Annotated in this window: 261 protein-coding genes, 1 other RNA gene, 6 pseudogenes and 3 riboswitches (1 of these 271 cut by a window edge); of the genes and pseudogenes, 217 read left to right on the top strand and 51 right to left on the bottom strand. The window is 43.0% G+C overall.

All coding sequences use genetic code 11. From position 1 onward, the window contains the following. The 4 genes and pseudogenes from BLL41_RS12730 to BLL41_RS12715 all read right to left on the bottom strand — a co-directional run. Positions 1 to 584, bottom strand: the 5' portion of a protein-coding gene (locus BLL41_RS12730; protein WP_071578102.1) for a glycosyltransferase family protein. 85 nt of this gene lie to the left of the window's left edge; the window shows 584 of its 669 coding nt (coding positions 1-584); it begins with the start codon at positions 582 to 584; the stop codon falls past the left edge of the window. Beyond that, a pseudogene (locus tag BLL41_RS12725) lies at positions 581 to 1180 on the bottom strand (class I SAM-dependent methyltransferase); the annotation flags it as partial. The pseudogene BLL41_RS12725 and the gene BLL41_RS12730, both read right to left, overlap by 4 nt. A 94-nt stretch (positions 1181 to 1274) precedes the next feature. Then, positions 1275 to 2380: pseudogene (locus BLL41_RS12720) on the bottom strand (tetratricopeptide repeat-containing glycosyltransferase family 2 protein). After that, positions 2377 to 3753 carry a glycosyltransferase gene (locus BLL41_RS12715; protein ID WP_071578100.1) on the bottom strand — a complete coding sequence of 459 codons (1377 nt, stop codon included), beginning with the start codon at positions 3751 to 3753 and terminating at the stop codon, positions 2377 to 2379. Before BLL41_RS12715 ends, BLL41_RS12720 begins: the two are co-directional and overlap by 4 nt. A gap of 678 nt (positions 3754 to 4431) precedes the next feature. On the opposite strand from BLL41_RS12715, the gene BLL41_RS23240 reads away from it, so the two are divergent. Next, positions 4432 to 6441 carry a BclA C-terminal domain-containing protein gene (locus BLL41_RS23240; protein WP_071578099.1) on the top strand — a complete coding sequence of 670 codons (2010 nt, stop codon included), beginning with the start codon at positions 4432 to 4434 and terminating at the stop codon, positions 6439 to 6441. 15 nt (positions 6442 to 6456) lie between these two features. Here the strand turns inward: BLL41_RS23240 and BLL41_RS12705 are convergent, their stop codons facing one another. Genes BLL41_RS12705 through BLL41_RS12695 form a run of 3 tightly spaced genes read right to left on the bottom strand, consistent with a single transcriptional unit; the run spans position 6457 to position 8466 of the window. Further along, positions 6457 to 7572, bottom strand: coding sequence for a glycosyltransferase family 2 protein (locus BLL41_RS12705; protein WP_071578098.1), 1116 nt, complete (start codon positions 7570 to 7572; stop codon positions 6457 to 6459). Continuing rightward, positions 7565 to 8026 carry a hypothetical protein gene (locus BLL41_RS12700; RefSeq protein ID WP_071578097.1) on the bottom strand — a complete coding sequence of 154 codons (462 nt, stop codon included), beginning with the start codon at positions 8024 to 8026 and terminating at the stop codon, positions 7565 to 7567. The genes BLL41_RS12705 and BLL41_RS12700 overlap by 8 nt, the downstream gene beginning before the upstream one ends. Before the next feature lie 35 nt (positions 8027 to 8061). After that, positions 8062 to 8466, bottom strand: a complete 405-nt coding sequence (locus tag BLL41_RS12695; protein WP_071578096.1) for an alpha-helical endospore appendage domain-containing protein — start codon at positions 8464 to 8466, stop codon at positions 8062 to 8064. Positions 8467 to 8882: 416 nt separating this feature from the next. Here BLL41_RS12695 and BLL41_RS12690 point away from each other — a divergent pair. From BLL41_RS12690 to ftsW, 10 genes and pseudogenes are all read left to right on the top strand, one after another. Continuing rightward, positions 8883 to 9681 (top strand): annotated as a pseudogene (locus BLL41_RS12690) (DinB/UmuC family translesion DNA polymerase); the annotation flags it as partial. Beyond that, positions 9678 to 9989, top strand: coding sequence for a YolD-like family protein (locus BLL41_RS12685; RefSeq protein WP_071578095.1), 312 nt, complete (start codon positions 9678 to 9680; stop codon positions 9987 to 9989). The pseudogene BLL41_RS12690 and the gene BLL41_RS12685, both read left to right, overlap by 4 nt. A 184-nt stretch (positions 9990 to 10173) precedes the next feature. Continuing rightward, entirely contained in the window at positions 10174 to 10644 is a 471-nt protein-coding gene (locus BLL41_RS12680) for a GNAT family N-acetyltransferase (protein WP_071578094.1), read from the top strand. A 9-nt stretch (positions 10645 to 10653) separates the two neighbouring features. Continuing rightward, complete coding sequence (locus tag BLL41_RS12675; RefSeq protein ID WP_071578093.1) at positions 10654 to 10998, top strand: antibiotic biosynthesis monooxygenase family protein; 345 nt, start codon at positions 10654 to 10656, stop codon at positions 10996 to 10998. Beyond that, positions 10991 to 12022 (top strand): GNAT family N-acetyltransferase, encoded by a 1032-nt coding sequence (locus BLL41_RS12670; RefSeq protein WP_071578092.1) that lies wholly within the window; start codon positions 10991 to 10993, stop codon positions 12020 to 12022. Before BLL41_RS12675 ends, BLL41_RS12670 begins: the two co-directional genes overlap by 8 nt. Further along, on the top strand, positions 12019 to 12342 hold the full coding sequence (locus tag BLL41_RS12665; RefSeq protein WP_014664499.1) for an iron-sulfur cluster biosynthesis family protein: 324 nt from the start codon (positions 12019 to 12021) through the stop codon (positions 12340 to 12342). The genes BLL41_RS12670 and BLL41_RS12665 overlap by 4 nt, the downstream gene beginning before the upstream one ends. A gap of 12 nt (positions 12343 to 12354) precedes the next feature. Further along, complete coding sequence (locus BLL41_RS12660) at positions 12355 to 12594, top strand: YqkC family protein (protein ID WP_003230411.1); 240 nt, start codon at positions 12355 to 12357, stop codon at positions 12592 to 12594. A 468-nt stretch (positions 12595 to 13062) separates the two neighbouring features. Beyond that, positions 13063 to 13707: a helix-turn-helix domain-containing protein gene (locus tag BLL41_RS12655; RefSeq protein ID WP_071578091.1), complete on the top strand. Its 645-nt coding sequence runs from the start codon at positions 13063 to 13065 to the stop codon at positions 13705 to 13707. Between the two features lie 15 nt (positions 13708 to 13722). Further along, the gene (gene rodA, locus BLL41_RS12650) at positions 13723 to 14880 is read left to right on the top strand and encodes a rod shape-determining protein RodA (protein ID WP_071578090.1); all 1158 of its coding nucleotides are present in this window, start codon (positions 13723 to 13725) and stop codon (positions 14878 to 14880) included. After that, on the top strand, positions 14877 to 16022 hold the full coding sequence (ftsW, locus tag BLL41_RS12645; RefSeq protein ID WP_071578089.1) for a putative lipid II flippase FtsW: 1146 nt from the start codon (positions 14877 to 14879) through the stop codon (positions 16020 to 16022). Before rodA ends, ftsW begins: the two co-directional genes overlap by 4 nt. Positions 16023 to 16059: 37 nt before the next feature. Here ftsW and BLL41_RS12640 read toward each other — a convergent pair whose 3' ends face one another. After that, positions 16060 to 16977, bottom strand: a complete 918-nt coding sequence (locus BLL41_RS12640) for an alpha/beta hydrolase (protein WP_071578088.1) — start codon at positions 16975 to 16977, stop codon at positions 16060 to 16062. Between the two features lie 161 nt (positions 16978 to 17138). Between BLL41_RS12640 and BLL41_RS12635 the strand changes: the two genes are divergently transcribed. Beyond that, on the top strand, positions 17139 to 17363 hold the full coding sequence (locus tag BLL41_RS12635; protein ID WP_014664496.1) for a YqkE family protein: 225 nt from the start codon (positions 17139 to 17141) through the stop codon (positions 17361 to 17363). A 177-nt stretch (positions 17364 to 17540) separates the two neighbouring features. Here BLL41_RS12635 and BLL41_RS12630 read toward each other — a convergent pair whose 3' ends face one another. Further along, positions 17541 to 18461 carry an aldo/keto reductase gene (locus BLL41_RS12630; RefSeq protein WP_071578087.1) on the bottom strand — a complete coding sequence of 307 codons (921 nt, stop codon included), beginning with the start codon at positions 18459 to 18461 and terminating at the stop codon, positions 17541 to 17543. A gap of 63 nt (positions 18462 to 18524) precedes the next feature. Then, positions 18525 to 18647, bottom strand: coding sequence for a Z-ring formation inhibitor MciZ (mciZ, locus tag BLL41_RS12625; protein ID WP_071578086.1), 123 nt, complete (start codon positions 18645 to 18647; stop codon positions 18525 to 18527). A gap of 73 nt (positions 18648 to 18720) precedes the next feature. On the opposite strand from mciZ, the gene nudF reads away from it, so the two are divergent. Continuing rightward, a complete protein-coding gene (gene nudF, locus BLL41_RS12620; RefSeq protein ID WP_071578085.1) occupies positions 18721 to 19278 on the top strand; it encodes an ADP-ribose pyrophosphatase in 558 nt (185 codons plus the stop codon). Further along, complete coding sequence (locus BLL41_RS12615; protein WP_071578084.1) at positions 19275 to 20438, top strand: TIGR00375 family protein; 1164 nt, start codon at positions 19275 to 19277, stop codon at positions 20436 to 20438. Before nudF ends, BLL41_RS12615 begins: the two co-directional genes overlap by 4 nt. A gap of 8 nt (positions 20439 to 20446) precedes the next feature. On the opposite strand, the gene ansR is transcribed toward BLL41_RS12615, so the two are convergent. Continuing rightward, positions 20447 to 20797 (bottom strand): HTH-type transcriptional regulator AnsR, encoded by a 351-nt coding sequence (gene ansR, locus BLL41_RS12610; RefSeq protein ID WP_014664491.1) that lies wholly within the window; start codon positions 20795 to 20797, stop codon positions 20447 to 20449. A gap of 181 nt (positions 20798 to 20978) precedes the next feature. On the opposite strand from ansR, the gene ansA reads away from it, so the two are divergent. The 23 genes and pseudogenes from ansA to lysA all read left to right on the top strand — a co-directional run bounded on the left by ansA (position 20979) and on the right by lysA (position 40840). After that, entirely contained in the window at positions 20979 to 21968 is a 990-nt protein-coding gene (gene ansA / locus BLL41_RS12605; protein ID WP_071578083.1) for an asparaginase, read from the top strand. Between the two features lie 44 nt (positions 21969 to 22012). Beyond that, the gene (aspA, locus tag BLL41_RS12600; protein WP_071578082.1) at positions 22013 to 23440 is read left to right on the top strand and encodes an aspartate ammonia-lyase; all 1428 of its coding nucleotides are present in this window, start codon (positions 22013 to 22015) and stop codon (positions 23438 to 23440) included. 141 nt (positions 23441 to 23581) lie between these two features. After that, positions 23582 to 24988 (top strand): malate-H+/Na+-lactate antiporter MleN, encoded by a 1407-nt coding sequence (gene mleN / locus BLL41_RS12595; RefSeq protein ID WP_071578081.1) that lies wholly within the window; start codon positions 23582 to 23584, stop codon positions 24986 to 24988. 17 nt (positions 24989 to 25005) lie between these two features. Next, positions 25006 to 26325, top strand: a complete 1320-nt coding sequence (locus tag BLL41_RS12590; RefSeq protein ID WP_071578080.1) for an NAD-dependent malic enzyme — start codon at positions 25006 to 25008, stop codon at positions 26323 to 26325. A 95-nt stretch (positions 26326 to 26420) separates the two neighbouring features. Then, a pseudogene (locus BLL41_RS12585) lies at positions 26421 to 26637 on the top strand (hypothetical protein). Positions 26638 to 26737: 100 nt separating this feature from the next. Next, positions 26738 to 27382 carry a stage II sporulation protein M gene (gene spoIIM / locus BLL41_RS12580; protein ID WP_071578079.1) on the top strand — a complete coding sequence of 215 codons (645 nt, stop codon included), beginning with the start codon at positions 26738 to 26740 and terminating at the stop codon, positions 27380 to 27382. A gap of 112 nt (positions 27383 to 27494) precedes the next feature. Further along, on the top strand, positions 27495 to 27944 hold the full coding sequence (fur, locus tag BLL41_RS12575) for a ferric iron uptake transcriptional regulator (protein ID WP_003223972.1): 450 nt from the start codon (positions 27495 to 27497) through the stop codon (positions 27942 to 27944). Positions 27945 to 28068: 124 nt separating this feature from the next. Next, positions 28069 to 28296 (top strand): YqzK family protein, encoded by a 228-nt coding sequence (locus tag BLL41_RS12570; protein ID WP_003230440.1) that lies wholly within the window; start codon positions 28069 to 28071, stop codon positions 28294 to 28296. A gap of 7 nt (positions 28297 to 28303) precedes the next feature. After that, entirely contained in the window at positions 28304 to 29194 is an 891-nt protein-coding gene (gene xerD, locus BLL41_RS12565) for a site-specific tyrosine recombinase XerD (RefSeq protein ID WP_071578078.1), read from the top strand. 160 nt (positions 29195 to 29354) lie between these two features. Further along, positions 29355 to 30539, top strand: coding sequence for a phosphopentomutase (gene deoB, locus BLL41_RS12560; protein ID WP_071578077.1), 1185 nt, complete (start codon positions 29355 to 29357; stop codon positions 30537 to 30539). 12 nt (positions 30540 to 30551) lie between these two features. After that, positions 30552 to 31367, top strand: a complete 816-nt coding sequence (locus BLL41_RS12555) for a purine nucleoside phosphorylase I, inosine and guanosine-specific (RefSeq protein ID WP_071578076.1) — start codon at positions 30552 to 30554, stop codon at positions 31365 to 31367. A 154-nt stretch (positions 31368 to 31521) separates the two neighbouring features. Then, on the top strand, positions 31522 to 32691 hold the full coding sequence (gene dacF, locus BLL41_RS12550; RefSeq protein WP_071578121.1) for a D-alanyl-D-alanine carboxypeptidase DacF: 1170 nt from the start codon (positions 31522 to 31524) through the stop codon (positions 32689 to 32691). Between the two features lie 95 nt (positions 32692 to 32786). After that, a complete protein-coding gene (spoIIAA, locus tag BLL41_RS12545; RefSeq protein ID WP_040082729.1) occupies positions 32787 to 33140 on the top strand; it encodes an anti-sigma F factor antagonist in 354 nt (117 codons plus the stop codon). Next, positions 33137 to 33577, top strand: coding sequence for an anti-sigma F factor (gene spoIIAB / locus BLL41_RS12540; protein ID WP_016939159.1), 441 nt, complete (start codon positions 33137 to 33139; stop codon positions 33575 to 33577). The genes spoIIAA and spoIIAB overlap by 4 nt, the downstream gene beginning before the upstream one ends. Before the next feature lie 11 nt (positions 33578 to 33588). Beyond that, entirely contained in the window at positions 33589 to 34356 is a 768-nt protein-coding gene (sigF, locus tag BLL41_RS12535; protein ID WP_003230458.1) for an RNA polymerase sporulation sigma factor SigF, read from the top strand. 126 nt (positions 34357 to 34482) lie between these two features. Beyond that, positions 34483 to 35103 (top strand): stage V sporulation protein SpoVAA, encoded by a 621-nt coding sequence (gene spoVAA, locus BLL41_RS12530; RefSeq protein ID WP_040083772.1) that lies wholly within the window; start codon positions 34483 to 34485, stop codon positions 35101 to 35103. After that, positions 35093 to 35518, top strand: a complete 426-nt coding sequence (spoVAB, locus tag BLL41_RS12525) for a stage V sporulation protein SpoVAB (protein WP_003230463.1) — start codon at positions 35093 to 35095, stop codon at positions 35516 to 35518. Before spoVAA ends, spoVAB begins: the two co-directional genes overlap by 11 nt. Before the next feature lie 12 nt (positions 35519 to 35530). Next, positions 35531 to 35983 carry a stage V sporulation protein AC gene (gene spoVAC / locus BLL41_RS12520; RefSeq protein WP_003223947.1) on the top strand — a complete coding sequence of 151 codons (453 nt, stop codon included), beginning with the start codon at positions 35531 to 35533 and terminating at the stop codon, positions 35981 to 35983. A 12-nt stretch (positions 35984 to 35995) separates the two neighbouring features. Beyond that, complete coding sequence (gene spoVAD / locus BLL41_RS12515; protein ID WP_071578075.1) at positions 35996 to 37012, top strand: stage V sporulation protein AD; 1017 nt, start codon at positions 35996 to 35998, stop codon at positions 37010 to 37012. Between the two features lies 1 nt (position 37013). Then, positions 37014 to 37364 carry a stage V sporulation protein AE gene (gene spoVAE, locus BLL41_RS12510; RefSeq protein ID WP_003230467.1) on the top strand — a complete coding sequence of 117 codons (351 nt, stop codon included), beginning with the start codon at positions 37014 to 37016 and terminating at the stop codon, positions 37362 to 37364. Positions 37365 to 37371: 7 nt separating this feature from the next. Further along, complete coding sequence (gene spoVAEA / locus BLL41_RS12505) at positions 37372 to 37983, top strand: stage V sporulation protein SpoVABEA (protein WP_014664474.1); 612 nt, start codon at positions 37372 to 37374, stop codon at positions 37981 to 37983. Then, positions 37934 to 39415, top strand: coding sequence for a spore germination protein SpoVAF (spoVAF, locus tag BLL41_RS12500; protein ID WP_071578074.1), 1482 nt, complete (start codon positions 37934 to 37936; stop codon positions 39413 to 39415). The genes spoVAEA and spoVAF overlap by 50 nt, the downstream gene beginning before the upstream one ends. Positions 39416 to 39520: 105 nt before the next feature. After that, complete coding sequence (gene lysA, locus BLL41_RS12495; protein ID WP_071578120.1) at positions 39521 to 40840, top strand: diaminopimelate decarboxylase; 1320 nt, start codon at positions 39521 to 39523, stop codon at positions 40838 to 40840. Positions 40841 to 40868: 28 nt separating this feature from the next. On the opposite strand, the gene BLL41_RS12490 is transcribed toward lysA, so the two are convergent. Beyond that, complete coding sequence (locus BLL41_RS12490) at positions 40869 to 41741, bottom strand: DUF1002 domain-containing protein (protein WP_014480169.1); 873 nt, start codon at positions 41739 to 41741, stop codon at positions 40869 to 40871. A 257-nt stretch (positions 41742 to 41998) separates the two neighbouring features. Between BLL41_RS12490 and BLL41_RS12480 the strand changes: the two genes are divergently transcribed. Then, a complete protein-coding gene (locus tag BLL41_RS12480) occupies positions 41999 to 42430 on the top strand; it encodes a peptidylprolyl isomerase (protein ID WP_003223931.1) in 432 nt (143 codons plus the stop codon). A 142-nt stretch (positions 42431 to 42572) separates the two neighbouring features. On the opposite strand, the gene BLL41_RS12475 is transcribed toward BLL41_RS12480, so the two are convergent. Then, positions 42573 to 42785, bottom strand: a complete 213-nt coding sequence (locus BLL41_RS12475; RefSeq protein WP_071578073.1) for a spore germination protein — start codon at positions 42783 to 42785, stop codon at positions 42573 to 42575. A gap of 608 nt (positions 42786 to 43393) precedes the next feature. Here BLL41_RS12475 and BLL41_RS12465 point away from each other — a divergent pair. The 9 genes from BLL41_RS12465 to ribT all read left to right on the top strand — a co-directional run bounded on the left by BLL41_RS12465 (position 43394) and on the right by ribT (position 50892). Further along, positions 43394 to 44701, top strand: coding sequence for a VTT domain-containing protein (locus BLL41_RS12465; protein ID WP_071578071.1), 1308 nt, complete (start codon positions 43394 to 43396; stop codon positions 44699 to 44701). Positions 44702 to 44818: 117 nt separating this feature from the next. After that, positions 44819 to 45025, top strand: coding sequence for a zinc ribbon domain-containing protein (locus BLL41_RS12460; RefSeq protein ID WP_003230483.1), 207 nt, complete (start codon positions 44819 to 44821; stop codon positions 45023 to 45025). Positions 45026 to 45428: 403 nt separating this feature from the next. After that, a complete protein-coding gene (gene sipS / locus BLL41_RS12450) occupies positions 45429 to 45980 on the top strand; it encodes a signal peptidase I sipS (RefSeq protein ID WP_071578070.1) in 552 nt (183 codons plus the stop codon). 234 nt (positions 45981 to 46214) lie between these two features. After that, positions 46215 to 46559 carry a hypothetical protein gene (locus BLL41_RS12445; RefSeq protein ID WP_003230488.1) on the top strand — a complete coding sequence of 115 codons (345 nt, stop codon included), beginning with the start codon at positions 46215 to 46217 and terminating at the stop codon, positions 46557 to 46559. Positions 46560 to 46679: 120 nt separating this feature from the next. Next, positions 46680 to 46824, top strand: a riboswitch (FMN riboswitch). Between the two features lie 129 nt (positions 46825 to 46953). Further along, on the top strand, positions 46954 to 48039 hold the full coding sequence (gene ribD / locus BLL41_RS12440; protein ID WP_071578069.1) for a bifunctional diaminohydroxyphosphoribosylaminopyrimidine deaminase/5-amino-6-(5-phosphoribosylamino)uracil reductase RibD: 1086 nt from the start codon (positions 46954 to 46956) through the stop codon (positions 48037 to 48039). Between the two features lie 10 nt (positions 48040 to 48049). Next, positions 48050 to 48697: a riboflavin synthase subunit alpha gene (ribE, locus tag BLL41_RS12435; RefSeq protein WP_083427999.1), complete on the top strand. Its 648-nt coding sequence runs from the start codon at positions 48050 to 48052 to the stop codon at positions 48695 to 48697. 14 nt (positions 48698 to 48711) lie between these two features. Further along, the gene (locus tag BLL41_RS12430; RefSeq protein WP_071578067.1) at positions 48712 to 49908 is read left to right on the top strand and encodes a bifunctional 3,4-dihydroxy-2-butanone-4-phosphate synthase/GTP cyclohydrolase II; all 1197 of its coding nucleotides are present in this window, start codon (positions 48712 to 48714) and stop codon (positions 49906 to 49908) included. 32 nt (positions 49909 to 49940) lie between these two features. After that, positions 49941 to 50405, top strand: coding sequence for a 6,7-dimethyl-8-ribityllumazine synthase (gene ribH / locus BLL41_RS12425; RefSeq protein WP_003223915.1), 465 nt, complete (start codon positions 49941 to 49943; stop codon positions 50403 to 50405). A 112-nt stretch (positions 50406 to 50517) separates the two neighbouring features. Beyond that, entirely contained in the window at positions 50518 to 50892 is a 375-nt protein-coding gene (ribT, locus tag BLL41_RS12420) for a GNAT family N-acetyltransferase RibT (RefSeq protein WP_071578066.1), read from the top strand. A gap of 143 nt (positions 50893 to 51035) precedes the next feature. Here ribT and BLL41_RS12415 read toward each other — a convergent pair whose 3' ends face one another. Further along, entirely contained in the window at positions 51036 to 51560 is a 525-nt protein-coding gene (locus tag BLL41_RS12415; protein ID WP_071578065.1) for a DUF309 domain-containing protein, read from the bottom strand. Positions 51561 to 51770: 210 nt separating this feature from the next. On the opposite strand from BLL41_RS12415, the gene scpA reads away from it, so the two are divergent. The 15 genes from scpA (at position 51771) to aroD (ending at position 65650) form a co-directional block, all read left to right on the top strand. Beyond that, entirely contained in the window at positions 51771 to 52526 is a 756-nt protein-coding gene (gene scpA, locus BLL41_RS12410) for a segregation/condensation protein A (RefSeq protein ID WP_071578119.1), read from the top strand. Then, positions 52516 to 53109, top strand: a complete 594-nt coding sequence (gene scpB / locus BLL41_RS12405; protein ID WP_003223904.1) for an SMC-Scp complex subunit ScpB — start codon at positions 52516 to 52518, stop codon at positions 53107 to 53109. Before scpA ends, scpB begins: the two co-directional genes overlap by 11 nt. A 54-nt stretch (positions 53110 to 53163) precedes the next feature. Continuing rightward, on the top strand, positions 53164 to 53703 hold the full coding sequence (locus BLL41_RS12400) for a YpuI family protein (protein WP_014477219.1): 540 nt from the start codon (positions 53164 to 53166) through the stop codon (positions 53701 to 53703). A 122-nt stretch (positions 53704 to 53825) separates the two neighbouring features. After that, a complete protein-coding gene (gene dacB, locus BLL41_RS12395; protein WP_071578064.1) occupies positions 53826 to 54974 on the top strand; it encodes a D-alanyl-D-alanine carboxypeptidase DacB in 1149 nt (382 codons plus the stop codon). Continuing rightward, positions 54962 to 55552, top strand: a complete 591-nt coding sequence (spmA, locus tag BLL41_RS12390) for a spore maturation protein SpmA (protein WP_071578063.1) — start codon at positions 54962 to 54964, stop codon at positions 55550 to 55552. Before dacB ends, spmA begins: the two co-directional genes overlap by 13 nt. Before the next feature lie 4 nt (positions 55553 to 55556). Next, complete coding sequence (gene spmB / locus BLL41_RS12385) at positions 55557 to 56093, top strand: spore maturation protein SpmB (protein ID WP_003223896.1); 537 nt, start codon at positions 55557 to 55559, stop codon at positions 56091 to 56093. A 91-nt stretch (positions 56094 to 56184) separates the two neighbouring features. Further along, complete coding sequence (rluB, locus tag BLL41_RS12380) at positions 56185 to 56919, top strand: 23S rRNA pseudouridine(2605) synthase RluB (RefSeq protein WP_014664454.1); 735 nt, start codon at positions 56185 to 56187, stop codon at positions 56917 to 56919. Positions 56920 to 57013: 94 nt separating this feature from the next. After that, entirely contained in the window at positions 57014 to 57553 is a 540-nt protein-coding gene (gene resA, locus BLL41_RS12375) for a thiol-disulfide oxidoreductase ResA (RefSeq protein ID WP_071578062.1), read from the top strand. Beyond that, positions 57550 to 59178 carry a cytochrome c biogenesis protein ResB gene (resB, locus tag BLL41_RS12370; protein WP_071578061.1) on the top strand — a complete coding sequence of 543 codons (1629 nt, stop codon included), beginning with the start codon at positions 57550 to 57552 and terminating at the stop codon, positions 59176 to 59178. Before resA ends, resB begins: the two co-directional genes overlap by 4 nt. Before the next feature lie 19 nt (positions 59179 to 59197). Further along, the gene (resC, locus tag BLL41_RS12365) at positions 59198 to 60373 is read left to right on the top strand and encodes a cytochrome c biogenesis protein ResC (protein WP_071578060.1); all 1176 of its coding nucleotides are present in this window, start codon (positions 59198 to 59200) and stop codon (positions 60371 to 60373) included. Positions 60374 to 60453: 80 nt separating this feature from the next. After that, positions 60454 to 61176, top strand: a complete 723-nt coding sequence (resD, locus tag BLL41_RS12360) for a DNA-binding response regulator ResD (protein WP_040082743.1) — start codon at positions 60454 to 60456, stop codon at positions 61174 to 61176. After that, positions 61173 to 62942, top strand: coding sequence for a sensor histidine kinase ResE (gene resE, locus BLL41_RS12355; protein WP_071578059.1), 1770 nt, complete (start codon positions 61173 to 61175; stop codon positions 62940 to 62942). Before resD ends, resE begins: the two co-directional genes overlap by 4 nt. Positions 62943 to 63145: 203 nt before the next feature. Beyond that, positions 63146 to 63730, top strand: coding sequence for an RNA polymerase sigma factor SigX (sigX, locus tag BLL41_RS12350; RefSeq protein ID WP_071578058.1), 585 nt, complete (start codon positions 63146 to 63148; stop codon positions 63728 to 63730). Continuing rightward, the gene (gene rsiX / locus BLL41_RS12345) at positions 63666 to 64772 is read left to right on the top strand and encodes an anti-sigma-X factor RsiX (RefSeq protein WP_071578057.1); all 1107 of its coding nucleotides are present in this window, start codon (positions 63666 to 63668) and stop codon (positions 64770 to 64772) included. Before sigX ends, rsiX begins: the two co-directional genes overlap by 65 nt. A gap of 110 nt (positions 64773 to 64882) precedes the next feature. Next, positions 64883 to 65650, top strand: coding sequence for a type I 3-dehydroquinate dehydratase (aroD, locus tag BLL41_RS12340; RefSeq protein ID WP_071578056.1), 768 nt, complete (start codon positions 64883 to 64885; stop codon positions 65648 to 65650). 42 nt (positions 65651 to 65692) lie between these two features. Here the strand turns inward: aroD and serA are convergent, their stop codons facing one another. Further along, positions 65693 to 67270, bottom strand: coding sequence for a phosphoglycerate dehydrogenase (serA, locus tag BLL41_RS12335; RefSeq protein WP_071578055.1), 1578 nt, complete (start codon positions 67268 to 67270; stop codon positions 65693 to 65695). Positions 67271 to 67478: 208 nt separating this feature from the next. Beyond that, positions 67479 to 67613: riboswitch (FMN riboswitch) on the top strand. 153 nt (positions 67614 to 67766) lie between these two features. Here serA and fmnP point away from each other — a divergent pair. Further along, positions 67767 to 68339 carry a riboflavin transporter FmnP gene (fmnP, locus tag BLL41_RS12330; protein ID WP_071578054.1) on the top strand — a complete coding sequence of 191 codons (573 nt, stop codon included), beginning with the start codon at positions 67767 to 67769 and terminating at the stop codon, positions 68337 to 68339. Between the two features lie 38 nt (positions 68340 to 68377). On the opposite strand, the gene BLL41_RS12325 is transcribed toward fmnP, so the two are convergent. After that, positions 68378 to 68626, bottom strand: coding sequence for a ferredoxin (locus tag BLL41_RS12325; RefSeq protein WP_003225461.1), 249 nt, complete (start codon positions 68624 to 68626; stop codon positions 68378 to 68380). 266 nt (positions 68627 to 68892) lie between these two features. Between BLL41_RS12325 and BLL41_RS12320 the strand changes: the two genes are divergently transcribed. The 17 genes from BLL41_RS12320 (at position 68893) to fni (ending at position 84790) form a co-directional block, all read left to right on the top strand. Beyond that, the gene (locus tag BLL41_RS12320; protein ID WP_071578118.1) at positions 68893 to 69951 is read left to right on the top strand and encodes a YpbB family protein; all 1059 of its coding nucleotides are present in this window, start codon (positions 68893 to 68895) and stop codon (positions 69949 to 69951) included. Continuing rightward, positions 69944 to 71434, top strand: coding sequence for a RecQ family ATP-dependent DNA helicase (locus BLL41_RS12315; protein WP_071578053.1), 1491 nt, complete (start codon positions 69944 to 69946; stop codon positions 71432 to 71434). Before BLL41_RS12320 ends, BLL41_RS12315 begins: the two co-directional genes overlap by 8 nt. A gap of 26 nt (positions 71435 to 71460) precedes the next feature. Further along, positions 71461 to 72063 carry a CPBP family intramembrane glutamic endopeptidase gene (locus BLL41_RS12310; protein ID WP_071578052.1) on the top strand — a complete coding sequence of 201 codons (603 nt, stop codon included), beginning with the start codon at positions 71461 to 71463 and terminating at the stop codon, positions 72061 to 72063. Further along, the gene (locus BLL41_RS12305) at positions 72014 to 72757 is read left to right on the top strand and encodes a LysM peptidoglycan-binding domain-containing protein (protein ID WP_071578051.1); all 744 of its coding nucleotides are present in this window, start codon (positions 72014 to 72016) and stop codon (positions 72755 to 72757) included. The genes BLL41_RS12310 and BLL41_RS12305 overlap by 50 nt, the downstream gene beginning before the upstream one ends. 61 nt (positions 72758 to 72818) lie before the next feature. Beyond that, complete coding sequence (locus BLL41_RS12300) at positions 72819 to 73262, top strand: YpbF family protein (protein ID WP_071578050.1); 444 nt, start codon at positions 72819 to 72821, stop codon at positions 73260 to 73262. An 83-nt stretch (positions 73263 to 73345) separates the two neighbouring features. After that, positions 73346 to 74125: a metallophosphoesterase gene (locus tag BLL41_RS12295; protein WP_071578049.1), complete on the top strand. Its 780-nt coding sequence runs from the start codon at positions 73346 to 73348 to the stop codon at positions 74123 to 74125. Positions 74126 to 74283: 158 nt separating this feature from the next. Next, entirely contained in the window at positions 74284 to 74868 is a 585-nt protein-coding gene (locus BLL41_RS12290; protein WP_071578048.1) for a genetic competence negative regulator, read from the top strand. 158 nt (positions 74869 to 75026) lie between these two features. Next, the gene (gene gudB / locus BLL41_RS12285) at positions 75027 to 76301 is read left to right on the top strand and encodes an NAD-specific glutamate dehydrogenase (RefSeq protein ID WP_014664433.1); all 1275 of its coding nucleotides are present in this window, start codon (positions 75027 to 75029) and stop codon (positions 76299 to 76301) included. Positions 76302 to 76410: 109 nt separating this feature from the next. Next, positions 76411 to 77385, top strand: coding sequence for a YpdA family putative bacillithiol disulfide reductase (locus BLL41_RS12280; protein ID WP_071578047.1), 975 nt, complete (start codon positions 76411 to 76413; stop codon positions 77383 to 77385). Positions 77386 to 77504: 119 nt separating this feature from the next. Further along, on the top strand, positions 77505 to 78161 hold the full coding sequence (gene prsW / locus BLL41_RS12275) for a glutamic-type intramembrane protease PrsW (protein WP_071578046.1): 657 nt from the start codon (positions 77505 to 77507) through the stop codon (positions 78159 to 78161). A gap of 154 nt (positions 78162 to 78315) precedes the next feature. Continuing rightward, complete coding sequence (gene sleB, locus BLL41_RS12270) at positions 78316 to 79236, top strand: spore cortex-lytic enzyme (protein WP_071578045.1); 921 nt, start codon at positions 78316 to 78318, stop codon at positions 79234 to 79236. A gap of 36 nt (positions 79237 to 79272) precedes the next feature. Beyond that, on the top strand, positions 79273 to 80625 hold the full coding sequence (gene ypeB, locus BLL41_RS12265) for a germination protein YpeB (RefSeq protein WP_071578044.1): 1353 nt from the start codon (positions 79273 to 79275) through the stop codon (positions 80623 to 80625). 94 nt (positions 80626 to 80719) lie between these two features. Next, positions 80720 to 81373, top strand: a complete 654-nt coding sequence (locus BLL41_RS12260) for a cyclic di-GMP receptor DgrA (protein ID WP_071578043.1) — start codon at positions 80720 to 80722, stop codon at positions 81371 to 81373. Positions 81374 to 81417: 44 nt separating this feature from the next. Further along, on the top strand, positions 81418 to 81594 hold the full coding sequence (locus BLL41_RS12255) for a YpfB family protein (protein WP_052438154.1): 177 nt from the start codon (positions 81418 to 81420) through the stop codon (positions 81592 to 81594). A gap of 78 nt (positions 81595 to 81672) precedes the next feature. Then, positions 81673 to 82347: a (d)CMP kinase gene (cmk, locus tag BLL41_RS12250; protein ID WP_040082757.1), complete on the top strand. Its 675-nt coding sequence runs from the start codon at positions 81673 to 81675 to the stop codon at positions 82345 to 82347. A 232-nt stretch (positions 82348 to 82579) separates the two neighbouring features. Then, the gene (gene rpsA / locus BLL41_RS12245) at positions 82580 to 83728 is read left to right on the top strand and encodes a 30S ribosomal protein S1 (protein ID WP_014477197.1); all 1149 of its coding nucleotides are present in this window, start codon (positions 82580 to 82582) and stop codon (positions 83726 to 83728) included. 12 nt (positions 83729 to 83740) lie between these two features. After that, positions 83741 to 84790 carry a type 2 isopentenyl-diphosphate Delta-isomerase gene (gene fni, locus BLL41_RS12240; protein WP_071578117.1) on the top strand — a complete coding sequence of 350 codons (1050 nt, stop codon included), beginning with the start codon at positions 83741 to 83743 and terminating at the stop codon, positions 84788 to 84790. Positions 84791 to 84832: 42 nt separating this feature from the next. Here fni and BLL41_RS12235 read toward each other — a convergent pair whose 3' ends face one another. Then, positions 84833 to 84964 carry a YpzI family protein gene (locus BLL41_RS12235; protein ID WP_003225499.1) on the bottom strand — a complete coding sequence of 44 codons (132 nt, stop codon included), beginning with the start codon at positions 84962 to 84964 and terminating at the stop codon, positions 84833 to 84835. Between the two features lie 79 nt (positions 84965 to 85043). Between BLL41_RS12235 and BLL41_RS12230 the strand changes: the two genes are divergently transcribed. From BLL41_RS12230 to ypjB, 36 genes are all read left to right on the top strand, one after another. Further along, positions 85044 to 85643, top strand: coding sequence for a YphA family membrane protein (locus BLL41_RS12230; protein WP_071578042.1), 600 nt, complete (start codon positions 85044 to 85046; stop codon positions 85641 to 85643). Next, a complete protein-coding gene (locus BLL41_RS12225) occupies positions 85640 to 86533 on the top strand; it encodes a YIEGIA family protein (protein WP_071578041.1) in 894 nt (297 codons plus the stop codon). Before BLL41_RS12230 ends, BLL41_RS12225 begins: the two co-directional genes overlap by 4 nt. Further along, positions 86530 to 86724, top strand: coding sequence for a capping complex subunit for YIEGIA (locus BLL41_RS12220; RefSeq protein WP_024715236.1), 195 nt, complete (start codon positions 86530 to 86532; stop codon positions 86722 to 86724). The genes BLL41_RS12225 and BLL41_RS12220 overlap by 4 nt, the downstream gene beginning before the upstream one ends. Before the next feature lie 153 nt (positions 86725 to 86877). After that, complete coding sequence (gene der, locus BLL41_RS12215; RefSeq protein ID WP_014480134.1) at positions 86878 to 88188, top strand: ribosome biogenesis GTPase Der; 1311 nt, start codon at positions 86878 to 86880, stop codon at positions 88186 to 88188. A 17-nt stretch (positions 88189 to 88205) separates the two neighbouring features. Then, positions 88206 to 89243 (top strand): NAD(P)H-dependent glycerol-3-phosphate dehydrogenase, encoded by a 1038-nt coding sequence (locus BLL41_RS12210; protein ID WP_071578040.1) that lies wholly within the window; start codon positions 88206 to 88208, stop codon positions 89241 to 89243. 337 nt (positions 89244 to 89580) lie between these two features. Then, on the top strand, positions 89581 to 89784 hold the full coding sequence (locus tag BLL41_RS12205) for a DUF2768 domain-containing protein (RefSeq protein WP_071578039.1): 204 nt from the start codon (positions 89581 to 89583) through the stop codon (positions 89782 to 89784). A gap of 21 nt (positions 89785 to 89805) precedes the next feature. Then, positions 89806 to 90540 carry a hypothetical protein gene (locus BLL41_RS12200; protein ID WP_071578038.1) on the top strand — a complete coding sequence of 245 codons (735 nt, stop codon included), beginning with the start codon at positions 89806 to 89808 and terminating at the stop codon, positions 90538 to 90540. Between the two features lie 182 nt (positions 90541 to 90722). Then, positions 90723 to 92201: a stage IV sporulation protein A gene (gene spoIVA, locus BLL41_RS12195; protein ID WP_003230572.1), complete on the top strand. Its 1479-nt coding sequence runs from the start codon at positions 90723 to 90725 to the stop codon at positions 92199 to 92201. A gap of 374 nt (positions 92202 to 92575) precedes the next feature. Beyond that, positions 92576 to 92854, top strand: coding sequence for a non-specific DNA-binding protein Hbs (gene hbs / locus BLL41_RS12190; RefSeq protein WP_003153447.1), 279 nt, complete (start codon positions 92576 to 92578; stop codon positions 92852 to 92854). 187 nt (positions 92855 to 93041) lie between these two features. Further along, the gene (gene folE, locus BLL41_RS12185; RefSeq protein ID WP_003225516.1) at positions 93042 to 93614 is read left to right on the top strand and encodes a GTP cyclohydrolase I FolE; all 573 of its coding nucleotides are present in this window, start codon (positions 93042 to 93044) and stop codon (positions 93612 to 93614) included. A 21-nt stretch (positions 93615 to 93635) separates the two neighbouring features. Continuing rightward, on the top strand, positions 93636 to 93863 hold the full coding sequence (mtrB, locus tag BLL41_RS12180) for a trp RNA-binding attenuation protein MtrB (protein ID WP_003230576.1): 228 nt from the start codon (positions 93636 to 93638) through the stop codon (positions 93861 to 93863). Between the two features lie 163 nt (positions 93864 to 94026). Further along, complete coding sequence (hepS, locus tag BLL41_RS12175; RefSeq protein ID WP_014664416.1) at positions 94027 to 94782, top strand: heptaprenyl diphosphate synthase component 1; 756 nt, start codon at positions 94027 to 94029, stop codon at positions 94780 to 94782. A gap of 6 nt (positions 94783 to 94788) precedes the next feature. Then, complete coding sequence (gene menG / locus BLL41_RS12170) at positions 94789 to 95490, top strand: demethylmenaquinone methyltransferase (protein ID WP_071578037.1); 702 nt, start codon at positions 94789 to 94791, stop codon at positions 95488 to 95490. Between the two features lie 25 nt (positions 95491 to 95515). Further along, a complete protein-coding gene (gene hepT, locus BLL41_RS12165; protein WP_003246013.1) occupies positions 95516 to 96478 on the top strand; it encodes a heptaprenyl diphosphate synthase component II in 963 nt (320 codons plus the stop codon). A gap of 115 nt (positions 96479 to 96593) precedes the next feature. Then, positions 96594 to 97043, top strand: coding sequence for a nucleoside-diphosphate kinase (gene ndk / locus BLL41_RS12160; protein WP_010886554.1), 450 nt, complete (start codon positions 96594 to 96596; stop codon positions 97041 to 97043). Between the two features lie 236 nt (positions 97044 to 97279). Continuing rightward, on the top strand, positions 97280 to 98050 hold the full coding sequence (cheR, locus tag BLL41_RS12150; RefSeq protein ID WP_071578035.1) for a protein-glutamate O-methyltransferase CheR: 771 nt from the start codon (positions 97280 to 97282) through the stop codon (positions 98048 to 98050). Positions 98051 to 98124: 74 nt separating this feature from the next. Beyond that, complete coding sequence (gene aroC, locus BLL41_RS12145; protein ID WP_071578034.1) at positions 98125 to 99297, top strand: chorismate synthase; 1173 nt, start codon at positions 98125 to 98127, stop codon at positions 99295 to 99297. After that, positions 99297 to 100385 (top strand): 3-dehydroquinate synthase, encoded by a 1089-nt coding sequence (gene aroB / locus BLL41_RS12140; RefSeq protein ID WP_071578033.1) that lies wholly within the window; start codon positions 99297 to 99299, stop codon positions 100383 to 100385. Before aroC ends, aroB begins: the two co-directional genes overlap by 1 nt. Further along, on the top strand, positions 100382 to 100765 hold the full coding sequence (gene aroH, locus BLL41_RS12135; RefSeq protein ID WP_071578032.1) for a chorismate mutase: 384 nt from the start codon (positions 100382 to 100384) through the stop codon (positions 100763 to 100765). The genes aroB and aroH overlap by 4 nt, the downstream gene beginning before the upstream one ends. A gap of 216 nt (positions 100766 to 100981) precedes the next feature. Then, complete coding sequence (gene trpE, locus BLL41_RS12130) at positions 100982 to 102529, top strand: anthranilate synthase component I (RefSeq protein ID WP_071578031.1); 1548 nt, start codon at positions 100982 to 100984, stop codon at positions 102527 to 102529. Then, complete coding sequence (gene trpD, locus BLL41_RS12125) at positions 102501 to 103517, top strand: anthranilate phosphoribosyltransferase (protein ID WP_071578030.1); 1017 nt, start codon at positions 102501 to 102503, stop codon at positions 103515 to 103517. Before trpE ends, trpD begins: the two co-directional genes overlap by 29 nt. Further along, positions 103510 to 104262 (top strand): indole-3-glycerol phosphate synthase TrpC, encoded by a 753-nt coding sequence (gene trpC, locus BLL41_RS12120; protein WP_071578029.1) that lies wholly within the window; start codon positions 103510 to 103512, stop codon positions 104260 to 104262. The genes trpD and trpC overlap by 8 nt, the downstream gene beginning before the upstream one ends. Before the next feature lie 4 nt (positions 104263 to 104266). After that, entirely contained in the window at positions 104267 to 104914 is a 648-nt protein-coding gene (locus BLL41_RS12115) for a phosphoribosylanthranilate isomerase (RefSeq protein WP_071578028.1), read from the top strand. Beyond that, positions 104895 to 106097, top strand: a complete 1203-nt coding sequence (gene trpB / locus BLL41_RS12110; RefSeq protein WP_071578027.1) for a tryptophan synthase subunit beta — start codon at positions 104895 to 104897, stop codon at positions 106095 to 106097. Before BLL41_RS12115 ends, trpB begins: the two co-directional genes overlap by 20 nt. Continuing rightward, on the top strand, positions 106090 to 106893 hold the full coding sequence (trpA, locus tag BLL41_RS12105; RefSeq protein WP_071578026.1) for a tryptophan synthase subunit alpha: 804 nt from the start codon (positions 106090 to 106092) through the stop codon (positions 106891 to 106893). The genes trpB and trpA overlap by 8 nt, the downstream gene beginning before the upstream one ends. 10 nt (positions 106894 to 106903) lie before the next feature. After that, a complete protein-coding gene (gene hisC, locus BLL41_RS12100) occupies positions 106904 to 107986 on the top strand; it encodes a histidinol-phosphate transaminase (RefSeq protein ID WP_071578025.1) in 1083 nt (360 codons plus the stop codon). A gap of 48 nt (positions 107987 to 108034) precedes the next feature. Next, on the top strand, positions 108035 to 109150 hold the full coding sequence (locus BLL41_RS12095; RefSeq protein ID WP_071578024.1) for a prephenate dehydrogenase: 1116 nt from the start codon (positions 108035 to 108037) through the stop codon (positions 109148 to 109150). Between the two features lie 12 nt (positions 109151 to 109162). After that, positions 109163 to 110449: a 3-phosphoshikimate 1-carboxyvinyltransferase gene (gene aroA, locus BLL41_RS12090; RefSeq protein ID WP_071578023.1), complete on the top strand. Its 1287-nt coding sequence runs from the start codon at positions 109163 to 109165 to the stop codon at positions 110447 to 110449. A gap of 349 nt (positions 110450 to 110798) precedes the next feature. Further along, entirely contained in the window at positions 110799 to 112070 is a 1272-nt protein-coding gene (locus BLL41_RS12085) for a tetratricopeptide repeat protein (RefSeq protein ID WP_071578022.1), read from the top strand. Between the two features lie 71 nt (positions 112071 to 112141). After that, a complete protein-coding gene (locus BLL41_RS12080) occupies positions 112142 to 112681 on the top strand; it encodes a ReoY family proteolytic degradation factor (protein ID WP_014664397.1) in 540 nt (179 codons plus the stop codon). Between the two features lie 54 nt (positions 112682 to 112735). Beyond that, positions 112736 to 113182, top strand: coding sequence for a YpiF family protein (locus tag BLL41_RS12075; protein WP_071578021.1), 447 nt, complete (start codon positions 112736 to 112738; stop codon positions 113180 to 113182). 142 nt (positions 113183 to 113324) lie between these two features. Continuing rightward, on the top strand, positions 113325 to 113828 hold the full coding sequence (locus tag BLL41_RS12070) for a Rieske (2Fe-2S) protein (RefSeq protein WP_004398062.1): 504 nt from the start codon (positions 113325 to 113327) through the stop codon (positions 113826 to 113828). 1 nt (position 113829) lies between these two features. Beyond that, positions 113830 to 114504, top strand: a complete 675-nt coding sequence (gene qcrB, locus BLL41_RS12065) for a menaquinol-cytochrome c reductase cytochrome b subunit (RefSeq protein WP_003225560.1) — start codon at positions 113830 to 113832, stop codon at positions 114502 to 114504. A 34-nt stretch (positions 114505 to 114538) separates the two neighbouring features. Beyond that, the gene (locus tag BLL41_RS12060; RefSeq protein WP_014664395.1) at positions 114539 to 115306 is read left to right on the top strand and encodes a menaquinol-cytochrome c reductase cytochrome b/c subunit; all 768 of its coding nucleotides are present in this window, start codon (positions 114539 to 114541) and stop codon (positions 115304 to 115306) included. A 109-nt stretch (positions 115307 to 115415) separates the two neighbouring features. Beyond that, entirely contained in the window at positions 115416 to 116009 is a 594-nt protein-coding gene (lhaT, locus tag BLL41_RS12055; RefSeq protein WP_071578020.1) for a lipoprotein heptaprenylglyceryl N-acetyltransferase LhaT, read from the top strand. Between the two features lie 68 nt (positions 116010 to 116077). Then, a complete protein-coding gene (gene ypjB / locus BLL41_RS12050) occupies positions 116078 to 116872 on the top strand; it encodes a sporulation protein YpjB (RefSeq protein ID WP_071578019.1) in 795 nt (264 codons plus the stop codon). Positions 116873 to 116913: 41 nt separating this feature from the next. Here the strand turns inward: ypjB and BLL41_RS12045 are convergent, their stop codons facing one another. Further along, entirely contained in the window at positions 116914 to 117786 is an 873-nt protein-coding gene (locus BLL41_RS12045) for a YitT family protein (RefSeq protein ID WP_003230635.1), read from the bottom strand. A gap of 139 nt (positions 117787 to 117925) precedes the next feature. Between BLL41_RS12045 and BLL41_RS12040 the strand changes: the two genes are divergently transcribed. The 18 genes from BLL41_RS12040 to BLL41_RS11955 all read left to right on the top strand — a co-directional run bounded on the left by BLL41_RS12040 (position 117926) and on the right by BLL41_RS11955 (position 134151). Beyond that, positions 117926 to 118261 carry a nucleotide pyrophosphohydrolase gene (locus BLL41_RS12040; RefSeq protein ID WP_004398044.1) on the top strand — a complete coding sequence of 112 codons (336 nt, stop codon included), beginning with the start codon at positions 117926 to 117928 and terminating at the stop codon, positions 118259 to 118261. Positions 118262 to 118272: 11 nt separating this feature from the next. After that, positions 118273 to 119076: a 4-hydroxy-tetrahydrodipicolinate reductase gene (gene dapB / locus BLL41_RS12035; RefSeq protein WP_071578018.1), complete on the top strand. Its 804-nt coding sequence runs from the start codon at positions 118273 to 118275 to the stop codon at positions 119074 to 119076. A 15-nt stretch (positions 119077 to 119091) separates the two neighbouring features. Beyond that, on the top strand, positions 119092 to 119505 hold the full coding sequence (mgsA, locus tag BLL41_RS12030) for a methylglyoxal synthase (RefSeq protein ID WP_071578017.1): 414 nt from the start codon (positions 119092 to 119094) through the stop codon (positions 119503 to 119505). After that, positions 119498 to 120208 (top strand): bacillithiol biosynthesis deacetylase BshB1, encoded by a 711-nt coding sequence (gene bshB1, locus BLL41_RS12025; protein WP_071578016.1) that lies wholly within the window; start codon positions 119498 to 119500, stop codon positions 120206 to 120208. The genes mgsA and bshB1 overlap by 8 nt, the downstream gene beginning before the upstream one ends. Continuing rightward, on the top strand, positions 120205 to 121338 hold the full coding sequence (bshA, locus tag BLL41_RS12020; protein ID WP_014477169.1) for an N-acetyl-alpha-D-glucosaminyl L-malate synthase BshA: 1134 nt from the start codon (positions 120205 to 120207) through the stop codon (positions 121336 to 121338). Before bshB1 ends, bshA begins: the two co-directional genes overlap by 4 nt. A 4-nt stretch (positions 121339 to 121342) precedes the next feature. Continuing rightward, entirely contained in the window at positions 121343 to 122536 is a 1194-nt protein-coding gene (locus BLL41_RS12015; RefSeq protein ID WP_071578015.1) for a CCA tRNA nucleotidyltransferase, read from the top strand. Continuing rightward, complete coding sequence (locus tag BLL41_RS12010) at positions 122521 to 123498, top strand: biotin--[acetyl-CoA-carboxylase] ligase (RefSeq protein ID WP_071578014.1); 978 nt, start codon at positions 122521 to 122523, stop codon at positions 123496 to 123498. Before BLL41_RS12015 ends, BLL41_RS12010 begins: the two co-directional genes overlap by 16 nt. A 245-nt stretch (positions 123499 to 123743) precedes the next feature. Then, positions 123744 to 124577, top strand: coding sequence for a 3-methyl-2-oxobutanoate hydroxymethyltransferase (panB, locus tag BLL41_RS12005; protein WP_003230652.1), 834 nt, complete (start codon positions 123744 to 123746; stop codon positions 124575 to 124577). A gap of 1 nt (position 124578) precedes the next feature. Continuing rightward, positions 124579 to 125439, top strand: coding sequence for a pantoate--beta-alanine ligase (gene panC / locus BLL41_RS12000; protein WP_071578013.1), 861 nt, complete (start codon positions 124579 to 124581; stop codon positions 125437 to 125439). Position 125440: 1 nt separating this feature from the next. Beyond that, on the top strand, positions 125441 to 125824 hold the full coding sequence (panD, locus tag BLL41_RS11995) for an aspartate 1-decarboxylase (protein ID WP_014664383.1): 384 nt from the start codon (positions 125441 to 125443) through the stop codon (positions 125822 to 125824). Positions 125825 to 125949: 125 nt separating this feature from the next. Then, positions 125950 to 128745 (top strand): ATP-dependent DNA helicase DinG, encoded by a 2796-nt coding sequence (gene dinG / locus BLL41_RS11990; protein ID WP_071578012.1) that lies wholly within the window; start codon positions 125950 to 125952, stop codon positions 128743 to 128745. Positions 128746 to 128887: 142 nt separating this feature from the next. Further along, on the top strand, positions 128888 to 129058 hold the full coding sequence (locus BLL41_RS11985; protein WP_003225588.1) for a YpmA family protein: 171 nt from the start codon (positions 128888 to 128890) through the stop codon (positions 129056 to 129058). Between the two features lie 8 nt (positions 129059 to 129066). Continuing rightward, positions 129067 to 129552, top strand: a complete 486-nt coding sequence (tseB, locus tag BLL41_RS11980) for a cell wall elongation/penicillin-binding protein regulator TseB (RefSeq protein WP_071578011.1) — start codon at positions 129067 to 129069, stop codon at positions 129550 to 129552. Positions 129553 to 129574: 22 nt separating this feature from the next. Then, on the top strand, positions 129575 to 130756 hold the full coding sequence (gene aspB / locus BLL41_RS11975; protein ID WP_014664380.1) for an aspartate transaminase AspB: 1182 nt from the start codon (positions 129575 to 129577) through the stop codon (positions 130754 to 130756). A gap of 142 nt (positions 130757 to 130898) precedes the next feature. Beyond that, positions 130899 to 132191 (top strand): asparagine--tRNA ligase, encoded by a 1293-nt coding sequence (gene asnS, locus BLL41_RS11970; protein ID WP_083428004.1) that lies wholly within the window; start codon positions 130899 to 130901, stop codon positions 132189 to 132191. A gap of 92 nt (positions 132192 to 132283) precedes the next feature. Further along, positions 132284 to 132982 (top strand): DNA replication protein DnaD, encoded by a 699-nt coding sequence (gene dnaD / locus BLL41_RS11965; protein WP_071578009.1) that lies wholly within the window; start codon positions 132284 to 132286, stop codon positions 132980 to 132982. A gap of 18 nt (positions 132983 to 133000) precedes the next feature. Beyond that, on the top strand, positions 133001 to 133660 hold the full coding sequence (nth, locus tag BLL41_RS11960) for an endonuclease III (protein WP_014664377.1): 660 nt from the start codon (positions 133001 to 133003) through the stop codon (positions 133658 to 133660). Further along, on the top strand, positions 133657 to 134151 hold the full coding sequence (locus BLL41_RS11955) for a YpoC family protein (RefSeq protein WP_071578008.1): 495 nt from the start codon (positions 133657 to 133659) through the stop codon (positions 134149 to 134151). The genes nth and BLL41_RS11955 overlap by 4 nt, the downstream gene beginning before the upstream one ends. A gap of 76 nt (positions 134152 to 134227) precedes the next feature. On the opposite strand, the gene BLL41_RS11950 is transcribed toward BLL41_RS11955, so the two are convergent. Together BLL41_RS11950 and recU are read right to left on the bottom strand one after the other, a co-directional pair. Beyond that, the gene (locus tag BLL41_RS11950; RefSeq protein WP_071578007.1) at positions 134228 to 136972 is read right to left on the bottom strand and encodes a PBP1A family penicillin-binding protein; all 2745 of its coding nucleotides are present in this window, start codon (positions 136970 to 136972) and stop codon (positions 134228 to 134230) included. Between the two features lie 21 nt (positions 136973 to 136993). Then, positions 136994 to 137614, bottom strand: a complete 621-nt coding sequence (recU, locus tag BLL41_RS11945) for a Holliday junction resolvase RecU (protein WP_014664374.1) — start codon at positions 137612 to 137614, stop codon at positions 136994 to 136996. 40 nt (positions 137615 to 137654) lie between these two features. Here recU and BLL41_RS11940 point away from each other — a divergent pair, with 40 nt between their 5' ends. Further along, the gene (locus BLL41_RS11940) at positions 137655 to 138617 is read left to right on the top strand and encodes a DUF2515 domain-containing protein (protein ID WP_071578006.1); all 963 of its coding nucleotides are present in this window, start codon (positions 137655 to 137657) and stop codon (positions 138615 to 138617) included. A 24-nt stretch (positions 138618 to 138641) separates the two neighbouring features. Here the strand turns inward: BLL41_RS11940 and sspM are convergent, their stop codons facing one another. Next, positions 138642 to 138746 (bottom strand): acid-soluble spore protein SspM, encoded by a 105-nt coding sequence (sspM, locus tag BLL41_RS11935; RefSeq protein WP_003225606.1) that lies wholly within the window; start codon positions 138744 to 138746, stop codon positions 138642 to 138644. Positions 138747 to 138944: 198 nt separating this feature from the next. Here sspM and BLL41_RS11930 point away from each other — a divergent pair, with 198 nt between their 5' ends. Together BLL41_RS11930 and BLL41_RS11925 are read left to right on the top strand one after the other, a co-directional pair. Beyond that, entirely contained in the window at positions 138945 to 139190 is a 246-nt protein-coding gene (locus BLL41_RS11930) for a DUF5446 family protein (RefSeq protein WP_071578005.1), read from the top strand. A 45-nt stretch (positions 139191 to 139235) separates the two neighbouring features. After that, positions 139236 to 139607 carry a YppE family protein gene (locus BLL41_RS11925; protein WP_021481525.1) on the top strand — a complete coding sequence of 124 codons (372 nt, stop codon included), beginning with the start codon at positions 139236 to 139238 and terminating at the stop codon, positions 139605 to 139607. A 38-nt stretch (positions 139608 to 139645) separates the two neighbouring features. Here BLL41_RS11925 and BLL41_RS11920 read toward each other — a convergent pair whose 3' ends face one another. Continuing rightward, positions 139646 to 139834 (bottom strand): YppF family protein, encoded by a 189-nt coding sequence (locus tag BLL41_RS11920; protein ID WP_003230690.1) that lies wholly within the window; start codon positions 139832 to 139834, stop codon positions 139646 to 139648. Positions 139835 to 140020: 186 nt separating this feature from the next. Here BLL41_RS11920 and BLL41_RS11915 point away from each other — a divergent pair, with 186 nt between their 5' ends. Continuing rightward, positions 140021 to 140398 carry a YppG family protein gene (locus BLL41_RS11915; protein WP_014477159.1) on the top strand — a complete coding sequence of 126 codons (378 nt, stop codon included), beginning with the start codon at positions 140021 to 140023 and terminating at the stop codon, positions 140396 to 140398. A gap of 20 nt (positions 140399 to 140418) precedes the next feature. Here BLL41_RS11915 and BLL41_RS11910 read toward each other — a convergent pair whose 3' ends face one another. Then, on the bottom strand, positions 140419 to 140838 hold the full coding sequence (locus BLL41_RS11910; RefSeq protein WP_071578004.1) for an Hsp20/alpha crystallin family protein: 420 nt from the start codon (positions 140836 to 140838) through the stop codon (positions 140419 to 140421). Positions 140839 to 140973: 135 nt separating this feature from the next. Between BLL41_RS11910 and BLL41_RS11905 the strand changes: the two genes are divergently transcribed. From BLL41_RS11905 to BLL41_RS11865, 9 genes are all read left to right on the top strand, one after another. Next, positions 140974 to 141480 (top strand): PTS sugar transporter subunit IIA, encoded by a 507-nt coding sequence (locus BLL41_RS11905; protein ID WP_071578116.1) that lies wholly within the window; start codon positions 140974 to 140976, stop codon positions 141478 to 141480. Between the two features lie 102 nt (positions 141481 to 141582). Further along, positions 141583 to 143832: an ATP-dependent helicase MrfA gene (gene mrfA / locus BLL41_RS11900; RefSeq protein WP_071578003.1), complete on the top strand. Its 2250-nt coding sequence runs from the start codon at positions 141583 to 141585 to the stop codon at positions 143830 to 143832. A gap of 15 nt (positions 143833 to 143847) precedes the next feature. Further along, positions 143848 to 145089, top strand: a complete 1242-nt coding sequence (gene mrfB, locus BLL41_RS11895; RefSeq protein ID WP_071578002.1) for a metal-dependent exonucleaseMrfB — start codon at positions 143848 to 143850, stop codon at positions 145087 to 145089. A gap of 100 nt (positions 145090 to 145189) precedes the next feature. Next, on the top strand, positions 145190 to 145318 hold the full coding sequence (locus BLL41_RS22630) for a hypothetical protein (RefSeq protein WP_003230707.1): 129 nt from the start codon (positions 145190 to 145192) through the stop codon (positions 145316 to 145318). A gap of 82 nt (positions 145319 to 145400) precedes the next feature. After that, positions 145401 to 145625 carry a spore coat protein CotD gene (gene cotD / locus BLL41_RS11885; RefSeq protein WP_040082809.1) on the top strand — a complete coding sequence of 75 codons (225 nt, stop codon included), beginning with the start codon at positions 145401 to 145403 and terminating at the stop codon, positions 145623 to 145625. An 89-nt stretch (positions 145626 to 145714) separates the two neighbouring features. Further along, positions 145715 to 146257 (top strand): SLOG family protein, encoded by a 543-nt coding sequence (locus BLL41_RS11880; protein WP_071578001.1) that lies wholly within the window; start codon positions 145715 to 145717, stop codon positions 146255 to 146257. A gap of 77 nt (positions 146258 to 146334) precedes the next feature. Next, positions 146335 to 146631 carry a cell division regulator GpsB gene (gene gpsB / locus BLL41_RS11875; RefSeq protein WP_003225629.1) on the top strand — a complete coding sequence of 99 codons (297 nt, stop codon included), beginning with the start codon at positions 146335 to 146337 and terminating at the stop codon, positions 146629 to 146631. A 65-nt stretch (positions 146632 to 146696) separates the two neighbouring features. Further along, positions 146697 to 147078, top strand: an RNA gene (rnpB, locus tag BLL41_RS11870) — RNase P RNA component class B. A gap of 100 nt (positions 147079 to 147178) precedes the next feature. Beyond that, positions 147179 to 148336, top strand: a complete 1158-nt coding sequence (locus tag BLL41_RS11865; RefSeq protein WP_071578000.1) for a THUMP domain-containing class I SAM-dependent RNA methyltransferase — start codon at positions 147179 to 147181, stop codon at positions 148334 to 148336. Between the two features lie 52 nt (positions 148337 to 148388). Here BLL41_RS11865 and BLL41_RS11860 read toward each other — a convergent pair whose 3' ends face one another. Next, complete coding sequence (locus BLL41_RS11860; protein WP_010327933.1) at positions 148389 to 148541, bottom strand: YpzG family protein; 153 nt, start codon at positions 148539 to 148541, stop codon at positions 148389 to 148391. Positions 148542 to 148704: 163 nt separating this feature from the next. On the opposite strand from BLL41_RS11860, the gene BLL41_RS11855 reads away from it, so the two are divergent. Both BLL41_RS11855 and BLL41_RS11850 read left to right on the top strand, forming a co-directional pair. Continuing rightward, positions 148705 to 148896 carry a hypothetical protein gene (locus BLL41_RS11855; protein WP_003246090.1) on the top strand — a complete coding sequence of 64 codons (192 nt, stop codon included), beginning with the start codon at positions 148705 to 148707 and terminating at the stop codon, positions 148894 to 148896. A gap of 102 nt (positions 148897 to 148998) precedes the next feature. Next, positions 148999 to 150924, top strand: coding sequence for an ATP-dependent DNA helicase (locus BLL41_RS11850; protein WP_071577999.1), 1926 nt, complete (start codon positions 148999 to 149001; stop codon positions 150922 to 150924). A 41-nt stretch (positions 150925 to 150965) separates the two neighbouring features. Here BLL41_RS11850 and kduD read toward each other — a convergent pair whose 3' ends face one another. Next, the gene (kduD, locus tag BLL41_RS11845; protein ID WP_071577998.1) at positions 150966 to 151730 is read right to left on the bottom strand and encodes a 2-dehydro-3-deoxy-D-gluconate 5-dehydrogenase KduD; all 765 of its coding nucleotides are present in this window, start codon (positions 151728 to 151730) and stop codon (positions 150966 to 150968) included. A gap of 1 nt (position 151731) precedes the next feature. Beyond that, positions 151732 to 152559, bottom strand: a complete 828-nt coding sequence (gene kduI / locus BLL41_RS11840; RefSeq protein WP_071577997.1) for a 5-dehydro-4-deoxy-D-glucuronate isomerase — start codon at positions 152557 to 152559, stop codon at positions 151732 to 151734. A gap of 221 nt (positions 152560 to 152780) precedes the next feature. Here kduI and kdgR point away from each other — a divergent pair, with 221 nt between their 5' ends. From kdgR to exnP, 14 genes are all read left to right on the top strand, one after another. After that, positions 152781 to 153800: a pectin utilization transcriptional regulator KdgR gene (gene kdgR, locus BLL41_RS11835; RefSeq protein WP_071577996.1), complete on the top strand. Its 1020-nt coding sequence runs from the start codon at positions 152781 to 152783 to the stop codon at positions 153798 to 153800. A gap of 36 nt (positions 153801 to 153836) precedes the next feature. Beyond that, positions 153837 to 154811, top strand: a complete 975-nt coding sequence (kdgK, locus tag BLL41_RS11830) for a 2-dehydro-3-deoxygluconokinase (protein WP_071577995.1) — start codon at positions 153837 to 153839, stop codon at positions 154809 to 154811. Position 154812: 1 nt separating this feature from the next. Beyond that, positions 154813 to 155403 (top strand): bifunctional 4-hydroxy-2-oxoglutarate aldolase/2-dehydro-3-deoxy-phosphogluconate aldolase, encoded by a 591-nt coding sequence (gene eda / locus BLL41_RS11825; protein ID WP_071577994.1) that lies wholly within the window; start codon positions 154813 to 154815, stop codon positions 155401 to 155403. A 44-nt stretch (positions 155404 to 155447) separates the two neighbouring features. Beyond that, complete coding sequence (gene kdgT, locus BLL41_RS11820; RefSeq protein ID WP_014477146.1) at positions 155448 to 156440, top strand: 2-keto-3-deoxygluconate transporter; 993 nt, start codon at positions 155448 to 155450, stop codon at positions 156438 to 156440. Between the two features lie 112 nt (positions 156441 to 156552). Beyond that, complete coding sequence (ypwA, locus tag BLL41_RS11815) at positions 156553 to 158058, top strand: carboxypeptidase (protein WP_071577993.1); 1506 nt, start codon at positions 156553 to 156555, stop codon at positions 158056 to 158058. A gap of 141 nt (positions 158059 to 158199) precedes the next feature. Beyond that, a riboswitch (purine riboswitch) is annotated at positions 158200 to 158300 on the top strand. A gap of 90 nt (positions 158301 to 158390) precedes the next feature. Then, complete coding sequence (xpt, locus tag BLL41_RS11810) at positions 158391 to 158975, top strand: xanthine phosphoribosyltransferase (RefSeq protein ID WP_071577992.1); 585 nt, start codon at positions 158391 to 158393, stop codon at positions 158973 to 158975. Next, positions 158972 to 160288, top strand: coding sequence for a xanthine permease PbuX (gene pbuX, locus BLL41_RS11805; protein ID WP_071577991.1), 1317 nt, complete (start codon positions 158972 to 158974; stop codon positions 160286 to 160288). The genes xpt and pbuX overlap by 4 nt, the downstream gene beginning before the upstream one ends. Positions 160289 to 160360: 72 nt before the next feature. Then, positions 160361 to 161458, top strand: a complete 1098-nt coding sequence (bpsA, locus tag BLL41_RS11800; protein WP_256252437.1) for a type III polyketide synthase BpsA — start codon at positions 160361 to 160363, stop codon at positions 161456 to 161458. Positions 161459 to 161461: 3 nt separating this feature from the next. After that, positions 161462 to 161974 (top strand): alkylpyrone methyltransferase, encoded by a 513-nt coding sequence (gene bpsB / locus BLL41_RS11795; protein ID WP_071577990.1) that lies wholly within the window; start codon positions 161462 to 161464, stop codon positions 161972 to 161974. A 63-nt stretch (positions 161975 to 162037) separates the two neighbouring features. Continuing rightward, on the top strand, positions 162038 to 162127 hold the full coding sequence (gene fbpC / locus BLL41_RS11790; protein ID WP_100069434.1) for a Fur-regulated basic protein FbpC: 90 nt from the start codon (positions 162038 to 162040) through the stop codon (positions 162125 to 162127). Between the two features lie 175 nt (positions 162128 to 162302). Further along, positions 162303 to 165884 (top strand): dynamin GTPase, encoded by a 3582-nt coding sequence (gene dynA, locus BLL41_RS11785; protein ID WP_071577988.1) that lies wholly within the window; start codon positions 162303 to 162305, stop codon positions 165882 to 165884. A gap of 64 nt (positions 165885 to 165948) precedes the next feature. Continuing rightward, positions 165949 to 166206, top strand: a complete 258-nt coding sequence (locus BLL41_RS11780) for a YpbS family protein (protein ID WP_071577987.1) — start codon at positions 165949 to 165951, stop codon at positions 166204 to 166206. A 74-nt stretch (positions 166207 to 166280) separates the two neighbouring features. Beyond that, positions 166281 to 166427 carry a hypothetical protein gene (locus tag BLL41_RS11775; RefSeq protein ID WP_003230761.1) on the top strand — a complete coding sequence of 49 codons (147 nt, stop codon included), beginning with the start codon at positions 166281 to 166283 and terminating at the stop codon, positions 166425 to 166427. Between the two features lie 97 nt (positions 166428 to 166524). Continuing rightward, positions 166525 to 167415, top strand: coding sequence for a 5'-3' exonuclease ExnP (exnP, locus tag BLL41_RS11770; protein WP_071577986.1), 891 nt, complete (start codon positions 166525 to 166527; stop codon positions 167413 to 167415). A 7-nt stretch (positions 167416 to 167422) separates the two neighbouring features. On the opposite strand, the gene sspL is transcribed toward exnP, so the two are convergent. Genes sspL through BLL41_RS11755 form a run of 3 tightly spaced genes read right to left on the bottom strand, consistent with a single transcriptional unit; the run spans position 167423 to position 168680 of the window. Beyond that, positions 167423 to 167551: a small, acid-soluble spore protein L gene (gene sspL, locus BLL41_RS11765; RefSeq protein ID WP_003218255.1), complete on the bottom strand. Its 129-nt coding sequence runs from the start codon at positions 167549 to 167551 to the stop codon at positions 167423 to 167425. 41 nt (positions 167552 to 167592) lie between these two features. Continuing rightward, on the bottom strand, positions 167593 to 167991 hold the full coding sequence (locus tag BLL41_RS11760) for a reverse transcriptase-like protein (protein ID WP_071577985.1): 399 nt from the start codon (positions 167989 to 167991) through the stop codon (positions 167593 to 167595). Continuing rightward, the gene (locus tag BLL41_RS11755) at positions 167991 to 168680 is read right to left on the bottom strand and encodes a queuosine precursor transporter (RefSeq protein WP_071577984.1); all 690 of its coding nucleotides are present in this window, start codon (positions 168678 to 168680) and stop codon (positions 167991 to 167993) included. Before BLL41_RS11755 ends, BLL41_RS11760 begins: the two co-directional genes overlap by 1 nt. An 82-nt stretch (positions 168681 to 168762) precedes the next feature. On the opposite strand from BLL41_RS11755, the gene BLL41_RS11750 reads away from it, so the two are divergent. Both BLL41_RS11750 and BLL41_RS11745 read left to right on the top strand, forming a co-directional pair. Next, the gene (locus tag BLL41_RS11750) at positions 168763 to 169443 is read left to right on the top strand and encodes a ribonuclease H family protein (RefSeq protein ID WP_071577983.1); all 681 of its coding nucleotides are present in this window, start codon (positions 168763 to 168765) and stop codon (positions 169441 to 169443) included. After that, positions 169436 to 169618, top strand: a complete 183-nt coding sequence (locus BLL41_RS11745) for a zinc-finger domain-containing protein (RefSeq protein WP_004397944.1) — start codon at positions 169436 to 169438, stop codon at positions 169616 to 169618. The genes BLL41_RS11750 and BLL41_RS11745 overlap by 8 nt, the downstream gene beginning before the upstream one ends. A gap of 27 nt (positions 169619 to 169645) precedes the next feature. Here BLL41_RS11745 and BLL41_RS11740 read toward each other — a convergent pair whose 3' ends face one another. Then, entirely contained in the window at positions 169646 to 169915 is a 270-nt protein-coding gene (locus tag BLL41_RS11740) for a DUF2564 family protein (protein ID WP_040082832.1), read from the bottom strand. Between the two features lie 155 nt (positions 169916 to 170070). Between BLL41_RS11740 and degR the strand changes: the two genes are divergently transcribed. Further along, positions 170071 to 170253: a transcriptional regulator DegR gene (gene degR, locus BLL41_RS11735; RefSeq protein WP_014664342.1), complete on the top strand. Its 183-nt coding sequence runs from the start codon at positions 170071 to 170073 to the stop codon at positions 170251 to 170253. A 51-nt stretch (positions 170254 to 170304) separates the two neighbouring features. Here the strand turns inward: degR and cspD are convergent, their stop codons facing one another. The 4 genes from cspD to metA form a co-directional block, all read right to left on the bottom strand. Next, on the bottom strand, positions 170305 to 170505 hold the full coding sequence (cspD, locus tag BLL41_RS11730) for a cold-shock protein CspD (RefSeq protein WP_003153604.1): 201 nt from the start codon (positions 170503 to 170505) through the stop codon (positions 170305 to 170307). A gap of 15 nt (positions 170506 to 170520) precedes the next feature. After that, positions 170521 to 170667: a hypothetical protein gene (locus tag BLL41_RS22625; protein WP_141770202.1), complete on the bottom strand. Its 147-nt coding sequence runs from the start codon at positions 170665 to 170667 to the stop codon at positions 170521 to 170523. 80 nt (positions 170668 to 170747) lie between these two features. Further along, positions 170748 to 171896, bottom strand: a complete 1149-nt coding sequence (locus BLL41_RS11725; protein WP_040082834.1) for a diglucosyl diacylglycerol synthase — start codon at positions 171894 to 171896, stop codon at positions 170748 to 170750. Between the two features lie 229 nt (positions 171897 to 172125). Beyond that, positions 172126 to 173031: a homoserine O-acetyltransferase MetA gene (metA, locus tag BLL41_RS11720; RefSeq protein ID WP_014664339.1), complete on the bottom strand. Its 906-nt coding sequence runs from the start codon at positions 173029 to 173031 to the stop codon at positions 172126 to 172128. A 327-nt stretch (positions 173032 to 173358) separates the two neighbouring features. Between metA and BLL41_RS11715 the strand changes: the two genes are divergently transcribed. The 10 genes from BLL41_RS11715 (at position 173359) to BLL41_RS11670 (ending at position 181689) form a co-directional block, all read left to right on the top strand. Continuing rightward, a complete protein-coding gene (locus BLL41_RS11715) occupies positions 173359 to 173841 on the top strand; it encodes a glutathione peroxidase (protein ID WP_071577982.1) in 483 nt (160 codons plus the stop codon). Between the two features lie 13 nt (positions 173842 to 173854). Further along, positions 173855 to 174472 carry an Mn(2+)-dependent (deoxy)ribonucleoside pyrophosphohydrolase gene (hdhQ, locus tag BLL41_RS11710; protein ID WP_071577981.1) on the top strand — a complete coding sequence of 206 codons (618 nt, stop codon included), beginning with the start codon at positions 173855 to 173857 and terminating at the stop codon, positions 174470 to 174472. Between the two features lie 59 nt (positions 174473 to 174531). Then, a complete protein-coding gene (locus BLL41_RS11705; protein WP_071577980.1) occupies positions 174532 to 175665 on the top strand; it encodes a conserved virulence factor C family protein in 1134 nt (377 codons plus the stop codon). Positions 175666 to 175952: 287 nt separating this feature from the next. Continuing rightward, positions 175953 to 177629: a dihydroxy-acid dehydratase gene (gene ilvD, locus BLL41_RS11700; RefSeq protein ID WP_071577979.1), complete on the top strand. Its 1677-nt coding sequence runs from the start codon at positions 175953 to 175955 to the stop codon at positions 177627 to 177629. 108 nt (positions 177630 to 177737) lie between these two features. Then, positions 177738 to 178172 carry a bacilliredoxin BrxA gene (brxA, locus tag BLL41_RS11695; RefSeq protein WP_003230794.1) on the top strand — a complete coding sequence of 145 codons (435 nt, stop codon included), beginning with the start codon at positions 177738 to 177740 and terminating at the stop codon, positions 178170 to 178172. A gap of 41 nt (positions 178173 to 178213) precedes the next feature. Further along, on the top strand, positions 178214 to 178996 hold the full coding sequence (locus tag BLL41_RS11690) for a class I SAM-dependent methyltransferase (protein WP_071577978.1): 783 nt from the start codon (positions 178214 to 178216) through the stop codon (positions 178994 to 178996). 260 nt (positions 178997 to 179256) lie between these two features. Further along, positions 179257 to 179868 carry a YpjP family protein gene (locus BLL41_RS11685; protein ID WP_009967559.1) on the top strand — a complete coding sequence of 204 codons (612 nt, stop codon included), beginning with the start codon at positions 179257 to 179259 and terminating at the stop codon, positions 179866 to 179868. Between the two features lie 17 nt (positions 179869 to 179885). Next, positions 179886 to 180419 carry a phosphatidylglycerophosphatase A family protein gene (locus BLL41_RS11680; RefSeq protein ID WP_071577977.1) on the top strand — a complete coding sequence of 178 codons (534 nt, stop codon included), beginning with the start codon at positions 179886 to 179888 and terminating at the stop codon, positions 180417 to 180419. Positions 180420 to 180561: 142 nt separating this feature from the next. Next, on the top strand, positions 180562 to 181068 hold the full coding sequence (gene dfrA / locus BLL41_RS11675) for a dihydrofolate reductase DfrA (protein WP_083427998.1): 507 nt from the start codon (positions 180562 to 180564) through the stop codon (positions 181066 to 181068). Beyond that, on the top strand, positions 181069 to 181689 hold the full coding sequence (locus BLL41_RS11670; RefSeq protein ID WP_071577975.1) for a lysophospholipid acyltransferase family protein: 621 nt from the start codon (positions 181069 to 181071) through the stop codon (positions 181687 to 181689). A 32-nt stretch (positions 181690 to 181721) separates the two neighbouring features. On the opposite strand, the gene trhA is transcribed toward BLL41_RS11670, so the two are convergent. Next, positions 181722 to 182363, bottom strand: a complete 642-nt coding sequence (gene trhA / locus BLL41_RS11665) for a PAQR family membrane homeostasis protein TrhA (RefSeq protein WP_071577974.1) — start codon at positions 182361 to 182363, stop codon at positions 181722 to 181724. A gap of 20 nt (positions 182364 to 182383) precedes the next feature. Continuing rightward, positions 182384 to 183379, bottom strand: coding sequence for a sigma 54-interacting transcriptional regulator (locus tag BLL41_RS11660; RefSeq protein WP_071577973.1), 996 nt, complete (start codon positions 183377 to 183379; stop codon positions 182384 to 182386). Positions 183380 to 183627: 248 nt separating this feature from the next. Between BLL41_RS11660 and ilvA the strand changes: the two genes are divergently transcribed. The 7 genes from ilvA (at position 183628) to BLL41_RS11625 (ending at position 188997) form a co-directional block, all read left to right on the top strand. Next, positions 183628 to 184896 carry a threonine ammonia-lyase IlvA gene (gene ilvA / locus BLL41_RS11655; protein WP_071577972.1) on the top strand — a complete coding sequence of 423 codons (1269 nt, stop codon included), beginning with the start codon at positions 183628 to 183630 and terminating at the stop codon, positions 184894 to 184896. A gap of 85 nt (positions 184897 to 184981) precedes the next feature. Beyond that, positions 184982 to 185233 (top strand): YpmP family protein, encoded by a 252-nt coding sequence (locus BLL41_RS11650; RefSeq protein WP_071577971.1) that lies wholly within the window; start codon positions 184982 to 184984, stop codon positions 185231 to 185233. 148 nt (positions 185234 to 185381) lie between these two features. Then, positions 185382 to 185963, top strand: a complete 582-nt coding sequence (scuA, locus tag BLL41_RS11645) for a cytochrome c oxidase assembly accessory protein ScuA (RefSeq protein ID WP_071578114.1) — start codon at positions 185382 to 185384, stop codon at positions 185961 to 185963. A gap of 77 nt (positions 185964 to 186040) precedes the next feature. Further along, positions 186041 to 186808: an SGNH/GDSL hydrolase family protein gene (locus BLL41_RS11640; RefSeq protein ID WP_071577970.1), complete on the top strand. Its 768-nt coding sequence runs from the start codon at positions 186041 to 186043 to the stop codon at positions 186806 to 186808. Positions 186809 to 186817: 9 nt separating this feature from the next. After that, positions 186818 to 187381, top strand: a complete 564-nt coding sequence (locus BLL41_RS11635; protein ID WP_071577969.1) for a YpmS family protein — start codon at positions 186818 to 186820, stop codon at positions 187379 to 187381. 12 nt (positions 187382 to 187393) lie between these two features. Then, positions 187394 to 187588, top strand: a complete 195-nt coding sequence (ypmT, locus tag BLL41_RS11630; protein ID WP_014664322.1) for a protein YpmT — start codon at positions 187394 to 187396, stop codon at positions 187586 to 187588. A gap of 71 nt (positions 187589 to 187659) precedes the next feature. Beyond that, positions 187660 to 188997 (top strand): MATE family efflux transporter, encoded by a 1338-nt coding sequence (locus BLL41_RS11625; protein ID WP_071577968.1) that lies wholly within the window; start codon positions 187660 to 187662, stop codon positions 188995 to 188997. A 52-nt stretch (positions 188998 to 189049) separates the two neighbouring features. On the opposite strand, the gene BLL41_RS11620 is transcribed toward BLL41_RS11625, so the two are convergent. Beyond that, positions 189050 to 189475: a MarR family transcriptional regulator gene (locus BLL41_RS11620; protein ID WP_004398634.1), complete on the bottom strand. Its 426-nt coding sequence runs from the start codon at positions 189473 to 189475 to the stop codon at positions 189050 to 189052. Between the two features lie 131 nt (positions 189476 to 189606). Between BLL41_RS11620 and msrA the strand changes: the two genes are divergently transcribed. Both msrA and msrB read left to right on the top strand, forming a co-directional pair. Next, complete coding sequence (gene msrA, locus BLL41_RS11615; protein WP_071577967.1) at positions 189607 to 190140, top strand: peptide-methionine (S)-S-oxide reductase MsrA; 534 nt, start codon at positions 189607 to 189609, stop codon at positions 190138 to 190140. Continuing rightward, on the top strand, positions 190141 to 190575 hold the full coding sequence (msrB, locus tag BLL41_RS11610; RefSeq protein WP_071577966.1) for a peptide-methionine (R)-S-oxide reductase MsrB: 435 nt from the start codon (positions 190141 to 190143) through the stop codon (positions 190573 to 190575). It abuts the gene before it with no gap. A 41-nt stretch (positions 190576 to 190616) separates the two neighbouring features. Here the strand turns inward: msrB and BLL41_RS11605 are convergent, their stop codons facing one another. Beyond that, the gene (locus BLL41_RS11605) at positions 190617 to 191642 is read right to left on the bottom strand and encodes an SDR family NAD(P)-dependent oxidoreductase (RefSeq protein WP_071577965.1); all 1026 of its coding nucleotides are present in this window, start codon (positions 191640 to 191642) and stop codon (positions 190617 to 190619) included. A 367-nt stretch (positions 191643 to 192009) separates the two neighbouring features. Between BLL41_RS11605 and BLL41_RS11600 the strand changes: the two genes are divergently transcribed. After that, complete coding sequence (locus BLL41_RS11600) at positions 192010 to 193158, top strand: phytase (RefSeq protein ID WP_071577964.1); 1149 nt, start codon at positions 192010 to 192012, stop codon at positions 193156 to 193158. Positions 193159 to 193228: 70 nt separating this feature from the next. Here the strand turns inward: BLL41_RS11600 and cgeB are convergent, their stop codons facing one another. Together cgeB and cgeA are read right to left on the bottom strand one after the other, a co-directional pair. After that, the gene (cgeB, locus tag BLL41_RS11595) at positions 193229 to 194182 is read right to left on the bottom strand and encodes a spore maturation protein CgeB (RefSeq protein WP_071577963.1); all 954 of its coding nucleotides are present in this window, start codon (positions 194180 to 194182) and stop codon (positions 193229 to 193231) included. A 6-nt stretch (positions 194183 to 194188) separates the two neighbouring features. Next, positions 194189 to 194590, bottom strand: a complete 402-nt coding sequence (cgeA, locus tag BLL41_RS11590; RefSeq protein WP_071577962.1) for a spore crust protein CgeA — start codon at positions 194588 to 194590, stop codon at positions 194189 to 194191. A gap of 206 nt (positions 194591 to 194796) precedes the next feature. Here cgeA and cgeC point away from each other — a divergent pair, with 206 nt between their 5' ends. From cgeC to BLL41_RS11515, 14 genes and pseudogenes are all read left to right on the top strand, one after another. Beyond that, positions 194797 to 195102: a spore maturation protein CgeC gene (gene cgeC / locus BLL41_RS11585; protein WP_071577961.1), complete on the top strand. Its 306-nt coding sequence runs from the start codon at positions 194797 to 194799 to the stop codon at positions 195100 to 195102. Positions 195103 to 195165: 63 nt separating this feature from the next. Continuing rightward, positions 195166 to 196446 (top strand): spore maturation glycosyltransferase CgeD, encoded by a 1281-nt coding sequence (gene cgeD, locus BLL41_RS11580; protein ID WP_071577960.1) that lies wholly within the window; start codon positions 195166 to 195168, stop codon positions 196444 to 196446. 28 nt (positions 196447 to 196474) lie between these two features. Next, positions 196475 to 197254 carry a spore maturation N-acetyltransferase CgeE gene (gene cgeE / locus BLL41_RS11575; protein ID WP_071577959.1) on the top strand — a complete coding sequence of 260 codons (780 nt, stop codon included), beginning with the start codon at positions 196475 to 196477 and terminating at the stop codon, positions 197252 to 197254. 43 nt (positions 197255 to 197297) lie between these two features. After that, entirely contained in the window at positions 197298 to 197447 is a 150-nt protein-coding gene (locus tag BLL41_RS23305; RefSeq protein ID WP_370881202.1) for a YjcZ family sporulation protein, read from the top strand. Then, a pseudogene (locus tag BLL41_RS22615) lies at positions 197441 to 197595 on the top strand (hypothetical protein). Before BLL41_RS23305 ends, BLL41_RS22615 begins: the two are co-directional and overlap by 7 nt. After that, positions 197576 to 198910 (top strand): aspartate aminotransferase family protein, encoded by a 1335-nt coding sequence (locus BLL41_RS11560; RefSeq protein WP_071577958.1) that lies wholly within the window; start codon positions 197576 to 197578, stop codon positions 198908 to 198910. The pseudogene BLL41_RS22615 and the gene BLL41_RS11560 overlap by 20 nt, the downstream one beginning before the upstream one ends. A 6-nt stretch (positions 198911 to 198916) precedes the next feature. Beyond that, on the top strand, positions 198917 to 199606 hold the full coding sequence (locus BLL41_RS11555) for a CoA transferase subunit A (RefSeq protein WP_071577957.1): 690 nt from the start codon (positions 198917 to 198919) through the stop codon (positions 199604 to 199606). Then, positions 199591 to 200244, top strand: a complete 654-nt coding sequence (locus tag BLL41_RS11550; protein ID WP_071577956.1) for a 3-oxoacid CoA-transferase subunit B — start codon at positions 199591 to 199593, stop codon at positions 200242 to 200244. The genes BLL41_RS11555 and BLL41_RS11550 overlap by 16 nt, the downstream gene beginning before the upstream one ends. 8 nt (positions 200245 to 200252) lie before the next feature. Then, positions 200253 to 201563, top strand: coding sequence for a peptidase (locus BLL41_RS11545; RefSeq protein ID WP_083427997.1), 1311 nt, complete (start codon positions 200253 to 200255; stop codon positions 201561 to 201563). After that, a complete protein-coding gene (gene ablB / locus BLL41_RS11540; protein WP_071577954.1) occupies positions 201541 to 202368 on the top strand; it encodes a putative beta-lysine N-acetyltransferase in 828 nt (275 codons plus the stop codon). The genes BLL41_RS11545 and ablB overlap by 23 nt, the downstream gene beginning before the upstream one ends. Before the next feature lie 28 nt (positions 202369 to 202396). Then, complete coding sequence (gene kamA, locus BLL41_RS11535) at positions 202397 to 203812, top strand: lysine 2,3-aminomutase (RefSeq protein ID WP_071577953.1); 1416 nt, start codon at positions 202397 to 202399, stop codon at positions 203810 to 203812. Beyond that, entirely contained in the window at positions 203809 to 204087 is a 279-nt protein-coding gene (locus BLL41_RS11530; RefSeq protein WP_040082864.1) for a YokU family protein, read from the top strand. Before kamA ends, BLL41_RS11530 begins: the two co-directional genes overlap by 4 nt. 86 nt (positions 204088 to 204173) lie before the next feature. Then, the gene (locus tag BLL41_RS11525) at positions 204174 to 204398 is read left to right on the top strand and encodes a YozE family protein (protein ID WP_003241575.1); all 225 of its coding nucleotides are present in this window, start codon (positions 204174 to 204176) and stop codon (positions 204396 to 204398) included. A 151-nt stretch (positions 204399 to 204549) separates the two neighbouring features. Further along, a complete protein-coding gene (locus BLL41_RS11515) occupies positions 204550 to 205230 on the top strand; it encodes a hypothetical protein (protein WP_071577951.1) in 681 nt (226 codons plus the stop codon). On the opposite strand, the gene BLL41_RS11510 is transcribed toward BLL41_RS11515, so the two are convergent. Next, a complete protein-coding gene (locus BLL41_RS11510) occupies positions 205227 to 205370 on the bottom strand; it encodes a hypothetical protein (protein WP_014664301.1) in 144 nt (47 codons plus the stop codon). The genes BLL41_RS11515 and BLL41_RS11510 overlap by 4 nt on opposite strands. Before the next feature lie 118 nt (positions 205371 to 205488). On the opposite strand from BLL41_RS11510, the gene BLL41_RS11505 reads away from it, so the two are divergent. From BLL41_RS11505 to yodL, 3 genes are all read left to right on the top strand, one after another. Next, positions 205489 to 205665: a YozD family protein gene (locus BLL41_RS11505; RefSeq protein ID WP_003231166.1), complete on the top strand. Its 177-nt coding sequence runs from the start codon at positions 205489 to 205491 to the stop codon at positions 205663 to 205665. 78 nt (positions 205666 to 205743) lie between these two features. Continuing rightward, a complete protein-coding gene (gene pgpB, locus BLL41_RS11500) occupies positions 205744 to 206355 on the top strand; it encodes a phosphatidylglycerophosphatase PgpB (protein WP_071577950.1) in 612 nt (203 codons plus the stop codon). Positions 206356 to 206415: 60 nt separating this feature from the next. Next, positions 206416 to 206730, top strand: coding sequence for a shape determination protein YodL (yodL, locus tag BLL41_RS11495; protein ID WP_003218144.1), 315 nt, complete (start codon positions 206416 to 206418; stop codon positions 206728 to 206730). 39 nt (positions 206731 to 206769) lie between these two features. On the opposite strand, the gene BLL41_RS11490 is transcribed toward yodL, so the two are convergent. Continuing rightward, on the bottom strand, positions 206770 to 206895 hold the full coding sequence (locus BLL41_RS11490) for a hypothetical protein (RefSeq protein ID WP_071577949.1): 126 nt from the start codon (positions 206893 to 206895) through the stop codon (positions 206770 to 206772). A 201-nt stretch (positions 206896 to 207096) separates the two neighbouring features. Here BLL41_RS11490 and deoD point away from each other — a divergent pair, with 201 nt between their 5' ends. Both deoD and ldcB read left to right on the top strand, forming a co-directional pair. Next, the gene (gene deoD, locus BLL41_RS11485; protein ID WP_003241589.1) at positions 207097 to 207798 is read left to right on the top strand and encodes a purine-nucleoside phosphorylase; all 702 of its coding nucleotides are present in this window, start codon (positions 207097 to 207099) and stop codon (positions 207796 to 207798) included. A gap of 82 nt (positions 207799 to 207880) precedes the next feature. Continuing rightward, positions 207881 to 208702: an LD-carboxypeptidase LdcB gene (ldcB, locus tag BLL41_RS11480; RefSeq protein ID WP_071577948.1), complete on the top strand. Its 822-nt coding sequence runs from the start codon at positions 207881 to 207883 to the stop codon at positions 208700 to 208702. An 81-nt stretch (positions 208703 to 208783) separates the two neighbouring features. Here the strand turns inward: ldcB and BLL41_RS11475 are convergent, their stop codons facing one another. Continuing rightward, positions 208784 to 209035, bottom strand: coding sequence for a hypothetical protein (locus tag BLL41_RS11475; RefSeq protein WP_071577947.1), 252 nt, complete (start codon positions 209033 to 209035; stop codon positions 208784 to 208786). 86 nt (positions 209036 to 209121) lie between these two features. Next, positions 209122 to 209823, bottom strand: coding sequence for a class I SAM-dependent methyltransferase (locus BLL41_RS11470; protein ID WP_071577946.1), 702 nt, complete (start codon positions 209821 to 209823; stop codon positions 209122 to 209124). Between the two features lie 152 nt (positions 209824 to 209975). Here BLL41_RS11470 and ctpA point away from each other — a divergent pair, with 152 nt between their 5' ends. Beyond that, positions 209976 to 211376, top strand: a complete 1401-nt coding sequence (gene ctpA / locus BLL41_RS11465) for a carboxy-terminal processing protease CtpA (RefSeq protein WP_071577945.1) — start codon at positions 209976 to 209978, stop codon at positions 211374 to 211376. 34 nt (positions 211377 to 211410) lie between these two features. On the opposite strand, the gene BLL41_RS11460 is transcribed toward ctpA, so the two are convergent. Together BLL41_RS11460 and BLL41_RS11455 are read right to left on the bottom strand one after the other, a co-directional pair. Then, positions 211411 to 212901, bottom strand: coding sequence for a sodium:solute symporter family protein (locus tag BLL41_RS11460; RefSeq protein ID WP_071577944.1), 1491 nt, complete (start codon positions 212899 to 212901; stop codon positions 211411 to 211413). Continuing rightward, positions 212901 to 213101 (bottom strand): DUF3311 domain-containing protein, encoded by a 201-nt coding sequence (locus BLL41_RS11455; protein ID WP_071577943.1) that lies wholly within the window; start codon positions 213099 to 213101, stop codon positions 212901 to 212903. Before BLL41_RS11455 ends, BLL41_RS11460 begins: the two co-directional genes overlap by 1 nt. A 183-nt stretch (positions 213102 to 213284) precedes the next feature. On the opposite strand from BLL41_RS11455, the gene BLL41_RS11450 reads away from it, so the two are divergent. Both BLL41_RS11450 and BLL41_RS11445 read left to right on the top strand, forming a co-directional pair. Further along, positions 213285 to 214196 carry a ring-cleaving dioxygenase gene (locus BLL41_RS11450; protein WP_071577942.1) on the top strand — a complete coding sequence of 304 codons (912 nt, stop codon included), beginning with the start codon at positions 213285 to 213287 and terminating at the stop codon, positions 214194 to 214196. 14 nt (positions 214197 to 214210) lie between these two features. Further along, the gene (locus BLL41_RS11445) at positions 214211 to 214813 is read left to right on the top strand and encodes an alpha/beta hydrolase (protein ID WP_071577941.1); all 603 of its coding nucleotides are present in this window, start codon (positions 214211 to 214213) and stop codon (positions 214811 to 214813) included. A 42-nt stretch (positions 214814 to 214855) separates the two neighbouring features. Here BLL41_RS11445 and BLL41_RS11440 read toward each other — a convergent pair whose 3' ends face one another. After that, a complete protein-coding gene (locus BLL41_RS11440) occupies positions 214856 to 215464 on the bottom strand; it encodes a nitroreductase family protein (RefSeq protein WP_014664292.1) in 609 nt (202 codons plus the stop codon). 129 nt (positions 215465 to 215593) lie between these two features. Between BLL41_RS11440 and yodB the strand changes: the two genes are divergently transcribed. Beyond that, a complete protein-coding gene (gene yodB, locus BLL41_RS11435; RefSeq protein WP_071577940.1) occupies positions 215594 to 215932 on the top strand; it encodes a transcriptional regulator YodB in 339 nt (112 codons plus the stop codon). 409 nt (positions 215933 to 216341) lie between these two features. On the opposite strand, the gene BLL41_RS11430 is transcribed toward yodB, so the two are convergent. Further along, the gene (locus BLL41_RS11430; RefSeq protein WP_071577939.1) at positions 216342 to 216731 is read right to left on the bottom strand and encodes a tautomerase family protein; all 390 of its coding nucleotides are present in this window, start codon (positions 216729 to 216731) and stop codon (positions 216342 to 216344) included. 450 nt (positions 216732 to 217181) lie between these two features. On the opposite strand from BLL41_RS11430, the pseudogene BLL41_RS11425 reads away from it, so the two are divergent. Both BLL41_RS11425 and BLL41_RS11420 read left to right on the top strand, forming a co-directional pair. Further along, positions 217182 to 217485: pseudogene (locus BLL41_RS11425) on the top strand (GntT/GntP/DsdX family permease); the annotation flags it as partial. An 83-nt stretch (positions 217486 to 217568) separates the two neighbouring features. Continuing rightward, the gene (locus BLL41_RS11420; protein WP_071577938.1) at positions 217569 to 217805 is read left to right on the top strand and encodes a hypothetical protein; all 237 of its coding nucleotides are present in this window, start codon (positions 217569 to 217571) and stop codon (positions 217803 to 217805) included. Between the two features lie 33 nt (positions 217806 to 217838). On the opposite strand, the gene BLL41_RS11415 is transcribed toward BLL41_RS11420, so the two are convergent. Continuing rightward, entirely contained in the window at positions 217839 to 218312 is a 474-nt protein-coding gene (locus tag BLL41_RS11415; protein WP_071577937.1) for a spore germination protein GerT, read from the bottom strand. A 98-nt stretch (positions 218313 to 218410) separates the two neighbouring features. Between BLL41_RS11415 and rarD the strand changes: the two genes are divergently transcribed. From rarD to bshB2, 4 genes are all read left to right on the top strand, one after another. Then, positions 218411 to 219307 (top strand): EamA family transporter RarD, encoded by an 897-nt coding sequence (rarD, locus tag BLL41_RS11410; protein WP_071577936.1) that lies wholly within the window; start codon positions 218411 to 218413, stop codon positions 219305 to 219307. A gap of 75 nt (positions 219308 to 219382) precedes the next feature. Beyond that, complete coding sequence (locus BLL41_RS11405) at positions 219383 to 219661, top strand: hypothetical protein (RefSeq protein ID WP_071577935.1); 279 nt, start codon at positions 219383 to 219385, stop codon at positions 219659 to 219661. Then, positions 219658 to 220008: a YojF family protein gene (locus BLL41_RS11400; RefSeq protein WP_003231213.1), complete on the top strand. Its 351-nt coding sequence runs from the start codon at positions 219658 to 219660 to the stop codon at positions 220006 to 220008. Before BLL41_RS11405 ends, BLL41_RS11400 begins: the two co-directional genes overlap by 4 nt. Before the next feature lie 18 nt (positions 220009 to 220026). Then, positions 220027 to 220692 (top strand): bacillithiol biosynthesis deacetylase BshB2, encoded by a 666-nt coding sequence (gene bshB2, locus BLL41_RS11395; protein WP_003231215.1) that lies wholly within the window; start codon positions 220027 to 220029, stop codon positions 220690 to 220692. 25 nt (positions 220693 to 220717) lie between these two features. Here bshB2 and rsbRC read toward each other — a convergent pair whose 3' ends face one another. Next, a complete protein-coding gene (gene rsbRC / locus BLL41_RS11390; RefSeq protein WP_071577934.1) occupies positions 220718 to 221566 on the bottom strand; it encodes an RsbT co-antagonist RsbRC in 849 nt (282 codons plus the stop codon). 14 nt (positions 221567 to 221580) lie between these two features. Continuing rightward, on the bottom strand, positions 221581 to 222939 hold the full coding sequence (locus BLL41_RS11385) for an MATE family efflux transporter (RefSeq protein WP_071577933.1): 1359 nt from the start codon (positions 222937 to 222939) through the stop codon (positions 221581 to 221583). A gap of 265 nt (positions 222940 to 223204) precedes the next feature. Here BLL41_RS11385 and cdaS point away from each other — a divergent pair, with 265 nt between their 5' ends. Continuing rightward, positions 223205 to 223828 (top strand): cyclic di-AMP synthase CdaS, encoded by a 624-nt coding sequence (gene cdaS / locus BLL41_RS11380; RefSeq protein WP_080488080.1) that lies wholly within the window; start codon positions 223205 to 223207, stop codon positions 223826 to 223828. 235 nt (positions 223829 to 224063) lie between these two features. After that, positions 224064 to 225281 (top strand): macrolide family glycosyltransferase, encoded by a 1218-nt coding sequence (locus BLL41_RS11375; protein ID WP_071577931.1) that lies wholly within the window; start codon positions 224064 to 224066, stop codon positions 225279 to 225281. The last annotated feature ends 166 nt before the right edge of the window (positions 225282 to 225447 follow it).

The raw sequence follows: 225447 nt of genomic DNA, 5'->3' as shown, positions 1-225447 counted from the left end.
CATGGCTCTTTCTGATGAGGGATGCCGACTGCATATCCTTTTTTTCTAAACTCAAAGCATTGAGAAGTATCGTATAAATGCCACCCGTCAAAAATCTCTTTTCGCCATGGAACATCATACTGAGTCGCCAGCAATAAACCGTCTAATGCTTGAACTGTTTTCACAGTTTCATCAATTTCATCAAATGATAAATAGCTGTACGTACTGCGGTATTCAATGACTTTTCCGGCTTTTTTAGAAGCCTCCCACCAAATCCCGCTTTGCGGCACTTCTTCACCTCCTATGACGCCTATCATGCCAAGCTGATCATTCTGCTGAAAGACATGGAGAATATCATAAATAAAGGAACGATTGATGATAAATGTGTCCTGATGTAAATACACTTTATATTTTGAGTCAGAGTCCTCCATTGCCGCCTGGTAGCCGGACGCCATACTGTCTGCGTCTCGGATATTGATTAATTCTACCTTCATATGCGGCGGTACAGAAAGAGACTGAATATGTCTTAGACAGAGATCATAAAGGGTATCGTCATTCACACATGTAATGAAGCTAATTGAATTTTCGTTTGTATGCTGATTCATCTTTTCTCTGCCTTTATGACATATTGATAGGCTCTGGCCTCCTCCTCAAGATCTGCATGGTGAATTCCCATGCATGATCTGACATAAGCAAGTTTGCTGATCATTTTTTCATAATAATGAGTCGTAAAAACAATAGGCTCGATTTGGCTGATCTTGTAGCCTGTTTCATGAAACATCTTTTTCATTTCCTCCAAGGTGAAAAAACGGAAGTGTGTTTTATCAAGCAGCCCGGCCTGTATATACGTCCATTTGCCGGACAGCAGACTTTCGAAAATCGAGATATGTCCGATATTCGGGATGCTTGCCAAGATGCTCCCTGTTTCTTTTACGTAAGGCTTGATGTTACCTAAAACTGCCCACGGGTCTATTAAGTGCTCCAGAACATCACCGAAGATAATGTGATCAAATGTGTTTTTTTGAAAAGGCAGCTTCAGTGTTTCAATGTCTCCCGTTATTACTTCGTCAATATAATGTGTTGCTTTTTCGGCAGCTGGTGGATAAGACTCGATCCCATAATAGGAGCAATTCGTTTTTTCCTTCACAGCTGCGCCAAACAAGCCTTCAGCACATCCGACTTCAAGAATGGTTTTCGCATGCGGTTCTATCAGATCAAATAGCTGCCAGTTGATGCCTTTGTAATACTCTTTATCTTTTAGCTCATACTCTTTCATAGAATCAGCAAGTGAATTTTTATTGATTTCCATGATGTTCACCCCCGGAGCCGGTCTGCATCTTAGAATATCTTCAAAATATTTTTTGTTGGCTAGCATTCTTGAATCATGGGGACGGTATTGTAATGCCGATTCATTATGCTGATAGGCAAGCTGATGCTGGCCGAGTTTATCGTAGCAGACGGCTAATTGCAGGTGGGGAAGCCAGGTCGCGCAGGCGCGGTTTTGAAAAGCCAGGTTTTCTGCTCCTTTGTTTTCTATTGCTTTTTCATACCAATAGACCGCACTTTGAAAATCGTTTTTTTCTAAAAAAGAGTATCCCAGCCTGCAGCAGGTTTCTGCTCTAGGCGGTCCATAGACGAGCGTGTGGAGCACCCAGCTTAATTCTTTTTCCTTCAGCCCCAATGAATGATAGCAGTCTGCTAATTTATTGCACGCTCTGATATTATCCTCGACCCATCCCTGCTTCGTTTGTAAAAAACGTAAATAGTACTCAATCGCTTGCTCCATTTTTCCGTGATCACACAACTCGTTCGCATAGTAAAATAAATCTCTTGGAGAAAAATCCTTTCCTGACGAGGCCATTTTTTCATAAATTCGGAGGTTGCGATCTCCGTCATGGCTAAGTGGCAGGTGAGAAACCGCTACATCACTGTGGTGAAGTTTCCCATATACTTCTAGATATTCATGAACCGCGCCGATCCATTTAAAGCTCTTTTCCCGTTTTACGAGCCGGTATCTCCTTAAGCTGGATGTGACGTTATTTTCTTCATCAAAAGCCAAATGGTATTTCATTGAGACCGCGTCTATATCCGGGTCAAGCGTTCTTTTTAAATCCAATAACAGCTCTTGATCCTTCTTGGTAAACACGTCGTCGGCGTCAAGCCATAAGATATAGTCGGATGTCGCCTGCTGAAACGAAAAATTTCGGGCTGCCGCAAAATCGTCAATCCATTTAAAATCAAAGATTCGGTCTGTATAGCGAGCAGCAATGTCTTTCGTCTTGTCAACTGACCCGGTATCCACAATATTGATCTCATCAGCTATCTCCTGCACAGAATCTAAGCATCGGCCAATAACAGCCTCTTCATTTTTTACAATCATGCATAAACTGATTGAAATCACATCGCCACCTCCGTTTTATTCTGTTTTTTCTTTATGGCATGGACAAACATGTAATCAATATGGGCATGTTTTGACAAGTGATCCAAAGACAAACCAAATTGCCCGGCAAGGAATTGAAGTTCTTGTAAAAAGAGCTGTATGTTTGATTCAGTATCGGAGGAATGGGAGGTGATGGATTTTATGTCATAAAGATATTCAGGAAATAGGGTATTTACGTTGCGAGGTGTGATGAAATGTGTGTACGTCGATGCACCACATAATAAAGAGAAAAATGTATCTGCATAGGAAGTATTTGGGATGCTGCAAATCAGCGAGCCAGAAGGCTTTAGATAAACGGCAAGAGTCTCAATTGTATGTCTGGGATTTTTCGAGCAGTTTAAAAGGTCTCCGATCAAAATGACATCGAAAAAGGACTCAGGGTAAGGGAGGTCGCATGTTTCCACATCTGCCGAAATGACTTGTTCGTAATAGGGGCTTGCAATGGTCTGTAATAACTCATCCTCTTCAATTCCATACAATAAACAGGATTGCCGGTTCAAAAGCTCTGTACCCGCAGCTCCCGTGCCGCAACCGATATGTAAGATAGAGTCGGCTTCCGCTGGCACAAGTGCTGTCAGCTGGGGCTGGGAGTCAAAGAATGTTGTTACATCCACCTTCCATTTATCATTGAAGCGTTGCCGGTTTTCTTCATATAATTGACTGATGCTTAAATCTGGATTGCCTGTAAACGTGGCATGACCGTGATGGTGGACAAACGAATCAAGAGCGATTTTTAGCTGATACCCCGCTTGCAGTACGCGGAGGCTTAAATCATCATCCTCAAATGAACCGCCTACAAAACGTTCATCAAAACCGCCGACTTCATCCAACACCTTCTTTTTGACAAGCAGGCAAAATCCGACCAGCCTCAATACAGCTTTTGATCTGCCTCGCTGCTGCAAACAGTAAAGACGAGAAAAATCTTCAATTTCTTCAACGTTTGTGTAGTTAACGGGAACTTGCTGCGGACCGCTGACATAATTGCTTACAGGCCCGACCATGCCGATTTTATCATCCTGATAAAGCAGCTTGATCATTGGCTCCAGCCATTGATTTGTTACAACAGTATCATTGTTTAAAAAAAGAATATTGTCCCCTGAGGCAACTTCAAGACCCTGATTACAGGCTTTTGCGAAGCCTTCGTTCGTTTTATTAAAAATCGCCTTAATTGAAGTTATCTGTTTGAGGTAGTCACGTGTACCGTCATGAGAGCCGTTATCTATAACAATTACTTCTATACAGTCATTATTCGTATGCTTCCATATGCTCTCCAAGCATTGTTTTGTTAAAGCTAATTGATTATAAGTCAGAACAATAATACTCGTTTTCACCATAACCTCCGCCCTTCGCCATATCATTCGGATACTATATGTATATCGTAATGTTGAGACGGAATGATTCCTTCCTGAAAAAAGGTGAATGTGGCTTAGCTAGTAAATCAAAACAGGCATACTCAGGACTGTTTGGATATTATCCCTCATTATTACAAGTTCCGACTCTAAATCTAACTGGGGATGTCAGCAAAAGCTGCGAATCCTGATTCAAGCATATGATTGTTGATGCAATTGGAGAGTACAAATGGATAAGATTCAGCGCAGAAGGATACGGTACACACTCCATGATGATCAATGCTCCAGAAAAAATGAATAGAGAAGTAATAAAGTTTAACTTTACAATAAAAGAATCTAAAGAGGGGTTACAGACAGATCTATTTCAATTGTCATAACTCTCCATGTCTGGTGATGAAGTTAGTGGTTGAAGAATATAATATTAATGCATTGGCAAAGTGATCCCTTACTTATTAATGAAAAGATTTCCTGCATTTTTGAATGATGAAAACATGAACTCTAATATTTTTTTGGATAACTAATTTTTGGATGATTAAATCAGAAACAAGGACAGCGATGCTGAATAAACATATTACATATTCACTTAATTTTATAAATACTAAAGGTACGGCTACACGATAAAACCCTTAAGTGTGAGCTGTTCCTTGTTTAAGGAGGTACGTTTTGTCACAGCCTAATTTGCCAAATATTACTCCACTCGTCACCCTCTCAAGAGATGATGCTATCAATCTTTTGCTTTCATCGATTGCTATGGAAGAGCTGGGAATGGCTCATATCATAAATGCTGAAGGAGAGAAAATACAATACGCTCTCGGGACACTTCCTGGGGTAACGGGCCCGCCTTCAACTATAGCTGATATTTTTAATATGAATGAAAGTGTTCGAAGTACACTCGATAGCCTAATGAAACAAGAACTCCTTCTCGGTTCGAAATTAGACAGTATTGCAAGTATTCCTACATTAGCTGGACCCACTGGACCAACTGGTGCTACCGGACCAGCCGGTGGCCCCACAGGACCAGCTGGCCCTATAGGACCTACAGGAGCAACAGGTGTTGCTGGTCCAACCGGACCAACTGGTGTTACTGGAGCAGGATTGCAAGGCATTGTGGTTTTCAACCCGCTGATTGCTCCAACTTATCCGACTGGGCAGGTTGTACTCTACAACGGAAGCTCATACGTAGTCAACACTTCTCCCCCAACCGGGCTGCCAGATTCCTCTGCAGATTATACATTATTAGCCGCGGCTGGCCCGACAGGACCTACAGGAGCAACAGGTGCAACTGGAGCAGGTCTGCAAGGGATAGTTACATTTGATCCCGCAGCAGCTCCATTTTATACAGTAGGGCAAGTTGTACTGTATGAGGGTTCATCTTACGTGGTCAATACTGACGGGCCAAGTGGGATTCCGGGAACTTCGCCGGATTACACATTATTGGCGGGAGTTGGGCCTACAGGGCCAACGGGAGCAACAGGTGCTGGATTACAGGGGATAGTGCCATTTGATCCATTGGCAGCTCCTAACTACACAGCAGGCCAGCCCGTAACGTTTAATGGCAGCTCCTATGTCGTAACTACTAATAGCCCTAGCGGAATACCTGGCACCTCTCCGGACTTTACCCTATTAGCAGCGGCCGGGGGAACAGGTGTAACCGGGGCAACAGGAGATACCGGCCCAACAGGGATAACTGGAGCGACGGGAGTTACTGGCCCAACAGGGATAACTGGAGCGACAGGAGACACCGGGGCAACAGGGATAACCGGTGCAACAGGAGATACCGGCCCAACAGGTGTAACCGGTGCAACAGGAGATATCGGCCCAACGGGTGTAACCGGAGCAACGGGAGTTACTGGCCCAACAGGAATAACTGGAGCGACAGGAGACACCGGAGCAACAGGGATAACCGGTGCAACAGGAGATACCGGCCCAACAGGTGTAACCGGGGCAACAGGAGATATCGGCCCAACAGGGATAACTGGAGCGACGGGAGTTACTGGCCCAACAGGAATAACTGGAGCGACAGGAGACACCGGAGCAACAGGGATAACCGGTGCAACAGGAGATATCGGCCCAACGGGTGTAACCGGAGCAACGGGAGTTACTGGCCCAACAGGAATAACTGGAGCGACAGGAGACACCGGAGCAACAGGGATAACCGGGGCAACAGGAGATATCGGCCCAACGGGTGTAACCGGAGCAACGGGAGTTACTGGTCCAACAGGGGTAACTGGAGCGACGGGAGCAACAGGTATCACAGGTACCAGCCTTACAGCTACTTCGGGTTTTGCAAGTAATACATCTGGCGGTGTAATTGCTGTTGTTTTAGGCGGCACAACAATACCTCTCCCTAATGATCAGAATCTTTCAGCTGACATTACTGTAAATCCAGCTAATACTGTTTTTACTGTGGCACCAGCGGGGAGATATTATATTTCATATCAAATAAATTTGACAGCTGGACTTCTTGTAAGTTCAAGGATTTTAATAAACGGTTCAGCTTATACAAGTTCAGTCATTACACCTGCAGTTTCCTTATCCAACTTTAACAACTCGTTTATCGTCACTCTTGCGTCAGGAAGTACAATACAGCTTCAGCTATTCGGTTTGTTAGGTGCTGCAACTTTGCTTGGAGGAAGTGCCGGTGCAGCTTTAAGCATTATTCGTTTATCCTGATGGATAGAAAAAGGATCAGCCGTTTGTTTGCTGATCCTTTTTTAATTCTGAAAGGAGAGTTTGTGCCGGTTTAAACTGAGGATTAATTTTGAGCGCTTTTTTTAGAAAAGAGATTGCTGTCATCTCATGATTTAATTTTGCGTGACATGCCCCTATGTAATAAAATGCTCTAAAATCCTGGACTCCTCTTAGGATAAGGTACTCAGCATTTTGATTATGCGTTTCGGTTCCCGTTTCGAATGCTTTTATTGCTGCTCTAAACTTGTTTAATTGAAATAAAATAACTCCTTTATAATAATGCAGATTGCAGTAATCGGGATAAAGCTGCAATGCTTTTTCAATTCCCATATAGGCTTCATCAAATCGTTTAAGTTCAATCAGAATTGTATATTTTAAAAAATATAAAATAGAAGGGGGCATACGTTGTTCACTTAAGAATTTGTATATTGAACCGTTTAAGAGATGGAGCGCTTTTTCATATTCTTTTACTCTGTAGCATTCACTTGCCAAATGATAAATAAGCCATGGGTTAGTAGCTTCACAAGAAAGTTCTTCATTTAAAATCTTGATATTTCTTTTATGCTTTTGTTTGAAATGTTCTTCATGTTCTAAATATCCATAGTGATGAATGATACATGGAAGAGAAAAATAAGCAGTGCTGTCTTTTTCGGCTTCAATTGTTTCGTGGATTTTCCCTTTAAATACAAATCCCTTATGATTGCGCAATAACCTTGTCTGCATCATTTCAAAAGCTTCGTTTTCGTCTAACTTTTGTCCGGAATAGTTGATGATTTTTAATAAGCCGCGTGAAGGCAGCTCGTCATGTAATAATGATCGCAAGAGGCTGCCTGTATCTTGATCTAGTTCTTCATCAGCATCTAAAATCAAAATCCAATCCCCGGAAGCATACTTCAAGCTATCATTTCTTGCCTTTGCAAAATCATTTTCCCATTGGTGCTTATACACCTTTGCATTGAAACTTTCACAAATTGTTATCGTCTTGTCGTCTGATCCTGTATCCACTACGATGATTTCGTCTGCTATATCCTGTACACTGGCCAAACATCGTGCAATATGTCTCTCTTCATTCTTAACAATCATACATAAGGTTAGCGCAGGCTTTTCATTCATTAATCTCACCTTTTTCGTTTGTAAACTGTTGATTAAACCATGGCGGGGAGGGAAATCCACTCATTTTACTAATCACGTGATCTGAAGTTGCAGCTGTGTTCTTGTCATCTCTCCACATTTTAATTTGCCTCATTGAATGCTCTGTTAGAGGGTGCAGTTTAAACTCTTTCGGAGCCCCCTCAAAAAACTGATTTGTTTGATGAATCATGTTTTTAAACTTATCTATGTGCATTTGAAACAAAGTCTTTTCTGTGCCATCAATAATAAATAAAAGGTTCTGGCCCATGTTTGCTTGCATACTGCATAATACTGAAAATAAACGCAGTTCTTCTTGATAGTTGGTATTCTCTCGTTGGTGAACAGTGGTTTTTAAAAGATGGATCAAGGCAGCTGTCAGACAGTGCATCGCTTCTAAGGTTGTTCTTTGTGCATTTCTTATGTCCGTTTGCCACATTTGAAATACCTGCCTTACTTTTTAAAATGAAAATGTCAATCATCTTTACATTTGCAGTCTTCACATTCACAGCACCCAATTTGCCCATAAAATAAACAGTTACATGGATCAGTGGAATCGTTTGGTTCCTCAGAGGCGGGGTCCTGACATAATTGAGTTTCTTGAAGGTATATAATATCCTCTAATTTTGTTTGGAGTAAAATCTGGGACTTCATTACAGTACGTAAAAGCCGTTCTGAACTTTTATTCAACTCTAATAATTCCTGAAAAGGAGGATTTTCTGACATGGAGAGATATGTATTTATTTTTTTAGCTTCTGCCTGAAGAATATGAGAAAGTCCAATTTCCTCCATGGCGACAGAAGAAAGCAAGAGGTTCAACGCTTCACATCTTGTAAGTGAAATGTCAGGGGTAATGTTCGGGATGTTTGGAAGAGACATGATTTCTCCCTCACTTCTCTTTATATGTCATTAAAATACGCTTATGTATCATCCATATTCTTTTCGGATCATAATCATTACTTATGTTTGTATATAAAGAAAAATTGAGCCTGCGTGATAAACGTAAGATTTAGTCCCTGTCAACATAATATAAATAACATTTTTAGACTTTTACTTTGAGTATTATGAATTGGCTTTACATGAACTGTAACAGGTTCTTTTTTGGTTCTTAAAACTATCAACAGAGACCATCAAAGCTTCTGAGCAACCACAGTTAAGAGAAGAAGAACAACTAAGGTTGTTCCTCCTAAAACATTTGTTTATATGATACTAATTCTACAAAAAAAAAACCATATTTCTGATTAATCGAAATATATGTTATGGTTTACAAATGGTTTAAATTAATTGACAACAGAATCGACGAACAGTTCATGGACATTACAGGCAGCCAGAAGCTGTTTGGGACGCCGATGGAGATCGCGATAAGCATTCAGGGCAGAATCATGCGGGAGGTCGGCGTTTATGCGCGGGTTGGAATCGGCCCTAACAAAGCGCTGGCCAAAATTGCGTGTGACAATTTTGCCAAAAAGAATAAGAACGGTATTTTTACCTTAACGAAAGGATCTTTTAAAAAAGAAATGGGGCATTAACGGCCACGTGCTGTGGATGACGGCAAACGGAATCGACTATTCTCCTGTGTCAACTTCGTCTCTGGACGGGCAAAAGGCGATCGGTCATGGAATGACTCTCCCGAGAGACTACGAACACTTTGACAAAGAAATCAAGGTCGTATTGCTGGAGCTGAGTGAAGAAGTGTGCAGGCGAAGCCGAGACGCCGGGGTAATGGGGCAGACGGTGTCAGTGAGCTGCCGGGGTGCTGATTTTGATTGGCCGACGGGCTTCAATCGGCAAGTGAAGCTGGCGGAACCGACTAATTCTACGCAGGATGTATATGAGGCTGTATGCCGGCTGTTTCTTGCATTTTGGGACGGAAAACCCGTCCGTCGCCTCGGTGTCAATCTGTCTCAGCTCTCACCTGATGACATATGGCAGCTCAATTTATTTCAGGATTATGCAAAGAAAATGAGCCTAGGCTATGTGATGGACGGCATTAAAAATCGATTCGGCGATACAGCAATCATCAGGGCGGCGTCACTGACAGCGGCAGGCCAGGCATTTGAACGTGCGGCTAAAATAGGGGGGCACTATAAATGAACGACCATTTAAAAAGGGGCAACCTGCTGTGGGAAGGAAGCAGGATGTTTCTGCCGGAACATAAGCAAAGCCTGCTGGAGAGAAAGCGGCATAAACAGAAGCTGCAAAAGCCGATCCTTGATTCCGATAAGCTGGAAGAGATGAATCAAACGCTTTGCACCGCGATGGAGTTTGCTCAGGATATTACTGTCAGCTGCACCGGGAAAATCTGCCGGTATGAAGAGTTTGAAAAAGCAGTATGGATAAAAGGAGACGATGATCAGCTTTATAAGCTGAAACTCGATCAAGTGATTGATATTGTGCTGTAAAGTCTCTCCTCCTCCCTTGGGGGAGAAATGTGTAAAATGATCAAACATTGTTCCCTCGGCAGTCTGGAAACGTATGATACAGGAAAGAAGGCATTTACAATTCCAGTCAGGCAAAATATAATTTTTATATTGTGAGAAAAAGAGCTGACATTCGTTTTGCCAGACGGAGGGAGATCAAATCGTAATGGATATTCGAACAATCACGTCTTCAGATTATGAAATGGTAACGTCTGTACTGAATGAATGGTGGGGCGGCAGACAGCTGAAAGAAAAATTGCCGAGACTATTTTTTGAGCATTTTCAGGACACAAGCTTTATTACATCCGAACATAACAGCATGACGGGATTTTTAATCGGATTTCAATCGCAAACGGATCCTGAAACGGCGTACATTCATTTTTCAGGTGTGCATCCAGATTTCAGAAAAATGCAAATTGGAAAACAATTGTACGATGTATTTATCGAAATAGTAAAACAAAGAGGCTGCACCCGGGTGAAGTGCGTGACTTCACCAGTGAATAAGGTATCAATCGCATATCACACAAAATTGGGGTTTGATATTGAAAAGGGCACCAAGACGGTAAATGGCATCTCAGTGTTTGCAAACTATGATGGCCCGGGCCAAGACAGGGTACTGTTTGTCAAAAACATATGAGGGGGAAATATGATGGATTTTTTATCAAAAACACCTGAGCCTCCTTACTATGCCGTCATTTTTTCTTCTGTCAAAAGCGAAAATGACACAGGATATGGAGAAGCAGCAGAGCGGATGGAATCGCTTGCGGCGGATCAGCCTGGATTTTTAGGCGTGGAAAGCATTCGTGAAGCGGATGGAAGGGGCATCACAGTTTCCTATTGGGACAGTATGGACGCAATTAACCTTTGGAAGCATCACACTGAGCATCAAGCGGCAAAAGAAAAAGGAAAAAGTGTTTGGTACGAGTCGTATGCAGTCCGCGTCGCAAAAGTCGAAAGACAGCGGCTGTTTCAGGAGAACACGAATGATTGAATTTCTTCAGCACAAGGAAGACACTATAGCGCGTGAGATTATAGCCGTACAGATCCCCGCCTACATAAAGGAAACAGAGATTATCGGTTTTGACGGCATTCCCGCTTTACAAGAGAAGGTGAAGGATATTCAAGCATCTCATGAACAGTTTACGGGATATCGGAAAAACGGCAAGCTGATCGGTGTCATTTCATATGAGAAAAACATGCATCATCTCACCATTTGCAGGCTTGTTGTGCATCCTGACGGTTTTAGAAAAGGAATTGGACGAGCACTTCTGCAATTTGTCATTGATCAGAACGAAGACGCTGAGAAAATCGAAGTAGTCACAGCCGAGAAAAATATCCCGGCCGTGTCGCTCTATACACAGGCCGGATTCCAAAAAGCAGAAACCGTCAAAGCAGCGCAGGGTCTATTGCTGTCGGTCTTTTATTTGTATCCGAAAAGAAAAGTTGAGGTCGTTCCCTACAACAAAAAATGGACGGAAGGTTTCGATGAAGAAAAAGAACGGCTGAAGCGGGTGTTCGGGCCGGAGATGATCGCCGTTCATCATATCGGAAGCACATCGATACCGAACATGGCAGCGAAGCCAATCATTGATATGTTAATTGAAGTCAGAAGCATTGAGGCCGTGAGCCAATTTGATGAACAAATGAAGGCTATCGGCTATATACCAAAAGGTGAGAACGGCATAGCGGGCAGGCGTTATTTCCAAAAGGGCGGAAATAAACGAACCCATCATGTCCATCTGTACGAACAGGGAAACCCTGCTATTGAAAGGCATCTGTTATTCAGAGATTATCTCAGAGCTCATCCGAACATAGCGAAAGAATATGCCGTTCTCAAAAAACGGCTGGCGGCCCAGCATCCCGATAGCATCAAACAATACATGCAAGGGAAAGATGAATGGATCAAGACTGCAGAAGAAAATGCGAAGCGGTGGAAAAAAGGCAGAAACCATGCGAATGGCAGTGTTGTATGCTACAATAGCGAAAATGATGAAAACGGGGGTTTCACCTTATGAACATACATGTGACAGATGCAGCGAAACAGGCACTGCAGCAGGCGTTCGACGCCAACCCGGGAAAAAAAGCCCAGCTTCGTTACGATGCAGAAGGATGCGGCTGCGCGGTAAGCGGTGTACCGACAATCTGGCTGACAGAAGAATTAACGGGACAGTGCGAGCAGCTGGAAACGAACGGTATTCCGCTGTATATCCAATCGTCGCAAAAAGTGTTTTTTGACGATCAAATGACGATCGATTACAATGAAAAAGCCAAAACATTGGCGCTGAAAAGCCCGGCTGAAATGCTCAGCCCCAGAATGAGCATATTAGTAAAGTAGGAGACGCGAAACGTGGAACAAAAGCTGAAAGCAATGAAGAACACAGCACAAAATAAAACGTGGGTATCCTTCCTGAATCAAAACCATCCCTATACCTTGCTTCACTGGTCAATTGGAGGAGCAGAGTCCATCAAGAAAGATGTCTGGCTATTGCAGGATGAAATGACCTTCGAGACGCAGGAGTTTACAACGATAGATCTTGCGATTGAATGGATTAGAGAAAATATGGATGGCATTACCGACGTTTTGTGAAATGGAAAAGCGAAAGATCCCGAAGAGGCCTTTCGCTTTTTTATTATGGACAGAAAACCCCGGGCTAGGTCTAAGGTTCCGAGTAGCTTCCAGCGTGGTGCTAGCGATGTTTGTTTAGCCAACCAAAATATCTGCCGTAGGAGTTGTGAAAGAAAAGTTGTCGAGATTATCGAAGTAACAGCGTGCAAAGCCACATCCATATGTTCATGGGCACTCTGCCAAAAGAAGAAAAATCATTGGAGTGTCGTAAAAAACTAAGAGGGTTTTGACGTTATAGAGGAAGGAGTGAGAGTTCTAGCTCACTCTTTTTTTGTTTAATTGTCAACAACTTCATAGTAGGAAACACTAGGTGTCACGAGCTGTTATGGTTATTCGTTGACATTATGACAACACTTCTATATCATTATACCGTCTTAGTCTTTAGGCTGATAGATTGATAAGTTTTTCGTGTGAAAGGAGAACAGGATTGTGGAGGAACAAAAGAAAAATCAGCTAGGAGCGCTGCTGAAAGAGCATTTACGAAAAAGGTCTTTATCATTAAGGGAATTGAGCGAACGCACACAAATTGATAAAGCGACCATTTCGAGAATCATCAATGGCAAAAGAAAAGCAAACCTGAACCATTTACAAAGGTTTTCAGACAGTCTTGGCGTTTCTTTTGATGAGCTGATAACGGCTGCAGGTTATACAATGGAGAAGAAGCAGGACAACGACCGTCCAGATATTCACTCATCAATTGACGAAATTGAAGACGTTTTGCAAACCTCAAATGTCTATGACCGGTCTTTTACGATGGAAGAGCTGAAAAGCAAATTGACTGAGTACCAGCAATATTCTCAGACAGAGGAAGGGAAGCGTACGATTCAGGACGAGTTTGAACATAAAGTCGAGAAAGTCAGCGGCATCGGTCCTTTCCTGACCCGTTTGCAAGACATGTATTTCAGATTTACTACGGGTCGCGGGACGCCGCGTGAAATGCTGCTGATAGGCGGTGCTTTGCTGTATTTCATTGCTCCTGTTGATGTTATACCGGATTATATTTTTCCGATTGGCTATATCGATGACGCCGCAGCGATTCAACTCGTCTTCAACCAATTGTCACCTAAATCATAATGGAGCATGTTAAAGATGAAACAAAAACAAACCAACATTGACATCAGTCTTCTGCTCATTTTATTTAGTCTGTTTTGTATCAGTTTACTGGCTGTTTACAGCGGATCGGGGCAGTATGAAACACAGGACCCTTTTTATTTTGCCAAACGGCAGGTCATTTGGTATCTTGTCGGGTTTGGCATAATGGCAGGAACAGCTTATATCGATTACGAGCTGCTCGAACGATTGGCGCTCAGGTTATTTGTAGGAGCTGTTTTTTTCCTCATTCTCGTTCATTTTTTTGGAACGTATAAAAATGGTTCACAAAGGTGGATAAGCTTCGGGATGTTAGAAATCCAGCCTACAGAATTTATGAAGATTATTTTGATTCTTCTGTTGGCTTCAGTGCTCAATCAATATCAGCATAAAAGGTTCTCCTTCACAGAGAGTATCATTCCGACGTGTAAAATCATGGTGTACACAATGATTCCGTTTTTCTTCATATTGATTCAGCCTGATTTAGGCTCTGCATTGGTGATTTTGTCGATTGCATTCACGTTAATGCTGGTCTCGGGGATTTCGGGCAGAATGATCATGTCCCTGTCACTTGGATTCATAGCATTAATCGCCTTTTTGACGTTTTTGCACAATTATTACTTTGAGATGTTTTCAAAGATCATTAAACCTCATCAGCTTGATAGGATATATGGCTGGCTCAGCCCTCATGAACATGCATCTACATATGGATACCAGCTGACGCAGTCGTTATTGGCGATAGGATCGGGTCAGCTGACAGGAAGCGGCTTTACCCATGGAGTCCAAGTTCAAGGAGGGAAAATTCCGGAGGCTCATACCGATTTTATATTCGCCGTGATTGGTGAAGAGTTCGGTTTTTTGGGTGCCGTAACATTAATCTGTCTGTATTTTCTGATGATCTACAGAATTATTAGGATTGCAATGCGATCCAACAGTCTGTTCGGTGTTTATATATCTGCGGGGGTTGCAGGTTTAATTATATTCCAAGTGTTTCAAAATATTGGGATGACAATCGGATTAATGCCGGTGACAGGGCTCGCTCTTCCGTTTATCAGCTATGGCGGCAGTGCGCTGTTGACCAATATGATTGCTTTAGGTCTCGTTTTCAGTGTGAATATCAGATCTAAGCATTATATGTTCGGCAGGGGGTGGGATTGAAGATGCTTAAGGTGATTCTTTCCCATCTAAAAAAGCTTGATTATGTTTTGATCGCATCGGTTCTGTTTTTATCTTCGCTTGGTTTGCTGATGGTTTACAGCGCCGGCTACCCCCTCGGATATATAAAGTACGGTAATGGCAGCTATTTTTTTGTGAAGCAGCTGCAATGGCTGCTCATCGGTTTGACCTTTTTTTCGGCTGCCGTCTTTTTCCCTTACAAAGCTTACGGCAAACTCATCCGGTTTTTAGTGAAGCTTTCTTTTTTGATGCTGATTTTCGTTTTGTTGCCGGGGATTGGGGTGGAGAAAAACAATTCTCAAAGGTGGATTCATTTCGGTTCGCTCATCATTCAGCCGTCTGAGGCCGTGAAGCTTGTGATGGTTATTTATTTTGCTTACGTGTATGCAAAAAAGCAGAGATACATTGCCAATTTCGGAAAGGGCGTCATGCCCCCGCTGCTCATTTTGGTGGCCGTGTTCTTGCTAATCTTAAAACAGCCGGACTTGGGCACCGCCGTTTCGATCCTATTAAGCTGCGGAGCTGTTCTGCTGTGCGCCGGCATCAGAAAACGGCATTTATTGCTTCTCGGGACAATGGCCGGGGCCGGCATCGCATATTTTGCTATGACGGCGCCGTACCGGTTAAGAAGGCTGACATCGTTCAGGGATCCTTTTCAGGATGAAAACGGAGACGGCTACCAGTTAATCAATTCCTACCTTGCCATCGATTCGGGCGGGTTCTGGGGAAATGGATTGGGGAACAGCGTTCAAAAGCTGGGATTTCTTCCTGAAGCCCATACGGACTTTATTATGGCGGTCATTACCGAGGAACTCGGCGGGGCCGGGCTCTTGATGATCATCGGGGCTTACCTGTTAATGATGTTCAGAGGCGTGCGGATCGCTGTGCAAATCAATGATCCGTTTGGAAAGCTGCTAGCGATCGGCCTTACCTTCCAGATCATGATTCAAGCGTTATTTAACCTTGGCGCTGTTTTAGGCCTTCTCCCCATTACCGGAATTCCTCTTCCATTTGTCAGTTATGGCGGTTCTTCGTTAATGTTCATGCTGATTTCAGCCGGGATACTGGTCAACATCTCATCACACGTTAAGCGAAGTAAAAAAAGTGAGGCCTATCTTTTATAGAAAGGCCTCATTTTTTGTTAAAAAAACTAGGTAGGGCCTAAGATTTGGGCATTTTTATTTTGTCTAAAAACTTCTGCACCGTTTTCCGGTACATGTCCCGGTTTTTGGTATATGACATGGCATGTTCACCGTTCTCGGCGATATACAGCGCTTTCGGTCCGGTTTTCTTTTCATAAAGCCGCTCGGTTGAAGAAACAGGAATGTAATCATCATTCTGACTGTGAATAAAGAGGACCGGCTTTTCGATTTGATCAATGACAGCAAGCGGAGATACTTCGCGTGCGCGATAGCCGCCCCTCAGCTTCAAAAAGAAGTCGGCGATGGGGAGCAGGGGCCAAGAAGGGAGCCTGTATTCCGTTTTCAGCAGATAGGCAAGCTGTTCATCAAAACATGCGAACGGACAATCGGCAATATAAAAATCAGCGCCCTCATCACAGTGTGTGCCAGCGTAAAGCAGAGCGGTCACAGCTCCCATCGATTCACCGTGAATTCCGATCAATCCGCGATGATTTGTTTTGTTTTTGAGCCAGCTGACAACCTCATTGAGATCATCTTTTTCATAAAACCCGTAGCTGGTCGTCTTTCCGCCGCTTTGGCCATGCCGGCGGTGATCATAAATAAGTACATTCCAGCCGAGATCAAGAAATAAATGCATATACTTAAGAGAATTCAGCACATTCATCGTTACTCCGTGGCAGATGATGATGGTGTTCGGTGTGTCATGCGGTGCGACATGGTATCCCTTTATGTTATACCCGTAAGCGGATGGAATCACAAAAGCGGTTTTCTCCATTTGTTCAAATGAGTCGAACACATCATGTCCGTCGTCTTTCTCTCTTTTGATAATGTCTTCGTCCGTTTTTTTCTTGATGAATAGAATCATGTTCGAAAAAACAATTCCGATTGCGATGACAGCAGTTAAGAGAGCGCCAATGGCCAAAAGGATTTTCTTCAAAAGTCACAGCACCTTTCAACGAAATATATAGGTAATTCGTGTGTAAGATCATTATACCTAAACACTGCTGCGCTGAGAAAGTTAACAGAAGAGAGTCTGCTTGTTCAGTTTATATGCTCCGTGATAAACTGGCTTTAAAACAAAACATGGGGGAAGTCTGCATGAAAAAACAAAAATCCGCTGACAAACACCAGCTAAAAGACGGCCTTCAATCCGATATCAAAGCAAAGCTTATGGAGATGAAGAGCCAATTGAAAGAAGAGGATGAAAAGAGGCAGGAAAGAGAAAAAGCAGAACAGATCAGAAAGAAAAAAGAGATCGAAAAAAATAAAAGCTTTGAACAACTCCTAAATGAAAGCCAAATGGATTGGCATCGTTATAAATAAATCGGCCACCTATACAGAGGCTGGTTTCAGGCGTATCGACAAACACTTGTGTCTGTACCTTGTCAAGCCTGTGAGTCGGCCGCTCCAATGCATGTCTTTTCTAAACTGCATGGTTTTCAATCGCGGTCAACAGATAACAAAATGAAATCAGCACCCTTAAGGGTGCTGATTTTTCTATTAAGAGCGGTGGGCTTCATAAACGTCTTGTTTCGTATGAGATTGAAGCGCTTTGATTTCCTCTTCTGTTAAACGCCGCGCGTTTGCTGCCTGAATGTTTTCCCGTAACTGCTCAACCTTACTGGCGCCTGTAATCACTGAAGCAACAGCTGGCTGTGCTAACAGATACTGCAGCGACTTTTCTGTCATCGAAAGGTCGGGAGCCACTTCCTCCATTGCCTTGCGGGCATTTGTCAGTTCCTCAAATGAATAGGACAAGTACCCGTTTTGTTTCATGCTGTCTGCCGCTTGATCAAGCGGTTTTTCAGTTAAGAGCCCTTTGGCAACAGGGCCTCTGGCGACTACGCTGATTTGATGCTCCTCTAAAAGCGGGAGCCATTCCTCAGGGCGTCTGTCAAACAAGCTGAATTGCATCATAATGCTGACGATGTTTGATTTCTTTACATATTCTTTTATCACATTCGGGCGGATGGAAGAAATGCCGTAGTAGCGGATGACACCTTCTTGTTTTAATTCCTCAAACGCCTCGATCGTTTCATCAATGTTATCCTCTATCGTGCCGCCGTGAAGCTGATAAAGGTCGATATAATCAGTTTTCAGCCGTGTAAGGCTCTTTTTTACCGCTTCTTTTATGTAAGCTTTTGAAGGGTCCCAATACCAGCCCTCGCTCCCGCTATCCCAACGGTTACCCGCTTTTGTTGCCAGAATAATATCCTGTCGTCTGTTTTGGATCGCATCACCGACGATTTCTTCGTTGCGTCCTCGGTCATACAAATCCGCTGTGTCCAAATAGTTGATGCCGAGCTCGATCGCTTCATCCAAAATGGACAATGCTTTGTTTTTTTCAGTTCCAAGAGACATACAGCCGAGTCCGACTTCGCTTATTTCTAAATCAGATGTACCCAGTTTGCGCTTTCTCATGTGCACACTCCTTTTTTTAGGCTTTGTATTGACCGTAATATAAAGGAGCTAAAGTTTCAACTTTTACGGCTTTGAGACCCATTCTTTTACATATTGAAATGTGCGTCCATACTCTTTTAACTTTGCCCGAATTTCCCATGCTTTTCCGATTAAGACAATACCTTTTGGCATGCGGTACACTTTCACGAAAAGGCCTCCTTTTCTCTAGTATGATAAAATGTATGGGGCATCATATAGAGACAGAACGGGAGATGAAGAAATGAAATCATTAGAAGAAAAAACAATTGCCAAAGAACAGATCTTTTCAGGTAAAGTTATTGATCTATATGTCGAGGATGTAGAGCTGCCAAACGGCAAAACGAGTAAACGTGAAATTGTGAAACACCCTGGAGCAGTAGCGGTATTAGCCGTCACAGATGAAGGGAAAATTATCTTGGTCAAACAATTCCGTAAGCCGCTTGAGCGGACAATCGTTGAAATTCCAGCCGGAAAGCTTGAAAAAGGTGAGGAGCCGGAGTATACGGCACTTCGGGAACTTGAGGAGGAAACCGGCTATACAGCAAAAAAACTGACAAAAATAACTGCGTTTTATACCTCCCCCGGCTTTGCTGATGAAATTGTTCACGTATTTCTTGCTGAGGAGCTTTCTGTACTCGAAGAAAAACGGGAGCTTGATGAGGACGAGTTTGTGGAAGTGATGGAGGTGACGCTTGAAGATGCGCTAAAGCTGGTTGAATCGCGTGAAGTATATGATGCTAAAACTGCCTATGCAATTCAATATCTTCAACTGAAAGAAGCGCTCCAAGCACAAAAATGAAAAAGATTTACGCGGATTTGCACATTCATATCGGCCGGACCTTTACAGGAAGGGCTGTCAAAATAACAGGCGCCAAAACATTAACGCTGGACCGAATTTTGGTTGAAGCGAGCGAACATAAAGGAATTGAACTCCTCGGTATTATCGACTGTCATTCTCCGGAAGTCATTCTAGAGCTTGAGGAAGGCATTTCATCTGGAAAATATCGCGAGCTTGACGGGGGAGGAATCCGTTATCGCAGTACGACTCTTTTATTGGGGAGCGAGCTGGAGATTTATGATGAAGACTGCAGCGGGCCGATCCATGTGCTTGTATTTATGCCGACGCTGGCTAATATGAAGCAGTTTTCAAATTGGATGTCAGCCCGGCTGAAAAATATTCATTTAAGCTCACAGCGGATATATGAAACGGGCTTAAATCTGCAACAAAAAATCAAGGAAATGGGCGGTCTGTTTATCCCCGCCCATATCTTTACACCGCATAAAAGCTTATATGGAAAAGGGGTTAGATCAAGCTTAACTGAGGTTTTTGATCCGTCAATGATAGATGCGGTGGAGCTTGGATTAAGCTGTGATACAGACATGGCTTCACACGTATCTGAATTGAATCCGTATCCTTTTTTAACAAATTCTGATGCGCATTCGTTGGGGAAAATCGGCAGAGAATATAATGAACTATATGTGCAATCAGCTGATTTTACTGAGTTTGCTCTTGCATTAAAAGGGCAAGACGACAGGAAAATTATCGCAAATTACGGCTTGGACCCGTTATTGGGGAAATACTATCAGACGGCTTGTGAGGCGTGCGGAGAACCTGCTGTGAGCGGGGAAAAATCGTGCGCGAATTGCGGAAATGCCAGATTTACCAAGGGAGTCAGCGAAAGATTGCATGAATTAAGTGATCAGCCTGAAGTTCGCGTCCCGCGTCCGCAATATGTACATCAGATCCCCCTGCAATTTGTTCCGGGTGTAGGCCCGAAAACGCTGGACAAGCTAAAAAAAGCCTTCGGAACAGAAATGGCTGTTCTTCATGAGGCTGCAGAAGAAGATTTAGCTCGCGTTGTCCCGCCAAAAACCGCGGCACTTATTGTAAAAGCGAGATCCGGAAAACTGGAATTGAAAGCCGGAGGAGGAGGAACCTACGGTAAAATTAAACCGTGAGTTAAAGATTAACTCAGTTCCTCCTGTACTTTTCTTTTTGTCCGTATAAAGGTAATCAGCTGGATAATTTCATCTTCACTCAGCGGCTTGCCATCAACAGAAATGGTAAAGTCAAGGCTGCTCCACGTGGCCAATTCAATGGTCTGAGGAGCAGTCTGCTTTTGTTTCTCGCGGCCTAAAAGTTCATCGCAGGTTGTGTCAAAGAGGTCAGCCAGCATGGCAAGTGCCTCAAGAGAAGGCCGTCGGTAGCCTGACTCGTAGCCGGCATATGTGCTTTTTGCGATGCCCAGAAGGTCAGCTGTATATTGAAGCGACCAATTTTTCTTTTTTCTCAATTCAGTTAAACGATCTAGATTCATGAACTTCCGCTCCTTTTTCACCTTGAGCTGATTATATCATATAGGTATTAGGAAGTGTACGCGAATTGAATAATAATGTCTTGCGTATTTTATTTTCCGTGTCTATAATTGCATTAAAAGTATGCGAAAAGCGAATACCTTCTCGCAACCCATCTTTAGATACAGTGAAGAGGTGCATGGTATGAAAAAATTATTGATGTTGACAACTGGGGGAACGATTGCCTCAGTTGAAGGGGAAAATGGGCTGGCTCCCGGGGTCAAGGCTGATGAATTACTAAGTTATGTATCAAAACTTGATAACGATTACACGATGGAAACTCAGTCGCTTATGAATATAGACAGCACCAATATGCAGCCTGAATACTGGGTGGAAATAGCCGAAGCCGTTAAGGAAAATTATGATGCCTATGACGGGTTTGTTATTACTCACGGTACAGATACAATGGCCTATACATCTGCCGCACTATCATATATGCTGCAGCATGCCAAAAAGCCAATCGTCATCACCGGATCCCAGATTCCGATTACGTTCCAAAAAACCGATGCCAAAAAAAATATTACAGATGCCATTCGCTTTGCCTGTGAAGGCGTGGGCGGCGTTTATGTTGTGTTTGACGGCAGAGTCATTCAAGGAACGCGTGCGATCAAATTAAGAACGAAAAGCTACGACGCATTTGAAAGCATCAATTACCCATATATCGCTTTTATCAATGAAGACGGGATCGAATACAACAAACAAGTAACGGAACCTGAGAACGACACCTTTGCAGTTGACACTTCACTATGCACAGATGTATGTCTGCTGAAGCTGCATCCAGGATTAAAGCCCGAAATGTTTGATGCTCTGAAAAGCATGTACAAAGGAATTGTCATTGAGAGTTATGGCAGCGGAGGGGTGCCGTTTGAAGGCAGAGACATTTTGTCAAAAGTGAATGAGCTGATTGAAAGCGGCATTGTCGTCGTCATTACGACTCAATGTCTGGAAGAAGGCGAAGACATGAGCATTTACGAGGTAGGCCGCAGAGTCAACCAAGACTTAATTATCCGATCAAGAAATATGAACACAGAAGCAATTGTGCCAAAATTGATGTGGGCACTAGGTCAGTCTTCGGATCTTTCTGTCGTCAAGAGAATTATGGAAACGCCGATAGCTGATGACGTTGTCCTGTAAAATGTAAAAACGATAACCAGCAAAGAGAAAGAAGGTTAAAGATTATGTTAAACGGCCAAAAAGAATATCGCGTGGAAAAAGACTTCCTTGGGGAAAAACAAATTGAGGCAGATGTTTATTACGGAATTCAGACGCTCCGTGCTTCTGAAAATTTCCCGATTACAGGATACAAAATCCATGAAGAAATGATTAACGCACTGGCGATTGTAAAAAAAGCCGCGGCTCTTGCCAACATGGACGTGAAACGGCTGTATGAAGGAATTGGCCAAGCTATCGTACAAGCCGCTGATGAGATTCTGGAAGGCAAGTGGCACGATCAGTTTATCGTGGATCCGATTCAGGGCGGTGCCGGAACTTCTATGAATATGAATGCGAATGAGGTTATCGGAAACCGGGCCCTTGAAATCATGGGACATAAAAAGGGAGACTATATCCATTTAAGCCCAAACACACATGTGAACATGTCGCAGTCTACGAACGATGTGTTCCCGACTGCTATTCATATTTCCACATTGAAGCTTTTGGAAAAACTGCTGAATACAATGGAAGATATGCATAGTGTGTTTAAGCAAAAAGCACAGGAATTTGATTCTGTTATTAAAATGGGCCGGACACACCTTCAAGATGCGGTTCCGATTCGTCTTGGTCAGGAATTCGAAGCGTACAGCCGTGTTCTGGAGCGTGACATCAAACGAATCAAACAATCACGCCAGCACCTGTATGAAGTCAACATGGGCGCAACTGCTGTTGGTACAGGGCTGAACGCTGATCCTGAATATATTAAACAGGTAGTAAAGCACCTTGCTGATATCAGCGGTCTTCCTCTTGTCGGCGCTGATCATCTTGTTGATGCGACCCAAAATACAGATGCGTATACAGAGGTGTCAGCTTCATTAAAGGTCTGCATGATGAACATGTCGAAGATCGCAAACGACCTGCGCTTAATGGCGTCAGGACCGCGCGCCGGCCTTGCGGAAATTTCTCTGCCTGCGCGTCAGCCGGGGTCATCCATTATGCCGGGAAAAGTCAATCCGGTAATGGCAGAGCTGATCAACCAAATTGCGTTCCAGGTTATTGGAAACGACAATACAATCTGCCTTGCTTCAGAAGCAGGACAGCTTGAATTAAACGTCATGGAACCCGTGCTTGTCTTTAATTTGCTTCAATCTATCAGCATCATGAACAACGGCTTCCGCTCGTTCACTGATAATTGCTTAAAAGGCATCGAAGCCAACGAAAAGCGCTTGAAGCAATACGTAGAAAAAAGTGCGGGAGTAATCACTGCAGTCAATCCGCATCTTGGGTATGAAGCGGCAGCTAGAATTGCCCGGGAAGCAATTATGACAGGGCAATCTGTCCGCGATCTTTGCCTGCAGCATGATGTGCTGACAGAAGAAGAATTGGATATCATTTTAAACCCATATGAAATGACAAAACCAGGTATCGCTGGGAAAGAACTATTAGAAAAATAAAATTTGAACAAAAAACAGCTTATTCATCTCGGGATATTCCGATGAATAAGCTGTTTACAACATAGGGATGAGGAAGTATAGTATACGTGTTGCACTATTTATTGAAAGCGTTTTAGCTTTTTACATGAAGGGGGACTTCTTTTGAAGGATGTAAGACTGCCAACACTATTTGAAATTATTATTGTACTAGGATCATTTTTAGCACTTGTCATGTCGTTTACCGTCTTTTTAGACTTGCCGATACAGCTCGCGCTTTTCATTTCCTGGTTTATAGCAATGATTCTCGGAATCAGACTCGGTTATTCTTATAAAGATATGCAAAATGCGATCCTGCATGGCATATCAAATGGACTTGAAGCCGTTCTGATTCTTGTTTCAGTAGGAGCGCTTATTGGAACATGGATCGCTGGTGGGATTGTGCCCACACTGATTTACTATGGTTTAGAATTTATTCACCCTAGCATCTTTTTACTTGCCACGTTGATTATTTGTTCAATTATGTCTGTAGCAACAGGTACGTCATGGGGAACAGTCGGAACTGCCGGCATTGCCATGATCGCAATTGGAGAGGGGTTAGGCATTCCGCTTCCTCTTGTAGCCGGTGCTATCCTTTCAGGCGCTTATTTCGGGGACAAGCTGTCTCCTCTGTCTGACAGCACGGTTCTTGCTTCTTCTCTATCTAAAGTAGATGTGTTAGATCACGTCAGAGCAATGCTCTTTTTATCTGTGCCAGCATATGTGATTACAGCAATTCTCTTTACGATTACTGGTTTTATGTACGGCGGGAAAAATATTGACCTTGATAAAGTTGACTTCTTGAAATCATCTTTGCAAAATACGTTTGACATTCATATTTGGATGCTGATCCCGGCTGTTGTCGTTATTGTTTTACTGGCGATGAAAAAACCATCTATGCCGGTTATCGTGATTGGTGCGTTACTTGGTGCAATCTGGGCTGTTGCTTTCCAAGGCATGAATCCTGCGGACGCTATCGCTACCGCATACAACGGATTCTCTATTAAAACAGATGTTGAATTTTTGAACGGCCTGTTAAACCGTGGCGGAATTGTCGGAATGCTCAGTTCCCTTGTCGTGATTATCTTTGGCCTTGGTTTTGGCGGACTGCTAGAAAAGCTCGGCGTCTTAAAAGTGATCGTTTCTATGTTTGAAAAGAAGCTAACATCACCGGGCAACGTGACTTTATCTACGCTGATCGTAGCCTTTTTAGCAAACATCTTCGGCTGTGCCATGTATGTATCTCTTATTTTGACACCGAAGATCATGGAAAACAGCTATGATCGTTTGAACCTCGATAGAAGGGTGTTATCCCGTAACTCAGAGGTCGGTGGTACGTTAACTTCAGGTATGGTTCCTTGGTCTGATAACGGGATTTACATGGCGGGAATACTAGGAGTTTCTACCTTCTCATATCTGCCGTTTATGTGGCTCAGTTTTGTAGCAATAGGTCTTGCCATTATCTATGGTTATACAGGAAAATTTATATGGTATACGAAAAACAATACAGTTAAAGCTGAAAAACTAGGCTAATAGGGGAGGATCACTGAATGATAGCGAAACACATGATTCGGACACTAATGATCGAAACGCCTTCGGTTCCCGGAAATCTTGGAAGGGTGGCTACGGCAATCGGCCTTCTGGGCGGGGATATTGGTGAAGTGGAGACTGTAAAAGTCGGACCCAATTACACAATGCGGAATATTACCGTTCAAGTGGAGAATGAAGAACAGCTTCAGGAAGTGATCGCGGCTGTCCAGGCCCTCGGAGAAGGGATCAGACTTCACACCGTATCTGATGAAGTTCTGTCCGCACATGAAGGCGGAAAAATCCAAATGAAAAGCAAAATGCCGATCCGTTCACTGGCAGAGCTGGGGCGTGTCTATACACCAGGTGTTGCAGATGTGTGCCGATTGATCGAAAAAGAACCTGAAAAGGCTTCTATATATACAACGATCAGCAATTCTGTCGCGATTGTAACCGATGGAACCGCTATTTTAGGTCTTGGAAATATCGGTTCTGTCGCAGGCATGCCTGTCATGGAAGGAAAGGCTGCTTTATTTGATCAGCTGGCGGGTATTAGCGGCATTCCGATATTGCTTGATACGAGTGATCCGGAAGAAATCATCAAAACGGTAAAACATATTTCTCCTGGTTTTAGCGGCATCCTTCTTGAGGATATCGGTTCGCCGCATTGCTTTGAAATCGAAGACCGTCTAAAAGAGGAGCTGAACATCCCTGTTATGCACGATGACCAGCATGGTACAGCTGTAGTGACGCTGGCTGCTGCCATCTCAGCATGCAGGAGTGCGGGGGTTGACCTCAAGGAAGCGAAAGTGGGGCAAATCGGCCTGGGCGCCGCAGGCGTCGCCATCTGCCGGATGTTCATGGCGTATGGCGTGAAAGCTGTGTACGGAACAGACAAATCAGAGGCGGCAATGAACCGTCTTGAACAATACGGCGGACAGGCAGTTTCCAGTATTGAGGAGCTCATGGAAACATGTGATATTGTCATTGCTACAACGGGAGTTCCGGGGTTAATCAAACCGGCATTTGTACGTTCCGGCCAGGTGATCTTGGCATTATCAAATCCGAAGCCTGAAATTGAGCCGGAGGCCGCACTGCAGGCTGGAGCTGCATATGCAGCTGACGGGCGTTCTGTTAATAATGTACTCGGTTTTCCGGGAATTTTTAGAGGAGCGCTTAACGCAAAGAGCAAGGAAATTAATCATGATATGCTTGTCGCAGCAGCAGAGGCCATCGCAGCCTGCACAAAACAAGGCGATGTGGTTCCTCAGCCGCTTGATTCAAAAGTCCATCAAGAGGTAGCAGCAGCTGTCGAGCATGCAGCTCTTACAGCAGTAAAATAAAAGTAGCTAAACAGCACCTCAGCAGGGTGCTGTTTTTTCTTATCAATGTTCAATTTTGTTATCATTACTGTGAAAATAAATAAGGGAGTGATCACATGGCAAAAAGCCAGGCAAAAAAGAAGCGGGAGCATCGACTGAGAAACGGCGGACGTGACGTCTTATTATCAAGAGGCAGTACACCATCTTTCAGCACACATGAAACAATGACAAAAAGCAAAAAAAGAGATTTTGAATAAACGAAAACATAAGAATCCTTATGATCATACGGCAGTCGATGATAAGGATTTTTTTGCGTCCAAAAAAACCGCCTAGCATTCTTCTCTATCGTTTCTTTTTGAAAAGGGGCATCTTTTTGTGTTTCTTTCATACAATCTATTAAATCAAATCAATAGAGCGGGCGGGAGGAAACGGTATGCGAAAAATCTCTTATAAGGACATGTTTCTCAGGCACGTCAAAGATCATCTCTCTCTTTATATATTTGTTTCAGTGCTGTTTTTCATGGGTGTCATCTTTGGCGCGATTATTGTCAACAGTATGACGATCAGCCAGAAAGAAGATTTATACTACTATTTAAGCCAATTTTTCGGGCAGCTTTCGGATGGAAAACAGGCAAGTTCAGCTGATATGTTTGGACAAAGTATCTTTCATAATGCAAAGTATTTAGGCCTGATGTGGATCCTGGGGATATCTGTCATTGGGATGCCGATTATTTTCATCATGATCTTTCTGAAAGGGATCGTGGTCGGCTTTACTGTCGGGTTCCTTGTCAATCAGATGGGAGTGAGCGGGTTTTTCCTATCATTTGTTTCCGTTTTGCCGCAAAATGTGCTGCTGATTCCGGCTTATCTCATTATGGGCACGTGTGCGATTGCGTTTTCTTTAAAGTTAATCAGGCAGCTGTTCGTGAAACGAAGCCTTCATGACGCGCCGATTCAATGGTTCGGGCAGTATGCCTTTGTGCTGCTGGTTATTCTGCTTTTAGCACTGATTTCGTCTCTCTTTGAAGCATACTTATCTCCTGTATTAATGGAAAAGCTTACATCGAAACTTTTTTAAAATGATTATTAAAAGAAAATCGTTTTATTTATCAGTTTATAATAATTATAGTTGGAACTCTGCGAGTATTTTGTTATAATGAGTCATGGAATGCGGCGTAGGAGGGAAAGACATGGAAAACCGTATTGATCGAATTAAGAAACAACTGCACTCATCCAGCTATAAACTTACGCCTCAGCGTGAAGCGACAGTAAGAGTGCTGCTTGAAAACGAAGAAGACCATTTAAGCGCAGAAGATGTATACCTCCTCGTAAAAGAGAAATCTCCTGAGATCGGTCTCGCTACAGTATACCGTACGCTTGAATTATTAACTGAATTAAAAGTCGTTGATAAAATTAACTTTGGAGACGGCGTATCCCGTTACGACCTTCGGAAAGAGGGCGCAGCCCACTTTCATCACCACTTGGTGTGCATGGAGTGCGGAGCCGTTGATGAAATTGAAGAAGATTTGCTTGAAGACGTGGAAGAAATCATTGAACGTGATTGGAAATTTAAGATTAAAGATCATAGATTAACGTTTCACGGCATTTGCCACCGCTGTAACGGAAAAGAAACTGAATAGACGGTGCCGAGCGCGAACCTTTTCTCATGGGGGAAGGGTTTTTTGCTGTTTCTATGTATAAAACCTTTCTGATTTGGCATATGGTTTATATAACTGGAACCATAGGGAAAGGATCGATTAGGACATGGGAAGATTCCTGAAAACAGCTGTCGATGCATTGAAAGTTTTCATCCTGTTTACCGGTTTTACCGCTTTGTTCTATTATGCTATGATATGGGTGAATCAAGAGTATGAAAACTATCATCGGTACGATAAACCGGAAGGCTCCGCTGTAAAAGTTGTTGAAATGGATCAGGATGAAAAAGGCGGATGGTTCGACCGGTTGATCTTTTTTTACCAAAACGGGGAGTAGATCAAGAGTGAAAGATCAAATAAAGGATTTCATCCACTACGTCATGGTAGAGAGAGGGCTCTCTCAAAATACGATCGTATCCTATGAACGTGACTTGAAAAGCTATTCTCACTACTTAACAGAAACCCTTCATGTTACAGATTGGAATCACGTGACCCGCATACATATTATCCAATACTTAAAGCATTTGAAGGACTCGGGGAAATCCGGGAAGACATCGGCGCGGCATCTGGCATCCATTCGCTCTTTTCATCAATTTCTGCTCAGGGAAAAAGTGACGGACAAGGACCCTTCCGTTCATATCGAAACACAAAAGACGGAACGGGCGCTTCCGAAGGTGCTCGCACTCAATGAGGTCGAGCGATTATTGGACACGCCTAAGCTGACGAGCCCTTTCGGCTATCGGGATAAAGCAATGCTGGAACTGCTTTATGCGACAGGCATAAGAGTCAGTGAAATGATTGAGTTGAAAACGGCAGATGTTCATTTATCTATGGGGTTTGTCCGATGCTTCGGCAAAGGAAGAAAAGAACGGATTGTGCCAATTGGTGAAGCAGCCGCTTCCGCCATTGAGGAATATATGACAAAAGCCAGGGGAAAACTGTTAAAGAACAATGTGTCTGACGCCCTCTTTTTAAATCATCACGGCAAACAGATCAGCCGCCAGGGATTTTGGAAGAACCTGAAGAAAATCGCGTTGGAAGCCGGGATTAAGAAAGAGCTGACTCCGCATACGCTCAGGCATTCCTTTGCGACGCATCTGCTTGAGAATGGGGCAGATTTAAGAGCGGTTCAGGAAATGCTCGGTCATGCGGATATATCCACGACGCAAATTTACACACATGTGACGAAAACAAGGCTGAAGGATGTGTACAAGCAGTTTCATCCGCGAGCATAGTCGCAGATGGCTGCGGCTTTTTTGTTTAGAGCGACAGAAAATATTGAAGTTTCTCATTATTTCCAAATGCATTGTCAACGGGAATGAAAACGGTTTATACTTGAGTTGTCAGACCTCTTAGCGATACAATAGACGTATAGAAAAAAAGGAGGCTTTCAAGATGCCTGCATACAAATATAATCGTGTGTTTTTAATTGTGATGGACTCAGTCGGAATTGGCGAAGCGCCGGATGCCGCTGACTTTAATGACGAAGGCGCTCATACGCTCGGGCATATTGCCGAGCATATGAACGGATTACATATGCCGAATATGGCAAAGCTCGGCCTTGGTCTTATCGAAAATATCAAAGGTGTAGAAAAAACAGAACATCCGCTTGCGTATTATGGAAAAATGCAAGAAGCGTCAAACGGCAAAGATACGATGACCGGCCATTGGGAGATTATGGGCTTATACATTGATAAACCGTTTAAAGTGTTCCCGGAAGGCTTTCCTGATGAATTGCTTCAAGAGCTGGAAAAGAGATCTGGACGTAAAATAATCGGAAACAAGCCGGCTTCAGGCACGGCGATTTTGGATGAGCTTGGCCAGGAGCACATGGAAACAGGAGCTTTAATTGTTTACACGTCTGCTGACTCTGTTCTGCAAATTGCCGCTCACGAAGAGGTTGTGCCGCTTGAAGAGCTGTACCGCATTTGTGAAACTGCGAGAGAACTGACGCTTGATCCGAAGTATATGGTTGGCCGCATTATTGCACGGCCGTTTGTCGGAGAGCCGGGTCAATTCAAACGGACGCCAAACCGCCATGACTATGCGCTTAAGCCGTTTGACCGCACTGTCATGAATGAATTGAAGGACAGCGGCTTAGATGTGATTTCAATCGGTAAAATCTCTGATATTTACGACGGAGAAGGCATTACTTCTTCACGGAGAACGGTTTCTAATATGGACGGAATGGACAAGGTGATCGATACGCTGGGAGAAGACTTTACGGGTCTCAGCTTTGCGAACCTTGTTGATTTTGACGCCTTATTCGGACACCGCCGTGACCCTGAAGGCTACGGACGCGCGCTTGAAGAATTTGATGCGCGGCTTCCGGAAGTGTTTGAAAAAATGAAAGAAGACGATCTGTTAATTATTACAGCAGACCACGGCAATGATCCGATTCATCATGGGACTGACCATACACGCGAGTATGTGCCGATTCTCGCTTACAGCAAAAAACATAAAAAAGCGCAAATGCTGCCGCTCGCAGATACATTTGCCGATATCGGCGCAACGATCGCTGATAATTTCCAAACGAATAAACCGAAATACGGGAAAAGCTTTTTATCTTTATTACAATAGGGGGACTGTTTCTTGAAGGACAGAATTGAACGCGCAGCCGCTTTTATTAAACAAAACCTGCCGGAATCTCCGAAGATCGGCCTTATTTTAGGCTCAGGTCTTGGCATTTTGGCGGACGAAATCGAAAATCCGGTCAAGCTGAAATATGAAGACATACCTGAATTCCCGGTATCTACTGTTGAAGGGCATGCCGGACAGCTTGTGCTGGGTACTCTTGAAGGAGTTTCCGTCATTGCAATGCAGGGACGCTTTCATTTTTATGAAGGCTACTCAATGGAGAAAGTTACATTCCCAGTACGCGTGATGAAAGCGCTCGGCGTGGAAGCATTGATCGTGACAAATGCCGCAGGCGGTGTCAACACTGAATTCCGTGCGGGAGACTTAATGATTATTACCGATCATATCAACTTTATGGGGACAAACCCGTTAATCGGGCCAAACGAAGCTGATTTCGGCGCCAGATTTCCAGATATGTCTTCAGCCTATGACAAAGATCTATCCAGCCTGGCTGAAAAGATTGCGAAAGACCTTAATATTCCAATTCAAAAAGGCGTGTATACTGCTGTGACAGGACCTTCTTACGAAACACCGGCAGAAGTCCGTTTCTTAAGAACGATGGGCTCTGATGCAGTCGGCATGTCTACTGTTCCGGAAGTCATTGTGGCGAATCATGCGGGAATGCGGGTTCTTGGCATTTCCTGCATCTCTAACGCGGCAGCCGGAATTCTGGATCAGCCTTTAAGTCACGATGAAGTAATGGAAGTGACCGAAAAAGTAAAAGCTGGATTTTTGAAGCTTGTTAAAGCGGTCGTCGCTCAGTACGAATAAAAAAGAATCAAAGCAGGACCAAAAGACAGCTGTGTCTGATATCACACAGCTGTCTTTTTTTGTGCCCAAAATTCGAAACATTTTCCATCAGTGGCGTATAAAACCATCCCGCTTGGAAAAAATAAAAAGGATTATGAAATGGAGGGCTTTTGAGATGAAACGTCTTTTATCCACTTTGTTGATTGGTATCATGCTGCTTACATTTGCACCGTCTGCATTTGCAAAACAAGACGGAAAACGCACATCGGAGCTTGCTCATGAAGCGAAGTCTGCGGTGCTGATAGAACGTGACACGGGAAAAGTGCTTTACAACAAGAATAGTAATGAGAGACTGGCGCCTGCAAGCATGACGAAAATTATGACGATGCTTTTGATTATGGAAGCTTTAGATAAAGGCAAAATCAAAATGAGTGATAAGGTCCGTACAAGCGAGCATGCGGCGTCAATGGGCGGCTCACAAATCTTCCTTGAGCCCGGCGAAGAAATGACTGTCAAAGAAATGCTGAAGGGTATCGCAATCGCTTCAGGAAATGACGCTTCTGTAGCCATGGCTGAATTTATTTCCGGCTCTGAAGAAGAATTTGTTCAGAAAATGAACAAAAAAGCAAAAGAGCTGGGATTGAAAAATACATCTTTCAAAAACCCGACCGGACTGACCGAGGAAGGACATTACAGCTCTGCTTATGACATGGCAATCATGGCTAAGGAATTATTGAAATACGAATCAATTACGAAGTTTACCGGCACGTATGAAGATTACCTGCGTGAAAATACAGATAAAAAATTTTGGCTTGTGAATACGAATCGCCTGATCAAGTTTTACCCTGGTGTAGACGGCGTCAAAACAGGCTATACAGGTGAAGCGAAATATTGTCTGACTGCTTCGGCTAAAAAAGGGAACATGCGGGCCATCGCAGTTGTATTTGGAGCGAGCACGCCTAAAGAAAGAAACGCGCAAGTGACAAAGATGCTTGATTTCGCCTTTAGTCAATATGAAACGCATCCTTTATATAAACGAAATGAAACAGTAGCAAAAGTAAAGGTCAAAAAAGGGAAACAAAAATTTATCGAACTCACTACATCTGAGCCGATTTCAATATTGACGAAAAAAGGCGAGGATATGAACAATGTGAAAAAAGAAATCAAGATGAAGGACAATATAAGTGCTCCGATTCAAAAAGGCCAAGAGCTTGGCACTCTTGTTCTGAAAAAGGATGGAGAAGTACTCGCTGAAAGTCCAGTTGCTGCAAATGAAGATATGAAGAAAGCCGGGTTTATCACATTCTTGAAGCGGACGATGGGAGACTGGACAAAATTTAAGTAATTATGCCGAATGACCACTAGTTTTGTCACGGTGAAGGAATTCATTCCGTCGAAATCGAAACACTCATTATCCGATCATATCAAGGAGGAATGAGCATGAGCCTTGGAATTGACATGCATGTCAAAGAATCTGTGCTTTGTATTCGATTAACAGGCGAACTCGATCACCATACGGCTGAAACCCTGAAACAAAAAGTGACTCAATCATTGGAGAAGGATGATATTCGCCATATCGTGCTGAACCTGGAGGACCTTTCCTTTATGGACAGCTCGGGGCTTGGCGTCATTTTAGGAAGATACAAGCAAATTAAGCAAATTGGCGGAGAGATGGTCGTTTGCGCTATCTCTCCTGCGGTGAAGCGGTTGTTTGATATGTCGGGGCTGTTTAAAATTATCCGATTTGAACAATCTGAGCAGAAGGCCCTGCTGACACTGGGGGTGGCATCATGAAAAATGAAATGCACCTTGAATTTTCTGCCCTCAGCCAGAATGAATCATTCGCCCGTGTGACAGTTGCTTCATTTATAGCTCAGCTGGACCCGACAATGGATGAACTGACTGAAATCAAAACAGTCGTATCAGAGGCTGTCACGAATGCTATTATCCATGGATATGAAGAAAACTGTGACGGAAAAGTTTACATTTCAGTAACACTGGAAGATCATGTCGTATATTTGACCATTCGTGATGAAGGCTTGGGCATTACAGATCTTGAAGAAGCCCGCCAGCCTTTATTCACAACTAAGCCTGAGCTTGAGCGTTCTGGAATGGGCTTTACCATTATGGAAAATTTCATGGATGATGTCAGTATCGATTCATCGCCTGAAATGGGAACAACGATTCGCTTAACAAAGCACTTATCAAAAAGCAAAGCGCTTTGTAATTAAGGAGATTTGTTATGGATGTGGAGGTTAAGAAAAACGGCAAAAACGCTCAGCTGAAGGATCATGAAGTAAAGGAATTAATCAAACAAAGCCAAAATGGCGACCAGCAGGCAAGAGACCTCCTCATAGAAAAAAACATGCGTCTTGTTTGGTCTGTCGTACAGCGGTTTTTAAACAGAGGATATGAGCCTGACGATCTTTTCCAGATCGGCTGCATCGGGCTGTTAAAATCTGTTGACAAATTTGATTTAACCTATGATGTGCGTTTTTCAACGTATGCAGTGCCGATGATTATCGGAGAAATCCAGCGGTTTATCCGTGATGACGGAACCGTAAAAGTATCAAGGTCATTAAAAGAGCTCGGAAACAAAATTCGGCGCGCCAAGGATGAGCTTTCGAAAACACTGGGCAGAGTGCCGACGGTGCAGGAGATCGCTGACCATTTGGAGATTGAAGCAGAAGATGTTGTACTGGCTCAAGAGGCGGTAAGGGCTCCATCTTCAATCCACGAAACCGTTTATGAAAATGACGGAGATCCGATTACCCTGCTTGATCAAATCGCTGACAACTCAGAAGAAAAATGGTTTGACAAAATTGCGCTGAAAGAAGCGATCAGCGATTTGGAGGAAAGGGAAAAATTAATCGTTTATCTCAGATATTATAAAGACCAGACACAGTCCGAGGTGGCTGAGCGGCTCGGGATCTCTCAAGTACAGGTTTCCAGGCTTGAAAAGAAAATATTAAAACAGATCAAGGTTCAAATGGATCATACGGATGGCTAGTCTGCAGTGCAGGCTAGCTTTTTTGTGTGTAAAAGCGTGGTAATTTATGGTCTTTTCGAGCGGATGAATGAGAACAAAATCGAACCACATACTACATATATAACCACCGAAAGATGGTGATCAATGATGGAACGACGAATATTTATCCGGCTTCGCCACCGGGTGCTGGCACATCCAGGGGATATCATTACCGTTGGAGATGCCGCGCAAATAGAAGGGCAGCTACAGCTGAAAAAGAAACTTTCGGCTATGCCGCTTTATCAAGTGAGCGAAAAAGATAAAAATATCGTAATTCTGGATATCATACAGGTTCTCAAAGCCATTCATTTACAAGATCCGACACTTGATGTTCAAACAGTAGGCGGAGCAGAAGCCATTGTTGAAATTCAGTATCGAAAACGGAAATTATCAACGGTTCTGTTTATCGGTGTCTGGCTGCTTCTGTTTATCGGATCGTGTCTTGCCATCATGAACTTTCATGAGGATGTAAGCATGAGAGATGTTCATATCGCACTATATGAAATCATAACCGGAGAGAGGAATGACTATCCATATTTGCTTCAAATCCCATACAGCATCGGTTTGGGACTGGGGATGATCGTGTTTTTTAACCACATATTTAAAAAGCGTCTAAATGAAGAGCCCAGCCCGCTGGAAGTTGAGATGTTTAACTATCAGCTTGATCTCGATCAATATGTGGCCATGCACGAGAATCAAGAAACCATAAAGGATCTGCATGATCGTTAGTGTATTGTTCATTATTTTTGTCGGGCTCGGCGGAGGCATAACGGTCGGGGCGGGTTTCGTTGCTTTTTTAACCGTAATGGGAATCATTCCGCGGCTGATGCAGCTCACCAAAACAATGAGATTTGTCCAGGCTTATGAAGCGGCTGTTATTCTTGGCGCGGTTTGCGGTGGATGGGAGACGCTTCATATGAATCATCTTTATCTGACAAAATGGATAGCTGTTCCGGTCGGGCTTCTGGCAGGTTTGTTTGTTGGGATGCTAGCGGCTGCCCTGACAGAGGTTTTAAATGTCCTGCCAATTTTGGCAAAACGAATCGGGCTCAGAAGTAAAATCATTATTCTGTTAATGGCCATCGTGATTGGGAAAATCGCGGGATCTTTATTTCACTGGCTGTACTTTATTGACCATTCATAAGGAGGTTTCAAGATGACAAATATTAAAGAAAATTACAAATCAAAAGTGAAAACATATCAGCCTAAGCCGCCTTACGTCTGGAACTGTGTAAAAGCCTTTTTGGTGGGCGGGCTGATTTGTGCAATCGGGCAAGGTCTGCAAAATTTTTATATCCATTTTTTTGATTTTAATGAAAAAACTGCGGGGAATCCAACGGCTGCAACGCTGATATTAATTTCTGCCCTGCTTACAGGATTCGGAATCTATGACCGAATCGGACAATTCGCAGGCGCCGGTTCAGCCGTACCTGTCACAGGTTTTGCCAACAGCATGGCAAGCGCCGCTCTTGAATATAAAAGCGAAGGATTAGTGCTTGGAGTAGCGACTAATATGTTTAAACTGGCAGGAAATGTTATTGTTTTCGGAGTTGTGGCTGCATACATCGTTGGAATGATTCGGTTTGCTTTTGAGAAACTGATGTCATAGGAGGAGAAGATAATGAAATTAACAGGAAAGCAAACCTGGGTATTTGAACATCCCTTATTTGTGAACTCAGCGGGAACGGCAGCAGGACCAAAGGAAAAAGACGGACCGCTCGGCTCTTTATTTGATAAAACCTATGACGAAATGCATTGCAATCAAAAAAGCTGGGAAATGGCGGAACGGCAGCTGATGGAAGATGCTATAAATGCCGCGCTTCAAAAAAACAATCTGACAAAAGATGATATTGATCTATTGCTGGCAGGCGACTTGCTGAACCAAAACGTGACGGCTAACTATGTGGCAAGACATTTAAAAATCCCGTTTCTTTGTATGTTTGGCGCTTGTTCAACATCAATGGAAACAGTGGCTGTCGCGTCAGCGTTAGTTGACGGAGGGTTTGCCAAAAGGGCACTCGCTGCCACCAGCAGTCACAATGCAACAGCGGAAAGACAGTTTCGCTATCCGACAGAATACGGAGGCCAAAAACCGGACACTGCTACCTCCACTGTAACTGGAAGCGGTGCAGTTGTCATCAGTCAGACACCTGGTGATATCCAAATCACAAGTGCAACTGTCGGAAAGGTTTCTGATTTAGGAATTACAGATCCTTTTGATATGGGATCGGCTATGGCCCCGGCTGCAGCTGATACGATTAAGCAGCACTTTAAAGATCTAAACCGGACAGCGGATGACTACGATCTTATCCTGACAGGTGACCTGTCAGGCGTCGGTTCTCCAATCGTAAAAGACATCTTAAAAGAAGATGGATATCCAGTCGGCACAAAGCATGATGATTGTGGGCTTCTGATTTACACTCCGGATCAGCAGGTCTTTGCTGGGGGTAGCGGCTGTGCTTGTTCAGCGGTTGTCACCTACTCTCATATTTTTAAGCAGCTGAGAGAGGGAAAATTAAACCGTGTATTTGTCGTGGCGACCGGCGCGCTGTTAAGCCCGACGATGATCCAGCAAAAAGAAACCATCCCGACTATCGCCCACGGGGTTGTATTTGAGCGTACAGGAGGTGCATCTTAACATGGACTACCTTTTGGCTTTTGTATGCGGCGGGGCCATTTGTATCGTCGGCCAGCTGCTCTTGGACATTTTTAAATTGACCCCAGCTCATGTCATGACATCATTTGTTGTAATCGGTGCCATATTAGATGGTTTCGGCATTTACGATAAATTTATTGAATTTGCCGGAGGAGGCGCCACCGTTCCGATCGTGAGCTTTGGTCACAGTCTTTTGCACGGTGCCATGCATCAGGCGCATATACACGGATTTATCGGAATCGGCATGGGGATTTTTGAGCTGACATCTGCCGGTATTTCAGCCGCCATTCTCTTCGCTTTTATCGTAGCTGTTATTTTCAAACCGAAAGGATAATGCCGACATGACAACAAAACGCAAGGTCATACTGGTAACAGACGGGGATGTGTATGCCGCTAAAACAATTGAATACGCCGCAAGAAAAGTGGGAGGCCGATGTATTTCACAATCAAAAGGGAACCCCTCCACCCGCAGCGGCGCCGAGCTCGTCAAGCTGATCGCCTCAGCACCGTATGATCCTGTATTTGTCATGTTTGACGACTCCGGCCTTCAAGGAGAGGGTCCGGGAGAAGCCGCTCTGACCTATGTCGCGACTCATCCGTCTATTGAAGTGCTCGGTGTGATTGCGGTCGCGTCAAAAACACATCAGGCTGAATGGACCAGGGTCGATGTAAGCATTGACCGCAATGGAGAAGTAACTGAATATGGCGTCGATAAAGTCGGGGAAAGGGAATTTGATGACCACAGAATGAGTGGAGATACCGTCTATTGCCTTGATAAACTTGATCTCCCGCTTATTGTCGGTATCGGGGATATCGGCAAAATGGGCAGAAAAGACGATATCTCAAAAGGGTCGCCAATCACCATGAAAGCGGTCGAGTTTATTTTAGAAAGGAGCGGGTATCATGCCGGACCACAAGGAAGAGAAAATTCGGGTTTATCGGAATCCAGCTAAAAATGAAGAGTACTTCAAAAAACGTGTCGGGATGGGGACAAGCTATGATGTAGGTGTTCGCAAGCTCATTATTTTAGACAAAGAGATCCAGCTTTACTATCTAAATGGATTATGCGATACGGCTTATATTATTCATTTAATGAGAGAGCTTGTTGCCATTAACAATCGGAAAGAAGACCCTGATGAGCTGGTCGATATCGTCGAAAACAGATTGCTTAACGCCCAGGTCGAAAAAGTAAAAACCTTGGATGAAACCACCGACCAAGTGCTGTCCGGGCTCGTCGCAGTCATTGTTGAAGGCGCAGGTTTCGCATTTATCATTGATGTCAGGAGCTATCCGGGCAGAAATCCGGAAGAACCAGATACGGAAAAGGTAGTCAGGGGAGCCAGAGACGGATTTGTTGAAAATATCGTTGTCAATACGGCCCTTCTCAGAAGGCGGATCAGAGACGAACGCCTTCGAGTCAAGATGACGAAAGTTGGCGAGCGGTCAAAGACGGATTTAAGCATTTGTTATATAGAAGATATAGCTGATCCGGATCTGGTTGAGATCGTGGAAAAAGAAATTGCTTCCATTGATGTCGATGGATTAACAATGGCCGACAAGACTGTCGAGGAATTCATTGTTAATCAAAGCTATAATCCTTTTCCGCTCGTGCGCTACACAGAAAGACCGGATGTGGCCGCGAATCATGTTCTTGAAGGCCATGTTATCATTATAGTGGATACATCGCCTAGTGTGATCATTACTCCGACGACTTTATTTCACCACGTGCAGCATGCGGAAGAATATAGGCAGGCGCCTTCAGTCGGGACCTTTTTAAGATGGGTAAGATTTTTCGGTATTCTTGCTTCTACTTTATTTCTTCCGATCTGGTTTCTCTTTGTGCTTCAGCCTGATCTGCTTCCGGACAATATGAAGTTTATCGGTTTAAATAAAGATACGCATATCCCGATCATCCTGCAGATATTTTTAGCTGACTTAGGAATCGAGTTTCTCAGAATGGCTGCCATTCACACACCGACAGCTTTATCGACAGCAATGGGTTTAATTGCCGCTGTTCTGATCGGGCAGATTGCGATTGAGGTCGGCCTTTTTTCGCCTGAGGTGATTCTGTATGTCTCACTTGCGGCGATTGGAACCTTTACGACGCCTAGTTATGAATTAAGCTTGGCAAACAAAATGAGCCGTCTTGTCCTCATGATACTCGTTGCCTTATTTCATATAAAAGGGCTTGTCATTGGATTTACAGTGCTAATTATTGCCATGGTAAGCATCAAATCCCTTCAGACACCGTACTTATGGCCGCTGATTCCCTTTAACGGAAAGGCGCTGTGGCAGGTTCTTGTCCGCACAGCGAAACCTGGCGCAAAAGTTAGGCCCAGTATCGTTCACCCCAAAAATCGCTTAAGACAGCCTACCAATTCATAATCGCATTGAAACTGACTGAAGAGTATGATAATGTATGTCTTAATTATGAAGGGACAGTCCATAAAACTGTCCTTTCATCCATAAGCGGAGAAAGAGGGAATGACATTGTTCTTACACGGCACAAGCAGACAAAATCAACATGGTCATTTAGAAATCGGAGGTGTGGATGCTCTCTATTTAGCGGAGAAATATGGTACACCTCTTTACGTATATGATGTGGCTTTAATACGTGAGCGTGCTAAAAGCTTTAAGCAGGCTTTTATTTCCGCAGGGCTGAAAGCACAGGTGGCATATGCGAGCAAAGCATTCTCATCAGTTGCAATGATTCAGCTCGCTGAGGAAGAGGGACTTTCTTTAGATGTCGTATCCGGAGGAGAGCTTTATACGGCTGTTGCGGCAGGCTTTCCGGCAGAACGCATTCACTTTCATGGAAACAATAAAAGCAGGGAAGAACTGCGGATGGCGCTTGAGCACCGTATCGGCTGCATTGTGGTGGATAATTTCTATGAAATTGCGCTACTTGAAGATCTATGTAAAGAAACGGGACACTCCATCGATGTTCTGCTTCGGATCACGCCCGGAGTAGAAGCGCATACGCATGACTACATTACGACGGGGCAAGAAGATTCAAAGTTTGGTTTCGATCTTCATAACGGACAAACTGAACGGGCGATTGAACAAGTATTACAATCGGATCACATTCAGCTGCTGGGTGTCCATTGCCATATCGGATCGCAAATTTTTGATACGGCCGGTTTTGTGTTAGCAGCGGAAAAAATCTTCAAAAAACTAGACGAGTGGAGAGATTCATACTCATTTGTATCCAAGGTGTTGAATCTAGGAGGAGGTTTCGGCATCCGTTATACGGCAGACGATCAACCGCTTCACGCCACTGAATACGTTGAAAAAATTATCGAAGCTGTGAAAGAAAATGCTTCCCGTTACGGTTTTGATATCCCGGAAATTTGGATCGAACCAGGCCGTTCTCTCGTAGGAGACGCAGGCACAACCCTTTATACGGTTGGCTCTCGAAAAGAAGTGCCGGGTGTCCGCCAGTATGTGGCAGTAGACGGAGGCATGAACGACAATATTCGTCCTGCACTTTACCAAGCTAAATATGAAGCTGCGACAGCCAATCGGATCGGAGAAGCGCATGACAAAACGGTATCGATTGCTGGAAAGTGCTGTGAAAGCGGAGATATGCTGATTTGGGATATTGACCTGCCGGAAGTAAAAGAAGGCGATCTTCTTGCTGTTTTTTGTACAGGCGCTTACGGATACAGCATGGCCAACAATTATAACCGTATTCCGAGACCTGCCGTCGTATTTGTCGAAAACGGTGAGGCTCATTTAGTCGTGAAGCGAGAAACATACGAAGATATTGTAAAACTTGATCTGCCATTTAAAACGAGTGTAAAGCAATAAAAAAAGCGCCGATTTTTCGGCGCTTTTTTTATTTGAAGATAGATACAATCGCATTCCAGATAGATACGAAGAAATCAATGACTTTCTGGATGAAGTTTTTGCCTTCATCTGATTCTATGAATTTCGTAATCTTATCTTTTGCTTTATCAAGCTGGTCACTGACCTGTCCCCAGTCAATGTCAGCGTTTTTCATCTTATTGAATAGGGAGACAAGCTGATTCTTTTGGCTGTCTGTAAGTGTGACGTTTAAATCAGAAGCTGCGTCGTCCACTTGTTTTTCGATGTCAGCTTTATTATCAGGCACCCCGTTTTTAGCAAACTCTTCTTTGATTTTTGCAATTAGAGCTGCCGCATTTTCGTTACCGATTTTGTCCCCAAGCTCTGATGTCGTGACAAGCTCTTGGTTGGCGACTTGCTTAACATCCTCCGAGATCGCTTCGTCGGAAGAAACCTCATACGCCTTAATCAATCCAGTTAAAGCCGCAGTTCCGGATACTTCAAACGGCGCTGTAACATACACCTTCGCATCTTTAACACCGGCTGTCATCAGCGCATTCAGGTACATTTCATCTGTAATGCCGCTGATATTATGTGTCTCAACATTCAGTCCAGAGCCTTTTTTGGCAATTGTTATTGACGATGAAGAAATCGCTCTTGATCCGATTTGCGCGTTCGATATATATTTTCCTAAATATTCATGTTCTTCCTTATTGGTCACGGTTACCGTTGTGGCATTATCAGGGACATTCATTTCATCAAGCACTTTTTGTTTGTCGGATTCTGACAAATCAGCACCAAGTGTTACAATGACATCTCCAACTGCGGCATCCGCGAGACTGACCTTCGGAACCGTCAGTAGCAAAACGGCCGCTGCCAGCATTCCAATCCAAATTTTTTTCAAAGCAGTTTGACCTCCTTCAACTTCACAAGCAGCTGGCTAGAGCTGCTTTGTGAGGACCTGAATCATGATGAAAATACAGTTCCGTTAGGTTAGACGGAGATAAAGTGATTCAGGTTTCATTTTTATTTTTTAGTAAAGCCGGGAGATTCGTTTTCCCCCGAAAGGTGTGGTATAATAGCCGCGACAAGGAGAGACAGACTATAATCTATCATACATAATCTCCTTTGAAAATTAAAATAAAGAAAGTAGGCATACAATTGAAAACAGGTTACTTTTTATTAGAAGACGGCAACAAAATTGAATTTGAACTTTACCCTGAAGCTGCACCGGGTACTGTCGCAAACTTTGAAAAGCTTGCGAACGAAGGCTTTTATGACGGCCTTACATTCCACCGAGTGATTCCTGGCTTCGTCAGCCAAGGCGGCTGCCCGCACGGAACTGGTACTGGCGGTCCAGGATACACAATTAAATGTGAAACAGAAGGAAACCCGCATACACATGAGGCGGGCGCACTTTCTATGGCACATGCCGGAAAAGACACTGGCGGCAGTCAATTTTTCATCGTTCATGAGCCGCAGCCTCATTTGAACGGTGTTCACACTGTATTCGGTAAAGTAACAAGCGGATTAGAATTCGCGAAAAACATGTCTAACGGCGATGTCATGAAAGAAGTTCGCGTAGAAGGCTAATCGGCAGGCAAAAGGCTTCCTCTTAGAGAGGAAGCTTTTTTTATTTGGCCAAAAATGTTCAATAAAAAACTGCCGAATGCTGATGGCGGTTGGTAAACCAGGTGTTTAAGGAAGGAGATTTCTCAATCCCTAAATAAATACATTAAAAAGTTTTGGTGACGTTCTGATCAGTAAACTGATGATTAATCATTTTAGCTTTACTTACGAAGTTATTTTCAAAAACAATACCTGTGTTTAAACCTCCAGAACCAAACACAGATTTGGACAAAGTTAATGGCCTGATCATAAAAGCGCCGCCTACGTTAACTACGCCGTTCCCAGAAACGTTGTTTATATTAATAGGATAATCAATCATACTATCCAAATCTCCTTTCATAGTATTCTACTTTTTATATGTATTAGTGCTAGAGTCAATAAGCATAAACTTATTGGTAAAAATATTTAAATGACGCCTCCTTTCTTCGGTTTATGAAAAATGTGCAAAAAAAAGCTCCTTTAAAGCTTCCCGAAACCCAAGTATTTGTCTGTGTTTTTATTCTTTCTGAAAATGGCGGCTTTTTTTCAGAGAATATAATAAGATCATCTTCTGGTTGACTACACATAGATATACATGATAAGCGGCTCTTCAAATAACCAGTGATTACGCATGCTGTAGCCGTGATGGCCCGCTTGCTGAATTCGGTAAGCAAAAGATGTTCCTCTTCTTGTAAGAGAACGGTTTCTCCTAAATTTAATAATCTGCTATTATGACCTCAAACGAAAAAATGGGGGAGATAAGGTAGTCACTCCCTTAATCGTAAGACCGTCCTTGGCAAACAATCGTATCAATATGTATGGACAAGGATAGGTTGCGTTTTTTATCCAGATAACATCCCGTCGGAACTACTGAAAAGAAAATTGAGCTGATTATACAAAAAGTGGATTGGGAATGATAAAAGGACAAAAAAGGTTAAGGAGAAGCACATGCAAGTTTTGACGGGGTTACTTGAACAGCATGGATATGCCGTCTTGTTTATTGTGTTAATGTTAGAGCTCATAGCTTTACCTGGACCTGGAGAGTTTCTGATGGGATATGCCGGTGTTCTCGTGTTTCAAGATAAGTTAAACTGGGCGCTAAGCATGTTAGCGGCAGGATTGGGAAGCTGTGCGGGAGTGAGCATTTCGTATTGGATCGGGTATAGACTGGGCCCTGCCATTTATAAATATGGAGAACGAATTCATTTTGGAAAGGACAGGATGGAAAAAACATCACGCTGGCTTGCACATTACGGAAACAAATTATTTCTTATTGCTTACTTTATACCAGGTGTGCGCCATGTCGCCGGCTATGCTGCAGGCTTTACCCACATCCGTTTTAAACAGTATGCCATCTATGCGTATTGCGGTGCATTTCTTTGGACCGGCACGTTCATTTCACTTGGAAAGTTACTCGGACCGGACTGGGAACAGTTTCATGCCGCAATCAAAAAGTATGTATTGATCGGGAGTTTGTTTGCTGCTATTCTGTTCCTTCTTTTTTATCTGGTCAAGACGCAAAAAAGCAAGATCAGAGAGTTGATCATAGCGGGATTGGTGAAGGGGGCAAGACAATTTCACACCCTTCGCCGTTTAAGGCTTCTGATCGTGTTCACAGCTTTATTGTTTTTGGTGTTTGTACTGTTAATGGGAAGCTTGGTTGAAAATTATATCAATAATGAATTCAAGCCGTTTGATACGATCGTTACACTTGTTGTGACAGTTCTTTTTAACTCACAGTGGCAGTATTGGATGGCAGTATTCGGGGCTTTTGCGTCGAGAGATGTTCTATTAGCCGTTATTGTTGTAACTTTTCTTTGGACAGTATTCAAAGGGCAAGACCGGAAAATCGAACTCTCTTTCTTATTTTTCCTAGTCATTGGCGGAGAGCTTTATGAAGAGGGAATCAGGCGGCTCTTTCATTCCCTTCATCCTGTCCATGCTCCTTTGGAAAGTCATGTATTATACCCATTTCCAAGCGAACAGACGTTAACGGCATTTGTCATTTTTGGTTTTTGCGCTTATCTCTTTGTGCGTCATTCTCACAAAGCTCGTCTGCAAACTGTTACATTTTTTTCGTTGATTGTCGTTTTATTCCTCATCGGGCTGAGCCGTGTGTACTTTAATGAACAGTATCCTAGTGATGTTGCTGCGGGCTACGCCTTCGGCGGTGTTTGGCTCAGTTTGAATGTTCTCGTCATGGAGCTCTTCCGTTTCTCCAGAAGATTTAGCGAGCTGAGAAACGAACCCGATTAGTATGCAGGACGGGTGATCAAAATTAAGCAAACTTTAAAGTTGTACGATTCATTGAGATTGGTATTTTGTAGTAAAATAAATCAAAACAAACGTGATGTATGAAAAGGGGTTCTATATATGGACAACAAAGGATGTATAAAATGCGGCAGCACTGAAGCCGGACAAAAAGAAATAGCCACAACCGGCACGGGTTTATCAAAGCTGTTTGACGTGCAGCATAACCGATTTCTAGTGGTTTACTGTAAGAACTGCGGATATTCAGAGTTTTATAATAAAGAGTCTTCAACTGCCGGGAATATATTGGATTTATTTTTTGGAGGCTGACAATGTTTTTCGAGCTTCACTGATTTAAACATCTCATGAAAGCAAAACGGATGCCTGTTATGTCACCTGTGAAATAGGCTGCCGGAAACATACCAGTAACCTTAAAGACGTGAATGATGTTGTCAAGTGCCATGAGTATCATGGGCTGAGAGATCAATGGAATACACAGCAAATGAACAAACTGCCCGTAACCTCTGTCCCAGTGCAGAATACGGATGCTGACGTTAATGTGAACTAAGCAGTTGAAGTTCAATTTCTCAAGCGATGTGATCAACAAGAAAAAACAGACATGAAGAAGAGGAAGATTTACAGGTTTGTAAAATCACTTCAAAGGTCCTAATGGGATTTCTTTTCGATTCGTGATAACATAAATTGAAGACCGTTGTTTATTGGAGGAAATCAGTTGAAATCAGAAAATGTTTCGAAGAAAAAATCAATATTAGAATGGGTTAAAGCAATTGTGATTGCTGTCATTCTCGCTTTGCTCATCCGCAACTTTATTTTTGCGCCGTATGTCGTTGACGGCGAATCCATGGAGCCTACACTTCACAACCGTGAAAGGGTCTTTGTGAATATGACGGTCAAATACATTGGCGAGTTTGACAGGGGAGACATCGTTGTGTTAAACGGAGATGATGTTCACTATGTAAAACGTATTATCGGCCTTTCCGGCGATACTGTTGAGATGAAGAATGACCAGCTCTATATCAACGGGAAAAAGGTGGACGAACCTTATTTGGCAGCTAATAAAAAGAGAGCGAAACAGGCCGGCAAACATTTGACCGATGATTTCGGCCCGGTTAAAGTGCCTGATGACAAGTATTTTGTGATGGGTGACAACCGTCGGAATTCCATGGACAGCCGCAACGGACTTGGCCTCTTCACGAAAAAACAAATTGCGGGTACGTCAAAGTTTGTTTTCTACCCGTTTAACGAAATGCGAAAAACAAATTAGAGTCAAGCAGTTTCCCATTGGGGCTGCTTTTTTTATATCTTTTTTACGGTGATCCCCCAAAACCAGAACATAAATTCGTATATCTATAGAAAAGAAATTTTTGCAGAAATGTGAAACATATTCCCGTTATGTATCGTTATATTAATAATTTACGAGAATTTACGGTTTTTTATTCATGAAAAAAAGGAATAACTCATATGAATGAATAGATTCATATTGGCTGGAGGTTTAGAAATGGGAAGAATAAAAACCAAGATTACCATTCTGTTAGTGCTTTTGCTTTTACTTGCAGGGGGTTATATGTACATAAATGATGTTGAGCTGAAGGATGTTCCGACAGCAATTGGACAAACCTTGTCCTCGGAAGAAGAGGAATACACCATCCAAGAATATAAAGTAACCAAAATCGACGGCTCAGAGTATCATGGAGTAGCAGAAAACGGAACGAAAATCATCTTCAACGGAAAAAAATTAAATCAGGATTTATCTGATATAAAAGAAGGTGACAAGATTAAGGCATACTTCAGCAAATCAAAGCGGATCGATGGATTAATCAAGGTTGCAAAAGTGAATGATTAACAAAACCATCACCTTTCAGATCGAAGGGTGATGTTTTGTTTTCTCAAATTGTAAGTTTATTTCATTGCGTACTTTTAGAAGGATCGCTATAATAGCCAATAAGGACAAATGAATAAAGATTGTATCCTTCGGGGCAGGGTGGAAATCCCGACCGGCGGTAGTAAAGCGAATTCGCTTTAGAGCCCGTGACCCGTGTGCATAAGCAAGCGGTGGATTCAGTTTAAGCTGAAGCCGACAGTGAAAGTCTGGATGGGAGAAGGATGATGAGCCGCTATGCAAAAAGTTTAAAAATGCATAGTGTTATTTCCTATTGCGTAAAATACCTAAAGCCCCGGATTTTTCATAAATTCGGGGCTTTTTTGACGGTAAATAACAAAAGAAGGGAGGGAACCAAATGGAAGAGTATTATATGAAGCTGGCATTAGATCTTGCAAAGCAGGGCGAAGGACAGACCGAATCAAATCCGCTCGTCGGTGCTGTTGTCGTAAAGGACGGACAAGTTGTCGGAATGGGCGCCCATTTAAAATATGGGGAAGCTCATGCAGAAGTTCATGCTATCCATATGGCTGGAGCACATGCAGAGGGTGCCGACATTTACGTTACACTCGAACCGTGCAGCCATTACGGAAAAACACCGCCATGTGCAGAATTGATTATCAATTCTGGCATCAAAAGAGTGTTCGTGGCGATGAGAGATCCTAACCCGCTTGTGGCTGGAAGAGGGATCAGCATGATGAAAGAAGCCGGCATTGAGGTAAAGGAAAGCATCCTGCCAGACCAGGCGGAGAAGCTGAATGAAAAATTTCTGCACTTTATGAGAACAGGCCTTCCGTACGTCACACTAAAAGCGGCCGCAAGCCTTGATGGCAAGATAGCTACCAGCACGGGTGACAGCAAATGGATCACATCAGAGGCTGCAAGACAGGATGCTCAGCAATACAGGAAAACACACCAAAGCATTCTAGTCGGAGTTGGCACAGTGAAAGCCGACAATCCGAGCTTAACTTGCAGACTGCCGAATGTAACAAAACAGCCGGTTCGGGTTATACTTGATACCGTACTCTCGATTCCTGAGGACGCTAAAGTGATTTGCGATCAATTAGCGCCGACATGGATTTTTACAACGGCACACGCAGACGAGGAAAAGAAAAAACGGCTTTCCGCTTTCGGAGTGAACATATTTACACTGGAAACCGAGCGCATTCAAGTTCCCGATGTTTTGAAAATCCTAGCGGAAGAAGGCATCATGTCGGTGTATGTGGAAGGCGGTTCAGCTGTTCACGGAAGCTTTGTCAAAGAAGGCTGTTTTCAAGAAATCATCTTCTATTTTGCCCCTAAACTAATCGGAGGAACGCATGCTCCCAGCTTAATCTCCGGTGAAGGTTTTCAATCAATGAAAGATGTCCCCTTATTACAATTCACTGATGTAACCCAAATCGGCCGTGATATCAAACTGACGGCAAAACCGACAAAGGAATAGGATGGTGACCATGTTTACAGGAATTATCGAAGAAACAGGCACAATCGAATCCATGAAAAAAGCAGGGCATTCAATGGCCTTAACAATTACATGCTCAAAGATTTTAGAGGATGTTCATCTTGGCGACAGCATTGCAGTGAATGGTATTTGTCTGACTGTCACTGATTTTACAAAAAATCAATTCACAGTGGATGTTATGCCTGAAACAGTCAAAGCTACGTCACTGAATGATTTATCAAAAGGAAGTAAAGTAAATCTGGAAAGAGCGATGGCGGCAAACGGCCGTTTCGGAGGCCATTTCGTCTCAGGCCATGTCGACGGAACTGCGGAAATCACACGAATTGAAGAGAAAAGCAACGCAGTTTACTATGATTTAAAAATGGACCCGTCTTTAACCAAAACATTGGTTTTAAAGGGGTCAATTACCGTGGATGGCGTGAGCTTAACCATATTCGGCCTGACAGAAGACACAGTGACGATTTCTTTAATACCGCATACGATCAGCGAAACGACCTTTTCGGAGAAAACGATCGGCTCTAAAGTGAATATCGAATGCGATATGATCGGAAAATATATGTATCGATTTTTGCATAAAGCCAATGAAAATAAGACCCAACAAACCATTACAAAAGCCTTCTTAAGCGAAAACGGCTTTTAGAGAGGAAGATTTGCATGTTTCATCCGATAGAAGAAGCACTTGACGCTTTAAAAAAAGGTGAAGTCATCATCGTTGTAGATGATGAAGACAGAGAAAATGAAGGAGACTTTGTGGCTCTAGCCGAGCATGCAACGCCGGAAGTCATTAACTTTATGGCGACACACGGAAGAGGACTGATCTGCACGCCTCTCAGTGAGGAAATCGCAGACAGGCTTGATCTTCACCCTATGGTTGAGCATAATACAGATTCTCACCATACTGCTTTTACCGTAAGCATAGACCATCGTGAAACGAAAACAGGTATCAGCGCTCAAGAAAGATCATTTACTGTTCAAGCTTTGCTGGATAGCAAATCCGTGCCATCTGATTTTCAGCGTCCGGGGCACATTTTTCCTCTGATTGCGAAAAAAGGAGGTGTTCTGAAAAGAGCGGGCCACACAGAAGCTGCTGTTGATCTTGCCGAAGCCTGCGGATCTCAAGGAGCCGGCGTCATTTGTGAAATTATGAATGAAGACGGAACGATGGCGAGAGTGCCTGAGCTCATTGAAATTGCGAAAAAGCATCAGCTAAAAATGATCACGATTAAAGATTTGATTCAATACCGTTACAATCTGACAACACTAGTCGAGCGTGAAGTTGACATTACGCTGCCTACTGATTTTGGCACATTCAAGGTTTACGGATACACAAATGAGGTAGATGGAAAAGAGCATGTCGCATTTGTGATGGGGGATGTGCCGTTCGGAGAAGAACCGGTATTGGTCCGGGTGCATTCAGAATGTCTCACAGGTGATGTGTTTGGGTCTCATCGCTGTGACTGCGGTCCGCAGCTTCACGCCGCGCTGACCCAAATTGCCGCAGAAGGCCGCGGAGTGCTCCTGTACTTGCGCCAAGAAGGACGAGGCATCGGTTTAATCAATAAATTAAAAGCTTATAAGCTTCAGGAACAAGGTTATGACACCGTCGAAGCCAATGAGGCGCTTGGATTCCTGCCGGATCTTCGCAACTATGGCATCGGTGCACAAATTTTACGCGACCTCGGTGTGCAGAATATGAAGCTTTTGACGAATAATCCGCGGAAAATCGCAGGCCTAGAAGGCTACGGACTCAGCATCTCAGAAAGAGTGCCGCTTCAAATGGAGGCGAAAGAGCACAATAAAAAATATTTGCAAACCAAAATGAACAAGCTGGGTCATTTACTTCATTTCTAATCACAAATATCACAAAAAAGGATGGGAATCATATGAATATCATACAAGGAAATTTAGTTGGTACAGGTCTTAAAATCGGAATCGTAGTAGGAAGATTTAATGATTTTATTACGAGCAAGCTGCTAAGTGGTGCAGAAGATGCGTTGCTCAGACACGGCGTAGACACAAATGATATTGATGTGGCTTGGGTTCCAGGCGCATTTGAAATACCGTTTGCTGCGAAAAAAATGGCGGAAACAAAAAAATATGACGCTATTATCACACTAGGCACTGTCATCAGAGGAGCGACGACTCATTATGATTATGTCTGCAATGAAGCTGCAAAAGGCATCGCGCAAGCAGCAAACACTACTGGAGTTCCTGTCATCTTTGGAATCGTGACAACCGAAAACATCGAACAGGCTATTGAGCGTGCCGGCACAAAAGCGGGCAACAAAGGTGTAGATTGTGCTGTTTCTGCCATAGAAATGGCAAATTTAAACCGCTCATTTGAATAATTTGCTGAAAACAGTTTAAAAATATGGCGAAAATGATATAATGTGAGAAAACGGATCACCTATTCGTATCCGTTAATAGCAGACTGGACATTTTGGATATAGAGGGGTTTTTATGTTAATTCGTTATAAAAAATCGTTTGAAAAGATTGCGATGGGACTTCTTTCGTTTATGCCGAATGAAAAAGACCTTAAGCAGCTTCAGCAGACAATTAAGGACTACGAAACGGATACAGACCGCCAGCTCTTTCTTTGGAAAGAGGACGAGGATATCGTCGGAGCAATCGGAGTCGAAAAAAAGAATTCTGAGGTAGAGATCCGGCATATCAGTGTGAATCCTTCTCATCGCCATCAAGGAATCGGAAAACAGATGATGGATGCTTTAAAGCATTTATTCAAAACGCAAGTGCTGGTTCCAAATGAATTAACGCAGAGCTTTTTCGAACGTTGTCAAGATCAGCAGGATCAAGACATTTCATACAATAATTAAGCAGAGGCCGTAATCGGCCTCTGCTTTTTTCATCCTTTCAGTGCGATTGAAAACCCTTGAAGTCTAATTTGATTCTTGAACACCAACGCACAGGCTTGACAACGAATGCGAGAGTTTGTTAACACACTGAGCAGAGACTGTGATCAGCCTCTGCTTTTTTTTCTGCGTTCTATTTCTTTTTCACGTTCGCGGATGACGTCAGTCCGATCCCGCAAACGGTGTTTGTCGATAAGAAATGTGTCGCTAAGTGTGCTGGGCTGCCCCCATGTATACTTTTTATTCTTGCATTCGTACCGGCAAGCTTCCTCCAGTTTCTCATCTTTGATCGGCAGCATAATGCTTTTATAGGCAGAGCCGGTTTCGATCTGTTCGTAAACCGTTTGCATCAGCTCGATCAAACGGCCATGATCGAGCCCTAAGTCTTCGACTGCCTGGTGTTCTGCTTGAAGAATCCGGATGCTGTTCGCCATCAGTCTTTTGGCCCCGGCTGTATTCCGCCTTCTGTGATGATATAAAGCAACTGCAAGCTGAATAAAGCCGACCCAATAGCGTTTTCGTTTCTTTGGCGGATCTTCCTTCCAATATTCTTCTAATATTTCATGGCATTCAAAATAATCCCGTGTCGCATGAAACTCAACGAGATAATCTATATAAGCTTTTGGATACAAGGTGCTTCCTCCTTTAATGTCTTTTAGTGTAACACAGGAGGGATAAAAGGAAAAAAGAACGATCAGCCAACGCATTTCGTGTTTTGAATATTCTGTACAAACTGCTTCAAAACAGGAAATGAAATAGTATTGGACGAGAGCTTTTTGGTGGCTTATACTAAAGGGTAGCCAGTTTATCCGGCAATGAGAGTACTTGAAAATGGTGAGATGATGGAAGAATATCAAGTGAAAATTGATACGTTTGAGGGCCCATTGGACCTGCTGCTTCATTTAATCAATCGTCTTGAAATTGACATATATGATATACCTGTGGCGAAGATCACTGAACAATATTTATTATATGTACATACAATGCGCGTGCTTGAGCTCGACATTGCCAGCGAGTATTTGGTTATGGCCGCCACGCTGCTCAGCATTAAAAGCAGAATGCTGCTTCCAAAGCAAGAGGAGGAGCTTTTTGAAGATGAATTACTTGAAGAAGAGGATCCGCGTGAGGAACTGATTGAAAAGCTGATTGAGTATAGAAAATATAAAGATGCGGCGAAGGATTTAAAAGAACGGGAAGAAGAAAGACAAAAATCGTTCACGAAACCGCCGAGTGATTTGAGTGAATACGCAAAAGAAGTAAAACAGTCTGAGCAAAAGCTCTCTGTTACGGTCTATGATATGATCGGGGCTTTTCAAAAAGTGCTGAAACGCAAAAAAATAAACAGGCCGATAGAAACGACAATTACCAGACAGGACATACCAATAGAAGACAGAATGAACGAAATCGTGCACAGCCTGAAATCAAGAGGAACGAGAATCAATTTTATGGATCTGTTTCCATATGAGCAAAAAGAACATTTAGTAGTAACCTTTCTAGCCGTTCTCGAGCTGATGAAAAATCAGCTGGTTCTCATTGAACAGGAGCACAATTTTTCAGATATTTACATTACGGGGAGTGAATCCATTCATGGGGCTTGATATCGTGAATTGGAAAGCTATAGTGGAAGCCCTTCTTTATGCGGCAGGCGATGAAGGGCTCACAAAAAAGCAGCTGTTAACAGTGCTTGAAATCGAAGAGCCTGAACTGAACACCATCATGGCGGATGTGGCGGACGAATACCGCGGGGATACAAGAGGCATTGAACTTATTGAGTATGCAGATACGTACATGCTCTCTACCAAAAAAGACTTTGCACCTTACTTGAAAAAACTGATTGAAGTGCCGTCCAAGGGCCTTTCTCAAGCATCTTTAGAAGTGCTGGCCATTGTTTCATACAAACAGCCGATTACGAGAGCAGAAATTGAAGAAATCAGAGGAGTAAAATCAGAGCGGATTTTACACAGTCTCGTCGCGAAGGCGCTATTGTGTGAAGTGGGACGTGCTGACGGTCCGGGACGTGCCATTTTATACGGTACAACGCCGACATTTCTTGAACAATTCGGTCTGAAAACATTGGACGAGCTTCCGCCGCTGCCTGAAAATGCGGAAGAAGACGTTCTTCAAGAAGAAGCAGATTTATTTTTTGAAAACTTTAACCAAACCTTCGAAGATATAAAATAGAAGTTTAATGAATCGCGCTTTTTCATCATCATAAGATATAAGGAAGAAGCTATCATGAAAGAAGCAAAATGTGAGAGACAAAGACATGAGGGGAAGATACCAAACGAAATGGGACATTCGATTGTGCGAGCGCAGACTCAAAAAACAGGCGAATTCTTATCAATGGTTGTCAATACCGTGAATGATTACCTAAATCAAACGACGCTGGAATCCTTACAGGCTGAATTGCCTATTGAAAAAGGATACTGCTGTGATGTGCTGAGCACTTTAAGAAGAATGGCAGTATTTTGCGAAGGAGGCGCAGAAGCGTGCCGCCGTCTCCTGATGCAGGAGCCTTTTCAGGAAGCCAGAGCGGAAAAAACACTTTATAATGTGTATCACCAATGCATTGAAGAGTTCTTTATGCCGAAAAAAGACACGTGGTGTGAAAATAGCCGGGCGTCTTATACCGGGGTCAGCGCAATTGAGTTTTATCATGCTGTTCCTGCGTCGCTTGAGCAATTACTATTGCCGTTGAGTGCAGCCTTTCTGAAGATGAGGGAAGAGCTGGCTCATTACGAAGCGTCTGGATCAAGCATGGCGCCAATCAGATAACGTTTACTCTCCCTCTTTCAGGGAGAGTTTTTTTATGTTTGCTTCCAGAAATAGAATTGTTATTCATAACTGATGGACATGCGCATAAACTTGTACAAACCACCACAAGGACGTGAGCAAACATGCGCATTTTCAAAAAATCAGTATTCGTGATTTTGATTTCTTTTCTGATTGCAACTGTAAATGTGAATACAGCACATGCAGCTATAGATGTCAGTGCAAAAAGCGCGATCATTATCGACGGAGCATCAGGCAGAGTGTTATTTGCCAAGGATGAACATCAAAAAAGGCGGATCGCCAGCATTACAAAAATTATGACCGCCGTCCTCGCTATCGAATCCGGCAAAATGGATCAAACGGTGACGGTTTCGGCAAATGCTGTCAGAACAGAAGGATCCGCCATTTATTTAACAGAAGGTCAAAAAGTGAAATTAAAAGATCTTGTGTATGGCCTGATGCTAAGATCAGGAAACGACGCCGCTGTCGCGATTGCTGAGCATGTCGGTGGGAGCCTCGATGGGTTTGTTTATATGATGAATCAAAAAGCCGAGCAGCTTGGTATGGAGAACACCCGTTTTCAAAACCCGCACGGATTGGACGACCATGAAAATCATTATTCAACAGCCTATGACATGGCCATTTTAACTAAATATGCTATGAAGCTGAAAGACTATCAAAAGATTTCAGGCACAAAAATATACAAAGCGGAAACGATGGAAAGCGTATGGAAAAACAAAAATAAACTGCTGACCATGCTTTATCCATACAGCACAGGAGGAAAAACAGGCTATACAAAACTTGCAAAACGGACACTGGTTTCAACGGCTTCAAAGGATGGCATTAACCTGATAGCCGTCACCATTAATGACCCTGATGATTGGGATGACCATATGAAAATGTTTAATTATGTGTTTGATCATTATCAAACCTATTTAATTGCAAAAAAAGGGGACATTCCAAAGCTGAAAGGCACATTTTATGAATCGAAGGCTTTTATCAAACGAGATATCACCTATTTGCTGACCGAAGAGGAAAAAGAAGATGTGAAAATTAATACCACGCTGCTCAAGCCAAAAAAAGCATGGGAAAAAGATGCCTCAAAAATTCCTGACATCGTAGGGCACATGGAGATCATGTTCAACGATGAAACCATCGCAAAGGTGCCGATCTATTATGAAAATGAGCGGCATCAAAAACCGAAGAAACAATTTTTTGAAACGTTTAAATCAATCTTTCTGAATGCGGCAGGCGGAGCAAAATGGTCAATATAATTTGGGTCAGTTTAACTGTGATCGGACTTGTTTTTGCGATGTGCAACGGAACTCTGCAAGATGTAAATGAAGCCGTGTTTAAGGGTGCGAAAGAAGCCGTTACGATCTCATTTGGATTGATGAGCGTGCTTGTTTTCTGGCTTGGCTTAATGAAAATAGCTGAGCAGTCAGGGCTTTTGGATATTTTCAGCCGGATGTGCAGGCCTTTTATATCTAAGCTGTTCCCTGATATACCGCCGGATCACCCGGCGATGGGCTACATTTTATCTAATCTTATGGCGAATTTCTTCGGCCTCGGAAATGCAGCAACTCCGCTTGGCATTAAAGCAATGGAGCAAATGAAAAAGCTGAATGGAGGCCGGTCGGAAGCAAGCCGGTCGATGATTACGTTTTTAGCTGTTAATACGTCCTGCATCACACTCATTCCGACAACGGTGATCGCTGTCCGGATGGCTTATTCCTCCAAAACGCCGACAGATATCGTCGGACCAAGCATTTTGGCAACGCTCATTTCCGGAATCGGCGCTATTATCATTGACCGGTATTTTTATTATCGCCGCAAAAAGAAGGGGAGGTAAGCGGATGGAAATCATCAACTGGCTGTCTTTAGCGATGATTCCGATCATTATTGCCGGCATACTTCTTTATGGGACAATCAAAAAGGTTCCCACATATGAATCGTTTGTCGAAGGAGGCAAAGAGGGGATAGAAATCGCCTTCTCCATTATCCCCTATTTAGTCGGGATGCTTGTCGCAATAACTGTTTTCCGATCATCAGGCGCGCTTGATTTTATAATGGATCTTTTAAAACCGGTTTTCTCCGCTATCGGCATCCCCGCTGAGGTGGTCCCGCTTGCTCTGATCCGCCCGATCTCCGGTACGGCCGCACTCGGAATGACAACCGATTTAATCGCAGTATACGGGCCCGATTCCTTTATCGGCAGGCTGGCTTCCGTCATGCAGGGATCTACAGATACAACGCTTTACGTACTGACAGTGTATTTTGGTGCAGTTGGTATTAAAAAAATGGGTGATGCATTAAAGGTGGGACTTCTTGCTGATTTAATCGGTGTAGTTGCATCTATTATCATCGTTACGTTATTATTTGGGAGCGCCTGAAAACGGCGTTTTTTTTAGATTTGGCATAGAGATTTGAAAAAGCTTGTTTGTTAGGGTTGAAAAAAGTAAGATAATACTTGAGGTGAAAGACATGGAAAGACTGCAAAAAGTAATTGCTCATGCCGGAGTTGCGTCGCGCAGAAAGGCAGAAGAGCTGATTAAAGAAGGAAAAGTAAAGGTAAACGGCAAAGTAGTAACAGAGCTTGGTGTTAAGGTCACCGGTTCTGATCAGATTGAGGTAAACGGGTTAAAGGTTGAACGCGAAGAGCCGGTTTACTTTCTCTTATATAAACCGAGAGGCGTTATTTCCGCAGCGCAAGATGATAAAGGACGCAAAGTAGTGACGGACTTTTTTAAAAATATTCCGCAGCGCATTTATCCGATTGGGCGTCTGGACTATGATACGAGCGGTCTTTTGCTTTTAACCAATGACGGCGAATTCGCCAATAAGCTAATGCACCCTAAGTATGAAATAGATAAAACATACGTGGCGAAGGTGAAAGGAATCCCGCCTAAAGAGCTGCTCAGAAAACTGGAGCGCGGAATTAGGCTGGAAGAAGGCAAAACAGCGCCTGCTAAAGCGAAGCTATTGTCTTTGGATAAGAAAAAGCAGACAAGCATTATTCAGCTGACGATCCATGAGGGACGCAACAGACAGGTGCGCCGCATGTTTGAAGCGATCGGACATGAGGTAATCAAGCTGAAGCGTGAGGAATACGCGTTTTTAAACTTGCGAGGCTTGCACACGGGAGATGCCAGAGAACTTACGCCTCATGAAGTGAAAAGACTCAGAGCACTGGCGGAGCACGGTAAAAACGCTTTCTAAATTTCACATAACCTTCAAAAAGTAAGAAATGTGAAATGAACTTGCAATGATATAATTGAATGGATCTGCAATAGGGGGAAGGGGGCAGTGGACAATGAAGAAAAAAAGGCGTTTATTCATTCGGACCGGCATCCTTCTCGTTTTAATCTGCGCACTTGGCTATACCATTTACAACGCTGTATTTGCCGACAAAGAGAGTATATCCGAAGGGTCCGACGCACCGAATTTTGTCCTTGAGGATACGAATGGGAAACGTATCGAGCTCAGTGACTTAAAAGGGAAAGGTGTTTTTTTGAATTTCTGGGGTACATGGTGTGAACCATGCAAAAAAGAATTTCCTTATATGGCAAACCAATATAAGCATTATAAAGACCAAGGTGTTGAAATTGTCGCTGTAAATGTTGGGGAGTCAAAGATAGCAGTACATAATTTTATGAAATCCTACGGAGTCAATTTCCCGGTTGTTCTGGATACAGATCGCCAAGTGCTTGATGCCTACGACGTATCTCCGCTTCCGACAACCTTTTTGATCAATCCGGAAGGAAAAGTTGTCAAGGTGGTGACCGGCACTATGACAGAAAGCATGATACACGATTATATGAATCTCATAAAACCCGGAGAAGCTTCGGGATGAAGCAAGTCAAATGTGAATGCGGACATATAAACCCGGTCGGAACCGTTTTATGTGAATCGTGCGGAAGGGCTCTCCAGGAAACTCAGCCTCCGCTCGCTGATATGAGATATGACGGAAGCGCAAGACGTTCGCAAACCTATAACAAAACAATTATCGATAAAATTTGGAATTTCTTTTCCTCGGTTAAGGTGGGAATATGGCTTATTGTCATAACCCTTGCTGCATCAGCGTTCGGCACCATTTTTCCCCAGGAAGCCTATCTGCCTCCGGGCGCACAGGCCGAGACTTATTACAAGGAGCAGTACGGCGTGTTTGGCCAGCTTTATTATTTGCTCGGGTTTCATCATTTATATGGTTCTTGGTGGTACTTGCTGCTCATTGCCTCGATCGGCATTTCGCTCGTGATTTGCAGCCTTGACCGTGTCATTCCGTTGTACAGAGCATTAAAAAACCAAGGCATCAGAAGGAACCCAGCTTTTTTAAGAAGGCAGCGCTTGTTCAGTGAAACGGCTACTGTGCTGGACGGGGAAGCAAAAGAAAAGATAGTTGCTCTATTAAAGAAAAAACATTATAGAATCAGAGAAAAAGAGGGCAGCATTCTTGCTGAAAAAGGGCGTTTTTCCCGCTGGGGGCCGTATGTCAACCACATTGGATTGATCATCTTTCTGATTGGTGCGATGCTGAGATTTGTGCCTGGCATGTACGTCGATGAGACGCTATGGGTCAGAGAAGGCGAAACCGCAGCAATTCCGGGTACAGACGGAAAATACTACTTGAAAAACAATCAATTCAGCGTAGAGACCTATAACAGCAAAACAGAAAAAAAGGTATTTGCAGATGCCATTGACAGAGTCGGGGACGGGAGAGTGGCAAAGAACTTTCAAACCGATGCCGTACTCTACAAGAGAGAAGGAAAAATTGTTTATGGCGAGAAGCCAAAGCTGAAAAAAATAACAGAAGAAGACATCCGTGTCAATCAGCCGCTGCGCTTTGATTCTTTTTCCGTTTACCAGGTGGATTATAAAGAAAATCAGCTTGACCAAATGGTGTTCCAGCTGATTGATAAAAAAACAAAAAAATCTTTTGGAAGCCTGAAGATCAACCTTCTGGATCCAGATTCGGTCTATGATCTTGGTAACGGTTACAAAGTGGAAATCGCCAGCTACCTGCCAGACTTCTATTTTAATCAGGACGGAGAACCAAGCACGAAAACAAAGATCCCTAACAATCCGGCTTTTGTCTTTAATATCATAACGCCGGACAAACCAAAGGGTGAAAAGAGCTTTGTCGCCATCCAAGAAACCATCGAAGGATCAGGCAGTAATAAATACAAGCTGAAATTTGACCATGTCGAAACGAAAAACATTACTGGACTTACAGTCAGAAAGGACCTGACACTCTGGGTGCTTGCTGTCGGCGGAGCCATTTTTATGATCGGTGTCATTCAAGGTATGTACTGGCAGCATCGAAGAATCTGGCTGCACTCACAGGACGGCGCAGTCATGGTGGCTGGGCATACCAATAAAAACTGGTTTGGCCTGAAGAAGGATATAGCATTTATATTGGCTGATTCAGGACTGACTGAACCGGCGGACCAAAAAGAATTAATCAAAACACAGAAATAGGCGAAAAGGGAGTGATGTCATGGCAGAGCTGAGCGGAAATTTTCTTTATGCGGCCTTTCTTGTGTATTTAATCGCTGTCCCGATTTTCGGCGGGGCCATACGAGGAAATAAAGATAAAAAGGGCAGGCAAAACCGATGGGCCAACATTGGAATCACCCTTTCTGTTGTCGGGTTTCTCTGCCACCTTGGGTATTTCATCACAAGGTGGGCTGCCAGCGGCCATGCGCCGGTCAGCAATATGTTTGAATTCACCACCGCTTTTGGCATGATGCTTGTTTTGGCGTTTATTATTCTTTATTTTATTTATAGATTGCCTTCATTAGGCCTGTTTACGCTGTCAATTGCTTTACTGCTGATTGCCTACGCCAGCATGTTTCCGACAGATATCTCGCCTTTAATTCCTTCGCTCCAAAGCAATTGGCTGTATATTCACGTAACAACGGCCGCGCTTGGGCAAGCTATACTTGCCATCAGCTTTGTCGCTGGTGTCATCTTTCTTTTGAAGCATGTAGACCAAACAAAACCGAGCAAAAAAACCTTCTGGCTTGAAGCGATTATGTTTATCCTGGTCACAACCGTCGCCTTTATTGCGATCACATCAGCATTTCGTCTTGCGGGCTATGAAGCGGAGTTTAACTGGGTGGATAAAAATAAAGAAAAAAGCGTGATGGTGTACGAAATGCCTGCGCTTGTCGGTCCGCATCAGGGAGAGCTTTTGACCGAGGGGAGAATGGAACCGCTTGTTGATCTTCCCGCGCTTTTCTCAGGCAGAAAAGTGAACACTGTCATTTGGTCATTTGGAGCAGGTCTTGTGTTGTATGGGGCTCTCCGTCTGATCATCAGAAAAAGAATCAGCGCTCTTTTACATCCGCTGGTGAAAAACGTCAATCTTGATCTGGTGGATGAGGTTGGCTACAGGGCCGTATCAATCGGGTTTCCGGTCTTTACGCTCGGTGCGCTGATCTTTGCGATGATTTGGGCTCAGCTCGCGTGGACGAGATTTTGGGGCTGGGACCCTAAGGAAGTATGGGCGCTGATCACGTTTTTGTTTTATGCCGCTTACTTGCATTTAAGACTGTCAAGAGGCTGGCACGGTGAGAAGTCAGCATGGCTGGCCGTAATCGGTTTTGCTATTATTATGTTTAATTTAATATTCGTAAATCTAGTGCTTGCCGGACTTCATTCTTATGCATAGTCCTTTGAAAGCGACACAGTTCTCAAACTTTCTCACGATTTGATAAAATGAAAGTAACAGAAGGAAAGCAGGGGGAAAACATGGACCAAACGAACGAAACAAAAATATTAGTAGTTGATGACGAAGCCAGAATTCGCCGCCTTTTAAGAATGTATCTTGAACGTGAAAATTATGTTATAGATGAAGCGGAAAATGGTGATGAAGCCATTGCCAAAGGGCTTGAGGCCAATTATGACCTCATTTTGCTTGATCTGATGATGCCGGGGACTGACGGAATTGAAGTGTGCCGGCAAATTCGCGAAAAAAAAGCGACACCAATTATCATGCTGACCGCAAAAGGAGAAGAAGCAAACCGGGTGCAGGGGTTTGAAGCGGGCACAGATGACTATATTGTCAAGCCGTTTAGTCCGAGAGAAGTCGTGCTGCGGGTAAAGGCCCTTTTGAGAAGAGCATCTCAAACCTCTTATTTCAATGCCAATACACCGACGAAAAATGTGCTCGTGTTTTCACATCTGTCCATTGACCATGATGCTCACCGCGTAACGGCTGATGGAACGGAAGTAAGCCTGACGCCAAAAGAGTATGAACTCCTATACTTCTTAGCGAAAACGCCTGACAAGGTGTATGATCGGGAAAAGCTTCTAAAAGAAGTGTGGCAATATGAGTTTTTTGGTGATTTACGGACAGTGGACACTCACGTCAAACGCCTGAGAGAGAAGCTGAACAAAGTATCTCCGGAAGCTGCGAAAAAAATTGTCACCGTATGGGGTGTAGGTTATAAATTCGAGGTCGGCGCTGAATGAAGTTTTGGAAAAGCGTAGTAGGCAAGCTATGGTTTACGATCCTTTCGCTCGTCTTGATCGTATTGTTCATTTTAACGGTTCTTTTGCTGGAATTTATTGAAAACTACCATGTGGAAGAAGCCGAGAATGATTTAACACAGCTTGCTAATAAAGTAGCTGTCATCTTGGAAAATCACGAGGACCAGGCCCTGGCACGGTCAATCACTTGGGAGCTCGCTGATAACTTAACAAGCATTGCCATCATCCAGGATGAGAAGAAGTACTGGTATTCTCCGAATGATAAAAATCGCCTGTCGTCTATTACGGTTGAGCAAATACAGCATGACAAAGACTTAAATAAAGCTCTCCGAGACCATAAAAAAGTAAGCAAGCGAACGGGATTGAGCAATACAGATACGGATAATGAGCGCTTGATTGTAGGTGTCCCGTATGAAAAAGACGGAAAGAAAGGCATGGTCTTTTTATCCCAGTCTTTGCTTGCCGTTAAAGATACAACAAAACATACGACCCGCTATATTTTTCTTGCCGCGGGGATCGCGATTGTGCTGACCACTTTTTTCGCATTCTTTTTATCAAGCAGGGTCACGTACCCGCTCCGAAAAATGAGAGAAGGCGCGCAGGATTTGGCGAAGGGCAAGTTCGATACAAAAATCCCGATTTTAACTCAGGATGAAATCGGTGAACTGGCGACCGCTTTTAATCAAATGGGCCGGCAGCTTAACTTTCATATCAATGCTCTCAATCAAGAAAAAGAGCAGCTTTCTAACATTTTGAGCAGTATGGCTGACGGGGTTATTACCATTAATATTGACGGTACGATTCTTGTGACCAACCCGCCGGCTGAACGTTTTCTTCAGGCTTGGTATTATGAACAGAACATGAATATCAAAGAAGGCGACAACCTTCCGCCTGAAGCAAAAGAGCTGTTTCAAAACGCTGTCAGCACTGAAAAAGAACAAATGATTGAGATGACGCTTCAAGGCAGATCATGGGTGCTTTTGATGTCGCCGCTTTATGCGGAATCGCACGTCAGAGGAGCGGTTGCCGTACTGCGTGACATGACAGAAGAACGCCGCCTTGATAAGCTGCGGGAGGACTTTATCGCAAATGTCAGTCATGAGCTGAGAACACCGATCTCCATGCTTCAGGGATACAGTGAAGCAATTGTCGATGACATTGCAAGCTCTGAAGAAGACCGGAAAGAAATTGCCCAAATCATTTATGACGAATCGCTCCGAATGGGCCGTTTAGTTAATGATTTGCTTGATTTAGCCCGAATGGAATCAGGCCATACAGGCTTACATTATGAAAAAATCAATGTGAATGAGTTTTTAGAAAAGATCATTCGGAAGTTTTCCGGTGTTGCGAAAGAAAAAAATATTGCTTTACAAAATGACATTTCTCTCACAGAAGAGGAATTTATGTTTGATGAAGACAAGATGGAGCAGGTATTTACCAATTTGATCGATAACGCGCTGCGGCATACTTCATCCGGCGGCAGTGTCTCCATTTCAGTCCATTCTGTGAAGGATGGATTGAAAATTGATATCAAAGACTCCGGGTCCGGCATACCGGAAGAAGATCTGCCATTTATCTTTGAGCGGTTTTATAAGGCAGATAAAGCGCGGACAAGGGGCAGAGCAGGAACCGGGTTAGGGCTGGCTATCGTTAAAAATATCGTGGAAGCCCACAACGGATCGATTACTGTGCACAGCCGAATAGATAAAGGAACAACATTTACTTTTTATATTCCGACAAAACGGTAAAATCGAGTCTGAATTTGCCGAAGAATCTTGTTCCATAAGAAACACCCGCTGACTGAGCGGGTGTTTTTTTAATAGCCAACATTAATAAAATTTAAGGATATGTTAATATAAATTCCCTTCCAAATTCCAGTTTCTCGTAATATAGTTGTAATGTAACTTTTCAAGCTATTCATACGACAAAAAAGTGAACGGAGGGGTTTCAAATGGAAGAAACCTTTCAATTATTATATGATACATATCATCAAGATTTGTACCAATTTTTATTTTATATGGTAAAGGATAAAAACCAGACAGAAGATCTTCTTCAAGAGGTTTATATCCGTGTATTAAATTCTTATCATACGTTTGAAGGAAGAAGCAGTGAAAAAACATGGCTTTTGTCTATCGCACGCCATGTAGCGATAGACTGGTTCCGTAAACAGCAAACGATCAGACAGCGTATACTTGGCACATTTGACTGGGATACACAGGATGTCAGGGATCAGCAATTGCTTCCGGACGAACTTGCGGTTCAACATGAAAATGCCCGGGAAATTTATGCTGCACTTGATCAATGTACGATCGATCAAAGAGCTGTGATTATCTTGCGATTTATTCAGGGATATTCAATACAGGAAACAGCCAAGGCTCTGCGCTTCTCGGAAAGCAAAGTAAAAACGACCCAACACAGAGGGCTCAAAGTACTTCGGAAACATATGGAGCTTTTGAGGGAGGAGCTAATGGATGATGAAGTCAGAATGGAACGAAGAACAGATAAAGGAGTTGTTAAGTCAACTTCCGGCAGTTAAAGACCATCGTTCGCCTCAGGATATTTACAAGCGGCTGACGATGGCAAAGCGTAAAAAAAAGCCCGCTGTCAGGTGGATTGGCCCCGCGTGTGCTGCTGCAATTGCGGTTTATATCGCCTTCATTATTTCTCCTCATTTCTTTAATCAGGCACAGCCTCAACAAAAAGAAGCGTCCCAAGAGAACGCAGTAACGAAAACTGAGACAGAAGACAGCCCAAAAGCTGCATCATCCCTGGATCAGACATCGTATGTCGTACCTGAAAAGGAACAAGACAATTACATCACTGTAGCGGTTGCTGATGCCGATACATCCGCAATCATACCCATCAGCATCAAAAAAACAAACACAGACCAAACGATACAGGATATGCTGTTTGAAAGTAGTGAATTGGGTATCTTTGATCATGCTATTACAATCCCATCCTTCATGAATGAAGTAGAGATAAAGGAAAAGCCAAAGCAGAAGGAATTAAGTATACGAGTCCATCAGCCTATTACGGCTTTTTCTGTAAAAGATGATACACTGTTAAAAAAATTGCTGAAAGAATCCTTAAAATGGAGTTCTTATGAAAAAATAAAATTCTTTTCAGATCAAAATGAGACTGGGGTTCGGATTGGCTCATATGGCACTTTTACGGAAATTTCGATTCCCAAACAGTCAAAACGATCCTACTACTTGTACCAAAATAAACAAGGACAAGACTTTCTCGTTCCGTCAAAAAATTCTTTTGATACAGTAAAAGAAGCGATTAAGGAAATGGAATCGAGCAGCCAAGAAGATACGACTCCTCTTATTCAAGCGGGTGCTGTCCAATCTGTAACGAAGAAACAGAAACACTTATATATCCGCTTCTCAAAAGACTCAGAAGTTGAGGATTCTATTGCAGGTATTTTAATGATTGAGGGACTACTTTTAACTGCAAAAGAGTTTGGCTTCACAGAAGTGACCTTTACGGAAACCAGAACGAAAAAAATCGGCAAATATGACATATCAGATGCAATTCCGGTGCCAGCTGCTCCAAATCCGATTTCCTTAGACTAAAAAGGGCCCTTTGAGGCTCTTTTTTAGTTGCTATTCACATAATAGAAATTTTCAAAAAAAAGATGTCCGTGTATAATAAAACAAGGTACGATTGAAAGGATTTGAGACGAGTGAACGTGTTAACGATTAAAGGAGTTTCTATCGGAGAAGGGATGCCGAAAATCATCGTTCCGCTGATGGGGAAAACGGAAGAACAAATTTTGAATGAAGCAGAAGCTGTAAAACTTCTCAATCCGGATATTGTAGAGTGGCGAGTCGACGTATTTGAAAAAGCGAATGACAGAGAAGCGGTCACAAAGATTATTTCTAAGCTTCGTAAGTCTTTAGCGGACAAGCTAGTTCTATTTACATTCAGAACCCATAAAGAAGGAGGGAGCCTGGAAATAGACGAAAGCTCCTATCTTGCTTTGCTGGAATCGGCAATCCAAACAAAAGAAATCGATCTGATAGATATCGAATTATTTACAGGAGATGCACATGTAAAATCGTTAGTATCCCTGGCGGAAGAAAACAACGTCTATGTGGTGATGTCAAATCACGACTTTGAAAAAACACCTGCAAAAGATGAAATTCTTGACAGGCTTCGAAAAATGCAGGATTTAGGAGCGCATATTCCAAAAATGGCTGTCATGCCGAATGATACTGGAGATCTTTTAACGCTGCTTGATGCGACGTATACAATGAAAACAAAATATGCAGACCGTCCCATTATTACAATGTCAATGGCTGCAACAGGGCTCATCAGCAGGCTGAGCGGTGAGGTTTTTGGATCGGCTTGTACTTTTGGCGCGGGAGAAGAGGCGTCAGCACCGGGTCAAATACCTGTTTCTGAACTAAGGAGTGTCTTAGACATTTTGCATAAAAACACACGAGAATAGAACAATCAAAAAACTCAAGCTATATAGCTTGAGTTTTTTTGATTATGGTAGATCAATGAGCTTCACAGACACAATATCAGGGACGTTTGTTAGTTCTTTCACAATTTTATCTTCCAGATGTCTGTCAAAGGAAAGCATCATGATGGCTTCTCCGCCTTTTTCCTTACGGCCCACCTGCATGGTTGCAATGTTAATATCGTTATCTCCGAGAATACGCCCCACTCGGCCAATAACACCTGTTGTATCTTGGTGCTGGATATATACCAAGTGACCTGTCGGATAAAAATCGATATTAAATCCGTTGATCTCGACAATACGTTCTCCGAAATGAGGAATATACGTAGCCGTTACAGTAAAGGTGCTTCGATCTCCTGTCACTTTAACGCTGATGCAGTTATCGTATCCAGATTCAGAAGAGGAAATTTTTTCACTGAAGCTAATGCCGCGTTCTTTTGCGACACCCCCGGCATTGACCTCATTAACAGTAGAGTCAACGCGCGGTTTTAAAAAGCCTGACAGAAGAGCTTTTGTAATGAACGATGTTTCAAGTTTGGCAATTGTGCCTTCATATTGAATGGCAACATCCTGAACCGGTTCTTTCATGCACTGTGATACAAGGCTGCCAATTTTTCCTGCAATTTGATGGTAGGGCTTAATTTTAGCGAATTCATCTTTTGTCATAGCAGGCAGGTTAATAGCTGACATAACAGGTAGACCTTTTGCGAACTGCAGAACTTCTTCTGACACTTGTGCCGCGACATTGAGCTGTGCTTCTTTCGTTGATGCTCCCAAGTGAGGAGTGGCAATGACTAATGGATGATCAACGAGTTTGTTGTCAACTGGCGGTTCAACTTCGAAAACGTCGAGCGCCGCTCCGGCAACATGCCCGCTATCCAAAGCTTCGAGAAGTGCTGCTTCATCGATAATACCGCCTCGCGCACAGTTAATTAAGCGAACACCTTTTTTCGTTTTTGCAATCGTTTCTTTATTCAATAAGCCTTTTGTTTCTTTTGTTAAAGGCGTGTGAACGGTAATAATATCCGCACTTTCTAGCACTTCTTCAAATGTACGGCTGTTTACGCCGATTTTTTTCGCTCTTTCTTCCGTTAAGAAAGGATCAAAAACGTGCACAGTCATACCGAACGCTCTCGCACGCTGTGCAATTTCGCTTCCGATTCGGCCTAATCCTACAATACCAAGCGTTTTTCCATAAAGCTCTGAACCGACGTAAGCTGTACGGTTCCACTCTCTGGATTTCACTGAGATATTAGCCTGAGGAATATGTCTCATTAAAGAAGAGATCATCGCAAATGTATGCTCAGCTGTTGAAATGGTGTTGCCGTTCGGAGCATTGATCACGATTACCCCGTGTTTAGTTGCCTCATCAATATCGATATTATCGACACCGACACCGGCTCTTCCGACAATTTTTAAAGAAGTCATTTTGTTGAAAAGGTCTTCTGTTACTTTTGTCGCGCTTCGCACCAAAAGAGCATCAAAAGTATGTAATTCATTTTCTGCATCTGCTACGTTTTTTTGAACAATTTCAATAAAGTCTGATTCAATAAGTGGCTGTAAACCGTCGTTGCTCATTTTGTCTGAGACCAATACTCGAAACATCGTTAGATTTCCTCCTAAATTGACAAACTAAATATCTGATAATTTAACATATTCTCAAAAGAGTGTCAACGTGTATTGACGCAGTAAAGGATGAAAGTAAAGCCTAATATATCAATGTTCTGACAGCTTGCAGGTAATATATATAATTTGAAGCAATTCTCTATACAGCCAACCAGTTATCGTTTATAATGGAACTAAATTTCATATGATCAATCTTCGGGGCAGGGTGAAATTCCCTACCGGCGGTGATGAGCCAATGGCTCTAAGCCCGCGAGCTGTCTTTACAGCAGGATTCGGTGAGATTCCGGAGCCGACAGTACAGTCTGGATGGGAGAAGATGGAGGTTCATAAGCGTTTTGAAATTAAAGTTTTCAAACGTTTCTTTGCCTAGCCTAATTTTCGAAACCCCGCTTTTATATATGAAGCGGTTTTTTTATTGGCTGGAAAAGGACCTTTCCGTTTTCGAGTAAGATGTGATCGAAAAGGAGAGAGTGAAGTGAAAGTAAAAAAATTAGTTGTGGTCAGTATGCTGAGCAGCATTGCATTTGTTTTGATGCTGTTAAATTTCCCGTTTCCGGGTCTTCCGGATTATTTAAAAATCGATTTTAGCGACGTTCCCGCTATTATTGCCATTCTAATTTACGGACCTTTGGCGGGTATTGCCGTAGAAGCGATAAAAAATGTTCTTCAGTATATCATTCAGGGAAGCATGGCAGGAGTTCCTGTAGGGCAAATTGCGAATTTTATTGCAGGAACGCTCTTTATATTGCCGACTGCTTTCTTATTTAAAAAGCTCAACTCAGCAAAGGGCTTGGCTGTCAGCCTGCTTTTGGGAACTGCAGCGATGACCATTTTGATGAGTATTTTAAATTATGTTCTGATTCTTCCTGCATACACGTGGTTTTTACATTCACCGGCATTATCCGACAGCGCGCTGAAAACAGCAGTCGTCGCAGGTATCCTGCCGTTTAACATGATAAAAGGTATTGTGATTACGGTTGTTTTCTCACTTATTTTTGTCAAGCTTAAGCCATGGATTGAGCAGCAGCGAAGTGCGCATATCCATTAAATAAAAAAGCTCCCGCCGGGGAGCTTTTTTTGTTACTTCTATTCAAATTTAAGCGGGTCGCCTTCAAATGGCTCATCCGCCACTTTGATGGAATCAGTAGGGCACCCTTCAAATGCGTCAATCATATCTTCTTCCAGTACCTCAGGAACTTCGACAACACCTTTGTTTTCGTCAAGCGTTACGAACGCGATGCCTTCATCATCGTAATCGTAAATGTCTGGTGCAGCAGCTCCGCAAGCGCCGCATGCAATACATGTATCTTTGTCTACGATTGTGTACTTTGCCATGAATAAAACCTCCCAGATTGTTCTTGGTGGAACAAATGGATCAATCTTTATAATTTAATCAATTTAACACCTATTCCTCTTACTTATTGTAATGATGTTGCTGCTACATTTCAACAGAAAAATGATTGAGAATGCTTATCACATAAGGGGTTATCTACATAACATCCCCCTTAATGATGACTTTAAACGTCGATTTCTGTTTGAAATCTGTTAAAATAAAAAGAGCAAATCAACGATTTTTGTCAGGAAGAATGTGGGTGAATAGGTTGTCATTAAATTACTTCGATATTATGGTTCTCGATTGCCTTTGCAAAATAAACGGGGAACGGTCGGGAAGCGCTGTTTTTCACCTATTCAAAGGCAAGAGATCGTCACAAACCATTCAAGATGCCGGCTTATTTCAGACTGCAAAATACTTTGGAATGGCGGCGCAATGTTCGAGAAACGATATTTCTGCGTCGCTTGACAAGCTTGAAAAGCATTCATATCTCGCGCCTATGTCTGAAACAGATACATACAAAGTGACAGCCAGCGGCGAAGGAGTTTTGAGGCATGCCTTTAGTGAGCGGCCTTGGCCCGTTCATTGCCACGGTGCTCATTATCAGCAGGCTGCCGGCGTGCTTTGGAAAAGGCTTTCGCTGCTTGTGCAGGTCTTATCCCATAAGCAGCAAGGGAGCAAGCAATATATTCCTGTCACAAAGGATTATAAGACACTTCACTGGATAAAGAAATACCTGTCCCGGCATACGGATCATAGAGAGATGGCAAGGAGCCTTTTTGCCATGCTTGAGGCGCATTTGAAAAAGATCGAAGACAAAGCAGCGCAAATTTTTGTCTACTCCTTAACCTCGCACGATCGGATCGGTTATACGAGCAGGCAGCTTGCTGACACGCTGAAAGAAGATGAATGGTATGTCTATATCATGTTTTGGGCTTCGGTACATTATTTTATTCATTCTATTCCGGAGTGTGAAGATGCTCTGTTAAAGGATCTTCTTTCTGATGTGCATTTAGATAATGCCCTGACAGAGTCAACGAGGAAAACATGGCAGATGGTCAAACAAGGGGTCCCGATACATCGAATTGCCGAAATCAGAAAGCTGAAAACAGCGACGATCGAAGACCATATTGTTGAGATTTCTCTTCACGAGCCTGCGTTTATAATTAATGACTATGTATCAGCAGAAGATCAAATCCAAATTGCAGCGTTTGCCAAACGGATGCGGACGAACAAAATCAAACAAATTCGTGACGGTCTGGGGCAGCGGTTCAGCTACTTTCAAATCAGACTGGCATTGACAAAGCAGGTGCAGCAATATGAGTAAATTACAGCAAACGTTACATCATTTTTTTGGTTTTACTTCCTTTAAAAAAGGGCAGGAGGACATTATTAGAAGCATTCTCAGCGGGAAGGATACCATTGCAATGCTCCCGACTGGGGGAGGGAAATCGCTTTGCTACCAGCTGCCTGGTTATATGCTTGACGGCATGGTATTAATCGTTTCTCCACTCCTTTCTTTAATGGAAGATCAGGTGCAGCAGCTGAAAGCCCGGGGGGAAAAGCGTGCGGCCGCTTTGAACAGCATGCTTAACAGGCAGGAAAGACAATTTGTTTTAGAACATATTCATCGCTATAAATTTTTGTACTTGTCTCCTGAAGCTCTGCAGTCTCCATATGTATTGGAAAAATTGAAAAACGTCCCGATCAGCCTATTTGTTATTGATGAGGCACATTGTATATCTGAATGGGGCCACGACTTCAGGCCTGACTATTCAAAGCTTGGACAGATGAGAAAAATTCTAGGACACCCGCCCGTTTTGGCATTGACCGCTACGGCTACAAAGGATACGCTGCAAGATGTCATGGACTTGCTGGAGCTGCAGCATGCTGACCAGCATCTCAACTCAGTCAACCGCCCGAACATCGCACTAAGGGTTGAAAATGTAGCGGATACGGCCGAAAAAATAGATAGGGTCATTCAGCTGGTTGAAAACCTGCAAGGTCCGGGAATTGTTTATTGCCCGACACGGAAATGGGCCGAGGAATTAGCTGGTGAAATTAAAAGCAAAACGAGCAGCAGAGCAGACTTTTACCATGGCGGTTTGGAGTCAGGTGACAGGATTTTAATTCAGCAGCAGTTTATTCATAACCAGCTTGATGTGATATGTTGTACGAATGCGTTTGGAATGGGTGTCGATAAACCTGATATCAGATATGTGATTCATTTTCACCTCCCGCAGACGGCTGAAGCTTTTATGCAGGAAATCGGCAGAGCGGGCCGCGATGGAAAGCCGAGTGTCAGCATTTTGCTGCGGGCGCCAGGAGATTTTGAATTGCAGGAGCAGATTATCCAAATGGAAAGTGTCACAGCTGAAGAAATCGCCGATGTGATCCGTGTGCTAGAGAAGACAGAGGAGCGGGATGAGAGAAGGCTGCGTGACGTATTGCTGCAGTATGGCGCCGGAGAGACACAGGCCCGTATGATGATTCATCTCTTTATGCAGGGGAAAACGTCAGTTGAACTGATGAAGAAAGAAATTTCATATCGCATGGAGCTGAAGCTGGAAAAAATGCGCCGAGTATCTTTTCTGCTTCAGCGTGACGGCTGTTTAAGGCAGTCACTGTTAACCTACTTTGATGAATCGTACGAGCCTGATGCCGGCAACTTCCCGTGCTGTTCTCATTGCGGTTTTGATTTATCCTTGTATGAACAAATAGGGGAACGGAGTAAAATGGCGCCATTAGACAGCTGGAGTTCGGAATTGCACCGGATATTCAGCTTGCAGACTGTAGGTGAGCAGAACTGAAACAGCAAAAAGATTATATTCAGTATATGTCTGACCGTGATATGCTGAAGCAGTTATATTTGACGCAGCTACTCATCATCTTTGCCGCAGCTGCAGCAGGACTGTTCTTTTTTGAGGATATACGTGACGTACTAAAGCTCTGGGACATTCGCGATATGCGAATCATTTGGTATGGTGTTTCTATAGCGGTTATTGTGATTTTAGCCGATATGGCAATAATGAAATGGTGTCCACATCATTTATATGATGACGGCGGAATCAATAAAAAAATATTCAGTAAGAGGTCAATCCCTCATATTATATTTTTAACGCTTCTGATTGCTTTCGCGGAAGAAATGTTATTCAGAGGAGTGCTGCAGACTCATATCGGTTTATGGGCGGCCAGCCTAATATTTGCCGTTCTGCACTTTCGGTATTTGTCAAAATGGCTGTTATTTATTATGGTGACAGCAATCAGCTTTTTACTTGGTCTGATGTATGAATGGACCGGTAACTTATTTGTTCCGATGACGGCACATTTTATCATTGATGCCGTGTTTGCCTGTCAGATTCGTTTTGAACATGTGAGGAGGGATAAACATGACGAACATGTCGAGAGTAGAGAGAAGAAAAGCCCAGAATCTTTATGAAGATCAAAATGCCGTATTGGCGGACGATTATGTCGATGATGGAGAAAGCCTCCCGACAAGACAATCTGTAAAAAATCAAAGAGAACAGAAAAAAAAGCAAGGCAAAACAAAAACGCCATTATTCACAGTACTCGCTGTACTATTTGTATTTGTGCCGGTTATCGTTTTAGTCACCTTATTTTATTTAAAGAGCCACCCGGATAATCATGACGATTATGAAGATGTTTTTATCGACAGCAGCCAAAGCAAATATGAGGTTGTCCCGAAATCAGAGGATAAAAACAATGCCGACACTAAAGACACCAAAGAGACAGCATTGCAAAAGGAGTCAAAAAAAAAGCTTGAGGATTCAAAGGTGAAAGAGCCGGCAAAATCAGCTGCTGATCAAAAACAGACTGCTGTAGCGGAAAAAGAAGACTCGGCAAATAAGGAGGAAGCAACCGCCGCGGCTGCTTCCTCTTCCCAATCAACGGTACAACAGCAAGAACAGCAACAGCAGCCGGCTGAGCCAGTTCAACCTGAGCCGAATCGCATTGTCAAGCACACCGTCCAAAAGAAAGAAACGCTATACCGCATTTCCATGAAGTATTATAAAAGCCGGACAGGAGAAGAAAAAATTCGGGCGTATAATCATTTGAATGGAAATGATGTTTACACCGGACAAGTTTTGGACATCCCCATAATGGATGAATAGGGTATTTTTTTATTTTACGTTCATATATTGTAACAATGAAAATGGACAAGGTGTGAAGCGTATGGAATCCTTATGGAATCAGCTGGATCAGTTTACAGACGCGCCGACCAAACAGATGCTCCAAGCGCTGGTGAAACGAAAACAAAAATATGAAAACTATGCAGCACAATGCCGCAGATGGCGATGGGCTTCACTTATTTGTCTAGGCTTATTATGTCTTATGGTCATGATCAAAAGCCCGGAGCCGCAGCTTATACTTCAAGAAATGCTTAGCCATACCTTTTATTTATTTTGGATGATGGCAACCGCCTTTGCCTACTCCACTTCATATTATTTTAAGAAAAAGGAAGAAAAATCCGAGACCGATTTCCATAAACTGAGATGTGAAATTATTCAGAAAAGCACTGATCTCTGGCCGCAGCCTGATAAATGGAAGGCGAGAGAGTCTGTTTTTCACATGATGAAGCACAAATATGACATTAATCTATATTTTGAAAGTAAATAAAATGGGGCGTTTTCTCAAACGATAGAAACGTCTTTTTTTATTGTCCGTCTTATTGATAAGTTCTAAAAGAATGGAGAGTTTTTATGAAGCTATCAGTGAAAATTGCCGGTGTGCTAACTGTTGCGGCAGCGGCAATGACGGCAAAAATGTATGCAACAGCAAAAGGCAATCATTTGAAAACACATACGTTTCCATTATCAAAAATGAAGGGCAAGCCGCCTCTTACAATCTTTTTTATTTCAGACATTCACAAACGTCTCATCGATCAAGACCTTTTAGAAAAAGCGCAAAGCCATGCCCCCCACCTCGTTATCATCGGCGGTGATTTAGCTGAGGGCGGGGTGCCCAGTAGAAGAATTGAGGAAAACATCAAAAGACTCGCGCATTTCGGGGTCCCTATTGTGTTTGTTTGGGGGAATAATGATTATGAAGTCAGACAGCATAAGCTGTATTCCATATTCAAAGCGTACGGCGTCATCACTCTGAGGAATGAGTCAATTCCATTTTCGTACAATGGACATACGATTGCGATTGCGGGGGTTGATGATATCAGGATGGAGATGGATCATTATGAGGAAGCCATCAAAGAACTTGACAAAGGCCAGCTGAATATTTTGGTTTGTCATAATCCGGAGATTCATGAACAAATCAATGAAGATGACGGTATTGATGTGATATTCAGCGGACATACCCATGGAGGTCAGATCAGGTTTGGAAAATTTGGCCCCTATAAACTGGGAAAAACAGGCATTGTTAAAAATGCGGCTTATCTGATCAGCAACGGCTACGGCACGACAAAAGTGCCTCTTCGTTTAGGTGCTGAGCCTGAAACACACATTGTGACTCTTTGCGGACCAGAGTGACTTCTAAAAAGCAAAAATCCATCTGGCAATAAAAACTGCATTGTGCTTGTCTTACTAGTGAACTCAGTGTAAACTGATAACAATTAAGAACCTATGACTCATCATCTCATATAATGTGTTATATGATTTGTGTGCAAGTAGAGGCAGGAGGGAACGTTATGCGGCTTGAGCGTCTGAATTATAATAAGATCAAAATCTTTTTAACCCTCGATGATTTGACAGACCGGGGATTGACAAAAGAAGACCTCTGGAAGGACTCATTTAAAGTCCACCAGTTATTTAAAGATATGATGAATGAAGCAAATACAGAGCTCGGCTTTGAAGCGAATGGACCGATTGCAGTGGAAGTGTATTCTCTCCAAGCACAAGGGATGGTCGTGATCGTAACAAAGAACCAAGACGCCGATTCAGAAGACGATGAGTATGATGATGATTACATCGAAATGCAAGTCAAGCTTGATGAAAGCGCGGACATCATATATCAATTCCATTCCTTTGAAGATATCATTCAGCTTTCAGAAAGCTTACAGCGAATAGGTATCACAGGGGGAACTGTCTACCACTATGACGGGCATTACTTTTTAAGCCTTGAAGATCTGGGGTCACATACGGCTGAGGGGGTTGTGGCGGTTCTGGCTGAATACGGCAACCCGACAACTTTAACGATTTATCGCTTGCAAGAGTATGGTAAGCTCATTATGGACGGTAATGCCGTTGAGACGATACAAACTCATTTTTCATAAGAATACAAAGGAAAACTGCTGATTTCACAGCAGTTTTTTTTTCGGTAAAAATCATGGAAAAACATAACGTTTATTCTATGCACAGATCAGATGAAGGTGTATACTATTCTCTGAAAGGGAGCATGTGAGAAACAGAAGATTCTAGGAGGTTAACTCAAATGGCAGCCGATCGAAACACCGGTCATACAGAAGAGGACAAACTTGATGTATTAAAATCAACCCAAACCGTAATACATAAGGCTCTGGAAAAATTGGGGTATCCCGAAGAGGTATACGAACTGTTAAAAGAGCCGATGAGATTATTAACGGTAAAAATACCTGTTCGTATGGACGACGGTTCAGTAAAGATTTTCACAGGTTATCGTGCGCAGCACAATGACTCTGTCGGTCCGACGAAAGGCGGGATACGTTTTCACCCGAACGTAACAGAAAAAGAGGTGAAGGCGCTTTCAATTTGGATGAGTTTAAAATGCGGCATAATTGATCTTCCATATGGCGGTGGTAAAGGCGGAATTGTTTGTGATCCAAGGGATATGTCGTTTAGAGAGCTGGAGCGTCTGAGCAGAGGGTATGTCAGAGCAATCAGCCAAATTGTCGGCCCGACAAAAGACGTGCCGGCGCCGGATGTATTTACAAACTCACAAATCATGGCTTGGATGATGGATGAGTATTCAAGAATTGATGAATTTAATTCGCCTGGATTTATTACAGGCAAGCCGCTTGTGCTTGGCGGATCTCACGGGAGAGAATCTGCGACAGCAAAAGGTGTAACCATCTGTATTAAAGAAGCGGCCAAGAAAAAAGGCATCGATATTAAAGGTGCGCGTGTCGTTGTCCAAGGCTTCGGAAACGCGGGAAGCTATTTAGCGAAATTCATGCATGATGCGGGAGCAAAGGTTGTCGGCATCTCAGATGCATATGGCGGACTTTATGATCCGGAAGGCCTTGATATCGATTATTTACTCGACCGACGCGACAGCTTCGGTACTGTAACAAAGCTTTTCAACGATACCATTACAAACCAAGAACTGCTGGAGCTTGATTGTGATATTCTTGTTCCTGCTGCGATTGAAAATCAAATTACAGAAGAAAATGCCCATAATATCCGGGCTAAAATTGTCGTTGAAGCGGCGAACGGGCCAACAACGCTTGAAGGTACAAAAATTCTTTCAGACCGAGACATTCTGCTTGTACCAGACGTGCTGGCAAGTGCCGGTGGCGTAACAGTTTCTTATTTTGAATGGGTTCAGAATAACCAAGGCTTCTACTGGAGTGAAGAAGAGGTAGAAGAAAAATTAGAAAAAATGATGATCAAGTCATTTAACAATATTTACGAAATGGCTAATAACCGAAGAATTGACATGAGGCTCGCTGCATATATGGTCGGCGTTCGCAAAATGGCTGAAGCTTCGCGTTTTAGAGGCTGGATATAAGTTGATGATTTGCATAAAAATAAAAAATCTCCTATGATAAAATAGGAGATTTTTTTATTCGGAAATAGAAAAATATGAAGTGAAATGCCAATCGCAGGAGTTGACGGAAATGATTCAAGAAAAAGCAATTATTATAGGCGGAGGGCCTTGCGGACTATCTGCTGCCATTCACCTAAAACAAATTGGCATTGATGCCCTCGTCATCGAAAAAGGCAATGTCGTTAACAGTATTTACAATTATCCGACGCATCAAACCTTTTTCAGCTCAAGTGAAAAGCTCGAAATCGGAGATGTGGCATTTATTACAGAAAACAGGAAGCCTGTCAGAATTCAGGCTTTATCGTATTACCGGGAAGTCGTTAAACGGAAAAACATCCGTGTTAATGCGTTTGAAATGGTGCATAAAGTGACGAAAACGGAAAATAACGCATTCGTGATTGAGACGTCAAAAGAGATCTACACGACGCCATATTGTATCATCGCCACAGGCTATTATGATCATCCAAACTATATGAATGTGCCCGGTGAGGATTTGCCGAAAGTATTTCATTATTTTAAAGAAGGCCACCCGTATTTTGATAAAGATGTTGTTGTCATCGGCGGGAAAAATTCAAGCGTGGACGCTGCCCTTGAACTCGTGAAATCTGGAGCGCGTGTCACAGTTTTATATAGGGGCAATGAATATTCTCCAAGCATTAAGCCGTGGATTCTGCCGGAATTTGAAGCCCTCGTCAGAAACGGTACAATCCGTATGGAATTTGGCGCTTGTGTCGAAAAAATCACCGAGGATGAAGTTGTGTTTCGCTCCGGAGAGAAAGAACTCATTACCATTAAAAATGATTTTGTATTTGCCATGACAGGCTATCATCCCGATCATCAATTTCTTGAAAAAATTGGTGTTGAAATTGATAAAGAAACAGGGCGTCCATATTTCAACGAAGAAACGATGGAAACAAATGTTGAAGGTGTCTTTATTGCCGGGGTTATTGCTGCGGGAAACAATGCAAATGAAATATTTATTGAAAACGGCAGGTTTCACGGGGGGCATATCGCAGCGGAAATCGCCAAAAGAGAAAACCATTAAAGATGAGGAGCATATGATGCATTCGTATGCTCTTTTTGTTTTTTTAAGTACAGACAGATGTAAAATGATAAACAACATGGTAGGATAGACGTAGGAATATAAAGGAAAGAGGTTGCCTGATGTTTGCAATCATCTCTGCAGGAATTGCCCCCGGCATCGCGCTGTTGAGTTATTTTTATTTAAAAGATCAGTATGATAATGAACCTGTACATATGGTGCTTCGGTCGTTTTTTCTCGGGGTTGTTCTTGTATTTCCCACAATGTTTATCCAGTATGTACTTGAAAAAGAGAATGTAGGAGGCGGAAGCTTTTTCGTTTCTTTTTTATCTTCAGGGTTTTTAGAGGAATCATTAAAATGGTTTATACTGATGATCAGTGTTTACCCGCACGCCCACTTTGACGAACATTATGACGGGATTGTGTACGGTGCAAGTGTATCACTCGGTTTTGCAACCCTCGAAAATATTCTTTATTTAATTGGCCACGGTGTGGAGCATGCGTTTGTCAGGGCGCTGCTGCCTGTTTCATGCCATGCCTTGATTGGCGTTATAATGGGATTTTACCTTGGGAAAGCACGTTTTTCCGCTGATAAGGCGCGTGTAAAGTGGCTTATTCTTTCTTTAGTTGTCCCATCCCTTTTGCATGGATCATATGATTTTATCCTGACAGCGCTTAGTAATTGGATTTATTACATGCTTCCATTTATGGTATTTTTATGGTGGTTTGGTTTGCGTAAAGCGAAAAAAGCCCGTTCCGTTAATATGATGCAAGTATAGAAGCCGCACAGCAATCGTGCGGCTTTTTTTGTGTACAGTTTTTACGAAAGAGATTTTATGTTCTGAGGGATAACAAGGAAAGAGTGTATAAAAATAACCTCGTTACAGAAAATACGATTACACTTAAAAATTTTGCTGTAGGAGGCTTGAAAAGATGAAGTCCAAAGGATCGATTATGGTTTGTCTCATCCTTTTTTCCTTTACAATAACGACGATTATCAATACTGAAACCATTTCTGCCTTTTCGAATCAGGTCATTCAAAGAGGGGCAACGGGGGACGATGTGGTCGAGCTCCAAGCGCGTCTTCAATACAATGGATATTATAACGGGAAAATTGATGGGGTCTACGGATGGGGAACATACTGGGCAGTCCGAAATTTTCAGGATCAATTCGGGTTAAAAGAGGTTGACGGCCTTGTCGGGGCTAAAACAAAGCAAACCTTAATATGTAAATCTAAATACTATCGTGAATATGTTATGGAACAGCTCAATAAAGGGAACACATTCACGCATTACGGAAAAATTCCGCTAAAGTATCAGACGAAACCATCAAAAGCAGCGACACAAAAAGCAAAACAACAAGCAGAAGCACGGCAGAAACAGCCTGCGGAAAAAACAACGCAGCAGCAGCCTAAAGCGAATGCGAATAAACAGCAAAACAATACACCAGCAAAAGCAAGAAAACAGGATGCGGTAGCAGCGAACATGCCTGGTGGATTTTCCAACAACGATATCAGGCTGCTTGCTCAAGCGGTTTATGGCGAAGCCCGGGGCGAGCCGTACGAGGGGCAGGTTGCGATTGCAGCAGTCATTTTGAACCGTTTGAACAGCCCGTTATTTCCAAATTCAGTAGCGGGGGTTATTTTTGAGCCGCTTGCCTTCACAGCAGTAGCCGATGGGCAAATTTACATGCAGCCGAATGAAACGGCCCGAGAAGCAGTGCTGGATGCCATCAATGGCTGGGACCCATCAGAGGAAGCACTTTACTACTTTAACCCAGATACGGCTACAAGTCCGTGGATTTGGGGGCGTCCGCAAATTAAAAGAATCGGTAAACACATTTTCTGTGAGTAGCAGAGACATGAGAAAGCATAAAAAGAGGTGTGATAAATGATCAGAGGAATTTTAATCGCCGTGCTTGGTATTGCAATAGTCGGTACAGGCTACTGGGGATACAAAGAACACCAGGAAAAAGACGCAGTTCTTCTTCATGCTGAAAATAACTATCAGCGGGCGTTTCATGAGCTTACTTATCAGATGGATCAGCTTCATGATAAAATCGGCACAACACTTGCCATGAACAGCCAAAAATCACTGTCGCCTGCATTGATCGATGTGTGGAGGATTACTTCTGAAGCACATAACAGCGTCAGTCAGCTGCCGCTTACATTAATGCCGTTTAATAAAACGGAAGAGCTATTATCAAAGATCGGCGATTTCAGCTATAAAACGTCAGTCAGAGATTTGGACCAAAAGCCGCTTGATAAAAACGAGTATACATCACTAAATAAGCTATATCAGCAGTCTGAAGATATCCAAAATGAATTGCGCCATGTTCAGCATCTTGTCATGAGCAAAAACCTTCGCTGGATGGACGTAGAAATGGCACTGGCTTCAGACGAAAAACAAAGTGACAATACAATTATCAACAGCTTTAAAACTGTCGAAAAAAATGTTGGTGCATTCTCCACTGGCACTGATCTAGGCCCAAGTTTCACCAGCACGAAAAAAGAAGAAAAGGGCTTCAGCCACCTGAAGGGAAAACAAATTTCCGAACAGGAAGCAAAACAAATTGCTGAGCGCTTTGCCCCGGATGACAATTATTCAATTAAAGTGGTAAAGAGCGGAAAAAAAACAAATCGCGATGTATATAGCATCAGCATGAAAGACCCAGACCATAAAGCAGCGATTTATATGGATATTACGAAGAAGGGCGGGCATCCGGTATATTTGATCCAAAACAGAGAAGTGAAAGATCAGAAAATCAGTTTGAATGACGGATCGAACCGAGCGCTCGCATTTTTAAAGAAAAACGGATTTGAAACAGATGATCTGGAAATTGATGAAAGTGCCCAATATGATAAAATCGGCGTATTTTCATATGTTCCTGTTGAAAATAAAGTCCGGATGTACCCGGAGGCAATCCGCATGAAAGTGGCCTTGGATGACGGTGAGGTTGTTGGTTTTTCAGCAAGAGACTTCCTAACATCCCACAGAAAAAGAACTATACCTAAGCCGGCAATTACTGAAGCAGAGGCAAAATCTAAATTAAATAAAAATGTACAAGTGAGAGAAACAAGGCTCGCTTTAATTACAAATGAACTTGGTCAAGAAGTGTTATGCTATGAAATGCTCGGAACCATTGAAAATGACACATTTAGAATGTATATAAATGCCAAGGATGGCACAGAAGAAAAGGTTGAAAAATTAAAAAATGCAGAACCTATATATAAAGACCTATAAAAAAACAGGAGGAAAGGACTAAAAGTCTTTTCCTTTTTTTCATTACGTGCTTTAATAAAAACGTGAGTATATTGAATACGAAAGAGTGAAGTCAATGATAGAGATTGGAGAAAATGTACTTTTAGAATATATAGAAGAAAATGAATTGAAAAAGGCAAAAAGCAAGGCGGTAAGCATCGAAAACAATGAGCTTTTGATTGCGTATCCGGTTGATGTAGTTACAGGGCGAACTGTGATTTTACATAATGATATGGAAGTAACGGTAGAGTTTGTGGGGAAAGACGAAGTTCCTTACCGCTTTACAAGCCGTATAAAAGGCAAAGTGAAGGACAAACTTCAAATGATCTGTCTTGAAGTGCCTCCCCGTGAAAAAATGAAAAGAATCCAGCGCCGCCAGTATGTAAGAACTGATGCGGTATTAGATGTGCAAATTCAGCCGGCAAATGAAGAAGAATTCCGCACACTATCCTATAACATTAGTGCAGGCGGAATCGCCGTGGTTTTAGCCGATGGACGTTCTTTTCAAGCCGGGGAATCATTGCGCCTGGTCATCTGTCTTTCTGAAGAGGAGCACCCACGTCAAATAGAAACAGAAGCGGTTGTCAGACGCATCTTTGATGACCCTAAGTCAGGAAAACGCAAAATGACTTTAGAGTATTCAGAAATTGCAGCAAGTGACCAGCAGGTTCTGCTTCAATACTGCATCCGGCGCCAGTTAAATAAGAGAAGAAAAGCCCGAATGGAATAAACATCGGCAAACACTTCCATACTATTTGTAATGGAGGTGCTCCAATGAAAACATTTGAACGGCTGCTGATCAAATTAGTGTTCATTCAGGCCATCATTTTACTTGGTGTCCAATTTCTTTTTCACTATCAGCATATTGAACCATACGTATCAAAAGTGATTCAATATGAAGGGGTGGATAAAATGGCGGAAAACAATAGGATTGAAACGTTCAAACATTAATTATTCATCAATTTTTCACCCTTTTTCATAAAGTTCATGATACAATCCATAGAGGAGAAAAGAGCAAGGAGAGGAATTATGGAAAAGAAATTATCGATTGCAATTGACGGCCCGGCGGCTGCAGGGAAAAGCACTGTCGCCAAAATTGTGGCTGAGAAAAAATCGTACATATATATTGATACAGGAGCAATGTACCGGGCGATAACGTACGCGGCTTTACAAGAAAACGTTGAGCTGACAAATGAAGAAAAATTGGCTGAGCTATTAAAGCGGACTGACATTGAACTGATTACGACAAAAGAAGGACAAAAAGTGCTTGTAAACGGCACTGATGTAACTGAGGCGATCAGAACAGATGAAGTCAGCAACCAAGTTTCAATTGCGGCCAAGCATAGAAGTGTCAGAGAAGAAATGGTGAAACGCCAGCAGCAGCTTGGGGAAAAAGGCGGCGTTGTCATGGATGGCCGTGATATTGGAACTCATGTGCTGCCAAATGCAGAAGTGAAAATCTTTCTTTTGGCATCTGTTGAAGAGAGAGCGAAACGCCGTTATGAAGAAAATGTAAAAAAAGGCTTTGATGTCAACTACGAAACATTAATTGAGGAAATTGCAAGAAGAGACAAGCTTGATTCAGAGCGTGAGGTATCTCCGCTGCGTAAAGCAGAAGACGCTCTTGAAATCGACACGACATCGCTTTCCATTCAAGAGGTAGCTGATAAAATCCTCGAGGCGGTGGAGCAAAAGTCCCGCTGAGGATGGCAAATGCCACTTTTTTTGAATTTTTCAACGAAGATAGAATGTTATTGCTTGACAAACCTGTCCTTTTATTAGAAGTTAATACTAATAAAACTTTTTATTGATCATTCAAAAAACTTTTTTGGATGATTCTTTAATACATATTCGGCTAAAAGCGGGCATGTTATATGTTCAGCTTTCAAACCGTTTTAATTAAGCTGTGTAGGTTTGGACCAAGGAGGTTATTCAAATGACAGAGGAAATGAATCAAATTGATGTTCAAGTGCCAGAGGTTGGAGATGTAGTTAAAGGGATTGTGACAAAGGTAGAGGACAAGCATGTAGATGTAGAAATTATCAATGTTAAACAATCCGGTATTATTCCAATCAGTGAATTATCAAGTCTTCATGTAGAGAAAGCATCGGATGTTGTTAAAGTAGACGACGAGCTTGACCTGAAAGTAACAAAAGTGGAAGACGATGCTTTGATTTTATCTAAACGTGCTGTTGATGCAGACCGCGCTTGGGAAGACCTTGAGAAAAAATTTGAAACAAAAGAAGTGTTTGAAGCTGAAGTAAAAGATGTCGTGAAAGGCGGCCTTGTCGTTGATATCGGCGTTCGCGGTTTTATTCCGGCATCACTTGTTGAAGCACATTTCGTTGAAGATTTCACTGACTATAAAGGAAAAACACTGTCACTGCTCGTTGTAGAGCTTGACCGTGATAAAAACCGCGTGATCCTTTCGCACCGTGCCGTTGTTGAAAGTGAACAAGCGAATAAAAAACAGGAACTTCTTCAGTCTCTTGAAGTTGGAAGTGTACTTGATGGCAAAGTGCAGCGCCTGACTGACTTTGGCGCGTTTGTAGATATCGGCGGCATCGACGGACTTGTGCACATTTCACAACTTTCTCACTCTCATGTAGAGAAACCGTCTGACGTTGTTGAAGAGGGACAAGAAGTAAAAGTGAAGGTGCTATCGGTTGACCGTGATAATGAACGTATTTCATTATCAATCAAAGATACACTGCCTGGACCTTGGAGCCAAATCGGCGAAAAAGTGAAGCCTGGCGATGTGCTTGAAGGAACTGTACAGCGTCTTGTAAGCTTCGGTGCCTTTGTTGAAATCCTTCCAGGTGTTGAAGGTCTCGTTCATATTTCTCAAATTTCCAATAAACACATCGGCACGCCGCATGAAGTCCTTGAAGAAGGACAGACTGTAAAAGTGAAGGTTCTGGATGTGAATGAAAATGAGGAGCGCATTTCATTAAGCATGCGTGAACTTGAAGAAACGCCTAAAGCTGATCAGGAAGATTACCGTCAATATCAAGCGAAGGAAGAAACAAGCACTGGCTTCCAGCTAGGAGATCTGATCGGAGATAAGCTGAATAAACTAAAATAATTGGTGATAAACGTGACTCGAGCAGAACGAAAGAGACAACACATCAATCATGCCTTGTCCACCGGCCAAAAGCGGGAAACAGGTCTTGATGATATTACGTTTGTTCACGTCAGTCTGCCCGATATTGCATTAGAACAAGTAGATATCTCCACAAAAATCGGCGAACTTTCAAGCAGTTCGCCGATTTTTATCAATGCAATGACTGGCGGCGGCGGAAAACTTACATATGAGATTAATAAATCGCTTGCGCGAGCGGCTTCTCAGGCTGGAATTCCCCTTGCTGTGGGATCGCAAATGTCAGCATTAAAAGATCCATCAGAGCGTCTTTCCTATGAAATTGTTCGAAAGGAAAACCCAAACGGGCTGATTTTTGCCAACCTGGGAAGCGAGGCAACGGCTGCCCAAGCAAAGGAAGCAGTTGAGATGATTGGAGCAAACGCACTTCAGATACACCTCAATGTGATTCAGGAAATTGTGATGCCTGAAGGAGACAGAAGTTTTAGCGGCGCACTGGAACGTATTGAACAAATTTGCAGTCAGGTCAGTGTACCAGTCATTGTGAAAGAAGTCGGATTCGGTATGAGCAAAGAATCAGCAGGGAAGCTGTATGAAGCTGGTGCTGCAGCTGTTGACATTGGCGGTTACGGGGGGACAAATTTCTCGAAAATTGAAAATCTCCGAAGGCAGCAGCAAATCACCTTTTTTAATTCGTGGGGCATTTCAACAGCTGCAAGTTTGGCGGAAATCCGCTCTGAGTTTCCCGCAAGCACCATGATCGCCTCTGGCGGCCTGCAGGATGCACTTGACGTGGCAAAGGCAATTGCGCTGGGGGCCTCTTGTACCGGAATGGCAGGGCATTTTTTAAAAGCGCTGACTGACAGTGGTGAGGAAGGACTGCTTGAGGAGATTCAGCTGATCCTTGAGGAATTAAAGATGATTATGACCGTGCTGGGCGCCAGTACGATTGCCGATTTACAAAAGGCGCCTCTTGTGATCAAAGGTGAAACCCATCATTGGCTCACAGAAAGAGGGGTCAATACATCAAGCTATAGTGTGCGATAAATGATAAAAGCCCAAAACCATATGTGGTTTGGGCTTTTCGTATTATGATTTTCGTTTTTTGAATCTTCCGTTTTGTTCAAGGCTTGTCGCTCCGTCATAGTGAATGGACTGGTCGCGGTCTGATTCGACTCTGCCTGAAGCTTTAAGTTTTTTCTCCTGTCTGTCTTTTCCCATGATCATACTCCTTAATGTGAGATAGATTGTTTAAAAAATGCGCTTGGACTCCATACTGGGAATATGGAGGAAGTGTAAAATGGAACAATTTTATTACTATTGGTCAATGTGGTTTCTGTGGGTTCTTACAACATTTATTATCGAAAAGACAAAAAGACGATTTGCCGTCTCTGTCTTTATTTTAACTAATATTATTCTTAGCATACATGACATCGCTTTATATTTTTCCCTTAATGCTGCATATATGATGTTTTTCGTTTGCGGGTGTGTCTATGCCGGGTATTTGGGAATGTATCGTTTCCGTTACATTCTAGTCTGTCTGACGCTTGTTGCCGCGTATGCGTTTGTTTATCTTTTTGCATTATATGACCCGGTTTGGTTCATCATAAAACCTGAGTGGGCTGCCGTTATATTAATAGTGCTTTTGACAGCTTCTGTTGAAAGGGATTTTGAGAAGCAGCTTTCCTTATTTGTCCTTGGGATGTGCCAAGGCGAACTGGTGTATTCATTTGTGATTCAGAAGTTGGCCGGGGCTTTGGCTGTCGGCGGCTTTCAATGGCTGAATGCGTGTTCTGCGGGGATGATATTGCTGTTTGGCATATCTAAATACGAACAGCTCGCAAGCCAGATTGGTCAGAAAAGCAAAAGATCAAACAAAGGAGCTACCAAAATGTCATGAGTGATTACATCTATCCGATTATTGCGGGGGTCATTGCCGGAATTGCAACAAGGCTTTATATGCTGAAAACGGATTATCGCCAGTATCCGACCTATGTTCATGGGAAAGTGATTCATATCGCACTGGGGATGATAGCGGCTGGTTTAGGTGCAATTATTATGCCGGCGCTTTTGCAGCAGGAATTTACGGCCATCACATTTTTAACGTTGGCAGCGACGCAATTTAGAGATGTTCGAAACATGGAGCGGAACACATTGACGCAAATGGATTCGTATGAACTTGTCTCGAGGGGAAGCACATATATCGAGGGGATTGCCATTGCGTTTGAAAGCAGAAATTATATTGTGATCTTCACAGCACTTTTGACAACCTCCGCGTATGTGTTTTTATCCATCTGGGCTGCAGTCATAGCGGCTGTCGTTTGTTTTTTACTGGCCATGAAATTCATGTCTGGCAGTGTGTTGAAGGATATTGTAGACATCGAGTACATAAAGCCGCGCTTTGACGGTCCGGGTTTGTTTGTTGATAATATTTATATGATGAATATCGGGCTTCCAGAGAAACAGGAACTGATTTTAAAGCATGGCATGGGCTTTATTTTGACTCCAAAAAACTTTAATTCAGCAGCGACAATAGCCAATTTAGGGCAGCGCCAGGCCATTTTATTTGATGTTTCCAATGTGCTCGGGGTTTATCGAGATTCAGGAGAGCCGTCACTGACACCTATTGCAAAACGGGATTTAAATGACGGGAGAGTTGCAGTCTTTGTTCTTCCGCAAATTCACCATCCCGAAACGGCAGTACAGATTATTAGCAATGTTCCAACCCTGGAAAATGCGATTAGAATGCCGACAGAATTTATCAAAAATCAGGACAAGGTGATAGGATGAGTGAATCTCTCACGAATGTGATATTGTCTGTAATCACGACGAACCGGAACCGGGCTGCAGGGGGAGCGCCTGTCTTTTTTTGCAATGACCAAAAGGAGATGGAGCTTTTCGCTAAAAATCTTGAGGCGATCCTTGATGGAATAGCGCATAGAATCGGAGATGACGTGTATTTGATCGTGAAACATTTTTAAGAATAGTTGTGATCCCAGTAAAAACTGATATAATAAATGAGTTAAGCCCTTCCTCTGAAGGGTTTCTTTTCATAAAAGTGAATGAAATGATTTTAATAACCGGTTGAAAATTTATGTAAAAATGAAAGCGGCTGGATCGAAAGGAAGGGTACTATGGGTAAACCTGTCGTAGCCATTGTCGGGAGACCAAATGTAGGAAAATCCACAATCTTTAACCGGATTGCGGGAGAAAGAATTTCAATAGTAGAAGATACCCCTGGCGTGACAAGGGATCGGATATACAGCTCGGCTGAATGGCTGAATTATGATTTTAATTTGATTGATACGGGCGGTATTGATATCGGTGATGAGCCGTTCTTAGCTCAAATTCGCCAGCAAGCTGAAATCGCCATGGATGAAGCGGACGTGATCATTTTTATGGTGAACGGCCGTGAAGGCGTGACAGCTGCCGATGAAGAAGTAGCGAAAATTTTGTACCGCACAAAAAAGCCTGTTGTTTTAGCGGTTAATAAACTGGATAACACAGAAATGAGAGCGAATATTTATGATTTTTATTCGCTAGGCTTTGGCGAGCCGTATCCAATTTCGGGAACACACGGACTCGGATTGGGTGATTTACTGGATGCCGTTGCAGAGCATTTTAAAAACATTCCAGAAACGAAATACAATGAGGAAGTTGTTCAATTCTGTCTGATCGGACGTCCGAATGTCGGAAAGTCCTCACTTGTGAACGCAATGCTCGGCGAAGAACGCGTTATTGTCAGCAACGTGGCTGGAACGACAAGAGATGCTGTTGATACGTCATTTACTTACAACCAGCAGGAGTTTGTCATTGTCGATACTGCAGGTATGCGAAAAAAAGGGAAAGTCTATGAAACGACTGAGAAGTATAGTGTACTGCGGGCGCTGAAAGCGATTGACCGCTCAGAAGTCGTGGCGGTTGTGCTTGATGGCGAAGAAGGCATTATTGAACAGGACAAGCGTATCGCCGGTTATGCACACGAAGCGGGCAAGGCCGTCGTAATCGTCGTAAACAAATGGGATGCTGTTGACAAAGATGAGAGCACGATGAAAGAATTTGAAGAAAATATTCGCGATCATTTTCAATTTCTGGATTATGCGCCAATCCTATTTATGTCTGCCTTAACGAAAAAACGGATCCATACGCTGATGCCTGCGATTATCAAAGCAAGTGAAAATCATTCACTTCGAGTTCAAACGAACGTCTTAAATGATGTCATCATGGATGCTGTGGCAATGAATCCGACACCAACTCATAACGGTTCTCGTTTGAAGATATACTATGCGACCCAAGTGTCGGTAAAGCCGCCAAGCTTCGTTGTGTTTGTAAACGATCCGGAATTGATGCATTTTTCATACGAACGGTTTTTAGAAAACCGAATCAGAGACGCATTCGGTTTTGAGGGGACACCAATCAAAATATTTGCAAGAGCTAGAAAATAAAAAGGTGTGAAGCAAATATGAAAAAAGTCACAATGCTCGGAGCGGGAAGCTGGGGGACAGCACTGGCTTTAGTGTTGGCTGATAATCATCACGAGGTAACCATGTGGGGGCACCGTGCAGATCTGATCCAACAAATCAATGATCAGCATGAAAACAAAGATTATTTGCCGAACGTCAAGCTTCCAGAATCAATAATGGCAACTACGGATATGAAGATGGCTGTGTCAGACGCAGATGTCATTATCGTTGCGGTCCCGACAAAAGCGATTCGGGAAGTGCTGAGGCAAGCTGTCCCTTTTATAACGAAAAAGGCTGTCTTTGTGCATGTCAGCAAGGGTATAGAGCCGGATTCACTCCTGCGTATTTCTGAAATTATGGAAGTAGAGCTCCCGAGTGATGTCAGAAAAGATATCGTTGTCCTTTCCGGTCCGAGTCATGCGGAAGAAGTAGGGTTGCGGCACCCCACAACTGTTACTGCTTCTTCAAAAAGCATGAAAGCAGCGGAAGAGGTTCAGGATCTATTTATTAATCACAATTTTCGTGTGTACACAAATCCTGACGTTATCGGAGTTGAAATTGGAGGGGCTTTAAAAAATATTATCGCCCTTGCAGCAGGAATTACAGACGGTTTAGGGTACGGCGACAACGCCAAAGCTGCTTTGATTACGCGCGGACTTGCCGAAATCGCGAGACTCGGAACGAAAATGGGCGGGAATCCCTTGACGTTTTCTGGATTGACAGGAGTAGGCGATCTAATTGTGACGTGCACAAGTGTTCATTCTAGAAACTGGCGTGCGGGCAATTTGCTCGGAAAAGGGTACAAGCTTGAAGACGTTCTTGAAGAGATGGGAATGGTAGTCGAAGGCGTCCGCACGACGAAGGCGGCTTACCAGCTTTCAAAGAAATATGATGTCAAAATGCCGATTACAGAGGCGCTCCATCAGGTACTATTCAACGGACAAAAAGTTGAAACCGCTGTTGAATCTTTAATGGCGAGAGGAAAAACCCACGAGATGGAGGATTTGGTAAATACGTTTGAAAATCAAGTGAAGTAAAAGTGTCAATCGTATAGTGAATCGCATATCTTAATTGAACGAAAGCCCGAAAAACAGAAGAATACCCAAGTCTTGGGATCTCCTGAAACATTTTGCCGATTTAGGCAATAGAGGATGCATCTGTATGCCAAGTCGCATACTATAGCATCGAAGTCCAAGAGAGTGTTTCTTAAACGTGCAGGTGAATATAGTCAAGTTGACTGAAGCGAAGGTCCCCCTCTTTGCTTCAGTTTTTTTGTTCTATCAAAGGATGGAAAATCTGGTTGATCTTTTCCGGTGCTGTATATTAAAATAAAATATAACGCTTACATCATACATATCGGGGAGGCGCACGTCATTGAATCTGGCATTGATGAAAATGTGGTTTGCTCTAGGGTCTATGGGTTTGATGTTTCTGGCTGTCGCTTCCATCTATTTCAGTCGCTTTAAGTGCCAAAACCGTTTTTTGAAGATTGCGATTTCATCATTCGCTTACATGTGTATGCTCATATCTGGAATTATTGTGTTTGTCGTGGTTTTTAGCGGCCCTGTCAATGAATAAAGCTGTAAAAGGAAGTGCTGTATGGGTAAACTGAAGTGCGCTATCATTTTTGCGGCAGTCGTGTTTTTATCCGGTTGTTTGTATCCGAATGAACGGAAAAGCAGTGTGCATGCCATTCCTTATCAAGACCAGCTACAGCAGGTTCAGTCTGCTGTTGATGAATTTCAAAAGGCAAATGGAGGGCTGCTTCCGATTCAAACCAAAGATATGTCGACACCGCTATATCAAAAATATCCGATAGACTTTAACCGGTTAGCGCCAAGATACATAGCTGAACCTCCGAGTACGGCATATGAAAGCGGGGGAGACTATCAATACGTGCTTGTTGACGTAGAGAACGATCCGACTGTTAAATTAATTGATCTGAAGATGGCTGAACAAATTCGCGATGTGAAATTGCGTATCCAAATGTACCGTCAGGAGCATCAATATCCGCCTTACAAGGATGTGCTATCTCATGATTTATTTACACTCGATGAGAAGAAGCTGGGGGATGGAAGCTCTCTTACAGTGACAAGCCCAATCTCAGGGGATTCCTTGCCGCTTATGATTGACGGAGACGGAGAAATATATGCCGATTACCGGACTGAGCTGGCTTCTTGCCTCAAAAAAAGCAAAAAAACATTTAAACCCGGGACTGAAATCCAGGATATAATTTGGCAAGAAACCCCCTTTGTCCCCGCGTTTTCTGTGAAATATACGGTAAATGACAAGCAGGAACCTGTTTTTTTAGAAAATGATATGAAAAAGGAATGAACCTTTCTCCCTTGCATACAAATAGGGAGAAAGGTTTTTTTATACTTTAATAGATTGAGGATGAGAAATTTTCTAAAGATGTCATATTCAAATAGGACAACGTCATACACATATAGTGTCCTGTGTTTGATTGAAAGAGCTTAATAAAATTGATAAGGATAGGAAGTCCGGGAGGGGATCACTTGGAAAAGGTCGATATTTTCAAGGATATCGCTGAACGAACAGGAGGCGATATATACTTAGGAGTCGTAGGTGCTGTCCGTACAGGAAAATCCACGTTTATTAAAAAATTTATGGAGCTTGTGGTGCTCCCGAATATCAGTAACGAAGCAGACCGGGCCCGAGCGCAGGATGAACTGCCGCAGAGCGCAGCCGGCAAAACAATTATGACTACAGAGCCTAAATTTGTTCCGAATCAGGCGATGTCTGTTCATGTGTCAGACGGACTCGATGTGAATATAAGATTAGTAGATTGTGTAGGTTACACAGTGCCCGGCGCTAAAGGGTATGAAGATGAAAACGGGCCGCGGATGATCAACACGCCTTGGTACGAAGAACCGATCCCATTTCATGAGGCTGCTGAAATCGGCACACGAAAAGTCATTCAAGAACACTCGACCATAGGAGTTGTCATTACGACAGACGGCACCATTGGAGATATCGCCAGAAGTGACTATATAGAGGCTGAAGAAAGAGTCATTGAAGAGCTGAAAGAAGTTGGCAAACCCTTTATTATGGTCATCAACTCAGTCAGGCCGTACCACCCGGAAACGGAGGCTATGCGCCAAGATTTAAGCGAAAAATATGATATCCCGGTATTGGCAATGAGTGTAGAGAGCATGCGGGAATCAGATGTGCTGAGTGTGCTCAGAGAGGCCCTCTACGAGTTTCCGGTGCTTGAAGTGAATGTCAATCTCCCAAGCTGGGTAATGGTGCTGAAAGAAAACCATTGGCTGCGTGAAAGCTATCAGGAGTCCGTAAAGGAAACGGTTAAGGATATTAAACGGCTCCGGGACGTAGACAGGGTTGTCGGCCAATTTAGCGAGTTTGAGTTCATTGAAAGTGCCGGCTTAGCGGGAATTGAGCTGGGCCAAGGGGTGGCAGAAATTGATTTGTACGCGCCGGATCATTTGTATGATCAAATCCTGAAAGAAGTTGTGGGCGTTGAAATCAGAGGAAGAGACCATCTGCTTGAGCTCATGCAAGACTTCGCCCATGCGAAAACAGAATATGATCAAGTGTCTGATGCCTTAAAAATGGTCAAACAGACCGGATACGGCATAGCAGCGCCTGCTTTAGCCGATATGAGTCTTGATGAACCGGAAATTATAAGGCAGGGCTCGCGATTCGGTGTGAGGCTGAAAGCTGTCGCTCCGTCGATCCATATGATCAAAGTCGACGTCGAAAGCGAATTCGCCCCAATTATCGGAACGGAAAAACAAAGTGAAGAGCTTGTACGCTATTTAATGCAGGACTTTGAGGATGATCCGCTCTCCATTTGGAATTCCGATATCTTCGGAAGGTCGCTGAGCTCAATTGTGAGAGAAGGGATTCAGGCGAAACTGTCACTCATGCCTGAAAACGCACGGTATAAATTAAAAGAAACGTTAGAAAGAATCATAAACGAAGGCTCTGGCGGCTTAATCGCCATTATCCTGTAATACCGGTAGACCTCTTTATAGAATGGGAGGTCTTTTTTCTTTGCTCTTAATAATGGAAAAGGATCAAGGAATAGGATGAAAAAAGGAAAAAAAGGAATATTTGTTCGGTAAATCACGTTAAATCCTTGACGAGCAAGGGATTGACGCTTTAAAATGCTTGATATGGCTTTTTATATGTGTTACTCTACATACAGAAATTCTTCACTTTGTTGGACAAACATTCCTCAGAGTGCAGTTTTTCTTAAAAAGCCGTTTAATTGTCTTTCTCTTGCCTGCTCTTATTTTTTTCTGAGACAGGTTTAGAATCAGACTGAACTGTGAAGAAATGATAATAAACGAACTGAATGTATTCCTTTTGGGAGGAGGTGAAAGGCATGAACAAAACAGAACTTATCAATGCGGTTGCAGAAGCAAGCGAATTGTCTAAAAAAGACGCTACAAAAGCAGTTGACTCTGTTTTTGATACGATCTTAGATGCACTTAAAAACGGTGATAAAATCCAACTGATCGGTTTTGGTAACTTCGAGGTGCGTGAACGTTCTGCACGTAAAGGACGCAACCCTCAAACAGGTGAAGAAATCGAAATTCCTGCAAGCAAAGTACCTGCTTTCAAACCAGGTAAAGCGCTTAAAGACGCAGTTGCCGGAAAATAATTGTGAATATAGATCGTGTATGCATCTAGCTTACATACACTTTATTTCTTCACAGAAAAGCCCCTTTCTAAGGGGCTTTTCATATTTCAAGAGCATGGGCTTCCTGACAGGGCATTCACTTTGCTTTTAGCGGGGCATGTGTGCTAGAATCGAAATTAAATGTATTCATTGGTGGAGGACATAGAACATGAAAGAAGTTAATAAAGAGCAAATCGAACAAGCTGTTCGTCAAATTTTAGAAGCGATCGGAGAAGACCCGAATAGAGAAGGGCTTCTTGATACTCCGAAAAGAGTCGCAAAGATGTATGCCGAAGTATTCTCCGGCTTGAATGAAGATCCAAAAGAACATTTCCAGACTATCTTCGGTGAAAACCATGAGGAGCTTGTTCTTGTAAAAGATATCGCGTTTCATTCTATGTGTGAGCATCACCTGGTTCCCTTTTATGGAAAAGCACATGTTGCATATATACCGCGAGGCGGAAAGGTCACAGGACTCAGCAAACTGGCACGTGCCGTTGAAGCCGTTGCAAAGCGCCCGCAGCTTCAGGAACGCATCACCTCGACAATCGCGGAAAGCATCGTAGAAACGCTTGATCCGCATGGCGTAATGGTTGTGGTTGAAGCGGAACACATGTGCATGACGATGCGCGGTGTAAGAAAACCGGGTGCAAAAACTGTCACTTCAGCAGTCAGAGGCGTTTTTAAAGATGATGCCGCTGCCCGTGCAGAAGTATTGGAGCATATTAAACGTCAGGACTAATAAAGATAGAGGGTGCTATAAATGAATCAAAAGCATTCAAGTGATTTTGTCGTCATTAAAGCGGTTGAGGATGGAGTAAATGTGATCGGCCTGACAAGAGGAACAGACACAAAGTTTCACCATTCCGAAAAACTCGACAAGGGAGAAGTGATCATCGCTCAATTTACAGAGCATACTTCTGCTATCAAAGTCAGAGGAGAGGCGCTGATTCAAACCGCGTACGGAGAAATGAAAAGCGAAAAAAAATAAGCTGGCTGTCCCCGCTGTTAAAAGCAAATGCTCGCAAACAGCGGGAGGATACAGCCAATTTCTTTTTTTTATGCTATAATGGTATCTGCATAAGCGAATGAAAAGATAAGACTCATACATAGATTAAGAAATAAATGTGAATTTGGGGACAAGGGTGATATTTTTGCAAGACATCTACGGAACTTTAGCCAATTTGAACACAAAATTAAAACAAAAGCTGTCTCATCCTTATTTAGCGAAGCATATTTCTGCGCCGAAAATTGATGAGGATAAGCTTCTTCTTTTTCATGCTTTATTTGAAGAAGCTGACATAAAAAACAACGACAGAGAAAATTATATTGTAACAGCGATGCTTGTACAAAGCGCCCTTGATACCCATGATGAAGTGACGACAGCTAGAGTCATAAAACGAGACGAAAACAAAAACCGCCAATTGACTGTTCTCGCGGGCGATTATTTCAGCGGACTGTACTACTCTTTACTATCTGAAATGAAGGATATCTACATGATTCGGACGCTTGCTACAGCTATCAAAGAAATCAATGAACATAAAATTCGTCTATATGACCGTTCTTTCAAGGACGAAAACGATTTTTTCGAAAGTGTCGGCATCGTTGAATCAGCTTTATTCCATCGTGTGGCAGAACACTTCAACCTTCCGCGCTGGAAAAAGCTGTCGAGTGATTTTTTTGTATTTAAGCGGCTTATGAACGGGAATGATACATTTCTGGACGTGATCGGCAGCTTTATACAGCTTGGAAAAACAAAAGAAGAGATATTAGAAGATTGTTTTAAAAAAGCGAAAAACAGCGTTGAGTCACTTTTGCCTCTAAATTCTCCTATTCAGAACATTTTATTAAACCGTCTGAAGACAATCAGCCAAGATCAAACCTATCATCAGAAAGTGGAAGAAGGGTAAACCATTATGCAGGACTCAAAAGAACAGCGCGTACACGGAGTATTTGAAAAAATATATAAAAACTATGACCAAATGAACTCTGTCATCAGTTTTCAGCAGCATAAAAAATGGCGCGATAAAACGATGCGCATCATGGATGTAAAAGAAGGCGCCAAAGCACTCGATGTATGCTGCGGAACGGCTGACTGGACGATCGCTCTTGCAAAAGCGGCCGGCAAAAGCGGCGAGATCAAGGGCTTGGATTTCAGTGAAAATATGCTGAGTGTCGGCCAGCAGAAAGTAAAAGACGGCGGATTCAGCCAAATTGAACTGCTGCATGGAAATGCGATGGAGCTTCCTTTTGATGATGATACATTTGATTATGTCACCATTGGCTTCGGACTCCGCAATGTCCCTGATTACTTGACTGTATTGAAAGAGATGAGACGTGTAGTGAAGCCGGGCGGCCAGGTTGTATGTCTTGAAACGTCTCAACCGGAAATGTTCGGATTCAGACAGGCTTACTTTATGTACTTTAAGTACATTATGCCGTTTTTCGGAAAACTGTTTGCGAAGAGCTATAAAGAATATTCTTGGCTTCAAGAATCAGCCAGAGAATTCCCTGGAATGAAGGAACTGGCAGGCCTGTTTGAAGAGGCGGGCTTGAGAAATGTTAAATATCATTCGTTTACTGGCGGAGTCGCTGCCACGCATATCGGATGGAAATGAAAACACAGATGTTTGGGTGAATGATATGAAATTTAAAATGGCCTACTCTTTTTTAAATGACGATATTGATGTAATCGAAAGAGAACTTGAACAAACCGTACGTTCCGATTATCCGCTTTTAAGCGAGGCTGGTCTTCACCTGCTGCAGGCCGGAGGGAAACGTATTCGGCCTGTTTTCGTATTGCTTTCAGGCATGTTTGGCGATTACGATATTAATAAGATTAAATATGTGGCTGTCACTCTGGAAATGATTCACATGGCATCTCTGGTTCATGATGATGTCATTGATGATGCGGAGCTTCGCCGAGGGAAACCGACAATCAAAGCAAAGTGGGACAATCGTATTGCGATGTACACAGGCGATTATATGCTTGCGGGATCTCTTGAAATGATGACGAGAATTAACGAACCGAAAGCCCATAGGATTTTGTCGCAGACGATCGTTGAAGTTTGCCTAGGTGAAATCGAGCAGATCAAAGACAAATACAACATGGAACAAAATCTCAGAACATATCTCCGCCGTATTAAAAGAAAAACGGCTCTCTTGATTGCGGTCAGCTGCCAGCTCGGTGCCATTGCGTCTGGCGCTGATGAGAAGATTCATAAAGCGCTGTACTGGTTTGGATATTACGTCGGAATGTCTTATCAAATTATTGATGATATTCTTGATTTCACTTCAACTGAAGAAGAGCTGGGCAAACCCGTTGGAGGAGATTTGCTTCAAGGGAACGTCACATTGCCAGTGCTGTATGCCCTGAAAAATCCAGCATTAAAGAACCAGCTTAAATTGATTAACAGTGAGACAACGCAGGAACAGCTTGAACCAATCATTGAAGAAATCAAAAAAACGGATGCCATTGAAGCATCTATGGCAGTAAGCGAAATGTATTTGCAGAAAGCTTTCCAGAAATTAAACACGCTTCCCAGAGGTCGCGCGCGCTCGTCTCTTGCAGCCATCGCAAAATATATCGGTAAAAGAAAATTTTAATTTTTGTAGATATTAAGAAATTTCTCCGCCCCGGATTGATTAATTATCAGAAAGATGTTACGATTTCGGTGTGCAGTGTGAAAGCCTATACATACATAATGATGGGGTGGAGAATATGATGGAAAAGACTTTTATCATGGTGAAACCAGACGGTGTCCAACGTCAGCTCATTGGGGACATTTTATCTAGATTCGAACGTAAGGGCTTACAATTAGCTGGTGCCAAGTTAATGAGAGTGACTGAACAAATGGCTGAGAAACACTACGCCGAACATCAAGGGAAGCCTTTCTTCGGAGAGCTCGTTGAGTTTATAACTTCAGGACCTGTATTTGCAATGGTGTGGGAAGGCGAAAATGTCATTGAAGTGACGAGACAGCTGATCGGAAAGACAAATCCTAAAGAAGCTTTACCTGGTACGATTCGGGGAGATTATGGCATGTTTGTCGGGAAAAACATCATCCACGGCTCTGATTCTCTCGAAAGTGCAGAACGCGAGATTAACATTTTCTTTAAGAATGAAGAATTAGTGTCATATCAGCAGCTTATGGCAGGCTGGATCTATTAATCATTGTGAAAATATGTAACAGAGCCGGCATTATATAACGCCGCCGGTTTTTGAACTGTTTTGTAAAGGTTTACATTAAAGTGAATAAAGGGTTCAATGGCAGTGTGCATCAGACCTCTGCCTTTCCCAACGATCTAAAATCAGCTGAAAAGCTGATTTTTTTATTGAAACAATACAATTTCCTGATAAAACAAGCTATACTAGGACAAAAAGACAGCGAGACTGGGAGAGTAGAGATGGATACATACAGCGTTTTTACAACGAAATGGAAACAATTAACCGGAGTCGATTTGACACTATACAAAGAATCACAAATGAAGAGAAGGCTAACATCACTTTATGAGAAAAAGGGGTTCCAAAGCTTTAAGGAATTTGCGGCGGCATTGGAAAAGAATCAAGCTCTCTTAAATGAAACATTGGACAGAATGACGATCAATGTTTCAGAATTTTATCGTAATTATAAAAGATGGGAAGTTCTTGAGACTGCTATTCTGCCGTTAATCAAGACCTCTAAGCCTTTGAAGATTTGGAGTGCCGCCTGTTCAACAGGTGAGGAGCCATACACGCTTGCCATGCTTTTGGACCAGCAAAAAGGTCTTCCCGGCTTTCAGATTTTGGCGACGGATATTGATGAAAAAGCATTGGAAAAAGCGAAAAAAGGTGTCTATCAGGAGCGGTCTTTACAGGAAGTGCCGTTATCAGTGAAGGATCGTTATTTTACTCAAAACGCAAATGGAAGTTATGAAGTAAAACCGGGAATCAAAAAGAATATTACATTCAAAAAGCACAATCTGCTGGCGGATCGTTATGAACAAGACTTTGACTTAATCGTGTGCCGCAATGTATTTATTTACTTTACAGAAAGCGCGAAGGAAGAGCTTTATTTAAAAATGGCACATAGCTTGAAAAAGAATGGAGTTCTTTTTGTCGGCAGCACCGAACAAATCTTCAACCCTGAGAAATTTGGCCTGGCTCCAGCCGATACATTCTTTTATCAAAAAAGATAGACTGACTTTTTGCTGAAAAATATGTTATAGTAGTCTTACTTAAAAGCGTTAATGCGATGAAGGGAGAAGAAGTCATGAGATATTTAACAGCCGGAGAATCACACGGCCCCCAACTGACAACCATTATTGAAGGTGTGCCTGCCGGGCTTTACATAACGGAGGAAGATATCAATTTTGAGCTTGCCAGACGCCAAAAAGGCCACGGCCGCGGCCGTCGCATGCAGATCGAAAAAGACCAGGCCAAAATTATGAGTGGGGTGCGCCATGCACGTACACTCGGCTCACCAATTGCTCTCGTTGTTGAAAATAACGATTGGAAGCATTGGACAAAAATTATGGGTGCCGCTCCGATTACAGAAGATGAAGAAAAGGAAATGAAGCGCCAAATTTCCAGACCGAGACCTGGGCACGCTGACTTAAATGGCGCGATTAAATATAATCATCGTGATATGAGAAATGTGCTTGAGCGCTCTTCAGCAAGGGAAACAACTGTCAGAGTGGCGGCAGGGGCTGTTGCTAAAAAGATTCTTTCTGAGCTTGGCATTAAGGTGGCGGGCCACGTGTTGCAAATTGGTGCAGTTAAAGCTGAAAAAACTGCATATACGTCAATTGAAGACCTGCAGCGTGTAACGGAGGAATCTCCTGTCAGATGCTACGATGAAGAGGCAGGCAAAAAAATGATGGCTGCCATTGATGAAGCGAAGGTAAACGGAGATTCCATCGGCGGAATTGTAGAAGTCATTGTCGAGGGAATGCCGGTAGGCGTGGGCAGCTATGTCCATTATGACCGCAAACTGGACAGCAAGCTTGCTGCAGCTGTACTGTCAATTAACGCATTTAAAGGTGTTGAATTCGGGATCGGATTTGAGGCGGCAGGCCGAAATGGAAGTGAAGTCCATGACGAGATCATTTGGGACGAGGAAAAAGGCTACACCCGTGCTACCAACAGACTTGGAGGACTGGAAGGCGGCATGACAACAGGGATGCCGATTGTTGTCCGCGGAGTCATGAAGCCGATTCCGACTTTGTATAAACCGCTGAAAAGTGTCGATATTGAAACGAAAGAACCGTTTTCCGCCAGCATTGAACGTTCAGACAGCTGTGCTGTTCCTGCGGCAAGTGTAGTAGCTGAAGCGGCTGTCGCTTGGGAAATTGCGAACGCAGTCGTTGAACAATTCGGATTAGATCAAATCGACCGCATTAGAGAAAATGTGGAGAATATGAGAAAACTGTCGAGGGAATTTTAATGAAGACACTGCATGTTCAAACTGCTTCTTCGTCGTATCCTGTTTTTATCGGACAAGGCATCAGAAAAAAGGCTTGCGATCTATTAACCTCCTTAAACAGGCCTTTAACAAGGATCATGCTTGTTACGGATGAAGAGGTGGACCGCCTGTATGGTGATGAAATGCTTCATTTGCTGCAAGAAAAGTGGCCTGTGAAAAAAGTGACGGTACCGAGTGGAGAGCAGGCGAAATCCATGAACGTGTATACGAAATTGCAGAGTGAAGCGATTCGTTTTCATTTGGATCGCTCCTCTTGTATCATCGCATTCGGTGGCGGTGTTGTAGGGGATCTTGCCGGTTTTGTGGCTGCCACTTTTATGCGCGGCATTGATTTCATCCAAATGCCCACGACGCTCTTGGCGCATGACAGCGCAGTCGGAGGAAAAGTAGCCGTGAACCATCCGCTTGGAAAAAATCTAATCGGTGCGTTTTACCAGCCGAAAGCAGTGCTCTACGATACAGATTTCCTGCGTTCTCTGCCTGAAAAAGAACTTCGGTCCGGAATGGCAGAAGTGATTAAACACGCTTTTATCTACGACAGAGCGTTTCTGGAAGAGCTGCTGAATATCCGCTCACTTCGTGACATCACTAATGATCAGCTGAATGACATGATTTTTAAAGGCATTTCAATTAAAGCGTCTGTCGTTCAGCAGGATGAAAAAGAAGAGGGGATAAGAGCTTACTTAAACTTTGGGCATACGCTCGGCCATGCCGTTGAGGCGGAATATGGCTACGGGCAGATCACTCACGGTGATGCCGTAGCCCTCGGAATGCAGTTTGCTTTATATATAAGCGAAAAGACTGCAGGCTGTGAAATGGACAGAACACGTTTGGTCAGCTGGCTAAAACGTTTGGGTTATCCAAGTCAAATCAGAAAAGAGACGGAAACTTCGGTTCTCTTGGACCGTATGATGAATGATAAGAAAACCCGAGGCGGGAAGATTCAGTTTATTGTGCTCAACGAATTAGGGAAAGTTGCTGATCACACATTTTCAAGAAATGAACTTGAGAGCTGGCTGAACAAATGGCGATTGGAGGAGACATCATGATGATTCGCGGAATTCGCGGAGCAACTACAGTTGAACGGGATACCGAAGAAGAAATTTTACAAAAAACAAAACAGCTGTTAGAGAAAATCATAGAAGAAAATCAAACAAAACCGGAAGATGTTGTTCAAATGCTTCTTTCGGCTACACCTGATTTGCACTCTGTTTTCCCGGCAAAAGCTGTTCGCGAGCTTTCAGGATGGCAGTATGTACCGGTAACATGTATGCAGGAAATGGACGTAACAGGCGGTCTGAAAAAGTGCATAAGAGTCATGATAACGGTCCAGACGGATGTCCCTCAGGATCAGATCAGACATGTATATTTAGAAAAAGCTGTTGTATTGAGGCCTGATTTATCATTGACAAAAAATACTGAATTGTAATACGATAAGAACAGCTTAGAAATACACAAGAGTGTGTATAAAGCGATTAGAATGAGTTGAGTTAGAGAATAGGGTAGCAGAGAATGAGTTTAGTTGAGCTGAGACATGTATGTTTATTCTACCCAAAAGATGTCTTTCTTTTGGGTTTATTTGTTATATAATATTTTATCCTCTCATGCCATCTTCTCATTCTCCTTGCCATAAGGAGTGAGAGCATTGAATTTCCAATCAAACATTTCCGCATTTTTAGAGGACAGCTTGTCCCACCACACGATACCGATTGTGGAGACCTTCACAGTCGATACACTGACACCCATTCAAATGATAGAGAAGCTTGACAGGGAGATTACGTATCTTCTTGAAAGCAAGGACGATACATCCGCTTGGTCAAGATATTCGTTTATCGGCCTGAATCCATTTCTCACAATTAAAGAAGAGCAGTGCCGTTTTGCAGCCGCTGATCAGGACAGCCAATCTCTTTACACAGGGAATGAACTAAAGGACGTACTGAACTGGATGAATACCACATACAAAATCAAAACACCTGAGCTTGGCATTCCTTTTGTCGGCGGAGCTGTTGGGTACTTAAGCTATGATATGATCCCGCTGATTGAGCCTTCTGTTCCTTCGCATACAAAAGAAACAAAAATGGAAAAGTGCTTGCTGTTTGTTTGCCGGACATTAATTGCGTATGATCATGAAACCAAAAACGTCCACTTTATCCAATATGCAAGGCTCAATGGAGAGGAAACAGAAAACGAAAAAATTGATGTGTTCCATCAAAATCATCAAGAGCTCCAAAATCTCATCGAAAAAATGATGGACCAAAAAAACATAAAAGAGCTGTTTCTCTCTGTTGATTCATACAAGACACCCAGCTTTGAGACAGTATCTTCCAATTATGAAAAATCGGCTTTTATGGCTGATGTAGAAAAAATCAAAGGCTATATAAAAGCAGGCGATATCTTCCAAGGCGTTTTGTCACAGAAATTTGAGGTTCCGATAAAAGCAGAGGCTTTTGAGTTATACCGAGTGCTTAGGATCGTCAATCCTTCTCCGTATATGTATTATATGAAACTGCAAGACAGAGAAATCGTCGGCAGTTCTCCGGAACGGTTAATCCACGTTCAGGACGGGCACTTGGAAATCCATCCGATTGCCGGTACGAGAAAACGCGGTGCAGACAAAGCCGAAGATGAGAGACTGAAAGTTGAGCTGATGAAGGATGAAAAAGAAAAGGCGGAGCATTACATGCTCGTTGATCTTGCCCGAAACGATATCGGCAGAGTAGCAGAGTATGGTTCTGTTTCTGTGCCGGAGTTCACAAAAATTGTCTCCTTTTCACATGTCATGCACATTATCTCGGTGGTTACAGGCCAACTGAAAAAAGGGGTTCATCCCGTTGATGCACTGATGTCTGCTTTCCCGGCGGGGACTTTAACAGGCGCACCTAAAATCCGTGCCATGCAGCTTTTGCAAGAGCTCGAGCCAACACCGAGAGAGACATACGGAGGTTGTATTGCCTACATTGGGTTTGACGGGAATATCGACTCTTGTATTACGATTCGCACGATGAGTGTAAAGAACGGTGTTGCATCGATACAGGCAGGTGCTGGGATTGTTGCTGATTCTGTTCCGGAAACCGAATACGAAGAAAGCTGTAATAAAGCCGGTGCGCTGCTGAAAACGATTCATATTGCAGAAGACATGTTTCATAGCAAGGAGGATAAAGCTGATGAACAAATTTCTACAATTGTTCGTTGACGGAAAAACCCTTACAGCCGGTGAGGCTGAAGCGCTGATGAATATGATGATGGCAGCGGAAATGACTCCTTCTGAAATGGGCGGTATATTGTCTATTCTTGCTCATCGGGGAGAGACGCCAGAAGAGCTTACGGGTTTTATGAAGGCAATGCGGGCACACGCTCTTACAGTCGATGGACTTCCTGATGTCGTTGATACATGCGGAACCGGGGGAGACGGTATTTCCACTTTTAATATCTCAACGGCATCGGCAATTGTTGCCTCGGCAGCTGGCGCGAAAATCGCTAAGCACGGCAATCGCTCTGTCTCTTCTAAAAGCGGAAGCGCTGATGTTTTAGAGGAGCTAGAGGTTTCAATTCAAACTACTCCTGAGAAGGTCAAAAGCAGCATTGAAACACACAACATGGGATTTCTATTTGCGCCGCTTTATCATTCGTCTATGAAACATGTAGCAGGTACTAGAAAAGAGCTAGGTTTCAGAACGGTATTTAATCTGCTCGGACCGCTAAGCAATCCTTTGCAGGCGCAGCGTCAGGTGATCGGGGTCTATTCCGTTGAAAAAGCTGGACTGATGGCAAGCGCACTAGAGTCATTTCAGCCGAAGCATGTCATGTTCGTATCAAGCCGTGACGGTTTAGATGAGCTTTCAATTACAGCGCCGACTGACGTGATTGAATTAAAGGACGGAGAGCGCCGGGAATATACCGTTTCACCCGAAGACTTCGGTTTCACAAATGGCAGACTTGAAGATTTACAGGTGCAGTCACCGAAAGAGAGTGCTTGTCTCATTCAGAATATTTTTGAAAATAAAAGCAGCAGTTCCGCTTTATCTATAACGGCTTTTAATGCGGGTGCTGCGATTTACACGGCGGGAATTACTGACTCACTGAAGGAAGGAACGGAGTTGGCGTTAGAGACGATTACAAGCGGAGGCGCTGCTGCGCAGCTTGAACGACTAAAGCAGAAAGAGGAAGAGATCTATGCTTGAAAATATCATCAAACAAAAGAAAGAAGAAGTGAAAACACTGGTTCTGCCGGTAGAGCAGCCTTTCGAAAAACGTTCATTTAAAGAGGCGCTGGCAAGCCCGAATCGGTTTATCGGGCTGATTGCCGAAGTGAAGAAAGCATCACCGTCAAAAGGGCTGATTAAAGAGGATTTTGTCCCTGTGCGGACTGCAAAAGACTATGAAGCTGCGAAGGCAGATGCGCTTTCCGTTTTAACAGACACCCCGTTTTTTCAAGGGAAAAACAGCTATTTATCAGATATAAAGCGCGCTGTTTCGATTCCTGTACTCAGAAAAGATTTTATTATTGATTCTCTTCAAGTGGAGGAATCAAGAAGAATCGGTGCGGATGCCATATTGTTAATCGGCGAGGTGCTTGCCCCCTTACACCTCTATGAATTATATCTTGAAGCAGGCGAAAAGGGGATGGACGTGTTAGTGGAGGTTCATGATGCATCAACGCTAGAACAAATATTGAAAGTGTTCACACCTGATATTCTCGGCGTAAATAACCGAAACCTAAAGACGTTTGAAACAAATGTAAAGCAGACAGAACAAATCGCATCTCTCGTTCCGAAAGAATCTCTGCTTGTCAGCGAAAGCGGAATCGGTTCTTTAGAACATTTAACATTTGTCAACGAACATGGGGCGCGAGCTGTACTTATCGGTGAATCATTGATGAGACAAACTTCTCAGCGTAAAGCAATCCATGCTTTGTTTGGGGAGTGAGGTTGTGAAGAAACCGGCATTAAAATATTGCGGTATTCGGTCACTAAAGGATTTGCAGCTTGCGGCGGAATCACAGGCTGATTACCTAGGCTTTATTTTTGCTGAAAGCAAACGAAAAGTATCTCCGCAAGATGTAAAAAAATGGATGAACCAAGTTCGTGTCGAAAAACAGGTTGCAGGTGTTTTTGTTAATGAATCAATAGAAACGATGTCACGCATTGCCAATGACTTGAAGCTCGACGTCATTCAACTTCATGGTAATGAAAACCCGGCGGATGCTGATGCGCTTCGCAAGCTGACAGATTGTGAAATTTGGAAGGCGCTTCACCATCATCATAATACAACTCAAGAAATAGCCCGCTTTATAGATAATGTGGACGGCTTTGTGATTGATTCATCTGTAAAAGGGGCTAGAGGCGGAACTGGTGTTGCATTTTCTTGGGATTGTGTGCCGGAATATCAACGGGCGGTGATTGGTAAACGCTGCTTTATCGCTGGCGGCGTAAATCCGGATAGCGTCACAGGCCTATTGAAATGGCAGCCGGCAGGAATTGACCTTGCCAGCGGAATTGAAAAAAACGGGCAAAAAGATAAAAATCTGATGAGGCTTTTAGAAGAAAGGATGAACCGATATGTATCCATATCCGAATGAAATAGGCAGATACGGTGATTTTGGCGGGAAGTTTGTTCCGGAAACACTCATGCAGCCGTTAGATGAAATAGATACAGCATTTAAACAAATCAAGGATGATCCTGTTTTTCGTGAAGAATATTATAAGCTGTTAAAGGACTATTCCGGACGGCCGACTGCATTAACATATGCTGATCGAGTCACTGAATACTTAGGCGGCGCGAAAATCTATTTGAAACGAGAAGATTTAAACCATACAGGTTCCCATAAAATCAATAATGCGTTAGGCCAAGCGCTGCTTGCTAAAAAAATGGGCAAAACGAAAATCATTGCTGAAACCGGCGCCGGACAACACGGCGTTGCCGCTGCAACAGTCGCAGCCAAATTCGGTTTTTCCTGCACTGTGTTTATGGGCGAAGAGGATGTTGCCCGCCAGTCTCTAAACGTTTTTCGCATGAAGCTTCTTGGTGCGGAAGTAGTGCCTGTAACAAGCGGGAACGGAACATTGAAGGATGCTACAAATGAGGCGATCCGTTACTGGGTTCAGCATTGCGAGGATCATTTTTACATGATTGGATCAGTTGTCGGTCCGCACCCTTATCCGCAAGTGGTCCGCGAATTTCAAAAAATGATCGGAGAGGAAGCGAAGGATCAGTTGAAACGTATTGAAGGCGCTCTGCCTGATAAAGTAGTGGCATGTGTAGGCGGAGGAAGCAATGCGATGGGTATGTTTCAGGCATTTTTAAATGAAGATGTTGAACTGATCGGAGCTGAAGCTGCAGGAAAAGGAATAGATACTCCTCTTCATGCCGCCACAATTTCGAAAGGAACCGTAGGGGTTATTCACGGTTCATTGACTTATCTCATTCAGGATGAGTTCGGACAGATTATTGAGCCTTACTCTATTTCAGCAGGTCTCGACTATCCGGGAATCGGTCCGGAGCACGCTTACTTGCATAAGAGCGGCCGTGTCACTTATGACAGTATCACAGATGAAGAAGCGGTGAATGCATTAAAGCTCTTGTCAGAAAAAGAGGGAATTTTGCCGGCAATCGAATCTGCCCATGCGTTAGCGAAGGCATTCAAACTCGCCAAAGGAATGGATCGCGGTCAAATTATTCTCGTCTGTTTATCAGGACGGGGAGATAAGGATGTCAACACATTAATGAATGTATTGGAAAATGAGGTGAAAGCCCATGTTTAAATTAGATCTTCAACCATCAGAAAAATTGTTTATCCCATTTATTACGGCTGGCGATCCAGTTCCTGAGGTTTCGATTGAACTGGCGAAGTCTCTCCAAAAAGCAGGCGCTACAGCATTGGAGCTTGGTGTTCCATACTCTGACCCGCTTGCAGACGGCCCGGTGATCCAGCGGGCTTCAAAGCGGGCGCTTGATCAAGGAATGAATATCGTAAAGGCAATCGAATTAGGCGGAGAAATGAAAAAAAACGGAGTGAATATTCCGATTATCCTCTTTACGTATTATAATCCTGTGTTACAATTGAACAAAGAATACTTTTTCGCTTTACTGCGGGAAAATCATATTGACGGTCTGCTTGTTCCGGATCTGCCACTAGAAGAAAGCGCCAGCCTTCAAGAGGACTGTAAAAGCCATGAGGTGACGTATATTTCTTTGGTTGCGCCGACAAGTGAAAGCCGTTTGAAAATCATTATTGAACAAGCCGAGGGCTTCGTCTACTGTGTATCTTCTCTGGGTGTGACCGGTGTCCGCAATGAGTTCAATTCATCCGTGTACCCGTTCATTCGGACAGTGAAGGATCTCAGCACTGTTCCGGTCGCTGTAGGGTTCGGTATATCAAACCGTGAACAGGTCATAAAGATGAATGAAATTTGTGACGGTGTCGTAGTGGGAAGTGCGCTCGTCAGAAAGATAGAAGAATTAAAGGACCGGCTCACCAGCGCTGAAAAGAGAAAACAAGCGCTGCAGGAGTTTGAGGATTACGCAATGGCGTTTGGCGGCTTGTACAGTTTAAAATGAGGTGACTGATTTGCGTATCAAAGAACATTTAAAACAGCTGAAGCCTTATCAGCCTGGTAAGCCGATCGAAGCAGTGAAATCAGAATATGGCTTGGATAAAGTTGTGAAGCTTGCTTCAAACGAGAATCCGTACGGCTGTTCGGAGGCTGCAAAAGAGGCGCTTCATCATGAGATTCAACAGCTTGCCCTTTACCCAGACGGGTATAGCGCCGCTTTGCGGACAAGGCTCAGTAAGCACCTCAATGTCAGCGAAACATCACTTATTTTCGGCAACGGTTCTGATGAAATCATTCAGATCATCTGCCGGGCATTTTTAAACGATAAAACAAACACGGTTACTGCTGCTCCCACTTTTCCGCAATATAAACATAATGCGGTCATTGAAGGTGCTGAAGTACGTGAAATTGCACTTCGTCCCGACGGCTCACATGATTTAGACGCCATGTTAGAAGCCATCGACGAACAGACACAAGTCGTTTGGATATGCAGCCCGAATAATCCGACTGGCACTTATACATCTGAAGGAGAATTACTCTCATTTCTGGAGCGTGTTCCTTCACGTGTCCTTGTTGTTCTTGACGAAGCATATTATGAATATGTAACAGCAGAGGATTACCCGGAAACTGTGCCGCTCTTAAGCAAGTATTCCAATTTGATGATTTTGCGCACATTTTCAAAAGCATACGGTCTTGCAGCGCTCAGAGTCGGATACGGAATTGCTGACGAGAACCTGATTCGCCAGATTGAGCCGGCGAGAGAGCCGTTTAATACGAGCCGTCTGGGCCAGGCTGCGGCGATCGCAGCACTTGATGATCAAGCGTTTATTGCTTCCTGTGTCGAGCAAAACAATGCAGGCCTTCATCAGTATTATGATTTTGCGAAGACTCATGGTTTAAAGTGCTACCCTTCACAGACAAATTTTGTGTTAATTGACTTTAAACGCCCTGCTGATGACCTGTTTCAGGTTCTGCTGGAAAAAGGTTATATCGTCCGGTCTGGAAATGCATTAGGTTTCCCGACATCACTCCGGATTACGATCGGAACAAAAGAGCAAAACGAAGAAATACTTGCCATTTTAGCTGAAATTTTATAAGAGGTGATCAAGTGTCACCTCTTTAGTCTATAAACCAGGTGATGACGTATGAATCGAATGAAAGATACAATATTGCTCGCCGGTCTCGGATTGATAGGCGGTTCGATTGCGCTAGCGATCAAAAAAAATCATCCCGGCAAACGGATTATCGGAATCGACATCTCTGATGAACAGGCAGTTGCCGCATTAAAATTAGGTGTGATAGACGATCGTGCTGAGTCGTTTATTAGCGGTGCGAAAGAGGCGTCTACAGTAATCATTGCGACACCAGTCGAACAAACGCTGGTTATGCTTGAAGAGCTGGCTCATTCAGGAATTGAACATGAGCTTTTGATTACGGATGTGGGAAGCACAAAGCAAAAAGTGGTTGATTACGCTGATCAAGTGCTGCCTAGCCGCTATCAATTTGTCGGAGGGCATCCGATGGCGGGTTCACATAAATCAGGGGTGGCCGCTGCGAAAGAATTCCTATTTGAAAATGCATTTTATATTTTGACGCCAGGCCAGAAAACGGATAGACGAGCGGTAGAACAATTGAAAAATCTGCTGAAGGGGACAAATGCCCATTTTGTGGAAATGTCACCGGAGGAACATGATGGTGTTACGAGTGTTATTAGTCATTTTCCGCATATTGTCGCAGCAAGCCTTGTTCACCAAACCCATCATTCGGAAGATCTTTATCCGCTTGTTAAGCGTTTTGCTGCCGGCGGGTTCAGAGATATTACAAGGATTGCATCGAGCAGCCCGGCAATGTGGCGGGATATTCTACTACATAATAAAGATAAAATCTTGGATCGTTTTGATGAGTGGATTCGTGAAATTGACAAGATCCGTACATATGTAGAACAAGAAGATGCGGAAAATCTATTTCGTTATTTTAAAACAGCTAAGGATTATCGCGACGGGCTGCCGCTTCGGCAGAAGGGAGCGATACCGGCATTTTATGATTTATACGTGGATGTCCCCGATCATCCGGGTGTGATATCTGAGATAACGGCGATCTTAGCTGCGGAGCGCATCAGCATCACGAATATCCGGATTATTGAAACACGAGAGGATATTAATGGGATTTTAAGGATCAGTTTTCAGTCTGATGACGACCGCAAACGGGCAGAACAATGCATTGAAGCCCGGGCGGAATATGAAACTTTTTATGCTGATTGAGGTGGAAAAAAAATGAAACGAGAAAAGGTGCAGGCCTTACATGGAGAAATACATATTCCCGGTGATAAATCCATTTCTCACCGCTCTGTTATGTTTGGCGCGCTAGCGACAGGCACAACAACAGTTAAAAACTTTCTGCCGGGAGCAGATTGTCTGAGCACAATCGATTGCTTTAGAAAAATGGGTGTTCAAATTGAGCAAAGCGGCAGCGATGTCGTGATTCACGGAAAAGGAATCGGCGCCCTGAAAGAGCCAGAGAGCCTTTTAGATGTCGGAAATTCAGGTACAACAATTCGCCTGATGCTCGGAATATTAGCGGGTCGTCCTTTTTATAGCGCGGTAGCCGGAGATGAGAGCATTGCGAAGCGCCCAATGAAGCGTGTTACTGAGCCTTTGAAAAAAATGGGGGCTAAAATCGACGGCAGAGCTGGCGGAGAATTTACCCCGCTGTCAGTGAGCGGCGCCCCATTAAAAGGCATTGATTATGTATCACCTGTCGCAAGCGCGCAAATTAAATCTGCTGTTTTGCTGGCCGGATTACAGGCTGCGGGCACAACAACTGTCACAGAGCCCTATAAATCCCGCGACCACACTGAGCGGATGCTCTCTGCTTTTGGCGTTAAGCTTTCTGAAGATCAAACAAGTGTTTCCATTGATGGAGGCCAGAAACTGACTGCTGCTGATATTTTTGTTCCTGGAGACATTTCTTCAGCCGCGTTTTTCCTTGTTGCTGGCGCGATGGTTCCAAACAGCAGAATTGTATTGAAAAACGTTGGGTTAAATCCGACTCGGACAGGTATTATTGACGTCCTTCAAAACATGGGGGCAAAACTTGAAATCAAACCATCTGCTGACAGCAGTGCAGAGCCTTATGGAGATTTGATTATAGAAACGTCGTCTCTCAAAGCAGTTGAAATCGGAGGAGATATCATTCCGCGTTTAATTGATGAAATCCCTATCATCGCGCTTCTTGCGACTCAGGCGGAAGGAACGACCGTTATTAAGGACGCAGCAGAGCTTAAAGTGAAAGAAACAAACCGCATTGATACTGTTGTTTCTGAACTTCGCAAGCTGGGTGCTGAAATTGAACCGACAGCAGATGGAATGAAAGTTTATGGCAAACAAACGTTGAAAGGCGGCGCTGCAGTGTCCAGCCACGGAGATCATCGAATCGGAATGATGCTGGGTATTGCTTCCTGTATAACAGAGGAGCCGATTGACATCGAGCACACGGATGCCATTCACGTTTCTTATCCAACCTTCTTCGAACATTTAAATAAGCTTTCCAAAAAATCCTGAAGTTTTACTTCAGGATTTTTTATGCAGATTAACTGGAAGAATCATAATTCGAGGCAAAAAAACATAGCTTGTCTTATAGAGGGGAAAGAAAAACGAAAAGGGGGGATGCGCTTTACTGACAAGCCGGCAGGTCAAAGAGCTGCTTTACTGTACAGAGGGCGATCTTCCTTTTTTTCATTTTCTATCTCAAGATCTTTTGGTAAACTAATAAGACTCAATAATTCCCTTCCGTACAGCAAGCATCTTATTTGCCGGGGGCATTCGTCTGAATTATGATAAGATTAACCCGAACAAATAAAGCTTTTTTGTATGGTTGATGTTGTATAGGAAAAGAAAGGACCGGTCCGATTTGAATACATTAATTCAAGAAGCCATAAAATTAGTTGAAGCAGGTGAAACAGAAAAAGGTCTCAATACGCTCTCGAAGGCTGAAAAACAGCTGCATGATGAAGATAAAGCGATTGCAGCCCAGCTTTATTACGAGTGGGGCGATGTAGAAAAAGCCATTTCACTGATTAGTGATTTACATGATTTATATCCAAATGAAACAGAACTGACGAATTTCTACGCTGAACTTTTAATAGATATTGACGAAGAAGAAAAAGCCCTCGCTGTGCTGGAGACTATTCCGGAAACAGATCCGTCATATCCGGAAAGTTTGCTGCTTATGGCGGATCTTTATCAGATGCAGGGGTTATTCGAAGTCAGTGAACAAAAGCTTTTACAGGCAAAGTCCATTCTGGACAATGAACCTGTTATTGATTTTGCACTGGGGGAACTTTACTTTACTCAGGGAGCCTATGCAAAAGCGGTTCAATATTTTAAAACAACGGCTGAGGAGAAGAGTGAAATCGGAGGCGTTAATGTCCATCAAAGACTGGCAGAATCGTTAAGTGCCTCAGGTGAATTTGAGGATGCCATTCCATGGTACGAGAAAGCTGTTGATGAGAGTCCTGATCCTAATACGATTTTCGGCTATGGGTTTACAGCCTTACAGGCGGGGCTTGTAAAAACGGCTATTAAGCAGCTGTCTGATTTAAAGGAGCTTGATCCATCTTATTCTTCACTGTATATGCCGCTCTCAAAAAGCTATGAAGCTGAAGGAATGTATGAAGAGGCATTAAAAACGGCAAAAGAGGGTATCAGATATGATGAATATAACAAAGAACTTTTCCTTTATGCCGCCAAAATGGCCCTGAAAATCGGGAAGTCAGAAGAGGGGAAAAAGCTGCTTCAGGAGGCGCTTGCGCTTGATCCGGGATTCGTCGAAGCGCTTCATACACTTCTTGCTGTGTATCATAAAGAAGAGGATTATGAACAGATCATTGATCTTATTCAAGAGGTTCGCAGCTACGGTGAAGAAGATCCGAAATACAATTGGTATCTTGCAAGCGCATATACTGAATTAGAGCAATACGAGGAAGCAAAACAATCCTTTGAGGCTGCCTATCTTCATTACCGGGAGGATAGAGATTTCTTATATGAATACGCGAGCTTCCTGTTAGAAGAAGGCCTTCAACAAGAAGCGCTGCCGCTTTTGAAAAAGATTCTTGAGATGGACGGAGCCAATGAAGAGCTGGAAGAAACGATTTTGCGAATCGAGGATGAATTTTCGAGATAAGCAGGAATATTAACCATTCATGTGGAACATATAAGTATATAGATTATACGAACGATAGAGGAGGGAATTACATGCAGACCCCTGTTTCTGTCAATGAGAAAAAGGATTTTATCCGTTGGTTTTTAAACCATTATCAGTTAAAGCGCCGAGAGTGCGTTTGGATCTTGAACTACTTAATGAGCCATGATTCTCTCATGGAGAAGGTTCATTTTGTGGAGCAGGCTGAATTTTGCCCGAGAGGCATTATAATGTCAACACATTGTGTTGAAGAAGTTCCGTTTCGGTTTTATAAAGAGAATGTCATGACTACCGACGCGGAAAAATCTTTTCATGATATTAGATTAAATAAACAGCAGGATTTGTTTATCCAGCTTAATTTCCGCTCGGCTTACAGCTCACCTGAGTATGCGGCGGTGCTGGAGTCCAACCCGCATATGCCGAAAGATCTTTTTGAGAATAAAAAAGACCAGGGGTTGGCGGAACAGATTTTGGAGCACGCTATTTCCACATTCCAAAGAGAAAAATTATTAAAAGACATTGACGACGCGTTAGATCGTCACGATAAAGAAGCATTTGAACAATTATCGCGCCAATTGAATCAGCTCACATAATATGACCAGCCTTGCAGTGAATTGCAAGGCTTGTTGCCGTAAAGGGGGAGAACAATGAGGTGGAGAATCACTGATGCCAAGGACTATTTACAAGCTAAGGATTACATTGATACCGCTGTCATTCCATTAATTAACATAAAGGTGGATAACCATTTTAAAATGGCGGCGGAGAAAGGTGAGTTTACGCAGCTTCTCTCAGAGGAATTGGAAAGGCAGTTAAAGGGACGGGTATATTTACTGCCTCCTTATACATATGTTGATAGAAATGACATAACCGTTCAAGGGCTTAAGGATTTGCGGGAAGAGCTGCTAACGGAATTTCAGCATGTTGTCCTGCTCACATCTGACGAAAATTGGGGAACTGAGGATACGTTAGGCAAAATGATTGTTACACCGTCTGTTCCATTAGAACATTTAAATGACTCTTTGAAAAGAAAAATATTGGATGAACGCACTGCTGAAATTTTGAACGTTTTGTTACAGTTATGGAGCACTCCATAAAAACACTTACATTTCCTCATAAACAATATTTTGGCTATATTGACCTTGCTGAGAGATTCATATATTATGAGGGTGTCTAGAGTTATTGCAATATTTTCTATTTTAGTCAGTTTGCAGGGGTGACCTAGAGGGGGGAGAAGAGATGGGCGGAAAACATGATATATCCAGACGTCAATTTTTGAATTATACGCTCACAGGCGTAGGAGGTTTTATGGCGGCTAGTATGCTCATGCCTATGGTTCGCTTTGCACTCGACCCGGTATTAAAATCGACAGGGAAGCAGGACATGGTTCAGGTTGTCAGCGTTGATGAGTTGACAAAAGAGCCGCAGCGCTTTGATTTCAAAATTAATCAAGTCGATGCCTGGTATGAGTCAGAAGAGTCAAGATCAGCCTGGGTCTTCAAAAACGGGGATGAAATTGTAGCACTTTCGCCAATTTGTAAACATTTAGGGTGTACGGTGAACTGGAATAGTGATCCTAAAAACCCGAATAAATTCTTTTGTCCATGCCATTACGGACTCTATGAAAAGGACGGCACCAATGTCCCTGGCACGCCGCCGCTTTCGCCTCTTGATCATTACGAGCAAGAAGTAAAAGACGGCTTCCTGTATCTTGGAAAAGCAAAGCCTAAGGGGGAAGGGTGACATGCTGAACAAAATTTATGACTGGGTAGACGAGCGGCTTGATATTACACCGATGTGGAGGGATATTGCCGATCACGAAGTACCGGAACATGTGAATCCCGCCCATCATTTCTCTGCGTTTGTGTATTGCTTTGGGGGACTGACGTTTTTTGTAACCGTTATCCAAGTATTATCTGGAATGTTTTTAACGATGTATTATGTGCCTGATATCAAAAATGCCTGGGAATCGGTATATTATTTGCAAAATGAAGTGGCATTCGGCCAGATTGTCAGGGGGATGCATCACTGGGGTGCAAGCTTGGTCATTGTGATGATGTTTTTACATACGCTGAGGGTCTTTTTCCAAGGCGCGTACAAAAAGCCGCGCGAGCTGAACTGGATTGTCGGTGTGCTGATCTTTTTTGTCATGCTCGGTCTTGGTTTTACAGGCTACTTACTTCCTTGGGACATGAAGGCACTGTTTGCAACAAAAGTTGGGCTGCAGATTGCCGAAGCCACACCTTTGATCGGGACGCAAGTTAAAACGCTCCTTGCAGGGCATCCGGATATTGTAGGCGCCCAAACGCTGACTAGGTTTTTTGCGATCCATGTATTCTTTCTTCCTGCCGCATTGTTCGGGCTGATGGCTGCGCATTTTATTATGATCCGGAAGCAGGGGATTTCAGGACCGCTTTAAACTCTTGATCTGCGAATAAAAGGGAGGGAATGACATGCACCGGGGCAAAGGGATGAAATTTGTAGGCGACTCAAGGATACCGGCTGAAAAAAAGCCGAATATACCGAAGGATTATTCGGAATATCCCGGTAAAACAGAGGCTTTCTGGCCAAATTTCTTGTTAAAGGAATGGATGGTTGGAGCTGTCTTTCTCATCGGTTTTCTCGTTTTGACGATTGTGCATCAGCCGCCTTTAGAGCGGATGGCTGACCCGACTGATACTGGATATATTCCGCTGCCGGATTGGTATTTTCTTTTCTTATACCAGCTGTTGAAGTATGAATACGCCGCCGGAAGCTTTACAGTGGTCGGCGCCATGATTATGCCAGGTCTCGCTTTTGGAGCCCTGCTTTTGGCTCCATTCCTAGACAGAGGGGCAGAAAGAAGGCCGTGGAAGCGTCCAGTCGCTGTCGGTATGATGCTTCTGGCCATTTCCGCTGCTGTATTTTTGACGTGGCAGTCAGTTGCCACTCATGACTGGGCCAAGGCAGAGGAACAGGGGAAAATCACAAAAGAAGCCGACATTGACACCAATACAGAAGGATATAAGATTTTTAAGGAACAAGGCTGTATTTCTTGCCATGGGGATAACCTTCAGGGTGGAGCAGCTGGGCCTTCATTGGTTGACAGCGGCCTGAAACCGGAAGAAATCAAAAAGATCGCAGTAGAAGGGAAAGGCAAAATGCCGGCGGGTGTGTTCAAAGGAAATGATAAGCAGCTCGAAGAACTTGCGAAATTTATTTCTGAAACAACCGCAAAATAACGTATTGTGAATTGTCAAATGGAAGGATATACTTTTATTATCAAAAGCTGACCCGGCGTCAGCTTTTTTATATGGACACATTATTTTTACAGACTGAGAGTTGATTGATGTGAAGTGGTTTCAATATGTATTAGGACAGCGGCCGATGCTTATTCTTGTCTTAGCCATTAATTTTCTGGGAACAGTTTACGGCTACTATTGGTACTTGCCGCAGCTCCTGGAGACACCGGCCCGTTTCCTTATTTTTGTTCCAGATAGTCCGACAGCAACGTTTTTCTTTCTGTTTGTGCTGCTTGCTTTTATCATGAAACGGAATGCTCCGCTCTTTGAAGCGCTCGCGCTAGTTACCCTCGTAAAGTACGGCCTATGGGCGGTCGCTATGAATTTTCTTGTGCTTGCAGTAACTGGTGACTTGCCTTGGGAGGGCTACATGCTAATTGCTTCGCATTTTGCAATGGCAGTGCAAGGCGTATTATACAGTCCGTATTTTCGTTTTTCATTTTGGCATCTTGCAATTGCTGCAGTCTGGACACTGCATAACGATGTCATTGACTACTTGTTTGATATGATGCCGCAGTACTCTATGCTTTCTAATTATATGACTGAAATAGGGTACGGAACATTTTGGCTAAGCATCTTTTCAATCGGGCTTGCTTACTTCCTTGTGATCTCGAAAAAGCAAACGAAGCTTGAGCTGATGTAGAGACAATGTTGGTCTATCCTTGTCCCTTTCTTCATATTCTGTAAGGAGAGAGAGTGGGAGGGACCTGCATGAAACGAAAGCTGACGATCTGTTTGTTGATTGCTCTTATTTTTTATAATGGAAATGCCAAGGCTGCAGAGCGGGGAAGCCTCGAGGAATTGAATGATTTATCTGATACGGTCTTTCAAATGACCCGTCAGTCGAAATATGAAGAGGCGCTGCAAGTCCTGGGTTATTTTGAAAAAACATTAAAATCAGCTGAGAAAAAACAGCAAGACTCCATGCTAACAGGAGCCCAAATCCGTCAAATCACACTGGGCTATAATGATATGGTTCGAAGTTTAAAGCAGGCTGATACATCAGACACGCAAAAACTCAGAGCAGCCGCGCAGTTCAGAATGCTGATGGATGCGGTTGACAACCGCTCTGACCCGCTTTGGGGTTCACTTGAAAAACCGATTATGGAAGCCTTTACTGAGCTGAAGCGAGATGTCCAAAAGAATGAAAGCACTAGCTTCCATGAAAAATGGAATGAATTTATCAGTTTATATGATTTGATTTATCCAAGTCTTACAATCGATGTATCAGAGGAAAAGCTTGAAACAGTCGGAAAACATATAGATGTTATTGAACAAGGGGAATTTCAGCAAATGACAGAGAGCACGAAGCTTGAACGGCTTTCCCTTCTTCAGCATGACCTGAAAAATTTGTTTGACAGGGCGGAGGAGGATGATGCCGATCCGTCTTTACTCTGGGTGATGATTACAACCGGCAGTATCATCATCACAGCTCTCACCTATGTCGGCTACAGAAAGTACAAGGCGGAAAAAAATAAGCTGAAAAAACGGGACTACCCTAAATAAAGATAAGAGGCGGCGGTCAGCCGCCTTTTTTCTATTACATGTCAGCGTGGAAGCGGATTTTTATTTTCATCAAGTGTAAATCCTTCTCCGAGCACATCGTGGACATCGCTTACCGCTACAAAGGCATGAGGGTCAATGGAGTTAATCACACTTTTCAGCATCACCAATTCGTTTTTCGGCACCACACAATAAAGTACATCTATATCCTCTTTTGTGTAGGAACCTTGTCCTTTCAAAATGGTGACGCCCCGTTCCATTTCTTCAAGGATCTTTTTCTGAATCAGGTCGTTTTTCGATGAGATGATCGTAGCGCCTTTAGCAGCGTATCCGCCTTCCTGAATAAAATCGATTAATCTTGCCGCTACAAATACAGCTACCAGCGTATACATCGCTTCTTTATAGGAGAGATAAGTAAGCAAAGACAAAATGATGACGCAGGCATCGAAAGCAAACATCGTTCTGCCCATCGGGATCCCAAAATACTTATTCACTAAACGTGCGATGATATCAACACCGCCTGTCGTACCGCCGAACTTAAAAATAATTCCCAGTCCGGCTCCGATGAATACGCCGGCAAATAAAGCGGCGAGCGCTAAGTCGTGCTGAAGGGGCATATGGATTTCATATCGCTGAAAGATGCTGAGGAACAAAGACAAGGCTACAGTACCGACAAGGGTATAAACAAACATTGTCCTGCCGAGCAATCGCCAGCCAATAAAAAAAATCGGAATGTTTAACACCAGGTTCGAGATAGAGGGGCTGATGTGGAAAAGAGCATAAAGCAAAAGTGTAATACCTGTAAAACCGCCCTCAGCCAGATTGTTCTGCATATTGAAATGAACCAAGCCAAATGAAAAAATTGCCGCTCCGATTAAAATAAAAAATATGTTTTTTAATCTAATTTCTCCAAGCATCACACAAAACCCCTTTTCCTTCCATTAGATAGCGTTTATATTATAGTGGATGAAAAAGAAAACAGCAAACGTGCTTAAACATTTGTCAAACGTATCTGAATTAGCTAACATGTAAGAGGATGATAGGAGGTTTCGTTCAGTGAGTGATAAAACAATGAAAGACATACAGGCTGAAGTAGACCGTTACATCGGCCAATTTAAAGAAGGATATTTCAGCCCGCTGGCCATGATGGCGAGGCTGACTGAAGAACTGGGCGAGCTTGCCAGAGAAGTGAATCACCGTTATGGAGAAAAACCAAAAAAAGCGACTGAAGACGATAAAAGCATGGAAGAGGAAATGGGCGATGTGCTATTTGTATTGGTTTGTTTAGCCAACTCTCTTGATATCTCTTTAGAGGAAGCCCACGACCGAGTCATGCATAAATTTAATACAAGAGATAAAGATCGCTGGACCAGAAAAGAAGAAGGAAAGTAGAGGAGATCAAGATGTCAAACGAAACAATTAAAGTAGTCATTGCGGGACCGCGCGGAAGAATGGGGCAGGAAGCTGTTAAATTGGCAGAACGAACACCTCATTTTGACCTTGTCGGGGCCATAGACCATACATACGATCAGCAAAAATTATCTGATGTGTTGCCTGTTGAGTCAGATGCTCTAATTTACACAGATATCCATGCCTGCTTTACAGAAACACAACCGGATGTCTTGATTGATTTAACAACGCCCGAAATCGGAAAAGTACATACGAAAATCGCATTAGAGCACGGAGTCCGTCCAGTTGTCGGAACAACCGGTTTCTCAGAAGCTGATTTAAAAGAGCTCACGTCTTTAACAGAAGATAAAGGGATCGGAGCCATCATCGCGCCAAATTTTGCGCTCGGTGCGATACTGATGATGAAATTTTCAAAAATGGCTGCCAACTATTTTGAGGATGTTGAGATTATTGAGCTTCATCATGACCAGAAGCTTGACGCACCAAGCGGAACTGCGCTTAAAACAGCGGAAATGATTTCAGAAGTCCGTAAAGAAAAGAAGCAAGGACATCCGGATGAAAAAGAAATTCTCCCAGGAGCAAGAGGAGCGGAGCAAAATGGTATTCGCTTGCACAGCGTCCGTCTTCCGGGACTGATCGCACATCAGGAGGTCATGTTCGGCATGGATGGCCAAACGCTTCAGATACGCCATGATTCTTATAACCGCGCTTCTTTCATGTCAGGTGTTAAACTGTCAGTCGAACAAGTCATGAAGATTGATCAGCTTGTGTACGGATTAGAAAATATCATTGATTAGACGGGGGGATAAACGATGAAAATTGCTTTGATCGCGCATGACAAGAAAAAACAGGATATGGTTCAATTTACGACTGCCTATCGGGATATTTTGAAGCAACATGATCTATACGCAACCGGAACAACAGGGTTGAAAATTCAAGAGGCGACAGGTCTTCAAATTGAACGTTTTCAATCCGGCCCTTTAGGGGGAGACCAGCAAATCGGAGCACTGATCGCTGCCAATGCACTCGATCTTGTCATTTTTTTGCGCGACCCGCTGACCGCGCAGCCGCATGAACCGGATGTCTCGGCATTAATCCGGTTATGTGATGTGTATTCCATTCCGCTCGCCACAAATATGGGTACTGCGGAAATTCTTGTCCGGACACTTGATGAAGGTGTTTTCGAATTCCGCGACCTTCTACGGGGAGAAGAGCCGAATGTATAATGCTGACGTACTTGCTTTTGGTGCCCACAGTGATGATGTCGAGATCGGAATGGGCGGCACAATAGCGAAGTTTGTCAAACAGGGAAAAAAAGTAATGATATGCGATTTGACAGAAGCGGAACTCTCTTCTAACGGTACGGTCAGTTTGCGTAAAGAAGAAGCAGCTGAAGCAGCACGCCTATTAGGCGCAGATAAAAGAATTCAGCTGACGCTTCCGGACCGCGGCCTAATGATGAGTGATCAGGCAATTCGGTCAATTGTTACGGTCATCAGAACCAACCGGCCAAAAGCGGTTTTTATGCCGTATAAAAAGGATCGCCATCCGGATCACGGCAATGCGGCTGCACTGGTGGAAGAAGCGATCTTTTCCGCTGGAATCCATAAATATAAAGACGAAAAAAGCCTTCCGGCGCATAAAGTCAGCAAGGTTTACTATTATATGATAAATGGTTTTCATCAGCCGGATTTTGTCATTGATATCTCGGATACAATAGAGGCAAAGAAACAAAGCCTCAATGCCTATAAAAGCCAGTTTATCCCGTCAAAGGATTCAGTTTCTACTCCACTGACGAATGGTTATATCGAGATCGTCGAAGCGAGAGAAAAGCTTTACGGTAAAGAAGCGGGCGTGGAGTATGCCGAAGGTTTCTTTTCGAAACGGATGCTGATGCTTGATCATGATGTTCTTGGGGGCGAACAATGAAAAAACTAAAAATAGGGATCACATGCTATCCGAGCGTCGGAGGCTCAGGTATCATTGCGACAGAACTGGGGAAGCAGCTTGCTGAAAAGGGACATGAAATCCATTTCATCACATCAAGCATTCCGTTTAGACTGAATACATATCATCCCAATATTCATTTTCATGAAGTTGAGGTTAATCAATATGCTGTTTTTAAGTATCCTCCGTATGATTTGACATTGGCAAGCAAAATCGCTGAGGTGGCGGAGCGGGAGAATTTAGACATTATCCATGCTCACTATGCTCTCCCGCATGCTGTTTGCGCCTATCTTGCAAAACAGATGCTGAAACGCAATATCGGCATCGTCACAACTTTGCACGGCACGGATATCACGGTATTAGGTTATGACCCGTCTCTAAAAGATCTTATCCGTTTTGCCATCGAGTCATCAGACAGGGTAACTGCCGTCTCTTCAGCGCTTGCAGCTGAAACGTATGATTTAATTAAACCGGAGAAAAAAATCGAAACGATTTATAACTTTATAGACGAGCGCGTGTACCTGAAGAAAAACACAGCAACAATTAAAGAGAAACATGGAATCTTACCAGATGAAAAAGTCGTCATCCATGTGTCCAACTTCAGAAAGGTCAAACGCGTGCAGGATGTCATCCGTGTGTTCCGTAATATCGCCGGTAAAACGAAAGCGAAGCTGCTTTTAGTCGGAGACGGTCCGGAAAAATCGACAGCCTGCGAGCTCATCAGAAAATATGGCTTGGAAGACCAAGTCTTAATGCTTGGTAATCAAGACCGTGTTGAAGAGCTCTATTCTATTAGCGATTTGAAGCTGCTGCTGTCTGAAAAAGAAAGTTTTGGCCTTGTCCTTCTGGAAGCGATGGCTTGCGGGGTGCCTTGTATCGGAACGAACATTGGCGGTATCCCGGAGGTTATTAAAAACAATGTGAGCGGGTTTTTGGTGGATGTCGGTGATGTTGCAGCTGCAACAGCCCGCGCGATGAGCATTTTAGAAGATGAACAGCTAAGCAATCGTTTTACAAAGGCGGCAATAGAGATGCTTGAAAATGAATTTTCTTCCAAAAAAATTGTCAGCCAGTATGAACAGATTTATGCCGATTTAGCAGAACCGGAGTGATCACATGGAAAAAGTTTTTTTCAAAGCACTTCCCGTGCTCCGCATCTTAATTGAAGCGGGCCATCAGGCTTATTTTGTCGGGGGCGCAGTTCGTGACAGTTATATGAAACGAACAATCGGAGATGTCGATATCGCGACAGATGCGGCACCTGATCAAGTAGAACGGCTGTTTCAGCGGACTGTTGATGTAGGCAAAGAGCACGGGACCATCATTGTGCTCTGGGAAGATGAAACCTATGAAGTCACGACATTCCGGACTGAGTCTGATTATGTGGATTACAGAAGACCGTCAGAAGTGCAATTTATCTCATCATTAGAAGAGGATCTAAAACGCAGAGATTTAACGATCAATGCGATGGCCATGACAGCGGACGGGAAAGTGCTTGATTATTTTGGCGGCAGGAAAGATATTGATCAGAAAGTGATTCGAACCGTTGGAAAGCCAGAGGATAGATTTCAAGAGGATGCGCTTCGTATGCTGAGGGCCGTACGCTTTATGAGCCAGCTTGGCTTTACGCTTTCACCGGAAACAGAAAAAGCCATTGCGAAAGAAAAATCACTCCTCTCCCATGTTTCAGTTGAACGAAAAACTATAGAGCTCGAGAAATTGCTGCAGGGAAGAGCTTCCCGCCAGGCGCTTCAAACGCTTATTCAAACGAGATTGTATGAAGAGCTTCCTGGTTTTTATCATAAACGAGAAAACCTGATTTCAACGAGTGAGTTTCCATTCTTCTCTTTAACATCCCGTGAGGAGCTTTGGGCTGCTCTTTTAATTAACCTTGACATCGTCTTGAAAGATGCGCCCCTTTTCCTGAAAGCTTGGAAGCTCCCGGGAAAAGTGATCAAGGAAGCCATTCACATTGCCGATACGTTTGGCCAGAGCCTTGACGCAATGACAATGTACAGAGCTGGGGAAAAAGCACTGCTCTCAGCGGCCAAAATATCGCAGCTTCGGCAAAACGAAAAACTGGATGAAAAGAAACTGAAGGACATTCAGTTCGCTTATCAAAACCTGCCGATCAAAAGCCTTAAGGATCTTGATATCACGGGTAAGGATTTGCTTGCGCTTCGAAACCGCCCGGCCGGAAAATGGGTGGCGGAAGAATTACAGAGGATCGAGCAGGCTGTTGTGACAGGGAAGCTCTCCAATCAAAAGAAACACATAGAGGAGTGGCTGAAGACATGCGGTCAACATTAAGAAAAGACCTTATTGAATTATTTGCTCAGGCCGGCAATGAATTTATTTCCGGCCAAAAAATCAGTGATGCTCTCGGCTGTTCAAGAACTGCTGTGTGGAAGCATATTGAAGAGCTTCGGAAAGAGGGTTATGAAGTAGAAGCCGTAAGAAGAAAAGGATATCGGCTCATCAAAAAGCCCGGAAAACTCAGTGAAAGCGAAATTCGCTTTGGATTAAAAACGGAAGTGATGGGCCAGCATCTTATTTACCATGACGTTCTTTCAAGCACGCAAAAAACAGCTCATGAGCTCGCGAATAATAACGCACCGGAAGGCACCCTCGTGGTGGCTGACAAACAAACAGCCGGAAGGGGCCGAATGTCTAGGGTATGGCATTCTCAAGAAGGAAACGGCGTTTGGATGAGCCTGATTTTGCGGCCTGACATTCCGCTCCAAAAAACACCGCAGCTGACTCTGCTTGCTGCAGTAGCTGTTGTGCAGGGAATAGAAGAGGCAGCAGGCATCCAAACGGATATTAAATGGCCTAATGATATTTTGATTAACGGAAAAAAAACAGTCGGCATCTTAACGGAAATGCAGGCTGAAGAAGACCGCGTACGTTCAGTGATCATTGGGATCGGCATTAACGTTAACCAGCAGCCTAATGATTTTCCAGATGAAGTGAAGGACATCGCGACAAGCCTCAGCCAAGCTGCTGGGGAAAAAATTGATCGGGCCGGCGTCATCCAGCATATTTTACTATGCTTTGAGAAACGGTACCGGGATTATATGACGCACGGATTTACGCCGATTAAGCTTTTATGGGAAAGCTATGCGCTCGGTATTGGCACTAATATGAGAGCCAGAACGTTAAACGGAACCTTTTACGGTAAGGCGTTAGGCATAGATGATGAAGGCGTTCTGCTTTTAGAAACGAATGAAGGCATTAAAAAAATCTATTCTGCCGATATCGAATTGGGCTAATGTGTTGGTACAAGCCCGTTGATTTTGGTATACTTCCATTGGGCAGTATCGCCTGTGAACTGCACCTATTATTAAAATAGATAGACATTGCAGCAGTCTGCCTTGATCCAAAAAAGGACTGGGACAGAGGGATGAAACTCGCCGAACTTTAGAAAGTGAAGGATCCTTCTCGTTGTAACGGAAGGTTTTTTGGCTTGCAGAAGAAAACGGCAGCTCATCTCCTCTAAACATGAGGAGGAGAAAATATGAAAACAAAACTGGATTTTCTAAAAATGAAGGAGTCTGAAGAACCGATCGTCATGCTGACCGCTTATGATTATCCGGCAGCTAAGCTTGCTGAACAAGCGGGAGTTGACATGATTTTAGTCGGTGATTCACTCGGAATGGTCGTTCTCGGCCTTGATTCAACTGTCGGTGTGACAGTTGCGGACATGATTCATCATACAAAAGCCGTTAAAAGGGGTGCGCCGAATACCTTTATTGTGACAGATATGCCGTTTATGTCTTATCATCTTTCCAAGGAAGATACGCTGAAAAATGCAGCCGCTATCGTTCAGGAAAGCGGAGCAGACGCACTAAAGCTTGAGGGCGGAGAAGGCGTGTTTGAATCCATTCGCGCATTGACGCTTGGAGGCATCCCGGTAGTCAGTCACTTAGGTTTGACACCGCAGTCAGTCGGCGTATTGGGCGGCTATAAAGTACAGGGCAAAGACGAACAAAGCGCCAAAAAATTAATAGAAGACAGTATAAAATGCGAAGAAGCAGGAGCTATGATGCTTGTGCTGGAATGTGTGCCGGCAGAACTCACAGCCAAAATTGCCGAGACGCTAAGCATACCGGTCATCGGAATCGGGGCTGGTGTGAAAGCGGACGGACAAGTTCTCGTTTATCATGATATAATCGGCCACGGTGTTGAGAGAACACCTAAATTCGTAAAGCAATATACGCGCATTGACGAAACCATCGAAACAGCAATCAGCGGATATGTTCAGGATGTAAGACATCGTGCTTTCCCTGAACAAAAGCATTCCTTTCAAATGAACCAGACAGTTCTGGACGGCTTGTACGGGGGAAAATAAGATGAGACAGATTACTGATATTTCACAGCTGAAAGAAGCGATAAAACAATACCACTCAGAGGGCAAGTCAATCGGATTTGTTCCGACGATGGGGTTTCTGCATGAGGGGCATTTAACCTTAGCAGACAAAGCTAGACAAGAAAACGACACCGTTATTATGAGTATTTTTGTCAATCCTGCACAATTCGGCCCTAATGAAGATTTTGAAGCATATCCACGCGATATTGAGCGGGATGCAGCTCTTGCAGAAAACGCCGGAGTCGATATTCTTTTTACGCCGGATGCTCATGATATGTATCCCGGTGAAAAGAATGTCACGATTCATGTAGAAAGACGCACAGATGTGTTATGCGGGCGCTCAAGAGAGGGACATTTTGACGGTGTTGCGATCGTGCTGACGAAGCTGTTCAATCTTGTTCAGCCGACCCGTGCCTATTTCGGTTTAAAGGATGCGCAGCAGGTAGCTGTTGTTGATGGCTTAATCAGCGACTTTTTCATGGATATTGAATTGGTTGCTGTCGATACGGTCAGAGAGGAAGACGGCTTAGCCAAAAGCTCCCGCAATGTTTACTTAACAGCTGAGGAAAGAAAGGAAGCGCCTAAGCTGTATCGGGCCCTGCAAACAAGTGCGGAGCTGATCCAAGCCGGTGAAAGAGATCCTGAAGCGGTGATAAAAGCTGCAAAAGAAATCATTGAAACGACAAGCGGAACGATAGATTATGTAGAGCTCTATTCCTATCCGGAACTTGAGCCTGTGAATGAAATTGCCGGAAAGATGATTCTCGCTGTTGCAGTTGCTTTTTCAAAAGCGCGTTTAATAGATAATATCATTATTGATATTCGAGAAATGGAGAGAATATAATATGTATCGAACAATGATGAGCGGCAAGCTTCACAGGGCAACTGTTACGGAAGCAAACCTGAACTATGTGGGGAGCATTACAATTGATGAAGATCTCATTGATGCGGTGGGAATGCTTCCTAATGAAAAAGTACAAATTGTGAATAATAATAACGGAGCACGTCTTGAAACGTATATTATTCCTGGTAAACGGGGGAGCGGCGTCATATGCTTAAACGGTGCAGCCGCACGCCTTGTGCAGGAAGGAGATAAGGTCATTATTATTTCCTACAAAATGATGTCTGATCAAGAAGCGGAAAGCCACGAGCCAAAAGTGGCTGTTCTGAATGATCAAAACAAAATTGAACAAATGCTGGGGAACGAACCAGCCCGTACAATTTTGTAGAAGAAAAGCCCCCTTTATCGGGGGTTTTCTTTTAAGATTTTGAGAGTAAAACGGTTTTGCCGCTCCATTTCCGTACAAAACGTGTTACACTTTTGTCGTATGCAAGAATTGAGGTGTCCATTTTAATGAATAAGCAACGGTTCGTTGTAATAGACGTAGAGACAACAGGGAATTCGCCGAAGAAAGGCGATAAAATCATACAAATCGCAGCGGTTGTAATCGAAAATGGACAAATTACTGAGCGGTTTTCAAAATACATTAATCCAAATAAACCAATCCCTGCTTTTATTGAGCAGCTTACTGGAATCTCTAATCAAATGGTAGAGAATGAACAGCCATTTGAAGCAGTCGCTGAAGAAGTCTTCCAATTGCTTGATGGCGCTTATTTTGTCGCTCACAATATTCATTTTGACCTTGGATTTGTCAAGTATGAGCTGCATAAGGCGGGTTTTCAGCTCCCAGATTGTGAAGTGCTGGATACTGTCGAACTCTCACGGATTGTTTTTCCGGGATTTGAAGGGTATAAGCTGACGGAATTAAGTGAGGAGCTTCAGCTGCGGCATGATCAGCCGCACCGGGCTGACAGCGACGCTGAAGTGACAGGGCTTATTTTTTTGGAAATCCTTGAAAAGCTGCGGCAGCTTCCTTACCCGACATTAAAGCAGTTAAGAAGGCTTTCGCAGCATTTCATCAGTGATCTGACGCATTTGTTGGATATGTTCATGAATGAAAACAGACAAACTGAGATACCGGGCTATACACGATTTTCTTCCTTTTCTGTCAGAGAACCTGAATCGATCGATGTTCGTGTGAATGAGGACGGGAACTTTTCATTTGAGATCGAACGCTGGGAAGCGGAAAATGAAAAAGCGCTGTCAGAGTTAATGCCTGGGTATGAAAAAAGAGACGGCCAAATGATGATGATGAAAGAGGTGGCTGAAGCGTTTGCCAATCGTGAGCATGCGCTGATTGAAGCTCCTCCGGGGATCGGAAAAACGATTGGCTATCTTATTCCGGCTGCGCTTTTTGCCAAGAAATCAAAAAAACCGGTCATTATCAGCACGTATTCGACGCTTTTACAGCAGCAGATTCTAACAAAGGATTTGCCGATTGTCCAAGATCTGTTTCCATTTCCGGTAACAGCGGCGATTTTAAAAGGACAATCGCATTATTTATGCCTGTATAAATTCGAGCAGGTGCTTCATGAAGAAGATGATAATTATGATGCGGTACTGACAAAGGCACAGCTTCTCGTTTGGCTGACAGAGACAAATACAGGGGATGTAGCGGAACTGAATTTGCCTTCAGGCGGAAAGTTGCTGTGGGACAGATTGGCTTATGACGATGACTCCTATAAAAGAAGCCGCAATGAGCATGTAACCGGTTTTTACGAGCGGGCCAAACAGATTGCTATGCGTTCCGATTTGGTGATCACCAATCATTCCCTTTTGCTGACCGATGAAGGCAGCCAGAAAAAGAGGCTTCCCGAAAGCGGCACATTTATTATTGATGAAGCACATCACTTTGACCGAGCGGCAAGTGAACATTTAGGAAAAAGAGCCACGTACATAGAATTGCATACGAAATTGAGTAGAATCGGCACTCTGAAGGAGCAGGGGCTTCTAAAAAAAATGAGACAGCTGTTCCAGCGAAACAGTTTGCCGGTTGATTCATTTTTTGAATTGGAAGAGTGGCTTCAGCACATTCAAGCAGAAAGTGATGCTTTCTTCAGCTCTGTTCATTCTTTTGTCAAACGAAGAAAACCTAAAGAGGACTTGAACCGTCTAGTTTTTAAGGTGAACAAAGAAAGCCAGGATAAAAGCTGGTCGATCTTAACGGATGGTGCGGAGAGGCTTTGTTCCATGCTGACACACCTGCAGCAGCTTTTTGAGGCACAGTCGTCCCTGATAGAAAAACATCTGAAGGGTATGAAAAGCAAAACCGTCTTTTTAGCCGATGAATACCAAAGAAGCATGAAAGGTTTGCAGCATTACTGTCAGACGTTGCAGAAGCTGTTCTTTGGATGCGATGACGATGAAGCGGTTTGGATTGAAATTGATGCAAAGGGTGCGAAAAATGCAGTGGCCATTTACGCACAGCCTCTTGAACCTGGTGAACTTCTGGCTGATCAGTTTTTCGCGCGCAAAAATAGTGTAGTGCTGACATCTGCAACCCTTACAGTCGAAGGCTCTTTTCAATTTATGATTGAACGACTGGGACTGAGTGACTTTTTCCCGCGGACAATGAGAATTGAGTCACCTTTTTCTTACGATGAGCGTATGCAGGTGATGATTCCAAAGGAAATGAAATCAATTCAGGATACAGGGCAAACTGAATTTATCCAGGATACGGCCCGTTATATCGAACTGATGGCAAAGGAAAAACAGCCCAAAATCCTTGTGCTGTTTACATCCCATGAGATGCTGAAAAAGGTTCATCAGGAGCTTAAGCATATCATGAGTGCTTCCGGCATTCAGCTCTTGGCACAAGGGATTACAGGCGGAAGTCCCGGCAAACTGATGAAAACTTTTAAAACATCCAATCAGGCGATCCTGCTTGGAACAAATCATTTTTGGGAAGGCGTTGATTTCCCTGGTGATGAGCTGACAACAGTAATGATCGTGAGGCTCCCATTCCGATCCCCAGATCACCCGCTTCATGCTGCAAAATGTGAGCTTGCCCGCAAAAAAGGAAAGAATCCGTTTCAAACAGTGTCATTACCGGAGGCTGTACTGACCTTCAGGCAAGGAATCGGACGCTTGCTGCGTACGGCGGGAGACAAAGGAACGATTATGATATTGGACAGACGGATTAAAACCGCAGGATACGGCCGGCTGTTTCTTGATGCCTTGCCGACAACCTCAGTATCCGAAATGACTGACAGCGAGCTTGAAGCTTATGTTGCAGGAAAAAATGAATAAAAGCCGCATAAAGCGGCTTTTGCGGTGTGGGAGTAGGATGGTGTTTTATTTAAAAGCGGTTTTCCCGCTCTGTGATACTAGTATGGCGTGTCCTGAAATGGAGTATGACTAACAATATTTGTTCAAACTGGAGGATGAAAAAATGGAAAGTAAAATCGAGATTCTTTCAACAATTAATGTAGAGCATTCTGATGATCTGTATAAAATTGTGGACACACTGAATCGGACACTGAAAAGAGACAATCTGATGTTCGGTCTTGCACTTGATGAAGAAAACAAAAACCAAGCCGTTTTTACCATTTATCGTACGTAGGTGAGAAGATGAGAAAAAAAGCATTAATATTTACCGTCATTTTTGGTATTATTTTTTTAGCAGTACTTCTTGTCTCGGCAAGCATTTATAAATCAGCCATGGCACAAAAGGAAGAGGGGCACGAAGCAGCAGCTGCTGAAGCTAAAAAAGAAACCGATCTCGCTAATGTTGATCAAGTCGAAACATTTGTCGGAAAAGAAAAATATTATGTTGTCAAGGGTACGGATAAAAAAGGCACTGCCTTATATGTCTGGGTTCCTGCTGATAAAAAAGCAAAAATTCTCTCAAAAGAAGCAAAAGAGGGAATCTCGGAAGACAAAGCGGCGAAAATCATACAGGATGAAGGGCTGGTTTCAAAGCAAAAAGAGGTTCATCTGGCAAGAGAAGGAAACGTCCTGCTTTGGGAAGTGACGTACTTAGACAAAGAAGGGCAATACAGTTTAAGTTATGTGGACTTTACAACTGGAAAGATTCTCAAAAATATCACGCCTTAAGACGAATTAGGGGGAGTTCAAGTTGAAACTGGCAAAAAGAGTATCCGCATTAACACCATCAACCACACTGGCAATCACAGCGAAAGCGAAAGAACTGAAAGCCGCAGGCCATGATGTCATCGGCTTAGGAGCAGGCGAACCTGACTTCAATACACCGCAGCACATTATTGATGCCGCTGTGCGTTCGATGAACGAGGGCCATACGAAATACACGCCTTCAGGTGGTTTGGCTGAACTGAAAAACAGCATTGCAGAGAAATTTAAACGCGACCAGAATATTGAATACAAACCGTCTCAAATTATTGTCTGCACTGGTGCCAAACATGCCCTGTACACCCTTTTCCAAGTGATTTTGGATGAAGAAGATGAAGTTATTATTCCAACGCCTTACTGGGTAAGCTATCCGGAGCAGGTGAAACTCGCTGGCGGAAAGCCTGTTTATGTACAAGGGCTTGAGGAAAATCACTTCAAAATTTCGCCTGAGCAGCTGAAAAATGCGATTACGGAAAAAACAAAAGCAATCGTTATTAACTCTCCAAGCAATCCGACTGGAGTTATGTATACGGAAGAAGAACTGTCTGCGCTTGGTGAAGTATGCCTTGAACATGACATCCTAATTGTGTCTGACGAAATTTATGAAAAACTTACATACGGCGGAAAGAAACACGTTTCCATTGCACAGCTGTCTGACAGACTGAAAGAGCAAACGGTCATTATAAACGGCGTATCGAAGTCACACAGCATGACGGGCTGGCGAATTGGTTATGCGGCTGGAGCTGAAGACATTATAAAAGCGATGACGAACCTTGCTAGCCACAGCACGTCAAACCCGACATCAATCGCACAGTACGGAGCGATTGCTGCTTATAACGGACCTTCTGAGCCATTGGAAGAAATGAGAGAAGCTTTTGAACATAGATTAAACACGATCTATGCAAAGCTCGTAGAAATCCCTGGGTTCAGCTGTGTGAAGCCGGAGGGTGCTTTTTACTTGTTCCCGAATGCAAAAGAAGCGGCTCAATCTTGCGGTTTCAAAGATGTAGATGAATTTGTTAAAGCGCTTCTCGAGGAGGAAAAAGTTGCGATTGTTCCTGGATCCGGATTCGGTTCTCCAGAAAATGTCCGTCTTTCTTATGCCACCTCGCTAGATCTTCTTGAAAAAGCGATTGAAAGAATCAAACGTTTTGTCGAAAAACATAGCTAATAGATAAAAAAGCGGCTGACAGAAAGCCGCTTTTTATCTGCATTGACCCGGTTAGTTAAGAGCGGGTATAATAAAGTGATGATAAAAGAGTTCGCGGGGCAATGAGCTTCCGAATGTCTTTCTTGTTTTGGAGGGAAATATGTTGAAAACAACAATCAACCAAGTGTACAAGCACGTAGGTGAGGAAGTAACGATCGGAGCTTGGGTCGCTAATAAGCGTTCAAGCGGGAAAATTGCATTTTTGCAGCTTCGGGACGGTACTGGTTTTATTCAAGGTGTCGTAGTAAAAGCGGAAGTGGAAGAAAGCATTTTCCAAACAGCTAAATCAGTGACTCAGGAAACGTCACTCTATATAAAAGGGATGGTCAAAGAGGACGAGCGTTCCCCGCTTGGATATGAACTAGCTGTGACAGATATTGAAGTCATTCACGAAGCGACTGATTATCCAATTACACCAAAAGAACATGGTACGGAATTTTTGATGGATCACAGACATTTATGGCTTCGTTCAAAGCGCCAGCATGCGATCATGAAAATCCGTAATGAAATCATTCGTGCGACTTACGAATTCTTTAATAATGAAGGCTTTGTAAAAGTGGATCCGCCGATTCTGACAGGAAGTGCACCTGAAGGAACAACAGAGCTCTTTGCGACAAAGTACTTTGATGAAGATGCGTATCTGTCTCAAAGCGGCCAGCTTTACATGGAAGCTGCGGCAATGGCTTTAGGAAAAGTATTCTCTTTCGGACCGACATTCAGAGCGGAAAAGTCTAAAACAAAACGCCACTTAATCGAATTCTGGATGATCGAACCGGAAATGGCGTTTGTAGAGTTTGAAGAAAACCTTCAAGTACAGGAAAATTACGTTTCTTTCATCGTGCAATCCGTTCTTAAGAATTGCAAAATTGAATTAAACACATTGGGAAGAGACACGTCAAAACTTGAGCAAATCAAAGCTCCTTTCCCAAGAATCACGTATGATGAAGCGATTGAATTTCTGAAAGAAAAAGGCTTTGACGATATCGAGTGGGGAGATGATTTCGGAGCGCCTCATGAAACAGCAATTGCTGAACACTATGACAAACCGGTATTCATCACTCGCTATCCGACGTCTTTAAAACCGTTCTATATGCAACCGGCTTCTGACCGTGAGGACGTCGTGCTTTGCGCTGACTTGATTGCACCGGAAGGCTATGGAGAAATCATTGGCGGATCTGAACGGATCCACGATATGGAACTTTTGGAATCGCGTCTTAAAGAACATGGACTGGATTCTGACGCATATAAATGGTATGCTGAACTTAGAAAATATGGATCAGTTCCTCATTCAGGCTTCGGTCTTGGATTAGAGCGGACAGTAGCTTGGATCAGCGGAGCGCCTCACGTTCGTGAAACGATCCCGTTCCCAAGACTGTTAAACCGTCTGTATCCGTAATACATTCAAATGAAACAAAAAAGAGTCTCCTGCAAGGGAGACTTTTTACAGTAAAGGGGAAATCACAATCCTTTACAGTAAGAGGTGTGACGATGAAAAAACAGCAATTTATTGATATGCAGGAGCATGGAATATCAACAATCCCCAATGTTCTGCTCACGCATTATAAACAGCTTGGGCTTAATGAAACAGAACTTATTCTGCTGTTAAAAATTAAAATGCATTTAGAAAAAGGATCATATTTTCCTACACCGAATCAGCTGCAGGAAGGTATGTCAATTTCTGTTGAGGAATGTACAAACAGATTGCGCATGTTTATTCAAAAAGGCTTTCTGTTTATTGAAGAATGCGAGGATCAAAACGGCATCAAATTTGAGAAGTATTCTCTTCAGCCTTTATGGGGCAAGCTGTACGAGTATATCCAGCTTGTACAGAATCAAACACAGGAAAGAAAAGCAGAAGGGGAACAAAAAAGCCTTTATACCATTTTTGAGGAAGAGTTCGCAAGGCCGTTATCGCCTTTAGAGTGTGAAACGCTGGCGATCTGGCAGGACCAGGATCAGCATGACGCACAACTGATCAAACACGCGTTAAAAGAGGCTGTACTGTCAGGAAAACTTAGTTTCCGCTACATTGACCGGATTTTGTTTGAATGGAAGAAAAACGGGCTGAAAACTGTGGAGCAGGCAAAAATACACAGCCAAAAATTCCGGCGGGTTCAAGCAAAGCAGAATGAACCGCAAAAAGAGTATAAAAGGCAGGTTCCTTTTTACAATTGGCTTGAACAATAAAGTGAAAAGGTGACAATCGTGTTAAATCTAAAACAAATTGAATTCTGTTTGGACAAGATAGGTGACATGTTTCCTCATGCGGAGTGTGAACTGGTTCATTCCAATCCTTTTGAATTAGTGGTGGCTGTCGCTTTATCTGCTCAATGTACAGATGCACTTGTAAACAGAGTGACCAAAACATTATTTCAAAAATATAAACGGCCGGAAGACTATTTGGCTGTCCCGCTGGAAGAGCTTCAGCAAGATATTAAATCAATCGGTTTATATCGTAATAAAGCGAAAAATATTCAAAAACTGAGTAAAATGATTATTGAAGAGTACGGCGGAGAAGTGCCGAGGGACCGCGATGAGCTAGTTAAACTGCCAGGGGTCGGAAGAAAGACTGCTAACGTAGTGGTATCGGTTGCCTTTGGCGTGCCGGCCATCGCCGTAGATACCCATGTGGAGAGGGTCAGCAAACGGTTGGGCATCTGCCGGTGGAAGGACTCAGTGCTGGAAGTTGAAAAGACGCTGATGCGCAAAGTTCCAAAAGAAGACTGGTCCGTTACGCATCACCGCCTTATTTTCTTCGGCAGATATCACTGTAAAGCCCAATCTCCGCGCTGTGCGGAATGTCCGCTGCTTTCTTTATGCAGAGAAGGGCAGAAGAGAGATAAAAAAGGACTGGTGAAACGATGACGCAAGCGAAAGAAGTGTTGGCTTCCTATGAGCAATACTTGCGGAGTTTTAGCCAGATGAACTCTTCGGAGAGGAAAGAAGTCTTGCAGACCAACCCCTTGTATTTTGATTTCTGCACGGAATTACAAGGCGATTTACCTTGGGAGGACAGTGGAAAGTACGTTCCGCTTTTATTTGAAGTGTGGGAGGACATCAAAGCATCACTTCTCCCTGTTTTTCAAACACGAAAATCGAGATGTGACCAAAACGAAATGCTAAAGGGAATTGTGTGTTTGCTGGCTTCGTTACATTGGACAGCAGGTGAGCCGGTGAAATCGCTCGATTGGCAAGAACTGAGGGAGAAATCGTATCCTGCAAAGCCGATTAATTGGGCTGAACGAGTGGAATTTATTCTTCTTAAACCGACCCAATACCATTGCTTTATTCAGCTTGATGAGCTGTTTACCGAAATGAAAAAGCATTTTTATAAATATCATGCGATGAATCGATAAAACCTCCTCTTAAAACGGGAGGTTTTTTATTGTGTACCAAAAAAAGCCATCACCCCAAAGGTGACGGCTTTTTTGTTTAATTTGTTTTTTCAATTGATGATGAGTTTGTTTGTGCTTTATTAGATGTGTCTGTTTTGTTTTTATTCGTGTCAGAACCCGATGAATCATTCGTATCTGTATTCGAATCATCGGACGTATCCTGGTTGTTGCTGTTGTTACTGTTATTGTTAGATTGGTCTTGGTTATTGTTGTCGGACGGATTGGTGTTCGTATTGTCTTGTTTTTTGTCTTGATCGTTTGTTGGATCATCTGTCTGATCTTGATCCGTCTGACCGTCATCTTTTTGAGAATCATCCGTTTGTGTATCATCCTGAGTCTTCTCATCATCTTGTTTTTCATCATCCGTTTGTTGCTGGTCTTTTTTATCTTCATCGTCTTCAGCTTTTGGCACCTCATAGGATGTGGAAGCTGTGCTTTTGCCATCATCACTGACGGCTGTTACTTCGAATTTGTACACGGATCCTGGCTGCACACCCGAAATGACGGCTTCTTTTGCAGAACTGTTTTGAATTTCCGAGTAGCTGCCGCCGTCAACAGATTGCTTAACAGCAAAGGTCGCATCTCCGTCATAATTCCAGCTTAACGTTAGAGATTGATTGTCTTTATCGTATTTCACGTTTAAACCAGACAATTTAGCTGTTTCCTCTTTTTCTTCTTTCTCATATGTTTTAGAAACAGTAGAAGGAGCTGTGCCTTTAACAAAGTACTCTGTGAGCTTCTTATCGCTTGGCGTATTTGGCCCTGCCAGTTTTGCCGGATTAGAGCCTTTTTCTACGGTGGCTTCTACTACGCTGTCAGGCTTCTCAAATGATCCGCTTCCGTCATCGACATCGGCGATGAGTTGGGCGAATAGACGTTTTGCGACTTGCTGCTCTGTTTTATTTAAAGATTTTTTCCCTATCTTGTTCCCTGAGTCTACACCTGTCCACACGGCAGCAGTATATTGAGGAGTATATCCCACAAACCAAGAATCTGGTACACCGCCTGGTGCGATATTGTATTTTTGCATTGTCGTATCGTCAAAGTTTGTTGTACCTGTTTTACCTGCGACTTCCACTCCTGGTACTTGAGCGAGCTGTCCAGTACCTGTCTTAACAGCTGTTTTCAGCATATCTGTAATCATAAACGCAGTATAATCGCTCATGGCTGATTTTGATTTTGGCGTTAAATCAAGCTTCGTGCCATCGTTAAATTCGATAGATTTTACAAAATGCGGTTCATTATACGTTCCGTTATTTCCAAACGCGCTGTATGCCCCTGCCATTGTCAGTGAAGAGACACCTGGGTTCTCGTCGCCGAATCCCCCGATAGAATACGATTCATACACTTTTTCTTTATTTAACCCGAGCCCTAATCCGTTAGCAAAGTCTACTGCCGCATCTTTTCCGACTGCTTGGAATGCTTTTAAAGCCGGGATGTTACGAGATTGGGCAAGTGCTTCACGCATAGACATGAGTCCTTTATATCCGCGGTCAAAGTCTCGGATAGGTGTTCCATTTGAATACGTGTAAGCCGAGTCGTCTATTTGCTCATAGGTAGACCATTTTTTGTTTTCAATAACTGGACCATAGTCTAAAATCGGTTTAATAGTAGAACCAGGCTGAGTTTTTCCTTGCGTAGCATAATTGAAACCACCAACTGTAGAATCTCTTCCCGCACCAATCGCGCGGACTTCTCCGGTTTTTGTATCGAGAAGCGTAACGCCGCCCTGCATGCCTTCAGTAAATCCGACGGTGTCTCCGTCCATTAATTCATCTAGTTTATCTTGTGCTTTTGTATCTAATGTCGTATAGATCTTTAATCCATCAGCAGATGGATCGACATCAGATTTTTCATCAATTTCTTTCATGACTTCTTCAACAAACGCGCTGTATTTATTTGAGTTTGTTTTTTCATATTCCTTCTGTGACACAATGCCTTCGTCTTTCACTGCCACTTTTTTCGCTTTGTTGTATTGAGAATCAGAAATAAATCCTTGTTTTTTCATCAGACTGAGGACGATGTTCCGTCTTTTTTCCGCTTTATCCGGGTTTTTAACCGGGTTGTACGCTGTTGGGCTCTGCGGCATGCCTGCCAGTGTGGCAGCCTGTTCGACAGTCAATTTGCTTAAATCTGTGACGCCGAAAAACTCTTCCGCCGCTTTTCCGATTCCGTATGCTCTAGGAGAAAAATAAATCCGGTTTAAATACATTTCTAAAATTTCATCTTTAGAGTAATTGCGCTCCAGCTGAATCGAAAGCCATACTTCCTGCACCTTCCGTTTTAACGTCTTCTGATGTGAAAGAAGGGAGTTTTTGACGACCTGCTGGGTGATCGTACTTCCGCCTTCAGCTCCGAAGCCGTCTGTAAAGTTGGCAACTAAGGCGCCGCCGATACGGACAGGGTCAATCCCGTGGTGCTCATAAAAACGAGCGTCTTCTGTCGCGATGAAGGCTTCTTTCACAACATCTGGAATTTGATCTATCGGCACGTAGGTCCGTTTTTCGGCGCCGACTTCAGCGATTTCTTTTCCGTTTTTATCGTATATTGTTGATGAATAAGGCGTCTTCAATTTGCTTTCATCCAGTTTTGGCGCATCTGAAACCATGACGGCAAATGTAACGGCACCGCCGACTACGCCTAAAACAAACAGAATGAGTAAAGTGAAAAGGGTCTTTTTAAACAATCCGCCCTTTTTTCGTTTCTTTCCTTTTTTTGGTGAAGGACCCGACTTGCTGTTCGCTTTTCGTCGAGCTTCACGGCTGTTAAATTGATCTGACATAACATCTCAACCTTTCGTTAATCAACCTTTCGCACCAGATGATGGCGAAAAATAAAGCTGTTCAATAATACTAATATAATCAATTCTAGGTGCGTATCCAAGAGAAATCGGATAAGCCGCTTCTTCCAACTCATCTTTTCGAATTGATTTTCTGCCGTTTTTTTCTTTTCTGTCCCAGAAATAAAACAGCTTATCGGCTTCCAAAAAATAAACCTGGTCGAAAGCGGATATAATAACAAAACAAATACCGTCTTGAGCCTTTACCTGCTTCATATGCTCGATTTGATGGTCATGGAAATTCTGCAGGGGGAAAGAGGTCTTGTTTTTCGTTTCTTTCGCCTCAAAATCAATATACCGTCCTTTGTAAATCCCATTGTAGTCTGTTGTCGATGATTGTTTAAAGTAAGCTTCTTTAATCACTGCGGCACTTCTTTTTGGATAATGGACATTTACAATTTGAACAGGTGTCGGCTTTTTGTGTATAACGGCAATTTGGTTTGTCAGATAATACTTATTCGTTTCGTTTAAGTCATCTTCGAGGGTCATTCCGCGATTACTGTATGACGGGGCCCTTTTCTGACTGCTTTGGGATGAAACCGAATGTTTCGGCTGAAATGTTTTTCCGTTAGGATACCGAATCACTTTCTCATCCTCCTTATTAAACTATTCATGTCGGAAGTGAATGAACGTGCAAGAACAACAGACCATCAGAAAGCTTCTGAGCCGGATTGAGCGGCAGACAAAAACAAAAAACGCGGATAACATTTCAAGAACGAATGCTTATAAATCATTTTATGACCGTCATCCGGAAATCAAATGGTCACTCTTGGCTTCTTTCGTTTCTCGTAATGCCGGCTGGTCAATGACTGACTTAAAAGGCAGTCTGTTTCAGCTTGGACTCCGTGAGAGACAGCAAAAATGGTTCTTTTTAGCCTACGAAAGAGCGAACTGGCTTATTTTTTCGGATGCCTATCCGCAGCTTCTTTTGTACCACTGGTCAAAAAAAGTCGGGAAACCGCTGTTTCATCTTCTGCATGTGTTTGGCGTCTCACAATTTATGTCGGAAGAATGGGACCGTTTTTGGCATGAGCGAAACACAGAGCGGCTAATGTATGCCCTCATTATAAATGAACAAAACACTATCCAAACACCTATTATACAAAATCCTTCGTTTAAAAAGAATGTTTTTGATACGATTCCTTTTTATTTAAGTGACTGGTTTCATTTTAACACCGTTATTTTTCCTTCCTCAGACGGGTTTCTTTACGGCATTTCAGTGAAACGCTTTTCAAAGGCGGAGGAAAGGATAAGACTGGGAAAGCAGCTGTCTCAATTGCTGTTCAAGCCAGAATTGTTCTCCTCTTTTTATCACTTTTTGCACACAGTGCCGCACACAGGTTCCCGTTTTGATATGGAAAAGATGATCGGGATTACAAAAAGAACATCTCCTATGTTAAGGACATGCTATCCTGAGGTAATCCACTCATTAGACGGAACGAAAACAGATTGGTTTCATGGAAAGATAAAGAAAACGTTCTTTAGGCGCGAGGAATTGCCGAAGCAGATTGAATTGACAGACTGGTATTTACATAAAAAGCGCCAGCTTCATGCGCTTTTTGCGGTGGAACATTGGCTGAAAAAATAAAGAAGCAAGGAAATTCCTTGCTTCTTACGTAGAAGGGCGGTTCGGGCCGCCTAATTTTTTATCTAGAGAGTCGATTGCTTTTGATTCAGTCTTTTTTTGTTGGCCGGCTTTTTTCGGTCTAGTTTTCATACGGCACCTCCTCACAAGTATCGTTTGCATTAAGGAGGAGGATCATACAATTTTTGCGGGTGTTTTTGTCGAAAACTTCAGCTTTTCGTGGAATACCTGTTTGTTTGGCGATTTGCTTCTAGTTTTGTCATGAGGAAGGAAAGAGCCTGGAGAGCAAAGAATTTTAACCGGGAGAGACGAGGAAAGGGAGGTACACGAATGTCCGATTATGTAAGCAAGACAGATATTCTCCGTATGCTTTCTGATATAGAAGATGAATTAACGCGAGCTGAGCAAAGCCTGAATCATTCTGTAAATGCATTAGAGGCTGAGATGCGGGAATCGGAAAACGATCGCCTGAGTGTGCTGGAAGAAGAAATCATAGATCTTCATATTTGTATAAATGAGCTGTATCAATCGCCTGAACACAGGTATGCGTTTGAGAAGGTATACCGCATCGGCTGAATTTGCGAGTGAAATTTGGTACGATAGGTATTGAGGTGAAAGGTATTGCTATCACAAACATTGCTGGAAATGACCGAGCAAATGATTGAAGTTGCTGAAAAAGGCGCTGATCGATATCAGGAAGGGAAAAACAGTAATCATTCTTATGATTTTTTTGAGACGATAAAGCCTGCAGTTGAAGAGAATGATGAGCTGGCGGCTCGCTGGGCAGAGGGTGCTCTTGAATTGATAAAAGTCCGCCGGCCAAAATATGTGCATAAAGAGCAAATTGAGACCGTAAAGGATAATTTCCTGGAATTGGTCCTTCAATCATATGTTCATCATATTCATAAAAAACGATTCAAGGACATCACTGAGTCAGTCCTTTATACATTGCACGCAGTAAAGGATGAAATTGCAAGAGAAGACAGCCGGTAAAAGGCTGTCTTCTTTTCGTTTTTATAGGGGGCCGGACGTTAATTCATCTCATATGCCGGGCTTTCTGCTCCATTTGCTTCGAGAACCTTCATACTGTTACGAAACTCAGTTATGCTAAGATGTCCTTGAATATAGAGGAACTTGGCAAAGTCCATCAGTTTATTCATACAGTCTGTTTCATATTTCTTCATTTCTGCAAAACGTTTGCTTAAGTATGATACGTTCATAATGGTGCATCCCCTCTCATCTGTATTAAAAATATGGTACCATAATGATTCGACTTTTTTCTGTTTTTAAAAAATTTAAACTTTCGACACAATTTGACAAATGCTAATCATCACTTGTGACACAAACAATAGAAGTCATTCATACATATATAGAAGAGAAATATGTTGAGTTTAGGGGGAATCGCAATGAACAGGAGCTCTCGAAGCTATCCTCGGCAAATGGGCTATTATTATCCTCAGCAAATGCAAGGATATTATCAGCAGGCTGCACCCGGTTATTTAGAGCAACAACTGCCTCAGCAGCATTATGGACAGCAGGATTATTATCAGCCCTATGCTCCGATCCAGCCTATGCCTATGCAGCCGCCTGTATTTTCCAACCCTTATCCTATCCCAAGGCCTAATCAACAGCAGCCTTCGCAATTTCAAAGCATTATGTCGCAGTTCAAAAAAGCCAATGGGCAATTTGATTTTAATAAAATGATGGATACGACAGGTCAAGTAATGAGTGCAATGAATCAGGTCGGATCTTTAATAAAGGGATTTACCAGCTTTTTTAAATGATAGAAGCATGAATGAATCGTTCATTCATGCTTATTTTTTGGAAAGAAAAGTGTCATTGTCTGCTCGTTCCAAGACGTTTCCATATCTTCTTGGCGAACTTCATAAGGCAGCTGAACCGTTCTTGTCATGCTTGTAAAGGTAGCCTCATTTTGGTGTTTCTGTTTTTCTTGGAGTGTTACATGGAGATACCTCGATTTAACATCAACGACGATCTCGCCATCTCGAAACGTCGCCGGAATGGTAATATCGATATACAGCCCAGTATCTCTTTCTCTGACATGTATGGTCGTCTGCACATCCTTTAAACTCGAGTTGATCAGGTTCTGAAATCCGTTTATAAGGTTGCCGAACGCTGAGGATTGAAAAAGAGCGTCGATTGCCTCCGTTATGATTTCTTCTTTCTTTTGCAGTTCGTTCTTTTTGTCATCATAGAATTCCACTTCTGCCACCGCCTTTTTTTAACCAGATTATGCGTCTATGCCAGATGTTGTTATAAATTGAAGCAAAATTGAAAGTGTGGTTAAATAGTGGTGAATGAAGGGATAACGGTTGAAGTGAAGAAGGGAGAAAACACATTGCTGAAAAAATTATTCGGAATGGGCAAAACTCAAGAAAAAGTGACAGAAGAGGTTATTTATTCTCCGGCAGACGGTACAGTAATGGACCTGTCAGATGTGCCGGATCCAGTTTTTTCACAGAAAATGATGGGAGAAGGAATAGCGGTGGAGCCTTCTAACGGTGAAATCGTTTCTCCCGCTGAAGGTGAAGTCATTCAGATTTTCCACACCAAACACGCTGTTGGCATTCGGACTCGCTTGGGAATTGAACTGTTAATTCATGTCGGGCTGGAAACAGTTAATATGAACGGAGAAGGATTTACTGCCCACATTAAAGAGGGGGACAAAGTGAAGGTCGGTGACCCGCTGATTACATGTGATTTGGAATTAATTAAAGAAAAAGCGAGCAGTACAGTCATCCCAATCGTTATAATGAATGGTGAGGCTGTAGGATCAATTGTGCCGGCAGGCGAAAAGGCTGCCCGTAAAGGCGAATCAAAGCTCCTTACAATAAAAGCGAAATAAGCAGGGCATATGCCTTGCTTTTTTTATTCGATTGTATAAAATTTGCACCTAGTCATGCAAACAAATATTCGGTAAACTGTACTTGACAAAGAGGTGTAAAGAATGAAAAAGAAATCACTGACTGAACTCATTTCCGATTTGAAAGGAAATGAAAACGTTGTGAATTGGCATGAAATTGAGCCTCGTGAAGCAAAAACAAGGCCCATGCCTGAAAGTATAGATGAGAGGATCAAAGCTGCCCTTTCGAAAAGGGGCATTGATGAACTATATACCCACCAATATTCCGCTTTTCAATATGTGCAAAAAGGAGAAAGCATTGTTACCGTTACGCCAACCGCGTCAGGAAAAACGTTATGCTACAACCTCCCAGTCCTGCAGTCCATCGCCCAAGATGAAACAAACCGGGCGTTATATTTATTTCCGACTAAAGCGCTGGCACAAGACCAGAAGAGCGAGCTGAATGAAATCATCGATGAAATGGGCATTGACATTAAAAGCTTTACATATGACGGGGATACGTCTCCGGCAATCAGGCAAAAGGTGAGAAAAGCAGGTCATATTGTCATTACAAATCCCGATATGCTGCATTCTGCCATTCTTCCGCATCATACGAAATGGGTCAGTTTGTTTGAAAACCTTAAGTATATCGTCATTGATGAGCTTCATACGTATCGAGGTGTGTTCGGCAGCCATGTGGCAAATGTGATCCGTCGGCTGAAGCGGATCTGCCGGTTTTATGGAAGTGATCCGGTTTTCATTTGCACTTCCGCAACGATTGCCAACCCTAAGGAACTGGGAGAGCAGCTGACAGGCAAACCAATGCAGCTGGTCGATGACAACGGTGCCCCGAGCGGACGCAAGCATTTCGTATTTTATAATCCGCCAATTGTAAACAAACCGCTGAATATTAGAAGGAGCGCAACCGCAGAAGTGAATGAACTGGCGAAAGAATTCCTTAAAAACAAAGTGCAGACCATTGTTTTTGCCAGAAGCAGAGTTCGGGTGGAAATTATTTTAAGTCATATCCAGGAGCTTGTGAAAAAAGAGATTGGAACAAAATCAATCAGAGGCTATCGGGGAGGCTATCTGCCGAAAGAGCGAAGAGAAATCGAAAGAGGACTGAGAGAAGGCGACATTTTAGGAGTGGTCAGTACGAATGCCTTAGAGCTTGGTGTTGATATCGGCCAGCTGCAAGTGTGTGTGATGACGGGGTATCCCGGAAGTGTCGCAAGTGCTTGGCAGCAGGCTGGACGAGCCGGCAGAAGACACGGTGAATCTTTAATTATCATGGTAGCCAATTCAACACCGATTGACCAATATATTGTGCGGCATCCTGAATATTTCTTTAATCGTTCGCCGGAATCTGCAAGAATCAATCCGGAGAATTTGATTATTTTAGTAGACCACTTAAAGTGTGCGGCTTATGAGCTTCCTTTTAGAGCTGATGAAGAATTTGGACCCATGGAAGTCAGTGATATTCTTGAGTATCTTCAGGAAGAGGCTGTTCTTCACCGCAACGGCGAACGGTATCATTGGGCAAGTGAGTCGTTCCCTGCTTCAAACATCAGTTTGCGTTCCGCCTCACAGGAAAATGTCGTTATAGTTGATCAGTCGGATATTGCAAATGTAAGGATTATCGGTGAAATGGACCGTTTTAGTGCGATGACGCTTTTGCATGATGAAGCCATTTATTTGCATGAAGGCGTTCAGTATCAAGTAGAAAAGCTCGATTGGGACCATAAAAAGGCGTATGTCAGAAAAGTCGATGTCGAATATTATACGGATGCAAACCTGGCAGTTCAGCTGAAAGTATTAGAAATCGATAAAACGAAAGAAAAAAGCCGTACGTCGCTGCACTACGGAGACGTCACTGTCAATGCCCTGCCGACCATTTTTAAAAAAATAAAAATGACCACTTTTGAAAATATTGGGTCTGGACCTATTCATTTGCCGGAAGAAGAACTGCATACAAGTGCAGCTTGGCTCGAAATCAAAACAGCGGATGAAGACATCGGGGAAAAGACACTGGAACAGCTGCTTCTTGGCATCTCGAATGTGCTGCAGCATATTGTCCCTGTGTATATCATGTGTGATCGAAATGATGTTCATGTTGTTTCTCAAATCAAAGCAGCCCATACCGGATTGCCAACCATATTTTTATACGATCATTATCCGGGCGGTATCGGTTTGGCGGAGGAAGTCTTTAAACGTTTTTCAGACATTAATGAAGCGGCGAAACAGCTGATTACAAATTGTCCTTGTCATGACGGCTGCCCGTCTTGTATAGGTACGGAAATAGAAGGGATAAAAGCAAAGGAAAGAATTTTGCAGCTGTTGGATCAAATGTCGTAAGGAAGGAGGCCGGATATGTCATTAAAAGGGAAACTCCAGCGGATGAAAAAACACATGGTGCTCGACGAAGGAGAACAAAAAATAGAAGCAGGCAAACAAGAAAACCACTTTGATGACATCCCGTTTTTAGAAGAGTGGGAGGCTTTTGGCATGAAGCCTTTCTTCTTCGAAGATGAATACTGCCTCATCAGAGAAGTAGAATATCCGCTTTCTCACCGCCATGGGTTATACAGCTTTTCTGAGCTTGAGGAAGTGATCACACTGTGGAATCAAAGCGGCCTGTCGCATACGTTGTCAGCAAAAGGGTATAACAAAAACAACCTCTTTTTCTTTGATACAGAAACAACCGGTCTTGGGGGCGGAGCTGGGAATACCATTTTTTTGCTTGGGCATGCGAGAGTATATGAAGACCGAGTGACAGTCAAACAGCATCTTTTGCCCAAACCGGGGAATGAAGTTGCCTTGTACCAAAGCTTTTTAAGCGAGGTTGACATTACATCACTTGTGACCTACAACGGCAAAGCCTTTGATTGGCCGCAGGTGAAAACAAGGCACACGTTGATCCGTGACAGACTTCCGAAGCTTCCGGAGTTTGGCCACTTTGATCTTTTGCATGGAGCTAGACGCCTGTGGAAACACAAAATGGACCGCGTATCTCTCGGCACAGTTGAAAAAGAGGAGCTTGGCATCCGCAGACTAGAAGACACACCGGGCTACTTGGCGCCAATGCTTTACTTTCATTTTATAAAGGCGCAAGAACCGGATCTTTTAAAAGGTGTCCTGCATCATAATGAAATGGATGTGTTATCGCTCATTTCATTGTACATCCATATGTCTAAAAAAATTCTTTCAGAATCACATGCGCCAAAAGAACACAGTGAAGCTTATGCTATGGCGAAATGGTTTATGGCTCATAAAGAAACGGACCAAGCGATCAAGCAGCTGGAAAGGCTTATAGTAAAATCGTTTGAGGAACAGGACAATGCACGGCTGGATTTATCACTCCTGTACAAAAAACAAAACCGCTTGGAAGAAGCAGTGCCGCTTTGGGAAAAGCTGTCCCGCTCGCAAAACCAGAAGTGCAGATACGCTGCTGTGATAGAGCTCGCGAAATATTTTGAGCATAAGAAAAAAGAATTCGGAAAAGCATTGCAAATAGCAGAACAATTGCTTAGCGATGCGGCATGCTTATCAGAAAAAGAAACTGAAAAACTGCATGTGAGAATTGCCCGTCTGAAGAGGAAATATTCCTCTTAAATATTCCCCGGGAAAGCGCAAAAGACGACTTGTTTCGCCATGAATTTTTTTTGCTGAATTCACAGTGATTTTGTTGTAGAATAGCGGCGAATCCTGTAAAATGACGTTAGTTATTTTTAAAGGGAGAGTTGGTATGTATAAGGGTGTTTTTTACTTGTTCTTTGTTGTGGTATTTTTGATTGCTTTTGTGTTTTCAAACTTTAAAGACAGCTTAATTGCACACTTTTAAAATAGGTTATTGTATTAGAACATGTACCCCTTATGTTTCATAACTTAATATTGTAATAAAGTTATGGAAAGGGGATCTTATTATGTACCATTGCAGACCGCACGTGATGGCGCCGATTGTCCATCCTACGCATTGCTGTGAGCACCATACGTTTTCCAATACTGTCGTGCCGCATATTCATCCACAGCATACGACAAACGTAAATCACCATCATTTTGAGCATGTTCACTACTATCCACACACATACTCTAGCTATGATCCGACAACACATCAGCATTTTCAGGCAGGAAAACCTTGCTGCGATTAGTATTGAATCGTGCAGACTGATTGGTGTAACACGCAACAATAAAAATGGGGCCCTAAAGGGGACCCCATTTTTTAAAAGCAGGTGAAAACTTGAAAGTATTGGCTATTACGGGATATAAACCGTTTGAATTGGGGATTTATAAGCAGGATGATAAGGCGCTGTATTACATAAAAAAAGCGATCAAAAACCGGTTGATCGGGTTTTTAGATGAGGGATTAGAATGGATTTTAATTTCGGGCCAGCTTGGAGCTGAACTGTGGGCGGCTGAAGCTGCATATGATTTGCAGGAGGAATACCCTGATTTGAAAGTAGCTGTGATTACTCCTTTCTACGATCAGGACAAGAACTGGAAAGAGCCTAATAAAGAGCTTTATGAAGCTGTCCTGGCACAGGCTGACTACGAAGAAAGCCTGACTCACAGGCCGTATGAAAGTCCGCTACAGTTTAAACAAAAAAATCAGTTCTTTATAGAAAAATCAGACGCCTTGATGCTGTTATATGATCCAGAGAAGGAAGGATCTCCAAAGTATATGCTTGAGACGGCTGAAAAGAGACGCGAACGGGACGGGTATCCCATCTTTTTTATCACGATGGATGACTTGAGAGTGACAGTGGAGGAAGACAGCTACTAACAAAGAGAGAGAAATTTGACAACCGTACAGATTTCTGAAAAAATATATGTGATGATTCACGATACGAGGTGAAAAAGATGCTTGCTGATAAAGTAAAGCTTTCTGCGAAAGAAATTTTGGAAAAAGAATTTAAAACAGGCGTTAGAGGCTACAAGCAAGAAGACGTTGACAAATTTTTAGATATGATTATTAAGGATTATGAAACCTTCCATCAAGAAATTGAAGAACTGCAGCAGGAAAATCTGCAGCTGAAAAAACAGCTTGAAGAAGCCAGCAAAAAACAGCCTGTGCAATCTAACACAACAAACTTTGATATTTTAAAACGGCTGTCTAACTTAGAAAAACACGTTTTTGGCAGCAAGCTTTATGATTGATCACGCTTGAAAAAAATGGCGCTTGTAAATTGTAATCAGTTGTTATATAATAATTCATGTTCTTAACGTTCGGGTAATCGCTGCAGATCTTGAATCTGTAGAGGAAAGTCCATGCTCGCACGGTGCTGAGATGCCCGTAGTGTTCGTGCCTAGCGAAGTCATAAGCTAGGGCAGCCTTTAGAGGCTGACGGCAGGAAAAAAGCCTACGTCCTTCGGATATGGCTGAGTATCCTTGAAAGTGCCACAGTGACGAAGTCTCACTAGAAATGGTGAGAGTGGAACGCGGTAAACCCCTCGAGCGAGAAACCCAAATTTTGGTAGGGGAACCTTCTTAACGGAATTCAACGGAGAGAAGGACAGAATGCTTTCTGTAGATAGATGATTGCCGCCTGAGTACGAGGTGATGAGCCGTTTGCAGTACGACGGAACAAAACATGGCTTACAGAACGTTAGACCACTTACATTTTAAATGATGAAAACAAGCTCTCCCGTATAAGGAGAGCTTTTATCTTGAAAAGAGAAAAGTTTTAAAAGACAGGGTGATACGATGAAGAAGTATACACTAATTGCAACGGCGCCGATGGGCATTGAAGCTGTTGTCGCAAAGGAAGTACGAGATTTAGGATACGAATGCAAGGTTGATAACGGGAAAGTTATTTTTGAAGGTGATGCACTTGCCATCTGCCGTGCGAACCTTTGGCTTAGAACAGCCGACCGCATAAAGGTTCAGGTTGCTTCTTTTAAAGCGAAAACATTTGATGAACTGTTTGAAAAAACGAAAGCGATTAACTGGCGCTCATTTATATCTGAAAACGGGAAATTCCCTGTCATTGGAAAATCGGTAAAATCAACACTTGCAAGCGTTCCTGACTGTCAGCGGATTGTCAAAAAAGCAATTGTCGAAAAGCTCAAGCTGCAATCCGGCAAAGCCAATGATTGGATTGAAGAAACAGGTGCCGAGTATAAAGTGGAAATTTCTTTATTGAAAGATCAGGCTCTTATTACACTGGACTCATCAGGGACGGGCCTTCACAAACGAGGATACCGTGTCGATCAGGGCGGTGCGCCAATTAAAGAAACACTTGCTGCTGCTTTGGTGCAATTAACCAATTGGACGCCCGACCGCCCGTTTGTTGATCCTTTCTGCGGCTCCGGAACAATCGCCATAGAAGCGGCGTTAATCGGCCAAAACATCGCCCCGGGATTCAACCGCGATTTTGTTTCAGAGGATTGGGAATGGATCGGTAAAGACCTGTGGGACAAAGCGCGGCTTGAGGTCGAAGAAAAGGCAAATTATGACCAGCCGCTTACAATTTTCGCAAGCGACATAGACCACCGCATGGTTCAAATCGCAAAAGAAAATGCAGAGGAAGCTGGCTTGGGAGATTTAATCCAATTTAAGCAGATGCAGGTCAAAGACTTCACAACGAATCTGGAGTTTGGCGTAATTGTCGGCAACCCGCCATATGGAGAGCGCCTCGGCGAGAAAAAAGCTGTTGAACAGATGTACAAAGAAATGGGGCAGGCTTTCGAGCCGCTTGATACTTGGTCTGTGTATATGCTGACATCAAATGAAAACTTTGAGGAAGCATATGGCAGAAAAGCAACGAAGAAACGAAAACTCTTTAACGGGTTTATTAAAACGGATTATTATCAATATTGGTCAAAAGTAAGACCGCAGCGCAAGAAAACAGAAAACGAATAAAAAGAAGACGCTCTGCATGCGTCTTCTTTCATCTTTCAGCCATATTCTATCGTTACCAACGGTGAGCTTTCGCGTTGCTTCTCAATATAATGTTGGTTTGGGACATTTCAGTGTGACCGTTTACTTGAGACTTAGAACGTTTAGGCCGCGTCCAATTGTGATGAAACAGTTCAGAATGCTGATCTAATCGGTTTCTATAACTCATGTCAACATCACTCCCTGATAGAATATTGTTGATAAGACGGATAATCCAAAGACGGAATATCAAGGGTAGTTTGTGCATGTTTCGATGAAAACATGCGGTAAAGCATGTATATAAAATGAAAAGTTCGCATACAATGATGATTATTTCCATCAGAGGTGATCTCATGCTAAACAGCGAACATTTTAATCTTATTCAAAGGGCGCTTGACGCAACAGCAAACGAGCTGAAGGAGCTCGGGACTGATTCGTCTCCGTCTGTGATTTCGCATGCGCAAACTGATTTAGAAAAAGCAGTAGAACATATTTATTCAACAGACCATCCTTTTTTATCGTCGCATGTGATCAATCGCAAGTAAACTGCAAAAAACTTGGCAATGCCAAGTTTTTTTATTGTATTCATCAGCGGAAAATGATATTATTGGTGGTCTGAATGTCGAATAGTTGGGGGTTGGAACTAGGTGACAACATCACGTTTGCCTTTTTCTTTAACGAAAACAAAGAATTTTTATGAAGAATTGAACAATTGGATTGGTGACGTGTTTTACGATATCCTTCCCGAAAAAGGGTTTGATCTTCGGGATGAGCAAGTATTTATGGCTTTTCAGCTGGAGCGGGCGTTTAAAGAGAAGAAAGTCATGTTCGCCGAAGCTGGAGTGGGAACGGGGAAAACGCTGGTTTATCTTCTTTTTGCAATCAGCTATGCAAGGTATGTCGGCAAACCCGCCATCATCGCTTGTGCAGATGAAACATTAATTGAACAGCTGGTGAAAAAAGAGGGCGATATTTCTAAGCTGGCTGAGCATCTTGATCTGAAAATTGATACAAGGCTGTCAAAATCACATGAGCAATATTTATGCTTGAAGAAGCTTGAAAAAACAATGCAGCGTTCTGATGATGATAAATGGCTGGATCTTTATGAGTCGTTACCGTCATTTGTCCACGAGTCACAGGCGATGCAGCGCTTTTATCCGTATGGCGACCGTAAGCAGTACGCAAATCTATCGAATGAAGAGTGGTCTGACGTAAGCTACGACTCGTTTCAGGACTGTCTGACTTGTGATATGAGACACAGATGCGGTCTGACACTTTCCAGAGATTACTACCGCAAGTCAACGGACTTAATCATTTGTTCCCATGATTTTTATATGGAGCATGTGTGGACAGAAGAATCACGCAAACGAGAGGGCCAGCTGCCGCTCTTGCCTGATCATAGTGCAGTTGTATTTGATGAGGGGCACTTGTTAGAGTTTGCTGCGCAAAAAGCGCTAACCTACAGAGTGAAGCAGTCTACTCTTGAATTGTTTTTAGAACGTTTGCTGCAAAATGACATCAGAGAAGAGTTTGCAGAATTGATTGAAGATGCGCTTCTCGCAAACGACGAATTTTTCTATGTTCTTTCTGAAGAATCAAAGGAAGTAGCCGGTTCACACCGTTTAGAAATAAAAAATGACCAGCGTGTCAAAAAGGCGGCGGACGAGCTTTGCCGTTTACTTGATAAAATCGGTGAGGCACTTGTATTTGAGTCTGAAATGTATACGATTGATCAATACGAGCTGTCAGTAGTGGAAGAATATGTTGAACAAATGGCGTATTCATTATCTCTATATCAAAAGGATGCAATCAGCTGGCTGGAGAAAAAGGAAGCAGAATCAACTTTTGTCGTGATGCCGAGAACGGTAGCAGAAGTACTTGGCGAAAAGGTGTTTTCTAAGAAAATTCCTTATATCTTTTCTTCTGCTACGCTGTCAGAAGGCGGTTCGTTTGATTATATTGCTGACAGTCTCGGGATTCATGATTATTTGTCATTAACTGTTGATTCCCCTTATGATTATGACGAGCAAATGACTGTTAATCTATACACAAAAACAGACATGGCGGCTGAACAAAAAACGGCTGAGACGATTGAAACAATCAAACGTTACAAAGGTAGAACCCTTGTGCTATTCCCTTCTTTTGAAGAATTAAACGAGTTTAAAGAGCTGTCGGCTGCATGGGAGCTGCCGTATCCGATTTTCTTTGAAGGTGATGAAGAAATCAGCAGCTTAGTGGAGAAATTCCAAGAGGAAGAGGAAACAGTACTTTGTTCGGTTCACTTATGGGAAGGACTCGATATTCCTGGTGACGCATTGAAGAATGTTACAATTTGGTCATTGCCATTCCCGCCTCATGACCCTGTATTTACTGCGAAACGCAACGGAGCGAAAAAAGATCCGTTCGAAGAAGTTGATCTGCCATATATGTTGTTACGCGTACGGCAGGGCATCGGGCGTCTGATTCGCTCGAATCAAGACAGCGGCTCGATTCACATTTACGCTGGCGGAGAAAATGAACGTATCATTGATGAGATCAAAAAGGTCTTGCCTGTTGAACCGCATATGATGTAATAGGAAAAGCTGACGATCTTGTTCGTCAGCTTTTTTCATTGTCAACGGGATAGCCAGCCGCCATCAACTGCTAAAATATGTCCATTTACATAATCTGAAGCACGTGATGCCAAAAAGACTGCAGTCCCCCCGATATCATCCGCTTGGCCCCAGCGGCCGGCAGGAATTCTCTTTAAAATGTCCTCATTTCGCTTATCGTCATCCCGAATAGGCTTTGTATTCGCAGTAGAAATATAGCCTGGGGCGATTGCGTTGACCTGAATACCCGACGCTGCCCACTCATTTGCAAATGATTTTGTCAAACCGGCAACAGCGTGTTTGCTCGCGGTGTAAGCCGGAACGAGGATGCCGCCTTGAAAAGACAGGAGAGAGGCAATATTAATAATCTTTCCATGACCTCTTTTCAGCATGTGCCTGCCAGCCAGCTGTGTCAGAATAAACAAGCTGTTTAGATTGACATTCAGTACGTGCTGCCAGTTCTCTTCTGAAAAATGTTCCGCTTTTTCCCGATGAATGATTCCAGCATTATTGACAAGGATGTCGATCTGCCTGTTTTCAAACAGCTCAGCTGCAGAATCCTTTATCGCTTCCGGCTTGCTCATGTCCAATGTAAAAGATGTAAATGTCCGGCCTTCCTGTTCCACAAGCTGCTGTGTTTCAGACAGACTGCTTGTATGTGATGTGCCGATAATATCAGCGCCAGCCCCGGCCAGCGCTTTGGCAATTCCTTGACCGATCCCTGTTCCCGGGCCTGTCACCAGCGCTGTTTTTCCTTCTAATGAAAAGGCGTCATGCAGATAACCCATCTTATTTCAGCCCATCCATCGGAATGAGATCCATGTCCGTAAATGTGTAATTTTCTCCAGCCATCGCCCACACAAAGCTGTAGTTTGATGTTCCTGCGCCAGAATGAATAGACCAGGCGGGTGAAAGGACAGCCTGCTCATTACCAACCACAAGGTGGCGTGTTTCGTCCGGCTGGCCCATGAAATGAAACACCTTTGAGTCCTTTTCAAGATCCAGGTAAAGATAAGCCTCCATCCGACGGTCATGAACGTGTGCCGGCATGGTATTCCAGTTGTTGTTTTGATCTAACATCGTTATTCCCATCATCAGCTGACAGCTTTTAATGCCATCCTGATGAATGACTTTGTACAGGCTTCTGACATTAGACGCTGCATCATCACCAAGGCGGTCCGGTGTCAGTTCAGATAGGGCGGCTTTTTGAGTCGGATAGCTTTTGTGGGCACAGGAGGAGACGAAGTAAAACTTCGCTTTTTCCCCATTCAGGCTTGAAAACGCTACATCCTGATTGCCCATTCCGATATAGAGAAAATCCTTTGTTTGAAGCACATATTCATCATCGCCGACCCTAACGGTACCAGGCTGGCCAACATTAATAATTCCAATTTCACGCCGTTCCAAAAAGAAGTCAGTTTTTAGAAAATCACCTGCATCAAGCTTTAGTTCACTTTGCCCTGGAGCTGCTCCGCCGATGACAACCCGGTCTTCGTGTGAGTAATACATCGTAAGTTTGTTTTCCGTAAATAAAGTATCCATTAAGAAATGACTGCGAAGTTCCTCTGTTGTAAAGCGTTTTACTTGTTCAGGATGTACAGAATAACGATTTTCCATTATATTTCCCCCTTGGTTAGGATTTCAGCATCACTTGAATGAAAATATTTTGGTAACGGTTTCAAAGAAAATTTTAGGATAAATAGTGAAAAGAGTCAACGGAAAAATAATGAATTGACACATTATTAAAAAAACTCTTTCCTAATTTTAAAATTATGGTATTCTTTTGTTGTAACGGTTTTGAAATCGGTTTCAAATATATGAGATACAGGAGCACTTGAATGAAAAAGAAAACAACAGGCCATATGACCATCAAAGATGTAGCTGAATATGCAGGAGTTTCGAAATCGACAGTTTCCCGCTATATTAACGGAAAAATTGACGCGATTTCTCCTGAAAAAGTGAAAAACATTAAAAAGGCAATCGCAGAACTGAATTATCGGCCGAGTAAAATGGCTCAAGGTTTGAAAATAAAAAAAAGCAAGTTAATTGGATTTGTTGTAGCTGACATTACAAATCCTTTTTCGGTCGCTGCTTTCAGGGGAGTCGAAGAAGTTTGTGATCAATTTGGCTACAGCATTATGGTGTGCAACACAGATAACAGTCCTGAAAAAGAGCGGGAAATGCTCTTAAAGCTAGAAGCCCATTCGGTTGAGGGCCTGATTTTAAATGCAACCGGGGAAAACAAGGATTTACTGCGAGCTTTTGCTGAACAGCACATTCCAACGATCTTAATTGACCGGAAATTGCCGGATCTGAAACTGGATACCGTAACGACTGACAACAGATGGATCACAAAAGAGATTCTTCAGAAGATTTACAGCAAAGGGTATACTGATGTCGCGCTGTTTACTGAACCAATTTCCTCTATCAGCCCTCGTGCAGAAAGAGCAGCTGTGTATCAGGAAATGGCTGCGGTTCAAAATGTGAACGGGCTTGTCAAAATGTATGAAATTGACGTAAAGGACAAGGAGCAGCTTAAGGCGGCGCTTCGTTCTTTTCACAAGGAGATGCCGGAGCAAAAAAAAGCGATTCTGGCTTTGAATGGCTTGATTATGCTGAAAATCATCAGCTGTATGGAAGAGCTTGGCTTGAGCATCCCTCAAGATATAGGGATTGCAGGATTCGATGATACGGAATGGTACAAACTGATCGGTCCAGGCATTACAACGATCGCCCAGCCGTCACATGATATGGGCAGGACGGCGATGGAACGTGTATTAAAAAGGATTGAAGGTGACAAAGGAGCGCCTCAAACCATTGAATTGGAGGCAAAAGTCATCATGAGAAAGTCACTTTAATCCTAGGTGCCATCACTAAGAGGAGGTTGGGGAGAGATGAAGCTTGATGCGGTGACATTCGGAGAATCAATGGCCATGTTTTACGCAAATGAGTATGGAGGCCTTCATGAAGTATCCACTTTTTCTAAAGGGCTTGCCGGAGCAGAAAGCAATGTCGCCTGCGGCCTTGCCAGACTCGGATTCCGAATGGGATGGATGAGCAAGGTCGGCAATGATCAGCTCGGAACGTTTATTGTTCAGGAGCTTAAAAAAGAGGGAGTGGATGTGTCCCGCGTGATCCGCTCCTCGAACGAAAATCCCACCGGACTGCTGCTGAAGTCAAAAGTGAAAGAAGGTGACCCGCAAGTTACCTACTATAGGAAAAACTCAGCTGCAAGCACATTAACTTCTGCTGAATATCCGAAAGATTATTTTCAATGCGCAGGCCATTTGCATGTGACAGGCATTCCGCCTGCCTTATCAGCCGATATGAAAGACTTCACGTATCATGTCATGAACGACATGAGAAACGCCGGGAAAACCATTTCATTCGACCCTAATTTAAGGCTCTCGCTTTGGCCTGATCAAGCAACAATGGTACACACAATCAATGATCTGGCTGGGCTTGCAGACTGGTTTTTTCCGGGGATCACAGAGGGAGAGCTATTGACCGGAGAAAAAACACCTGAAGGCATTGCTAATTATTATCTGAAAAAAGGAGTCAGCTTTGTTGCTATTAAACTCGGAAAAGAAGGCGCTTACTTTAAAACGGAGACAAGTGAAGGATTTCTAGAAGGCTTCCCAGTCGACCGGGTGGTTGATACAGTCGGCGCCGGAGACGGATTTGCAGTCGGTGTAATCAGCGGTATCCTAGATGGTTTGTCGTACAAGGATGCGGTGCAAAGGGGGAATGCGATTGGCGCTTTGCAAGTGCAGTCACCGGGGGATATGGACGGTTTGCCGACCAGGGAGAAATTAGCTTCGTTTTTATCTGCTCAAAGCACGGTTTACCAAAAGAAAGGGGATTATTAATATGGAGTCCAAAATCGTTGAAAACCGTCTGAAAGAAGCACGGCTGATTGCAGTCATTCGCTCAAAGGATAAACAGGAGGCCTGTCAGCAGATTGAGAGTTTATTAGCTAAAGGGATTCGTGCAGTTGAAGTGACGTATACGACGCCCGGGGCATCAGATATTATCGAATCCTTCCGTAATAGAGACGATATTTTAATTGGCGCGGGCACGGTCATCACCGCGCAGCAAGCTGGGGAAGCTGCTGAGGCTGGCGCACAGTTTATTGTCAGTCCGGGTTTTTCAGCTGATCTTGCTGAACACCTTTCTTTTGTAAAGACACATTATATCCCCGGGGTTCTGACTCCGAGCGAAATTATGGAAGCGTTGACATACGGTTTTACGACATTAAAGCTGTTCCCAAGCGGTGTGTTTGGCCTTCCGTTTATGAAAAGTTTAGCGGGCCCTTTCCCGCAGGTGACCTTTATTCCGACAGGTGGGATACATCCGTCGGAAGTGCCGGATTGGCTTAGAGCCGGAGCAGGCGCCGTCGGTGTCGGCAGCCAGCTGGACAGCTGTTCAAAAGAGGATTTGCAGGCTGTTTTCCAAGTGTAAGGGGTATTGTTTTTTCATAACCGGAGGATGGGAGAATCCACAATATGAAAATCAAGGCGACAATTGAACGGGTACCTGGCGGAATGATGATTATTCCGCTATTTCTTGGAGCGGCGCTCAACACGTTTGCTCCTGGAACAGCGGAATTCTTTGGAGGTTTTACGGGTGCTTTGATTACCGGAACGCTGCCGATACTGGGTGTTTTTATCTTTTGCGTAGGAGCAACGATTGATTTTCGTTCTTCAGGCTACATCGCAAGAAAAGGAATCACGTTATTATTGGGGAAGGTCGGATTTGCGGCGCTGCTCGGCGTGATCGCAGCGCAATTTATACCTGACGAAGGCATACAATCCGGCTTTTTTGCAGGCCTTTCTGTTTTAGCAATTGTCGCGGTAATGAATGAAACGAACGGCGGACTGTATTTGGCGCTTATGAACCATATGGGAAGAAAAGAGGATGCTGGCGCTTTCGCCTTTATTAGTACAGAATCAGGTCCTTTTATGACCATGGTGACATTTGGTGTGACGGGACTTGCCGCATTCCCATGGGAAACGCTGGCAGCGACAGTGATCCCGTTTTTGCTCGGATGTATACTTGGAAATCTGGATCATGATCTAAGAGACTTATTCAGCAAGGTTGTGCCAGCGATCATTCCATTTTTCGCCTTTTCGCTTGGCAATACCTTGAATTTTGGAATGCTGATCCAATCAGGGCTGCTCGGCATTTTTATCGGAGTTTCTGTCGTCATTTTATCGGGCAGCTCCTTGTTTTTGCTTGATCGTTTTATCGCGCGGGGGGACGGTGTCGCGGGTGTGGCGGCTTCTTCTACGGCGGGGGCGGCTGTAGCTGTCCCATACGCATTAGCGGAAGCGAATGCCTCATTTGCGCCAGTTGCTGAATCGGCAACTGCAATTATAGCGACAAGCGTTATTGTCACCTCGCTCTTAACCCCGCTGGCAACAGTGTGGGTGGATAAAAAAATCAAACAGAAAAAGAGGAGAACACCTCCGCCAAAAAATCAAATGACGATCAACTGAATAAAAAGGCTGCCGCTAAACGTACCGGCAGCCCTTTTATACAAACAATTTGACTTTCATACCCCCTTCCATTAGCCTGTAATGGAACGGCTAGAATAGGGAGGGAATGGATATGGAGATACATACATATGAAAAAGAATTTTTTGATCTTTTAAAAAGAATCTCACATTACAGCGAAGCAGTTGCGTTAATGCACTGGGACTCCAGAACAGGCGCGCCGAAAAACGGCTCAGAGGACCGTGCCGAAAGTATCGGCCAGCTTTCAACAGATATATTCAATATCCAAACATCAGATCGAATGAAGGAGCTTATCGATGTCCTGTATGAACGATTTGATGACTTGTCGGAAGATACGAAAAAAGCAGTGGAACTGGCGAAAAAAGAGTATGAAGAGAATAAGAAAATCCCTGAGGCTGAATACAAAGAATACGTGATTCTGTGTTCAAAGGCAGAAACAGCATGGGAGGAAGCGAAGGGAAAATCTGATTTCAGCTTGTTTTCTCCTTATTTAGAACAGCTGATTAAATTCAATAAACGTTTTATTACGTACTGGGGATATCAAGAGCATCCTTATGATGCATTGCTTGATTTGTTTGAGCCCGGTGTTACGGTAAAGGTGCTTGATCAGCTGTTTGCTGAGCTGAAGGAAGCGATTATCCCTCTTGTTAAACAGGTGACAGCTTCCGGAAATAAACCAGATACAAGCTTTATTACAAAAGCGTTCCCGAAAGAAAAGCAAAAAGAGCTCAGTCTGTATTTTTTACAGGAGCTTGGCTATGATTTTGATGGCGGAAGGCTTGATGAAACCGTTCATCCGTTTGCAACTACGATGAACCGGGGAGACGTTCGGGTCACGACGAGATATGATGAAAAAGATTTCCGGACGGCGATCTTTGGCACCATTCATGAGTGCGGGCACGCGATATACGAGCAAAATATTGATGAAGCACTGAGCGGCACGAACTTGTCAGACGGTGCATCAATGGGAATTCATGAATCTCAATCATTATTTTACGAGAATTTTATCGGCCGCAACAAGCATTTTTGGACACCATACTATAAGAAAATTCAAGAGGCATCACCTGAACAGTTCAGGGATATCTCCCTGGATGATTTTGTCCTGGCAATCAATGAATCAAAACCTTCATTTATCAGGGTCGAAGCGGATGAATTGACGTATCCTCTTCATATCATCATCCGTTATGAAATTGAAAAAGCGATTTTCAGCAATGAAGTGTCTGTAGAAGAACTGCCGTCGCTTTGGAATCAAAAATACCAGGATTATTTAGGGATTACACCACAGACGGATGCAGAGGGGATTTTACAGGACGTCCATTGGGCAGGAGGAGATTTCGGCTACTTCCCATCTTATGCGCTCGGCTACATGTATGCGGCTCAGCTGAAACATAAAATGCTTGAGGATCTCCCTGAATTTGACGCTCTCTTAGAAAGAGGAGAATTTCATCCGATAAAGCAATGGCTGACGGAAAAGGTGCACATTCATGGAAAACGGAAAAAGCCGTTAGACATTATTAAAGATGCGACAGGAGAAGAACTGAATGTTCGCTATTTAATTGACTATTTATCAACCAAATATTCAAGTCTCTATTTGGCATAATCAAAGCCTGGCGGCGCGGCCGTCAGGCTTTTTTATAATCGGGTTCCTTTCAAATACGAATGATATCTAAAAAAAAGAAAATAAAGTTCGGAAATTTTTATTTTCAGCCTATGCAAAAGATTAGAATCTTGATATAATTTATTACAATATCATAGGAACACTCATATAATCGCGTGGATATGGCACGCAAGTTTCTACCGGGCACCGTAAATGTTCCGACTATGGGTGAGCAATGGAACCGCATATGTACGGTTTTTTGTTATATCAGCATTGCTTGCTCTTTATTTGAGCGGGCAATGCTTTTTTTATTCTCATAACGGAGGTAAGACTGGATGGAAGCACTGAAAAGGAAAATAGAGGAAGAAGGCGTCGTATTATCAGATCAAGTATTGAAAGTGGATTCTTTTTTGAATCACCAAATTGATCCGCTGCTTATGCAGAAAATTGGTGACGAATTTGCGTCCAGGTTTGCACAAGACGGTATTACCAAAATTGTGACAATCGAATCATCAGGAATCGCTCCCGCTGTAATGACAGGCTTGAAGCTGGGTGTACCGGTTGTCTTCGCGAGAAAGCATCAATCATTAACACTCACCGACAACCTGCTGACATCGTCAGTTTATTCCTTTACAAAGCAAATAGAAAGCCAAATCGCAGTGTCTGGGACCCACCTGTCGGATCAGGACCATGTGCTGATTATCGATGATTTTTTGGCAAATGGACAGGCAGCGCACGGGCTCGCGTCAATTGTGAAGCAAGCGGGCGCTTCTATTGCAGGAATTGGCATTGTTATTGAAAAGTCATTTCAGCCGGGAAGAGATGAACTTGTAAAGCTGGGCTACCGAGTGGAATCTTTGGCAAGAATTCGGTCTTTAGAAGAAGGGAAAGTGTCCTTCGTACAGGAGGTTCATTCATGAAAAATGGATTCGGCAAAACGCTGTCATTAGGGATTCAGCATGTTCTCGCCATGTATGCCGGTGCCATTGTCGTTCCTCTGATTGTCGGAAACGCAATGGGACTGACTGTCGAACAGCTGACCTACTTAGTATCGATTGATATTTTTATGTGCGGTGTGGCTACACTTCTGCAAGTATGGAGCAACCGATTTTTCGGGATCGGACTCCCGGTAGTGCTTGGCTGTACATTTACAGCTGTATCGCCGATGATTGCGATTGGATCTGAATACGGGGTTTCAACGGTTTACGGAAGCATTATCGCTTCAGGCGTTCTTGTCATTCTTATTTCATTTTTCTTTGGAAAGCTCGTCTCGTTTTTTCCGCCGGTTGTGACAGGCTCTGTTGTTACGATTATCGGTATTACATTGATGCCGGTTGCCATGAATAACATGGCAGGCGGAGAAGGAAGTGCAGATTTCGGAGATCTCTCCAACCTCGCCCTTGCTTTTATCGTTTTGAGTATCATTGTGCTTCTATACCGTTTTACAAAAGGCTTTATCAAGTCCGTCTCGATTTTGATCGGTATTTTGATTGGCACCTCCATCGCTTATTTTATGGGGAAAGTTCAATTTGATAATGTGACGGACGCGGCAGTTGTTCAAATGATTCAGCCATTTTACTTCGGAGCGCCGTCTTTTCATGCAGCACCTATCATTACGATGTCCATCGTTGCAATTGTCAGTCTTGTGGAGTCTACTGGTGTTTACTTCGCCTTAGGTGACCTGACAAACCGCCATTTGACAGAGAAAGATTTGTCTAAAGGCTATCGCGCCGAAGGACTGGCTGTGCTTCTGGGCGGTATTTTTAATGCTTTTCCTTACACGGCATTCTCTCAAAATGTCGGGCTTGTTCAGCTCACAGGAATTAAAAAAAATGCTGTCATTGTAGTCACAGGTGTGATCTTAATGGCATTTGGGCTGTTTCCAAAGATCGCTGCTTTCACGACGATTATTCCATCTGCTGTTTTGGGCGGTGCAATGGTGGCGATGTTTGGAATGGTGATCGCTTACGGAATTAAAATGCTTAGCCGCATTGATTTTGCGAAACAGGAAAATCTGCTGATTGTTGCCTGCTCAGTGGGTTTGGGACTCGGTGTGACCGTTGTGCCGGATATTTTCCAACAGCTTCCGAGTGCCTTAAAGCTTCTTACAACGAATGGCATTGTGGCGGGCAGCTTCACTGCAGTTGTCTTAAATATTGTATATAACGTATTTTCTAAAGCTAAAAACACAGAACAAGAAGCTGACCTTACGGAACAAAAAACAGCAGTCTAACTCCGCCGCGGCGGAGTTTTTTTGCATATAAAAAAGATCGTTGCGGCACAATGTATGCAAAGAGGTGATCGCATGGCGTTTATTTTATCCATTGGAACAAGTCTTCCTGTATATGATGTAAATCAAGAGAAAGCGGCTGAGTTCGCCCGCTATATGTTTCAGCATTCCTTTAAGGATATAGACCGGCTGTTATCCGCCTTTAAAAACGGGCAAATCCATTCGAGACAGTTTGTTAAGCCGATTGAATGGTATAAAGAGGAGCACAGCTTTGAAGAAAAAAATCAAATATACATCGAAGAAACACTTAAGCACAGCAGGGAGGCTGTTCGTGAGTGCCTCTCTCATCCGGATTTTTTTCAAGAAGCCATTCCTTATGAGAAAGTGGAAGCGGTTTTTTTCGTCTCCAGCACAGGTCTTTCCACACCGAGTATCGAGGCGCGGCTTATGAATGAACTTCCGTTTTCTCCATATACGAAGCGAATTCCGATTTGGGGCTTAGGCTGTGCAGGAGGGGCCAGCGGACTTGCGCGCGCAGCCGAATACTGCAAAGCGTATCCTGAGGCTTTTGTGCTTGTCATTGCTGCTGAGCTGTGCAGCCTGACATTTCAGCCGGAAGATAAAACGAAAAGCAATCTGATCGGCACCTCGCTATTTGGTGACGGCGTTGCCGCAGCATTATTATGCGGAGAAAAGGCAGACCGCAGGGTGTCAAAACTGAAGCTTGCCCCGAAGATAATAGACTCCCAATCTGTTTTGATGAAACAATCAGAAGATGTCATGGGCTGGGACTTTACCGATCAAGGATTCAAAGTCATTTTCTCACGAGACATACCAACTTTGGTAGAAAAATGGCTCAAAACAAATGTACAGATTTTTTTGGACAAGCATCAGCTGTCATTCCGTGATATCAGTGTTTTTTTGGCGCATCCAGGCGGTAAAAAAGTGATCGACGCTTACATCAAAAGTCTTGGGCTGTCGTCAGAAAAGCTTTCATCAGCGCAAAGCATATTGCGAAAGCACGGAAATATGTCTTCAGCCACAATCTTGTATGTGGTCAAAGACCATCTGCAGAACGGAAATAAAAAGGAAGCTGAACGAGGACTGATTGGCGCATTAGGGCCGGGTTTCTCATCAGAGCTGCTATTATTCAGCTGGGAAAAGGGGGCTTGACTCATGTTTTGGTTGTTGATCGCCATTCTCATTGTTCAAAGAGCAGCAGAAATGGCAGTGGCCAGACAAAATGAACAAAAGGTAAAGAAACAAGGAGCAATTGAATTTGGCGAGAGTCACTATCCGTATATCATCACGATGCATATCCTTTTCTTTATGTGTTTAATTGCTGAAGTGCTGCTGATGAATAAACAGCCGTCAAGCTGGTGGGGCGGTATAGTTGCAGTTATTTTAATTGTACAGGCAGTGCGATATTGGGCACTTTGTTCCTTAGGAGCATATTGGAATACGAAAATCCTTGTTGTTCCAGGTGCGGAGCTTGTAAAAAAAGGTCCATATAAATGGATGAAACATCCAAACTATGCCGTTGTTATACTCGAAATTTTGCTGATTCCGCTGCTTTATCAAGCGTATGTCACCATGTGTCTGTTTTCCATTTTCAATGCCGTGTTGTTAACCGTCAGAATTCGAGCAGAAGACAAGGCATTACAGGAATACAGTGTAAAAAGCGATTGAAAATCATTCTCACTCATGTTAAAATGAATTTGAAAAAGATTCTCAATCAGGATGGTGAATCAAATGACAATGCTGTTTTTGCTTGGAGCGGTTTGTACATATAGTGTATTAATTGGTTTTGTATTAAAAGGAATCTCTAATAAATCTGTTTGATGAATCTGGAACTTGTAAAAGTTGCAGATTTTCTTTTATAGAGGCTGCCGTAATGGCGGCTTTTTTCTATTCTCCTAAAGAAATTTGGTTTATTCTTGTGTAAAATGAAAAGGGAATGAATTCAGATCTTTCGAAAAAGGTTCACAATTGAAACGGCACAAAGGGGTTCAGACTTATGACAGAACATAACAGAAACGAGCTTTTGCACAAAACTGGGAAACTTTATCAGCAATTTATTGAGAATCAAGATGAACTAAGGGCTGCTAAACTGGCTGCGGTCATGAAAAAAGCGGCAGATGAAGAGGTTTATATCGCGTTTACGGGGCATTATTCAGCGGGGAAATCATCACTTCTGAACTGCCTGTTAATGGAGAATATTTTGCCGACAAGCCCGATCCCGACAAGCGCTAACCTTGTTGTGATCAGAAACGGGGAAAAGCGAGTTCGGCTTCATACAACAGACGGAGCGTGTGCTGAGCTGGAAGGGGCTTACCAAAAAGACAAGGTACAGCAATATTGCAAAGACGGTGAACAGATTGAAAGCGTCGAAATTTTTGACAGGTATACTGAGATCGATTCCGGGGTTGCGTATATTGATACTCCAGGGATAGATTCAACAGATGATGCGCACTTTCTATCGGCTGCTTCTATTCTTCACCAGGCGGATGCGCTGTTTTACGTCGTTCACTATAATCACGTGCACGCTGAGGAAAATGTAAAGTTTCTCAGATCAATAAAAGAAAGCATTCCGAATGTGTATTTTATCGTCAATCAAATTGACCGCCATGATGAGGCGGAGACGAAATTTGGAGACTATAAAGCGCAGGTAGAGGAGATGCTTTGTAATGAAGGGATTTCAAAGGAAGCACTCTATTTTACGTCAGTAACAGAACCGGATCACCCGTTCAATCAGATTGGGGCTCTGAGAAAAGAGTTAAAAAGAATAGAAAAGCAATCAAAAAACAATTTGCAGGCTTTAACCGAACAAAAGATCCGTAATCTGCTGAAGGAACATACGGAAATGCTGAAGAAAGACGAAATGGACGGACCGTGTTTCGCTGAACAGCTTAACATCCAAACTGGACTGGTCCAATCGCTGCGTGATCAATTGGATGAGGCTGCAAATCAAGCGGCTGAGGCAGAGAAGAGGATGCAGGAAGAAATCAATCGTATTTTAAAAAACGCCAACCTGACGCCTTTTGAAATGCGTGAATTGGCGGCTGCATTTTTAGAGTCACAAGAGCCTTCTTTTAAAACCGGCTTTTTCTTTTCGAAAGCGAAAACTGCACAAGAAAGAGATAAAAGGCGGAATGTTTTTTTCTCTGATGTGACAAAACGAACAGAGGCCGAAGCAGATTGGCACATAATAGACACGCTCCATAAACTCGCCAAAGCATTTGATGTCCATAGCGCTGAAAGTGAAAAGCTGATTCAGTCCTATCGCACTCCGCTTGATATAAGCATCGTTGAACGCGCGGTCAAGCAAGGTGCAGCCTTTTCTTCTGAATATGTATTGCAATATACAAAAGACTTGGCAGAGCTCGTTCGGAAAGAGGCGAAAAGAGAGGCCGCAGACATCATAAAGGTACTCTCCGCTATGGTGAAAGAGCGGGTTTCCAAAGACGTGCAAACGATTAACGACAGGCTCGTCCAAGAATCAGAACAACTTGTCCTTCTTCAAAAACAGGCTCGTTTAGAGAATCATGCCCGCGAGAAAACCAATTGCCTGTGGGCCATTTGGGAAGAAGAGTCCGAATGCCCGATGCATATAGACACAGAATGGTTTAAATTGAAGAAAAAAAGAGTGGCGGCTCCAGAACAGAAACAAGGCCGAGGGCAGCTGGCGGAGCAGCCGATGCCGAATCCAAAAATCAAAATAGAACAAGAACTGCCGCTTCAAGACCAAATCAAACGCTGTTACACTTTGTCTGATCTTTTAGGCGAAAGCAGCATGTTGTCAAAGCATATTTCAGCGTTTCGTGAAAGGGTTAAACGGCTTGAGGAACGGAAATTTACACTTGCTCTTTTTGGAGGCTTCAGTTCGGGGAAATCATCATTTGCCAATGCGCTTGTCGGCGAAAGAGTGTTGCCATCCTCACCAACGCCAACCACAGCGACAATTAACAAAATCACAAAGCCAATCAATGGCAGCCTAAACAAAACAGCGGATGTAGTATTTAAGACGGAGGATGACATAACGGCTGAAATTTTGCAGCTCACCGGAATATCAAAAGAACCGGCAGGCCGTTCCTTCACAGAGAAGTGGGAAAAGGCAGTCAAAAAAAACAGGCTGCAGGAAGAGCACGTGAAATTGATCAGCAATTTTCTGCTTGCATACGAGAAGTATCAGCAGTATATACAGGAACAGAAGAAATTAACGATTCCGCTCTCTGAATTAAAGCCGTATGTAGCAGAGGAGACAACGGCCTGTGCTGTGAAAGAGGTAACGGTCTACTATACATGCCCGCTCACTGAAAAAGGAATTACAATTGTTGATACACCCGGCGCGAGCAGCATGAATAAACGGCATACAGAGCTGGCATTCCAGTATATCAAAGATGCCGATGCATTTTTTTATATGACCTATTATCAACACTCCTTTTCAAAAGGAGATCGTTCATTTTTACGGAAGCTCGGACTTGTGAAAGAATCGCTCAGCATGGATAAAATGTTTTTCGTTATTAATGCCGCAGACCTTGCAAAAGATAAAACAGAGCTTGAAACAGTGACCGAATATGTCAGCGCGGAGCTTGTAAAAGAAGGGGTTTATGAGCCGCAGCTCTTTACCGTTTCAAGTAAGGAGGAGCTGCTGGGAAAACCGGAATCATTTTATAATCAGTTCCCGAAAGTAAGAAAACACTTAGACCGATTTATCGAAGTGGACGTAAAAAAAGCGTCAGCTGCACAGCTCAGTCTGGAAGCAGACAAACTATGCGAAACTGTTTTCCAGCTTCACAAATCCCAGCATCAGTCCATAGAAGAGAAGGAAGCGCAGAAACAGCGTCTTATGCTGTCATTTGAGCAGGCAGCGGCCGATATCGAGAGACGGAGGAATTCAGAAACCATCATTGAGAAAGTGAAAAAAGATACAAGAGAGCAGCTTTATCACATTACACAGCGATTATCATATTTTGCAAATGATTTATTAAAATCGGCATTTCATCCCGGGCTGCAAAACGGGGATTGGAAAAAGAATGTGAGTAAGGCGATGACAACAGCCTTGCATGAATACCAGTTTGAATATATTCAGGAAATTAAAACGCTTGATGTTCGGATGAGCGGTTTTATCGAACGGCATATCACAGAAGAATGGCTGGATAACTTTCAAAAAACATTAAACGCTGACGGTTATTTTTCCGTTTATGCGGGTGATCAGCATTTGAGCGGCATACAGCTAAAGGAAGTTGAACCAGAAATGGAAGAACGTGTTTTTGAAAAGGAACTAAAAGAGGTCAAATCACCGAAGCAGTTTTTTGAGCAGAAAGGAAAAGCGGCCTTTATCGAAGCTGTACGGATGAAACTTACGAAAATCACAGAGGCATGGATAAAAAATGAAGAAGAGAGCCTGATCTCTCATTATACAGCTCACCTCAGACGCTTACAGGAAGATATGGCTGAAAAGGCAATCGCGCAAATAACGGATCAAAAAGAGACGTATTTCAGAGGATATGCAGAAGGAGAACATGCGAAAGAGATTGAAATGGCGTACCAAGCGTGCATCTCCTGGAAAAATTCAGACAATACAATAAAAATGTAAAATTCAGTTGGCTTGTATTTCAAGTCATGATAGACTAAATAGAAAAAAGCGAGATGAACGATTAATGTCAGAGGTACATAAAGCAATTTCAGCACATTCATCAAAACAGCACGAGCATATCAAAGCATTTATGCGTCTTGAAAATATGCGTGAAATGGCCATTGAAGCAGCTGTTGCTAAATGCAAAAACGATGAGCCTTTTACTACAGACGTTATTAATGACATCACCGAGCAAATGAATCAGCTCGCTAAAAAAGGCATCGTCCCGACAAGACGGCTTGTATCAAAAGAAATGGTCAGAGAATACGTAAGCCGCGTGTAAGCTGGATGATCCTGCCGCGATTGAATCTCCTGCCGGATGCACATACTATGGGCATCCGACGTAAGGGGGGATTCATGTTGGGCAGAACAAAGCTGGGAAACAGAAATGCACAGGCGAATAACAATGCCAAAAAGAAAAACGGATTTCAAACCCATTTTGACTCTTACGCAGGACGCGAAGCTGAGAAGCTGATCGCCAGCAACAAAAGACACAACGACTGATGATACCCAAACAGTATCTCTTTATTAGAGATACTGTTTTTTATTTTGGGCCGCTTTATGATAAAATAGAAGGAATGAAAGAAAAGGGAGTTATCAGATGAATAATAATAAACTATTGCTGGTTGACGGCATGGCTCTTTTATTTCGGGCTTTTTTTGCTACGGCCGTACATCGCAACTTTATGATAAATGACAGCGGGGTGCCGACGAACGGTGTCAACGGCTTTTTAAAGCATTTGATTACAGCCGTGGAAACATTCCAGCCGACACACGTCGTCTGCTGCTGGGACATGGGGAGCAAAACGTATCGAAATGACTTGTTTCAAGATTATAAGGCAAACCGCAGCGCACCGCCTGTGGAACTGATTCCGCAGTTTGATTTGGCAAAGGAAGCAGCCGCTGAGCTTGGGATCATGAATATTGGTTTTGCCGGTTATGAAGCAGATGATTGTATTGGAACCCTTGCCAATTTATTTGCAAATGAAGCGGACATTACAATCGTAACAGGGGACAGAGACTTACTCCAGCTGCTAACGGATAAAGTAAGCGTTGCTCTGCTTCAAAAAGGAATCGGAAATTATAAAGTCTATACAAAAGAGACTTTTTATGAAGAAACAGGGGTAATGCCGAAAGCTTTGATTGATATTAAAGCGCTTATGGGTGATTCCAGCGATAACTATCCCGGCGTCAAAGGGATTGGAGAAAAAACAGCCTACAAACTGATTCGTGAATATGAAACGATTGACCGTTTATTGGAAAATATTGGTCTTCTTCCAAAGGGTCAGCAGGGAAAAATTCAGCAAGGTTTAAGTGATTTGGAGATGTCGAGGAAACTTGCGGAAATTCATTGCTCTGTGCCGCTGGTCTGCACACTGAAAGACGCTTTATTTACTTTGCAAATGGAGCAGGCGGCTCAAATGCTTCGCCGCCACCAAATCAAAGGAATTGAGCGCATGCTTGAAAAGCTGAACGCTAGAGAGATCATATAGACCTTCTCTAGCGTTTTGTATTGCTTTTTTTTGCCCTTTCCTCAAGCTCTGTTTTAGGGTCATTATGTGTATTGCCTTCCAGGTCGCCTTGCGGAGTAACACCGCCGGTCAGCCGGCCTTTATCTTTCTTTTTCATGTTAGTTCACCTCGCCATTAGGATGAACCAATGACTAAGATTTAATTCTTTTCATTCAGCCGAATCGCTTCTTTTGCCAGAAGATCGGCTCTTTGGTTTTGCTTGCCCGGTATCCATTTGATGAAAAAAAGAGGGAAGTCTGCTTTTAAGCGGGTGATTTCCTCTACAAACGGCTGAAACGTTTTATTTTTAACCATTTCAAGCTCAGCGGCGCGCTCCACAATATCTGAATCCGTTCGAAAGGAAACCGATTGATACCCGCGCGTTGCGCATAGCTTCATCCCTTCAATTAATGCTAGGAATTCCGCTTCCTGGTTTGTATGCACTCCGATTGGAATAGAGAAAGATTCTGCTTCTCCCTCATGTTTGATAAAAATGCCGATACCGGAAGGCCCGGGATTGCCGGCGCTTGCGCCGTCTACATATATTTCTGTAGGCATTATGAACTCCTTTCATCATTAGGTATCATTTTTTTGGCTGCATAAGCATAAGGCAATGAAATTAAAGATACCGCAAACTTAATCAAATATGTAGAAATAAAAATATGAAGCCAAACGTCTGCCGGATAAATGCCGAAAAAAGCGACAGCAGTGAATATGAATGTATCAAACAACTGGCTGACTGCTGTACTGCCGCCGTTTCTGAGCCATAAAAGCCGATCAGAAGGAAATATCCTTCTAATTGCCGAATATACATAAACATCCAGCGTTTGGCTGAAGATAAAGGCAAGCAGACTTCCTAACGCAACTCGCGGAAGGAATCCGAAAATCGTTTCCAGCGCTGTTTGTGATATGTCGCTGGAAGCCGGTTCGAAAAGCAGCACGCCCTGCATGACAACTGTCAGTGTCAGGAGAGTTGAGAATCCGAGCCATACCGCTTTTCTGGCTTCAGCCGGTCCGTATTTTTCATTCAGCACATCTGTCGCAAAAAAGATTGTGCCATACATCACATTCCCGAGTGTCGCTGTTAAGCCAAACAGTTCCACTGTTTTGACGACTTGGAGGTTGGCGCAGACTGTCGCAAAACCGATCCAAACAAACAGTCCCATTTTGCCAAATCCTTTATAAAATAAAAGAACAATGATAAAATGAATGATCGCAAAAAAGATCCAAAACGAATTATTAAACAAGATGAAAAAGCTTCCTTTCCGGGGTAAGATTGGTTTGATTATAGCATAAGCCCGGCAACTAATGAATGGTAAGGTGATCGTAATGAAGCTCAGACCGCATTTAAAAATAGAAGCAAAAGGAACGGGGGCCGTCTCATTTTTCAGCGAAGACTGGCTGACAGCACAGCAGGCACGTATGCTCGCCAGAGAGCTTGGACGTTTTCCATACATGAAAGAGCTAGAGTTCGAAGACGAGAAAGGCGGCAGCTGGACGCTGAAGGAATTGGAAAAGCTGACCGAGGAGCTTGCTCAAGAGCCTGATAACATCACTGTTTATTTTGATGGCAGTTTCGATAAGGAGAGCGAACTTGCGGGTCTAGGGATTGTCATCTATTATTCGTTGGGAGGAGTCCGGCATCGTTTGAGAAAAAATAAAAGCTTCCGGCTAAAAACCAATAATGAAGCTGAATACGCGGCACTTTATGAAGCAATAAGAGAAGTAAGAGAGCTTGGGGCAAGCAGAAATTCAATTACGATCAAAGGAGACTCGCTTGTTGTACTGAATCAGCTTGACGGCAGCTGGCCTTGCTATGATCCATCTCATAATGAATGGCTGGACAAAATAGAAGCCCTCCTTGAATCACTGAAGCTTACTCCAACCTACGAAACGATTCAACGGAAAGACAACCAGGAAGCTGACGGCCTCGCTAAAAAAATTCTATCCCATCAATTCGTAGAAAGCCACACGAAATTAGACCGTAACGGAGATGACGATATTGGATAAGAAAATGATCTTTAAAGAACTGACAGAACTGCACGATGAATATTGCAAAGACTGTTTTATTAAGAAGCAATTTCGCAAAGAATTTGGCAAAACTTATGCACATTCATTTTGTATCAATAAATGTACGGTTGGAGAAAAACTGAAAGCATACGGAGATGTTTTAACCAATCACTAAAAATAAAAACCGCAGAAGCTGCGGTTTTTATTCTTTGAATTCATCGAGCTGATGCTCACTGTCATCCAGCAGCTGCTGTTGCTGCTTTACAAATTCAGGATCGTCGAGAGCTGCCAGCTCTTCAGAGTGTGACAGTTCTCTAGCATCTTCAATGGCTTGGTATGCTGAGTCGACTAATGTTTTGCTTTGTCCTCTCGTCGCGGCTCCTGTTGTTTTCTGCGCTGTTTCCACTGCTAGTTCCAGCTGCCGCTTATCCGTAAAGCCAGTCTGATCCTCATTATGGAATTTTGAAGTCAACAAAAACACCTCCGCAATTATTTTGCAGAGTTTTTTTGAAATTTATGTACTAAAATAGAAAATAAAATAAAAATAAGCCGATATAACTATTGAACCGGGAATAATAGGACTGTTTTACTATTTGAGGTATCTTGATAGAGAAGGGGAACGCCGCTATGGATGATAAAGATTTGAAGTCGATCCTTCACAAAACATTTATAGAAATATACAGTGATTTAGAAGAACTGGCGGATATCGCGAAAAAAGGAAAACCGTCAATGGAAAAGTATGTTGAAGAGATTGAACAGAGGTGCAAACAAAACATTTTGGCGATTGAAATCCAGATGAAAATCAAATAGGAGAGGCGAATGCCTCTCCTCTATTTGTCATCTCATCATCATGTATTGAGTTTAGAGTTTTACAACATTAGAAGCTTGAGGTCCACGATTACCTTCGACAATTTCAAAAGAAACTTCTTGTCCTTCTTCTAATGATTTGTATCCTTCTCCTTCGATAGCTGTGAAGTGAACAAATACATCGTCTCCGCCTTCAACTTCAATGAAGCCGAATCCTTTTTCGTTGTTGAACCATTTTACTTTACCGTTTTGCATATTGCTTAATTCCTCCTAGTACTGTAGCACCCATGTGCTAAAAAAAATTTTGTCATCATTTAACTTTGATTCATTGTTAAATGATGGTTCAACTATACACCATCTGGGAGCACGCGTCAAGTTGCGAATCGGCTTATTTTTTAAAAGGAAGGCGAGTTTCATAAAAAAATGTAACCGCTTTTATTTATGGCTGAATATAAATAAAAAGAGCACACGATTTTCGTATGCTCTCAAGTACGCCATTAAGATAGCGCTTTGGTTTTTTGTTTGGCTGTCATCATTTCTGATTCTTTCAGGATATCCTCTAAAATGACTTCAGAGGAGTTTGCTAAATGAAGGTCCTTTATGTTTTTCTTCATGCGCTGCAAGGTATCTTCATCTGCAAGAAGGGAAGTGACTGACTCGAGAATCTCTTCATGACGGTTCACGACGATGGCAGCTCCGCGGTCTTCAAAGAAGTTCGCATTTTCTTTTTCCTGGCCAGGCACAGGTTTGTACAGAATGACAGGCACACCAATGGCAGTTGCTTCAGTCAAAGTAATGCCGCCTGGTTTAGTAATCATGCAATCTGTGATCCGGAATAGCTCATCAATGCGCTCCACATAGCCCAGAACTTTTAATTTGTCACCGTTTTCCGCCTCAAGCGGACTCAAAGATTCTTTTAAAGCCGTATTTTTCCCGCACACGACAACCACTTGCACTTGCTCATCTTTGACAAGGTTTTCGCACAGCTCTTTTACGTTCTTTAATACGCCGTGGGCACCTGCCATGATCAGAAGCACTTTTTTGTTTGGCGAAAGATTGTACTTTTTATATATCGGTCCAACCGGCATGGATTCTTCAAATTGCGGCCTGATTGGAATTCCTGTGATTTTTACGTTGCTTGGATGAGTGCCGATTTCCAGCAGTTTTTCCTTCACGTAATCTGTCGCCACATAATATTTATCCACGTTCTCGTGTACCCAAATTTTATGAAGGCAAAAATCAGTCATAACATTGAAGGTAGGAATGACTCTTCCTGTTCGACGTCTGTACTCCGGCACGACAATCATCGGAAATGTATTAATAATAATATCGGGCTGATGTTCATCAACAAGTTCGCCCAATCTTTTATTACCCATTTTAAAGTAAATATTGAATTTACGTTTATTATAGATTTTGTCAACTCCGTAATAAAACAAACGATAAAACTGTTTCCCGATTGAGAAGCTTTTTAAATAAAGGTATTGAGTTACCTCTGAAACAATCGGATTTGACTCTTGGTACAAATTAGAAACTGTTACATGCTGAAAGCCGAGCCTTACACATTGTTCATAAAGTGTTTTGGCTACCTGCACATGTCCATTTCCGTAATTTGCAGTCAAAATTAATACTCTTTTATTGGTATTCAAGTAAATTCACCTCAATGTAATCAACAACAAGCAAGCTTCATGCATCGTAAGGAGTTATTGTCTATACATAAACATAACACAAATACATAATCGAATTATTAATGCAGTGAAAAAGTTAAGCTAATTTTAAATGATTTGGATTCCAGTATTTTAAATTTTTGTTATACGCAGACTGAATCAGATGTATTTTATCATATTTTTTGCTCAGCGTATCACTAAAAAAGAAAAATTAGTCCCATTCATAAGGAGTTTCTTGGTAAACGTAATAATTCAGCCAGTTCATAAACAATAATGTGGCATGCGCTTTCCAGCGATTCACTGGCTCGTTGCTGCCTTTTGCAAAATAATGTTTAGGCGCCTCGACAGTAGAAAGGTTTCGTTCCAAATCTCTTTCATACTCTTGAAGAAGCGTATTTGTATCATATTCAGGGTGCCCTGTCAAAAAGACTTGTTTTTCGTCTTTAGACACAATTAAGCAAACCCCGGCTTCCTTTGATGCGGTAAGAATGTTTAACTCTGACACTGCTTGAAGCTGTTCCATATTTATATCTGTATGCCGGGAATGCGGCACGTAGTATAGCTCGTCAAAACCTCTTACCAATCTTTCGTGTTTTGAAAGAACGGTATGCTCGAACACACCGAAGATTTTTTTTGGCATTTGAATTTTTTCCACACCGTAATGGTAATACAAACCTGCTTGAGCACCCCAGCAAATATGCATGGTTGAAGTAACATTTGTTTTGCTCCACTCCATGATTTCCTTGAGCTCTTCCCAATATGAAACCTCTTCAAACGCCAAATGCTCGATCGGCGCACCGGTGATAATCATTCCGTCAAACTTCTTGTGACGGATATTGGAAAAAGTTGTGTAAAATTCGTCAAGGTGTTCTCTTGCAGTGTTTTTCGGCGTGTGTGTGCTTGGGATTAAAAATGTGAAATGAACCTGTAAAGGCGAATTTCCAAGCAATCTGAGAAGCTGAGTCTCTGTTTGGATTTTTTTCGGCATCAAATTTAAGATAATAATTTTTTGCGGCCGGATATCCTGATGAAATGCTCTGCTTTCATCCATTACAAATATATGTTCACTTTCAAGCACCTGTTTTGCCGGCAGGTGTGTTGGTATATTAATAGGCAACGTGCCACCTCCATTATTTCCCCGTTTAATTTTCTTCATTATAGGAATTTTCACGCCAATTTTCAATCTATCTATACGTGTTGAGGGGGAAACAACAGAAACTCTTTATATAAAACGCACTGACACACCTTTTGGTTTCACAGAAAATGATTATCCATGATGCCGGAGGGAATTGTAATGTTTTATAGAATGATAAGATAAAAAACGAGCCATATAAATTGATAATGAACGACTGCTCATTTCGTCAAGTTTCTTAATTGATGTTTGCATTTTGAATTGAAATTTAAAAAAGGTAAAATATTCAGCAGGGACATAGGAGGGAATTACATGTCTATATATCATATGAAGGTACGTACAATAACAGGGAAAGACATGACACTTCAGCCTTTCGCGGGAAAGGTACTGATGATCGTGAATACTGCAAGCAGGTGCGGTTTTACTCCTCAATTGAAGCAGCTGCAGGAATTATATGATACATATCAGCAGGAGGGGCTTGAGATCTTAGGGTTCCCCTGCAATCAATTTATGAACCAAGAGCCTGGAGAAGAGGCTGACATACAGGAATTTTGTGAAACAAATTACGGTGTTACGTTCCCTATGTTTTCAAAAGTGGATGTAAACGGAAAAAACGCCCATCCGCTGTTTGTGTATTTGACAGAGCATGCAAAAGGAATGCTGGGAACTAAGGCGATCAAGTGGAATTTCACGAAATTTATAGTGGATAGAAATGGAGAAATCGTTGGCCGTTATTCACCAAATACAAATCCGAAAGAGCTGGAAGACGCTATCGTGAAGTTATTAGAGCAGTAAAGAGGGTGTTTTTGTGAAGGAATTGAAGCAGGCAGAGCAAATCAGGACATGGGTTCAATCTATCCTGACTGAAGAAAGCTCTGGACATGATTATCATCATGTATCAAGGGTTGCAGATCTTGCTTTGTATATTGGAGAAAAGGAAAAAGCGGATTTGTTCATTGTTGAAACGGCGGCTTTGGTTCATGATTTAATTGATGTGAAGCTGCCTGACACGGTCAGGCTTTCTGTGAGCGAAGTGTATGATCAGCTCGTTTTTTTCGGAGTAGGAAAAGAGGATGCTGACAGAGTGATTCATATTATAACAAGGATGTCCTTTCGGGACAGGGGGAAATTGGCGAAGGAGCCGCTCTCAATTGAAGGAAAAGCTGTACAGGATGCTGACAGACTTGATGCGATTGGTGCTGTCGGCATTGCAAGAGCTTTCATGTTTGCGGGCGCAAAAGGGCATGGCCTTTATGGAGATGATCAAAGCGCATACGCTCATTTTTTTCATAAGCTGCTGCGGCTGAAAAATATGATGAATACAGACACTGCACGGGAACTGGCAGAAGAAAGACACGATTTTATGCTTCAGTTTGTCCGCCAATTAGAAAAAGACGTACCCGGGATTGATGCCAAAACGTCGTAATAGAAGGCTTGGAACGACTATGATAGAATAAGTCACAGATATGCTATAGGAGGACGATCATGAAGATAAAATCAATTGAACCTACACCAAGCCCGAATACAATGAAAGTCATCTTAACGGAAGAGCTTCCGGCGGGCAAAAGCAATAACTATAAACCTGAGCAAGCAGAAGGCGCACCGCCCGTTATAGCGGAAATCCTTAAAATAGAAGGGGTTAAAGGGGTATATCACGTTGCAGATTTTCTTGCTGTTGAACGGAATGCGAGATACGACTGGAAAGACATTTTACCGCAAGTCCGCACTGCATTTGGGATGGAAAGTGCTGAAAGCGCAGAAGAAAACCGCTCTGATCAAGAATCTTTTGGAGAGGTAAAAGTTTTTGTGCAGATGTTCAGCGGCATTCCTATGCAAGTTAAATTGACGGATGGGGAGCGGGAAGAGCGCTTCGGCTTACCTGAGCGCTTTCAGCAGGCGATCTTAAAACTCAGATCTGAAGCTTCAAATGTTGTGTTTGAACGGGCCTGGAAAGAACAAGGTGTCAGATTCGGCGACTTTAATGAAATCGGCCATGACGTGACAGAAGAGCTTCAGGCGGCATACAGTGATGAACGGCTGAAACGACTGACAGAAGCAGCCGCTCAAGGAAAGAGCGAAGCAAAACAAGCAGTACAGCGCAAAGCGTATAAAGTAACGCTTGATATGCTCGATGATGAGGACTGGAAAAAGCGTTATGCGCATCTGGAACAGATGGATCCAAAAGAAGAGGATATCCCGGTTTTACAGAAGGCATTGGATGATCCAAAGGTGTCCATCAGAAGACAGGCTGTTGTTTATTTAGGAATGATTGAAACACCTGATGTTCTTCCTCTATTGTATAAAGCACTTGAGGACAAAGCGGTCTCAGTCAGAAGAACCGCTGGAGACTGTTTGTCTGATATCGGCGATCCTCAAGCCATTCCTGCTATGATCAAGTCGTTAAGCGACTCCAGTAAGCTTGTCCGTTGGCGTGCGGCTATGTTCCTGTACGAAGTCGGCGATGAAAGTGCTATTGAAGCTTTGCGTGCTGCCGAAGATGATCCCGAATTTGAGGTCAGCCTTCAAGTGAAAATGGCGCTTGAGCGTATTGAGCATGGAGAAGAAGCAAAAGGTTCTGTTTGGAAACAAATGACAGAGAGCAGAAAAAAAGGCGAATAAAGATAAAAAGGTGCAGATCATGCACCTTTTTTATGTGAATTGACTTTTTATAAAAATTATTTCGAATATTGTTGAAAAATATTCGAAAACTATTTATAGTAAGTAACAATATTAATAGTTGGAGGGTTTAAATCGACAGAAAGCTATATAAATATAAAAACACAAAAGAACAGAACAATGCGAGGGCGGCCTGAAATTATCATTTTTGCAAAAACAGCCCACAAATAAACTGAAAATTGTTAAAATAAAATCCAATCTAACAATTGAAAGAATTTAGGGGGATCACCATGGCAGAATTACGCAGTAACATGATCACACAAGGAATCGATAGAGCTCCGCACCGCAGTTTGCTTCGTGCAGCTGGTGTAAAAGAAGAGGATTTCGGCAAGCCGTTTATTGCGGTGTGTAATTCATACATTGATATCGTTCCCGGTCATGTTCACTTGCAGGAATTTGGAAAAATTGTAAAAGAAGCAATCAGAGAAGCAGGAGGCGTGCCGTTTGAATTTAATACTATTGGAGTAGATGATGGCATCGCGATGGGGCATATTGGTATGAGATATTCGCTGCCAAGCCGTGAAATCATCGCCGACTCTGTGGAAACGGTTGTATCCGCACACTGGTTTGACGGAATGGTCTGTATTCCGAACTGCGACAAAATCACGCCGGGAATGCTTATGGCGGCAATGCGCATCAACATTCCGACGATTTTTGTCAGCGGCGGGCCGATGGCGGCAGGAAGAACAAGTGACGGGCGAAAAATCTCCCTTTCCTCAGTATTCGAAGGGGTAGGCGCCTACCAAGCAGGAAAAATCAATGAAAACGAGCTTCAAGAACTAGAGCAGTTCGGATGCCCAACGTGCGGGTCTTGCTCAGGCATGTTTACGGCGAACTCAATGAACTGTCTGTCGGAAGCACTTGGTCTTGCTTTGCCGGGTAATGGAACCATTCTGGCGACATCTCCGGAACGCAAAGAGTTTGTGAGAAAATCGGCTGCGCAATTAATGGATACGATTCGCAAAGATATCAAACCGCGTGATATCGTTACTGTAAAAGCGATTGATAACGCGTTTGCACTCGATATGGCTCTCGGAGGTTCTACAAATACCGTTCTTCATACGCTTGCACTTGCAAACGAAGCCGGCGTTGAATACTCTTTAGAGCGCATTAATGAGGTCGCTGAGCGTGTGCCGCACTTGGCCAAGCTGGCACCTGCTTCGGATGTGTTTATTGAAGATCTTCATGAAGCGGGCGGCGTGTCAGCGGCTCTGAATGAGCTTTCCAAGAAAGAAGGTGCTCTTCATTTAGATGCGCTGACTGTTACAGGAAAAACTCTTGGAGAAACCATTGCTGGACATGAAGTAAAGGATTATGACGTCATTCATCCATTGGATCAGCCATTTACTGAAAAGGGCGGCCTTGCTGTTTTATTCGGTAATCTGGCTCCGGACGGCGCTATCATTAAAACGGGCGGCGTACAGAATGGGATTACAAGACACGAAGGGCCGGCAGTCGTATTCGATTCTCAGGACGAGGCACTTGACGGCATTATCAACCGCAAGGTAAAAGAAGGCGATGTTGTTATCATCAGATACGAAGGGCCAAAAGGCGGACCTGGCATGCCGGAAATGCTGGCGCCAACATCTCAAATCGTTGGAATGGGACTCGGACCAAAAGTGGCATTGATTACGGACGGACGTTTTTCCGGGGCCTCCCGTGGGCTCTCAATCGGCCACGTATCACCTGAGGCCGCTGAGGGCGGACCGCTTGCCTTTGTGGAAAACGGAGACCATATTATTGTTGATATTGAAAAACGCATCTTGGATGTACAAGTGCCGGAAGAAGAGTGGGAAAAACGGAAAGCAAACTGGAAAGGTTTTGAACCGAAAGTGAAAACCGGCTACCTGGCACGTTATTCTAAGCTTGTGACAAGTGCCAACACTGGCGGTATCATGAAAATCTAGGCAGCTGGGGACACTTACTTCTATATTTTAAGGTGTGAACATTTGAAATCCAACCCTCTCTATAGTATCCTTTACTTCAGATGAAGGATACTAGAGGGGGCTTTTTTTATGTCAATGGCTTATGAAGAATACATGCGTCAGCTTGTCGTACCGATGCGCCGCGAGCTGACTGGAGCAGGTTTTGAAGAGTTAACAACAGCGGAAGAAGTAGAAAACTTTATGGAAAAGGCAGAGGGCACAACTCTTGTAGTCGTTAACTCTGTATGCGGCTGCGCTGCAGGCCTTGCGCGTCCTGCAGCAACACAGGCAGTTCTCCAGAATGACAAAACGCCTGACAATACGGTGACTGTATTTGCGGGCCAAGATAAAGAAGCTACTGCAAAAATGCGTGAGTATTTTACTGGCCAAGAGCCTTCTTCACCGTCAATGGCTCTTCTGAAAGGCAAAGAAGTCGTACATTTTATTCCGCGTCATGAAATTGAAGGACACGACATGGAAGAAATTATGAAAAATCTGACTGCTGCCTTCGATGCACACTGCTAAATGCCCGTTTTCCGGGCATTTTCTTTTTGGGAGTATAGAAGATGATAACAACAAGCTATAGACCGTCAGAACACACCATAAAAACCGCAAAGCAGCTTTCTAAAGAGCTAAATATGCCATACTGCGGCCGGAATAAACAAAAGGTTGAAAACCTGCTGAAGTCAGCTGAACGTGATTTGCTTGTGGTCGGCAAAGAGCGATTTGAGCTATTTACGAAACAAGGTGCCAAATTCTTTTTTCATCCGAATACAGCGATGTTCAGAGCTAAACGCTTCTTACGGGGTGAGCAAGAGCCGATGCTTCGGGCTGCCGGTTTATCGGAAGGGGATACGTTTTTAGATTGCACACTCGGGCTGGGGGCAGATGCCATTATCGCAAGTATGGCTGTAGGCGAAACGGGTTCTGTGGTTGGGGTGGAGAAAAACCATCTTGTATCCGTTTTAGTGAGGACGGGGCTGCGTTCATGGGAAACAGGTATAGAAGAGCTTCAAGCTGCGATGAGAAGAATCCAGGTGAAGAATGGTGATTGCTTTGAATACATCAAGCAGCTTCCTGACGGCTCTGTTGATGTGGTTTACTTTGATCCAATGTTTCATGAACCTGTAGAGACCTCTGACGGTATTGCGCCTTTACGCGATTTGGCTGAGGATTCCGTTTTGCACGAAGAGTGTATCAAGGAAGCGGTACGCATTGCCAGAAAAAGTGTTGTGCTAAAAGATCACTGGAAAAGCCCGCGGTTTGAACAGTTTGATTTTCATGTCATAAAAAGAAAAACAGCACTGTTCCATTATGGTGTCATTCAGGCAAGTAAAGAAATCCCGTGATTCATACCACGGGATTTTCTGTTAATCGGTGACTTCCATGACGACAAAGTATAGCAATGTTAAGAGTGAAACTGTGGCAAACAGAGCGTCAATCATGCAGAAAGCCTCCTTTCACAGAATATTGTAAGCGTTTTTACACAAAGTGCATAGCAACGAATCTCCTAATTTGTGTATCAGTTTCATATAGTACATGACTTGAATGTTTTGGATGTGCTAAAATAAGAGAAACATGACAATAAAATAGAGAGGAATAAGCAGTCATGAAATTGTGGATGAGAAAGACCCTTGTGGTTTTATTTACCATTGTGACGTTCGGGCTCGTATCTCCTCCGGCTGCTCTTATGGCGGACAAGCCTTCCGGACAGCCGAGCAGTCTTGAGCAGAATGATTACACCGCTTTTTATGATGAGCATGACCTGTACGATGATGAGTCGGATGACAGGCGAGATCCTGAACTGCTTTTTCAATCGTACAAGGAACAGCTCCTTGACAGCGCTGAGGATCAGTCCTTTTTAAAATTCGGCAGCAGAATCGCTCCGGTCATTGAAGATGATTATCGGAAAGAGATCCTGCCAAAAATCGAAAATGTGATTAGTGATTATTTAGCGACATTACAAGATGATGAGGCGTACCAAGATGTTGTGATCTCCAGCATGCCTTCAGCAGGCAAAACGGAAAAAATATTCAACGTTTACAATCGGACAACTGGAGAAGATCTTCTCAGATTCCATGTGCGCAGAGACCATCCGCCTCATGACGGCTACTGGTTTAATTTTCATTATCATACAGCAGAAGATGGATTTCAATCACATCATGAGCTTGGGAGCATTTACTGGGACCGCAACACGCCTCCCAACTGGATGAGTGCCTAAAGGAGATGCCATTAGACATGAAAAAGTACACAATGAATGAAATGGTCAATATAACAAAAGATATGCTGAACAAACGGGGCGTTATGATAGAAGATATTGCACGCATTGTTCAAAAACTTCAGGAAAAATACAATCCAAACTTGCCGCTCAGTGTTTGCATGGAGAATGTAGAAAAAGTCCTGAACAAACGTGAAATTATTCATGCTGTTTTGACAGGCCTTGCACTCGATCAGCTTGCTGAACAGAAGCTTCTCCCCGAACCGCTGCAACACCTTGTTGAAACAGATGAACCGCTTTACGGCATAGATGAAATTATCCCGCTTTCAATCGTTAATGTGTACGGGTCGATCGGTTTGACCAATTTCGGTTATTTGGATAAAGAGAAGATTGGAATTATTAAGGAACTTGATGAAAGTCCAGACGGTATTCACACCTTTTTGGATGATATTGTGGCAGCTCTTGCTGCAGCAGCGGCGAGCAGAATTGCGCATACGCATCAGGATCTGCAAGATGAAGAAAAAGAACAGGATGAAAAGCCTGTCGTCAACTGACTATAAAATAATCATTTCTGGGTTCAGAAATGATTTTTTATTGTGTTACACTACTAGAAGACTACTTTTAAAGGATGAAAAAAATGAAACAGTATAAGGATTTATGCAGACATCTTTTAGAGCAAAAAGGAGCGGTCAGCGTATGATTTCATTCATTTTTGCGATGGATGCCAACAGGCTTATCGGCAAAGACAATGATTTGCCGTGGCATTTGCCTAATGATCTTGCATATTTTAAGAAAGTAACATCGGGCCATTCAATCATTATGGGCCGGAAAACATTTGAATCAATCGGACGTCCGCTTCCAAACCGGGAAAATATTGTTGTCACATCAGCACCGGCTTCAGAATTTCCGGGATGCACGGTTGTCAGTTCATTACAGGATGTACTGGATATTTGTTCAGGCTCTGAAGAATGCTTTGTGATCGGAGGGGCTCAGCTCTATACGGACCTGTTCCCTTATGCGGACAGACTGTATATGACGAAAATTCATCACGAGTTTGAGGGCGACCGTCACTTTCCTGAATTTGATGAAGGCGATTGGGATCTGGTTTCTTCTGAGCAGGGGATCAAGGACGAAAAAAATCCGTATGATTACGAATTTCTCGTATATGAAAAAAAGAATTCTTCTAAAGCGGGAGGATTTTAATTGGTTCGCTACAGCTTTCTAGTGGTTTATATTGTGTATATGCTGTTAAAAAATATGAAACAATTATTTAATCAAACAATGCTCGACCCTCGTCTGTCATATAAAAAACAGATGACTCTTGTGTACGAACAGCCAAAGGTATTTTTGGAAGGCTGTATCGGCATCTCCGGTTCAGTTGTGACAATCCATCAGCCAGAGCCAATCCCACAAGGTCCTGTTTTGTATGTGCACTCTCGTTTGCGCTTGGCTGAACTGGCCTTAATTGCTGGATATATTGAGGAACCGGCCGGCTTTATCGCCAACCCAAAAGTGTTCCGCTTGCCTTTTATCGGGCAATGGCTGGATCGGATGGATGTGATTTCAGGCGGTAATTCAGAAAAGGTATATGAAAATGTGACAAAACAGCTGGAAAAGGGGCAAAGCCTGATTCTTTCACTAGATGGTACTATTGATCCTGTAGAACTTGCGGTCCGCTATCAACTTCCGTTAGTGATGGTGGAAACGAAAGGAACAGAACACCTGCAAAAGGGATCATTTTTTAAACGCTTAAAACCAGCAGACATTGAATTGTCCTTTTCAAAAGCTTATATACCTGCCAATGAAAAACAATTACGTGCATAAAAAAGCGCAGTCGTTAAGACTGCGCTTTTCTCTTACGAAAGGAACGGCACCTTTACACAATAGAAGAGCACGCAGAAAAACATAGCAGCGCTCCCGCCCAATACAAAGCTGTGCCAAATAGCGTGATGGAAGGGGATCTTTTTCCAAATGTAAAAGATGGTTCCGACAGAGTATAAAATGCCGCCGAGAAAAAGAAGGCTGAATCCCGCTCCGCTCAGCGAAGCATATAAAGGTTTAACCGCAATAATCATCAGCCAGCCCATGATCAAGTACACTATGGTTGACAGTAGGATAAAGCGTTTCACGAAGAAAATTTTAAAGACGATTCCACCCAGGGCAAGTGACCATACGATAACCAGCAGAGTAAAGCCGAGTGTGCCTTTCAGCGGTCCAAGTAAAAAAGGCGTGTAGGTTCCTGCGATGAGTACGTAAATCGCGCTGTGATCGATAATCTCCAAAATGTCCTTCGTTTTTTTATGTGTGATGCTGTGAAGCAGTGTAGAGCTCAAATATAACAGCAGCATAGAGACACCGAAAATCGTAAAGCTGACAATGTCCCAGGCGGACCCGTAATTAGCCGCAAATAAGATTAAAAACACTAAAGCAGGGATGGATAAGAGTACACCGATGCCGTGTGTAATCGCATTGGCGATTTCTTCTTTCATTGTAAACAAGTACATTCTCCTTTCGATCGCTAGATCATTTGATTTTTTAACGTCTCTATAAAGCTCAAGCCCTCAAAGGTAATTTTTGTGCCGGCGCGTCCGCGGCTTTTGGTGACATAGTCTTTTTTCTCCAAATAGTCGAGACGGCTTCTGACCTGCTGCGGCGTTAACGAGGTCTGGGTATTTTTGCTGTGTTCAGAAATGATCCGTCTGCTGGCAGGTTCTCCTTTTTCGTTCAATGCTTTTATTGTTTCCAAAATAAACAAAAACTCAGCTTTTTCCATTAAAGTCAGCAGCTTTGCTTTTTTCTTCGACGTTTTTCCGTCTATCGCGCCTCTAATATATGGCGGCAGGTCATATGGATGAATTGTTCCCCCGCTTGATACTGCCGCCATATAATCGGCAGCGTTTTTTAATTCCCTTACATTTCCTTCAAATGCATACTGCTCAAGCACCGGAAAGACAGAGGGATCGATTAACAATTGCTGTCCGGAATTTGAGAGGAAATATTGTGTCAAAAGCGGTATATCGCTTTTTCGTTCAGATAATTCGGGCAGTGTGAGCGTTAAAATGTTCAGCCTGTAAAATAAGTCTTGCCTGAAGGAATGTTCCGCGGATCCGTCTGCAGAAGCACAGATCATTCGCGGCTTCTCCATGTCTGAATCAAGCGCTTTTAACAGCTGAGCTTGTACGGAAGCCGGCATGCGCCATACTTCATCAAGAAAAAGGGTTCCTCGTGCCGTTTTGTGAAAAGCGCCTGAATTTCCGTTAGGGCCAAAAAGCTCATGAATAAGGCTTTCTTCAGAATGCGTGCTGCAATTAACGCTTATAAACGGTTCATTGCTTCTCGAAGATTCCAAGTGTATGGCATGTGCGAAATGATTTTTGCCTGTTCCGATTTTTCCTGTTATTAAGACAGGAAGCTCCGATAACGAGAACTGCTTGGCGATTCGCTTCGCTTCCAGGAAAGTTTGATGTTCTCCGATTAGATGTTGAAATGTATTGAGTTTTGGTGCGCTATTCATCAATTGGCTCCTTTTGGTTCTAATTGGTTTTATTATATCATGCCTTTTTGCTGAAAACACCCTTTATTTTACGATCATCTTTTTTCTTGAGTCTGCAGGATAATGGTTAAACAGAAGTTACCACGAGATGTGGTGGGTATATTCTGTATTTTTTTAATTATTAAATAAAAATAATTGTCTTATTTTTTGAATATTCGTGTTATAATGGCATATTAAATAGGGATTTAAAACAAGAAAGGAATCTGTACATGAAACCGTTGTTGAAAGAAAACTCTCTCATCCAAGTGAAAGACATTTTGAAGGCTCACCAAAACGTAAAGGACGTTGTCATTCACACACCTTTGCAGAGGAATGACAGACTTTCTGAGAGATATGAATGCAATATCTATTTAAAACGTGAAGACTTGCAAGTTGTTAGATCTTTTAAGCTCAGAGGGGCTTATCATAAAATGAAACAGCTTTCCAGCGAGCAGACAGAAAACGGAGTGGTATGTGCAAGCGCTGGAAACCACGCGCAGGGCGTGGCATTCTCGTGTAAACATCTTGGCATTCACGGGAAAATTTTTATGCCGTCTACTACACCGAGACAAAAAGTATCTCAAGTTGAACTATTCGGAAAAGGATTTATCGATATCATTTTGACAGGCGATACGTTTGATGACGCGTATAAAAGTGCCGTTGAGTGCTGTGAGGCGGAATCTCGGACGTTTATCCATCCGTTCGATGATCCGGATGTGATGGCCGGACAGGGGACGCTCGCAGTCGAGATTTTAAACGACATTGATGCAGAACCGCATTTTCTTTTTGCAAGTGTCGGAGGCGGCGGCCTTCTCTCAGGGGTAGGTACATATTTGAAAAATGTGTCTCCTGATACAAAGGTAATTGCTGTTGAGCCCGCGGGAGCGGCATCCTATTTTGAATCAAACAAGGCTGGGCAAGTCGTCACACTTGATAAAATTGATAAGTTTGTAGATGGGGCAGCTGTTAAAAAAATTGGAGAGGAGACCTTTCGGACGCTGGAATCTGTTGTTGATGACATTCTCCTTGTGCCTGAAGGAAAAGTATGTACATCCATTCTTGAATTATATAACGAATGTGCGATTGTTGCTGAACCGGCCGGAGCTCTTTCTGTCGCAGCGCTTGATTTGTACAAGGATGAAATTAAAGGAAAAAATGTGGTGTGTGTGGTCAGCGGGGGGAATAACGATATAGGAAGAATGCAGGAAATGAAGGAGCGCTCCTTGATTTTTGAAGGCCTTCAGCATTATTTTATCGTCAACTTTCCGCAAAGAGCGGGGGCGCTCCGCGAATTTCTTGACGAAGTCCTCGGGCCGAATGATGACATTACAAGGTTTGAATATACGAAGAAAAATAACAAAAGCAACGGACCAGCTCTTGTCGGCATCGAGCTGCAGAATAAAGCCGATTATGGGCCGCTGATTGAACGGATGAACAAAAAACCGTTTCATTATGTAGAGGTGAATAAGGATGAGGACTTATTCCATTTGCTGATCTAATTTTTTTCGCAACCGCGCAAAATGACAGACAGCTAGGCTGGCATCATATATAATAGAAGAAAAACAAAAAAAGAGGATTGATAGCTTGTTACTCAAAAGCCTAGAGTTCAAACGCGGTGACGGGATTCAGGTGAAAGTGACAGAAATACCTGTATTAAAGGAAGATGAGCACTATTTCTTTATGATACATCACCATTTGCAATTCTACTTAAAAGAAGTGTTTTCATCAAACAGCAGGGCAAAAGTGTATTCTTTCCGACATTATATGAAGCGCCGGATGAAGTGGGCAGATTATCAGGCTGTTTTTCATCAAGAGGTGTTAAAGCACAACGCATAACATGCCGTTTTTTTACCTGTATGTCCTCCTTTGTAATCGTTAATGGGGAGGCATGCAGGATTTTTTTTGCTCAGTATCGAATACAAATATGGGACAGTAAGGACAGATTTTAGAAAGCGTTTTTATGCTGCCTGAAAGGATGAATGTCATGAAGGTTATCAAAGGTTTAATGGCTGGGCTGTTTTTTCTGCTTTTGTGTGCCTGCGGAGGACAGCAGATTAAAAATCCGCTCAATTACGAGGTGGAGCCTTTTACATTTCAAAACCAAGACGGCAAGAACGTTTCATTAGAGAGTTTAAAAGGAGAAGTATGGCTGGCGGATTTTATTTTTACCAATTGTGAAACTGTATGTCCGCCGATGACGGCTCATATGACCGATCTGCAAAAAAAACTGAAAGCCGAGAATATAGATGTCCGTATCGTATCATTTAGTGTTGATCCAGAAAACGATAAGCCGAAACAGCTGAAGAAATTTGCCGCAAATTATCCATTATCGTTTGATAACTGGGATTTTCTCACCGGATACAGCCAGAGTGAGATTGAGGAGTTCGCACTTAAGAGCTTTAAAGCGATCGTAAAGAAACCGGAGGGAGAGGACCAAGTCATTCATCAATCTTCTTTTTGGTTAGTAGGCCCGAACGGCAAGGTGCTGAAAGATTATAATGGAGTGGAAAATACACCGTACGATGAAATTATCGCCGATGTAAAATCAGCAGGCACACTCAAGTAAGCTAGGAGACTAGGCATTTGCAAATCTTCTAAAACATGATACACTTTCCACTAGTAGAATGGGAAGGAGCAACAAGATTGAAGCTGCGCATTTTTTCAATCATGGCCAGTTTGATTTTGCTTCTTACTGCTTGTACAAGTATACGTACAGCATCTGAGGGAAAACAAAAAGATCATGAAACGAAAACGAAAGAGCACATTGTCATAGCGGCTGTCGGAGATTCGCTGACAGAAGGAGTCGGAGATCCCGATGGAAAGGGATATGTCGGCAAGGTGGCGGATTCTATCCGGTCAGATAAACAAGTCAAAACGGTTGACGTGAAAAATTATGCCGTAAAAGGGAACCGTTCGGATGATTTATTAGAAAAACTAAAAGATAAAAAGGTTCAAAAAGGCATAAAGGACGCAGATTATGTCTTTTTTACAATTGGCGGTAATGATTTGATGAAAGTCCTTCGCCAAAATTTCCTGCAATTAACCGTTGAACCGTTTCAGGAAGCGGAAAAACCGTACGAAAAGCGCTTTGAAAAAATCATTTCTGAAATTCGCAAGCTGAATGATCACGCTCAGCTGATTTATGTCAGCATGTACAATCCGTTTACGTTTACATTATCTGAACTAAATGAGATAAACGGTGTCGTCACGGATTGGAACCATATTGCTGAAAAAGAGCTGAAAAAAGATAAACATGCGAAAATCATTTATATCGAAGATTTGTTCAATCAAAAAAGTGACAGCAGCCGAATTTCTGAGGAAGATGATTTTCATCCTAATGGTACGGGTTATTCTCTAATCGCGAAGCGCGTTTATCAATCCATAAAAAAAGAAGGATTACCGAAAGAGTAGGGTGACAGCATGAATAAGTGGAAACGACTGTTTTTTATATTGCTTGCAATCAATTTTATCCTCGCTGCCGGGTTTGTTGCACTTGTTTTGCTCCCGGGAGAACAAGCTCAGGTGAAGGATTCATCTGAGAGCGAGTATGGATTTCAAGTGACAAGCACAAAAGAATCATTAGCTGCGTTTGTTAACTCATATTTAAACGACAAGGCATCAAACAAGCTTGATTATAAAGTAGAGATTGATGATGATGTTCATGTTGCAGGGAAAATCAAAGCATTTTCTACGACTATTGATGCTTTTATCGCTTTTGAACCGACCGTGAAAAAAAACGGTGATGTAGAGTTGAATGTTACGAAATTTTCGTTAGGGAAATTGAGTATACCGATTAGCTTTGTGTTAAATTATATGGACAGCTTTTATGAGTTGCCGTCATTTGTCCACGTTCACCCAGGAGATAAAAGCATTGAAGTTCGTTTGTCAGAAATGCCTTTAACGAATGGAATGTATGTCAAAGCGGATAAGATAAATTTAGAAAAAGATGAAATTGAGTTTTCCTATTACCATCCTAAACAATAGAGGTGACTGAAAATGAAACAGGTTTACCAGTATTTCAGTTTATTATCCTTTACATTTTCCCTGTACTTCGGCTGGCTTGCATATCATCATCTGGCCGCTGAAGACATGGATCAAATGTATTTGAATGTTTCCTATTGTGCCTTGTTCCTAAGTGTGATGGTGTTTACATTCGGTATGCGAGACCGAAAAAAAACCGATAAATCATGAAAAAAGAGACATGAAACAACGTCTCTTTTTTCGTGCGGTCCGAAGAAAATTTAAGAACACAAGGAGAAAAGATGAAAGCATACGATTTTACACAGGGGAACGTACTGAAACAGCTAGTACTGTTTTCAACGCCTATTATGCTCGGAAACGCATTGCAGGTTTCCTTTCAGTTTATAGACAGCTTGTGGATCGGCAATTTACTGGGGGCACAGGCTCTTGGGGCAGCCGCGGTATCAAGCACGATTGTTCTGACCGTGCTGTCTTTTATTTTGGGCCTTAACAATGCGACGTTAACCATTTTATCTCAGCAAAAAGGAAAAGATGATGTGAAGGGAATGACGTCGTATATTAACGCTTTTGTTGTTTTATTAACAGGCCTAAGCATCGGATTCGGCGCGGCCGGTTTTTTTCTCTCAGAGCTTTTGCTGCGTCTTCTAAAAACGCCGGAGTCAATGCTGCCGCTTGCTGAGACGTATTTACAGATTCAATTCATCGGCATTTTATTTTTGTTTGGTTATAACTTTATCAGTACTGTGCTTCGGGCGCTGGGCGACAGCAAGACACCGCTCCGGTTTATTGCGTTTGCTGTTGTACTGAATACAGTGCTGGCGCCGCTCTTTATTTCTGTGTTCCGCATGGGAATAGCGGGTGCGGCTTATTCAACGATTTTGTCACAAGGCATTGCGTTTCTGTATGGGTTGTTTTATGTCATCAAACACAAGCTTGTGCCTTTCTCAATTCCGAGAGTGCCCAAGTGGGGAGAGTCCGCGTTGATTTTGAAACTAGGGATTCCGGCAGGTCTGCAGATGATGGTGATTACAGGCGGTATGATGGCGATTATGAGTGTTGTCAACTCATACGGGGAGCACGTGGTATCAGGCTTTGGCGCGGTCCAGCGGCTCGACAGCATCATCACGCTTCCAGCAATGGCTGCCGGTACGGCCGTCAACAGTATGGCAGGGCAAAATATCGGAATCGGAAACAATAAAAGAGTAGGAACGATTGCAAGGCTTGGTGTGCTGGCTGTTATTTCCTGCATGCTGGTGATTGCGGTTATGATTTGGGTATTTGGTAAATACCTTATAAGGTTATTTATCAGCGAGCCTGATGCGGTCGCATTTGGTGAACAATATTTGCGGTGGATCGCGTTTTTCTACCCTTTTATTGGGATTAATTTTGTGCTGAACGGAATCGTCAGGGCCGCGGGAGCGATGCTGCAGGTTCTGGTATTAAATTTGATCTCGTTTTGGGTGTTGAGATATCCTTTCACAGCTCTATTTTCAGCTTGGCTTGGACAAAAAGGAATCGGGCTTGGGATCGGAATGAGTTTTTTATTTAGCAGCTGCGCGGCATTTTTGTATTACAGGTATGGCCGCTGGAAAACAATGAAGCTGTTCACTGAAAAATAAGTGAAGCACTTGCGAAAAGCACATACCTATATATAGCGGTATGTGCTTTTTTTCACCGTTTTTTATCAAGTTTGCTGAAGAGCTCGATTAACGTGGCAAGTTCAGCATCAGTGTAGCAGTCAAAGCGTTTAAAGAAATATTCCGTTTTTTTCTCGTTAAAGTGCTGAAGGACTTTTTCGCCCGCTTCAGTGATATGAATGCGGATGATGCGTCTGTCTTCCTTCGATCTGATTCTCGTAATCCATTCCTTTTCTACCAGCGCATCGGTTACAGCCGTAATGTGGCTTGCCGATACCTCTAAAATAGGCGCAAATTCAGTGACTTTTTTAGGCCCTTGTTCACTGAGGATCCGAAGAATGGTGAATTCGTTCCGCGACAGCTCTTTATCTAAAATTTCATTGATTTCATTGCGTATTTGTTTAAAGACTTTACGGAGTAAAGTTTCCATATCGTACATCATCTGTGTTCTTACTTTCAAATTTGTGAACCTCCATTACATAAGCATATTGCTTAAAACCTATAGATTTTATTGAAAAGCAGAATCATTTTCATTCTATTTTTACATGCTATAATATAATAATACCACGTATTAACAAAGGAGGCACCAGTATGTCTGAAAAAAAAGAAATCGCCACATTTGCAGGAGGCTGTTTTTGGTGTATGGTTAAACCTTTTGACGAACAGCCGGGAATTGAAAAAGTGGTGTCCGGGTATACAGGCGGCCATACTGAAAACCCTACGTATGAAGAGGTGTGCAGTGAAACGACGGGACATCGTGAAGCTGTTCAAATCACGTTTAATCCTGATGTATTCCCTTATGAAAAACTGCTTGAATTATTTTGGCAGCAAATCGATCCGACAGATGCCGGCGGGCAGTTTGCTGATCGCGGCAGTTCCTATCGCGCAGCCATTTTTTATCATAATGATAAACAAAAGGAGCTTGCGGAAGCTTCCAAGCAACGTCTGGCGGAAAGCGGCATCTTTAAAGATCCGATTGTAACGGACATTTTAAAAGCTGAACCTTTCTATGAAGCGGAAGGCTACCATCAGCATTTTTATAAAAAGAATCCAGCACATTATCAGCGCTACCGGACAGGTTCCGGACGTGCCGGATTTATTAATGAGCATTGGGGGAATAAATAAATGGCGTACAATAAAGAAGAAAAAATTAAGTCATTAAATCGTATACAATATGAAGTAACGCAAAATAACGGCACGGAGCCGCCGTTTCAAAATGAATATTGGGATCATAAGGAAGAGGGGCTCTATGTAGACATTGTGTCAGGCAAGCCATTGTTTACATCCAAGGATAAATTTGATTCCCACTGCGGCTGGCCAAGCTTTACGAAACCGGTTGAAGAAGAAGAAGTGGAAGAAAAATTGGACACGAGCCATGGCATGATTCGCACAGAAGTAAGAAGCCGAACTGCCGACTCTCATCTTGGTCATGTATTTAATGACGGTCCGGGACCAAACGGGCTTCGTTACTGCATAAATTCAGCAGCGCTGCGGTTTGTTCCAAAGCATAAGCTGAAAGAGGAAGGATACGAAAGCTATCTGCATCTCTTTGATAAATAAAATGTTAAAAACAGGCCTGCCTAATTTAGACAGGCTTGTTTTTATGCCTTTTTCTCTTGATGCAAGTCTTCAATAATCTGGGCAATTCTTTCTTTCGTAATGAGCGGGGCTTGATCAGATTGATACCCAGGCAGATTGACTTTGCGAAAGTCAGGATGTTTTTCAGGCTCTGGAAGGATCGCATAAAGGTTGCCCCATTCATACAGTGATTCAATTTCATGCGGGGATGTTAATTCTTCGTGAAGCTTTTCACCTGGACGCTTGCCGACTTCTACTGCAGCCGGCCGCGGGAGCCCGTGCTGCGATGCATATTCTTCAAATCCATGAATCAGTTCTTCAAGTTTCAGTGATTCCATTTTGAAAATAAAGGTTTCTCCGCCTTTTGTAATAGCAGCTGATTGCAATGTCAATGTAGCTGCATCGTCTATTGACATGAAAAATCTGGTCATGTTCTTGTCTGTGATTGTCAGAGGCTCACCCTCCATCATCTGTTCAAATAATATAGGGATGACCGAACCTCTGGAGCCCAGAACATTTCCAAAGCGGACCGAACAAAACACGGTTCCTTTGTTTTGAACGTGGCGGTTTGCTTGATGAAACAGCTTTTCAGATAACAGCTTGGTGGCACCCATTGTGTTCACAGGAGATACAGCTTTATCTGTACTGATATTAATGACATGCTGCACTCGGTGTAAAAGGGCAGCTTCCACCACATTTTGTCCGCCGATGAGATTGGTCTGGATCGCTTCAAATGGATGATCCTCACATGTCGGAACCTGTTTCAGCGCAGCCGCGTGAAAGACGATATCGACGCCTTTCATCACCTGATTCACCCTTCTGTGATCGCGTACATCTCCAAGTACAAATAATAGCCGCTTATCCTCCGCATACTTTTGGCTCATGACATACTGTTTACTGTCGTCTTTGCTGAATACAATCACCTGTTTAGGTGTAAGCAGCAAAAGGCGTTTGACAATTTGACTCCCGATTGAACCTGTTCCGCCAGTGACTAAAACTGTTTTGTTATGAAAAAATGGTTTTAGTTCTGCTGTTTGCTGTTTAGGCATGGCTTATCCTCCAACTCTCGTTTCTCTACCATGCATCATATGTTCAACTTTATAATCGAATTAATGAAAGCAACCAATAAAACAAAATTTAGGGGAATGATCATGTCACAACGTGTTCTTTTTTAATAGAAAATGGAAAACGGGCGCAACTAGCGAATGATAAAACTAAATAAACAATGTACTAAATGTTCATTATGTTTTTATTTCGCACCTCAAAAGCAAAGCTGACAAAGTCATCTCACGTACCTCTTTAGGGAAAGTTGTTTATGAGTCAGAAACCCTATAAAAAAAGGTTCATTTTCCTCACGGTAAATACTTGTGTATATTTTACAATAGGGATGATAGTGATAAAAGAGGAGGGTACCAAATGAAGGTTTCAAAAACAATGCTGCTAAGCACCGCCGCGGGTTTATTGCTTAGCCTGACAGCAAACTCGGTGTCGGCTCATGATGTGAATGAGAAACATCATTTCAAAGTGACTTCGCAAACGGAGACAGATCCGGTCGCTTCTGGCGATGACGCAGCAGATGATCCGGCCATTTGGGTTCATGAGAAACACCCGGAAAAAAGCAAATTAATTACGACAAATAAGAAATCAGGGCTCGTCGTGTATGATTTAGATGGAAAACAGCTTCATTCTTATGAATTTGGCAAGCTCAATAATGTCGATCTGCGCTTTGATTTTCCATTGAACGGCGAAAAAATTGATATTGCTGCAGCATCCAACAGGTCTGAAGGAAAAAATACAATTGAAGTATATGCAATAGACGGTGATAAAGGAAAATTGAAAAGCATTACAGATCCGAAACACCCTATTTCCACTGGTATTTCTGAGGTTTACGGATTCAGTCTGTATCACAGCCAGAAAACAGGGGCATTTTACGCATTAGTGACAGGCAAACAAGGGGAATTTGAACAGTATGAAATTGTTGATGGTGGAAAGGGTTACGTAACAGGGAAAAAAGTGCGTGAATTTAAGTTGAATTCTCAGACTGAAGGCCTTGTTGCGGATGATGAGTACGGGAACCTATACATAGCAGAGGAAGATGAAGCCATCTGGAAATTTAACGCTGAGCCAGGCGGAGGATCAAAGGGACAGGTTGTTGACCGTGCGACAGGTGAACATTTGACAGCTGATATTGAAGGACTGACAATTTATTATGCCCCAAGTGGCAAAGGATATCTCATGGCCTCAAGTCAAGGAAATAACAGCTATGCAATGTATGAACGGCAGGGGAAAAATCGCTATGTGGCCAACTTTGAAATTACAGATGGAGAGAAGATAGACGGTACTAGTGACACAGATGGTATTGATGTTCTCGGTTTCGGGCTTGGTCCAAAATATCCGTATGGGATTTTTGTGGCGCAGGACGGTGAAAATATCGATAATGGACAAGCAGTCAATCAAAACTTCAAAATTGTATCGTGGGAACAAATTGCACAGCATCTCGGCGGAATGCCTGATCTTCATAAACAGGTGAACCCGAGGAAGCTGAAAGACCGTTCTGACGGCTAGAAAAGAAAGCAGCTGAACAAGCTGCTTTTTTCTGTGAATGAAAAAATCGTTCATAGCAATGAACGATTTTTCAAGAAAGCGCCAGATGAATCGCCTTTAGTGTTGCAGGAAGCTCATCAAACGTAAATGCGGGTACGGTCTCATTATAATTGGCTGCTGCAGCTTTATGCCGTTCTTCAGGGTTTTTGATATAGAAAGCGGTTTTTTCCTTAAAGTCGTTCATGCCGTGATAAGAAATAAAGGATGAAAAAGGATGGGCCGCAGGTAAATCGGTTAATTGAAATGCTTTGCATGCAGCGATATCAAACGTTCGGTTATTAAAACTGGCATTTTTGATACGCATAGTATTTTGGTTGAAAGCAAAATGATAGGGCCGATGCGCATTGATTACGATGTCTGCTCCGTTATAATAATGAACGGCCTGTTCGGGAGGAACCCATGTGCTGACGACATCGATGTGCGGCTGTTTGAGCACTTTTTTAGGCAGATATTTTCTCCATTCCTTGCCGATTACCCGAACCGTGAAAGGCAGATGGACGGCTTCTTTCATAAGCTGAACCCGATTAGGGTAAGGATAGCCGATGATTAACAGATTTGAATGATAGGAATGTTCGGTGCCCATTTTTTTAAACAGCCGATGGTTAACTGGTATCGGAACATAATAGACGTTCTGGTAGCCGAGCTCTTGATAATAGAGAGCGGCATTTTGTTCAATCGTTAATATGGCGTCAGCAAGCTTAATTACCTGAAGGCTGATATCAATATAAAATGGGTCTTCGGTCAGCCAAACATACACGGGGATATCCTTACCCTTTAACCAGGTCAGCCAGTCGTGAGGAACGCGGTCTCCAACCATCATAAGTGCGAAGTCCGGCTGAAACGCTTCGATCTTCACCAAAGATTCTGCTTCAGGTTTATCTGCAATCATATACTCTGTATGAGTGTTCTGAAAACATTCTTCAGCCCAGCGATCAAAATAACTGTATATTCCTCCGTATCCCGACTGGATATACAAGACTTTCATCGGATGTTATGAAAAGAACGTAACGCTTTCTACTTTGTCTACATCAATTAATGTTGTAGCTTGACCTGCCGGAGTGACGGAGCTTTCCTGTGTTACAAAGACGATACCGTGAACTTGATCGAAAGCAACGAAAACAACCGGTCCGATCATATCACCTGAATCAGTCACAATGCTGATTGTCGTGCCTGGCGTAACTCTGGCAAAAATCCATCTTGCCGGAAGGGAAGGATCTAAAAGAGATTCTGCCGTAACCGTTTCACTTTCATCTACTTTTTGATCGATGGCCGCTTCAAGCAAGGCTTTAAGATTACTATCCATGTTTTCTCCTCCTTCAGTTGCAGTTGGAAATAAAGGACTTAAAACGGTTTTAATTAAATCCTTTTTTAACTGTGTATTTTCAGAGCTCATTACAAACACCTCCTATTCGATAGTGAACTCACGTTAATCATATTCTTCCGGCTGTTATTTGGTATGAGTCGAACGCCGTACCTGATCTATTTTTCATCTATTTAAGGAAAATGCTGATTTTTTAATGGAGTGGACATAGTCCTATACCATAAATCAAAGTCGTTCATATTGTGAAACAGAGTAAAGGGATAAGGGAGAGGGATTATTTGGATTTAGAGAAACAAGTGGATCGAGAAGAAAACCAAGATGAACTGTATTTTATTTTGCTTTTGCTGATTCTGCTTATCCGTCAATCATCTACTGAAGGAAATTCATCTGATCTCAGACGCCAGCTTATTTTTGCAAAAGAGCTGGGCGTACCGGTTTCAAAAGTCAATTTGATCAACGGAGATACGCTTCAGAATGTCATTGTAAAAGAAGTTCTGACTGATTTGGTTATTTTTCAAAACCCGTTAAATAACACGAGATCTCATGTGTCACTCTCAAGTGTTGTAAGCTGGGGTGCTTTTTAAATGATGACAGAGGCTCTGCTTGCTGCGGAGCCGTTTTTATGTTTGACGGCGGGGGCGGTATAGATGGGAGAGAAAGTGTCTATTATTTTAACAAGTTACAATAAACCCGATTATTTGCAAAAAACGATCGAAAGCGTGATACAGCAAACGCATTATCTTTGGGAGCTTTTTATTATGGATGATCATTCGAATGCAGAAACAACTGCGGTAATTCACAAGTATCTTCATGACCGGCGCATTCAATATCATAACAGTTTCGTGCACCCTGCAGATCGATTAAAAACAGCTCGTTATGCCACATTAATTAACAGTGCGCTCCCATTTGCAGACGGCGATTACATTTCCTATCTTACTGATGACACTGTTTATCATCCCGAGCGGCTGAGCCGTATGGTGCAAGAATTTTCACATCAGCCTGAAGCGCAGGTTGTCTATTCAAAACAAAAAGTTGTACATGTAAACGAAAGGGGAGAGGAAATCTCACATTTCTACAGAAATGCCAATGCAGTGCTAGAGCAGGCGGCTTTTCATGTTGATCATTGTTCAGTAATGCATCGCCGTTCGTTACTTAATCTCATTCACCATAAATATGGAGGCTATTGGGATGATGATATGAAGCATTGGAATCATGGCGACGCAATTTTTTGGGCGAGACTCAACAACTTTACCCCATTTCTGCCGATAAATGAAGTATTAGATACAACTTATAAAACCCCAGATTCATTTCAAAATGCATATCGGTTTCTGCCCGCCGATTTGATTGACGGCTCTTTTGTAAAAGGTTCAGATCAAACTGTGTATTTTCTTGATCAGGGTGTACGGCACCCTGTCGGGGAAAAGTGGAGTTTCTGGTATCTAAATCGGACTGTCGCTGTTCCAGACCCATATTTATTCCAATATAGGATTGGGAGAAATTTAAACATTCCGAATTATATTTTAGTAAAGGAAGCTGACCATCCTGCCATATTTTATATCGAAGCCGGAAAAAAAAGGCGCATTGTGGACCAGTATGCGTTTCAATTCTATCAATTTCAAAGAAAAGACATATTGACAGTTGGAAAAGAAGAGATGGAGGCGCTTTTGGAAGGGCCGCCGATTATGTGGAAGCGATCTGAATTGATCAAAAATCCGCCTGGCCGAAGGCTGTTTTTCATCGAACGCGAGCCGTTTTTGTTTCTAAACGGCTTCTTTCACCCAATTAGTGAACAAGTAGCAAGGAAGTTTTTTTTACATCAGAAGCCAATCTCCGCTTCTTTCCGAAATATTCAGCAATTTCCAATTGGAAAGCCGTTTTATCCGGTGTACGATGAGATTATAAAGAAATTGAATATTGCAACAGAGTAAAGGGATAGGTCATAAAAAGGAGACGTTCATGACAGGACATTATTCAAAAACGGAACATCAATATATATTGTTAACGTCTGAATCGACATCGTTTGATCATTACAGCGTATACAGAGATCCTCAGCTTCCGCAAATTTTTTCTCATAATTTTGTTCAGCTCCATGATACGTTTCCATTGGAGCGATTATTGAACTTTTTGCCCTCCGTACCAAAGCTGCTTGAGGCGAATTATCTCCATTTAAAAGCGTCGCCGCAACATGTTTTTCCGCTCGGTTTGAAGCAGTCGCTTGTAAAAAGCGGCTTTGTCGTCGAGGATGAGCTACTATATGACATGAAGCTGAGTGACTGGAAGGGGCGGGTGGGACATCCTTTAACCGCATGGGGGACAGCAAAGAGCCTTAGCGACGGATCTTCTATTATGAAAATTTACGATTCCATTTATATTGGAGAAGCGATCGCAGAACAAAAATTAAATAGAAAATATCCTTTCTACGAAGCGGGTACAATCATACTTGTTGTTTGTTATAGCGACCAGGCACAGAAAATTCCCATTGGGTGCGGCGAGCTGTTTATCGATCAGCAAGAGAAAACAGCTAAAATCGAAGAAGTAGCAATTTTAGATCAGTTTCAAAGGAAGGGCTACGGCAGTGTCTTAGTGCAAGAAATGCTGTCCATCGCCAAATCACTAGGAATGGAAGCAGCCTACTTAGTGGCTACAAGCACAGACGGTGCAACCCATTTTTACGAAAAGCTGACATTTAAAAAATATGAGCGGGTGCATACCGTTTTTCATTATTTCCTTACATGAAATAGGCGTTTGCACAAACCATTTGGGACTTGGCCCGCATAAAATGCCGTATATCGTGATAAGAAAGGATGAAAACAGCATGTATGGATACCCTGGATACGGTTATGGATTTGGCTGCGGGACAAATACATTTGTATTGATTGTTGTCTTGTTCATTTTATTAATTATTGTAGGAGCCGCTTTTATTTGCTAGATGCTGAAATTCAAAAAGAGCCTTCCCCTTCAGGGAGGCTCTTTTTATGTGAAAAAGTTTTTGCTGGGAACGTCATGCCGCCATTTGGACACTCATACAATATGTTAAAAGGGTTTTGAGGTGGGAGCATGAGCAGTTATTTGATTAAGCCGGAGCTTAGCTCGGCCTATCCGGTTGTCGGTTATGCGAAGGGTTCATATGTGTATGATCAGACCGGAAAAAAATATCTTGACGGCTCGTCAGGTGCGGTGACATGTAATATCGGCCACGGAGTTCGTGATGTGACTGAGAAGTTGAAAGAACAGCTTGATCAGGTGTCTTTTGCTTACCGCTCACAGTTTACGAGCGAGCCCGCTGAGCAATTAGCCGCTCTCTTGGCGCAGGAGCTGCCGGGAGATGTGAATTGGTCTTTTTTTGTCAACAGCGGATCAGAAGCGATAGAAACAGCGATGAAAATAGCCATTCAGTATTGGCAGGAAAAAAAGCAAACACAAAAATCCATCTTTTTGTCTCGGTGGAGCAGTTACCACGGAATAACTTTGGGAGCGCTTTCATTATCTGGTTTTTATGAAAGGAGATACAGGTTCACCCATCTCATTGAACGGTATCCAGCTATCTCAGCTCCACACATTTATCGGCTGAATTCTGAGACGGCAGAAGACTTTGTTCAGTCTGCAGCTGATGAACTAGACACTGCGATCAAAAGAATCGGAAGCCAATTCATCGCCGGCTTTGTGGCTGAGCCAATTATTGGTGCTGCAGGAGCAGCGATTACTCCGCCTCCGGGATATTATGAGAGATTAAGCGAGGTATGCCGCACACAAGACGTGCTTTTTATTGCAGACGAAGTAATGACAGGGCTTGGGAGAACAGGAAGGATGCTTGCGACAGAGCATTGGCACACCGTTCCTGATATTGCTGTATTAGGCAAGGGTCTCGGTGCGGGGTATGCCCCTATTGCTGCTGCAGTTGTATCTGATTCGATTGTTGAAACGATTAAACAAGGATCAGGTGTGATTATGAGCGGCCACACATATAGTGCACATCCCTATTCAGCCAAAGCTGCTCTTGAAGTTTTGCGGTATGTGTTAAAGCACGGCTTGATCAAACAATCAGAAATAAAAGGAGCTGTGCTGAAGAAGAAGCTTGAAGAGGCGGCGTCTCAAAGCGGCATCATAGGTGATGTGCGAGGAAAAGGTCTGCTATTAGGCATTGAATTTGTGGCAGACAAGAAAACGAAGAAAGTGTTTCCGCCAGAACAGGCGGTAACCCAGCTTATTGTCAGCGAGGCGAAAAAACGCGGGCTGATTGTTTATCCTTCTAAAGCTGGGATAGACAGCGGAGAAGGAGATGCTGTCATTATTGCTCCTCCTTTTACCATTTCAGACGGTGAAGTTGAAGAGCTTATCTCTATTTTTTCAGAAACAGTTGCAGCGGTCGAAAAAAACTTAAAAAAGGATTGACATCAAATGGTGCCATTTCAAAAAGCAATCAGCATTGAAACAGCAATTGCAGATGTTCAGGACGGATCGGTTCTGATGTTTGGCGGTTTTGGGGGAGTCGGGTCGCCTCCTTCATTGATTGAGGCTATTTTGGACAGCGGTGTAACGGATTTAACTGTTATTTGCAATGACGCGGGTTTCCCGGAGATAGGGATCGGCCCGCTTATTGTTAATCAACGGGTCAAAACCCTGATCGCCTCGCATATCGGTTCTAATCCTGTAGCCGGAAAACAGATGACAGACGGGACATTAGAAGTTCAATTTTCACCTCAGGGAACGCTTGCGGAGCGGATTCGCGCCGGCGGAGCGGGACTTGGCGGTATTTTAAGCGATATCGGCATTGATAATCAAATGGTTTGCGAGGAAAAGGATATCGTAACTGTGGCGGGAAAACGATATTTGATAGAAGAAGCGCTGACGGCTGATTTTGCTTTCATCAATGCGTGCATTGCCGATGAATTCGGCAATCTAACGTATGACAAAACCGCGCGCAATATGAATCCGCTAATGGCAATGGCCGCCACGAGAACCTTTGCCGAAGCTGAGCGTATCGTTCCGATGGGAGAGATTTCTGAGGAAATGATTGTCACGCCGGGGGTTTTTGTCGAGGGGGTTGTACGAAGTGAAGGAGTGAAGTGGAAATGGGCTTGGGAGTAGCAGAAAGAGAACAGATCGCAAAACGGGCTGCTGCTGAAATTAAGCAGGGCATGATTGTGAATCTCGGCATCGGCATCCCATCCTTGGTCCCTAACTTTTTGCCATCTGACATGCAGGTCATGTTTCAAGCCGAAAACGGTGTCCTTGGCATTGGAGAAAGTCCTGAAAAGGGAGAAGAGGATGCGCATTTATGCAACGCTGCGGGATATCCTGTCCGGGCCGTAAAAGGGGCTTCTTATTTTGATACAACGATGTCTTTTGCGATGATCAGAAGAGGCAAAATTGACATTACGATCTTAGGCGCCCTGCAGGTGAGCCAATCAGGCGATTTGGCAAATTGGCTTGTTCCGGGAAAAAAGGTGCCGGGTATGGGCGGGGCGATGGAGCTTGCCCAAAAAGCGAAAAAAGTGGTTGTTGTCATGAGTCATACAGATCAAAAGGGAAGGCCTAAATTAACAGAAAGCTGTACGCTGCCGTTAACTGCTGCAGGCTGTGTGGATTTGATTATTACCGAAAAAGCGGTTCTTGAGGTCGATGGCCATCACTTCATTTTAAAAGAGCTGATGAATGGCTCGACAATCGATGAGGTGACGAGGCTGACAGAGGCTGAAATCAAAATAGATATGCCTTTTTCTTAAGAGGGGGAATGAGGATGCAAGACATTGAAAGAAAAGTAATCGGGTGGCTTGATCAGCATTCGGCCAAAGCCATTCGTCTTCTCAAAAGGCTGATTGGGGAAAAAAGCACTTTGGGATCAGAGTTTAACGCCCAAGCTGTTGTGCTTGAAAAACTGCGGCAATTTCATATGGACATAGATGTATGGGAGCCAAGCCTAAAGCAATTAAAACAGCATCCCTACTTTAAATCTAACCGATCCGATTTTCATGAGAGCCCGAATATCGTGGCTAAAAAAACGGGAGCCGGCGGAGGCAGGTCCCTGATTTTGAACGGCCATATCGATGTTGTGCCTGAAGGAAGCGTAAAGGATTGGAAGTATGAACCGTATCAAGCTGTCGAAGAAAACGGTAAAATATACGGCCGAGGCTCAACGGATATGAAGGGAGGCAATACAGCCCTTCTTTTTGCTTTAGAAGCCCTGCACGCCTGCGATGTCAAATTGAAGGGAGATGTATTGTTTCAGAGTGTTGTAGATGAAGAGTGCGGCGGCGCCGGTACACTGTCTGCCATCATGAGAGGCTATCGTGCTGACGGGGCATTAATTCCTGAACCGACGAATATGAAACTATTTATTAAGCAGCAGGGCTCGATGTGGTTTCGGATCACTGTGAAGGGATTAGCGGCACATGGGGGCACACGCTATGAAGGGGTAAGCGCGATTGAAAAAAGCATGCACGTTATCACAGCGATACAAGAGCTGGAGAAAGTCCGCAATGCGAGAATTTCAGATCCGCTGTATGACAATATCCCAATACCGGTACCGGTGAATATCGGCACCATCTCGGGCGGTGCTTGGCCATCTTCAGTTGCAGATCGTGTCGTCATAGAAGGGAGATGCGGAATTGCTCCCCATGAGAAACCAGAAGCTGTAAAACTTGAATTGGAAAACTGGCTGAAGGATTTAGAATACTATGACGAATGGTTTAAACGCCATCCCGTACAAGTCGAATGGTTTGGCGCTCAATGGCTGCCGAATGATTTACCCAATGATCATCCTTTAATTTCTGTGCTGCAATCAGCCTATCAAAAAATGAAACAGACCGAGCCGATTATTGAGGCTTCCCCGTGGGGAACGGATGGAGGGCTTTTGTACCATGCAGGTGATACACCAGTGATCGTTTTCGGGCCGGGGGAAACAAAAGTGGCTCATCAGGCCAATGAATACATTGAGGGTGAAGCCATGATAGAATCTGCTAAAATTATTGCACTTTTTATCATGGATTGGTGCGGGCTTCATACAGACGGGGAGGATGCGGATGCTCAAGTCGATAAAGAGTAGTGGTGTCACAGCAGTTTTGGACCATGACAGCTTTAATAAACGAATCAGAGTGGTCTGTTATGACGGAGCCATTGAGAAGGCCCTGCCAGATATCGTGGCAGCGGCGAAAGAAGAGAATGCGGAAAAAATCATCGTCTATACGAAGCAGCATGATGAACCAATGCTTGCCAAACAATTATTTGCGCCGGAGGGTTATCTAAAGGGCTACTATCTCGGCCATTCGGCTTGTGTCATGGTTCGTTACCTTTCAGAAAGCCGGAGACAAACAGATTCATATACTGAGGAACAGGAGATCATCGAATCTTTATATCGCACAGTGCCCCGTCTACGCAACGACAACATACCCGTTTTTACGATGAGAAAAGCAGAAACAAACGACATGTATCAGCTGTCAATGCTGTATAAAAAAGTATTCCGTACGTATCCGACCCCCGTATTTGACCCCGCTTATATTGAACAGACGATGAATGCAAATACGGTGTATTATATCATGCTTGATCATGACCGCCTGATCAGCGCAGCAAGCGCAGAAATCAATCCAGAGCTGGGGCATGCGGAAATAACCGATTGCGCTGTGCTGCCGGAATATCGCGGCCATTCGCTGACAAGCTTTTTAATCGAGGCGTTAGAACAAGAAATGGCTGGAAGGGATATCTTTCATGTGTTTTCTCTCGCCCGTGCTTCGTCTTTTGGGATGAATGCTGTGTTGTATCATTCAGGTTATCAGTATGGCGGAAGGCTGATCAATAATTGCTTTATAGCCGAAGGTCTTGAAAACATGAATATTTGGTGCAAACAACTGTAAGTCAAAACATGCGCGAGGAGGAGTTCGTTTGGAAAACAAATGGTATAAACCGAAACGGCATTGGAAGGAGATCGAGTTATGGAAGGACGTTCCGGAAGAGAAATGGAACGATTGGCTTTGGCAGCTGACGCATACTGTTAGAACGTTAGAGGATTTAAAGAAGGTCATCAATCTGACCAAGGAAGAAGAGGAAGGTGTCAGAATTTCTACAAAAACGATCCCCTTAAATATTACGCCTTACTATGCTTCTTTAATGGACCCCGACAATCCGAGATGCCCGATCCGCATGCAGTCTGTGCCGCTTTCTGAAGAAATGCACAAAACAAAATACGATCTGGAAGACCCGCTACATGAGGATGAAGATTCACCGGTACCCGGTCTGACACACCGCTATCCCGACCGTGTGCTGTTTCTTGTCACGAATCAATGTTCCATGTACTGCCGCTACTGCACAAGAAGGCGTTTTTCCGGACAAATCGGAATGGGAGTCCCTAAAAAACAACTGGATGCTGCAATTGCTTATATCCGGGAAACACCCGAAATCCGTGATTGTTTAATCTCAGGCGGTGACGGGCTGCTTATCAATGATCAAATTTTAGAATACATTTTAAAAGAGCTGCGCAGCATTCCGCATTTGGAAGTCATCAGAATCGGAACAAGGGCGCCCGTCGTCTTTCCGCAGCGCATTACCGATCAATTGTGTGAGATATTGAAAAAATATCATCCGGTCTGGCTGAACACCCATTTCAACACAAGCATCGAAATGACAGAGGAATCCGTTGAAGCCTGTGAAAAGCTTGTGAACGCAGGTGTACCGGTCGGAAATCAGGCTGTCGTATTAGCAGGTATTAATGATTCGGTTCCAATTATGAAAAAGCTCATGCACGATTTGGTAAAAATCAGAGTCCGTCCGTATTATATCTACCAATGTGATCTGTCAGAGGGCATCGGGCATTTCAGAGCGCCTGTTTCAAAAGGTTTGGAGATCATTGAAGGGTTGAGAGGGCATACCTCAGGCTATGCGGTTCCTACCTTTGTCGTTGACGCACCAGGGGGCGGAGGTAAAATCGCCCTGCAGCCAAACTATGTCCTGTCACAAAGTCCTGACAAAGTCATTTTGAGAAATTTTGAAGGTGTGATTACGTCATATCCGGAACCGGAGAATTATATCCCCAACCAGGCAGACGCTTATTTTGAGTCCGTTTTCCCTGAAACCGCTGACAAAAAGGATCCAGTCGGGCTGAGTGCCATTTTTGCTGACAAAGAAGTTTCATTTACACCTGAAAATGTAGACAGAATCAAAAGGAGAGAGGCCTACATCGCAAATCCGGAGCATGAAACATTAAAAGACCGGCGTGAGAAAAGAGATCAGCTTAAAGAAAAGAAATTTTTGGCGCAGCAGAAAAAACAGGAAGAGATTGAAAGCGGAGGAGATTCTTCATGAAAACATGCGAATGGTGCGGCGAACTTGAAGCGGTGCCCGGCAGGAACACGGTGTACTGGGAGCTCCCTGATGGAACGAGGGCTATAGAATTGACAGACACTCCCGCTATGGTATGTGCTGCCTGCGGTATGAGCTATCAAGAGGAAAATACGGTTAAGGAGATTGAGGATCAGCTGCTTTTGATTCAAACAAAAAAACTGCCTGAAAGCCTAACGTATCAGCAGCTCATGGAGACAGAAAGGATTTTGAAACGCAACTATTTTGACTTCTCCTGAGTCATGTTTCAGTATTCTTTTGTTGTAATTTTACACTTGAACTGTATAATAGAACAACAAAAGACAGACACCAGGAGGGGAAACCCATGAAATCCTTTTATCACTATTTATTAAAATACAGGCACCCGAAGCCGAAGGACAGCATCAGTGAATTTGCCAATCAGGCGTATGAGGATCACAGCTTTCCGAAAACATCAACCGATTATCATGAAATCAGTTCGTATTTGGAGCTGAATGCTGATTATCTTCACACGATGGCAACGTTTGATGAAGCTTGGGATCAATACGAGGCTGAAGTGCACGGCAGATAATAGCTGTTTCATCCGCAGGTCACTGCGGATTTTTTTATGTCCATATCCATACCATAATTGGATATTTCCTTTGGTTTTCATGCCCATGCGAATTGGCTTCACCCGGCATACGATAGCGTATGAGAAATGTTGCGGCGAGGGGGAGACACCAATGAAGCAAAATAAACCGAAATTCCAAGTAGGGGATATCGTAGTCGTCATTATGTATGGAACAGTTGGCACCATCACAAAAGTGCACCAAATTGATAAACACTATCTTTATGAGGTCAATCATAACGAAGTTTTGTACTTTGAATCGTCCATTCAGCTTTACAAAGATTATGAGGGTGTCATTGTCGACATGGAAAAGCTTGATATTGAGTATGAATTCCTTATTGGGGACGTTGTTTATGTAAAAGATTATGGAAAAGAACTCTTTCGCATTATCGGTCACAGAACAGAAATTTGGAGATATTTAGAAGATGGCTGGGAGGATATCATTTATGAGCTCACCCGTTTAAAGGATGGAGAGTGGCTTGAAACGGAGGAAGAGGATCTCACGCTGGTGCTTAGAAAATATGAAATGGACCAGTTTGTACACCAGCTGTTGTTTGTCCACTATGTCGGAGAAACTGGCCATGAGATCGGCGAAGATATCGCATCGTCTGCTCTTCTTCAGTTTGAAGGCGATGATGAAGATCAAGATACCCTTCACATCCTTGCTGTATCAATTGTTGATGAGCTTTTGGATATTTATAATGATTACAAAATTCTGTACGAAATGTTTCAGGATGAAGAATATAAAGATATGATGAAGTTTGTTCTGGAAAGTTTAAAAGAGCATTTCAGTTAGTTTGTGAACATACGGATCAAGATATATATAAAATAAGGCAGACAGCCCCAAATCATCACACGCGTCATCCCTTTGAGCGTTTTTTCCATTATGATATCAAATCTTTCTCCGTCCAGTGCTTCCATCATTTTAGCGATCATAGCGTCAGCCTCCCATGGCTTGTTTTTTATTTAATATATGACTGAAAGAATTGTTTAGAACACCGGGTATAATTCAGCCTGTTTTTTCATAAAACATAAAAAAGGAGGCGGTACGGAGATGAAAGAGATAGATCTTGTGATTGATACGGAAGAAATCGCTGAATTTTTTTACAGAGAGCTTGCAAGACGGGGCTACATACCGAGTGAGGATGAGCTGTTTGAAATCGCTGATATTACCTTTGATTATTTGATAGAAAAATGTATGATAGATGAAGAGCTGGATGAAGATGAGTGAGGCTTAAAACCGGAGCGGTCAGCTCCGGTTTTATTATTCATGTTCTATGACTTCTGTGAAATTGAGGTGGTTACATTGTTGTACAAGCCCGTTAGTTTGTTTCTTTTTTTCCTAATTCTAGCTGCTGCCATTCATACAAATGCTGTTCAATCCGCAGATGAAATCATAAGCAAGGCGGCTGTTTTGATCCGCCAGCCATGGCTTAATGATGTCATGACAGGAATCACGCATCTTGGTGCTTCTTCTTTTCTGCTTCCTCTAATTGTGATCATCGGAGCGGGCCTGTTTTTTTACAGAAAAACATGGGATGGCCTGTTGATGCTCTTGGTATTCGGCGCAGATCGGCTGTTAAATAAAGTCTTAAAAGAATGGATCGAAAGAGTGAGGCCTGATTTTGCACCGATGGTTCATGAATCATCCTTCAGTTTTCCGAGCGGCCACTCCATGAATGCTGCTTGTGTATATCCTGTCATTGCTTATTATTTAGTGAAACACCTCCCGTTTTTGTCCAAGCGTAAAAAAATGGTATATACCATTGCCGGCGTAATCACTGTTTTGGTCGGCATAAGCAGAGTCTATCTGGGGGTTCATTTTTTGACAGACGTGTTAGGAGGCTTCAGTCTCGGCTTGCTTCTGTTTTTCCTAGTAAAAGGTTTTGACGAAAAGATTAAGCGGTTTCGACAAAAATAGAGAGAGGAAAACACAGCAAAAACGCCAATATGTTAAAGAAATAAAAGGGAGGGGATCTTGATGATGTTATCCGTGTTTAAAAAGAAGTCTTGTTCCTATGACGTGACAATATTTCAAACACCCCGGTTTGGCGAAAAAAAGGGCTACAGAGCCGTGTATCGAACTGAACTGAACGGGAGCGATCATCAAGATGTGCTGAAAAGAGCGTTCTCTTTGTTTAATGTATTCGACACTGTTCCGAGTGATTATGATGCAAGATTTATGGCCACAGGGGACGTGATCCTGATTGATGAAGGCAGAAAAGGGAAAACATATTATAAACTGCTTCCCGCCGGCTGGAGGAAAATCAATCGTCTGATTGTACAAACGACATAACGAAAAGAAAACTGCGGAAATCCGCAGTTTTCTGCAGTTTTAAGGCTTGCGTTTGGCAGCAGAATATTCTTTCCCGTGTGCTTCTTCAGCTGCAACGATATCTTTTTCAGGTATATGATTGTTCTTTTTTTGGCCGGTGATCCGGTTACGATGTTTTTTACCCATGTCCCACCCCTCCTTCCTGCGGTTAGGTTTTCAAATTAACACCCCGATTATCCGTTTTTCTCAGAAAGCGCCTAACAGATCCTCGAACATTTCTTTTTTCTACATATTCCTTTATAATCAATGCTGAAGTTTGTTTCATCATGACATTCGTTGTAAAATGGACGGGCTGGATGATAATTTAGATTTACAGGAGGATATGAGATGAGCGTACATATAGGTGCTGAAAAGGGACAAATTGCGGATACTGTGCTTTTGCCGGGTGATCCTCTCAGAGCAAAATTCATTGCAGAAACGTATCTTGAAAATGTAGAATGCTACAATGAAGTCAGAGGCATGTATGGGTTTACGGGTACATATAAAGGCAAAAAAATCTCAGTGCAAGGCACGGGAATGGGCGTTCCGTCTATTTCAATTTATGTGAATGAATTAATTCAAAGCTACGATGTGCAGAATCTAATAAGAGTAGGTTCTTGCGGCGCTATCCGTAAAGATGTCAAAGTGCGAGATGTCATTTTAGCGATGACCTCCTCAACTGATTCACAAATGAACAGAGTCGCTTTCGGAAGCATTGATTTTGCGCCTTGTGCAGATTTCGAGCTCTTAAAAAATGCCTATGATGCCGCAAAGGATAAAGGTGTGCCGGTGACTGTAGGAAGCGTGTTTACTGCTGACCAGTTCTACAATGACGATTCGCAAATTGAAAAGCTTGCAAAATACGGTGTGCTGGGTGTTGAAATGGAAACCACTGCATTGTATACATTAGCAGCGAAGCACGGGAGAAAAGCGCTGTCAATTCTCACCGTGAGTGATCACGTATTAACAGGAGAAGAAACGACAGCGGAAGAGCGTCAAACCACATTTCATGATATGATAGAAGTGGCTTTACATTCCGTATCACAATAAAATAAATCAAGAGGCGTGCTGGGTGCCGGCAGCCTCTTCTTTATGAATGCGGAAACGATTGATAAAAGGAAGGTAATGTAATATGAAAAAGTCCGGTAAATGGTTCTCACTGGCTGCCGCTCTGAGTGTAACGGCAATAGTCGGAGCCGGCTGCAGCATGTCAAATGGAGATGCTCAAAAGGATACGAAAACCACAGCAGAAACAAAGCAATCAGAACAAAAAACAGATGACAGCAAAAAAACAAACACCCAGGACAGTGAGTTTTCATTGGAAAGCAAGTATTTCAATGATATTAAAAAAGTGGACGGTCTGGAAACCATTCAAAATCCAGAAAATATACTCGCGCTTGTCAATAAACAATACGCGCTGCCCGGAAACTATGAACCTAGCGATCTTGTCATTCCTGATGTGGAGTTTTCTTTTGAAGAAAAGATTCAAAAACGTTACATCAGAAAGGAAGCGGCAGACGCGTTAAAAACGATGTTTGATGCTGCGAAAAAGGAAGGCTATGAACTGGCGGCTGTCTCAGGGTACCGTGCGTATGACAGACAGAAAGTCATTTTCGACAATGAAGTAAGCCTTAAAGGAGAAAAGAAGGCAAGAGAAGCGGTTGCTTACCCAGGTGAAAGTGAACACCAAACAGGCCTAGCGATGGATATTTCCAGCCGAAGCAATGGCTTTGAGCTAAATGAAGCCTTCGGCAGCACGGCCGATGGGAAATGGGTGCAGGACAATGCTTATAAATATGGCTTTATCATTCGCTATCCGAAAAATAAAGAAGATATTACGAAATATGAATATGAGCCATGGCACCTGCGCTATGTAGGCAAAAAAGCCGCGAAAGTCATACATGATAATGATTTAACGCTGGAAGAGTACTTTGAAAAAGTGAAAAAAATCTAATAGAGATAGCCCGCTTACCATTGATAAGCGGGCTTACTTGTATTCGGTGAATCTAGCATTGATCTGACTATGATTCTCTATTTACCAGAAGAATAAACCAGCCAGAGCCACTCCTGCAATTAAACCGAGGGAAATCCCGTAAGCCGCTCCATATCCCCAATAACCGCCCCAATATCCGTAACCAAAACCTCTTGGGCCTGCGCCGACCGGAGCAATATAAACTCTGTCTCTTGTTACACGGGTAATTCTGCCGACGTGAACTCTACCGCCTCTTTCTGTAATTCTGACGACTTTACCTTGATGGTTACGGCAAAGATGGTAATATCTCTCCAATATTGTTCCCTCCTATACTGACTTTCTATCAGCATATGATAGATAGGAAAAAAAGGTTGGACGAAAATCGGGGGCGATACGCCGTTTTACTTATACGCGATAAAAATACAATGACCCATGTACTCACTATATATTTGCATGAGCTGATAATGTGTTTGAAGCGTATCGTAATAGATGGGGGCGATCGTTTGCGATAAATCCATTTCTGTGGTTGGTTCAAATTCCATATCTTCTGGAAGAAGTGTCATCGCTTCTGTTTTTTGAAAGCCATAAGATCTTAAGAGTTTATGCCATTCCCTTTCTTCATGCAAGCAAGTAAATCCGTAAAAATCCATCATTTGATTTTTTTCTGCAGGGGGCATCGGTTTTTTTAAAGCTGCTTCAATACCAATCAGCATCCCGCCAGGTTTTAAAACTCTTGAAATTTCTTGAAGAGAGGAAGTCAGGCGTGAAAAACTGAGGACCGACTCTGACAGAACGCAGGAAAAGGACTCAGAAGAAAACGGAAGATGTTCCAGCTCCGCCTGATATGCAGGGATGGCAAGCCCTTCATTCGCAAATCTTTTTTTCGCTTTTTCAAGCATGATAGGATCTTTATCAACGACTGTCACAGGATACAGCAAGTGTCCTAAATAAGCCGCTGTTTGCCCTGTTCCGCATCCGGCATCAAGTATCGGCTGGTCCGGGGAGGGCGCAGCCTTTTGCAAGACTGCTTTTGAAAAAGCCAGCCCGCCTGGGTGCGCTCCTGCGACACCGAATAAGGACAGCATTTCTAAATATCGGCTCAATATCGAATCCTCCTTTTTCTTTATCATATGTCGTATAAAGACATAGGTTTATGAAAAGCAAAAGAAGGGCGTTTCTCTCTCATTTCTGCTCCGAGTTGACGAATAAGAATTCGTCCATGATAATAATGTAAGAAGAAAAAGGTGGTGTTTAATTGAAACGGCAATTAAAACTGTTTTTTATTGTGCTGATCACTGCAGTTGTCGCTTCGGCGCTTACTTTATTTATTACGGGCAATTCCAGTATCCTGGGCCAAAAATCAGCAAGCACAGGAGACAGCAAGTTCGACAAATTAAATAAAGCGTATGAGCAAATCAAAAGTGATTATTACCAAAAAACAGATGATGACAAATTAGTAGACGGAGCAATTAAAGGAATGATTCAATCACTGGATGATCCGTATTCTACATATATGGATCAAGAGCAAGCGAAATCATTCGACGAGACGATTTCAGCATCTTTTGAAGGAATTGGAGCCCAAGTGGAGGAGAAAGACGGAGAAATCCTTATTGTATCGCCAATTAAAGGTTCACCTGCTGAAAAAGCCGGTATTAAACCAAGGGACCAAATCCTAAAGGTGAATGGAAAAAGCGTTAAAGGCATGAATGTAAATGAGGCCGTTGCTTTAATCCGAGGCAAAAAGGGCACAAAGGTGAAGCTTGAACTGAACAGAGCGGGAGTGGGTCATATCGATCTTTCCATTAAGCGCGATACCATTCCTGTAGAGACTGTCTATTCAGAGATGAAAGACAACAACATCGGAGAAATTCAAATCACTTCTTTCTCTGAAACAACAGCTAAAGAGCTGACAAATGCGATTGACAGTTTAGAGAAAAAAGGCGCCAAAGGCTATATTTTAGACTTGAGAGGCAACCCGGGCGGCTTAATGGAACAGGCGATTACGATGAGCAACCTGTTCATTGATAAAGGGAAAAACATCATGCAGGTTGAATACAAAAACGGTTCAAAAGAAGTCATGAAGGCCGAAAAAGAACGAAAAGTGACCAAGCCGACCGCTGTTTTAGTAAATGACGGTACAGCAAGCGCAGCCGAAATTATGGCCGCTGCCCTGCATGAATCGTCAGACGTACCGTTAATCGGCGAGCCGACATTCGGTAAAGGCACAGTGCAAACGGCAAAAGAATATGATGATGGCTCTACCGTCAAACTAACAGTTGCCAAATGGCTGACTGCTGACGGTGAATGGATTCACAAAAAAGGTATCAAGCCTCAAGTGAAAGCAGAGCTGCCTGATTACGCGAAGCTGCCGTATTTGGACGCAGATAAAACGTACAAATCAGGTGATTCAGGCACAAACGTCAAAGTGGCTCAGAAAATGCTCAAAGCACTTGGTTATAAGGTGAAGGTTAACAGTACGTATGACCAGGATTTTGTATCTGTCGTCAAACAGTTTCAGAAAAAAGAGAAGCTGAAAGAAACAGGCATACTGACTGGCGATACAACAACGAAATTAATGATAGAACTTCAAAAGAAGCTGTCTGATAATGATACGCAAATGGAAAAGGCAATTGAAACACTGAAAAAAGAAATGTAAAAAAAACCATACGCGGCTGCCGCGTATGGTTTTTTTATGCACCCTTTTGATTTGGATTAGCGTCTTGTTTTTTGCCAAATAAACCTTCAATGACAGGATTAGATCCCGCGTTTTTAACGAACAGCGGATTCAGGATACCCACAGCGATCATGTTGGCGGCCAGTCCCCAGAATCCTTCATAAATGCCATGTGCGGATTGAGTGGTATACACAATAAACGTTACCGCTAGGCCGACTAATAATCCGATAACCGTTGCTTCTTTCGTTTGGTTTTTCCAGAACAGGCTGACAGCAATCGCAGGGAAGATTTGCACCATACCGGATACGCCTAATAGCTGAAGTGTCACTAAAGCAGTCGGAAACAGCATTCCAAACAGAAGCGCAAGACCGATGACAACAAACACCATTGAACGTGTGACAAGGGTCAGCTTGCTTTGAGATACAGTCGGATGAATCAAGTCGCGGTACAAGTTATTGGCGAACAAATTTGATGCCCCGATTGCCATGATGGAACAAGGGATCAATGAAGCAAGAGCAATCGTGGCATATGCAAAACCTTGCGCCACGCCGCCGTAAGATGTTTGAATCAAATGCAGCAGCGCCAGTCTTGGATTTGTATCTTCCGGCAGAACAAGAAACGCGATAAAGCCAAGAAAAATGACCAAAATTAACACAATATTATAAAGCGGCAAAAACATGCTGTTTTTTCTTACTGCATCGGCGCTTTTCGCTGTAAAAACGCCTGTAGCGGCGTGTGCCCACATAAAAAGTGCCAGAGCGGAAACAATAGATGCTGTGATAAACCAAGGAATGCCTTTTGGCCCTTCTGCCGGTATCGTCAGCATTTGCGGCGCTTCCTTCACTAACGTGTCAATCATCGGCGTCCAGCCGTTAAAATGAATGAGAGGGAGAGACACCACCATAAACAGCATAATGACCCATACTAAAATGTCTTTAATGATAGCTGTAAATGTAGGCCCTTTAATCCCGCTAAAGAATGTATAAAGAGCAACAAGAATAAATGAAATGATTACAACGAATTTTACGTTAATATATCCGGTGCCGGCAACCTGAAGCGTGTCTTGAATGCCGCTCAGCTGAAGGCATATGTACGGAATAAGCATGAGCACCCCGACGATGGCAACAAGGCTTGCCAAAAGCTTACTGCCAAAACGTTCCCGAGCGTAATCCGCGAGTGTTGTTAATTTATGAATTTTCGCAACTTTCCAAAGTTTAGGCAGGAAGAAGTAGGCAATAAAGTAGGCCAACACAGAGTAGGGAATGGCGAAAAATGCAACACTTCCCCCTGTAAAAGCCGTACTGGTTAACCCCAAGAAAGTATAGGCCGTATAGAGGTCAGCGCCTACTAAAAACCAGACGAGAAGACCGCCGAAGCGTCTGCCGCCAACAGACCATTCTTCCACAGAAGTACGTGAGGATTTGTCTCTTCCGGCAAGAAACCCGATACAGACAACGGTTAAAACGATAATAGCTGTAATAAGAAGTGCAGTCAGATTTCCTTGCATTATTCAAGTCCTCCATCTTTTTTTTGCATCTGGTAAATGCCAAACGAGCATAACGGCGTAATGATAATCCACAACAGCAGCCAAAAGTGGAAAAACGGCAGGCCGAACATAATCGGTTCTATTCGATTCACGAGCGGCAAAAGCGCGAGCTGAACGAATGGCAAAAGAATAAGAATAATAATAAGTGCTTTTTTAACCATTTACTTTCCTCCTGAAACATGATAATGCTCACTATAATAGCAGTTGTAAGATAAGATCACAAGATAATTATTAGAAAAAAATGATTTTTTCAATTATTTAATCAAAACACATGGTTTGCATCCTTTTCAATAAAGGTTTAAAATAATAAATATCTTGAAATCGAGATAAATAGGAGTGAGAAAATGAAAACAGAAGGATTGCACCATGTCACAGCATTTGCGAGAGATCCGCAGGAAAACTTGCGATTTTATACAGAAGTGCTTGGGCTCAGGCTTGTTAAAAAAACAGTAAACTTTGATGATCCCGGAACGTATCATTTTTACTTTGGGAATCAAAATGGAGATCCCGGCACAATAATGACCTTTTTTCCGTTCCAAGGAAGCGGACAGGGAACGGTCGGCAAAGGCCAAGCGGGCCGGGTGTACTTTTCAGTTCCTGCAGGCTCCCTGTCTTTTTGGAAGGAGCGCCTTGAGAAAAACGGGCTGATTCTAGAGGAAAAGACGTTATTCGGTGAAAAGGGCCTTATTTTTGATGATACAGAAGACCTTCCGCTGGCGATCATGGAGGATGCGAAAAGCAGCAAAAGCGAGTGGACGCCTGATGGGATCACAACAAATGAAGCAATTACGGGAATGAAAGGCGTGCTGCTGTATTCCTACGAGCCGCAGGCAACCATACAATTGTTAACAGAAAGCTTTGGATATACCAAAGTGGCCGAAGAAGATCAGATTGTCAGGCTGACATCCTCAGCAGCCGTCGGTGATGTTATTGACGTTCATTTACATTCTGAAAAAAGAGGGGTGGGAGGTTATGGGACGGTACACCATGTAGCGTTTCGGACAAAGAAAGCGGAACAGGCGAAATGGCTGCCGATTATTGCTGAACACCATCTGCCTGCGTCAGAAATCCTTGACAGGGAATACTTTACATCCGTTTATTTCAGAGAGAAAGGCGGTATCTTATTTGAAATCGCGACAGATGAACCGGGTTTTATGACAGATGAACCATATGATAAGCTAGGGACTTCCTTAAAACTGCCTGATTGGCTGGAGAAACATAGACAACAAATTACAGACATTTTGCCTGAACTTTAAAGGGGGAATTTATGATGAAGCATATTTATGAAAAAGGGACATCTGAAAACGTACTTTTGCTGTTGCATGGCACGGGCGGAAATGAACACGATCTGCTTTCATTGGGGCGGTTTATAGACCCTCATGCTCATTTGCTTGGTGTCAGAGGATCGGTGCTTGAAAATGGAATGCCGCGATTTTTCAAACGTCTGAGTGAAGGGGTTTTTGATGAAAAGGATCTTGTGGTGCGGACAAGAGAATTGAAAGATTTTATCGACGAGGCTGCAGAAACGCATCAATTTGATCGCAGCCGAGTGATTGCAGTCGGTTATTCAAACGGCGCAAATATTGCGGCAAGCCTGCTTTTTCATTATAAAGATGTGTTAAAAGGGGCTATTCTGCATCATCCAATGGTTCCGATTCGCGGTATCGAGCTGCCTGATATGGCGGGGCTTCCCGTTTTTATCGGTGCCGGGAAATACGACCCTCTCTGCACGAAGGAAGAATCAGAAGAGCTTTACCGCTATTTACGTGACAGCGGAGCATCAGCCTCCGTCTTCTGGCAGGACGGGGGCCATCAACTGACTCAGCATGAAGCTGAACAGGCCCGTGAATGGTACAAAGAAGCGATTGTATAAAAAAACCTTAGTCCGTATGTCGGACTAAGGTTTTTCATATCCTTACAGCCAAGTTGACACTTTTGAAAGCGGCAAGCGGTTGCTTTGATGGGCAGGTTTTACTGCTTTGCCGATTGAAATAAGCATAACAGGAACATAGCGCTCACTGATATCAAATTGCTTTTGGAACTGCTCTTTGTTAAATCCGCCGATTGCGCAAGTGTCATAACCTTTTGCTTTTGCGGCAATCATAAGCTGCATAGCAGCTAAAGAAGCATTTAAAAAAGCGGAATCGCGTGCGAATTGCTCGCTTTGGTAGGCACCGTTGATTTGGCCGAGCAAAGTCTGTTTGATTTCATCTGTAATATAGCCTTGGCTTGCTAATTCAGCGTAAACTTCTTCACCGTTTTCATTTGCCTTTAAATCGCCTAAAATGGCAACAACAGCAGAAGACTCAACGATTTGTTTTTGATTATACGCTACAGGAAGAAGTGCTGCTTTTGATTCATCGCTGTGGAATACTGTAAAATGCCAATGCTGAAGGTTCCAAGCTGAAGGCGCTTTAGCGGCAAGATCCAATAGCTCAGTCAGCTCTTCCTTAGAGATCGGGGCATTTGTATCATATTCCTTTACAGATGCTCGTGCTTTTAAAACATCCAGAGTATTCGTCATAGTGTTTCCTCCTTGGGATAAACGTGGTATGATAATAGAAAAGTTAGAAGCTTACTAAATGTAACTTGAAAGATTATTGTAATGGATCATTGAATACATGTCAATCAATAGATGAAGGGATGAGGATTTGTGGGAAATACAATGTGCCCTAAAATGGAATCCGCTTTCTCATTGCTGGGAAAACGATGGAACGGTCTGATCATCCATGTGCTTATGGATGGGCCGAAACGGTTTAAAGAGATAACGGAAACAATACCGATGATCAGCCAGAAAATGTTGGCTGAGCGCCTGAAAGAGCTTGAACAAAACGAGATTGTCGAACGGCAGGTTCTCCCTGAAACGCCGGTCAAAGTCATCTACACGCTGACTGAAAAAGGAACAGCGCTTCAAGCTGTATTCCAAGAGATGCAGGCATGGGCAGATCAATTTTGCGAGCCTGGTGACACAGTGTGCGAAGATGAGAAATAAGGAAATTAGCGTCTGGAAATAGAGCTTTTATTTCAATGATGAGTCATGTAATTGTCGGTTCACACCCGTTTACATGACTTTTTATATTTGTCAAAATAGCACTTACAGGGATTTGCAAAAGTGTCATGTTAATAAGAAGGGGATATGTATAAAATAGGAAATGACTTATAAGTTACACCATTTAACCTGTTGTGATTTACCTTGTTATGCAAATTACAATGCGGAACGCTAACTGCTAACATTTTATATTGCCACCTAAAATCCAGCCAGCTTCCAATTGGCATGGAGACTGGATTTTAAAAGAGATCCAGGTACCTCGTTTTGCAGGATGTTTTCATTCTGCCGCTTTTATGAAAAAGAAGAGAGAGCCTCTCTTGAGCTCTCTCTTTTTTTATGGGAAAGCGAAATCTTATAGTTTTCCATTCAAAAATTGAGCTTCACCGAGACCGAAACTCCAGTCTGCGTCACCATTCTCAGTAATAGATACCATGAGGTCTTCAGGGGAGATTCCACATTTTTCTTTTAGCTTTTCAGCAAGCAGGGCATACAATTTTTCCTTTTGGCTCTCTGTTCTTGCTTTGCTTGTCATACTGATAATGACCAGAACTTTGCTTCTTTGCAATCCTAATCCTGTATCCTGGATCATAAGCTCGTATGCAGGATGCTGGTGGACTATTTGATAACGGTCTCTTTCCGGAACACCAAATGCTTCAACCATTGCTTGGTGAGCAGTATCTAATAACAATTGCAGCGATTTTTCGTCACGGCCTTCAATTACATCAAAACGCATTAATGGCATGTGAACGCCTCCTCTTGTGAAGTTGTTATCCGCCTGTTTTCATATTGGTTCATTTGCTTTCAGACAATGGATAGATATATTGATTGGCAGTCAGCTTTAAAAAACATAACACATAACCAATAGTTAATCAACATATAACTAATAAACCGTTTGGACAGGCGATAGGCAATCGAGACAAGCCCATAAACGATAAGCGATCATTGATTAGGAGATTAGTATGAAAATATTAGTTAACCAAAAGGTAATAATCATATAACCAAAACGTTTTTTAGATATTAATGAAAGCGCTGAAACATCGCGAGATTCATATAAAACACTTTTGGAGGGGGTACCATGCCGATTTTAATTAATTGTAGCTGTCGGAGTTGATTCTGTTATTTCTCATTATTAAAGGTAAATTAAATACCTTTGTCTCACGATTGTCGTTTCCTTTTTAGTAGCCATCGGACTTTCCGTCAAACAAACATGTCGCCGTTATTCATTGCATGGACCATCGCCGAGGTTCTGCGTCTGTGGCTGCGCTTACCACCGCGGGAATGGCAGTTCCGCTTATGGAGGCTGGCAGTGTAAAATGGTGCTGGCAACCGGAGCGGGCAGTGTCATTGCGTGTCATGTAAATGATGCGGGATTTTGGATGGTAAAGGAATTTTTCGGTTTGAGCCTGAAAGAAACATTTCAAACCTGGCCGCTGCTTACAACAGTTCTTTCGGTTACAGGGCTCGGCTGTGTGTTATTGGCAGGGCTTGTGATGTAACAATCATAGACAGTCCGTAGCCCAATCGTTTTTCTTCCTTGTTGAATACTTTACGTATAGGCAGACATAAAGGAGGAAAAATCATGTACCCTCATCATTCGTATTATCGCGGAATCCCAGGTCAAGCCGGATATCCGGCGCGTAGTCCTTTTTTGTTTGGCGCTCCTCTAGTCGGCGGTTTATTAGGCGGTTTTCTCGGGAGTGCGCTGTTTAACTATTCTCGTCCCTATGCCTATCCTCCTGGCCCTTATGGATACGGAGGCGGACCGTACGGTTTTGGTGCCGGCGTGCCATACGGGGGATTTCCCGGCTTCTATTAATAAAAACGGCCTGCATCGATTGCAGGCCGTTTTTTATCGGATGATTTCTACCTCGGACATGTTGTAGTCTTGCTGCTTCTGAAACATGACTTCCAGAAGGCCATCCTTATAGACGGCTTTTGTTCCTTTGCGTTTGACTAAACAAGGAAGGTTTACTTTTTTCGGATGATCTGACCTTGGGAAGTTTTCCAACCATAATTCGTGAGATGTGTGTTTGATTCTCACTTGTTCCAGCTGTTCTTCGCCGATTGGTACCTTTACAAACACATGGTCTGCTGTTTCGAATATATCAATATCAGGTTTGACATCAGGTTTTGCATCAGGTTTGGCGGGCTGTTCTTTTTGAGGGAGAGGATCGCGGAAAGGAAATTGAGCCGCATAATCACTGCCGAACACACTTTCCATCACACGATTGACATACGTTTCAACTTCTTTCGGATCAGCTTTTTTTAATGCTTCTTTAGAAAATTGATTGTGGAAAGGAAAGTACTTGTTCCACTCAAACATTGTCTTCACATCCTTTCTTCACGGACAAAATAGTATATGCCCGCCAGATCTTTCACGTGATATAATATAAAATGCTCTAAAGAAAGGCAGGGATATCAATGCAACATTCAGAAACAAAAAAAGGCGTTCTTTACACAGCCGTTTCCTTTATCATGTGGGGGCTGTTTCCGCTCTATTGGAAGCTTCTTGAACAGCTGCCGGCTCTTGATATTTTGGCTCATCGTATTATATGGTCTTTTGTTTTTATGTGTATCGTACTTTTTTTCTTGCGCCAATGGAAAATAGGTTGGCAGGAGCTGCGCTCTTTGAAAAAGAACGGAGGGATTCTTTCTTTATTTCTCGCTTCTATCCTGATTTCAATTAACTGGTTTGTATACATATGGGCTGTCAACCATGGCTTTTTGCTTGAGGCTAGTCTTGGTTATTACATTAATCCGCTTGTATCAGTGCTCCTTGGGATTTTATTTTTAAAGGAAAAACTGAATCGCCTGCAATTAGTGGCCGTTTCGATTGCGGCGGCCGGCGTCATCATCTCGGCGTTCCAATACGGCTCCATTCCTTATGTTGCGCTTCTGCTCGCATTCAGCTTTGGACTGTACGGGTTAAGCAAAAAAAGAACAAGCCTGCCGAGCGCCATCGGTTTAACGCTGGAAACATTCATGATTATGCCGATTGCATTGGGGTATTTGCTGTTCAGCGGACATGCTCAGCCAGCGGGTGCAGAAAGCGGAGGGACGTGGCTGCTTCTCTTTTTGGCCGGTGTGTTTACGGCATTGCCGCTTTTATTGTTTGCGGAAGGAGCGAAACGGCTGCCGCTGTATCAAGTCGGTATCTTACAATATATTGCGCCAACCATTACTCTGCTGATCGGGCTGTTTGTTTACCATGAGCCCTTTTCAAGCTCGAAGGCTTTTACATTCAGCTGTATATGGGCTGCGCTGCTCTTGTTTACTTTTTCACAAGTGAAGTGGAAACGGGCGTCAAAAAGCCATTGAGGCCTTTGGCTTTTCAGCTGATGCATATATTATGTATAATCATTTCATGTATGTAAGACATAAAGGAGCAAGACGATGGACAATGATAAAGAGATAGTGAAAGCCTACGCTTCACTTTGGAATAACCGATCTCTCGCACATGATGACGAAGAAGCGGTAGCAGAGGCGATTGATCTTGAGCTTTTGGATAAACGAACACATCCAAGGCTCCGAAAACCGATGCTGGAAAAATATTTTGCCGCGATTCAGCGCATTGTGAATTCACAGCTCGAGCCGGCTGTGAAATATCAGCTGGTCAAATTACATACAAAACGTGCAGAGTATTTAAAAGAAGAAAGAGGGGAGCAATCATGAAAGCAATCATAAAAGAAGATGTGCAAGCATCTTTAGAACGATATGCGGACCGCCCTGTATATATCCATTTAGAAACCACCACAGGTTCTTATTCAGCGCATTTAAATGAAAAGAACATGACGGTTGTTGCGTATATCCGCAATGCAAAAGTCACTTATCATCAGGCAAAAATCAAAGGCAACGGACCTTACCGCGTTGGCTTGAAAACAGAAGAAGGCTGGATTTATGCTGAAGGCTTGACTGAATACACGGTAGATGAAGAAAACCGTTTATTAATGGCGGGACACCTGCCGGGCGGTAAACTGGCTATTTCTCTGCAAATCAGCGAAAAACCGTTCACAGTTTAAAGAAAAGGGTGAATAATAATGAAAGAACATGTACTAGTAATCCTGCCTCACCCTGATGATGAATCATATGGAGTGGCAGGCCTCATTGCCTTAAACAGAAAAAAAGACATTCCCGTTACGTATGCTTGTGCCACTTTAGGTGAAATGGGCAGAAATATGGGCGATCCATTTTTCGCGAATCGCGAAACGTTGCCGCTGCTAAGAAAACAAGAGCTCATCAACGCTTGCAAAGAAATGGATATCAATGACCTTCGTATGCTTGGACTCCGTGACAAAACGCTCGAATTTGAAGACGATGAGTATTTAGCTGATATCATGGAAGAGATCATAGATGATGTAAAACCAAGTTTAATTGTCACATTTTATCCCGGGCACGGTGTGCACCCTGACCATGATGCATGCGGGGAAGCGGTTATCCGTGCATTGTACCGCAAAAAGAAAGAAGACCGTCCGCGTACAATCTGCATGGCTATTACCCGCAACAGAGAAGAGGTGCTCGGTGAAGCTGATGTGGTACTAGATATCAAAGAAGTAGCTGACATTAAAATGAATGCGTTAAGAGCTCACCGCACACAAACAGAAGGTATGCTCAGAGAGCTTGAAGAGAAATTAAAAAATAATGAACCTGTTATGGCAACATGGTTTGAAGAAGAAATATATTGGACGTATCAATGGAATGATTAATCAAAAAGGTATAAGGCCTTAAGCCTTATACCTTTTTTAATTTTAAGTCCGATGCAATTGCTGAAGCGAGAGTGGATCTCAAGGAAATGTCATCGAAAGACAAACCTAGCTGAACCGCTGTTTGCGCGATTTCAGGACGGATTCCCGACAAAGTTGAAGAAACACCGATTAAACGCAGCGCCTCAATCAGGCTGAACAGTTGATGGGCAACCATTGTATCGATCACCGCAACCCCTGACAAATCAATATACAGCTGTGTCACTTTTTTCTCCGCACATTGATGCAAAGTGTTTTCCATAATCAGTTTGGCGCGGACTGTATCAATATCTCCGATTAAAGGCAGCAGTCCGACGCTGTGAAACAGCACAATGACCGGCGCGCTCAATTCAGTAATCATATCTTTTTGGGCCTGCAGCTGAAGGCTTGTGTTTTTGTACATTTCTTCTATAAAAATATGGATCACAAGATCAAACGCTTTGATAAGGGAATGATAAAGGTCTTCAGCTTCTTCGCCTTTCACAGTATCCTGATTGAGATGGACAAATTCTTTCACATAGGAAACATATAAATCTCTCACTCTGACAAACTCACGAATAATATAGTGGATAGGAGTCTTTAAATGCTCAGGATCCTGTGTCACTTCAAAGGCCCATTCTTTCAGGATAGGCAGGTATACTTCCTCATCATCTATGAAAATACGGTTAATCTTATAATTGAAGGCGAGGTTCTGGCTCTTTAAATTGTGAATGACAGCAGGGTCTGTTGATGCATAAATGGAATTCGGATCAGTCTCCTCAATTGTTTCATACCATGTTGAACTGATGGTCTCCGCATGCTGAGAAAGATACTCGTATAATTTTTTTTTTTTTGCCATCATTGACACCTCTTTTACATGTATTGTTTTTGCGAATAACGTTTTTGCAGTTTTGCCAGCCTGAAAAACAGCCCAACTGCTCCGGCGGCGAGCCCTGCGATTAATCCAATCCAATAGCCGAATGCACCCAGGCTTGTAAACGTACCGACCATATAACCGACCGGAAGGCCAATGATCCAGTAAGAGACAAAAGCAGCCGCAAGCGTATAGTTCACATCTTTGTACCCCCTGAGCGCTCCCTGGATCGGTGCGGCCACAGCATCGGAAAGCTGAAAAAACAGCGCATAAATTAAAAAGTGCTGTGTCAGCCTGAGCACTTCGGGGTCAGAAGTGTACATGCCCGCAATTTGTTCTCTGAATAAAAGGATACAGGCGGCTGTGAACAAAGAAAAGCCGATCGCCATCATGATGCCGATTAAGCTATATGAGCGTGCATCTCTAAAACGGGCTGCACCCGCTTCAAACCCGACTACAATTGTTAAAGCCATGGACACGCTGAGCGGCAGCATATATAGAAGAGACGCAAAATTCATGGCTGCCTGGTGGGACGCGATGGTCACTGTCTGAAAATGGCTCATCAGAAGCGTAACAGCTGCGAAAATGCTCGTTTCAAAAAATACAGCGAACCCAATAGGCAGCCCGATTTTGAGCAGATTTTTGCATGCTTCCCAAGAGAACTTATACATCGTAAGGAAAATCCCGTATTCAGAAAACGGTGCGTTTTTATGGATAATGAAAAAACTGAAAACGCAGATACACCAATAAGTAAGCGCGGAAGCCAGCCCTGCGCCGACGCCGCCAAGTGCCGGCATGCCGAATTTCCCGAAGATAAATACATAATTCAATACAAAATTAATTGGAAGAGAACTGAGTGTAATCATCATTGTGACTCTCGTTTTTCCTAATGAGTCGATGAATGATCTCAACACGGTGTAAACAAATAAAGGGAAAATTCCCAGTGATAAAAAGCCTAAAAAGTGTTTAGCAATCTGATGCACGTGAATATCAAGGTGCAATCGGCCAAGAATAATGTCAACTGCAGCATATCCAATCACTAAAACGGCGATGCTAAGAAGCGCGGCCACGTATACAGCTTGTAATACAGTAAAGGGAATCTTCTGTTTTTTCTCGGCGCCTAATAACTGAGCGACAATCGGGGTGACCGCCATTAATATACCTGCCAGTCCTGTGTAAACAGGGGTCCAAAGGCTTGAGCCAATGGCGACACCCGCTAAATCAGCGGGGCTGACTTTCCCTGACATCACTGTATCTAGAAAAGTCATTAGAGAAAGCCCCGCCTGGGTAATGAATATCGGTATTAAAATGTGCAAGAGCTGTTTGATTTTTTGCCGGGCGTTTCGAGTTTCTTTCATACATTGATCTCCGTTTCTTTTTCATAACGAGAGAAATTATAACATTTTATGTATAAAAAGCAATGAACGCCGGGCCTATTCTTTTTTTGTCGGTTTCGTTTTTTTAAACATTTGGGCATAAATAAAAGAAAGCGAAATCACGCCTAAAAAGGTGCAAATATACTGAATGATTCTTTCAATTTCCATTCTTTACATCCCTCCTTTCCCTATAGAATGTGCATCAATAAGATAAGCATTCGTGAAAAGTTGGAAATTTGAACAGGAGATGAAGGCTATGCGTTATGAACAGATATCAGAAAATGCATTCAAAGGGAAAATACAGGTGTACTTAGAGCAAATATTAGGGGATGCATCGTTAATATTGAAAACGCTTCACGAAAAAGACCAGTGCCTTCTTTGTGAATTAGATGAATTAGGGCACATTTTTCAGGATATGCAGGGGATCGCATCATCTTTTTATTTGCAATCATACATTGAGGAATTTACGCCGGCATTCATTGAGTTGGCCAAGGCGATTAAAGCCTTATCGGAGCATAAGCACGGCGCTTTAATTGTGATTGAAAGAGCAGACCCGGTTGAACATTTTATTCAAAAAGGAACCGCTCTTCATGCCGAGATCAGCTCATCATTAATTGAAAGCATCTTTTTCCCCGGAAACCCTCTTCATGACGGTGCTTTATTGGTGAGAGAAAACAAGCTTGTGTCAGCAGCCAATGTGCTTCCGCTGACGACGAAGGAAGTAGATATCCATTTGGGAACCCGGCACCGGGCGGCGCTCGGTATGTCGGGCTATACGGATGCGCTTGTGCTTGTGGTTTCAGAGGAGACAGGGAAGATGTCGTTTGCCAAGGACGGTGTTTTATATCCGTTGATTTCGCCAAGAACGTAAAAATAATGAAAAGGGCCTGATTTAGAATCCTATCATGAGACAAAATGACCGAATTCACATCTTTGTTAAAGCATTCGCATTCAAGCTGAATGCTTTTTGTCTTGAAGACAGGAAATATAAACTGGTAGAAAAGTTATATGTAATGAATATTAATTAAGTGAAATACTTTACCTGTTTATGTATTTATAGTACCGTATAAATATTACATAAATTTTTAAAGGAAGGGTGCTGCCGCATGGCTAATGTATTAATGATCGGTTTTCCCGGTGAAGGGCATATTAATCCCTCTATCGGTGTGATGAAAGAGCTGAAATCCCGGGGGGAAAACATTACTTACTACGCAGTGAAGGAATATAAAGATAAAATCACAGCTCTTGATATTGAATTTCGTGAATATCATGATTTCAGGGGGGATTACTTCGGCAAAAACGCAACCGGTGATGAAGAAAGAGACTTTACTGAAATGATCTGCGCTTTTTTGAAAAGCTGTAAAGATATTGCCACTCATATTTATGAGGAAGTCAAACATGAATCGTATGATTATGTCGTCTATGATCACCATCTTCTTGCGGGTAAAGTCATTGCGAACTTGCTGAAGCTGCCGAGATTTTCATTGTGTACAACCTTTGCGATGAATGAGGAATTTGCTAAGGAAATGATGGGAGCGTACATGAAAGGGTCACTTGAAGATTCGCCTCATTATGAATCATATCAGCAGCTTGTAGAAACTTTAAATGCTGATTTTCAAGCAGAGATCAAGAAGCCATTTGATGTTTTTTTAGCTGATGGCGACTTGACAATCGTCTTTACATCAAGAGGATTTCAGCCAATGGCTGAGCAATTCGGTGAGCGGTATGTATTTGTTGGCCCTTCCATTACAGAAAGAGCGGGAAGCAACGATTTCCCATTTGATCAGATTGATAATGAAAACGTGCTGTTTATTTCAATGGGAACCATTTTTAACAATCAAAAGCGGTTTTTTAATCAATGCCTTGAAGTGTGTAAAGACTTTGATGGTAAAGTAGTGCTTTCTATCGGCAAACATATTAAAGCAAATGAGTTAAACGAAATCCCTGAAAATTTCATTGTACGCCCGTATGTTCCTCAGCTTGAGATCCTGAAAAGAGCCAGCTTATTTGTGACCCACGGCGGAATGAACAGCACAAGTGAGGGTTTGTATTTTGAAACACCACTTGTCGTTATACCGATGGGAGGTGACCAATTTGTGGTCGCAGATCAGGTGGAAAAAGTCGGCGCTGGTAAAGTAATTAAAAAGGAGGAATTATCTGAAAGTCTACTGAAAGAGATGATTCAAGAAGTGATGAACAATCACACGTATGCTGAAAAGGCAAAAGAAATTGGACAATCACTGAAAGCAGCAGGCGGCTCTAAAAAAGCGGCCGACAGCATTCTTGAGGCTGTAAAACAAAAAACTCAATCAGCAAATGCATAGTGTAAAAGCCTGTTCTTATCGAAAGAACAGGCTTTTTGCCTTTTCATAAGAATGCAGAGGAAGGGATTTGGCAGATCGATAGAGAATGATAAGAAAAACAGACAAGAAAGGAGGGAAATCTGCTTCATTCATCAATAGAAAACCATCATTTTTACCCTCACTTAAA

Source organism: Bacillus sp. FMQ74 (genome assembly GCF_001875785.1).
Lineage (GTDB): Bacteria > Bacillota > Bacilli > Bacillales > Bacillaceae > Bacillus > Bacillus stercoris.
Note: the sequence above shows the minus strand (reverse complement) of the source record. Positions and strands in the feature narration are given on the sequence as shown.

What these genes read in the sequence shown, in the direction of transcription:
- cgeA (WP_071577962.1), bottom strand. Translation starts at nt 194,590, where the DNA reads ATGAGCTCTGAAAATACACAGTTAAAAAAGGATTTAATTAAAACCGTT.
- BLL41_RS12665 (WP_014664499.1), top strand. Translation starts at nt 12,019, where the DNA reads ATGAACATACATGTGACAGATGCAGCGAAACAGGCACTGCAGCAGGCG.
- spoVAA (WP_040083772.1), top strand. Translation starts at nt 34,483, where the DNA reads ATGGAACGACGAATATTTATCCGGCTTCGCCACCGGGTGCTGGCACAT.
- spmB (WP_003223896.1), top strand. Translation starts at nt 55,557, where the DNA reads ATGGAAATCATCAACTGGCTGTCTTTAGCGATGATTCCGATCATTATT.
- ypmT (WP_014664322.1), top strand. Translation starts at nt 187,394, where the DNA reads ATGAAACAGGTTTACCAGTATTTCAGTTTATTATCCTTTACATTTTCC.
- cgeD (WP_071577960.1), top strand. Translation starts at nt 195,166, where the DNA reads ATGGGAGAGAAAGTGTCTATTATTTTAACAAGTTACAATAAACCCGAT.
- mgsA (WP_071578017.1), top strand. Translation starts at nt 119,092, where the DNA reads ATGAAAATTGCTTTGATCGCGCATGACAAGAAAAAACAGGATATGGTT.
- BLL41_RS12695 (WP_071578096.1), bottom strand. Translation starts at nt 8,466, where the DNA reads ATGTCTCTTCCAAACATCCCGAACATTACCCCTGACATTTCACTTACA.
- trpC (WP_071578029.1), top strand. Translation starts at nt 103,510, where the DNA reads ATGCTTGAAAATATCATCAAACAAAAGAAAGAAGAAGTGAAAACACTG.
- mrfA (WP_071578003.1), top strand. Translation starts at nt 141,583, where the DNA reads ATGAAAAAGAAATCACTGACTGAACTCATTTCCGATTTGAAAGGAAAT.
- BLL41_RS11405 (WP_071577935.1), top strand. Translation starts at nt 219,383, where the DNA reads ATGGACAATGATAAAGAGATAGTGAAAGCCTACGCTTCACTTTGGAAT.
- BLL41_RS11760 (WP_071577985.1), bottom strand. Translation starts at nt 167,991, where the DNA reads ATGCCTACAGAAATATATGTAGACGGCGCAAGCGCCGGCAATCCCGGG.
- BLL41_RS12015 (WP_071578015.1), top strand. Translation starts at nt 121,343, where the DNA reads ATGGAAAAAGTTTTTTTCAAAGCACTTCCCGTGCTCCGCATCTTAATT.
- scpB (WP_003223904.1), top strand. Translation starts at nt 52,516, where the DNA reads ATGGGGCTTGATATCGTGAATTGGAAAGCTATAGTGGAAGCCCTTCTT.
- BLL41_RS12255 (WP_052438154.1), top strand. Translation starts at nt 81,418, where the DNA reads ATGAAAACATTTGAACGGCTGCTGATCAAATTAGTGTTCATTCAGGCC.
- BLL41_RS11460 (WP_071577944.1), bottom strand. Translation starts at nt 212,901, where the DNA reads ATGCAAGGAAATCTGACTGCACTTCTTATTACAGCTATTATCGTTTTA.
- exnP (WP_071577986.1), top strand. Translation starts at nt 166,525, where the DNA reads ATGAATAATAATAAACTATTGCTGGTTGACGGCATGGCTCTTTTATTT.
- BLL41_RS11510 (WP_014664301.1), bottom strand. Translation starts at nt 205,370, where the DNA reads ATGATCGCTAAAATGATGGAAGCACTGGACGGAGAAAGATTTGATATC.
- rarD (WP_071577936.1), top strand. Translation starts at nt 218,411, where the DNA reads ATGCAACATTCAGAAACAAAAAAAGGCGTTCTTTACACAGCCGTTTCC.
- aroH (WP_071578032.1), top strand. Translation starts at nt 100,382, where the DNA reads ATGATGATTCGCGGAATTCGCGGAGCAACTACAGTTGAACGGGATACC.
- BLL41_RS11605 (WP_071577965.1), bottom strand. Translation starts at nt 191,642, where the DNA reads ATGCCTAAACAGCAAACAGCAGAACTAAAACCATTTTTTCATAACAAA.
- BLL41_RS11775 (WP_003230761.1), top strand. Translation starts at nt 166,281, where the DNA reads ATGTTGGGCAGAACAAAGCTGGGAAACAGAAATGCACAGGCGAATAAC.
- BLL41_RS12570 (WP_003230440.1), top strand. Translation starts at nt 28,069, where the DNA reads ATGGGAAGATTCCTGAAAACAGCTGTCGATGCATTGAAAGTTTTCATC.
- spmA (WP_071578063.1), top strand. Translation starts at nt 54,962, where the DNA reads ATGGTCAATATAATTTGGGTCAGTTTAACTGTGATCGGACTTGTTTTT.
- cotD (WP_040082809.1), top strand. Translation starts at nt 145,401, where the DNA reads ATGTACCATTGCAGACCGCACGTGATGGCGCCGATTGTCCATCCTACG.
- BLL41_RS12590 (WP_071578080.1), top strand. Translation starts at nt 25,006, where the DNA reads ATGATAGCGAAACACATGATTCGGACACTAATGATCGAAACGCCTTCG.
- panC (WP_071578013.1), top strand. Translation starts at nt 124,579, where the DNA reads ATGAGACAGATTACTGATATTTCACAGCTGAAAGAAGCGATAAAACAA.
- sspL (WP_003218255.1), bottom strand. Translation starts at nt 167,551, where the DNA reads ATGAAAAAGAAAGATAAAGGCCGGCTGACCGGCGGTGTTACTCCGCAA.
- kdgK (WP_071577995.1), top strand. Translation starts at nt 153,837, where the DNA reads ATGAAGCTTGATGCGGTGACATTCGGAGAATCAATGGCCATGTTTTAC.
- cspD (WP_003153604.1), bottom strand. Translation starts at nt 170,505, where the DNA reads ATGCAAAACGGTAAAGTAAAATGGTTCAACAACGAAAAAGGATTCGGC.
- ldcB (WP_071577948.1), top strand. Translation starts at nt 207,881, where the DNA reads ATGAAAAAGTCCGGTAAATGGTTCTCACTGGCTGCCGCTCTGAGTGTA.
- bpsB (WP_071577990.1), top strand. Translation starts at nt 161,462, where the DNA reads ATGTTTTGGTTGTTGATCGCCATTCTCATTGTTCAAAGAGCAGCAGAA.
- BLL41_RS11635 (WP_071577969.1), top strand. Translation starts at nt 186,818, where the DNA reads ATGAATAAGTGGAAACGACTGTTTTTTATATTGCTTGCAATCAATTTT.
- BLL41_RS11955 (WP_071578008.1), top strand. Translation starts at nt 133,657, where the DNA reads ATGACGCAAGCGAAAGAAGTGTTGGCTTCCTATGAGCAATACTTGCGG.
- scuA (WP_071578114.1), top strand. Translation starts at nt 185,382, where the DNA reads ATGAAGGTTATCAAAGGTTTAATGGCTGGGCTGTTTTTTCTGCTTTTG.
- aroC (WP_071578034.1), top strand. Translation starts at nt 98,125, where the DNA reads ATGAGATATTTAACAGCCGGAGAATCACACGGCCCCCAACTGACAACC.
- BLL41_RS12200 (WP_071578038.1), top strand. Translation starts at nt 89,806, where the DNA reads ATGGGTAAACTGAAGTGCGCTATCATTTTTGCGGCAGTCGTGTTTTTA.
- prsW (WP_071578046.1), top strand. Translation starts at nt 77,505, where the DNA reads ATGTTTGCAATCATCTCTGCAGGAATTGCCCCCGGCATCGCGCTGTTG.
- trpB (WP_071578027.1), top strand. Translation starts at nt 104,895, where the DNA reads ATGTATCCATATCCGAATGAAATAGGCAGATACGGTGATTTTGGCGGG.
- BLL41_RS12010 (WP_071578014.1), top strand. Translation starts at nt 122,521, where the DNA reads ATGCGGTCAACATTAAGAAAAGACCTTATTGAATTATTTGCTCAGGCC.
- trpA (WP_071578026.1), top strand. Translation starts at nt 106,090, where the DNA reads ATGTTTAAATTAGATCTTCAACCATCAGAAAAATTGTTTATCCCATTT.
- resD (WP_040082743.1), top strand. Translation starts at nt 60,454, where the DNA reads ATGGACCAAACGAACGAAACAAAAATATTAGTAGTTGATGACGAAGCC.
- ribT (WP_071578066.1), top strand. Translation starts at nt 50,518, where the DNA reads ATGTTAATTCGTTATAAAAAATCGTTTGAAAAGATTGCGATGGGACTT.
- menG (WP_071578037.1), top strand. Translation starts at nt 94,789, where the DNA reads ATGCAGGACTCAAAAGAACAGCGCGTACACGGAGTATTTGAAAAAATA.
- BLL41_RS12680 (WP_071578094.1), top strand. Translation starts at nt 10,174, where the DNA reads ATGGATATTCGAACAATCACGTCTTCAGATTATGAAATGGTAACGTCT.
- xpt (WP_071577992.1), top strand. Translation starts at nt 158,391, where the DNA reads ATGGAAGCACTGAAAAGGAAAATAGAGGAAGAAGGCGTCGTATTATCA.
- BLL41_RS12700 (WP_071578097.1), bottom strand. Translation starts at nt 8,026, where the DNA reads ATGTGGCAAACGGACATAAGAAATGCACAAAGAACAACCTTAGAAGCG.
- BLL41_RS12045 (WP_003230635.1), bottom strand. Translation starts at nt 117,786, where the DNA reads ATGCTTGGAGAAATTAGATTAAAAAACATATTTTTTATTTTAATCGGA.
- BLL41_RS12705 (WP_071578098.1), bottom strand. Translation starts at nt 7,572, where the DNA reads ATGAATGAAAAGCCTGCGCTAACCTTATGTATGATTGTTAAGAATGAA.
- BLL41_RS11920 (WP_003230690.1), bottom strand. Translation starts at nt 139,834, where the DNA reads ATGAACGTATCATACTTAAGCAAACGTTTTGCAGAAATGAAGAAATAT.
- BLL41_RS11685 (WP_009967559.1), top strand. Translation starts at nt 179,257, where the DNA reads ATGAAATTGTGGATGAGAAAGACCCTTGTGGTTTTATTTACCATTGTG.
- ypjB (WP_071578019.1), top strand. Translation starts at nt 116,078, where the DNA reads ATGAAACGAAAGCTGACGATCTGTTTGTTGATTGCTCTTATTTTTTAT.
- BLL41_RS11415 (WP_071577937.1), bottom strand. Translation starts at nt 218,312, where the DNA reads ATGTTTGAGTGGAACAAGTACTTTCCTTTCCACAATCAATTTTCTAAA.
- BLL41_RS11855 (WP_003246090.1), top strand. Translation starts at nt 148,705, where the DNA reads ATGCTAAACAGCGAACATTTTAATCTTATTCAAAGGGCGCTTGACGCA.
- BLL41_RS11530 (WP_040082864.1), top strand. Translation starts at nt 203,809, where the DNA reads ATGAAAACATGCGAATGGTGCGGCGAACTTGAAGCGGTGCCCGGCAGG.
- msrA (WP_071577967.1), top strand. Translation starts at nt 189,607, where the DNA reads ATGTCTGAAAAAAAAGAAATCGCCACATTTGCAGGAGGCTGTTTTTGG.
- scpA (WP_071578119.1), top strand. Translation starts at nt 51,771, where the DNA reads ATGGAAGAATATCAAGTGAAAATTGATACGTTTGAGGGCCCATTGGAC.
- tseB (WP_071578011.1), top strand. Translation starts at nt 129,067, where the DNA reads ATGAGAAAAAAAGCATTAATATTTACCGTCATTTTTGGTATTATTTTT.
- BLL41_RS12315 (WP_071578053.1), top strand. Translation starts at nt 69,944, where the DNA reads ATGAGTAAATTACAGCAAACGTTACATCATTTTTTTGGTTTTACTTCC.
- spoVAEA (WP_014664474.1), top strand. Translation starts at nt 37,372, where the DNA reads ATGACAACAAAACGCAAGGTCATACTGGTAACAGACGGGGATGTGTAT.
- BLL41_RS11750 (WP_071577983.1), top strand. Translation starts at nt 168,763, where the DNA reads ATGAAGCTCAGACCGCATTTAAAAATAGAAGCAAAAGGAACGGGGGCC.
- BLL41_RS11515 (WP_071577951.1), top strand. Translation starts at nt 204,550, where the DNA reads ATGAAGCAAAATAAACCGAAATTCCAAGTAGGGGATATCGTAGTCGTC.
- cheR (WP_071578035.1), top strand. Translation starts at nt 97,280, where the DNA reads ATGGATACATACAGCGTTTTTACAACGAAATGGAAACAATTAACCGGA.
- cmk (WP_040082757.1), top strand. Translation starts at nt 81,673, where the DNA reads ATGGAAAAGAAATTATCGATTGCAATTGACGGCCCGGCGGCTGCAGGG.
- spoIIAA (WP_040082729.1), top strand. Translation starts at nt 32,787, where the DNA reads ATGAGCCTTGGAATTGACATGCATGTCAAAGAATCTGTGCTTTGTATT.
- BLL41_RS11545 (WP_083427997.1), top strand. Translation starts at nt 200,253, where the DNA reads ATGAGGATGCAAGACATTGAAAGAAAAGTAATCGGGTGGCTTGATCAG.
- der (WP_014480134.1), top strand. Translation starts at nt 86,878, where the DNA reads ATGGGTAAACCTGTCGTAGCCATTGTCGGGAGACCAAATGTAGGAAAA.
- BLL41_RS12460 (WP_003230483.1), top strand. Translation starts at nt 44,819, where the DNA reads ATGGACAACAAAGGATGTATAAAATGCGGCAGCACTGAAGCCGGACAA.
- aroB (WP_071578033.1), top strand. Translation starts at nt 99,297, where the DNA reads ATGAAGACACTGCATGTTCAAACTGCTTCTTCGTCGTATCCTGTTTTT.
- BLL41_RS12310 (WP_071578052.1), top strand. Translation starts at nt 71,461, where the DNA reads ATGTCTGACCGTGATATGCTGAAGCAGTTATATTTGACGCAGCTACTC.
- BLL41_RS12475 (WP_071578073.1), bottom strand. Translation starts at nt 42,785, where the DNA reads ATGATTGATTATCCTATTAATATAAACAACGTTTCTGGGAACGGCGTA.
- mtrB (WP_003230576.1), top strand. Translation starts at nt 93,636, where the DNA reads ATGAATCAAAAGCATTCAAGTGATTTTGTCGTCATTAAAGCGGTTGAG.
- qcrB (WP_003225560.1), top strand. Translation starts at nt 113,830, where the DNA reads ATGCTGAACAAAATTTATGACTGGGTAGACGAGCGGCTTGATATTACA.
- dapB (WP_071578018.1), top strand. Translation starts at nt 118,273, where the DNA reads ATGTCAAACGAAACAATTAAAGTAGTCATTGCGGGACCGCGCGGAAGA.
- kdgR (WP_071577996.1), top strand. Translation starts at nt 152,781, where the DNA reads ATGAAAAAGAAAACAACAGGCCATATGACCATCAAAGATGTAGCTGAA.
- cgeB (WP_071577963.1), bottom strand. Translation starts at nt 194,182, where the DNA reads ATGAAAGTCTTGTATATCCAGTCGGGATACGGAGGAATATACAGTTAT.
- rodA (WP_071578090.1), top strand. Translation starts at nt 13,723, where the DNA reads ATGAAACAAAAACAAACCAACATTGACATCAGTCTTCTGCTCATTTTA.
- cgeE (WP_071577959.1), top strand. Translation starts at nt 196,475, where the DNA reads ATGACAGGACATTATTCAAAAACGGAACATCAATATATATTGTTAACG.
- BLL41_RS12630 (WP_071578087.1), bottom strand. Translation starts at nt 18,461, where the DNA reads ATGAGAAAGCGCAAACTGGGTACATCTGATTTAGAAATAAGCGAAGTC.
- dacB (WP_071578064.1), top strand. Translation starts at nt 53,826, where the DNA reads ATGCGCATTTTCAAAAAATCAGTATTCGTGATTTTGATTTCTTTTCTG.
- gudB (WP_014664433.1), top strand. Translation starts at nt 75,027, where the DNA reads ATGGCAGCCGATCGAAACACCGGTCATACAGAAGAGGACAAACTTGAT.
- BLL41_RS12295 (WP_071578049.1), top strand. Translation starts at nt 73,346, where the DNA reads ATGAAGCTATCAGTGAAAATTGCCGGTGTGCTAACTGTTGCGGCAGCG.
- BLL41_RS11445 (WP_071577941.1), top strand. Translation starts at nt 214,211, where the DNA reads ATGAAGCATATTTATGAAAAAGGGACATCTGAAAACGTACTTTTGCTG.
- msrB (WP_071577966.1), top strand. Translation starts at nt 190,141, where the DNA reads ATGGCGTACAATAAAGAAGAAAAAATTAAGTCATTAAATCGTATACAA.
- spoVAC (WP_003223947.1), top strand. Translation starts at nt 35,531, where the DNA reads ATGACAAATATTAAAGAAAATTACAAATCAAAAGTGAAAACATATCAG.
- dynA (WP_071577988.1), top strand. Translation starts at nt 162,303, where the DNA reads ATGACAGAACATAACAGAAACGAGCTTTTGCACAAAACTGGGAAACTT.
- BLL41_RS11490 (WP_071577949.1), bottom strand. Translation starts at nt 206,895, where the DNA reads ATGGGTAAAAAACATCGTAACCGGATCACCGGCCAAAAAAAGAACAAT.
- BLL41_RS12615 (WP_071578084.1), top strand. Translation starts at nt 19,275, where the DNA reads ATGAAAAAGATTTACGCGGATTTGCACATTCATATCGGCCGGACCTTT.
- rpsA (WP_014477197.1), top strand. Translation starts at nt 82,580, where the DNA reads ATGACAGAGGAAATGAATCAAATTGATGTTCAAGTGCCAGAGGTTGGA.
- panD (WP_014664383.1), top strand. Translation starts at nt 125,441, where the DNA reads ATGTATCGAACAATGATGAGCGGCAAGCTTCACAGGGCAACTGTTACG.
- BLL41_RS12095 (WP_071578024.1), top strand. Translation starts at nt 108,035, where the DNA reads ATGAATCGAATGAAAGATACAATATTGCTCGCCGGTCTCGGATTGATA.
- aroA (WP_071578023.1), top strand. Translation starts at nt 109,163, where the DNA reads ATGAAACGAGAAAAGGTGCAGGCCTTACATGGAGAAATACATATTCCC.
- BLL41_RS11450 (WP_071577942.1), top strand. Translation starts at nt 213,285, where the DNA reads ATGAAAACAGAAGGATTGCACCATGTCACAGCATTTGCGAGAGATCCG.
- pbuX (WP_071577991.1), top strand. Translation starts at nt 158,972, where the DNA reads ATGAAAAATGGATTCGGCAAAACGCTGTCATTAGGGATTCAGCATGTT.
- BLL41_RS12225 (WP_071578041.1), top strand. Translation starts at nt 85,640, where the DNA reads ATGAGTGATTACATCTATCCGATTATTGCGGGGGTCATTGCCGGAATT.
- BLL41_RS11660 (WP_071577973.1), bottom strand. Translation starts at nt 183,379, where the DNA reads ATGAATAGCGCACCAAAACTCAATACATTTCAACATCTAATCGGAGAA.
- BLL41_RS11375 (WP_071577931.1), top strand. Translation starts at nt 224,064, where the DNA reads ATGGCTAATGTATTAATGATCGGTTTTCCCGGTGAAGGGCATATTAAT.
- BLL41_RS12070 (WP_004398062.1), top strand. Translation starts at nt 113,325, where the DNA reads ATGGGCGGAAAACATGATATATCCAGACGTCAATTTTTGAATTATACG.
- ribD (WP_071578069.1), top strand. Translation starts at nt 46,954, where the DNA reads ATGGAAGAGTATTATATGAAGCTGGCATTAGATCTTGCAAAGCAGGGC.
- dacF (WP_071578121.1), top strand. Translation starts at nt 31,522, where the DNA reads ATGAAACGTCTTTTATCCACTTTGTTGATTGGTATCATGCTGCTTACA.
- spoVAE (WP_003230467.1), top strand. Translation starts at nt 37,014, where the DNA reads ATGGACTACCTTTTGGCTTTTGTATGCGGCGGGGCCATTTGTATCGTC.
- BLL41_RS11690 (WP_071577978.1), top strand. Translation starts at nt 178,214, where the DNA reads ATGATAACAACAAGCTATAGACCGTCAGAACACACCATAAAAACCGCA.
- BLL41_RS11505 (WP_003231166.1), top strand. Translation starts at nt 205,489, where the DNA reads ATGAAAGAGATAGATCTTGTGATTGATACGGAAGAAATCGCTGAATTT.
- fur (WP_003223972.1), top strand. Translation starts at nt 27,495, where the DNA reads ATGGAAAACCGTATTGATCGAATTAAGAAACAACTGCACTCATCCAGC.
- mrfB (WP_071578002.1), top strand. Translation starts at nt 143,848, where the DNA reads ATGTCATTAAAAGGGAAACTCCAGCGGATGAAAAAACACATGGTGCTC.
- BLL41_RS11715 (WP_071577982.1), top strand. Translation starts at nt 173,359, where the DNA reads ATGTCTATATATCATATGAAGGTACGTACAATAACAGGGAAAGACATG.
- BLL41_RS11525 (WP_003241575.1), top strand. Translation starts at nt 204,174, where the DNA reads ATGAAATCCTTTTATCACTATTTATTAAAATACAGGCACCCGAAGCCG.
- resE (WP_071578059.1), top strand. Translation starts at nt 61,173, where the DNA reads ATGAAGTTTTGGAAAAGCGTAGTAGGCAAGCTATGGTTTACGATCCTT.
- panB (WP_003230652.1), top strand. Translation starts at nt 123,744, where the DNA reads ATGAAAACAAAACTGGATTTTCTAAAAATGAAGGAGTCTGAAGAACCG.
- deoB (WP_071578077.1), top strand. Translation starts at nt 29,355, where the DNA reads ATGCCTGCATACAAATATAATCGTGTGTTTTTAATTGTGATGGACTCA.
- BLL41_RS12445 (WP_003230488.1), top strand. Translation starts at nt 46,215, where the DNA reads ATGGGAAGAATAAAAACCAAGATTACCATTCTGTTAGTGCTTTTGCTT.
- BLL41_RS11420 (WP_071577938.1), top strand. Translation starts at nt 217,569, where the DNA reads ATGTACCCTCATCATTCGTATTATCGCGGAATCCCAGGTCAAGCCGGA.
- BLL41_RS12220 (WP_024715236.1), top strand. Translation starts at nt 86,530, where the DNA reads ATGAGTGAATCTCTCACGAATGTGATATTGTCTGTAATCACGACGAAC.
- BLL41_RS23305 (WP_370881202.1), top strand. Translation starts at nt 197,298, where the DNA reads ATGCCGTATATCGTGATAAGAAAGGATGAAAACAGCATGTATGGATAC.
- sleB (WP_071578045.1), top strand. Translation starts at nt 78,316, where the DNA reads ATGAAGTCCAAAGGATCGATTATGGTTTGTCTCATCCTTTTTTCCTTT.
- rsbRC (WP_071577934.1), bottom strand. Translation starts at nt 221,566, where the DNA reads ATGGCAAAAAAAAAAAAATTATACGAGTATCTTTCTCAGCATGCGGAG.
- BLL41_RS12400 (WP_014477219.1), top strand. Translation starts at nt 53,164, where the DNA reads ATGAAAGAAGCAAAATGTGAGAGACAAAGACATGAGGGGAAGATACCA.
- aspA (WP_071578082.1), top strand. Translation starts at nt 22,013, where the DNA reads ATGTTAAACGGCCAAAAAGAATATCGCGTGGAAAAAGACTTCCTTGGG.
- BLL41_RS12670 (WP_071578092.1), top strand. Translation starts at nt 10,991, where the DNA reads ATGATTGAATTTCTTCAGCACAAGGAAGACACTATAGCGCGTGAGATT.
- rluB (WP_014664454.1), top strand. Translation starts at nt 56,185, where the DNA reads ATGGAAAGACTGCAAAAAGTAATTGCTCATGCCGGAGTTGCGTCGCGC.
- BLL41_RS12430 (WP_071578067.1), top strand. Translation starts at nt 48,712, where the DNA reads ATGTTTCATCCGATAGAAGAAGCACTTGACGCTTTAAAAAAAGGTGAA.
- BLL41_RS12465 (WP_071578071.1), top strand. Translation starts at nt 43,394, where the DNA reads ATGCAAGTTTTGACGGGGTTACTTGAACAGCATGGATATGCCGTCTTG.
- BLL41_RS11930 (WP_071578005.1), top strand. Translation starts at nt 138,945, where the DNA reads ATGTCCGATTATGTAAGCAAGACAGATATTCTCCGTATGCTTTCTGAT.
- ribE (WP_083427999.1), top strand. Translation starts at nt 48,050, where the DNA reads ATGTTTACAGGAATTATCGAAGAAACAGGCACAATCGAATCCATGAAA.
- kduI (WP_071577997.1), bottom strand. Translation starts at nt 152,559, where the DNA reads ATGGAAAATCGTTATTCTGTACATCCTGAACAAGTAAAACGCTTTACA.
- ilvD (WP_071577979.1), top strand. Translation starts at nt 175,953, where the DNA reads ATGGCAGAATTACGCAGTAACATGATCACACAAGGAATCGATAGAGCT.
- hbs (WP_003153447.1), top strand. Translation starts at nt 92,576, where the DNA reads ATGAACAAAACAGAACTTATCAATGCGGTTGCAGAAGCAAGCGAATTG.
- BLL41_RS11560 (WP_071577958.1), top strand. Translation starts at nt 197,576, where the DNA reads ATGAGCAGTTATTTGATTAAGCCGGAGCTTAGCTCGGCCTATCCGGTT.
- serA (WP_071578055.1), bottom strand. Translation starts at nt 67,270, where the DNA reads ATGTTTCGAGTATTGGTCTCAGACAAAATGAGCAACGACGGTTTACAG.
- BLL41_RS12075 (WP_071578021.1), top strand. Translation starts at nt 112,736, where the DNA reads ATGAGGTGGAGAATCACTGATGCCAAGGACTATTTACAAGCTAAGGAT.
- BLL41_RS12675 (WP_071578093.1), top strand. Translation starts at nt 10,654, where the DNA reads ATGATGGATTTTTTATCAAAAACACCTGAGCCTCCTTACTATGCCGTC.
- ndk (WP_010886554.1), top strand. Translation starts at nt 96,594, where the DNA reads ATGATGGAAAAGACTTTTATCATGGTGAAACCAGACGGTGTCCAACGT.
- yodL (WP_003218144.1), top strand. Translation starts at nt 206,416, where the DNA reads ATGATGTTATCCGTGTTTAAAAAGAAGTCTTGTTCCTATGACGTGACA.
- ypeB (WP_071578044.1), top strand. Translation starts at nt 79,273, where the DNA reads ATGATCAGAGGAATTTTAATCGCCGTGCTTGGTATTGCAATAGTCGGT.
- degR (WP_014664342.1), top strand. Translation starts at nt 170,071, where the DNA reads ATGGATGATAAAGATTTGAAGTCGATCCTTCACAAAACATTTATAGAA.
- eda (WP_071577994.1), top strand. Translation starts at nt 154,813, where the DNA reads ATGGAGTCCAAAATCGTTGAAAACCGTCTGAAAGAAGCACGGCTGATT.
- bshA (WP_014477169.1), top strand. Translation starts at nt 120,205, where the DNA reads ATGAAAAAACTAAAAATAGGGATCACATGCTATCCGAGCGTCGGAGGC.
- BLL41_RS12210 (WP_071578040.1), top strand. Translation starts at nt 88,206, where the DNA reads ATGAAAAAAGTCACAATGCTCGGAGCGGGAAGCTGGGGGACAGCACTG.
- deoD (WP_003241589.1), top strand. Translation starts at nt 207,097, where the DNA reads ATGAGCGTACATATAGGTGCTGAAAAGGGACAAATTGCGGATACTGTG.
- gpsB (WP_003225629.1), top strand. Translation starts at nt 146,335, where the DNA reads ATGCTTGCTGATAAAGTAAAGCTTTCTGCGAAAGAAATTTTGGAAAAA.
- sigX (WP_071578058.1), top strand. Translation starts at nt 63,146, where the DNA reads ATGGAAGAAACCTTTCAATTATTATATGATACATATCATCAAGATTTG.
- BLL41_RS12235 (WP_003225499.1), bottom strand. Translation starts at nt 84,964, where the DNA reads ATGGGAAAAGACAGACAGGAGAAAAAACTTAAAGCTTCAGGCAGAGTC.
- sspM (WP_003225606.1), bottom strand. Translation starts at nt 138,746, where the DNA reads ATGAAAACTAGACCGAAAAAAGCCGGCCAACAAAAAAAGACTGAATCA.
- BLL41_RS12280 (WP_071578047.1), top strand. Translation starts at nt 76,411, where the DNA reads ATGATTCAAGAAAAAGCAATTATTATAGGCGGAGGGCCTTGCGGACTA.
- dfrA (WP_083427998.1), top strand. Translation starts at nt 180,562, where the DNA reads ATGATTTCATTCATTTTTGCGATGGATGCCAACAGGCTTATCGGCAAA.
- bpsA (WP_256252437.1), top strand. Translation starts at nt 160,361, where the DNA reads ATGGCGTTTATTTTATCCATTGGAACAAGTCTTCCTGTATATGATGTA.
- BLL41_RS12080 (WP_014664397.1), top strand. Translation starts at nt 112,142, where the DNA reads ATGCAGACCCCTGTTTCTGTCAATGAGAAAAAGGATTTTATCCGTTGG.
- BLL41_RS12685 (WP_071578095.1), top strand. Translation starts at nt 9,678, where the DNA reads ATGAACGACCATTTAAAAAGGGGCAACCTGCTGTGGGAAGGAAGCAGG.
- BLL41_RS11680 (WP_071577977.1), top strand. Translation starts at nt 179,886, where the DNA reads ATGAAAAAGTACACAATGAATGAAATGGTCAATATAACAAAAGATATG.
- BLL41_RS22625 (WP_141770202.1), bottom strand. Translation starts at nt 170,667, where the DNA reads ATGAAACTCGCCTTCCTTTTAAAAAATAAGCCGATTCGCAACTTGACG.
- BLL41_RS12715 (WP_071578100.1), bottom strand. Translation starts at nt 3,753, where the DNA reads ATGGTGAAAACGAGTATTATTGTTCTGACTTATAATCAATTAGCTTTA.
- resB (WP_071578061.1), top strand. Translation starts at nt 57,550, where the DNA reads ATGAAGCAAGTCAAATGTGAATGCGGACATATAAACCCGGTCGGAACC.
- kduD (WP_071577998.1), bottom strand. Translation starts at nt 151,730, where the DNA reads ATGGGTTATCTGCATGACGCCTTTTCATTAGAAGGAAAAACAGCGCTG.
- rsiX (WP_071578057.1), top strand. Translation starts at nt 63,666, where the DNA reads ATGATGAAGTCAGAATGGAACGAAGAACAGATAAAGGAGTTGTTAAGT.
- BLL41_RS11915 (WP_014477159.1), top strand. Translation starts at nt 140,021, where the DNA reads ATGAACAGGAGCTCTCGAAGCTATCCTCGGCAAATGGGCTATTATTAT.
- spoVAB (WP_003230463.1), top strand. Translation starts at nt 35,093, where the DNA reads ATGATCGTTAGTGTATTGTTCATTATTTTTGTCGGGCTCGGCGGAGGC.
- BLL41_RS11385 (WP_071577933.1), bottom strand. Translation starts at nt 222,939, where the DNA reads ATGAAAGAAACTCGAAACGCCCGGCAAAAAATCAAACAGCTCTTGCAC.
- ansR (WP_014664491.1), bottom strand. Translation starts at nt 20,797, where the DNA reads ATGAATCTAGATCGTTTAACTGAATTGAGAAAAAAGAAAAATTGGTCG.
- BLL41_RS11455 (WP_071577943.1), bottom strand. Translation starts at nt 213,101, where the DNA reads ATGGTTAAAAAAGCACTTATTATTATTCTTATTCTTTTGCCATTCGTT.
- BLL41_RS11985 (WP_003225588.1), top strand. Translation starts at nt 128,888, where the DNA reads ATGGAAAGTAAAATCGAGATTCTTTCAACAATTAATGTAGAGCATTCT.
- ribH (WP_003223915.1), top strand. Translation starts at nt 49,941, where the DNA reads ATGAATATCATACAAGGAAATTTAGTTGGTACAGGTCTTAAAATCGGA.
- resA (WP_071578062.1), top strand. Translation starts at nt 57,014, where the DNA reads ATGAAGAAAAAAAGGCGTTTATTCATTCGGACCGGCATCCTTCTCGTT.
- BLL41_RS11780 (WP_071577987.1), top strand. Translation starts at nt 165,949, where the DNA reads ATGTCAGAGGTACATAAAGCAATTTCAGCACATTCATCAAAACAGCAC.
- hepT (WP_003246013.1), top strand. Translation starts at nt 95,516, where the DNA reads ATGAAATTTAAAATGGCCTACTCTTTTTTAAATGACGATATTGATGTA.
- ilvA (WP_071577972.1), top strand. Translation starts at nt 183,628, where the DNA reads ATGAAACCGTTGTTGAAAGAAAACTCTCTCATCCAAGTGAAAGACATT.
- BLL41_RS12060 (WP_014664395.1), top strand. Translation starts at nt 114,539, where the DNA reads ATGCACCGGGGCAAAGGGATGAAATTTGTAGGCGACTCAAGGATACCG.
- BLL41_RS11860 (WP_010327933.1), bottom strand. Translation starts at nt 148,541, where the DNA reads ATGAGTTATAGAAACCGATTAGATCAGCATTCTGAACTGTTTCATCAC.
- BLL41_RS12635 (WP_014664496.1), top strand. Translation starts at nt 17,139, where the DNA reads ATGAAAAAACAAAAATCCGCTGACAAACACCAGCTAAAAGACGGCCTT.
- BLL41_RS12290 (WP_071578048.1), top strand. Translation starts at nt 74,284, where the DNA reads ATGCGGCTTGAGCGTCTGAATTATAATAAGATCAAAATCTTTTTAACC.
- nudF (WP_071578085.1), top strand. Translation starts at nt 18,721, where the DNA reads ATGAAATCATTAGAAGAAAAAACAATTGCCAAAGAACAGATCTTTTCA.
- BLL41_RS11950 (WP_071578007.1), bottom strand. Translation starts at nt 136,972, where the DNA reads ATGTCAGATCAATTTAACAGCCGTGAAGCTCGACGAAAAGCGAACAGC.
- spoVAD (WP_071578075.1), top strand. Translation starts at nt 35,996, where the DNA reads ATGAAATTAACAGGAAAGCAAACCTGGGTATTTGAACATCCCTTATTT.
- ansA (WP_071578083.1), top strand. Translation starts at nt 20,979, where the DNA reads ATGAAAAAATTATTGATGTTGACAACTGGGGGAACGATTGCCTCAGTT.
- BLL41_RS12230 (WP_071578042.1), top strand. Translation starts at nt 85,044, where the DNA reads ATGGAACAATTTTATTACTATTGGTCAATGTGGTTTCTGTGGGTTCTT.
- cdaS (WP_080488080.1), top strand. Translation starts at nt 223,205, where the DNA reads ATGAAGGCTATGCGTTATGAACAGATATCAGAAAATGCATTCAAAGGG.
- folE (WP_003225516.1), top strand. Translation starts at nt 93,042, where the DNA reads ATGAAAGAAGTTAATAAAGAGCAAATCGAACAAGCTGTTCGTCAAATT.
- BLL41_RS11555 (WP_071577957.1), top strand. Translation starts at nt 198,917, where the DNA reads ATGGTGCCATTTCAAAAAGCAATCAGCATTGAAACAGCAATTGCAGAT.
- dnaD (WP_071578009.1), top strand. Translation starts at nt 132,284, where the DNA reads ATGAAAAAACAGCAATTTATTGATATGCAGGAGCATGGAATATCAACA.
- BLL41_RS11400 (WP_003231213.1), top strand. Translation starts at nt 219,658, where the DNA reads ATGAAAGCAATCATAAAAGAAGATGTGCAAGCATCTTTAGAACGATAT.
- dinG (WP_071578012.1), top strand. Translation starts at nt 125,950, where the DNA reads ATGAATAAGCAACGGTTCGTTGTAATAGACGTAGAGACAACAGGGAAT.
- BLL41_RS11600 (WP_071577964.1), top strand. Translation starts at nt 192,010, where the DNA reads ATGAAGGTTTCAAAAACAATGCTGCTAAGCACCGCCGCGGGTTTATTG.
- bshB2 (WP_003231215.1), top strand. Translation starts at nt 220,027, where the DNA reads ATGAAAGAACATGTACTAGTAATCCTGCCTCACCCTGATGATGAATCA.
- BLL41_RS12305 (WP_071578051.1), top strand. Translation starts at nt 72,014, where the DNA reads ATGACGAACATGTCGAGAGTAGAGAGAAGAAAAGCCCAGAATCTTTAT.
- BLL41_RS12260 (WP_071578043.1), top strand. Translation starts at nt 80,720, where the DNA reads ATGATAGAGATTGGAGAAAATGTACTTTTAGAATATATAGAAGAAAAT.
- BLL41_RS12325 (WP_003225461.1), bottom strand. Translation starts at nt 68,626, where the DNA reads ATGGCAAAGTACACAATCGTAGACAAAGATACATGTATTGCATGCGGC.
- BLL41_RS22630 (WP_003230707.1), top strand. Translation starts at nt 145,190, where the DNA reads ATGACGTTAGTTATTTTTAAAGGGAGAGTTGGTATGTATAAGGGTGTT.
- BLL41_RS11430 (WP_071577939.1), bottom strand. Translation starts at nt 216,731, where the DNA reads ATGCCATTAATGCGTTTTGATGTAATTGAAGGCCGTGACGAAAAATCG.
- spoVAF (WP_071578074.1), top strand. Translation starts at nt 37,934, where the DNA reads ATGCCGGACCACAAGGAAGAGAAAATTCGGGTTTATCGGAATCCAGCT.
- BLL41_RS12300 (WP_071578050.1), top strand. Translation starts at nt 72,819, where the DNA reads ATGGAATCCTTATGGAATCAGCTGGATCAGTTTACAGACGCGCCGACC.
- fbpC (WP_100069434.1), top strand. Translation starts at nt 162,038, where the DNA reads ATGACAATGCTGTTTTTGCTTGGAGCGGTTTGTACATATAGTGTATTA.
- trpD (WP_071578030.1), top strand. Translation starts at nt 102,501, where the DNA reads ATGAACAAATTTCTACAATTGTTCGTTGACGGAAAAACCCTTACAGCC.
- BLL41_RS11705 (WP_071577980.1), top strand. Translation starts at nt 174,532, where the DNA reads ATGAAGATAAAATCAATTGAACCTACACCAAGCCCGAATACAATGAAA.
- bshB1 (WP_071578016.1), top strand. Translation starts at nt 119,498, where the DNA reads ATGTATAATGCTGACGTACTTGCTTTTGGTGCCCACAGTGATGATGTC.
- BLL41_RS11550 (WP_071577956.1), top strand. Translation starts at nt 199,591, where the DNA reads ATGGGCTTGGGAGTAGCAGAAAGAGAACAGATCGCAAAACGGGCTGCT.
- spoIIAB (WP_016939159.1), top strand. Translation starts at nt 33,137, where the DNA reads ATGAAAAATGAAATGCACCTTGAATTTTCTGCCCTCAGCCAGAATGAA.
- ablB (WP_071577954.1), top strand. Translation starts at nt 201,541, where the DNA reads ATGCTCAAGTCGATAAAGAGTAGTGGTGTCACAGCAGTTTTGGACCAT.
- sigF (WP_003230458.1), top strand. Translation starts at nt 33,589, where the DNA reads ATGGATGTGGAGGTTAAGAAAAACGGCAAAAACGCTCAGCTGAAGGAT.
- kdgT (WP_014477146.1), top strand. Translation starts at nt 155,448, where the DNA reads ATGAAAATCAAGGCGACAATTGAACGGGTACCTGGCGGAATGATGATT.
- BLL41_RS11865 (WP_071578000.1), top strand. Translation starts at nt 147,179, where the DNA reads ATGAAGAAGTATACACTAATTGCAACGGCGCCGATGGGCATTGAAGCT.
- BLL41_RS11440 (WP_014664292.1), bottom strand. Translation starts at nt 215,464, where the DNA reads ATGACGAATACTCTGGATGTTTTAAAAGCACGAGCATCTGTAAAGGAA.
- brxA (WP_003230794.1), top strand. Translation starts at nt 177,738, where the DNA reads ATGTCAATGGCTTATGAAGAATACATGCGTCAGCTTGTCGTACCGATG.
- BLL41_RS11940 (WP_071578006.1), top strand. Translation starts at nt 137,655, where the DNA reads ATGAACGTGCAAGAACAACAGACCATCAGAAAGCTTCTGAGCCGGATT.
- ypwA (WP_071577993.1), top strand. Translation starts at nt 156,553, where the DNA reads ATGGAGATACATACATATGAAAAAGAATTTTTTGATCTTTTAAAAAGA.
- BLL41_RS11625 (WP_071577968.1), top strand. Translation starts at nt 187,660, where the DNA reads ATGAAAGCATACGATTTTACACAGGGGAACGTACTGAAACAGCTAGTA.
- resC (WP_071578060.1), top strand. Translation starts at nt 59,198, where the DNA reads ATGGCAGAGCTGAGCGGAAATTTTCTTTATGCGGCCTTTCTTGTGTAT.
- spoIIM (WP_071578079.1), top strand. Translation starts at nt 26,738, where the DNA reads ATGCGAAAAATCTCTTATAAGGACATGTTTCTCAGGCACGTCAAAGAT.